We start from the raw sequence: 217,343 nt of genomic DNA, 5'->3' as shown, positions 1-217,343 counted from the left end.
GTCATCGTCAGACTACCTACTCCCAAAAAAGCCGCTCTTCCTACTCAGGATCAGCGGCTTTTTTGCGTCTACCGCCGCTCCCGACCGTGTCGTGCCGTGCCCCCGGCAAAAGGGACGTTTCTCGCCGTAAGCCGACCGCGGTCTTCCTGTCGCATTGCAACGTATCTTGCGCTGACTTGATTTCCTGGCTGGATGGCCTGACGCACGCCACGACGCGAGAACTGTCACAGATTCGTTGTGGCCGTTTGCCGTTGTGATGCATATAACGCAAGGTGCCGTGACTTCCGATGGGGGTATCGGCCGAGATCGAGCGTCGCCTTCCGGGCTCTGTTGTCGCTGCGGAAGGCGATCTGTCGAGCGTGATGCGGCAGTCGCCTGCAGCGCAGGCCCGCCCTGTACCAAAGGAGGTGTGAGATGCAAGTTCAGCCCTATCTGTTCTTCGACGGCCGTTGCGATGAGGCGATTGCGTTCTATCGCGAGGTGCTCGGCGCGGAGGTGACGATGTTGATGCGATTCCGCGAAAGTCCGGATCCGCCGCCGCCGGGCACCTTGCCGCCAGGATTCGAAGAGAAGGTAATGCACGCAAACCTGAGTTTTGGCGACACGCAGGTGATGGTGTCGGATGGCCCGTGCACGGGGCAGCCCGGTTTTCAGGGCTTTGCGTTGACAGCGAGTCTGTCAGACGTGGGGGAGGTCGAGCGCGTGTTCGGGGCGCTGGCTGAGGGGGGGCAAGTACAAATGCCGCTGGAGAAGACCTTCTGGTCGCCGCGCTTCGGAATGCTCACGGACCGCTTCGGGGTCTCGTGGATGGTGATGGCGATGCCCGAGGAGTAATCGCGCGCCGCAGGCGCGAGCTGCCGCGTGAGACGGAGATCGCGGCGGCCGTCGGAGCGGCGCGATTGCGTAGGGATTCGTGCTGCGTGTCAGTGCGTCGGTGGCCGGAGTGCGATTTCGGTGGCCGTTTGCTCGCCGATGACGGTGTCGGACAGGGATGCGGGAATCTCCGCGTGGGTATCGTCGATGGGTGTGCGCCCGCCCATGATTTCGGCGAAGCGCTGGGGCAGGCGCGGGCTGCGCTGCGGTTCGGCATAGCCGTGCGGGAAGAGCGGTTGCAGTGTCGCGAGGCCGTACTGAGGATGGAGCTTGCGGAACACGGAGGAGGATCGTACGAGAGGGGGTGGGGCGTGTGCGATCGACTGGGGGCGCTTGCGATCAGCTTCAGGGCCGCGAACTCAGGGGCGATGAACTCAGGGGCGGTTCGGGATCGGCCGCTGCCAGCGGACGTCCGCCATGGAGGGCAGTCAAGGCCGGTTTCGCATCGATGAGCGGAGTTTGTAGCGGTCACCCGGATGAGTCAGCCGTGCGTAGCTGATGAGGTGTTCGTCGGACCAGGTGCGGCGGATCGTCAGCAGGCAGGGGGTGGTGGTGGTTGTGTCGAGTGCGGTTGCGGTCTGCGCGTCGAGGAAGACTGCTTCGACGACGTGCTCGACGTCGGAGATCAGGCAGGCGGCGGCAAGGGCTTCGTTCGGCGTGTGGCGCGAGAAGTCGGTTTCGAGATAGTCGGGTACCCACTTCGGGTTGACGAAGCGCTCCTCGAGCTGGATCGGGATGTCGTTCTCGCGGTGCACGATCACGGTATGGAAGATGCGCGTGCCGAGGCGTATGCCGAGACGCAAGGCGACCTCGTCGTCGGCCTCGAGGGCTTCGCAGCAGAGCACCGTGTTGCTGTAATCGTTGCCGCGGCCACGGACTTCGGCGGCGATGTTGAGGGCTTCGTGGAGCGATGATTCGGCCTTGCGGTCGGTGACGAAGGTACCGAGGCCCGGTTGGCGGACGAGGTAGCCGCCCTGCACGAGGTCGCGGATCGCCTTGTTGGCGGTCATGCGGCTGACGCGGAAGTCGCGGGCGAGCTGTTCTTCCGGCGGAATCTGGTGGTGGACCGGATAGGCGCCGCTGCGAATCTTTTCGAGCAGGAATTCCTCGATCTGGCGGTAGCGGGGGGCAGGGCTGGCCACGGCCGTTCCTTCTGAGGGTAACGCGATTCCGTCATGATACAGCCGGCAATGTGCGAGGGGCATGCGATATGGGTGAAAGAGCCCCGCACGGCTCGAGCGGCGGGCGATCGGAGCCGGTGTGATCGCTCAGGAGTTTTCGCCGCGGTAGCTCGCGAGATGGATGCTCGTCTCGGTGTGCTGGATGCTGCGGATCAGGCGGATGCGTTCGAGGACGTTCGACAGTTCCGTGAGGTTCTCCGCGCGCAACTCCGCGAGCAGGTCCCAGCGCCCGTTGGTGTCGTGCAGGGATGCGACGCCCGGTTCGCCCAGCAGGCTCGCGATCACCGAGCGCGTTTCGTTGCCGGCGACGACGATGCTCATCCACGCGCGGATCTCGTTCGGCTGCGAATCGGGCCTGAGCTTGACCGTGTAGCCGACGATGATGCCGTCGTTCTCGAGCTTCGTGATGCGGTTGGTGACGGTGCCGCGCGACACCTTCAGCTTGTGCGCGAGGTTTGCGACGCTCATCCGCGCGTCGTTACGCAGGAGGCTGATCAGCTGCTGGTCGAGGGTGTCCATTTTGTCGATATGGCAGAAATAGTTATCGAAATGATCAGGTTTTTAGCAAAGTAGCACAGTTCTTGATATTTTGATTGACGCGGAACTGGTTGATCATGTCCTCACAGAATCGCAAGACACCAAGCAGCACACCAAAGAGGAACGAGACCATGAAAACCAGCAACCGCATCCCCACCCGCTTCCTGAGCGCCGAGCGCGCTGCCGAGCTCGTCGCCGCGAAGGGTTTCGCGAATTGTCTGGCGGGTATGGCCGACTACATCCGCGCGGACTTCCTGCGCTGGAACGATTTCGAGAAGACCGCCCGCGTCGCCAATCATTCCGACGACGGCGTGATCGAGCTGATGCCGATCTCGGACGATTCGCTGTACTCCTTCAAGTACGTGAATGGCCATCCCAAAAATCATCGTTTCGGCCTGAGTACCGTGATGGCCTTCGGCGTGCTTGCCGATGTCGATACCGGCGCCCCGACCCTGGTCAGCGAGCTGACGCTGACCACCGCGCTGCGCACCGCTGCGACTTCCGCGCTTGCCGCCCGCGCGCTGGCCCGCCCGGACAGCAAGCGCATGGCGCTGATCGGCAACGGCGCGCAGAGCGAATTCCAGGCGCTGGCCTTCCACCACCTGTTGGGCGTCACCGAGTTCCACCTGTTCGACGTCGATGCCGCGGCGACCAACAAGCTGATGCGTAACCTCGAGCGCATGGGTCTGTCCGCGAAGCGCTTCGCCAGCACCAAGGAGGCCGTGAAGGGCTGCGACATCGTCACTACCGTGACGGCCGACAAGACCAACGCGACCATTCTCACGCCCGACATGATCGAGCCGGGCATGCACATCAACGGCGTTGGCGGCGACTGCCCGGGCAAGACCGAACTGCACGCGGATGTGCTGCGCATGGGCCGCGTGTTCTGCGAATTCGAGCCGCAGTCGCGCATCGAGGGCGACATGCAGCAGATGCCGGCGGACTTCGAGGTGACGGAGCTGTGGAACGTGCTCGCCGGCAAGGTTCCGGGCCGTCAGGCAGCGAGCGAAGTCACGGTGTTCGACTCGGTCGGCTTCGCGCTGGAGGACTTTTCCGCGCTGCGCTTCATGCGCGACCTAGCGATCGAGCTGGGTGTCGAGGAAGAGATTTCGCTGATCCCCGATCTCGCCGACCCGAAGAATCTGTTCGGCAGCGTGCCGGCGAGTGCGGCCCCGCGCGCTGCGGTTCGCGAGCTGCAGGTCGCCTGAGTCGCGCGGGGCCCGCCGTCCGCGGTGGGCTCCCGCACTTTTCTTCCCGGCCGCAGAGAAGGAACATTGCGGACTGGGGATCGAATTGGGCGCGCATCGCTGTCATGACATGGGTTTCGGGCGCACCTCTATGACAATTCGCTTCCTGGTTCGTTCACCGAGTTCTGCATCAAGCTGCTAAGTGCCGAGCGCCGCCGCGTGGTGGCGCAAATGATCCTCGATGAAGCTCGCGATGAAGTAATAGCTGTGGTCGTAGCCGGGTTGGAGCCGCAGCGTCAGCGGGTGGCCGGCGGCGCGGGCTGCGGTTTCGAGGGCCTCGGGCTTGAGCTGGGTGTTGAGGAAGTCGTCGCGGTCGCCCTGGTCGACGAGGATCGGCAGCTTTTCCTGCGCATCGGCGATCAGCATGGTCGCGTCCCATTCGCGCCAGCGCGTGCGCTCCTCGCCGAGGTAGCGCGAGAAGGCCTTTTCGCCCCACGGGCAGTTCATCGGGTTGGCGATCGGCGCGAACGCCGACACCGAGCGGTAGCGGCCGGGGTTGCGCAGCGCGCAGACGAGCGCGCCGTGCCCGCCCATAGAGTGGCCGCTGATGCCGCGCGCGTCCGACACCGGGAAGCTGGCCTCGACGAGCGCCGGCAATTCCTCGACGACGTAGTCGTGCATGCGATATTGCCGCGCCCACGGCGCCTGCGTTGCGTTGAGGTAGAAGCCGGCGCCGTGGCCGAAGTCCCACGCACCGTCGGGGTCCCCCGGCACGTCGGGCCCGCGCGGGCTGGTGTCGGGGGCGACGAGGACGAGCCCCAGTTCGGCCGCGACGCGCTGCGCGCCGGCCTTCTGCATGAAGTTCTCGTCGGTGCAGGTGAGCCCCGACAGCCAGTACAGCACCGGCAGCCTGCCGCCGAGTTCGGCCTGCGGCGGCAGGTAGACCGCGAAAGTCATGTCGCAGTCGAGCGTGCGCGAACGGTGGCGGTAGCGTTTGAGCCAGCCGCCGAAGCTCTTCTGGCACGAGAGGTTTTCGAAGGGCACGGCTTTCTCCTCCTGCGCGGTATCAGAAGTGGATCACCGTGCGGATGCTCTTGCCTTCGTGCATCAGGTCGAAGGCCTGGTTGATCTCCGCGAGCGGCAGGTTGTGCGTGATGAAGGTGTCGAGCGGGATCTCGCCCTTCTGCGCCTTCTGCACGTAGCTCGGCAGTTCCGTGCGGCCGCGCACGCCGCCGAACGCGCTGCCGCGCCACACCCGGCCGGTGACGAGCTGGAAGGGGCGGGTGCTGATCTCCTGGCCCGCGCCGGCGACGCCGATGATCGTCGATTCGCCCCAGCCCTTGTGGCAGCACTCGAGCGCGGCGCGCATCAGCTTGACGTTGCCGACGCACTCGAAGGAGTAGTCCACGCCGCCGTCGGTCATCGCGACGATCACGTCCTGGATCGGCTTGTCGTGCTCGGTCGGATTGACGAAGTCGGTCGCGCCGAGCTGCTTCGCGATCTCGAACTTGTCGGCATTGATGTCCACGCCGATGATGCGCGAGGCCTTGGCCATCTTCGCGCCGATGATCGCCGCGAGGCCAATGCCGCCGAGGCCGAAGATGGCAACGGTGGCGCCTTCCTCGACCTTGGCGGTGTTGAGCACCGCGCCGATGCCGGTCGTGACGCCGCAGCCGAGCAGGCACACCTTCTCGAGCGGGGCGTCCTTGGGGATCTTCGCCAGCGAGATTTCCGGCACCACCGTGTATTCGGAGAAGGTCGAGGTGCCCATGTAGTGGTAGATCGGCTGGCCCTGGTAGGAGAAGCGCGTGGTGCCGTCGGGCATCAGGCCCTTGCCCTGGGTCGCGCGCACCGCCTGGCACAGGTTGGTCTTGCCCGACTTGCAGAACTTACACTCGCGGCACTCGGCCGTGTACAGCGGGATCACGTGGTCGCCGACTGCGAGCGAGGTCACGCCTTCACCGATCGCCTCGACGATGCCGCCGCCCTCGTGGCCGAGGATCGCGGGGAAGATGCCTTCCGGGTCGTCGCCGGAGAGCGTGAATGCATCCGTGTGGCACACGCCGGTCGCGACGATGCGCACCAGCACCTCGCCCTTCTTCGGCGGCTCGACGTCCACTTCGACGATCTGCAAAGGCTGCTTGGGCCCGAAGGCGACGGCGGCGCGCGACTTGATGGTCATGGCGAGGCTCTCTCTGTTGTTGTCGAGGGTAGGTGAGGGAGTCTAATTGATGCGGAAGGGCGGATAATCGACAGGGCGGCAATATACTGTTGCCTGCGAGCAATAATCGCTGGATCCGAGGAGCGCCGTCGGGGTGTCGGGCATGTATCGTTGGGAAGGGCTGGACGAATTCCTCGCCGTGGCCGAGCACGGCAGCTTCTACCGTGCCGCGGAGCATCTGCGGGTGTCGCCGTCGCACGTGAGCCGGCAGGTTGCGCGCCTGGAGGACCGGCTGCAGGCGCGGCTTTTCTACCGCACGACGCGGCGCGTGTCGCTCACCGAGGCGGGACAGGTCTTCCTCGCGCGCTGCCAGCGCCTCGTGGAGGAGCGCGACGAGGCCTTCCTCGCGATCAGCGACCTGCAGAGCGCGCCGGCCGGCCTGTTGCGCATGAGCACGGCGGTAGCTTACGGCGAGCGCTTCATCGTGCCGCTGGTGAACGACTTCATGGCGCAGCATGCGCGGCTGAAGGTCGAGATCGAGCTGACGAACCGCAACGTCGACCTGGTGCACGAGGGCTACGATCTCGCGATCCGGTTGGGCCGCCTGAGCGACTCCAGCCTCGTTGCGACGCGCATCGCCCCGCGCACGATGTATCTGTGCGCAGCGCCGTCCTATCTCGAACGCTACGGCCGGCCGCACACGCTCTCCGAACTTGCGCGCCACAACTGCCTGCTCGGTACCAGCGACACGTGGATGTTCCAGCTCGATGGCCGCGAGTATCCGTTCAGGCCGAGCGGCAACTGGCGCTGCAACAGCGGCTACGCGGTGCTCGACGCCGCGCTGCGCGGCTTCGGCCTGTGCCAGTTGCCCGATTACTACGTGCTCGGGCCGTTCCGGCGCGGCGAGCTGGTGCCGCTGCTCGACGCCAACCGGCCGCCGAATACTGCCGTGTGGGCGGTATCGCCGCAGCGCCGCCATCCGCTGCCCAAGGTGCGCCTGCTCGTCGAGGCGCTCAAGGGCGGGCTTGCGAGGTGCCCGGAATATTCGGAGGTGGTAGGTTGATCAGAGCGTTGCGTCGGGCTCCCCGCAGTGGGCGAGGATCTCCCCGCGCGCAGCGTCCCGTAGCGCGAGGGCCGCATTCCAGTCCTTCCCCCGTGGCAGGATGGGGCGGCCGATCGTCACCGTGACGGGGCCGCGGCGCGGCCGCCAGGTCTCGTCGGGCAGCACCGCGCGCGTGCCGCGGATCGTGACCGGGACGACGGGGAGGTCGGCCTCGCATGCGGCGAGGAAGGCGCCGAGACGGAACTCCTGCAGGCCGGGTCGCCGCACGAAGGTGCCTTCGGGAAAGTAGAACAGCGCGGCGCCCAGCCGTGCGCGTTCGGCGAGCCGCTTCGCGGCGTCCGCGCTGTCCTGCACCGTGAAACGTTCGATGAACTCCGTTCCCAGACCCTGCAGGAAGCGGCGCGCGATCGCGTTGTCGAGGAGCTCGCGCTTGGCGACGAAGACGAAGGGGCGGGGCAGCGCCGCCGCGGCGATCAGGCCGTCGAGGTAGCTCGCGTGGTTCGCGACGACGATGCAGGGGGCGGATGCGGGAAGGTTCGCCAGTCCCGTGACGTCGATGCGGACACCGATCAGGGCGGCCAGCAGGTGTGCGCCGCCGCGGCCGATGTGCCAGCCGAAGGCGGGGCGGCGCAGCCCTGCGACGGCGAGCCAGACGGGGATCGCGAGCAGCACGAGCGCCGTCCACGCCCAGGCGGCCCACAGCGTGGCGCCCGTGCGTTGCAGCGCCTGGGTCGCGTTGCGGCTGGCGGCAAGCGCGGCGAGCCGCAGCATCTGCATGCGCACGCTGTGCTGGCGGCCGAGCACGCCGCTCTGGTACAGCTCGCGCGTCGCGGCGCGGCGGATCTTGCCGCTGGAGGTCTTCAATACGCTGTGCGGCGGTGCGAGCACGACCTCGTCGAGCGGCACGCCGAGCAGGTCGACCGCCAGGTTGCCGACCGCATGTTCGAGCCGCCGGCGTTCGGCATCGTCGCCGCTGCGGGTCTCGACGACGGCGACGAGGCGCTCGCTCGCCGTCGCGGGATCGGCGACCCCGAACACCGCGACGCAGCCGCGGCGCACGCCCGGCAGGGCTCCGATGGCATCTTCCAGCTCGTAGGGGTACAGGTTGCGCCCGCCGCGGATGATCATGTCCTTGACGCGACCGGTGACGAAGAGCTCGCCCTCGGCGAGGTAGCCGAGGTCGCCGGTGTCCAGCCAGTCGCCGCGCAGCAGATTGCGCGTCTCCTCGGGATTGCGCAGGTAGCCGGCGGTGGCCGAGGGGCCGCGGAATTCGATGCGGCCGACGCGGCGGTCGGGGAGCTCGTCGCCGTTCGGTCCGACGATGCGTACTTCGTGGCCGGGCAGCGGCTGGCCGCAGCCGACGAAGCGGATCGCGCTCGCGTCCCCGGTGGCGGCACGGACGGCCTCGGTGCGGGAGAAGGCTTCGCGTGCGACGCGGTCGATGCGCGGGCCACGTCCGGGGGGCGGCACGGCAAGACCGACCGCGTTTTCGGCGAGGCCGTAGGCGGGGGTCATCGTTTCGCGGTGCAGGCCGTAGGGCGCGAGGCGTTCGGCGAAGTGTTCCAGCGTGTCCGGGTTCACCGGCTCGGCGCCGTTCGCGGCGATGCGCCAGTGCGAGAGGTCCAGGCCGGCGAGTTCGCGTTCCTCGACGTGCTTCAGCACGAGTTCGTAGGCGAAGTTCGGCGCGGCCGAGAGCGTGCCGCGGTAGCGGTGCAGGGCGCGCAGCCAGCGCACCGGTCGTGACAGGAAATCCAGCGGCGACATCAGCACCAGCGGGCAGCCGTTGTACAGGCTGCCCAGCCAGGCGGCGATCAGGCCCATGTCGTGGTATAGCGGCAGCCAGCTCACCGTGACGTCCGCCGCCGTGATGGCGACGCTGCGGCTCCATGCGCGGATGTTGGCGAGCAGGTTGGCGTGCGTGAGCATAACGCCCTTGGGGTTGCCGGTGCTGCCCGAAGTGTATTGCAGCAGCGCGAGGTCTTCCGCCCGCGGCGCCGCGGCTGCGGGACTGTCGCTGCCGGCGGAGAGCTCGCGTGCGGTGACGGTGTACCTGAGGCTTCCCGAGGGTGTGGAGATCAGGCGGGCGACCGGCTGCACCTGCGCGTCGGTGATCAGCACCGGCGCGCGGCAGCTCTCCAGGATGCCGGACTGGCGGTGCAGGTGATCCTCGAGCTGGGAGGGGCGCGTGGGCGGGTACATCGGCACCGGCACGCCGCCCGCGAGCAGGGCGCCGAAGAAGCTCGTGAAGAATTCCAGCGAGGTCGGCAGCATGATCGCCACGGCGTCGCCCGGCGCGATGCCGCGCTGCTGCAGCCCGGCGGCGACGCGCTGTGCCCCCCGCAGCAGTTCGTGGTGCGTGAGCGTGCCGACCTCGGCGTCGTCGTGCAGCAGGCGGATGTGCACATGCTCGGGCGAACGCTCCGCGTGCCAGAGCAGCACCTCGACGAGCGTGGACGCGCCGGTCGGCGCCTCGATGCGTCCGGTGTCGGGCGTGACGGCGATCTCCGGCGCGGACGTGGTCGCTTCCGGGCGTGCTGCGCGCAGTGCGGCAAAGAGCTGGCGCGGGGTTTCCGCCGTGGCGAGGGTGTCTTCCGGCAGGCGCGCGCGCGCGGCGCGCTCGATGCGCGCGAGCAGCTCGACGCGCGCGAGGCTGTCGAGTCCGAGGTCGCGTTCGAGGTGGCTGTCGAGTCCGGCTTCCGGCGGCTTGCCGGGGCGCAGCTCGCTGACGAGCCCGCGCACGATCCCGAGCACCTCGGTGGCGTCGATTGCCGGGCGGTTTCGATGCATGGCGAGGTTCCGACCGCGATGCCCGTCGCGGCGCGCACGGGCCGGGTCCTCCCCCCTTTTTAGCCTCTGGTCGCGAGTCCTGCCGTGACGGCGTCGCTCGCCGGCAGCTCGCGCACGCCGCGGCAGTCGGTCGCGCGGATCTGCTGCAGCATGTAGTCGGCGGTCAGGCCGGGCAGCATCGCGCGCAGGTAGCGCGCCAGGTTGAGCATCTGGCGGTTGTCGAGTTCGGTCTCGCAATTCGCGCGGCCGAAGTCCTCGTCGGGCGGGATTTGCGTGAAGCCGAGCCGCGCATCAGGGGCGATCTCGCGTTGGGTGCCTGCGGCAAACACCAGCAGGCACAGGGTGCGGCAGGTGCTGCCGGCGGCGATGCGGGTGTCGAAGCCGCGGTTGCGCAGCATTGAGCCGACCGTGATCGCTGCACCAACGCTGCCGTCGCCGAGATCGAGGACCACGGTCCTGCCGCGGCACGAAAGCTTCGCGAGCGCGTCGCTCGCCAGTCTCAGCGCGGACACGGCGGCTGGCGTCAGCGTGCCGCGCAGCGCGAGCTCGCAGTCCGCGCCGCGTTGTGCAGCCGCCACGTCGCCGCCCTGGTAGGGGAAATGTTCCGCCTTGGCGTCGGGTTCGACGGTCGGCGCAAGGCCGCACGCCGCAACGACCAGGCCAGTCGCGGCGGCGGCAAGGAGATGCCAGGGGAAGCGGATGCGCATGGGGTCTCTCTCCTGATGGTCTGCGGCAAGCGGTTCGGCGGCCTGCGGCTGGATTCGCCGCCGATATTAGCGCAGCGCGAACGTGCGCTCTTGCCAGTTACTAAAATATCATAGGAGGGGCGCCCGCCCGGAGCGGTGCGGCGCATGATCGGGAGGGCGGCGGAATGGCGTGGCGGACCTTCGAGCACGAAGCCGACGTCGGTGTGTGCGGTACGGGCGATACACTCGCGGAGGCCTTCGCCGGTGCGGCGACGGCGATGACCGCGGTGATCTGCGATCCGGCCGCCGTCGTGCCGCGCGATCCGGTCGGCATCGCATGCGCGGCGCCCGATCGCGAGCTCCTGCTGGTCGATTGGCTTAACGCGCTGGTGTTCCACATGGCCACGAGCCGCATGCTGTTCTCGCGCTTCGAGCTGACCGTCGAGTCGGATGTGGGCGGTTGCCGCCTTGTGGCGACGGCTTGGGGCGAGCCGGTGGAGGTCGCCCGCCACCAGCCGGCGACCGAGGTGAAGGGGGCATCGTTCTGCGAACTGCGGGTCGAGCACTGTGCCGACGGCGTCTGGATCGCACAGTGTGTGGTCGATGTGTGAGCCATGCCGGCCGGTTTTGGCTATGCTGGACATGACAGACGCACGCAGTGCAGCGTCGCGCGACGCTCAGGCATGCGCGATCGGGGCGCGCTGACGTCTGGCGGGGCGGTGCGACGACGGGCCCGGTCTGGAACCGGGGGCTCCGAATCGGGCAAGCGCGGTCCTTGACGGCGGTACGCGAGCGGCAGGAGGCAGACGATGGAACTGCGGAAATTCCGCCAACGCGGCCCGTACGAATGGGAGCTGCCCGCCACCGGGCGCATGCGCGTGCCCGGCGTGATCTTCGCGTCGCGCGAGCTGATGGAGGCGATGGACGACAAGGTCGCCGAACAGGTCGCGAATGTCGCGAGCCTGCCGGGCATCGTCGCGGCCTCCTATGCGATGCCCGACGCGCATTGGGGCTACGGTTTCCCGATCGGCGGGGTCGCGGCCTTCGATGCGGACGAGGGCGGCGTCGTGTCGGCGGGCGGCGTCGGCTTCGACATCTCCTGCGGTGTGCGCACGCTGCACACGGGACTCAAGCTGGCCGACGTCGAGGCGCACAAGAAGCGCCTCGCCGATGTGCTGTACGCGCGCATCCCGGCCGGCGTCGGCAGCACCGGCACCCTGCGCCTGTCCGGCCCGGAGACGGACGCGATGCTCAAGGGCGGCGCGCGCTGGGCGGTGAAGCAAGGCTATGGCAGCGAGGCCGACCTCGCGCACATCGAGGAGTCGGGCTGCGTCGCCGGTGCCGACCCGCGCGCGGTATCGGACATGGCGAAGAAGCGCCAGCGCGACGAGATGGGCACGCTCGGCTCGGGCAACCACTACCTCGAAGTGCAGGTGGTCGACGAGGTGTTCGATGCGGCGGCCGCGAAGGCATTCGGACTGGCCAGGGGCGACGTCGTCGTGAGCATACACTGCGGTTCGCGCGGCCTCGGGCACCAGATCGGCACGGACTACCTGCGCGAGATGGTGATCGCCGCGCCCGCCGCCGGCATTGCGCTGCCGGATCGCGAGCTGGCCTGTGCGCCCCTGAAGTCGACGCTCGGCCAGTGCTACCTCGGCGCGATGCGCGCCGGGATCAACTGCGCGCTGGCGAACCGGCAGATCCTCACGCATCTAGCGCGCGCGGCCTTCGCCGAGGTCTTTCCGCACGTGCGCCTGACGGTGCTGTACGACGTGTCGCACAACACCTGCAAGGAAGAGATGCACCGCGTCGGCGACGAGCGGCGGCGGCTCTTCGTGCATCGCAAGGGCGCGACGCGCGCCTTCGGCCCGGGCCACGCGGAGCTGCCGCGCGAGTACCGTGACGCCGGCCAGCCGGTGCTGATCGGCGGCAGCATGGGCACGGCGTCGTGGATCCTCGCCGGCGCCGCCGGCACCGAGGAGCGGGCCTTCGGCTCGGCCTGCCACGGCGCGGGCCGCGCGATGAGCCGAAACGAGGCGCTGCGCCGCTGGCACGGGCGCAATGTCGTCGACGAATTGGCCGCGCGCGGCATCCTGATCCGCAGCCCGAGCTTCCGCGGCGTCGCCGAGGAGGCGCCGCTCGCCTACAAGGATGTCGGCGCAGTCGTCGAGGCGGCCGACCGGGCGGGGCTGGCGATCAAGGTGGCGCGGCTGACACCGCTGGTCTGCATCAAGGGTTGAAAAGCACATCCGTACGCAACGGAGGAGGGAGCGATGGAACGAACCTCGATCATCCGCAAGACGGCAGCGGAGTTTCGAACCCGGCCGAACCTCGTCGACTACGCGGCGGCCCGCCGCGGCTTCAACTGGGAAATCGCGCACGAGGCGCTCGCGGGCCTGCCCGGCGGGGCGCTGAACATCGCCTACGAGACGGTCGTGCGCCATGCCGGCGGGCGGTTGCGCGATCATCTGGCGTTCCGCTTCCTCGGCCAGAATGGAACGGTGCGCGACCTCAGTTACGGCGATCTCGCGGCACTCACGGCGCGATTCGCCAACGTGCTGCGCGGGCTCGATGTCGTGCGCGGCGAGCGCGTGTTCGTGCTCACCGGGCGCATCCCCGAACTCTATGCCGCGGTGCTCGGCGGCCTGCGCGCCGGCTGCGCGGTATCGCCGCTGTTCTCCGCCTTTGGGCCCGAGCCGATCGCCACGCGCCTCAACCTCGGCCAGGGCGCGGTGCTGGTGACGACCGAGTCGCTGTACCAGCGCAAGGTTGCGAAGATCCGCGGCGAGCTGACGACGCTGCGCCACGTGCTGCTCGTGTCGGAGGACGGCTCCCCGACCGACGTTGAAGGCACGCACGACCTCGGGCGCCTGATGGCCGCGGCCTCGGATGACTTCCCGACCGTGCCGACGCGGCCCGACGAGCTCGCGCTGCTGCATTTCACGAGCGGAACGACGGGTGCGCCGAAGGGCGCGATGCACGTGCATGGCGCGGTCGCGACGCACTGGGCGACCGGCCTCTACGCGCTCGACCTGCACCCGGACGACGTGTTCTGGTGCACCGCCGACCCGGGCTGGGTCACCGGCACGTCCTACGGCATCATCGCGCCGCTGCTGCACGGCGTGACCTCGATCGTCGACGAAGGCGACTTCGACGCCGAGCGCTGGTACCGCATCCTGCACGAGCAGAAGGTCACCGTCTGGTACACCGCGCCGACCGCGATCCGCATGCTGATGAAGGCCGGTCCGGAGCTGGCGAAGCGCTTCACGTTCCCGCAGCTGCGCTTCGTCGCGAGCGTCGGCGAGCCGCTCAATCCCGAAGCCGTGTGGTGGGGCAAGGAGGTGCTGGGCCTGCCGATCCACGACAACTGGTGGCAGACCGAGACGGGCGGGATCATGATCGCCAACGTGCCGGCGCTGGACATCAAGCCCGGCTCGATGGGCCGCCCGCTGCCCGGCGTCGAGGCCGCGATCGTGCGCGAGGGCAAGGACGGCCTCGTCGAGGTCATAGAGGAGCCCGACGTCGAAGGCGAACTCGCGCTGCTGCGCGGCTGGCCGTCGATGCTGCGCGGTTACCTGAACAACGAGGAGCGCTACCGCAAGTGCTTCTCGGGCGTGTGGTACCTGACCGGAGACCTCGCGCGGCGCGACGCCGACGGCTACTTCTGGTTCGTCGGACGCAAGGATGATGTGATCAAGTCCGCCGGCCACCTGATCGGCCCCTTCGAGGTCGAGAGCGCGCTGATGGAGCATCCGGCGGTTGCGGAAGCCGGCGTGATCGGCAAGCCGGACGAGATGGTCGGCGAGGTCGTGAAGGCCTTCGTGTCGCTGAAGAAGGGATTCGAGCCGAGCGAGGCGTTGCGCATGGAGTTGCTCGCCCACGCGCGCAGGAAACTCGGCGCCGCCGTCGCGCCGAAGGAGATCGACTTCGCCACGACGCTGCCGCGCACGCGCAGCGGCAAGATCATGCGCCGGCTGCTGAAGGCGCGCGAGCTGGGGTTGCCCGAAGGCGACACCTCGACACTGGAGGCCGGCGCATGAACGCCACCGGACGCAAGGCGAAGGCCGGGAGCGGGATGTCCGAGCGGCCGTTCACACATCAGCTGCTCGCGGACATGCTGCGCATCCGCCGCATGGAGGAAAAGTGCGCGGAGCTCTACGGCGCGCAGAAGATCCGCGGCTTCCTGCATCTGTACATCGGCGAGGAGGCTTGCGCGACCGGCGCTATGCACGCCCTCGACGCGGACGACAACGTCGTCGCGACCTACCGCGAGCACGGCCATGCGCTGCTGCGCGGCGTGCCGATGGACGCGATCATGGCCGAGATGTTCGGCAAGGCGGCCGGCTGCTCGCGCGGACGCGGCGGCTCGATGCACCTCTTCGACGTCGCGCGACGGTTCTACGGCGGCAATGCGATCGTCGGCGGCGGCTTGCCGCTGGCGGTGGGGCTCGCGCTCGCAGACAGGATGTTGGGCATCCGCCGCCTGACGGCGTGCTTCTTCGGCGAGGGAGCGGTCGCCGAGGGTGCGTTCCACGAAGGCATGAACCTCGCCGCGCTGTGGCGCTTGCCGGTGCTCTTCCTGTGCGAGAACAACCTGTATGCGATGGGCACGGCGCTGGACCGTTCGGAATCGCAGACGGAGCTGTGCGTGAAGGCCGCGAGCTACAAGGTGCCGACGCTGAAGGTGGACGGCATGGACGTGCTGGCGGTGCATGAGGGGACGCGCCGCGCCGCGCAGCAGGTGCGCGGGGAGGGCGGACCCTTCTTCGTCGAGTTCCGGACCTTCCGCTTCCGCGCCCACTCGATGTTCGATCCCGAGCTGTACCGGGGCAAGGCCGAGGTCGAGGAATGGAAGAAGCGCGGGCCGATCCATAGTTTTTCGGCGCAGTTGAAGGCCGCGGGCGAGCTGACCGAGGACGGCTTCCTCGAACTCGACGCGGAAGCAGAGGCGGAGGTCGCCGCGGCAGTCGCGTTCGCCGAGGCGGCGCCGTGGGAGCCGGTCGAGGACCTGCTGCGCGACGTCACGACACCGGGAGCGATGCGATGAGGATCAGCTACCGCGAGGCGATGCGCCAGGCGCTGCACGAGGCGCTCGCCAATGACCCGCGTGTGTTCCTGATGGGCGAGGACGTGGGGCGCTACGGCGGCACCTATGCGGTGTCCAAGGGTTTCTACGACGAGTTCGGACCGGAGCGCATCCGCGACACGCCGCTCTCCGAGCTGGGTTTCGTCGGCGCCGGCATCGGCGCGGCGCTGGGCGGCATGCGGCCGATCGTCGAGGTGATGACGGTGAATTTCAGCCTGCTCGCGCTCGACCAGATCGTGAACAGCGCGGCGCTGTTGCGCCACATGTCGGGCGGCCAGGTGTCGGTGCCCTTGGTGATCCGCATGGCGACCGGCGCGGGACGCCAGCTCGCGGCGCAGCATTCGCACAGCCTCGAGAACTGGTACGCCCACATCCCGGGGATCCGCGTGCTCGCGCCGGCAACGATCGCCGACGCGCGCGGCATGTTGGGCCCCGCGCTCGCCGATCCCGACCCGGTCGTGATCTTCGAGCATGCCCAGCTCTACAACATGGAAGATGATCTGCGAGATGAGCCAAATGAGGACTGGGCGTGCGACATCGAGCACGCGGCGATCCGCCGGCCCGGCAGCCAGCTGAGCCTGATCACCTACGGCGGCAGCCTGCCGAAGGCGCTCGACGCCGCGGCCGAACTCGCGCGCGACGGCATCGACGTCGAGGTCGTCGATCTGCGCGTGCTGCGTCCGCTCGATACGGCGACCATCGCCGAGTCCGTGAGCCGCACGCACCGCGCCGTGATCGTCGACGAAGGCTGGCGCAGCGGCAGCCTCGCCGCGGAGGTGATGGCGCGCATCGTCGAGCGCTGCTTCTACGACCTCGATGCGCCGCCGCTGCGCGTGTGCAGCGAGGAGGTGCCTATCCCCTACGCGAAGCACATGGAGGACGCCGCGCTGCCGCAGGCGGCGAAGATCGTCGCGGCGGTCAGGGAGGTGCTGAATGTTTGACTTCACGTTGCCCTCGCTCGGCGCCGACATGGACGAGGGTAAGCTCATCGAGTGGAAGGTGAAAACCGGCGACGCGGTGAGCAAGGGACAGGTCGTCGCGATCGTCGACACTTCGAAGGCAGCGGTCGACGTCGAGATCTGGCAGGACGGCGTCGTGCATGAGCTGCTCATCGCGCCGGGGGAGCAGATTCCCGTCGGCACGGTGATGGCGACGCTGCTCGAACCGGGTGAAGAGGCGCCGCCGAAGGGGGCCGCGCGAGCGGCGAAACAAGCCATCGCACGAACCCCCTCCGTACCCGGCGCCGCGGTCGCGGAAGGCGCGCGCCTGCGCATCTCGCCGGCGGCACGCAAGCGAGCCGAGGCGCTCGGGGTGGATGTCGCCCGGCTCGAGGGCACCGGTCCGGGCGGTGCCGTGACGCTTGCCGACATCGAGGCCGCGGCGCAGCCCGGAGCGCCGACGCCCACCGAAGCTACGCCGGCTGCGCATCCCGCGGCCGACAGGAACGCGGAGATGCGTCGAGCGATCGCTGCGGCGATGAGCCGCTCGAAGCGCGAGATCCCGCACTATTACCTGTCCGAGACGATCCCGATGGCGCGTGCGCAGAAGTGGCTCGCGCAGATCAACGAGGGGCGGCCGATCACCGAGCGCCTCCTGATGGCGGTCGTGCAGTTGAAGGCGGTTGCGGCGGCACTTGCGCAGTTTCCGGACATGAACGGCTTCTTCCGCGACGGCCGCTTCGAGCCGGTGCAGGCCGCGCATATCGGTGTCGCGATCTCGCTGCGCCAGGGCGGGCTGATCGCGCCCGCGCTGCACGACGTCGGCAGCAAGCCGCTCGACCAGCTGATGCGCGAGCTTGCCGATCTCGTGAAGCGCACGCGCGCGGGCTCGCTGCGCAGCTCGGAGATGTCGGATCCGACGATCACCGTGACCAACCTCGGCGAGCAGGGCGTCGAAGCGGTGATGGGCGTGATCTACCCGCCGCAGGTCGCGCTCGTCGGCTTCGGCCGTATCGCGGCGCGCCCGTGGGTCGAGGTTGGCGCCGTGGTCGCGATGCCGACCGTCGTGGCGAGCCTCGCCGCCGATCACCGCGTTTCGGACGGGCACCGCGGGGCGCTCTTCCTCGCCGAACTGCGCGAGCGCCTGCAGCGGCCCGAGGAACTGTGAGCGCGAAGGACGAAAGCGAAAAGGGTAGAAAAAGGGGAAAGCGATGGCAGAGAAATATCCGCAACTGCGCGCGAACGTGATCGCGATCCTGCGCAGCATCGCGCCCGAGGTCGAGGCGGACGAGCTGCGCGACGACCGCCCGCTGCGCCAGCAGGTCGACCTCGATTCGATGGACTGGCTCAACTTCCTGATCGGGATCAGCGAACAGTTGAAGGTGAGCATCCCCGAGGCGGACTATGGCCGCCTCGTGACGCTGGGGAACCTGCTCGACTACCTGCGCGCGAAGCTCGGTTAGCGCCGTCCCGACATGACGCCGGCCGGAGCCGGGCGATTGCTCGCCCGGGACGGGCCGGCGTTGCGTGGGGAAGCCTTCGTGGGGGGAAGCCTTCGCGGGAGCCGCCTTACGTCACGGCGATTTCGATCTTGCGCGGCTGCGCATGTTCGGCCTTCGGGATGCGCAGCTTCAGTGCGCCCTGGTTGAACTCGGCCGAGACCTTGTTCGCATCGAGTTCCTTCGACAGCGTGAACATGCGGCGGTAGCGCGGCAGGTTCACTTCGGCATGGGACGATTCCATGCCCTCGGGCACATCGAGGCTGACCTCGCCCTCGATCGTCAGCGTGTCGCCTTCGATCTGCAGGTTCAGCTTGTCCTTCGGCACGCCCGGCAGGTCGGCGTACAGGGTGATCCCGCCCGCATCCTCGATGACGTCGACGGGCGGCAGTAGTGCCATGTCGCTGGCCGGGGCTTCGGGTTTGCGGGTGACGTTGGTGTTGTCGCTCATGTCCGGTTCCTCCTCACTCGATGCTGATGCGACGCGGCTGGGCGGCCTGCCGGCGCTGGACGCTGACGTGCAGTACGCCATCGCGGTACTTCGCGCTCACGCCGTTGGGGTCGGCGTCGTCGGACAGGGTCACGACGCGGCGGAAACGTCCGGAGAAGCGCTCGTCGATATGCACCGTGGCATTGGCTTCCTTGGGCGGCATCAGGCTTGCGCGTTCGCCGGCGATCGTCAGCACGCCCTTTTCGAGCTGCACGTCGATCGCCGCGGGGTCGATGCCGGGCGCAAAGGCGTAGATCTCGACGGAATGCGGCGTGTTGCCGACGTTCATCGCGGGAAAACCGCCGCGCGCGAGACCGCGGATGCTGGGGGAGAACTCGTACGACTGCTGCATCTCGCGCTGAAGACGATCGAGTTCGGACAGCAGGTCGCGGGGAAACACTGATCGGTAGAACATCATGATCCTCCTTCGGACAGGGACGGGCGCTCGCCTGCAACACCCATGTCTCCGGATATAGAGGCGGTCGGCAGGACTTCAAGTCCACATGCCGCGACGCATATGCGGAGGAAGGAGGAGGGAAGCCGCGTCGCGGCTCCCCGGGAGCAGGTCAGGCGAAGTTGCCGAGCGTCTCGACCGAGCCATCCAGCGCCATCAGCAGGGTCTCGACGCCGAGGCCGGGATGCTTGTCCTTGATGGCGGCGGCGAGGCGTTCGAGGTGGTCGCGGTGTACCGTGGCTTCGCGCATGGGATCCGGCGCCAGGTCTTCGCCGAGGATCGCCTTGTAGGCGCCGCAGTCGCGGTGGTCCATGACGACGACCTTCTGCACGGCATGGAGTTCGATCGCGACGGCGAGGTGATCCCAGAAGGTGCGGTTCCACGCGGGGTACTTGTCGGTCAGGGCGCCGAGCGAGGCGCCCGCCAGCACGATGTGATCGTACTTGTGCGTGAGGCCGCGGTTCGCCATGTATTGCTCGACGCTGTCCATCAGGCGGAAGTCCATGCAGGTGAGCAGCAGGATGTCGGTGTGGCCGCCGGCGAGCGCGGGGCGGCTCTCCGAGACGGTTCCCAGCAGGGCGACGCCGGCAGCGAGCGTGGCGCGCGTGAGAAAGTTGCGACGGGCACCGGAGTGATTTTCGCCCGGGGCGTGCTTGCAGTTGCAGTGGTCGTGAGTGTCCATTGTTCGACGTTCTTTTGATGGAGTTTGGATGGAGGCGGGCGAAATGGTATACCGCAGCAAACTTCTGCAATATGCATTAAAAATATTTAATGTGGATTGGGGAATATCGCCAATTCATTGATGCAAAAGGCTTGTTACGAGCACTGGATAATGCCCACGGTATAATCGGGCAGGCGCCGGCGCGGCGTTTGCGGGTGAGCCCGATTCGGGACGACGACGAGGCGCAGGCGACGAAATGCCGTTCGCCCCGAGCCTGCCGAAGCCCTGCGCTGGGCTTTCGGCGAAACTGGGGGAACGGAGGTGTCGGCGCCCCGCCTTATGAAGGTTTGGCGCGATGCGACCGCGCGGGGGCGCGTTTGCGCGGGGCGCTCGCGGCTGGCGTCGGAGATGCTGCGGGCGTCGTCGGGGAGGGGGCCGGCGGCGGCAACCCGGGGCAGTCCTGCTGGCCGAGGCTGCGTGCCAACTCGCCCAGCACGCGGGCGTGCATCGCATCGCCGGGGTGGTCGCGCAGGGCGGCCAGACGCGCGAGCAGGCAGATCTGCTTGACGACGGAGTCGAACTTGCGCGCGCTGCGCGGCACGTTGGCGATCGCCTGCTCGTAGAGGCCGGCGAGCTTCGGGCCGTCGTCGGCACCGATTCCCGCGAGCAGCAGTGCGGCGAGCTCGGCGTCGGCCGGTTTCACCGCGTCGAAGAAGTCGCCGCTGCGCGCGAACAGTGCGCGCGCAGCCTCGGCGCACATGGTCGCTTGTTCGGTCGCGCGCTTGCGCGCGGCGTCGTCGTCGCCTTCGAGGAGCAGCCAGTCGAGTTGCAGGCGGTTGATCATGAGGTAGGGATCGAAGCCCGCATCGCCCGGCGTGCCCTCGGCGCCGGCGTACGCCTCGCGTGCGCGCGCCAGCACCGTGCGCACGCGAGGCCAGTCGACGTTCTGCGCGGCGAGCACGGCCGCCTCGCGCTTGAGGGCGCTGCCGAGCAGGGCGCTGCGTTCGGCGTTCGACGGCATGGGGGTCGTGCCGGGCGGCATCGGCTTCGCCAGCGCGATGAGGCTGTCGAGGCGGGCGATGGCCGACTTGATCAGGGTCGCGTCGCCCCGCGCCTCGCCCATGCGCGCTTCGAGATTGGCGAGCTGCTCGATGATGCGCACGGGCACGCGTCCGCTGCGGTCTTCGCCGGCGAGCGCGAGGCAATAGGCGGTGCAGGCGCGTTCGAAGCCTTCGCTGCCGAGCTCCGCCCAGGTCGCGCCGATGACGGCCTGCACTTCGGGCAGATCCGTCCACGCGGCCGGGACTTGCGCGAGGACGGCCGCGATATGGCGCCCCACGTCGGCGACGCTGCGCGCCCGGTGCGACAGGTCGACGCGCAGGCGGGCGAAGGTGTCCATGAGGTCGACGGGCGAGACGATGTTGGTGGGGACCCGCGCCTTGCTGTCGTCGGCAGGGGCTTCCAGCATGTAGTGCGGATCGCCGTAGGCCTGGTAGGCGCCCCAGGTGTTGTACTGCGGAAACTGCTCCCATGCGCTCTTGCGGGCGGTGAACACGGCCTGGCCGAAGGGTTTGCCGTCGCGCACGAAGCTCTCGAAGAAGCTCGTCGCGAAGAGGCGGGCGGCCTCGTCATTTACCTGCCAGCCGGCCGCGACGACGCAGCGCACGCCGATCTCGATCAGTTCGCATGCGATGCTGTAGGCGAGGCGGTTCGCCGTGTCGGGCGCCGCCGTCATCGCGCCGAGGTGGCAGCAGTTGAGGAACACGAGTTCGGGCACGACTTCGAGCTGCGACACCTCGGCGGCGGTGAGCAGCATGCCGTCGGACAGGACGACGCCGGTGCGCTGCGTGCCGTCGCGCGCCGTGGCCTCGAACACGCCGTGGGCTGCGACGACGAGCACCTTGCACGGCTGGCGGAAGAGGCGTGCGAACACGTCGAGCGCCTCGATGCCTTCGCCGTAGCTGACGTCGTAGCCGCACTCGCCGAGCAGGTCGCGGATCGCCGCGCCTTCGGCCGCCGCGCCGGGCAGATCGGCCAGATGGTCGTCCGGCGCTGCGGGCAGCGTTCGCGCAGGATCGCCGAACTGGGCGTAATAGCCGTGGGTGGACGGGTTGGCGATCACGCATGCGACCTTGCGCGTGATGCTGAGCGGGTTGCGGCGGAAGCGGGCGGAGGCGAACTGGCGCACGATCGCCGTGTTGAGTGCCATCGGCTGCTCGTCGGCCTGCAGCATCTCCCACGGCAGGTTCGCGGTGTAGCTGTCGACGACGAGGACGAGCTGTTCGGCCTCGCGTGCGGCCGCCTTGAAATCCAGCGGCACCATCAGCTGGAACAGCGTGCGCGACAGGTCGGCGTTGTAATGGTCCTGGGTGATCGCGTTGCGCACCAGTGCCTCGACGAGTCCGGGCTGGCGCTGGTGCAGGACGCTTTCGGCACGCGCGCGTTCGGACAGGAAGACGTACTTCAGCCGTGCGGCGATCGCCCGGCTGCCGCCCGCCGGGGGCTGCGCACTGCCGTCCGCGGGGCCGTCGTCCGCGGTGACGAGCATGCGCGGCCAGTAGCCGAACGGGGCGAACACCGACAGGCGCGGGCGGGCGCCTTCGCCCTCGTTGAGCTGCTCGGCGACTTCGATGCGCGCCTCCAGGCGGCGCAGGTCGCCGGCCATGCGCGCGGGCAGCTGGCGCACCGCGCGCGCGGCGCTGATCGCGGTGTCCATGAACAGTTCGATCAGTTCCAGGCGCGCGACCCGCAGCCGCGCGAGCGGCATCGCCTCGGCGAACTGGCGGTTGGCGGCGAGCACGCCGCGCACGATGGATTCGATGGAGTCGTCGACGCTGATGTGGGCAGTGGAGTTGTAGCCGATCAGCAGGCTCGCGAGCGTGAGCTCGGTGTCGCCCTCGTCCCCGCCACCCCCGCCCTCGGTGCCCTGGCGGTCGTGCGAATGGAGCAGGTAGCGCAGGACGCCGGCACGCACGGTCTCGGCGATGTCGGTGGCGGACAGCTGACCGAATCGACCCAGGCCGACGATCACGGCGCCGCGCCCGGTTCCGCGCAGGCGGTCTTCCCGGTTGCGCGCCTGCAGCACGATGGCCGCCGAGCCGATCTCGCCCGCATAGACGCCGAGCCGTTCGCGCTGGCGCAGGGCGCCGTCGACCAGTGCGTCGTTGATTGCGGCCTCGGCACCGGCGATCCCGTCGCCCTGGTAGTGGCCGCACAGGATCGGCTGGCGCGCGAAGCGCAGGTCCATCGCGCTGACCGAGACCTGCAGCGGATGGATCGCCGACACCGGGCGGCGGCGGCGCGGACGGGTGCCGACGAGGCTGCAGACGAGTTCTTCCTCGGTCGGCAGCACGGGCGGCGGGGCGTCGTAGCTGGCGATCGGGGCGGCGGCGGCGCGCGTGGCGGGCAGGCGGCCGAGGCGGCTCGTGGTGCCGGTCTGCAGCAGGTCCGCGACGGCGGGGAAGTATTCCTCGGTGCCGGTCAGCGCGCCGTGATCGACCGGCATGTACCAGTGCTGCTCGGGCGGCAGGTTGTCGAGTCGCCCGGATGCCCAGCTCACCGAGCCGTCGCCCTGCGGCGTGCCGATCATCTTGATCTGGCCGCCTTCGAGCGTGGTGCCGCAGGGGGTGTTCTCGGCCTGGCCGAAGACGTAGGTCACGCGCTCGACCGGCTGCGGCGCGTCGTTGGTTGCGAGCGGCCCCTCCCACAGGCCGCGGGCGGCCGTGAGCGTGGCATTGCCGGGTTGTCCGGCGATGCCGTCGCCGAACCAGCGGTCGCGGTTGGCCTTGGCGGCGGACGGCCAGACGGGGGCGCGCAGCCAGTCGGCGTGCAGCGTCGGCCCGGCGTCGTCGAAACCGGGGCGTGGTAGCAGCTGCATCGCACCGGGGAAGCCCGCGACGATGTCGAGCACGCCCTGCATGCCGTGGCCGAGGTCCATGCGCGCGAGCTTGCGCATCGTGCCGGACTTGCCGAGCAGGGTCTCGACCATGAGGTGCGAGCCGTTGTTGGGCGTGCCCAGCATCACCAGGCGGCCGCCGGGGCGGCGCACGACCTCGGCCCACAGGTCGGGGTGGGTCGCGATCATCGTGCGGCACACGAGGCCGCCCATGCTGTGCGCGAGCAGGCGCACGGGCTGGTTGGGGTGCGTCTTCAGCGCCTTCTCAAGGGTGTCGGCGAGGCGTTCGGCTGCGCCATCCGGAGCGTGGATCGGCCTGCGCCAGTCGTAAGGGAAGCGGATGACCCAGTGCGTCGCTTCGAGATGCTCGGCGAGGTCGCCGTAGAACATGTCGAAGAGGGCTTCCTCGCGCACGTCGGCCCGGTCCATCGCAACCTTCGCGAGGCCGCCGGTTGCGAGGTCGAGGAAGTCGAACCACACGCGGTCGCCGTCGCCCGCCTTGCGTCCTTCCTTGCGCACCTCGAGGTGCGAACCCATGATGCCCGGCAGGAAGATCACGACCGGGCGGCTGTCCGGGCGCGGCGTCTCGCGCAGGGCGGCGCGGCTGGCGGCGCGATCGCGCGCCTCGGCGGCGCCGGGTTCGCGACGGCGGGCGATGGCGCTGAACGTGGGCAGGGCCGCCGGGTCGTTGCTCGTGAGCCAGTCGCGCAGCGCACTGCGGGTGTGGCGGTTGGCGAAGTAGCTGAAGTGATTGACCGAGGCGCCCTGGTCGAAGAGGTAGCGCGCCTCGTTGCGCATCGCGAGGCCGGCGTACATCGAGTCGGTGTCGACCACGAGGTCGTTGTCGTGGTTGTCGAACAGCATCCAGTCGGTGAACATCACCCCGAGGCGCTTGAGCACGCTGGTTTCCTGGATGTCGCCGCTGATGACGGCCATCGCGATGCCCTGCTTGCGCTGCGCGGTCGCGAGCAGCGTGCCCATCGGCGCGTCGGTGAGCATCGCCTCGATGCCGGGGACGAGACGCGCATCGACGCGCTTGTCGGCGATCTCCAGCACGATGCGCTTGAACGCCGACAGCACCGCGCCGCCGGCAGGGCCGGTCACGGCGCCGACGAGTCGGGCGGTCAGGCTCAGCAGCCCGGAAAGGAACAGGTCGAGGTTGTCCGAGAGCAGCGTCGTGCCGCGCGCGGGGCTGGCGACGCGCACGTAGCGTTCGATGCGGAAGTTCTTGTCCGCGAGCTCCTGGCGCAGTGCGCGCAGCGTGTCCTGCTCGCGCGCGGTGACGAGGTCGCGCAGGCGTTTTTCGCGCTCGGATTCGTCCGCGTTGGGTGGCGGGGCGTGGCGATAGGCGGCAATGGCGTCGTCGCTCAGGCCTGCGAGGCACAGCAGGTCGCCGACGAGACCGCCGCGCGAATGCGTGACGACGGACAGCCGGGCGCCGGCGGGCAGCGTGCGGGCGAGCTGTAGCGCGTTGTCGATCGGGCTTTCCGAGAAGGTGCGGTGTTCGAAGCCGAAGATGCGCTCGCCGAAGCGGCGTGCGAGCGGCTCCCAGTCGGCGGCGGCGCTGCCGGCGCGCAGATCCTTGAAGCTCCCGAGCGTGTGCGAGGCGGTGCCGTGGATGAAGAGCAGCGTCGGTGCGTCGCCGATCGCGGCGAGGCGCGGGTCGTTGGCGGTGCAGCGGTCGGCGCCCGCGAGGCCGTCGCCGTCGCGCCACTGATAGAGCCCCGGTTCACCCGCGAGGCGGCTTTCGATCGCCCACATCAGCGCCTTGGTCCCCAGCCACGACGCGCCGGGCGCGGCGAGATCCTCGTTGCGCTCGCCCAGCCAGTCCTGCAGCCATTCCAGCGCCTTGTCGCGCGCGACGTCGGCGATCGCGTCGTGCCCCAGGGTGAGGACCGACACGCCCGACCACAGCCAGTCCGGAATGCCGCGCGCGGCCGCAGCCGGGTCGTGCAGGGCGGCGAAGTCGATCGAGCCGTCGGCGCGCACGGCGTCGGGGCGCACCCGCGCGAGGTCTTCCCTGAGCTTGTCGGCGCGGATGAAGACGGTGGTGCCGTCGCCCGTCTCCAGTGCGAGCAGGCTATCCTCGCGCATGTGCGCGTCGCTCGTGGCAGTCGCGTCGCGCCCGGGCGCGGTCAGGGCGTAAGCGGTCTTCACCGCGACGACGCCGTCGAGGAAGGGATCGGGCGCCGCGGCGCCGGTCGCGCGCGTGCCGGCCTTCAGCGCGCCGGGCAGGGTGTCGGCCTCGCGCCGCATCCCCGGCAGGTGTAAGACGAGTTCACTCGGTTTGCGCGGTGCCGGCATCCGGGCCTCCTGCTGCGGTGGGGAAGGGGGCGCGCCGGCGATTCAAGGCCGGCGCGCGGGCGTCACGCGAAGACCTTGAAGCGGCGCGCAGTGCGGGTGCCGAAGATCTGCGGATCCTGCGGCAGGCGCGTGGAGGGCAGGTAGTTGCGGATTTCCTTGAACCAGTGCTCGTAGGTCGCCGTCGCGGGCAGGTTCTTCAGCGTTTTCAGCGCATAGAAGGTGAAGGCGCCGTTGGGGCGGCCGTTGAAGCTCGTGTCCCAGCTGAACTGGGTGTCGAGGCAGCCCGCGAGCAGCAGGTCGCCACCGGCGCGCGTGAAGCCGCCGGACAGCCGCGCCGGGCGCACCGTGTCGGCAGGCAGGGCGTCGCGCTTCATCCATACCGCGGGCGGCAGGAAGCGTGCGCGCGGCATGCCGGGGTCGAGATCGCTTTCGTCGCCGCGCGTGACGGTGCCGGAGTGGCAGCTGTCGGAGATGAGCATGATGCGCACGCCGCCGGCACGCTTGCTGAAGAGGTCGTGCAGCTCGTCGTCGAGCAGCGCATTGCCGCTGCCGATGTCCCACGGGCACAAGGCTTCGTCGCGGGCGTCGGGCTCGTCGCCGTCGGTGTCGGGCAGCCAGGTGCCGTGGCCGGAATAGGTGAGCACGATCGTGTCGCCCTTCGCCGCGCCCGTAATGAGGGTGTCGATGGCCTGCACCATCGCCGCCTTGGTCGCCGCGGAGTCGAGCAGGCGGGTCACCGAGAAGCCGCGTTCGGTGAGGGCGGCGGCCCAGTCGCTGGCGTCATTGACGCAGCCGGAGAGGTCGCTGTCGGTGCCGGGGTAGTTGTTGATGCCGATGCAGAGCGCGCGTCTTGCCATGAGATTCTCCTTCGGGTCCGGAGCATCCCCGCCTCCCGCGGCGGCACCTTGCCGGCCGCACGCCGGAGCGATGCGGACGGAATCGGGCGCAACCTTGCTGTCGGGGTATGCGCTGCCGCTCCCGGGACGGGGCGGTGTCGCGCATTTATTCTGTTTAATTATCTGTTTAGAGGCCGCTCACTTCTTTGTCAAACCGGTCTTCGTCAAACCGTCAGGTCGTCGAACGAGCACAGCCGTGCGACCTGTGCGATATCGGCGACGCCGGTGGTGGGGAGGCCGTTCTTCGCCTGCCAGGCCTTGATGCAGCGCGCGCTGGTCTGGCCGAAGAGGCCGTCGGCCTTGATGTCTACGCCGCGCAGCGACAGGCCCAGCTGGATGCGGCGCACGTCGAGCCCGCGCATGATCGGTGAGCCGACCGACAGCGGACGCGAACCCGGGGCCGGGCCGTCGAAACAGCCCGGGGGCAGGGCGGCCAGGGTCGCGGGCGAGATTTCGGCGCTGCGCACCACCAGCGGCAGCTCGAGGTTCCAGTAGCCCTGGTCGATCAGGCGCTGGAAGGCATCCATGCGATACACGGTGGGGCGCAGGTCGGCGCGCGCGTGGCCGCCGAGCCAGGCACGCCGCGTCGCGACGTAACCGGCGATCCATTTCCGTTCGCCCGCGTCGGCCACGCTGCCATGCGCGGCGTTGCAGCGGTCGCGCATCGCCTTCCACGCGCCGTGCACGAAGCTGTCATACACCACGGCGCAGCCGAGCGGTGAGGCGATGCCCTCGCGGGCGGCCGCGCGCATTGCCGGCTGCCAGTAGTTCTCGTCGAAGAAGGCGTCCTGCACGTCGCGCATCACCGCGTCGTCGGCGCTCGCGCGCAGGATGTTGTGCAGCGCGCCGTCGTTGTCCAGTGCGAGGTCGACGGTGTCGAAGCGCGGCAGGTAGCGGTCGAGCAGCGGTGCGAATTCGGCGCCGGGCGCGGTGCAATACTGGCGCAGCAGTTTGCCGAGATTGCCCGAGCCGAGCGTTGTCTGCGAGCGTCCGTAGGTGAGGTGGCCGCTGTCGCCGCGGATGATCGTGACCATGCCGTAGTCGCCGAGCACCTGTCCGGTCTCGAAAAGATTGACGATGCTCTCGGCGGTCTTCTTCTGCGTGGCGGTCAGCATGGGCTCGACTCCTGTCGTCGGGGAAACTCGCGGGGGATGGGAAGGGGCGGCGTTCAGCCGCCGGGGCCGCTCCGGTCGTCGAAACAGTCGATCAGCGCGATCACGAGGTCGCGCGACGCCGTGCGGAACTTCAGGCCGGCGAGCGCGCGCCGCGCCGAGGTCTGATAGCCATGGTTATAGTCGGCGACGATCTGCCCCGCCAGTTTGTGGAAGTCCTTGTGCATGCGAGCGAGATGCGCGAGGCGGTCGGCGGCCAGGGCATCGTTGCCGTCGATCCATTGGCCCAGCTGGCACAGGCTCACCGAGCTGGCTTCGGACTCCTCCAGCGCGTCGGCGACGGAGCGCCCGCTGATGTAGGCATTGAGCCGCTTGCGCCAGTTGAGGTGGGCCACGATGGCCTGTTTCAGGTCCAGACCGTGCCGCTTCCAGCCTTCCCGTTCCAGGAACGCAGCCAGGTCGGGCGAGCGTTCGCCAAGCAGCCGGCGCAGCCAGCCGTCGACGTCGAGGTCGTCGCGGCGCAGTGCCGTGAGCAAGCGGGACTCTTCAGGGCCGAGATCGTCGATCGAGGGCAGCAGGAAGTGCTTCCGCAGCATCGCCTCGAACTCCTCGGGCGGCAGCGGCTTGCCGATGAGGTAACCCTGCAGGAAGTCGCAGCCGAGTTCGCGCAGGAAGGTCACCTGCTCGTCGGTCTCGACGCCCTCCGCGGTGACGTGCAGTCCGAGGCTGTGGGCCATGTTGATGATGGCCTCGACGAGATGCGCGTCGTTGCGGTCGTCCGGGCAGTCATTGATGAAGCTGCGGTCGATCTTGACGATGTCGACGGGGAAGCGCTTGAGGTAGGACAGCGACGAGAAGCCGGTGCCGAAGTCGTCGAGCGCGTAGCCGATGCCCAGCGCCTTGATGTCGCGCATGCGCGCTTCCATCGATTCGCTGCCGCCCATCAGCACCGACTCGGTGATCTCGACCATGAGGCTGCCGCGATCCATGCCGAATTCGGTGAGCACGCCGGCGACCAGGTCGGGCAGCCCGGCTTCGCGGAACTGTACGCCGGACATGTTCACCGCCAGTCGCAGCGCTCCGTGTCCCTGTTCGCGCCAGGCCCGGGACTGGCGTGCGGCCTCGCGCAGCGCCCATTCGCCGATGCCGATGATGAGGCCGCTGTCCTCGGCCACGGGGATGAATTCCAGCGGCGACACCGGGCCGCGTTCGGGGTGGATCCAGCGGATCAGCGCCTCGGCGCCGACCAGTTCGCCGCTGTCGGCGTCGACGATGGGCTGGTAGTGCAGCGAGAAGGCCTGCTGTTCGAGCGCGGTGCGCAGGTCCGCCTCGAGCTTCAGGCGCGCGAGGGCGTCGCTCTGCATGTCGCGGGCGTAGAACTGGAAGCGGTTCTTGCCGGCCTGCTTGGACTTGTACATCGCGATGTCGGCGTTGCGGAACAGCGTCTGCACGTCCTCGCCGTCGTCCGGGTAAACGGTGATGCCGACGCTGCCCGACATGCGGTGCTGCATTCCGCCCAGCGAGAACGGATCGCGCAGCACGCTGACGATCTTCTCGGCGATTGCGTTCAGGTCGTCGGGCTCGGCGAGGTCGTGCACCACGATCGTGAACTCGTCGCCGCCGAAGCGTGCCACGGTGTCCTGCTCGCGCACGCAGAAGGTCAGGCGGCGCGCGACCTCGACCAGCAGTTCGTCGCCGGTGTCGTGCCCCAGCGTGTCGTTGATCCACTTGAAGCCGTCCAGGTCGAGGAACAGCAGTCCGACGTGGGTACGGTTGCGCCGCGCATGCGTCATCGCCTGATCGAGGCGGTCCTGCAGCAGACTGCGGTTGGCCAGGCCGGTCAGCAGGTCGAAGTTGGCCTGGCGCCAGATGGCCTCCTCCTGCTGCTTGCGCTGGGTGATGTCGTTGAACAGCGAGATGTAGCCGGTGACCGCGCCGCGGTCGTCGTAAATGGCAGAGATCGTCTGCCACTGCGGGTAGATCTCGCCGCTCTTGCGCCGGTTCCAGATCTCGGATTCCCAGCGCCCCTTCCGGGTCAGCGATTCCCACAAGTTGCTGTAATAGGTCTCGTCGTGGCGCCCCGAGGAGAGCATCGAAGGCCGGCGCCCTATCACCTCCTCGGCGGTGTAGCCGGTGATCGCGGTGAATGCCGGATTGACGGCCGTGATCACCGCATGTGCGTCGGTGGTCATGATCCCCTGGCTCGACGCGTTGAACACCACCATTGCCTGCTTCATGCGGGTCTCGATGCGCTTGCGCTCGGTGACGTCCTGCATGCTCAGCTGCAGCAGTGTGCGGTCGCGATGGCGGAAACTCATGCAGCGGATCTCGGCGTCCCACTCCTCGCCGTCCGGGCGACGGTTGCGCCACTCGAACGCGCTCACGCGCGCGTCCAGGCAGCGCGAGAGCTGGTCGTTGCCGGCCTCGCCCGAAGGACGCCCGTCCGGCTGCACCGGCGCGGCCAGGTCGAGCGGCGAGCGGCCGATCATGCTCTGCCGGTCCGGGTAGCCGCACAGGGCCGCCGCCGCGTCGTTGCAGTCGATGTAGCGGCGTGTGCCGGGGTCCAGGATCGCCTGCGCGATGTGCGAATGCTCGAACAGGGTCTTGTTGTACGACTCGCTGTCGACCAGCGCCTGCATCGCCTCCTTCGCCGCCGAAACGTCGTTCATCACGCCGACGAACTGCTGCGGCTCGCCGCCGGGGGCGAGGATGGGCGCGATGCGCAGGTCGCTCCAGTACAGCTCGCCGCTCTTGCGGCGGTTGAGGAGCTCGCCCTGCCAGCTCTCGCCGCGCAGGATCACTTTCCACAGGTCCGCATACACCTCGCGCGGCGTCCTGCCGGAGCGGAACAGCGCCGGCCTCTGCCCGAGGGCCTCGCGCGCAGGGTAGCCGGTGATGCGCGAGAACGCCGGGTTCGTGTATTCGATCGCCGAGGAGCGGTCGGTGATGATGATGCCCGAGGTGCTCGCATCGACTGCCACCTTGAACAGGCGCAACCGGTGCGCGGCGCGGCGGCGCTGTTCCAGCAGCACACCGGCCAGCACGATCAGTAGCATCGCAATGCTCTCGACGTGCATGTGCAGCAGCGTCGTCCAGCCCAGTGCGGAGCGATCGACCACGTGGTACACCGTCCATGGCGCATTCTTCAGGCGCACGCCTGCCAGCAGCCAGCCCTCGTGCTCGTGATATCCGGCTTTCGTGACGTCGACGAGCTGCGGAAGGTGGCCGGAGAGCTCGCGCGGCAGGGTGCGATCGACGAGGCGGACTTCGGAATCGCCCTGCTTGACGATTTCGGGATCGGCAATCAGCTGGCCCTGCTCGTTGGCGACGAACATCCGGCCGATCTCCATGCCGGGGCCGGCGAGGTAGCCGTTCAGGGTTGCGAGCGTGATGTCGAGCGCGATGATGGCACGGAACCGGTCAGCTGCGTCGTAGACGGGGGCCGTCAGCGAACTCATCATGCCCTTGCCCGCCTCGTCGACGTAGGCCTCGCTCCAGCGCAGCGCGCGATCCGGATTGTTCTCCGGCGCTGAGCGCGTGACGACCGGGTGCGTGAGCATCTCGTCGCGCCAGGTCAGGTACTTCCACTGCCCATCGAGCGGATAGATGCTGACGAAGCCCGAGCGCGACGTGTAATACACCCACGCCGCCTGCGGAACGTTTTCGCGGACGCGCTGGAATACCGGAATCAGGTGCAGCGCAACGTCGACCTCGCGTTCCATCGGCGGGGGAAAGGCCGCGGGATCGCCACGGCCGAAGACATACGCTCCGAGGCCGGGCGGCACGTCCTCGGGGACGTGCGTCGTCGCGAACAGGCCCGGTTCGGGAAACGCCGCGAACGCCTTGCGCAGCGGGTTGCGCGCATGGACGACCTCGTCGCGCAGCGCGCGTTCCGCCTCCACGCGCAGGATCGCGACGTGGTCGGTCGCGGATTTCGCCGTGGCGTCGAGCGCGCCGCTCATGGCCTGCAGGCTTTCGCCGGAAAGGCGCAGCGCCGCAGCGACGCGGAAGGACCACAACTCATAGAAGCCGAAGCCCGCGAGCCCGATCACTGCGGCGTACGCGATGAGCACGACCCGGTTGAGCTGCGGAGCTTTCACACGCCACCTGATTCGCTGGGGAGACGATCAATCCTTTTAAATCTAACGTATTACGGTGACGGGCGGATACCAAATGACGATCGGGCACCCAATTTCTCACGAATCCGGGTTCGGGGGACGTCTGTCGCCTGTCGCTATGGCGCCCGGCTGGCGGCGATCATTGCGTCAGGCCGGCGTTGTCGGCAGTGCGCCCGGTGATGCGGCGCAGCAGGGCGCGGGCGAACTCGCCGGCGGGCGACTTCAGCGCCGGCGGGCGTGTGGCCAGGAAGACCGTGCGCGGCTGGCTGGGCAGTGTGTACAGCGCCACGGTCATCGGGCACAGCGCGATGTTGCGCACATCCTCGGCGATCATGCGGCCCGAGACCTGCGCGCTGCAGAAGGAAAAGATCTCCGCCTCGCCGTAGAAGTCCGCGCGGTGGCCGAGATCCGGCGCCGTGCGCACGAGCATGTCGCCGAACGGGCTCACCGCCGGCGGCGCCAGCCCCTCGTCGACGAAGGCGTCGAGCAGTGCCGCGCGGGCGTCCGCGTAGGCGAGCGGATGCAGCTCGCGCACGACGATGTCGTCCGCGGCCCGCGTCCCGGTACCCGCCACGAGCAGGGCTGCGACAAAAAAAACGAGCCCCGCCCGAACGAGCCGGGCAGGGCGGAAGCGGTCGCCGTGACGGAGGAGGACGCCGCGAAGGAGGAGTGCGGGGCCGGTCAGAATCGGTAGCTCGTCTTGATGCCCGCGTACACGCTGCGGGTCGGGCCGGGTTCGTAGAAACGTTTGTTGCCGTCGCCGACGATCACCGACGCGACATGTTCCTTGTCGAAGAGGTTATCCACGCGCACCATCTCCTGGAAGGTCCAGTTCCCCGACCGCTGCTCGGCCGTCAGGCGCAGGTTAGCCAGCGTGTAACCCGGTGCGGCGCGCTCGACATTCGTGTCCTCGACGTAGATCTTGCTCCGGTGCAGAACCTCGACGGCGCTAGCCAGGCCTGCACGCGGCTTCCATTCCAGCTCGGCATAGGCGGAGAGCGCGGGGATGCCGGGGATGCGCTTGCCGTCTTTCACGAGTTTCTCGTTGGGCGATCGCCCGGTGATGAAATCCTCGTTGTAGATCGCGTGCAGTTGCGTCACCGACAGCCGTCCGCGCCAGTTGCGCGAAAACTCCGTATCGGCCGCGAACTCGATGCCTTGGCGCAGCGTCGAGCCCGCGTTCTTGAACACCGTGCGTCCGCCGGCAGCGGTGTCGACCACCAGCTCGTCCTTGGTGCGGATTTCGAACACGGCGACGTTCACGCGCGTGTTCTCGCCCACGAAGGCCTTGGCTCCGAGCTCGTACTGCTTGCTGGTCGCGGGCTTCAGGCCGAAGTTGAAACCGTCCGTCGAGCTCGTGCCGGAATAGGAGAGCTCCGTCAGCGTCGGCGTCTCGAAGCCGCGCGCCGCGCTCGCGTACAGGTTCACCACCGGACTCAGGTGATAGACGATGCCCAGCGCCGGCGTGGTCTTGCGATAGCGTATGTCGCCACTATCGTCGGGGTTGTTCGTCACGATGTACTTGTCGTCGACCTCGAACTTCACGTCGCTGTGGCGCAGTCCCGCCTGCAGTGTCCACTTGTCGAGCTTCCAGCTCGCCTGCACGTACGGGTCGACGCTGGTCACGGTGTCGGTCTCGTCGCGGCGCAGGGCACCTTTCACCCCGAATACATTGGGGTTGCTGGCAAGGAAGTTCTGATAGCCCTTGCGCGCATCCTCTGAGCGATCGTAGTCGATGCCGCCCGTGAGCGTCAGGTCTCCCGGACCAGCCGCAAGGGTATGGATCCAGCGCGCGCCGAGACCGTGGAAACTGCGGTCAAAGTCGATCACGCCGCCCGAATGGCGCGGTGCCAGCTGCGGTCCGCGCGGAATCGCCTGGTACTGGATCACGCTGCGCTCGCCAGCGTAGGCTGAAAGCTGCAGCCGCCCCGCGCCAAAACGCCGTTCGTACGTCGCGCCGCCCTGACGGTGGTCGATGCTCTTGCGTGTGTCGTAGCGTTCCGCGACCGTGCGCTTGGGCGTCTGCGTGTCGGTCTGGTCGATTTCCCCGTCGCGCGGATCGTCCTTGTAGGTCTCCCACCTGATCCCCAGCGGATCGTCCGTATCGTCCTGCCGCAGCGCATTCGCCACCAGCGTCAGCTTGCTGTCCTGATCCGGGCGGAACAGCAGCTTGCCGAAGAGCTGATCGCGGGTCGCGGCGCTGTGGTCGCGGTAGCCGTCGGTATCGAAGCGCGACGCGTCGACGACATAACCCACGCCGTTCTTTTCGCCTTCGGCGCCGATGTCCACCTTGGTCGTGCCCCACGAACCGCCCAGCACCCCGCCGCGCAGCGTCGGCGCACCCTTCGGGTCGCGCGAGAACAGTTGGATCACGCCCCCGGCATGGTTGCCATACACGGTGGAGAAGGGCCCGCGCATCACCTCGATGCGTTCGGCCGTGTCGAGGTTGAAGGTCGCCGCCTGGCCCTGTCCGTCCGGTGTGCTGGCCGGGATGCCGTCGGCGATCAGCTTCACCCCGCGTACGCCGAAGGCCGCCCGGCTGCCGAAGCCGCGTACCGAAATCTGCAGATCCTGCGCGTAGTTCTGGCGATTCTGCACCACCAGTCCCGGCACCCCCGCGAGCGCCTCGGACGCATTCACGCCGAGATTGCTCGCCTGCACCGCCTGCATATCCACCGCATCCACGGAGAAGGGCAGATCGAAGCTTTCGGCCTCGACGCGGCTGCCGGTGACGACCACCGGGTTCAGTATCGGAGCGGGCTCCGCGGCCCCCACGGCGGAGGCCCCCACACAGGCGAGCAGTGCCAGGGGAAGTGGTCGAAGCCGCGTGCGCGGGGAGGAGGCGGGAGATTTGCGGGTGGAAGCGAACATGATTCCGGATCCTGTCGGTTGGAGTACGCCGCGTGGGGCGTTTGTACCAACTTTACGGACCCGCGCACAGTCCCGCGTCCAAAAGTCCGCGGAATCGCACTACAGAAAATCATGAGGCCGCGCGCGGGAAACGCCGGTGCGCAAAGCCGCGCGCCGCCTCAACCGTGCCAGATCACCAAATACTTCTGCCGCCACCGCAAGGTGCGCCACCACCGTTCCCCGGCCTCGTAAAGCGCGACCCCGTCGGCGGACAAGGTGTAATAGTGCGCGCGCGTTCCTTCCTTCGCACACGGCACGATGTAGCCGTTGCGCTCCAGAAAGCCGAAGTAATGCACCGCCATCGGCGCGCCTTCGAGGTGCGTGAGGCAGGAGAGATCCCACAGGTGGATGAAAGGATGTCCTGCATGCATCGACCGCAACATCTGCAGCACATGCCAGCGATGCGGAAGGGGTTCGCGGCGAGGGGGGTCATCGGCACGCGGAAGCATCACACTCTCCAGGGTCTGCGTTTCCAGGGCAAGCCCGACAAGGCATCCGCTCGTTCCATGCGCCGACGTCGGCAGTGGAGCGGCAGCCGGCCGCATACCGCGTGCAGCCAACCAAGCCTCGCCTCGGACCGGCGCAAGCGACGCCGGGTGAGCCGTCATCCCGTTCGCCTGCCTGGCCGACAATTGATTTATAGCCCGCAGGATGCGGCTTGTCTTCGGGTCGGGAGTGGGGGGCCGTTCCGGCGTAGATGGAGGTGGTGTGCTCGGCCTCGACGGCCGCCGCTACGAGCAGCAATGAAACGGCCCAGTGCCGCGATGCAACAGCTCATTTATGGCATTTTTATACGCATCTTCATAGCATCGCAGCCTATGAATCTTCTGCCCAAACCCGTTTACTCTCCGGCCATGGCGGGACATCTTTGGGCGGTGCTGGTTATTTCTTCCGGTTCCTTGCTGCTCAGTCCGGCACGCGCTTTTCTCGACCTGTCCAACGTCGCGCTGCTGTACGTCCTGGCCGTCGTGATCATTGCCGTCAGATTCGGTCGCAGCCCGGCGATCGCGGCGGCACTTTTCGGGTCGCTGAGCTTTGCCTATGTTTTTGTGCCGCCACACTTTTCACTGGCGATCACCGAAACGCAGTATCTGCTGAGTGCCGTCATCATGCTGGTGGTGGCCATTCTGGTCGGCCACCTGACCTCCCGCCTAAAACAGCACGCGGACTTCGCCTCCCGAAAAACCGGCGAGAGTGCAGAACTTTACGGTTTCGCCCAAGCCCTGGCTGGTGCCTTGACCCGCGACGAGGTCATTCAATCGGCAAGCCGCTTCCTTGAGGCATCGGTGCAGGCGCAAGACATTCGAGTCATCACGCCGTCCGAAATGGATCAGGAGCTCGACCCGCTGACCAAACCGGCGTTGGTCAGGCAATGTGCCGAAAAGAAAATGTTCATTTCGAGCCCGACCCGCGACGGACATTCCTATGCTTATGTCTTGCTCAATGCCGCCAGCGGAACACAAGGGGTTTTGCGCTTCAAGACCGCCTTGGCCGGTGTCAGTTCCGACGCCGCCGTCGAATACATCGAAACCGCAGCTTCGGTGCTTGCCGTCGCCCTGGAACGCTCACACTTTGCCGAAATTGCCCGGGCCACCGAAATCAAGCACGCCGCAGAATCCTTGCGCAGCTCGGTTCTCTCTGCCCTGTCGCATGATCTGAGAACGCCGTTGACGGCGCTGGTCGGCATGGTTGACACGGTCGTCTTGGGCAAGGTTTCTCCCGAACGCCAGAAAACGGTGCTCGAAGCGATACGCAATCAGGCCCTGTCGATCAGCCGGCAGATGACCAATCTGCTTGAAATGGCGCGGCTCAGCGCGGGGAAACTGGAACTGAAAACCGCCTGGCAACCCGTCGATGAAGTCTTGGGGGCGACCTTGCAACAGGTAAGAGCCCAGTGGAAAGACCGTGAAATCACGGTCGATGTTTCGGCTGAGTTGCCGCCGATCAACATTGACGCCGTCCTGATCGAGCGCGTGCTGTGGAATTTGATCGAGAACGCGATCAAATACGCGCCGGCGGATACTCCGATCGAGATCGCCGCCAGGCAACTGGCCGGCGATGTCGAACTCTCGATCTGTGATTCAGGCCCCGGCATTCCCGCCGAAGCGATCGACAAGATATTCGACCTGTTCCAGCGCGGTCGCGTCGAGTCGGACGTACCGGGCATCGGACTTGGCCTGTCGATCGCCAAGACCATCGTCGAAGCACACGGCGGCAACATCACGGCACGGAACCGCTTCGGCGGCGGCAGCTGCTTCCGCATCCGCCTGCCGGTCGGTACCCCGCCCGACTTCGACGAAATGGAACTCCCGGTATGAGCGACAGCGGTATTGAAACCATTCTGGTCGTCGAAGACGAACGGCAGATCCGGGAAGCCGTGGTGACGGCGCTCGAATGCGAGGGCTTTGCCGTTTGTGAGGCGGCAACGGCCGGCCACGCGGCCGTGCAGGCCGCGTCAAGACTGCCCCATCTGGTCATCCTCGACCTCGGCCTGCCCGACCGGGACGGGGTGGACTTCATCCGCGACTATCGGACTTGGTCCGCGGTTCCCATCCTCGTGCTGTCGGCCCGCTCGGAAGAGGAAAGCAAGGTCGAAGCTCTCGACGCCGGCGCCGACGACTACCTGACCAAACCTTTCGGTGTCGCCGAGTTGCTGGCCCGCGTTCGCGCCCTGCTGCGCCGCCGGCCGACTGAGTTGCAGGGCGCCGCCCCGAAGATCGAATTCGGCGACTATGCCATTGACTGCGTCAATCGGGTGGTCACCCGCGCGGGTGTTCCGATCCACCTGACCCAGATCGAATATCGCCTGCTGGTCTATATGGCCGCCAATCCCGGCCGCGTGCTGACCCACCGCCACCTGCTGGCGCAGGTGTGGGGCGGTCAGGCGGTCGAGAACCATCAGTATCTCCGGGTCTATGTCGGACATCTGCGCCAGAAGATCGAAGACACGCCGACGCAACCGCGCTTCATCCTGACTGAAATCGGCGTCGGCTACCGCTTCGAATCATGAGCATTTCAGTTCCGCTGCTTTCTTCACCTTCCCCACGAAACCTTGAATCATGAGCAATCTACTGCAAGAAACTGTCCTCTCCGTCCATCATTGGAATGACGGTCTTTTTTCCTTCCGCACCACGCGTGACCCCGGCCTGCGTTTCATCAACGGCCAGTTCGTCATGATCGGCATCGAAGTCGATGGCAAGCCGCTGATGCGGGCCTACAGCATCGCCAGCGCCAACTACGAGGAACACCTCGAATTCTTCAGCATCAAGGTGCAGAACGGCCCGCTGACCTCGCGCCTGCAGCACCTGAAACCGGGCGACAAGCTGCTGGTCAGCAGGAAGCCGACCGGCACGCTGGTGCTGCGCGATCTGAAACCCGGCAAGCGGCTCTTCATGTTCGCCACCGGCACCGGACTGGCTCCCTTCATGAGCCTGGTCCACGATCCCGAAACCTACGAGCGTTTCGAGAAGGTCATCCTGATCCACGGTGTCCGCTGGACCAATGAGCTGGCCTATCACGACTACATCGAGCAGGATCTCAAGGATCACGAATATCTGGGCGACCTGATTCGCGAGAAGCTGGTCTATTACCCGACGGTGACCCGCGAACCCTTCCGCAACGAAGGCCGGCAGACCGACTTGATCATGTCGGGCAAGCTGTTCGAGGACATCGGCGACACGCCGCTCGACCCGGCAAGCGATCGCGGCATGATCTGCGGCAGCCCGGCGATGCTGAAGGAAATTTCCAAGATGCTCGACGGCTTCGGCTTCCACATTTCGCCGCACATCGGCGTGGCGGGCGACTACGTGATCGAGCGCGCCTTCGTCGAGCAATAAGCGGCGCCCCGGGCAAGCGCGCTCGGTTCCGCCGTTGGCGAACTAAGAATGCGGCGATCTGACCGATACTTGTCGGTCAGATCGTGCAGCTTCGATCGCCATCCAGCCCTCGCAATCCCCGGATCGCCTGCGACACCACGTAGAGCGCCGAGCGCAGAAAAATCGCCGCGATCACTGCGCCGACCGCGAAGTCCGGCCACATCGAACCGGTGAGCGCAACGCCAAACGAGGCCAGAATCACGCCGACGTTGGCGATGATGTCGTTGCGCGAGCAGAGCCAGACCGACTCCATGTTGATGTCGTCGCTGCGATGCCGGGTCAGCAGGATCAGGCAGGCGAGGTTGCCGGCCAGTGCGAACAATCCGAAGCCGCCGATCATCTCGGCCACCGGAACGATCGGCGCCAGCGCCCGATGGACCAAGGCCACCGTAACGGCAACACCGAAGCCGAGCATGATCAGTCCCTTGAGCAAGGCGGCGCCCAGCTTCCAGCGTTCGCTCCGAAACAGCACGTAGAGGCTGAAGGCATAGACCAGCGCATCGCCAAGGCTGTCCAGCGAATCGGCCATCAGGGAAGTCGACGATGCGACGATACCGGCGCTCAGTTCGATCAGAAACAGCATGAGGTTGATCGCCAGCACGATCCGCAAGGTGCGCCCCTGCCGGTTGCGCAGCGCGTCGAGCGCACAGCCTTTGTCGTGGCAACAGTTGGCCATTTTTCTGCTCCTCAATAAATCCGCTATCCCGGCACACCATAGCGCAGCACCCAGCGCTCAAGCTCGGCCACATGTTCGGCTTCTTCCTGCGTGAATTCGTCAGCGGCGGCCTTGACCCGAGGATTGGTGGTATTCGTCGCGATCATTGCATAAAAAGCGTGCCCGGCACGTTCACTTTCCAGCGCGAGCTGCAGCGCGTCCTCCACCCCCATCATGCCGTCCACCCCGCTCCAGGCGGCGGTCTCCGGGCTGGTGCCGTCAGGCCACTGGAACTCGTCGGGCTGGAGATCGGGGAGCGGACGAAAGCCGCTGCGAGCCGTGGCTTCGGCCAGGTGGCGGCGGGAAAACTCGGCCATTTGCTTGAAGAAGTCCTGCACCTCGGCGTTGCCGGCCGAGCGCATCTGCTCGGCCAGCTCCTCGAAACGGCGGGCAGCCTCGGCCTCGAGCCGAACGGCGTGGGCAAGAAAAACATGGATATCGTTCATTGAGCAGCGCCTGTTCCTGGATCAATCAGCCGAATTTGAAAAGAATGCCGAAGCCGCCGCGCGGCCAGTCCCATTCGACGTTGCGATGCGTGTCGCAGATGATTCGGCAGGTGCCGCATTCCAGACAGCCATCGGTAATCAGGACGATCTTGCCGTTGCCCTCGGCGACGTAGCAGCCGGCCGGACAGCAGGTGGCGCATTGCTGCTCGGGGCAACTATTGGTGCATAACTCGGGTTGCTTGATGCTGATGTGCGGCCGCCCGGCGTCGACCCGGTAACGGTTCTGAAACAGCTTCTGTTCGACCTTGATCATGACGTTCTCCAGTTTTTCAGTGGCGCATGCGCGGCTCAGCGGGCCTGAAAGGCACGCCACAGCTTGAAGGCGTCGCCGAGCAGGCCGAACAGCGAACGGGCCTGCACGAAGCTGCCGCGAATTTCGCGTTCCTTGCTCTTCTTGTCGATGCCGTCGACCTTGACCATGGTGTGCGCGGCGCGGTTGAGCAGTTCGGGGTAGGTGGTGAAGAACTGCGAATTCTTGTGGAAGACCTCGGGCATGTGGCGGTACTTCTTGAGGTCCTTCATCACGAAGCTCTGGTCGAGGCGCTCGCGGTAGTTCTTGAGGTTTTTAGCCGAACACTCCTTGCCCGCCGTCTTGAGGTCGATCAGCGTCTGCGCAGCGATCTGGCCGGTGGTCATGGCCAGGTTCGAGCCTTCGCGGTGGATGCCGTTGACGAACATTCCGGCATCGCCGGCGATCATCCAGCCGTCGCCATAGACTGGCGGCATGGCGTTGTAGCCGCCTTCGGGGATCAGGTGGGCGGCGTATTCCTTCATCTCGGAACCGGCCAGCAGCGGCTTGATCGCCGGGTGTTCCTTCATCTGTTCGAGCAACTGGTAAGGCGTGATCTTCTGGTTCTTGAAGTCCGACAACATGCAGCCGATGCCGAGCGTGATCGACTCCTTGTTGGTGTAGAGGAAGGCGGTGCCCATCATGCCGGCGGTGACCTTGCCCGCCATTTCGATCACCACGCCCTCGTCTTCGCCGATGTTGAAGCGCGCCTCGATCGTCTCCTGCGGCAGGAAGTGGATTTCCTTGACCGCCAGCGCGATGTCCTTGGGCTTGAGTTCCTCATGGAAGCCGGCGCGCTTGGCAAGCAGCGAATTGACGCCGTCGGCGAGGATCACGCAATCGGCGAAGACGTCGCCGTTCTTGCGGTCGGTCCGCACGCCGACCACGCGCTGGCCGTCCATCAACAGTTGCTGCACCGTCGTTTCGCAGATCACCAGGCCGCCGGCTTTCGTCACCTGTTCAGAGAACCACCTGTCGAACTGGGCACGGATGATGGTGTAGCGGTTGTACGGCTCGCGGTTGAATTCCTCGGAGCGGTAGTTGCTGCCGACGTAGGAATCGTCGTCGAGCACCCAGACGCGTTGTTCGATCAGGTGGCGTTCGAGCGGCGCCGATTCGCGGAAATCGGGAATGATCTTCTCGATCGCGTCGGCATAGAGGATCGCGCCCTGCACGTTCTTCGAGCCGGGATATTCACCGCGCTCGATCTGCAGGACTTTCAGCCCTGCCTTGGCGGCCGTGTAGGCGGCGGCGTTGCCGGCCATGCCGGCGCCGACGACGATGAGGTCAAATTTTTCGGCCATGAGTTTTCTCCTCGAATTGCGGTTCAGCCGGCCCGGCGCGCTAGCGCGATCTGGGCGCGGAAGGCTTCGGTCAGCGCAGGCAGGATCTGCATCGCGTTGCCGACGATGCCGTAGTGCGCGAAGTCGAAAATCGGCGCGTTGGGGTCGTTGTTGATCGCGATGATCACGTCCGAACCATCCATCCCGACGCGGTGCTGGATCGCACCCGAGATGCCGGCGGCGATGTAGAGCTTGGGCCGCACGGTCTTGCCGGACTGGCCGACCTGACGATCGAGCTCGACCCAGCCCGCCTGGACGATCGGCCGCGAGGCGCCGACTTCGGCGCCGAGCACCTTGGCCAGGTCCCAGACCAGCTGGAAGTTCTCCTGCTTCTTGAAGCCCCGTCCGCCGGAGACGATGATGTCGGCGAAGGCGAGCTGCGGCTTGTCCTGCTGCGCGTCGGGGATGAATTCGAGCACTTTGGTGATGATCGAGCTTTCGATGATGGCCAGCTTGTGCTCGACGATGCGGCCGCTACGCGCGGTGTCGGCGTCGGGCATCGCCATCACCCGCGGCCGCACGGTCGCCATTTGCGGCCGGTGGCGCTGGGTCATGATCGTGCAGAGCAGCGAGCCGCCGAAAGTCGGCCGGGTCGAGGCGAGGTTGCGCGAATCGGCTTCGATCACCAGTTCGGTGCAATCGGCGACCAGGCCGGTAGCCAGCGTCGTCGCCACCGAACCGGCGAGGTCGCGGCCCAGCGTCGAGGCGCCGAGCAGCATGATTTCCGGCTGGTAGGTATCGACCAGTTCGGTCAGTGCGCGGGTGTAGGGTTCGTTGCGGTAGTCGCGCAGCACTTCGTCCTGCGCCAGATAGCAGAGGTCGGCGCCGTAGTGAAAGGCCTCACCGCAGATTTGGCGCGTCCGCTCGCCCGGCGGGCCCATCACCACACCGGCGAGTTCGACGCCGAGGGCGTCGGCCAGTTTGCGGCCTTCCCCGAGCAGTTCCCACGACACCGGATGGACGACGCCGCGTTCGGCCTCGATGAACACCCAGACGTGCTTGTAATTGACGAAGCGCGGGTCGAGTTCGACCTTCTTGCGCGCCGGCTTCTTGACGGGTTCGTTCATGATTTCGTCCTCACTTGGCCAGACGTTCTATTTCGCGTTCGAGCTTGGGATGCTGGGTGAACACCTTGGCGAGCAGCGTGACGACCAGATTCTTCGGGTCGTTGTCGACCGTCTCGATGATCTCGGCGCGCTGACTGCGCGGCTTCGGCGCAAAGACCTTGCCTACGACGGTCGGACTGCCTTTCAGGCCGACCACGTTCGGGTCTTCGATCCCGGCCGCGAGGCGATCCCACTGTTTGAGCGGGTGGCGCGCGGCGCGGAACATGTCGTCCATGTCGCCGTAGCGCATTTCGTTGGTGCCTTCGAGCATGGTGATAAGGCAGGGCAGCTTGGTTTTCAGCACCTGTACGCCGCCTTCGGCGCGCCGCTCGACCAGGATTTCGCGCTTCTCGTGGTCGATCTCGCGGATCGCGGAAACGTAAGTCAGCAGCTGGTAGTCGAGCCGCCTGGCGATGCCGGGACCGACCTGTGCGGTGTCGCCGTCGATGGTCTGCTTGCCGGTGAAGATCAGATCGACCGGCATGTTCTCGCGGATCTTGCCGATCGCCGCCGCCAGCGCGTACGAAGTGGCCAGCGTGTCGGCGCCGGCAAAGGCGCGGTCGGATACCAGGATCGCGTCGTCGGCGCCAAAGGACAGGCACTTCCTGAGCGCCACCTCGGCCATCGGCGGCCCCATCGTGATCACGGTCACCGTTCCGCCGAAGCGGTCTTTCAACCGCAAGGCTTCTTCCAGCGCGAACAGATCGTAGGGGTTGATGATCGCCGGCACGCCTTGGCGCATGATGGTGTTGGTGACCGGATGGACCCGGATCTGCGCCGAGTCGGGCACCTGCTTGATGCAGACTACGCTGTGCATGGCGATCCTCCTCAGGCGGCCTGGTAACGCGGCACACTCTTGTCGATCACCACCGTGCCGTCGGACGGACAGGCGACCAGACATTGCGGATCATCGAAATGACCGATGCATTCGGTGCACAATTCCGGCTTGACGATGAATGTGCCGTTCTTTTCCTTGATCGCCGTGTTCGGGCATTCGATTTCGCAGGCGCCGCAGGCGGTACACGAAGAGGTGATGATTTTGTAGGCCATGATGTCCTCGCTGGTTGGAGATGCCGGATTGCATCGACTAACCGCTACTTTGCAGGACCTGTGCCAGGGCGATTTTTATATCCGAACGAGGATATAAACGAGTAAAAACAATGCACTAGGCCGTGTCGTTTTTATGCCAATGCGACAGTCGCCGACGTTTTGTCGGTCGCTGACTGTGCCGTTTCGGACGATCGCGTGACGTGCGGAGAGTGCATTCGAGTAATAATTGGCGGAAACGATTCTCGGAATCAGGCCTGATATGACCGAAAATGGCGCCACCCCCCTCGGTGAGCTCGTGGCGGGTTGCCGTGCGCAGATGGAGAACGACCTGTGCGAGTTGTTCGAGGAACTGGGGCCCGTGCTGACTCAGGTGGCGATCACGCGCATCAATACCAGCCGCGACCGTGCCGAGAGCAGAGCCGCCGCCTCGCTCAAGCTGGCCCTTCCGACACAGTGGGGAAGGGTGGCCTCTTCCCTCAGGGCCAATCTCGCGGCGCGCGCCGTGCATGCTACGAAGTCGGGCTACGGCCTGGCCGATCAGGAGAACCTGCGGCTGCTGAGCGCAGCTGAGGAATCCGTCCAGCTTGCAATGCGCGAGGTGCTGGATCGCGTGACCCTGGCCTGCCGCGACGAGACCAAGCCGCTGGAGCGGCGAATCAATTACCTCGTCCTGCGCAGGGCCATGCAACCTGGTGACAAGACCTTCAATGTCGCCGCGCTGTGGTCCTGCATCGAGGCGGCGTGCGTCGAGGTCACGACCGACACGGGTCCGCTCATCCTGTTGCTGCAATTGATCGGCGACCAGATGGCCATAGAGATGCCGCAACTCTATCGGGTGGTCAACGAGGCGATGATCGAGGCCGACATCCTGCCGTCGCTCAAGCGCAGTTACCGGGACCCGGTGCCGGTCGACGCCCACGAAGTAGCGGAGGAATCCACCAAGGTGGCAAGCGCCCTCGACCGCCTGGTTCAGGCGCGCACAGTCGAGACGGGCGCCAGAGACATGCCCAAGTCAGGGACTGCCAGCCAGGAGCTGTTCAACTCGCTGAAAACGCTGCAGGCGGTGCCGCAGGCGGGAACCCCCGGCACGCACACTAACGTCGTACGCATGGTGCGCGACAGCGGCGCCGCGCGCGACGTGAAGCCACTTGAGGCCGTGACGCTCGACATCGTCGCCAAGCTGTTCGACCTGATTTTCAGCGATCCCAACGTCGCGGATGGCATCAAGGCACTGGTGGCCCGTTTGCAGACGACGGTGCTGCAGGCCGCCATGCTGAACCAGCGCTTCTTCGCCGACCGGGGCCACCCGGCACGGCTCTTCCTCGACAGCCTGTCGGTGGTTGCCGTGCGCTTGGGCAAGGTCGTCAACGCGGAAGACCCGTTTTATCTGAAGCTCTCCGAGCTGGTCGACAAGGTACAGAGCACCTACGACGGTGACATGGCGGTGTTCGATTCCGCCAACGCCGAGCTGGACGCCTTCCTCTCCGAGTGCGAGGAACGCGACGAACAGCAGAATCGCGCGCTGGCCGACGCAGTGCTCGCCCGCGAGGAGGAAATGCGTCTCAAGCGCGAAGCCCAGGCGCGGGCCCAGAAGGTGGCGGATGCCTGCATCGCCCGCGTGCTGGTGCCGGAGGCGCCATTCGAGATCGAGGAGTTCCTCCGCAGCTACTGGCGCGACGTCGTGCAGAGCCGCATCTCGCAGACCGGCGAGGAAGGTGCGCCGACCGTCGAGGCCCTTCAGGTCGCTACCGATTTACTGCGGTCGGTCACGCCAAAGCATGTGGCGGGAGACCAGCAGCGGCAGGCCGCGTCGCTGCCGGCACTGCTGAGTGAGATCAACGTCGGTTTCGACGAGATTGGTTCGGCGCCCACCGAGCGCAAGGCCTTCTTGGATACGCTGCTTGACCTGCAACTCGCCGCCATGCGGGCGAAAAACGCCGGCGCCGCCAAGGCGATTAAGGCCGTGAAGGCGCGCCCGCGCGGTGCCGGACCGACCTTGCAGGTCAGCCATGCGACGGACGTGGGGGTCCGCGTCCAGGACATCTCGCTACCGGCCAGCGAGGGCCTCGACGGGGAAAACATACCGGATCGTGCGGATCTTCGCCGAGTGCGTCAGTTGGTGCGAGGTGACTGGGTGGACTTCACCACGGTGGGACAGACCCGCCGCGAGCGCCTGACCTGGATCAACCGTAGCCGCACGCTCTTCCTGTTCAGCAACAGCGCTTCGCCCTGTGCGATATCGATCACACCCGAAGCGCTGGCCGTGCGCCTGAAGAACGGAACGGCGCAGATCGTGAAGCTCGACCGGCCGATCTTCGAGCGAGCCATCCATGGCGCCATCAGGTCGCTTGATCAGCGCGCCTGAGCACGAAAGTCGAACCTCATAGCGTGGCCGCTTGCCGCCTCCGGGCGATTCCCTGCCCGATTCCGAAAGCTGTTTCAACGCTCCGGAAAGGGCGGGTTCCCGGTCGCGATCAGCCGGGCTTCGCGCCAGCTGCCGTCCCGGCAGAGCTTGCCGATCAGCGCGTGCAGCACCCGGGCGACTGCCAGGGTGGCCGCGGAGGCAGGAATATGCCGCGAGGCGCAGAGTACGACGCGGCGGCTCAGGTCTTCCGGTGCGATGGGGACGGCCCGCAGCGTGCCGTTGTCCAGTTCGTGCTGCATCGGCATCGGTGGCAGCAGGGTGTGCCCGAGGCCGGCGAGCAGGCTGGTGCGCAGGATGCTGATGGAGCTGATGTCGGCGATGACGTTGGGGGCGGCGAGGCCGGCCTTCCACGCTGCGGCGTCGACGATGGGGCGGACTCCATGCGGCGACGCGGGCAGGATGAGGGGCATTCGCAACGCTTCGCGCAGGCTGATGGGGCCGCGTGGCGCATCGGGCGCTGCCGCCGGCGAAATCAGTAGCAGCGATTCCTCCAGCAAGGGGTGGCAGCGGAATTCATCGAGGAGGCCGTCGTCGAAGAGGACCGCGAGATGGATCAGGCCGGTGCGCAGCTGCGGGATCAGGTTGCCGGTGAGTTCCTCGGTCAGCTCCAGTTCGACGCGCGGCAAGGCCGAACGCACTGCCTTGAGTAGCGGCAGAGCCAGCGCTTGCGAGACGCTGTGCGGTATGCCGAAGATCACCTTGCCTGCCGCTTCGCCCTCCGTCTGGGTGACGCTCTGCCGGGCATCGTCCACCTGGCGCAGGATGGATACTGCATGCGGATGGAAAGCCCGGCCGGCCGGCGTCAGTTCCACCCCGCGCGGCAGGCGATGGAACAGCGGCGGGCCGAGTTCATCTTCCAGTTGCGCCAACTGGTGGCTAAGCGCCGACTGCGCGACATGGACCACCGCGGCGGCCTTGGAAAAGCTGCCGTGTTCGGCAATGGCGAGAAAGTAACGGAGCTGGCGCAGTTCCATGTCGGGGGCAGGGAAAGGACCTGCTCAGTCTATCTGATATAGAGATGGCAGTATCGCAATTATGAAATTTTCAGATTCATCTGCCTGAGGTCTAATGGCGACAACTGATCTGCACCGACGCTTCCGGCCACAAGCCGGGATGCTCCAGCCAAACCCGGCTCCGGTTGGTGCGAACAGGCGCTTTTTACCGCAAGCGTTGCCCCGGCAGGGGATCGATCAAGGGCAGGCCGGCACGTCCGGGCTGCCCTTGTTTTTTGGGCGGCTGCATGACGTCCTGGTGCGCCACGCCGCGGTTCGTGCGCGCCAAGGCGCACTACTGGCCGGCAGCGCGGTCAGACGTTGCGCAGGAAGTCCTCCGGACGCTGCTCGATCAGGTTCCGGATGAAGTCCCACACGACGCGGACGCGCTTGATCCGCAGCAGGTCTTCGGGTGCAGCGATCCATAGGGTGCGGGTCACGAGCGACTGTCCGGGGAATACGCAGACCAGGTCGTCCGAAAGATTGGCGACGAAGGGCGACAACGCCACGAGACCCATTCCGGCCGCCGCGGCCTCGCGCTGGGCAAGGATGCTGGTGGAGGTGAAGATCCGCCTGGGATGTGGCGTGAGTTCTTCCAGGACCCGGAAGAGGCCGCTGAGCGAGCCGTCGTGGATGTAGTCCACGAAGTCGTGCTCGGCGATATCGCTCAACTGGCGGATGGGCGGGTGGGAGTCGCGGTAGCCGGGCGAGCAGTAGATGGAAAAGTCGACGTCGGTCAGGCGTGCGACCTTGTAGCGTCCTGCCTCGGGAGGGTCCAGGGTGATCAGGATTTCGACCTCGCGCGTGACCAGGCTCGGATACTGCGGCTGGGGCATGAGCTGGACATGCAGATCGGGGTGCTCGCGATGCAGTTTCGCCAGGCCGGGGGCGATCAGGTGAATGCCCACGCCTTCCGGGGTGCCGACGCGCACCGACCCCTTCAGCCGCACGCCCAGGCCCACGCTCTCCTCGACGGCTTCGAGCAGGGCGCTTTCCATTCTTTCCGCATGCGGGATGAGCGCCTGACCGGCATCGGTCAGCGAATACCCGGTGCGCCGGCGATCGAACAGGACGACGCTGAGGTCGGCCTCGAGCCGGTCGATGCGGCGCGAAACCGTCGAGTGTTCGATCCCCAGCCGCTCGCCTGCGAGCGAAATCGTGCCCAGGCGAGCGACCGCGAGGAAGACGCGCAGGTCGTTCCAGTCAGGTAGGGAGTCCATGCGCACTATTGTGCATTGACGCACAGGGCGTGTGCAACTTCTTGCTTTGGTGAGGGAAATTCGAGCCCGATAATCCGCGAGAACAGGGTCGTGTGCGTCGTCCAATGCGCGATGTTGCACCGGATCGACCGCACTCGCTTCATACCAACAAGGAGACAAGCAATGGACTTCGACGCAGTCTTGCTACCCCCCCGTCGTGCCGCCTGCATTGCCGCGGGCCTGTGGCCCGATCGCACGATCAATGATGAACTCGAGGTGTGCGTCGCCACGTATCCCGACAAGGTCGCGCTGACCGCAATGCGCGCCGAAGACGGCGAAGTGCGGCGGTTTACGTACCGCGAACTAGCCGCCCTGGCCGATCGCGTCGCCGTCGGCCTGTCGCGCCTGGGTGTGGGCCGCAACGACGTGGTGGCGATGCAGCTGCCGAACTGGTGGCAGTTCACGGTGGTGTATCTCGCGTGCGCGCGCATCGGCGCGGTGATCAATCCCCTGATGCCGATCTTCCGCGAGCGCGAGCTGTCCTTCATGCTCGGCCACGGCGAGGCGAAGGTGCTGATCGTGCCGAAGAGCTTCCGCGGCTTCGACCACGAGGCGATGGCGCGCGGGCTGCAGCCGACCCTGCCGGCGTTGAAGCGCATCGTCGTCATCGACAGCGACGGCCCGGACTCCTTCGAGGCGCTGCTCACGGCGCCGGCCTGGGAGAAGGAACCCGACGCCGCGGACATCCTGACGCGCAGCCGGCCGGGCCCCGACGACATCACGATGCTGATGTACACGTCCGGCACGACCGGCGAGCCCAAGGGGGCGATGCATTCGACCAACACGGTGATGGCGAACCTCGTGCAGTACGCCCGGCAGCTGCGCCTGGATCATGACGATGTCGTGCTCATGGCCTCGCCGATGGCGCACCAGACCGGTGCGGCGTACGGAATGATGCTGCCGATCCTGCTGCACGGGCGTTCGGTGATCCTCGACAAGTGGGAGCCGGCGAAGGCGGTCGAGCTGATCCGGGCGGAAGGCGCGACCTTCACGATGGCCTCGACGCCCTTCCTGACCGACCTGACGAAGACCGTGCAGGAATCCGGGCTGCCGGTGCCGACCCTGAGAAGCTTCCTGTGCTCCGGCGCGCCGATTCCCCCCCCCCCGCTGGTCGAGCAGGCGCGCAAGGTCCTCGGCACCAAGATCGTGTCGGCCTGGGGCATGACCGAGATCGGCGTGATCACGATGATCGGCCTCGACGACGACGACGAGCGCGCCTACACGACCGACGGCAAGGTGATCCACGGCGCCGAGGTCCGCATCGTCGATGACGCGGGCGTCGAGCTTCCGCGCGGCGAGGTCGGCCGCCTCGTCGTGCGCACGTGCTCGGCCTTCGGCGGCTACCTCAAGCGGCCGCAATGGAACAACGTCGATGCCGACGGCTGGCTCGACTCGGGCGATGTCGCGAAGATGGACGAGCAAGGCTACATCCGCATCAGCGGCCGCAACAAGGACGTGATCATCCGCGGCGGCGAGAACATTCCGGTGTTCGAGATCGAGTCCCTGCTGTACCGGCATCCGGCCGTCGAGCAGGTGGCGATCGTCGCCTACCCGGACGAGCGCCTCGGCGAGCGCGGCTGCGCCGTCATCGCACCCAAGGCCGGCCAGACGATCGACTTCGCGTCGATGGTCGATTTCCTGAAGGCGCAGAAGGTCGCCATGCAGTACATCCCCGAGCGCCTGATCGTGCGCGAGACGATGCCCTCGACCGCGACGGGGAAGATCCAGAAGTTCAAGTTGCGCGAGTTGCAGCGCGAGGAGCTTAGCCTCCCCCAGCGCTAGGCGGTCATGCCCCGTTCGAACATCCACGGGACAGCAAGCGATGTTCGATAACACATACAAGGTAGGAGACAGGCAATGGAAAAGACCGTGAAGACGGCCCGGCAACTGGTGGCCGAGGTCGGGGTCGGCGTGGTTTCGGTCGGTCCGGACGACCCGGTGATGGCGGTGTTGCAGGCGATGGCCGACAAGGACGTCAACGGCGTGCTGGTGATCGACAATGGGCAATTGCTCGGTATCGTCACCGAGCGCGACTACGCCTTGAAGGTGGAGTTGAAGGGCCGCACGGCCAGGGAGACCCGGGCGCGCGAGATCATGACCAGCGATGTGATCTGCGCCTCGGCCGATGACTCCTGCGAGCGCTGCATGGCAGTCATGCACAGCGAGTGGGTGCGTCATCTCCCGGTGATGGAGCAGGGCAAGGTGATCGGCGTGCTTTTCTTGCGCGACGTGCTGAAAGAAGTGGTCGCCGAGGACGAGCACCTCATCAAGGATCTCGAGCGCGAGCGCATCGAATCCAGCGGTGCCACCGGCGGCAACTACTGACCAAGCCCTCCCACACCTCACCGGGTTCTCGAAAATTTACGAATTCATCGTCATCCTGGCCGCGCTCGCGTTTCTGATGTTCGTCGCGTACCGCGGTTTCAGTGTCATCATCTTCGCACCTGTCGCCGCCCTCGGCGCAGTGCTGTTCACCGATCCGTCGCTGGTGCCGGCCATGTTCACCAGCGTGTTCATGGACAAGATGGCCGGCTTCATCAAGCTCTACTTCCCGGTCTTTCTGCTGGGCGCCGTGTTCGGCAAGGTCATCGAGCTGTCCGGCTTCTCGAAGTCGATCGTCTCCGCGGTGATCAAGCTCGTCGGGCGCGACCGGGCGATGTTCTCCATCGTGCTCGTCTCCGCCATCCTGACTTACGGCGGCGTGTCGGTGTTCGTGGTGGTGTTCGCGGTCTACCCCTTCGCCGCCGAGATGTTCAGGCAAAGCGGCATACCGAAACGCCTCCTGCCGGGAACGATCGCCCTCGGGGCCTTCAGCTTCACCATGGATGCGATGCCCGGTACGCCGCAGATCCAGAACATCATCCCCTCGGCTTTCTTCAAGACCAATGCCTGGGCGGCGCCCTGGCTCGGCCTGGTCGGCTCGGTCTTCATCCTGCTGGTGGGACTGACCTATCTGACCTGGCGGCGCAAGCAGGCGGCGGCGAGGAACGAAGGCTATGGCGAAGGGCACCACAACGAACCCGAGCCTTTCTCCGGTGAGGCCTTGCCCAACCCCTGGATCGCCATCCTGCCCCTGCTCGCCGTGGGCGTGCTGAACCGGGTTTTCGGCGCCTGGATTCCGCAGCTGTACGGCAGCACCCACGAAATCGTGCTGGCCTCGGGCGGCAAACCGATCGTCACCGAGGTTTCCAAGGTCGCCGCCATCTGGGCGGTGGAAGCGGCGCTGCTGGTGGGCATTCTCACCGTGCTGGTGTTTGCGTTCCGGACGGTGAAGGCGAAGTTCGCCGAAGGGACCAAGGCGGCGGTGTCCGGCACGCTGCTGGCGTCGATGAACACGGCTTCGGAATATGGTTTCGGTGCGGTGATCGCGATCCTGCCGGGTTTCCTGATTGTCGCCGACGCACTGAAGGCCATCCCCAACCCGCTGATCAATGAGGCGATCACGGTCACCACGCTGGCGGGCATCACCGGCTCGGCCACCGGCGGCATGAGCATCGCGCTGGCAGCGATGTCGGAGCAGTTCATCGCTGCGGCCAACGTTGCCGGCATCCCGATGGAAGTCCTGCACCGGGTCGCTTCCATGGCCAGCGGCGGCATGGATACGCTTCCGCATAACGGCGCGATCATCACCCTGCTGGCGGTCACCGGCCTCACGCATCGCCAGGCCTACGGCGACATCTTCGCCATCACCTGCATCAAGACCGTGGCGGTGTTCGTGGTCATCAGTTTCGTCTACCTGACCGGGCTGTACTGAGCACCGCGTTCGCCACAAGCAGAGGAAACAGACGCGCTGTCGGCGGCGAATTTGCCGCGCATCGCGGCACTCGGAGGGCATCCCCGCGGTCAGAGCTTGCAGAGGCCGTGCTTAGGCCGTTGTGTGGAGGGAGGGTGCATGTCCAGCCCGTTGTCCCCGATGATTTCCGCCCGTGGAATGACGCGAGCGCAATTCCTGCGGCTTGCGGCGGGCGCAGCTGCCGCCCTCGTCATCGGCGGCCGGGCTAAGGCTCGGGCTCTCGGCGAGTCTTCCGGAGGTGCGATGCTGACGCGTCCGATTCCTTCGACCCAGGAGCGCTTGCCCGTCATCGGACTGGGCACGTACGTGGGTTTCGACGTCCCGCGCGACTCGACGGAGTATCGGCGCTTGCCCGAGGTGTTGCGGACCTTGTTCGAGGCCCGCGGGTCGGTGATCGATACCTCGCCGATGTATGGGCGGGCGGAGGCGGTGACGGGCGAACTGCTCGCTGCGGCCGGGCTGCGCAGCAAGGCCTTCGTCGCGACCAAGGTGTGGACGCACGGGCGGGCCGAGGGTATCCGCCAGATGCAGGAGTCCATGCGGCTGCTGCAGGTGGAGCGCCTGGACCTGATGCAGGTGCATAACCTGGTCGACTGGCGGGTGCATCTGTCGACGCTGCGCGACTGGAAGGCCGAGGGGCGCGTGCGCTACATCGGCATCACGCATTACACGCACGGCGCCTACGGCGAACTCGAGGCGGTGATACGCGAGGCGCAATTCGATTTCGTTCAGGTCAATTATTCGGTCGACGAAACGGAGGCGGAGCGGCGCATCCTGCCGCTGGCGGCCGAACGCGGCATGGCAGTGCTGGTCAACCGGCCCTTCGGTGGCGGTCGGGTGTTGCGCCGCCTGCGCGACCGGCCGCTGCCGCCGTGGGCGGCGGAGATCGGGGCGACGAGTTGGGCGCAGGTGTTGCTGAAGTTCGTGCTGAGCAATACGGCGGTGACGTGCGCGATTCCGGGCACCGGCCGGCCGGAGCATATGGCGGACAACGTGCGCGCGGCGATCGGCGCGCTCCCCGATGCGGCGTTCTGGAAGCGCCATGTCGATTCGATCGGCGCCTGAGCCGCGGGGCAGGGCGCTGCGCGGTTTATTGAACCGGTGAAATACCGTTCGGGCTGAGCCAGCCCTGGCAGCGCCCTTCGACAAGCCCGGGACGAACGGTTGTATTTGATTGCCGCCTGAATAATGCTGCGGAGGCAAGGATGATTGCGCAAATCCGGTCCCTTTTTCGGCCCGCTCTCCTGTCCGATCGGGCATTCGGTTCTCCGACCGATCGTCGCCGCCGCCGCGTGCTGATCTTCACCGCGATCGCGACGGCGGTGCTGGCGGCGCTGCCGCGCGTCGTGCTCGGTGCGTCGGACGGTTTCCGTATCGGCATCATCGGCACCGGGCGGATCGGCGGTGCGCTGGCGGCGCTGTGGGCCAAGGCCGGTCACGAGCTGCTGATCTCCTCGCGCCATCCCGACGACCTGAAGCCGCTCGCGGCGCGGCTGGGCTCCAACGTGCGGGTGGGGACGCCGCGCGAGGCGGCGGCCTTCGGCGATGTTGTGCTGATCGCGGTGCCGTACGGGGCGCTGCCGCAGGTGGGGCGCGACTACGCGGGACTGATGGCGAGGAAAGTGGTGCTGGAGACCGGCAATCCGCGTCCCGAACGCGACGGGCCGATGGCGACGCCGGCATTGAACCGGGGCACCGGGGTGGCGTCGGCCGAATACCTGCCGGGGGTGCGCCTGGTGCGGGCCTTCACGTCGGTGCCGTATCTGGCGCTGCGCAGCGAGGCGCATCGCAGCGGGGAGCGCGTCGGCGTGCCGCTGGCGGCGGACGACCGCGACGCGCTGGCAGTTGCCGCGCGGCTGGTCGAGGATGCGGGCTTCGAGCCGGTGCCGGTCGGCGGGCTGGCGCGCGCCCGGGATTTCGACGTCGGTTCGCCGGTGTTCGGGCGGGCGCTGACGGCGCGCGAGCTGCGGCAGGCGCTGGGCGTCGCGCGCTGAGGGCGCCGGGGATGCGCCCGCGTGTCGAATGCGCCTTGGGCTCGGCTGCGGGCGGGTGAACAATGTTGTCGGCCCGGCAAGCAAATACCGTTCGGGCTGAGCCTGTCGAAGCCCTGCGGAGCGTCTGCCCTTCGACAGGCTCAGGGCGAACGGGGATGGGTTAGCTGATGGCCGCGTTAATCGGGGGACTCGTCCGCCGCGTGGTGCCGGTGCGCGAAGGCGAGACGCTGCCCTTGCTGCTCGCGACGGCCTACGGTTTCGCGATCCTGTATTCCTACTATCTGCTGCGCCCGGTGCGCGACGAGATCGGCGCGGCCGACCGCGGCAACCTGCAGGTTCTGTGGACCGCCGTATTCGTCGTGATGCTGCTGGCGGTGCCGCTGTATTCGGCGGCCGTGGCGCGCTGGCCGCGGGCGGTGTTCGTGCCGCTGGCGAACCGCTTTTTCGCCGCCAATCTGCTCGTTTTCTATGCCGCTCTGTATCTGCTGCCCGAATCCGCGCGGGCCTGGATAGACCGCGTGTTCTACGTGTGGGTGAGCGTGTTCGCGCTGTTCGTCGTCACGGTGTTCTGGGGCTTCGTCGCCGATCTGTTCCGCCATGAGCAGGGCAGGCGCCTGTTCGGGTTCATCGCGGTCGGTTCCTCGCTCGGCGGCATCGCGGGTTCGGCGACGACCGCGGCGCTGGCGCAGCATGTGCCGGTGTTCCTGTTGCTGCTGATGGCGGTGCTGCCGCTCGAAGTGGTGTCGTGGTGCGCGCGGGCACTCGACCGCCATGCACAGCGCCAGCCGGCCACGCTCGCACGCGAACCGGAGGCGCGCATCGGCGGCAGCGCGTGGAGCGGCGCGCGGCTCGTGTTACGTTCGCCGGCCTTGCTGCGCATTGCGCTGTGGCTGCTGCTGATGACCTTCGCCTCGACGATCCTGTACTTCGTGCAGGCGCACATGCTGGGCGAGGCGTACGCCGACCGGGCGCTGCGGCGGGTGTTCCTGGCCCGCGTGGACTTCGTCGTGAATGTGTTGACGATCGCGACGCAGATCTTCCTGACGGCCCACATCCTGCGCCGCCTCGGCGTGGGGCTGACGCTGGCGCTGCTCCCCGCGGTCGCGCTCGTCGGCTTCGTCGCGCTCGGCACCGCGCCGGCGCTGGCCGCGCTGGTGGTCGTGCGCGTGCTCTACGACAGCAGCCGCCATGCGCTTGCAAAGCCCGCGCGCGAGGTGCTGTTCACGCTGGTCGGCCGCGAGGAGCGCTACAAGGCCAAGGCCTTCATCGATGCGGTGGTGTATCGCGGCGGCGATCTCGCCAGCGGCTGGATCTACGCCGGGCTCGCGGCGCTGGGCCTGTCGGTCGGCGCGATCGCCCTGGTTGCGGTACCGGTCGTGGGGGGCTGGATCCTCGTCGCGCGGCAGTTGGGGCGTCTGGAAGAGCGCGATTCCACCTGAACCCCGGCTGCCGGGCCCGCAGCGTTGAGGATTTCACCGAGTGGCGGGCCGCCGGATGCTACCGTGCATTCCACGACTATAATTGCAGATCGTGCCGAGGTCGGCTTGTTGCATATGACATATCATCGATATTCCGGTTTGCGGGGCTTCCGACATTTTCCGTTCGAACGGTCATCGCGAGAGCTCTGAATGAATCTGCCAGATTTCCGGTGGCGAACGCTCAACACGCGTATCACCCTCGTCACCCTGCTCATCTTCGTCGTCAGCATCTGGTCGCTGGCGCTTTATGCGAGCAGTATCCTGCGCGAGGATATGCAGCGCCTGATGGGCGAGCAGCAGTCGTCGGCGGCAACCATCATGGCTGCGTCGGTCAACGACGATCTTGCCGAACGCCTGCATGCGCTGCAGGTCGTCGCGGCAACCCTGGGCGGCACCGCCGGGCGGGACCGGTCGGCCCTGCAGGGGCTTCTCGAGCGACAGCCCGTCCTTGCGGACCTGTTCAACGGTGGTGTGGTGATCGTGGATGCCGAAGGCACGGCGGTCGCCGACGTGCCGCGTTCGATGGGGCGCATCGGGTTCAATTACATGGAACGGGATCACGTCGCCGCTGCGCTCCGCGAGGGGCGTTCGACGGTCGGCCGGCCGGTCATCGGCAAGAAACTGTCGGCGCCGATTTTCGCAATGTCGGTGCCGATCCGTGACGCACGGGGGAGTGTGGTTGGGGCGATCTTCGGCGTGACCGACCTGTCGAAACCGAACTTCATCGACAAGGTCGCCGGAAACGTCTATGGCCGCACCGGGGCCTACCTGCTCGTGGCGCCGCAGCAGCGGCTGATCGTCGCAGCGTCCGACAAGAGCCGGATCATGGAGACCTTGCCCGCCTCCGGCGTCAGCGCGGCGATAGATCGCTTCGTCGAGGGCTACGAAGGCTCGGCCGTGTTCCGCACATCGGACGGAGCGGACGTGCTCGGCTCCGCCAGGAAAATCGCGCTGGCGGGCTGGTTTGTCTGGGTTGCGCTGCCGGTCGAGGAGGCCTTTGCGCCCATGCGTGCCGTGCAGCAGCGCGTGCTGGTCGCCGCGATCATGCTCACCCTGTTCGCGGGCGGGCTCACCTGGGTGGTGCTGAGGCGCCAGCTCGCGCCCATGCTCAACACCGTCAAGACGCTGGCGGCGTTCTCGGATGCGAGCCACGTTCCGCACCCCCTTCCGGTGGTCCGGCGCGATGAGGTGGGGGAGTTGATCGGCGGGTTCAACCGGCTGCTGGATACCCTTTCGCAGCGCGAACGGGCGGTGCGCGACAGCCGCGTCTTCGTCCAGGGGGTTCTCGACTCCGTGCCCAGCCAGATCGCCGTGCTGGATGGACAGGGCGTGATCATCGCCGTCAACGAACCGTGGCGGCGATTCGCGATCGAGAATGGTGGGGCGGCGGGAGCGGCCGCGCCGAATACGGGTGTCGGCACGAATTACCTGTCGGTGTGCGGCGAGGGCGAGAGCGAGCGCAGCGGAGGCGAGGCGAACGCGGGGATCCGGGCCGTGCTCGAAGGCCGGTCGCCGGGCTTCAGCCTCGAGTACCCCTGCCATTCTCCACGCGAGCAGCGCTGGTTCCAGATGACCGTCAGCCCGCTGGAGGGCGGGCACAAGGGGGTGGTGGTCGTGCATAGCAACATCACTGCCCGCAAGCTCGCGGACGACAGGCTGCGCCTTGCGGCAAGTGTGTTCACGCATGCCGATGAGGGAATCGTGCTCACTTCGGCAACCGGCCGGATCATCGAGGTGAATGACGCGTTCTGCCGCATCACCGGTTACAGCCGCGAGGAAGTTCTGGGCCGCAATCCGCGCATCTTCAAGTCCGGGCGCCACGACGATGCGTTCTATGCCGAGCTCTGGCGGCAGATCACCAGGGAAGGCAGCTGGAAAGGCGAGATCTGGAATCGTCGCAAGAACGGCGACGTCTATCCCGAGCAGAAGACCATCAGCACCGTCCGCGACGGGTCCGGCTTGGTTCGGCATTACCTCGCGCTGGGCTCCGACATCACGGAGCGCAAGAACATGGAAGACCAGATCCGCCGGCTCGCTTTCTACGATCCCCTGACGAACCTGGCGAACCGCCGGCTGTTCCACGACCGCGCGCGGCAGGCTCTGGCGGGCAGCAAGCGCACCGGCCGTCCGGGCGCCCTGTTGTTCATCGATCTGGACAATTTCAAGCCGCTCAATGATACCCACGGCCATGACATTGGCGATCAGTTGCTGGTGGAGGTCGCGCAGCGGCTGCAGAAATGCGTGCGCGAGGTCGATACCGTGGCGCGCTTCGGCGGCGACGAGTTCGTCGTGATGCTCTGCGAACTGCCGTCCGACAGCGCGGAGTCGCGCCGCCAAGCCGCGCTGGTCGCGCAGAAGATCCTCGCGCGCCTGTCCGAACCCTATGTACTGGGCATCGAGCCGGCCGCGCCCGGCGTCCGCAAGATCGAGCACCGCTGCTCGGCGAGCATCGGCGTGACGCTGTTTACGGGGGGCGATGCGAACGAGGACGCCGTCATCAAGCGCGCGGATGCCGCGATGTATCAGGCCAAGGAGGCCGGTCGCGGAGCGATACGCGTCGTCGATCCGGACGCGGGACCGTCGGTTCAGGAAGCGAAAGCCGTCGGCTGAGCGCGCACCGGCGCGGTAGCGCCCGCGCGTGCGAAGCAGCCTCGGGGGTGGTCACTTCCCCTCACTTGCCCTCATTTGCCCTTGGCGAGCAAGGCCTTCAGGTCGGCGAACGGGTTGTGTGTCGACACCGTGCCGTTGTCCGTCTGGATCGAGCTGCCCGCCTGCGCTTCGAGCTGGCGCTGGTGTTCGTTGTCGTGGCAGTAGATGCACAACAGCTCCCAGTTGCTGCCGTCGGGCGGGTTGTTGTCGTGATTGTGGTCGCGGTGATGCACCGTCAGCTCGCGCAGGTTGGTCACGGTGAATTCGCGCGCGCAGCGACCGCAGATCCACGGGTAGATCTTCAGCGCGCGTTCGCGGTAGCCGTCGCTGCGCGTGTCGGCGGTGCGCCGGGCCTCGGCGACGATACGGTCGAGCTTGCCGTGGTCGAATGTCTTCATGGCTGGACGAATTGTTGGATGTTGGTGGACGTTTCGATCCCCGCGGGATCCTGCCGGTTCATTGCGGCCAAAGGCGTGGCTCCGCGTCGCCCTCAGAGCAGCGCTTCGATGTCGTCGGCGATGGCTTCCGGCGGCGTCATCGATGCGTAGCGCTCGACCTGCGTGCCGCTGCGATCGACGAGGAATTTCGTGAAGTTCCACTTGATCGCTTCGGTGCCGAGCACGCCTTTCGCGTGCGTCTTGAGCCAGGCGAAGAGGGGGTGGGTGTTGTCGCCATTGACCTCGATCTTGGCGAACATCGGGAAGCTGACGCCGTAATTGGTCTCGCAGAACGCGGCAATCTCGGCGGCGTCGCCCGGTTCCTGCGTGCCGAACTGGTTGCACGGAAAGCCCAGCACCACCAGCCCGCGGTCGCGGTACTTCTCGTAGAGCTGTTCGAGCCCGGCATAGTGCGGGGTGAAGCCGCACTGGCTGGCGGTGTTCACGATCAGCAGCACCTTGCCGGCGTATTCGCTCATGGTCGTGCTTCCGCCGGTGAGGCGTTCGACCGCGATGTCCTTGAGTTGCGTATCCATGATCTGTCCCTCCGGATCCTGCCTGCCGCACGGCGGCGATGCCTCCCGGCGGGAGCCGGGAGGGCGGGGTGTCACGCTGTCACAGCAGCCCTTCGGCCTTCATCGCCGCGACGACCGCCGGGCGGGCGGCGACGCGAGCCTGGTAGGCCGCGAGCGCGGGCCACTGCGACAGGTCGAGCTCGATGTACTTCGCCCAGCCCATCACCGTGAACAGGTAGGCGTCGGCGACGCTGAAATCGGCGCCCATCAGGTAGTCCTTGCCGGCGAGCTGTTCGGCCACGTAGCCGAAGCGGCGTTCGAGGTTCGCGCGGCACATTGCCTTCCACTCGGCGGGCGTCGCCGGGTTGAAGAAGGGGCTGAAGGTCTTGTGGATCTCGGTGCCGATGAAGGTGAGCCAGCCCTGAAGCGTGTAGCGCTCGATGGTGCCGTTGGCCGGGGCGAGCTTCTTGCCCGGCACCTGGTCGGCGAGGTACTGGATGATCGCCGGGCCTTCCGTGATCACGTCGCCGTTATCGAGCTGCAGTGCGGGAACGTAGCCCTTGGGGTTGATCTTCCAGTAATCCGCGCCCGATGCGGTGACCTTCGTCTGCAGGTCGACGACCTCCGTCTCGTACTTCAGGCCGGCTTCCTCGAGGACGATGTGGGGAGAAAGCGAGCATGCACCGGGTTTCAAAAACAGCTTCATTGATGGGCTCCTTGACCGGGTGAGGGGGAATTCAGGGGAGGCCGCGTCGTGCGCGTGCATGCGCTGCGGTGCGGCTTCCGGTGACTCGGATGTCCGTGAACGCCCGCCGGCGGCGGTGTCCGGACATGCGGCAATGACCGCCGGATCGTGTGCGGGGTTCCGCAGAGCCTACGCGCCAGTCGTGCCCGTGGCAATCGCATGAGGTGGACGCCACGCATGCTTGCCCGCGAAGCACGGGAGTTTGCGATACTCGCGCCTCTGCAATCACCTCCCGCCGTACTGCATGAATCACCGCGAGCGCCTTCTCGAACTGCAATCGGAGCTGCACGCGCACGAGGCGTTCTGGCGTCCGTCGCCTTTCCAGGTGCGGCGGCCCGCCTGGTGCGAGGCGCAGCCGGCACTCGCCGATGCGGTGCTCGGGCTCGACGAGGCGACGCTCGAGCGTTTCATCGTCGATCCCGACGCCTGTCGCGCGTGGCTCGCGCCGCGCCTGCCCGTCGTCGACACGCTGGAAGCGCTGTGCACCGTGCGGCAGCTCACCGCGCGCGACTTGCCGCCGCGCGACCCGCGTGCCGACCTGTTCATCCCCGGCCGCAAGCTCGCGCAGATCGACGCCTTCGCCGCGCACGGGCCGGCCGCCGGTGCGCCGGTGCTGGAGTGGTGTGCGGGCAAGGGGCATCTGGGGCGGCGGTTGGCGCTCCTCGACCGGGTGCCCGTGCGTCTGCTGGAGATCGATTCGGCGCTGTGCCGGGCCGCGGAGCGGCTCGCCGAGGGGAGCGGGGTGGAACAGCGCGTGACGTGCGGCGATGCGCTGGACGAGGGCGCCCGCCGCCATGTGCACGGCCACGCCGTCGTCGCACTGCATGCCTGCGGCGAGCTGCATCGCACGCTGGTCCGTCACGCGGCGCACGATCATGCGCACAGCTACCGCATCGCGCCGTGCTGCTATCACCTCGGCGCGGGTGACCGTTACCGGTCCCTGAGCCGTGCCGCCACGCTGGCGCTCGACGAGCGTGCGCTGCGCCTGGCGGTCACCGAGACCGTCACCGCGCCGCGCAACGTGCGTGCGCGCCTTGCGCGCGACCAGGCGTGGAAGCTGGGCTTCATCGCGCTGCGCAACGAAATCGAGGGCGAAGCGGTGCGCAGTTTCAAGCCCGTGCCCGCGTCGTGGCTGTCGCTCGACTTCGCCGGCTACTGCCGGGCGCTGGCGGCGCGCGAAGGGCTGCGCCTGCCGGCGGCGTCGGACTGGGAGCACTGGCTCGCCGTCGGCGAGCGGCGCCGCGCCGAAGTCCGCCGCCTCGAAGTGATCCGCCACGCCTTCCGCCGTGCGCTCGAAGTGTGGCTGGTGATGGACCTCGCGCTGGGGTTGGAGGAGGCGGGCTTCGACGTGCAGGCGGGCACCTTCTGCGCCCGCTCGCTCACGCCGCGCAACCTGCTGCTGCTCGCGCGGCGGCAGGCGTGACGTTTGGAAACGTGCGATCGTTCCGGGCAAGAGGATAATATTCGGCTGTAATGTTTCGGCTTACCGACCTGCCAAGTCGACGCAAGCCTCCGGCGATCCGGAGTCCCATCCGTTCGGGAGAATTCAAATGTACAGGAAGCTCGCAATCGCGTTGCTCGCGGCCCTCGTGCTTAGTGCCTGTGTCGTGACGCCTCCGCGCGGCGCGGTGGTCGTCGCGCCGGCCCTGCCGACCATCGTTGAATTCGACGCGGAGCCGTATTACTACTACCGCGGCTATTACTACGTTTACGAGAATACCCGCTGGCGCTATGCGAGCTCCCGATCCGGCCCGTGGGTGGAGTTGCCCCGCAGCCACTACCCGCGTGAAATCCGCTACAAGGGCCGCAGGGACGAATGGCGCGGCGACCGTGATCGCGACGATCGACGCTGGGACCGTGACGACCAGCGCCGCTCGGAACGGGAACGCGAACGGGAGCGTCGCCGCGACCGCGACGGCGACCGCCGGGGCGACGACGATGACGATCGCCGGCGCGACCGCCGGGGCGATGACGATGGCGACCGCCGCTGGTGGGATCGCGACGACGAACGGCGCTGATGCAGCCGGGCAGGCCGGTGCGTTCCGCGCAGCGGCCCGATCTGCCCGCGATCCGGACCGCCCGCCGGACGGAGCGCCGGCGGCGCCGGATCAGATGCGCGAGTCCTTGTCGGCCCGTGGATTCAGTACGAAGGCGTTTTCCGCCGTCTCTTGATACGTCGTCCCGAATCCCGCAAGGATCTCCTTCGAGCGTGCGTTCGGGTTGCCCCAGCACTGGCAGGTGATCTTGTCGCAGGCGTCGATCAGGGTCGCCAGCGGCACCCGGCCTTTTTCATTGGCAAGATGCGCCTCGAACGCCGCGTCGGTCGCGTAGATCTCGGTCCACTGGCTCACGCGGGATGAGGGGTAATCGGCGTGGTAGCAGATCACGCCGGGGTGATCGAGCATCACCTTGCACAGCGCCGCCTGGTTGGCGCGGAAATCGGCCTCGCGTCCGACCTTGATGTCCCACTGGATCTTGAGCATGAATGCCATGGATGACTCCTCCGCTGGGTGGGTGGTTGCAGGATGTTGTCGCCGCTCGCGTCAGCGCGGCGCGGGGCGACCGAGCGCCTCTCGCAGCGCGGCGACGACATCGGCTCGCAGGTCGCGCCACGCGCGCTGCCTGGGCCTGATGAGGCGCTGGTTGAGTTCGAGTTCGACGCCGACGTAGAGCTCGGCCGGGAAGCAGCGCCGCAGGTAGGCCGTGAGGCCGTCGGACTTGCCCGTGTACGGGTAGTTGCGGCGCACCGTGAGCGCGGGCGAGCGGCGGCGCAGGCACGCGAGCCATTCGGCGCACAGTGCGGTTTCGCCCGGGCGGGAGGGGTCGTAGAGCAGGCCGACATCGGCCCGGCGCACGACGCCGTCGAGAACGGGCGTGAAGCTGTGGCTGGAGACGTGGATCACGCGGCGGCCCGCGGCGACCTCTGCTGCGATGAGCCGTTCGGCGCGGGTGCGGAAGGGCAGGTAGTACCTGTCGATGATTTCGCACCGCGTTGCTTCCGGCTGCGCACGGATGGTTTCGCAGTGCAGGCCCGGGTGGCCCCGCGTGCGGTTGAGGTCCACGAGCAGGCGGCTGGTTGTCGCATAGATCAGCGACGCCTGCAGTTCGTGCGCGAGGTCGCGTGCCATTGCGAGTGCGCCGGGATCGTAGCCGCGATGGCTCGCGAGCAGCGCCTCGTGCCCGGCGAGGCAATCGCGGTAGCGCGGTGGAACGCGGTTGCCGCCGTGCTCGCAGGTGATCAGGAAGCTGTGGCCGTTGCCCGCGCCGGTCATCGCTCGCATCCCGTGAACAGTCGGCCGGCGGCCAGGCAGTCGCATAGTTGGCGGTACACGACCGCGAGGCGCGCGCGGTCGAAGGGCTCGCCCAGTGCCGCGAGAATGCGACGCGCAAGGGGGCCGTGCGCGAGGATGGTGTCGAGCACGGGCCGTGTCGCCGGCGTGAGCAGCGGATGGTCCGCGCAGGCGTCGATGAGATGGCGCCAGAGTTCGCGCGCCTCGCAGCCACCGCCGCGGACGCCGAACAGTGCGAGATAGGCGGGATCGGCGATCACCGCGCGGTCCGCGTCGCGGATCGTGTCGAGCAGGATTGCCGCGAGCGTCGTGGTGTCGATCGCCTGCTGCGCGTCGAGCGGACTCCAGCGGTTTTCGTACAGGGCCTGCGTGACGGCGGTGGTCGCGGCGGCGATCGCCAGATCCGCCTGCGGGCATTCCTGCACGTCGATGACGCGGATCTCCAGCGCGCTGCGGTCGAAGCGAGGGATCGCGGCGCGGGCGTTCAGCCATTCGTGTTGCATGACCCCTTCGATGTCGAGGGGGGCGATGTCGCGGTACATCGGCGCGAGCACCGTGGCTTCGTATTCGGCGCGACTCGCCGCGTTGTCGGGAATCACGCTGCCCATCAGCGCGGGCACGCGCATCGGGTGGAAGCGGTAGGACTCCATGCGGAAGTCGAGCTCACGGCGGCGCTGCCCTTCGGCGACGGGCGAGCTTGCGGCGATCGCGGGCAGCAGCGGCAGCAGCACGCGCACCGCCGCGTGCAGGCGGGCGAACTCCCCGTCATCGCCGAAGGGCAGGTTCACGTGCATGCTCTGGAGGTTGGCCCAGCCGTGCTGGCGGCAGTCGAAGATGCGGTCGAAGCTGCGGTAGATCGCCGCGTTGTCGTGCGGCCACACGCGGGTCTCGTGTGCCGGGTCCATCCATGGATGCATCGCGGTGGGCATCAGCCGGGCGTTGTGGCGGGCGAGTTCGGCGTCGATACGGCCGATCTCGGCCTGGAAGCGCGGCACCAGTGCGTCCAGGCTTGCGCTCGGTCGCACGTTCTTGAGTTCCACGACATGCAGCACGAGCTCGTTGGACCACGCCAGCTCGCCGCGCGCGACTTCGGCGAGCTGGCGGCCGTCGGCGTCGCGCAGCAGGCTGTCGGCGATCGGTTGCACCGCGAGGGTGTCGCGGTCGACGATCATGTATTCGAGCTCGATGCCGCATGCGGCGAAAGCCTTCAGCGGCAGCGCGGTGCAGGTCATGTCATGTGCCCCGTGTGGTGTTCGAGGCGCGTCGCGAACACGTCCATCACATGATGATAGAGGGCGTCCTTGAGCACCCCGTCCTCGTTGCCGGCGTCGACGTTGGGGTTGTCGTTCACCTCGATCACGCAGCAGCGCTCGCCGACCTTCTTGAGGTCCACGCCGTAGAAACCGTCGCCGATCAGGTTGGCCGCGCGCAGGGCGGTGCGCAGGACGTCCGGCGGGGCTTCATCGAGCGAAAGGGCGGTGGTGGGGCCCTCCTCGTAGGTGTCGTGCTCGGCGTCGCGGCGGATGATCTGCCAGTGCCCGCGTGCCATGTGGTACTTGCACACGAACAGCAGGCGCCGGTCGAGGATGCCGACGCGCCAGTCGAACGCGGTGGGCAGGTATTCCTGCGCGACGATCAGCTCGGACTTCTCCAGCAGGTGCGCGACCTGCGCGTTGAGTTCCTCGAGCGTCTCGGCCTTCACGACGCCGATCGACAGGCAGCTGTCCGGCTGCTTGAGCACGCAGGGCAGGCCCAGGGTAGGGACGATGTCCTGCACGTTGCCGCGATGCACGAGCAGCGTCTTCGGGATCGGGATGTTGTGCTGCGGCAGCAGTTCGGCGAGATAAACCTTGTTGTTGCAGCGCAGGATCGAGACCGGGTCGTCGATCACGACGAGGCCTTCGGCCGCCGCGTGGCGCGAGAAGCGGTAGGTGTAGTGGTTGATGAAGGTGTTGTCGCGGATGAAGAGTGCGTCGAACTGCGGCAGGCGTGCGAGGTCCTGCCGCCCGATGATTTCGGTCGCGAGGCCCAGGGCGCGTGCGGCCTTCTCGAACTTGCGGATGGCGGCCGGGTTGGAGGCGGGCTGGGTGTTGTCGGGGTCGCGCAGGATCGCCAGCGTGAAGCGCGGCAGGTAGCGGCGTCGCGGGCGGGGCCAGCGGCCGGAGAAGTAGGCGCGCGCCGCTTCGATCATGAAGCTCTGGTGCGGCGGCGGGATCTCCCCGATGGCGATGGGCGTGACGCTCTGTACGTGCCATGCGTCGTTCTTGCGCACGAAGTTCGCCTGCAGGAAGGGGGCCTGCAGCAGGTTGAAGATCTGGCGGCTGAGCGGGTCGTAGCGTTCGGCGAGATTGCGCCCGAAATAGATGCTCAGCGTGAAGGTGTCCGATTTGATCGGGGCGAGCGCGACCTGGATCAGGCCGTGCAGATCGGAGGTGAGCAGACGCACGAGGTTCTGCGACTGCAGGTCCTCGATCGTCGTGACGCCGGGCAGGGGTTTCTGGCTGCGCGCCTCGGCCAGCAGCGATACGTAGTAGCCCAGGCTCTGGTAGCGGTAGGAACGGCACAGGTTGAAGACCTGCGTTACGCCGTGGCCGGCACACGCTGGATCGATCAGATAGTCGCGGGCGGAAACGACGCAGACGTCGGGCATCGCCAGCGGCCAGTCCTTGGGGGTGCTGACGACGACCAGTATGCTCATGTGCGCTTTCCGCCCGGCGGGCGGATCACGAGCAGGTTCGCATCGTGGGTGACGATGCCGAGCAGGATCGCCCCCACGGCACGGTCGATGCCGAGCCAGTAATCGCGCGACGGCCCATAAGGGTGCGGTCCGTAGGGGTCCGACACGCGCACGGTGCGGCGCGGGCGGTCGTAGCCCGACAGGACGACGAAATGGCCGCCAGGGGTGCCGCGGATGTCGTCGGGAAGGTCCTGCGGCCCGTATTCGCGCCGCGTGCGATACAGATATGTCGAACTCAGGCCGGTCAGGATCGGAACCCCGCGGCGCATCAGGCCGCGCAGGAGGTAGCGGGACAGGTCCTTCAGCCGCAAACGCCCGCCGAGGCTCAGGAAGTCGAGGTAACCCGCGGTCACTTCCTGAACGCGCGGGTCATCCACCTTTTCCATGCGCTGGCTCAGCAGGCGGTCGCTCAGGTCTGCCCCCGGAGCGAACCACGTGGGGTCGAACACCTGCAGGTTGTAGGTGTAGATGGTTGCCTCGAAGCCCTGCCGCAGCGCATCGCAGGCGAGGAAGACGGCAACGGTGCCGCCGCGCTGGAGCTTGCTGGTGCGTTCGATGACGTCCCGGAGGCGTTCCTCCCGCCCCCAGTAGCGATAGATTGCGTGCAGGCAGGTCGGCCCGCAGGTCGTCTCGTCGGGCTGCGGCAGCATCTCCACCGGCAGGTCGAGGTGGTCGCGCAGCATGGTTTCAACCCGCATTGGGAGGAAACGGTGCCCTGCGCCCGTCGCTCGAGGCCGGCATGCCGATGTGATCCGACCTGTGGCTCATATCGCCCTCCCCGGAAGCGCGTCCGTCGCGGCGTCGACCCTCTGGCGCCGCAGGCCTTGTGTGCGTCTATGACATACCTGAGCGTTACTCTGACTGAATGATAGGTGCAAATAGTCGAAGTGCCAGCCGTGGTGCGAAACCTCCGTGCGGGAATTGCGCGGGATGTGGTCGCACGCCGCGGGCGTTTCCCGCTCAGGCCTCGATCAGGCCGGAGCGCACGGCAATCAGCGCCAGCTCGGCGGCATTGGCGGCGTTGAGCTTCTGCTTGATGTGGTAGAGGTGGGTGCCGACGGTGCTGGGGCTGAGCTTGTGGGTGTCGGCGACCTGCGTCACGGAATTGCCTTTCGCGAGTTCGAGGAAGACGGCGAATTCCTTGTCGGTGAGCGCGTCGGCGGGGTCGTTGCTGCCGCCGAACTGGGCGAGCGCGAGCTGCGGCGCGAGCTCGGGGTCGACGTAGCGCTGGCCGCGTGCGACCTGGGCGACGGCGCGGACCAACTCCTGCGGCTGGGCGCGCTTCGAGAGGTAGCCGGTGGCCCCGGAGCGCAGTGCGCGCATCGGGATCTGCGAGTCCTCGTGCGCCGACAGCATCAGCACGCGGGCGCCGGGGTGGTGCGCGCGCAGGCGGTCCAGCGCGCACAGGCCGCCCAGCCCGGGCATGGTCACGTCCATCACCAGGGCGTCGGGCTGATGCTCGCCGAATGCGGCGATCGCCGCCTCGCCGCTGTCGGCCTCGGCAACGATGGTGGCGCCGGCGCCCTCGAGCAGCATGCGGAAGCCCATGCGGACGATGGCGTGGTCGTCGGCGAGGACGAGGCGGAGGTTTTCAAGAATGCTGGCCATGGAAGCTTTCCTCGGTGGGAATCTCGTTGGGGATGGGATGCGGCAGGCGGGCGCTGATGCGCAGGCCGCCGCCGGGTGAGGTGTCGAATGCGAGTTCGCCGTGCAGCTCGGCGACGCGCTCGCGCATGCCGGTGAGGCCGTAGCGCCCCGGGCGCGGGTCGGGCGGCAGGCCGCGGCCGTTGTCGCGCACTTCGAGCGCGACGGCGCCGGGCTGGAAATCGAGCTGCACTTCGACGTGCGTGGCGCCGGAGTGGCGCGCGACGTTGGTCAGGCTTTCCTGCAGCAGGCGCAGTACCGTGAGGCCCAGTGCTTCGCCGGTCGGCGCACTGGCGGGGGCGGTGCGGCAGTCGACCCGGATGTCGGGATGGTGGCCGGACCACAGGCGGCAGTAGTCGGCGACGGCGCGGTCGAGCTGGCCGGTGTCGGCGCCGGCGGGGCGCAGGCGCTGCAGGATCGTGCGCACGCCGTCCTGCATCTGGCCGGTCATCGCGAGGATGGCCTGGGCGCTGCCGTGGAGCTGCGGATGGTCGTCACTGCGCTGCAGGATGGCGCCTGAGATGGCGCGCACCGCGGTGATGGCCTGGCCCAGTTCGTCGTGCAACTCGCGCGCGATCACGCGCCGCTCCTCTTCAAGACGCGCCTGCACGGCGCGTGCGAAGGCCTGGTCCTCTTCCAGGCGCAGGTTGTGCGCGCGGGTGTCGTCGAGCGTGTCGGCGAGGCGGTTGTAGCTCGCGGCGAGGCGGTCGAGCTCGGCGACGCGGTAGCCGGGCAGGCGCACGTCGAAGCGGCCGTCGGCGCCGCGCGCGAGGGCAGCGTCGATCTGCGCGAGCGGCGCAAGTGCGCGGTGCAGCGCGAAGCGCGCGGCGAGGGCGACGACCAGCAGGAGCGCGAAGGCCGAGCCGAGGCCGGCGGTGAGGTCGTCCCAGGCGTCGAGCACGGCACGCGAGGCGTCGGGGCGCAGCACGATCTGGCGGTCGCCGGCGTCGAAGTGGCGCACCGGCAGCGCGGGCGTCATGCGTTCGGCGAACCAGTCGGGGGCGAAGCGGCCGGGCTTGTAGGTCGATTCGGGCGACACGTAGAGGCGGGCGCCGTCGGGCGCATGCACTTCCAGCTGGTTCGCGCGCAGCCGCCCGACGGCGCGCAGGTGCGCCATCAGGCGTTCGGGGCCGTCGGCGCGGTCGCGCAGGGTTTCGGAGACGAGCACGGCGACCCATTGCTGCGCGACGTGGCTCGCGGCGAGCACTTCTTCGTGGATCGACTTGCGTGTTTCGCGCACCCACCAGCCGGCGCCGACGAGCAGGAGCAGCGCAAGCGTGGCGCCGAGCACGAGGCCGACGCGGGTGCCGAGGGTGGTCGATCTAGCGCGCATGGGCTTTCTCCAGTACGGCCTGTTCCGCGGCCGGATAGAGGTGCACGACCGAGCGGCGGTATTCGCGCTCGACCTCGGCGAGGCCGCGGAACTGCGGCGGGATGGTATGGGCGAGCATCTCGGTCATGTCGAGGCCGGACTCGGCGCCGTCGCGCATCGTGGCCGCGAGCCATTCGAGGTAGCCGCGCGTCTGGCGGATCGGCGTGTCGTCGGCTGAAGGGTCGCCGTGGCCGGGCACCCACAGCTTTGCGGGGAGCGCCTCGAGGCGTTTCAATGCGGCGAGCCAGTGCGCGAGGTTGGCGTGGGGCGTCGTCGCGGCGCGGTCGTGGAAGAGCAGGTCGCCCGCGAAGACGGTGCCGGTCGCATGGTCGATCACGACGACGTCGGCCGGGGTGTGGCCGTCGAGCGCGACGATCTCGAGGTCGCGCCCGCCGATGTTGCGTCGTCCCGGCGCGAGCGCCTGGACGGGCGTCACCCGCTCGGTGCCCTTCATCCAGTCGCCCGACATGCGGTAGAGGTTCTCGTTGAAGGCCTCGCCGTCCTTCTGGATGCCGCGCAGGGTCTCGGGCAGCGCCGCAAGGGTGGCGGCAGGGAAGGCCTGGTTGCCGAGGAAGTGGTCCGGATGGTGGTGGGTGTTGATCGTGAGCACCACCGGCAGCGGCGTCACGCGTCGGATCGCCGCGAGCATCTGCTCGCCGTAGCGGCGCGAAGGGCCGGTGTCGATGACGACGACGCCGTCCGTGCCGACGAGGAAGCCGGTATTGACGATGTTGCCGCCGTTGGCGGGCGTGAAGTCCTCGCGCAGGCCGACGAAGACGTGCACCCCGGGGGCGATTTCACGCGGCTCCAGGCGGTAGTCGAAGCGGGCGGCGTCGGGGACGGCGGGGGCCGCGGCGGTTGCCGTCAGCGCGGGCGTCAGGGCAAGGCCGAGGAGCAGCAGCACGCGCGGCAGGGCGGGCGTCCTCATTGCGTCACCCATGCGTCGATGCGGTTGCCGTTGTTGTCGCGGCCGCGTGCATGGATGCGCGATCCAGCCGCAGCGTCGGCGGGCAGGTCGATGGTGAACAGCGGGTTCTCGGAAACCGGTTCGTAGGCGCGAATGCGCATCAGTTCCGCGCCGGATTCGTCGGCGAGGCTCAGTTCCTCGATATGGAACACCGGGATGCCGGGGGCGAGGCCGGTGTCCATCGGGTGGATCACGCGCATGCGCAGGCGTTCGCCGCCATCGGTGCGCGGGAAGATCCTGCCGCTGACCTGGTTCAGGCGCTCCTGCCACTCGGGCGAGCCCGAGCCGGTGGACGGCGCCGTGCACCCGCCGCCCGTCGCCGTGATCCACGCGCCGCCCACGTGCCACACGCCGTCGGCGGTGCGGGCGGCCGCGCGCACCGGCGAGGACTGCTGCAGCTTGAGGCGGAAGGCGAGGGCGGGGCGCGCCTTCTTCGGCTGGAAGCGCAGCACCGGGAGGATGGGATTGAAGTCGGCGAAGACGAGCACCTCCTCGACGCCGGGCAGTTCGGTCGCATCGACGGAGACCGGGACGTTGAGCGAATCTTCGGCGATCAGTGGCGCCACGACCTTTACGCGCGCATCGAACACCACCCGGGCGTCGGGGAAGAAGGTCTTCACCATGTCGCCCCAGCGCGCAGACTCGAGCGGATCCGCACTGGTCGCTGCGGCAGCAGGGGGGGCGGCCGGCGCCTCCGTGACGGGGCACAGCCAAAACATCGCCAGCACGATCAGGGTCGAACTGCGCATCGGGTCTCCTCCGCGGGGGCGGTCGATGCCGCCCTCCTTGTTTGTGCACCGATTCGAGCAAGGGGTGTGCCACGCGGCGGAGCAGCGCATCTGTGCAGGCCGCGAGGTGGAATTGCTCCAAAACGGAACAGGTGCTGTCAATCAGAGCAATGAAAATCGCTAGATGTCCCGATATCGCCTTGAAAAACTCGTTGCTTGGGCCATGTTTCAGGAACCGGAGAGGATTTTCGGCGGCAGTGGCCCGGTGGCACGCCCTTTGCGAATCCTGTAGCCGAATCCGGTCGCCCGGTCAGGGAGGCGGTTTCCAACAATACGACGAGATTCGAAAAGGAGGATTCAAATGGAGCAGATCCGGAAACGCGCAGGGTGGTCCGTCGCGGTGTCCGTCCTCGCGCTGTCCCTCGCAGGCATGGGGAGCGTGCAGGCCAAGGAGGTGACCGACGCGGACATCCTCGCGGACGGCACCGGCAATACCTCGCAGGTCGTTACCCACGGCCTCGGCACCAAGGGCCAGCGTTTCAGCCCGTTGGCGAAGGTCAATCCGCAGACGGTCAAGAACCTCGTGCCGGTGTGGTCGTTCTCGTTCGGCGGCGAAAAGCAGCGCGGCCAGCAGTCGCAGCCGATCGTGTTCGACGGCAAGATGTACGTGACCGCCTCCTACAGCCGCATCTTCGCGCTCGACGTGAAGACCGGCGAGAAGCTGTGGAAGTACGAGCACCGCCTGCCCGACGGCATCATGCCGTGCTGTGACGTGATCAACCGCGGTGCAGCGATCTACGGCAACCTCGTGATCTTCGGCACCCTCGACGCGCAGCTCGTCGCGCTGGACAAGGACACCGGCAAGGTCGTGTGGAAGGAGAAGATCGAGGACTACAAGGCGGGCTATTCCTTCACCGCCGCGCCCCAGATCGTCAAGGGCATGCTCATCACCGGCAACTCCGGCGGCGAGTTCGGCATCGTCGGGCGCGTGGATGCGCGCGATCCGAAGACCGGCAAGCTGATCTGGACGCGTCCGGTGGTCGAAGGCCACATGGGCTTCAAGTACGACAAGGACGGCAACCAGGTCGAGAACGGCATCAGCGGCACGACCAACGCCACCTGGCCGGGCGACCTGTGGAAGACCGGCGGCGCGGCACCGTGGCTGTCGGCCTACTACGATCCGGACGTCAACCTGATCTTCATCGGCACCGGCAACCCGGCGCCGTGGAACAGCTGGCTGCGTCCGGGCGACAACCTGTACTCGTCCTCGACCGTCGCGATCGATCCCGATACCGGCAAGATCGTGTGGCACTACCAGACCACGCCGCACGACGGCTGGGACTACGACGGCGTGAACGAATTCGTGTCCTTCGATTACAAGGATCCGAAGACCGGCAAGATGGTCAAGGCGGGCGGCAAGGCGGACCGCAACGGCTTCTTCTTCGTCAATGACCGCACCAACGGCAAGCTGATCAACGCCTTCCCGTTCGTGAAGCAGATCGACTGGGCCAAGGGCATCGACCTGAACACCGGCCGTCCGCTCTACAACGACGCCAAGCGCCCGGGCAATCCCTTCACCGAAGGCGGCGGCGACGGCAAGAAGGGCGAGGTGGTGCTGAACGCCCCGTCCTTCCTCGGCGGCAAGAACCAGATGCCGATGGCCTTCAGCCCGAAGACCGGCTACTTCTACGTGCCGGCCAACGAGTGGGCGATGGACATCTGGAACGAGCCGGTGTCGTACAAGCGCGGCGCGGCCTACCTCGGCGCGGGCTTCACGATCAAGCCGCTCAACGAGGATTACATCGGCGCCCTGCGCGCGGTCGATCCGGTCAGCGGCAAGATCGTGTGGGAAGTGAAGAACAATGCTCCGCTGTGGGGCGGCGTCCTCGCGACCGGCGGCAACCTGGTCTTCTACGGCACCCCCGAAGGCTACCTGAAGGCGATCGACGCGACCTCCGGCAAGGAAGTCTGGAAGTTCCAGACCGGCTCCGGGATCATCGCTCCCCCGATCACCTGGGAAGACAAGGGCGAGCAGTACATCGCCGTGGTGTCGGGTTGGGGCGGCGCGGTGCCGCTGTGGGGCGGGGATGTCGCCAAGCGCGTGAACTTCCTCGAGCAGGGCGGTTCGGTGTGGGTGTTCAAGCTGCATAAATCCTGAGAGGCCGCGAATAAATCTACTGCGCGACCCGATTTCGTCCCTGTGATGCTCCCCGTACCACTCGTACGGCTGCGCTTCTCGGAACGAACTCGGGCCGCTCGCTACGATTTCTTCGCAACCTCTGATTCGAGGGAAAAGCGGCTGGAGTCCAGCCGCGCCCGTCGCCCCGGTTCGCCGGGGTGGCCGGCTGAGCCTGCCTGGGCCTGCCGCATGGCGCCCGGGCGGGTTCAGCCGGCCATCTCGCCAAAGCTCCAATTTTCGATTTTCCGCATCTCGCCTGAGAGGATCCGCACGTGAAACGTCTCCCCCTGAAGTCGCTCGCTGCCGCGACCCTGCTTGCCCTCGCCACGCAGTCCGCCACGGCCGTGGATCGCAGCACCCCGCGCGAAGCCCGCACGCTGTTCGAACAGGCGGTCAAGTACATGGAAGCGAACGGGCCCGACCGCGCCTTCGCCGCCTTCAACGACCGTAGCGGCCAGTTCGTGCGCAAGGACCTGTACGTGTTCGTGATCGACGACAAGGGCGTCTACCACGCGAGCGGTGCGGCACCCGAGGCGCTCGTCGGCCTGACCGTGCTGAACACGACGGACGCGGCGGGCAACCCGCTGTTCCGCGAGATGATCGACAGCACGCGCGTCACGCCCGAGGCGACGGTGCGCTACATGTGGCTCAACCGCGTGACCAACAAGGTCGAGCCCAAGGTGAGCTACGTGCGCAAGATCGGCGGCTACGTGCTGGGCGTCGGCTACTCGGCACCGCGCGCGAGCGCCGACGACGCCCGCGCGATGCTCGACCGCGCCGTCGCGCTCGCGCGTGGCGAAGGCCATGCCAAGGCCGCCGCGGCGTTCAACGATCGCCGCGGCAGTTTCGTGAAGGACGACCTCTACGTGTTCATGGTGAACCTCGACAGCGGCAAGTTCGAGGCAATGGGCATGAATCCTGCATTGTCCGATACCGACGCGAGCGGCCTCGCGGACGCCGAAGGCCACAAGATCGTCGCCGAGATGATCGAGAAGCTGAAATCGGCCGACGCGGCCACCGTGGACTACGTGTGGCGCAACCCGGTGACCAATCGCGTCGAGAAGAAGCGCTCCTACGTGCGGCGCGAGGGCGGCTCGCTGATCGGCGTCGGCCACTACGTGGAGTAAGGTGCGGCAGCATCGGGTGCCGGCATTTCCGGCGCCGGGGGTGGGGAAGGTGGCAAGGACGAGGCAGGCGTTCCGAGGGATGTTCGTGCAGGCACTGGTCGCCCTGTGGGCGCTGGCGGCCTTGGTGCCGCACGCGCGCGCCGGGGACGGGGCTGCGTCCATCGCGGGCCTGTCGGGCCTCACGATTCGCGTGGAGGGCGAGGACTGGGGCAGCGCCGCGCGCGACGAGGTCGAAACCCTGCTCAACGCCGTCGCGGACGAACTCACCGGAGGCGCAGCGCACGGACTGGCGAGCCCCATCGTCGTCAGTTACGCCGCGGGCAGTCCGGTGACGCTGTTCGACAAAGGGCATGACGGTGAATACCGCGTGCATCTGTCCGCCCGCAATCGCGGCTGGGCGCAGTACGCGTACCAGTTCGGCCACGAGCTGTGCCACATCCTGTCCAACTATGACCAGCGTGCGCACGATGCGGCGCGGCGCGCGACGCAGTGGTTCGAGGAGGCGCTGTGCGAGGCGGCCGGCCTCTACGTGCTGCGCAGCATGGCGGTGCGCTGGCGGACCGACGCGCCATATCCGGGGTGGGAGGCATATGCGCCCAGCCTGGCCTCCTATGCCGAGCGTCTCGTTGCCGAGCCGCACCGGCAGCTGCCGCCTGGCGTGTCCGCGACTTCATGGCTGAAGACGCGACTGGCAGGGCTGGCGGCGGATCCGTATCGTCGCGACGATAACGAGGTCGTCGCCAATCTGCTACTGCCGCATTTCGAGCGCGACGCCGCACGCTGGGTCGTATTGCGCTATCTCAACCTCGAAGCGGCCGGAAGCGTCGACGGAATTGCCGGCTACGTCCGCGAGTGGCGCAAGGAAGCACCCGACGAACACCGGGCGTTCATCGACGCCCTCGCGAGCACGTTAGGCCTGCGCGAGGGGTAGCAGCGGCTGGCCGGCGGGCGGCGCGCCGGAAATTCCCGGCGCCACGGCCGGTCGGAGTCGTGCGCCGGGCGCGATCAACGGAAGCCGGTCGGATCGCGGTCCATGAGCGCATTGCGCAGGCGGATCTCCACTGCGAGGCGCTGCACGTAGCGGTCCATCTCGCGGTCGCCGACCGCGCTGGCGCGCGGACCTTCGTCGCCACTGAGTCCGGGGCGTCCGAACACCCCGGCGTCTTCCTTCAGCTTCATCCCTTCGTCGAGCGCTTGCGCCTGCCGGTCGAAGGACTTGTCGCTGACGGTGTCTGCAGCGACGGCGGACGGGAGCGCCAGGATCAGCGCTGCGCCGAGCAGCGCCAGTGCGGCGGTCTTGTGTGTCATGAGTCTCTCCCCGATGAGTGATTCCCTGATGACCCGTTGTATTTGTGGAATTGCCGTGTCGGGTAAGTCAACTATAGGTGAGCGATCCCCGGATAGCTGTACCGGGGGGCGGTGGTGGGTGACATTCATTCCCCACCAGACGCGGGGAATGCGGTGGGGAAAGGGCGGGGAAAAATGCCCATATTACATACCATGAAACCCGTATGCGATGTGCGTTAAATGCTGAAAAATATATAAAAAACAGATAGATAACATATTGGTACGGTTGATGCGGAGACGTGCTCGCGCACGGGAGCTCACCCGCCAGTCCGGCGAGGTCTCCCGCGCATCGACAGGAGCACGAAATGAACAAGTTCAAACGCAATGCGACTGCCGCAGGGCTCCTGGCCCTTGCGCTGACATCCGGACCGAGTCAAGCCGTCCTCGAACGCGTCGGTCCGCCGGACAACTCCCCCGCAATCGGCGGCTACCCTGCCTGGTACCAGGACACCACGGGCCTCGCCCTCGAATTCTGCAATCCCTTGAATCTTGCCGAGGTCGAGGGCGGCTGGTGCCTGCTGCTCCCCGGCGACGTGCCCGTGGTTCCGGAAGTCTTCCCGACCTCCTATTTCGACGAGCATTTCTGGTTCGCGGCAGGTGCGGGCGTTACCCCGGCGAGCGGCGGCCGTGCGCTGCTGACGGCAGCACTGGAGGGCGCATTCGCCGCGGACGTCGTGCCCGGCGGTCAGATCACCTTCGCGCGCGTACGCCTGGTGCTCAACCCCGTGCCGGTGACGGGGGCGTATCGCTTCATCCATCCCTACGGCGAGAAGACGATCCAGGCGCAGGCCGGCGACAAGATCTTCTTTACCGACGACGTCGGCATCAATTGCCCCCCCGGACAGTTCGACTGTGCGACACAAGGCTCGGTCGGCCCCTTCCTGCTGCCGGCGGACGCGCCTGGAGGTCCCGAGCTGCCGCCGGTCGCGGGGCCGGTGCCGGGCAAGCTGTACATTGCCGATCCGGCGCGCGTCGGGCCGGTGACCGGCAGCACCTTGCCGCCCTTCACGGATTCGGTCGGGCAGTTGCGCAACCATAACGTCTTCCGTATCGAGGGGCCGGCCGGGTCCGGGCTCGGCGTCGATCCGGTCAGCGGCGCGCACGTCGATTACCTCGAAACGACGGATTTCTCGCTGATGGGCCGCGTGTTCACCGGCACCCTGCCGGGCCGCGTCGAGGTCGATCGGGCGAGCTACGAGCGCGATGCCACGGCGATCAAGCTCGACGTGTTCGCGACCGCTGCCGGCACCTCGTCGGGCCGGTTGCCGGCGCAGCCGCGGCCGGTGCCCGCCGCGCCGCAATTGTCGTTCTTCGACGCCCCGTGCGCAGGCACGGTCGATGCGGTGAGCGGAGAGATCCTGCCACCCTTCCAGGCGCCGGCCACCGCAACCGAAACCCAGATGGTTGCAACGAATCCCGGCATGTACTGGGCCCAGATCGCACCGACCGTGCTCCCGTCATCCGTGTGCGTGAAGGACCTTACGGCGCGGGACGTCACGGGCAACGTCGTTCCCGTCTATCATCCGAAGACGGTGAGCGACCAGGTGAGCATCTCGGTGGCGAACTTCGATCGCGCCACCGGCACCCTCACCGTGAGTGCGGAATCGAGCGATCGGCTCGTCCCCCCCGTCCTGACGCTCGCCTACGGGAACGTCCGCCAGGATATGGCCGCCGGTCTGACCAGCCTTCCCAACCTGATTGCGCCGCCGTCCAGGGTGCGCGTGCTGTCCAGCGCCTTCGGTGCGGACGATCGCCTGGTTCGCACCGCCTTTGCCGCCGGCGCGCCGGTCGGCGTTCCGGTCGCCGTGAACGACACGTTCTCGCTGAGCGAGGACTCCCTGCCAACGAGCTTCGACGTGCTCGCCAACGACACCGGTGCCACGGGCGGAACGGTCGCGCTGGACGCGCTGCCGCGCTTCGGCACGGCGGTCGTGAATGCCGACGGCACGATCGGCTACACGCCCAACCCGAATGCCAACGGCACCGACCTGCTCACCTACACGGTGACGCTTGGCGGCCAGGTGTCGAACACCGGCACCGCGACGATCGCGATCACTCCGGTGAACGATCCGCCTGCCGCAGTCAATGACTCGATGTCGGGCGTCGCCAATACGCCGCTCGCGATCAACGTCATCGCCAACGACACCGACCCGGACGGCGCGGCCGACATCGTCGCGGCGACCAACGTGACCCAGCCGACCGGCGCGACCGTGACGGTGAATGGCGGCGTCGTGACCTTCACGGCACCCTCGGGCGGAACCTACTCCTTCACCTATTACGCGCTCGATGCGGCCGGTACGACGTCGGCCAATCCGGCAACGGTGACCGTGCAGGTGGCGGCGGCGGAGACGCTCTCGATCACCCGTTCCGAGTACATCACCAGCAAGGGGCGCATGCGGGCACAGGGCACGATCAACCCGGCGGCAGGGCAGACGATCGCCGTCGAGTTCCTCAACGTGAGCGGGGCAGTCATCGGCTTCGTCGGCACCGGCACCGCCGATGCCGTCGGCAACTGGTCGATCGACGTGGCGACGGCGCTTCCGGCAAACGCGACGCACATCCGCACGACATCGTCGAACGGCACCTCGCGCACGGCGACGATTGCTCGCAAGTAGTAGCCGACCAGCGCGGCGGGCATGCGCTCGCCGCGCACGCACGGGGCCGGCTCGAACCGAGGCTAGCTGCCGGCGGCGCGTGCCTCGAGCAATCCGTCCAGATCACGCGCCGCCATCGGGCGACCGTACAGGTAACCCTGGCCCTCATGGCAGCCATGCCGGCGCAGCAGCGCCGCCTGCTCGGCGGTCTCGACCCCTTCTGCAACCACTCTCAGATTCAGCGAGCGGGCGATCTGGATGATCGCGCGCGCAATCGCCCGGTCCTCCGCGTTGCTGCACACGTCGGTCACAAAGGAGCGGTCGATCTTCAGCTTGTTCAGCGGGAAGCGCTTCAGGTACGCAAGGCTCGAGTAGCCGGTGCCGAAATCGTCGATCGCGAGTCCGTAGCCCGCACGCTTCAGCGCGTCGAGCACCTCGTGCGCGGCATGCACGTCTTCCACCAGGGTGGACTCGGTCAGTTCGACCTCGATCATGCGCGGCGGCACGCCGGTGTCGCGCTGCGCAGCGGCGAGTGTTGCCATGAGGTCGGAGCGGTAGATCTGCAATCCGGACACGTTGACGCTGAGCTGCATCGCCAGCCCCGCATCGCGCCAGCGGCGCACCTGACGGAAGGCTTCGTGGATGACCCATTCGCCGATCGGCAGGATCAGGCCGCTTTCCTCCGCGACGGGGATGAAACGGCTCGGGCCCACCGGCTCGCCGTCGCGCGGCGTCCAGCGCAGCAGCGCCTCGGCGCCGAAGATGCGGCCGGTGCGCAGGTTGACCTGCGGCTGGTACGCCAGGCTGAACTCGTCGCGCCCGAGCGCCTGCCGCAGACGGTTGTGCAACACCAGGCGCTCGGCCGCCTTGGCGTTCATCTTTTCGTCGAAGTAGCTGAAGGTGCCGCGTCCGCACTCCTTGGAGTGGTACATCGCGGTATCGGCCTTCTGCAGCAGCGTGTCGAAATCGCTGCCGTCACCCGGATAGATCGCGACGCCGATCGAACCGCCGACGCTCAGCACCTGGCCGTCGATCTCGACCGGTGCGTCCATGCAGGCTTCGATCTTGCGGGCAACGGTCACGACGTCGTCGGGGCAGGGGACGTGCTCGAGCAGGATCACGAACTCGTCGCCGCCGAGGCGGCTGATCATGTCGGTGCCGTAGAGCGCATGCCGCAGGCGATCGGCGACGGCGACCAGCAGCGCGTCGCCCACCGGGTGCCCGAGCGAATCGTTCACGCGCTTGAAGTGGTCGAGGTCGAGGAACAGCAGGGCGAGATAGCGCCCCGTGTGACGTGCGTGCTCGGCGGCCTGCGCGAAGCGTTCGCGCAGCAGCGTGCGGTTCGGCAGCCCCGTGAGCGCGTCGTGGCGCGCGAGGAACTGGACCCGCTCTTCGGCCTGCTTGCGTCGCGTGACGTCGGAGAAGGCGCCGACGAAATGCGCAACGCGCCCCGCTTTGTCGCGCACGACCGAAATCGACAGGCGCTTCGGATAGATTTCGCCGTTCTTGCGGCGATCCCATATCTCGCCTTCCCAGCGGTTCTCGGTGAGCAGCGTTTCCCACATGCGGCGATAGAACGCCGCGTCGTGACGCCCCGACTTGAGCAGGGAGGGGGGCTGGCCGATCACCTCGGCCTGCGTGTAGCCGGTGATGCGCACGAACGCGGAGTTGACGCTGATGATGCGGTTGTCCACATCGCACATCATCAGGGCTTCGCCGCTGTTCTCGAACACGGTGCTCGCGAGCTCGAGCTGGTGCTGCTGGCGCTTCTGCGCGTTGATGTCGGAATATACCCAGATCGAGCCGCCGTGCGGCTGCTGCGGGTCGAGCGGGCGGCCGACGCGGTAACACCAGATCGGATGGCCGTCGCGGCGCTGCAGCAGCACCTCGTCCTCGCTGAAGCCCTGGGCTTCAAGCCGGTGATAGAGGCGGATGCCGTTCTCCCGCCAGTCCTGTGCCGAAGGGTAGAGCATTGCCGTCTTCCGGCCGACGAGGTCCTGCGCGCCGTCATAGCCGAAGATTTCCGCCATGCGGGGGTTGCAGCGCAGGATCACGCGGTCCTGTATGTACGCGATGCCGACGTGCGCGTTGTCGAAGATCACGCGCTGCTCGTCGAGCAATTCCTGCAGGCGGCGCTCGGTTTCCTTGCGTTCGGTGATGTCCTGCAGCGTCTCGATCGCCCCGATCACGCACCCGTGCTCGTTGCGGATCGGTGCCGCCGTGAAGTGGAGCCACATCCCGCCCTGCCCGAGGTGGGGAAAGAAATCCTCGGCCTCGTAGCTGCCCGGAACGCTCTTCGACGGCCGATACTTGTTCGGGTAGTACGTCGGGATGAGCATCTCGATGCACCCCGAGGCGACCAGGTCGGCCATCACGGGCCGCCGCTCAAGGTAAAACGGGCGCCACTGGTCCGAGGTGCCGACGATCTCGTCGGCCGATATTCCGAGCATCAGTTCGCAAGCGCGATTCCAGTAGCGGACGCGGTGCTCGCTGTCGATGACAAAGGTTGCTACCGGCGAACCGCTGACCAGTTCACCGACACGTGTCTCCAGGATTTCGATCATCGTCGAATGGGGCGGGAAGATTTGGTTATAGGAGTTATTTATAAAGTTATACGTGAAACAGCTTACTGGCAGCTTGCAGGTCCTGGCGAGCAAATCGTGTGCCTGTGGCCCCTTGAGCTCAAAGCCCAGATATTCCGCGGCTTTCGCAGTATGGCGGCGATCAGCGATTACAGTTTTGCGACATTTGCTATCAGCTTTGCCCCGCCCGGACCACGCGTGCCGATTGCGGATGGACCCGATTGACAACCGGAGAGCCTTGTAGCAATGAGGGTTTGCGCGGGCTTCGTGTCTGCCTGTGCGGATTTAGTGCGCTGCAATAGCCGCGGAGAGCCCTCATTGAGGAGCGGGGCTTTTTTTGCCACCATGCGCAGCGTTTCCTGATTTTTACCCAATGATGTCGTGGTCTTTCGTGCGTCCCGAACCACGGGCGCGAAACCGCTGTGAAGAACTCATGAGGAATTCCGGATGAAGAAGACTGCATTGCTGTTCGCCATGCTCGCCCTGACCGCGGGCGGCGCATTCGCAAAAGACTGGAAGGAGATCCGCCTGGCGTCCGAGGGCGCCTACCCCCCGTTCAACATCACCGCTGCCGACGGCTCGTTGCAGGGCTTCGACGTCGATATCGGCAATGCGCTGTGCGCCGAGATGAAGGCCAAGTGCACCTGGGTGAAGCAGGAATGGGACGGCATGATCCCGGCGCTCGTCGCGCGCAAGTTCGACGCGATCATCGCTTCGATGTCGATCACCGAGGAGCGCAAGGCCAAGGTCGACTTCACCGAGAAGTACTACGCCTCGCCGCTGGCGCTGATCGCCAAGAGCGGCTCGCCGCTGCGTCCCGACACGACCTCGCTGAAGGGCAAGAAGGTCGGCGTGCAGCGCGGTACCGTGTCCGACAATTTCGCCACCAAGTATTGGGAAGGCAAGGGCCCGGAGCTGGTCCGCTACGCCAAGCAGGATGAAGCCTACCTCGACCTGAAGTCGGGGCGCCTGGACGCGGCCTTCGCCGACTACCTCGAAGCCTACGGCGGCTTCCTGACCAAGCCCGAAGGCCAGGGCTACGATGTCGCCGGCGACCGCCTGTTCGGCAAGAACGCCGAGGAGAAGGGCGTCATCGGCGAGGGCATCGGCATCGCCGTGCGCAAGAAGGACAAGGAGCTGACCGCGCAGCTCAACAAGGCCCTCGCGGCCATCCGCGCCAACGGCAAGTACGAGGAAATCCGCAAGAAGTACTTCCCGATGGACATCTACGGCAACTGATCATTGCCCTGAAGACAAGCGCCGGATTGCTTCCGCAAGCGGCGCTTTTTCTTTTCCCGTTTCCCCGGAGTCAGGGCGAGCTCTTGAAGAAATCGTCGCGAGCATGGTCGAGTGCAAGGCGCGATCGAGCGAACGACGAGACATATCAATAGATAGGCGAGGAGTGAGTGAGTGAGCAACGCAGCAATCGACCAGCGCAGTAGATTTATTCAAGGGCTCTGAGTAATGGATGCCCTGATCGAATACTCCCCCAGCCTGCTCGGCGGCGCGTGGGTCACCCTCAAGGTGGCGCTGCTGTCGCTGGTGCTGGCGGTCGCGAGCGGCCTGCTGGGGGCGGCGTGCAAGCTGTCGAACCTGCTGCCGCTGCGCCTGTGGACCATGCTGTACACGACCATCGTGCGCGGCGTGCCCGATCTGGTGATGATGCTGCTGGTGTTCTACGGTGGCCAGTTGCTGCTCAACGAGGTCATCGACTACTTCGAGTGGGAGTTCATCGAGATCAACCCCTTCGTCGCCGGCGTGCTGACGATCGGCTTCATCTTCGGCGCCTACTTCACCGAAACCTTCCGCGGCGCCTTCCTTTCCGTTTCCGCCGGCCAGCTCGAGGCGGGGCGCGCCTACGGCATGACGAGCTGGCAAGTGTTCCTGCGCATCATGTTCCCGCAGATGTTGCGCTACGCGCTGCCCGGCATCGGCAACAACTGGCTCGTGCTGCTCAAGAGCACCGCGATCGTGTCGATGATCGGCCTCTCCGACATGACTTCGCTCGCCGACCAGGCCGGCCGCTCCACGCACCAACCCTTCACCTTCTATCTCGCGGTCTGCGTGCTGTATCTGGCGATGACTGCCGTCTCCGGCTGGTTCCTCGGCCGGCTGACCACCCGCTACAACGTGGGTGTCCGCGAAGCCAACGTCTGACGGGGCCGTAAAAATCATGGAACTGTTCGATTTCCAGGTCATCACCGGCAGCCTGCCGGAGTTCTGGCGCGGCCTGCTGATGACGCTGCAGCTCACCGGCATCGCGCTGCTGTGCGGCTTCGCCGGCGCCGTGCCGCTCGCCGTGGCGCGCGTGTCGAAGAACCGCTGGGTGAGCGGCCCGGTCGCGGCCTACACCTACTTCTTCCGCGGCACGCCGATGCTCGTGCAGCTGCTGCTGATCTACTACGGCGCCGGCCAGTGGCAGTGGATGCAGGCGGCGTGGGAGGCGGGCAACCCCGTGTGGCTGCTGTTCCGCGAACCCTTCTTCTGCGCGCTGCTCGCCTTCGGCCTCAACACCTGCGCTTACACGATCGAGATCATCGCCGGCGCGATGCGCAACACGCCGCATGGCGAGGTCGAGGCCGCCAAGGCGATGGGCATGAGCCGCTTCAAGGCGCTGCAGCGCATCGTGCTGCCGTCGGCACTGCGCCGCATGCTGCCTTCGTACAGCAACGAGGTGATCCTGATGCTGCAGGGCTCGGCGATCGCCAGCGCGGTGACTTTGGTCGACATCACCGGCGCCGCGCGCAACGTGTATTCGCGCCATTTCGCACCCTTCGAGGCCTTCGTCTTCGCCGGTCTCGTCTACCTGGTGCTCACCTTCCTGCTAGTGGGCATGTTCAAGTACGCCGAAGGCCGCTGGCTCGCCCATCTCGCACCACGCAAGGCCACGAAGCGCAAGGAGGCAGCATAATGAACCACGCCGCGACTTTCGACCGGATCAGCGTCGGTGACCCGCACAACTCCATCGGCCTGCACGAGGCGCCCCAGGATGCGCTCAACGACGTGCGCTCCGCCGTCACGCAAGGAACCGCAATGAACCACAACGCCAACGTCGAGCAGGTCCGCGTCGAGGACCTGCACAAGTCCTACGGCGACAACGAGGTGCTGAAGGGCGTGTCGCTATCCGCGAACTCGGGCGACGTGATCAGCATCATCGGTTCGTCCGGCTCCGGCAAGAGCACCTGGCTGCGCTGCATCAATTTCCTCGAAAACCCCACCTCCGGCCGCGTCGTCGTCGGCGGCAAGGAAGTGGGCCTGACGCGCAACCGCAAGGGCGACCTCGTCGTCGCCGACCCGAAACAACTGCAGCTGATCCGCACCCGCCTGTCGATGGTGTTCCAGCACTTCAACCTGTGGAGCCACATGACGGTGCTGGAGAACGTCATCGAGGCGCCGATCCACGTGCTGGGCCTCCCCAAGGCTGAGGCGCTGGAGCGCGCCGAGCGCTACCTCGAGCGCGTGGGCGTGTGGAAATTCCGCGATGCCTATCCGGCGCACATGTCCGGCGGCCAGCAGCAGCGCGTCGCGATCGCCCGCGCGCTGGCGATGGAACCTTCCGTGCTGCTGTTCGACGAGCCGACCTCGGCGCTCGACCCGGAACTCGTCGGCGAGGTGCTGAAGGTCATGCGCTCGCTGGCGGAGGAAGGGCGCACCATGCTCGTCGTCACGCACGAGATGGGCTTCGCGCGCGAAGTCTCGAACCACGTGATCTTTGTTCACCGCGGGCGCGTGGAGGAGCAGGGCAATCCCAAGGAAGTGCTGGTGCGCCCGCAGAGCGAGCGGCTGCAGCAATTCCTGTCGGGCAACCTGAAGTAATCGCACGTACGCGACGGCGGGCGAGCGCAGCCAGGGCGCGGCGAGGATGCGCTGGGACAGGCCCGTCGATGCCGAGCGCGGCGCGCAGTCGCTCGACGTCGCCGTGCTGCTGCTGCCGCCGGTGTCGCTCGGTACGATCGGCGCCATCGTCGATCCCTTCGTCGAGGCCAACCGGCTGGGCGGGCAGCGGTTCTATGACGTGCATCTCGTCTCGGCCGATGGTGCCCCGGTCGCGTTACCCGGCGGGGGACGCCTGTCGGTGGGCGGTGCGCTGTCGGCGCTGGTGCGCTGTGATGCCCTCGTCGTCGCGTCCGACCTCCATCAGCCCGGCACCAACGCCGCCGACATCGTCTCGCAACTGAAGCGCATCGCGCGCGTGGGCGCCGCCTTCTGCGGCAACCGCGGCGGCACCGGCTGGCTCGCCGCGGCGGGGCTGCTGGACAATCGCCGCGTCGCCGTGCACTGGGAGGACATGACGCTCTACCGCGAGCGCCACCCCGAGCTGGTGCTGTGCGCGAGCCTGTACGAGATCGATGCCGACCGCCTGACCGCGTCGAGCAGCCAGGCGACGCTCGACATGATGCTGTGCGTGATCGCCCAGCAGGTCTCGCCCCGGCTCGCGGACAACGTCGCGCGCCAGCTCGGGCTGGACCGCATCCGCCCCGGCCACGAGAAGCAGGCGGTGCCGGCCTCGAGCCGCATTTCGCAGCACCCGCCCAAGCTCAACGAGGCGTTGCTGGTGATGGAGGCGAACCTCGAGGAGCCGCTCGGCTCGGACGAGATCGCCGAATGCGTCGGCATCTCGCGGCGCCAGCTGGAGCGCCTGTTCAAGCAGAACCTCGACATCCTGCCTTCGCGCTACTACCAGGAGCTGCGCCTCGAGCGCGCGCGCCAGCTCATCGTGCGCACGCAGCAGTCCATCGTGCAGATCGGTCTGTCCTGCGGCTTCTCGTCGGGCTCGCACTTCGCGACTGCCTACCGCGCCCATTTCGGCATCACGCCGCGCGAAGACCGCTCGCGCGCCACGCTCACCGGCAGCCAGGGAACGGATTCCCGCGCCGCCGGCACGCCCCCAACGGAGCCCTCATGCTGACGATCCGACCCGCCCAGCATTCCGACCTGGACGCCCTGGCCGAGACCGCCGCGCGCGCCGGTGCGCCCGACGTTTCGCTGCCGAACGACCCCAGGCTGCTCGGACGTCTCATTGCGCAGAGCGAGGACGCGTTCGCGGCCGACATCGACTTCCCCGGCGAGGAGCAGTACCTGCTCGTCGCCACCGACGACGGCGCGCTCGTCGGCGCGATGCTGGTCGTCGCCGCCGCGGGTTATCCCGGCGCCGACTACTCCTTCCGCAACGAGACCATCATCCACGCCTCGCCCGAGCTGGGCGTGAACCACCGCATGTATGCGCTGACGCTGAGCCACGACCTCTCCGGCTTCACGCTGCTGCGGCCGCCGCTGGTCGCGGGCGACGGACGCCGGGTCCGTGTCGAGCGCGCACTCGTGCAGGCCGCGCTGGCCTTCATCGCGACGCAGCCCGCGCGCTTTGCCGAGGACCTGATCGCGCCGCTGCCGGGCATGGTCGACGACGATGGCGAGTCGCCGTTCTGGTCGGCGGTCGGGAGCAGGTTCTTCGGTGTCTCCTACCGCGAGGCGGAGCGGCTGGCGCTGGGCAAGGACCGCAGCTTCATGGCCGAGCTGATGCCGCACCATCCGATCTACGTGCCGCTACTGCCCGTGGGCGCGCAGAACGTGCTCGGCCAGACCCGCGCCGGCTACATGCCGACCTACGGCCTGTTGATCGACGAAGGCTTCGAGGCGGAGCGCTACGTGGACGTGTTCGACGGCGGACCGACCTTCTGCGTCAAACGCGGGCTGGCGCGCTCGATCCGCGTCGCGCAGAAGCTTCCGCTTGCGGTGGATGGATCCATCGGGCGCAGCGAACCCGAGTGCCTTCTTGCGAACGGCGAGGCGAGCCGCTTCCGCGCCGTGCTCGCGCCTGCGCTGCGGCGCCCCGACGGCCGTCTTGCCACGACCGCGGATGCCGCGAGCCGGCTCGAACTGATCGACGATGACGAGGTGTGCTGTGTCCCTGCCTGAACAGGTTCCCCTTTCCGCTTCCGCCGGCCGCTTCATCGTGCGCGTCGCGCGTGCGGACGACGCGGCAGCCTTCCATGCGCTCGTGATCGAGGCGGACGGCGCACTGGAGCGCCATGCGGAATCGCCCGAGGCCAGTCGTGCGACGCTGGAGCGGGTCGAGCGCAGCCTCGCCGGCAAGGCGAGCGACGCCGAGCGCGGCTATCTGCTGCTGCTGGAGGACTGTGCGAGCGGGGAGGTCGTCGGCTGCGTTCAGCTCGTGTGCAGCATCGGTCTGGATCAGCCGTTCTACGACTATCGCCTCGGCAAGATCGTCCATTCCAGCTCGCGCCTGAAGTCCTACCGCTGCCATGAGGTGCTGTACCTGTGCAACGACCTTACCGGTTGCAGCGAACTGCACAGCCTGTACGTGCGACGTGACGCGCGCGGGCTGGGAGGTGCGGCCTTGCTGACGAAGGCCGCACAGCTGTTCATCGCCGGGCGGCTGGCGGAGTTCGCGCCGCGCACCATCATCGAGATGCATGGCGTGCGCGATCCCGACGACACTTCGCCGTTCTGGGAAGCGGTCGGGCGGCACTTCTTCAAGGTCGACCAGCGCGGCGCCGAGCGCCTCGTCGCGCAGGGCCGCAAGGCCTTCATCGCCGAGCTGATGCCCAAGCATCCGGTCTACCTGAGCCTGCTGCCCGAATCGGCGCAATCCACCGTCGGCGGCATCCATCCCGACATCGCGGGCCTCGCGCCGTTGCTCGAGCAGGACGGCTTCCACTTCGAGAACCACGTCGACATCTTCGACGCCGGGATGGTGCTGGAAGCGCACACGCGCACGCTGAACGGGGTTGCGAACAGCCGCGAATTTCTTGCCGGGGCGGGCGAACCAGCGGACGGCGCGCAACGCTGGTGGGTCGCGGCCGGCGAGGGCGAAGGCTTCTGCATGACGGCAGCGCCCGGCAGCTTGGCAGCTGATCGCCTGATCCTGTCGCCCGACATCCTGAGCCGGCTCGGCGCGTCGACGGGCGCCTCGGTGCGCGCGCTGGGCACGGCGTAAGCTCAGAGTCGACCGTGTCCACCGGCCCCGGGATCGGGGCTTGCCGCTCGTGCTTCGCCGCCCGAAACGGATCCCGTCCCCGGTTCCACGGCAAGCAGCGGGTTTCCCGAGTCGTAGCCGCGGGCGGGTGCATGAGGATTGCTCCATCCGCCGCGATCGAGAACCTTACGGCTGTAGTGGGCGATGTGCTCGGCCATGATCGCGTCCGCCGAGCGTGGCGACGGCTCGGCGCCAGTTGCCTCCGGGAGCAGCGCATTGCGCCAGATGCCGCGTGCGGAAGCCCCCTCCATCGTCTGCCGTGCCATCTCGACAAAAGGATCGTCGCCGGCCAGGGCTGTCTCGGGCACCGCAGTCGCCGGAATGATCGTTACCAACGCCGCAAGAATCGCACGCAGCGGGATCGAATCGCATGTGGTCATGATATCGCCCTCCAGTTCGTCGGGCCGACGCCATTCGCGGTGCGAAGCGGACTTCGGTCCTGCTTTACATCTAGCCGGGAGAGCGCTGCCGGACCTGACGGGGCCGTGATGATTGGATGATTTTTTCCTGCCGGAGCCTGACGAACGCGGCGCTCCGGCTGGTTTGTTGCCGGCTCGCCCGCGCTCTATGATGGAATCGACAAGTGGCTGACCGCCGACGGAGGCGGTGAAACCCGAGGGGGGCGCGATGGAGGCATTTCGCGTTGCCGATTGCCGCGTGCGGCCATCGGAGCATGTGATTGAACGTGAGGGGGTGCCGCTGCAGGTCGAGCCGCGCACGATGGCCTTGCTCATGTTGCTCGTCGAGCGGGCCGGCGAGGTGGTCAGCCGGCAGGAAATCGAGGAACAGGTTTGGGCGGGGCGCGTCGTGGGGTATGACGCGCTGACGCAGACCATCGCCAAGCTGCGTCGGGCGCTGGGCGACGACAGTCATTGTCCGCGCTATGTGCTCACGGTGCCGAAGGGTGGCTATCAGCTCATTGCGCCCGTGACGCCGGACGACAGATCGGTGCCGGGTGCCGAGGACGTGAGGACGGCGCCGGTCCGGCAGCTCACCTGGTTGCGCCCGCCTGTCGGTGCGATCGTGGTCGCGCTGGTGGTGCTCGTGGGCGCAATCGCAGCGTATGTGCTGCGAGCCCCCGCGAAGGCGCCGATTGACCCGGCACGCGGGCGCCCGTCGATTGCCGTACTCCCGTTCGTCAATCACAGTGAGGGTGGCGCGCGTCCGCATCTGGCGGAAGGCCTTACGGAGGATCTCAACCTTTCGCTGACGCGCGTCCCCGAACTCTTCGTCATTGCGAACAACTCCGCATTGGCGTTCCGGGACCGTCAACTCGACGTCGCTGCGGTGCGCCGGCAGCTCGGTGTCCGGTATGCCGTGGTCGGCAGCGTCCAGTCCTCGGGGAGCGCCATCCGGGTGCAGGCGCAGCTGATCGACACGGAGAGCGGCAACCAGTTGTGGGCACAGCGATACGACCAGCCGCAAGGCGACCTGTTCAGCATCCAGGACCAGATTTCCGACGCTATCGCGACCCGCGTCCTGCCGCAGGTGCAGGAGGCGGAAAAGCGTCGTGCCCGCCATAAACCGACAGAGAACCTGGATGCTTACGACCTCTTCCAGCGGGCACGCAGCGAGAAGCACAAGCTCAATGCCGAAGGCGAGACGAAGGCCACCGAACTCCTGCGGCAGGCGATCTCGCTCGATCCGAACTTTGCGGAGGCGCACGTGCTGCTGGGTTGGGCGGGCGGCCTGCTGAGGGTGTTCACCGGCGGCGGGCCGTCGTTCGAGGAGTCGCTGGCGAGCATCCATCGCGGACTGGAGCTGAATTCCAACCTGTCGATTGGCTACCAGGCCCTCGCGCAGGTGCTGACCTTCATGAAGCGCAACGAAGAGGCCGCCAAGGCGGGTCTCAAGGCGATCGAGATCAATTCCAACGACGCGGAGAACCACATCATGTTCTCACGTGCCGCCTCGACGGCCGGCTGGTACCGTCAGGCCGTCGAATCGGCGCAGAAGGCCATCGAATTGAATCCGCTGTACCCGAAGTGGTATCCGTTCATTTACAGTCGCGCGCTGTATGCGGACGGCCAGGACGTGCAGGCGGCCGAAGTCTGCATCGACGGTATGGCACGGCAGGCATTCATCGGCACGGCGGTGATGTGCATCGCCGCCCTCGAACGCCTGGGGCGGCATGACGAGGCGATGCACATGCTGCAGACCTTTCGCACGATGGCCCCGCAGATGGACCTGAAGCTGGTCCTCGAATCCTACGGTTTCAGGGACGAACAGCTGCACCAGCGCTTCAGACGCGAATTGAGTGCGGCGGGGCTGACGTGATGCGGCGGAGCCGGATCGCGGTCAGCCCGGCCGGTCCAGCTTCGTCGACAGCAATATCGTCGAGAAGGTATCCACCACGCCCCTGATCGCCCGCACACGGTCGATGACCGCGTCGAGTTCGTGCGTGGTTTCCGTTTCCAGCATGCCGCACAAATCGTAGCGGCCGCTGACCGAGTAGAGCTTGGTGATCTCGTGGCGCTTCCGCAGCGCACGCACGACGTCGGGTTCGTTCTTCGACTCGATCGAGATCAGCACCATCGCCTGGATCGAACGCGATGACTGCGGCTTCGTCACGCTGACGGTGTAGCCGCTGATCGTTCCCGAATCTTCCAGCGCCTTCAGGCGCAACTGCACGGTGCTGCGCGCGCAGCCGAGCGCCTGCGCGATCTTCACGACGGGCAGGCGGGCATTCACTTTGAGTAGCTCGATGAGCTGGCGGTCGAGTTCGTCCATGGGTTTTGCAGGGTAAAGATCAAATTGTCCGAATGTCGGTCATTTTGACTGATTTGCGGGCATGTTCAAAGGCACTTTGCCTGTTCAGGCTGGCGCGGCCCGTCCCTAAACTCGTCTTCGTCAGGCCCCCGCGGCCATTCATAACGACGAACAAAAGGGACAGGAAAATGCTGCAAAAAATCGTCATCTCTCCCCGCCAACTGCTGAGCCGCGCCGAACTGGAAGCCTACGATCCGGCGTCCGAACCGTGGCAGAAGCAGTTCGCCCGCCGCTATACCCACCACTCCGAACTGAAGGACGTCCTGAACAATATGGAGGACGTGAACGAGACCGTGTACGAGAAGTTCGCGGTGTCGATCACGCCCTACATGGCGAAGCTGATGGATCCGCACGATCCGAACTGTCCGATCCGCCTGCAGTACCTGCCGTCGCGCCACGAGGAGCAGAAGGCCGGCTTCACCACACTGCTCGACGAGCTGGGCGAGGAGGGCGATACCGTGCCCGGCACCAGCGTCGTGCACCGCTACCCGCGCCGCGTGCTGTTCCTCGTGTCGAACACCTGCTCGACGCTGTGCCGCTTCTGCACCCGCAAACGCATGGTGTCGCAGCCGAGCGGTTCGGTGCACAAGGACGAGATCGAGCGCTCGATCGACTACATCGCCAGCAACAAGGACATCGACGACGTGCTGCTGTCGGGCGGCGATCCGCTGACCTTCGACGACGAGCGCCTCGACTACATCCTCGGCGCGATCCGCGAACGCGCGCCGCACGTGCGCTTCCTGCGCATCGGCTCGCGCATGGTCGTGCAACTGCCGACCCGCGTGACGCCGGAGCTGTGCGCGATCCTCGAAAAGCATCGCGTGCAGATGGTGAATATCCACATCAACCACCCGAAGGAGATCACGCCGCTGCTGCGCGAGCGCGTCAAGCTGATCCAGAAGGCCGGCATCATGATGGGGCTGCAGACGGTGTGCCTGAAGGGCGTGAACGACGACGTCGCCGTGCTGCGCGAGCTCTTCATGCAGGCGATCGAGATGGGCGTACGGCCTTACTACGTCTATTCGACCGACATGGTCGAGGGCGCGCATCACTTCATCGTGCCCTACCACCGCATGCTCGAACTCTACGAAGGGATCCGTGGCTGGATCAGCGGTCCGGCGGTGCCGACCTTTGTCGTCGATGGCCTGGGCGGTCTCGGCAAGCTGCCGATCATCCCGACCTACGTGACCGAGGAGATCCGCCGCGACGGCCAGGGCACGACGATCAAGTGCCGCAATTACAAGGGCGATACCGTCGAGATGCCGGGCCTGGGTCTCGACTTCCGCGTCCCGTCGCAAAGCCGCGCGTAAGGGGAGCAGCATGAAGCATGGTTCCCCCTACGGCACGCATCGCGTCGTCGAGCCCCAAGGCGTGCTACCGCAAGGCGCATGGAAGATAGACAACACGATGGCGCTGTGCGACAACGAGATCCTGATCGACGTCTCCGCGCTCAACATCGACGCCGCGAGCTTCACGCAGATCAAGACGGAGGCTGAGGGCGACCTCGGCCGCATCGCGGCCATCGTGCGCGACATCGTCGGCCAGCGCGGCAAGATGCACAACCCGGTGACGGGCTCGGGCGGCATGCTGATCGGGCGTGTCGCGGCGATCGGGCCGGCGCTCGTGGGCAAGATCGACCTCGAAGTCGGCGACCGGATCGCGACGCTCGTCTCGCTGTCGCTGACGCCGCTGCGCATCGACGCGATCCGCAGCATCCATGTCGACAAGGACCAGATCGAGATCGACGGCGAGGCGATCCTGTTCGAGACCGGCCTGTACGCAAAGCTGCCCGAGGACATCCCCGAGAAGGTCGCGCTCGCGATCCTCGACGTCGCCGGCGCACCGGCGCAGACGGCGCGCCTCGTGCGTCCGGGCGACACGGTCGTGGTCGTCGGCGGAGGCGGCAAGTCCGGCACCTTATGCGTGTACGAGGCGAAGAAGCGCGCCGGCCCGACCGGTTGCGTGATCGGCGTGTCGCCCTTCGACAAGGACTGCCGCCGCATGAGCGAGCTCGGCTGGGTCGATCACGCGCTGCGGGCGGATGCGACCGATGCGGTGGCGATGATGGAGGCGATCGCGGATCTGACCGGCGGGCGCATGGCGGACGTCGTGATCAACTGCGTGAACATCCCGAACACCGAGATGGGCAGCATCCTCGCGACGCGCGACGGCGGGAAGATCTACTTCTTCTCGATGGCGACGAGCTTCACGGCCGCTGCGCTCGGCGCCGAAGGCGTCGGCAAGGACGTCGAGATGATCGTCGGCAACGGCTACGCGAAGGGTCATGCGGTGCTCGCGCTCGAACTGCTGCGCGAATCGCCCACACTGCGCCGCCTGTTCGAGACGCTCTATGTCTGAGGCGTTTGCCATGACCGGGAGTGCGCTGTGGCGCGAGATCCGCGCGGCCGGCATGACGACGCTGGCGGTGCTGGGGATGACGAAGAACACCGGCAAGACGGTGTGCCTGAACCATCTCCTCGCGCAGGCGCATGTGCAGGGCGTCAGCGTCGGCATCACGTCGATCGGCCGTGACGGCGAGGATCGCGACCAGGTGTTCATGATCCCGAAGCCGCCTGTGCTCGTCTGGCCCGGCAGCCTCGTCGCGACCGCGCGCGACACGCTGCTGCGCGCGAAGGTGCGCTGGAAGCAGATCGGCACGACCGGCATCGACAGCCCGATGGGCGAGATCCTGATCGTGCGCGCGCTCGACCACGGCGAGATGGAGATCGCCGGAGCGTCGCGCAGCTCCGACCAGCACAAGGTGATCGCGATCCTCAAGGGCTGCGGCTGCGCGCTGGTGCTGCTCGACGGCGCGCTCGGTCGCAGCCACCACGCCTCGCCCGCGATCGCCGACGGGGTCGTGCTCGCGACCGGCGCGGCGATAGGCGGCGGCATCCCGGACGTGATCCGCAAGACGCGCGACCGGCTCGCGATCCTCGGCATTCCGTCCGTGGATGAGACCTTGGCGACGCGCTGCCGCGCCGTCTTCACGCACGGCGGCATCGGCGTGTGGAACCGAGCCGGCGAAGCTGTGTTCGACGCCAGCATTCCGACGCTCAACGCGGCCTCGACGCTGCTCGGACTCGATGAGCCCGCGATCGCCACCATCGCCGTCAGCGGCGCGGTCGGCCGCGCGCTGTGGCACGCACTCAACACGCTGCTCGCGCGCCATCCGGGGCTCTCCGTTGTCGTCGCCGACGGCACCAAGCTCTTCATCGACGCGACCGACGTCGCGACCTTCACGGCAAAGGGCGGTTGCCTCGCGGCCTTCCGCGGCATCCGCATCGCCGGCATCACCCTCAACCCGTTTTCGCCGCTCGGCGGCAGCTTCGACGCCGGGGACTTCCTCGACGCGGGACGCCGGGCCTTCCCCGATCACGTCGTGGCCGACGTGATGCGCGAGGAATACACCGAAGGAGTTCTTGAATGACCCGACTCAATCTCGACCAGGGCCAGATCGACCGCGCACGCGAGTCGGCGCGCCGCATCGCGCACCGCGTGTTCGACGACATGAGCCAGTTCACGACGACCACCGTCGAGCGCGCGACGCTGCGCCTGATGGGCGTCGATGGCGTCGACGACAATCAGATCCCGCTGCCGAACCGTCTCGTGAGCCACCTGCAGGAGCTGGGGCTGCTGCAACATGGCGCGGCGGCGGTCGTCGCAGGCGCAATGGCCGAGCACAACCTCACCGCGCAGCAGGTCGCCGAAGCCGTCGCAGCCGGGAAGCTCGTGCTCGCCCGTCCGAAGCACGACAAGGCCGCGCGCCAGTCCGCCGAAGCGATCGCCGCAAAGATGTGCGACCACATCGCCGCCCAGCGCGTCCTCCGCGCGCAGCAGATCGAAAAGGTCGGCGAAGCCCGCACGCCCTGGCTGTACCTGATCGTCGCGACCGGCAATATCTATGAGGACATCGTCCAGGCGCGCGCCGCCGCGGAGCAGGGTGCCGACATCGTCGCGGTGATCCGCTCGACTGGCCAGAGCCTGCTCGACTACGTCCCCTATGGCGCGACGACCGAAGGCTTCGGCGGCACGTACGCGACGCAGGAGAATTTCCGCCTGATGCGCGCCGCGCTCGACGAGGTCGGCACGAAGATCGGTCGCTACATCCGCCTGACGAACTACTGCTCCGGCTTGTGCATGCCCGAGATCGCGGCGATGGGGGCGATGGAGCGTCTCGACATGATGCTCAACGACTCGATGTACGGAATCATCTTCCGCGACATCAACATGAAGCGCACCTTCATCGACCAGTTCTTCTCGCGCACGGTCAACGCCTACGCGGGCATCATCATCAACACCGGCGAGGACAACTACCTGACGACCGCCGACGCGTTCGACGCCGCGCACACGGTGCTCGCGTCCCAGCTCATCAACGAGCAGTTCGCCTACATCTCGGGCCTCAAGCCCGACCAGATGGGCCTCGGCCACGCCTTCGAGATCAACCCGGACCTCGAGAACGGCTTCCTGTGGGAAGTCGCCCACGCCCAGCTCGTGCGCCAGGTCTTCCCGGAAGCGTGCCTCAAGTACATGCCGCCAACGAAGCACATGACCGGCAACATCTTCCGTGGCCACATCCAGGACGCGCTGTTCAACGTCGTCAGCACGCTCACGGGGCAGAACATCCACCTGCTCGGCATGATGACCGAGGCGATCCACACGCCCTTCATCCAGGACCGCTTCCTCGCGATCCAGAACGCCAAGTACGTGTTCGGGACGATGCGCGACCTGCACGACGAGGTCGAATTCAGGGCCGGCGGCAGGATCGAGTCGCGTGCGCAGCAGGTGCTCGCCGAGACCGTTGGCATCCTCGCCGAGATCGAGAAGATCGGCCTGCCGGCGGCCATCGGTCGTGGCACCTTCGCGGACATCTCGCGCACGATGGACGGCGGCAAGGGCCTCGACGGCGTGATCGCGAAATCCGCCGACTACTACAACCCCTTCCCGGACCTGATGCTGGCGGGAGTGAACTGACATGACCCAACAACAGATCACCGAAAACTGGGTAAAGCCCTACGGCGACACGATGAACGACGGCCGCGTGCAGCTCTCGTTCACGCTGCCGGTCGCGCTCGACGAAAACGCGAAGGAAGCCGCGCGCCAGCTCGCGCTGGAGATGGGCCTCGACGAGCCGGCCGTCGTCCACGCCGAGGACATGGGGCAGGGCTTCTCGTTCTGCGTGCTGTACGGCCAGTGCAAGCACCGCGTCGACCTCTCGCGCATCAAGGTCGCGAAGCCCGAGTTCGAGACGCTCGACAAGGACGCGATCAACGCGCTCATCGCCGAGAAGATGGGGCGCAAGATGGTCGTCGTCGGCGCCTGCATCGAGACCGACGCCCACACCGTCGGCATCGACGCGATCATGAACATGAAGGGCTACAACGGCCACAAGGGGCTGGAGAGCTACCACGAGGTACGCGCGATCAACATGGGCGCGCAGGTCGACTCCGAGGAACTCGTAGCGCGCGCGATCGAGGAGCAGGCCGACGTGATCCTCGTGTCGCAGGTCGTCACGCAGAAGAACATCCACCTCGACAACCTCACGCGCCTTTCGGACCTGTTAGAGGCCGAAGGCATCCGTGACCGCGTGATCCTGGTCGTCGGCGGCCCGCGCATCTCGCACGAACTCGCCAAGGAGCTCGGCTACGACGCCGGTTTCGGCACCAAATCCTACGCCGAGGACGTCGCGTCCTTTGCGATCCACGAATGGACCAAACGCCACGCCGTATGAAGCGATGAATCGTAGGGCGGGAGGAGCCGAAGGCGTATCCCGCCAATCACAACATCCGGCGGGATGCGCTGCGCTTCTTCGCCCTGCAAGGAGACACTCCATGAACGAAATCACCAGCATGATCCGCCTGCGCATGGGCTCCCACGACGCCCACTACGCCGGCGACCTCGTCGACGGCGCGAAGATGCTGCAACTCTTCGGCGACGTCGCCACCGAACTGCTGATCCGCAGCGACGGCGACGAGGGTCTGTTCGTCGCCTACGACAGTGTCGAGTTCCTCGCGCCGGTGCGCGCCGGCGACTTCATCGAGGCCACCGGGCGCATCGTTGCGATGGGCAAGACCTCGCGCAAGATGGCGTTCGAGGCGCGCAAGGTCATCGTCCCGGCCGGTGTCAAAGGCCAGCCGTCGGCCTGCGACGTGCTGCCCGAGCCGATCGTCGTCTGCCGCGCGTCCGGCACCTGCGTCGTGCCGGCAGCGTGCCAGCGCAACGTGCGCTGAGCGCGTCATGGACAGGCTCATCATCACCGCCGCGCTGACCGGCGCTGAAGTCACCCGCGAGCAGCAGCCCGCGCTGCCGCTCACGCCCGACGAGATCGCCCGCGCCGCCGAGGAGTGCGCGCAGGCGGGCGCCTCGATCGTGCATGTGCACGCGCGCCGTCCCGACGGCACGCCGACGCAGGACAAGGCGATCTACGCGGAGATCATCGAGAAAATCCAGGCGCGTTGCGACGTGATCGTGCAGGTGTCGACCGGCGGTGCCGTCGGCATGACGGCCGCCGAGCGCCTCGCGCCGGTCGAGCTGCGCCCCGAGATGGCGACGCTGTCGATGGGTTCGGTGAACTTCGGCGACGACGTGTTCCTCAACCATCCGGCGGACATGGCAGCCTTCCTCGCCGCGATGAAGGAATTCCGCGTGAAACCCGAGTTCGAGATCTTCGACGCCGGCATGCTGCACAGCCTGCAGCGCTGGCTGAAGAAGGGCGTCGTCGAGGGGCCGGTGCATGTCGATCTCGTGCTCGGCGTCCCCGGCGCGATGGCCGGCACGCCCGAGTCGCTGATGTTCCTGCGCTCGCAGCTGCCTCCGGAGGCGACCTGGACCGTCGCCGGCATCGGTGCCGCGCAACTGCCGCTCGCCGCGATGGCGATCGCCCTCGGCGGCCATGTGCGCGTCGGCTTCGAGGACAACGTGTGGTACCGCAAGGGGGAGCTCGCGACCAGCAACGCCCAGCTCGTCGCGCGCGTCGCCCGGATCGCAGGGGAGATGGAGCGGCCGGTGGCAACGCCGGACGAAGCGCGGGAGATCCTCGGCATCATGCGCTGAGCGCATCGGGCGGCAGGGGGGCGCTCGCCGCGTTCCGCCTGGCGTGCGCCGTCCTGTCGCGGCACGGTGCACGCTAACGGTTTCTCGCGCCGCCTGGCGGTTCGGCGTGACTGTCCCATTCGACTGCTTCACGCCCTTGCAGTCGCCCGGACATGCGTGTACGCTCGCGGCTGAAAAGATGCAAATAATATGACTCTTATAGGAATGACCCCCCGATGGCATCAAGACGTACCGTCGAACTCGTCCACGCAACCGTTCCCGCGCTGCAGGCTCACGGCCTCGCGCTGACGACGCATTTCTACGATCGGCTATTCGCGCACGAGCCGGAGCTGAAGAACATCTTCAATCTCGGCAACCAGGCCGGCGGTCGACAGCAACAGGCGCTCGCGCAGGCCGTGCTCGCCTACGCGCAGAACATCGAAAACCCGGCGGCACTGGCGCCGGTTGCGTCGCGCATCGCACACAAGCACGCGAGCATCGGCATCCGGGCCGAGCATTATCCGATCGTCGGCTGCCACCTGCTCGCGTCGATCCGCGAAGTCCTCGGCGCTGCAGCGACCGACGAGATCGTCGCCGCCTGGGCCGAGGCCTATGGCGAGCTCGCCGACGTGTTGATCGCTGCCGAAGCGGAACTCTATCGCGCGGCGGCCGCGGCCCCCGGCGGCTGGGATGGCTGGCGCGAATTCGCCGTCGCGCGCAAGGAGCGCGAGAGCGAGCTCATCACCTCCTTCTACCTCCGCCCGGCCGACGGCGGCGCGCTGCCGCCCTTCGTGCCGGGGCAGTTCGTCAGCCTCGTGCTGTACATCCCCGAGCTCGGCCACGAGCAGATCCGCCAGTACAGCCTGTCCGAAGCGCCCAACACCGGCTATTTCCGCATCTCCGTCAAACGCGAGGGCCTGGATCCGCAGGGCGTCGTGTCGAATCGCCTGCACGACGCGGTGAATGCGGGCGACCGCGTCCGACTGTCGCCACCCTATGGCGACTTCTATCTCGACGAGGAGCGGACCACGCCCGTCGTGCTGGTCAGCGGCGGCGTCGGTCTTACGCCGATGATCAGCATGCTGAATGCGCTTGCGCAGACGAAGCGGCGCGCGGTCTTCGTCCACGGCGCGCGCAACGGCCGCGTGCACGCGCTCAAGGGACACGTCGAGCAGCTCGCGGCCGAGCATGCGCATGTCGAGCATGTCGTGTTCTACGATGCTCCGGACGCGGCGGACGTCGCCGGGCGCGACTACCACTTCGAGGGCGTCGTCGATCTCGAACGCGTGCGCGACCGGGTCGAGCTCGCCGATGCCGACTACTACCTGTGCGGCCCGCTGCCCTTCATGCTGAAACAGCGCGACACGCTGCTCTCGTGGGGCGTGCCGGCAGGACGCGTGCACTACGAAGTCTTCGGGCCCGACCAGATCGTCAGCGCCTGAGGGCCGGCGCCGTTGGAGGCTGCGGCCGGGATGGCCGCCGATCACTTTCGCAAACGATCGCAGGCGGATTGACCCGCCCTCCGCTGCGGGGCCGGGAGCCGCGAGCCGTCGTCGGTCACCCTGCCTGCGCGCGGCGCCTCCTGGCGCTGCACGGCGGACGATCCGGCAACGGGTCAGCGATCCTCCCCGAGCAGAAACGCCACGACCGCATTCCACCAGCGGTCGTCGACGTGCTCGACCCAGTCATTGTGGTCGGCCGCCGGCACGACGATCCGGCGTTTCGGACCCGTCAGTCCCTCGTACAGCGCAGCGCCGAAGCGCGCGGGCACGATGCTGTCCCGTTCCGCGACGACGACCAGCACCGGGCGGTCGAATGATGTGAGGTGAGCGGCGCTGTCGTAGCGGTCATGCAGCAGCCATCGCACGGGCAGCCACGGAAAGTGGAAGGTGGCGACGTTTTCGAGCCTGTCCCACGGCGTGACGAGCAGCAGGCTCGCGAGCCTGTCGCGCTGGCGCTCGGCGACCGCCGCGACGACGCCGGCGCCCAGCGATTCCCCGACAAGGAGCAGCGGCGCCCCGTACAGGCGATGGGCCAGCGCCACGGTCGCGTCGGCGTCATCGACCAGTGCTCGTTCGCCGGGCTCGCCGTCGCGCGGGCCGTAGCCGGGATATTCCGCGAGGATCACGCGCAGGCCGAGTCGTGTGAGCGCCGCGGCGTAATACCCGCGGTGGCCGGCGTGGCCCGCATTGCCGTGGAAGACGACCGCGGTGCCGCGCACGGGGCCGGCCGGTTCGGCGACGAGCCCGCGGAAGTCATCCGGCGTCGGCCATGCACGCAGCGGCCCCGAGACCAGCGCCTCCAGCGGCGCCTTGTCAGGGTAGTAGAGCGACTGGTCCTGGAACATGGTGACCCCCGCGAGCATGAGGATGAAGGCGATCGTCAGCCGCAGCATCACTCTGGCAAGCGGCGCGGCGGGGGCGGGGTCGGCGACGAGCCGGTCCATTCGGTCATCTCCGGTTTGTCCATCGGCATTCACCCGCATGTGCAGCCTTGGAACACATTGTCGCGCGGCTGGCGGGGCGATTCAAATGCCGCGGCCCGATCGGTACAGGCGAACTCGACGCCCGCGCTACACTGAAAATGCGTTTCGCATGACATCTGCGGGCACGCAGGTCGAGGATGCGGTACTTCGGCCGGACGCGTGCCCCGCGCGCGCGTCGGGCACATCCCGCGTGCCGCCCCGATCGACATATGACGCCAGTGCGTCGGCGGACGGAGTCGTCGTCACGGTGCGAGACCGGTTCTGTAGCCTTTCTGGTGATGTTCATCCATAGGGAGATTGATCTAGCGAAACAGACGCTCATACCAATTCCTGGGTAAATGCCGTCCGTCTATTGTGCAAACCAAGGAAGCGGGATCCGGAAACGACGGTTCCCTCCTGGATGACCAATCGGGACGGAGGCAACGATGAGTGCGAAACTGAATGTATTGGCGGTGGCTCTGGTCGCAGCCGCGGGATCTTCGATTGCGGCCGAGCCGGCCCAGCCGGCTCCGGCCGCAGCGGCGCCCGCAGCGGCCGCGCCTGCCGCACCGGCGGCGTATCCGTGGGTCGTGCCGGACGTCGACAAGCTGCCGAACGACAAGTACGGGCAGATGGTGCGCATGGGCCGGGATCTCGTGCTGAAGACCTATCAGTACATCGGACCCGAGGTTGCCGATCCCGCCAAGCGCTTTGCGGGCAACAATCTCGGCTGCACGACCTGTCACCTCGACGGCGGCGCGAAAAAGGACGGCAACGGCTTCGTCGGCACCTACGTCGGCTATCCCGCCTACAAGGCGCGCGAGGACTCGGTGCAGACGATCGAGGAACGCATCAACGGCTGCATGGAGCGGTCGATGAACGGGCGCCGGCTGCCGCTCGACAGCGTCGAGATGAAGGCGATGACGACCTACATGCGCTTCATGTCGACGAACGTGCCGGTCGGTGCCAACGTGGCCGGCCTGGGGCTGCCGAAGCCGGGCAAGTTCCCGGACCGTCCGGCCGACCCGGTGCAGGGCAAGCAGGTGTATGACCAGTTCTGTGTCGCCTGCCACGGCCCGGAAGGCCAGGGCGTGCGCGTGGGACAGGCCGGCGATGCGCAAGGCTACGTGAATCCGCCGCTGTGGGGGCCGGACAGCTACAACGACGGCGCCGGCATGAACCGCGTGATCATGGCGGCGCGCTTCATCCGCAACAACATGCCCAAGGGCGTGACGGCGGAGGCGCCGGTCCTCACCGACGAGCAGGCGTTCGACGTGGCGGCCTTCATCAACAGCCAGCCGCGCCCGAAGAAGGCGGGTCTGGAGGCGGACTTCCCGGCGCGCATCAACAAGGTCGTCGATGCGCACTTCCCGCCGTACCGCGAAGGCTTCACCGCCGAGCAGCACAAGTTCGGGCCCTTCAAGCCGATCATCGACGCGATGAACAAGGAGGTCGCGGCGGCGAAGAAGAAGTGACGGCGCGCGGGCCGCTGTGACCAGACAGGACCGGGAGCGGAGGCATCCGGTCCTTTCATTTTGTGCGCTTCGGGCGGAGACGAAGGGAAGCTGCGGGCTCTGGTAGACTTTCCGGCCCCGCAGCCTCACCGAGTCCGCAGCACCGTGAACGTATCCGACCTGCAACGGCAACTGGCCTTCCTGAAGGAAATCGACCGGCTCAAGAGCATCGTCCGGCTGTCGCCGCTGATCGACCGCTCGCGGCGCGAGAACAGCGCCGAGCATTCCTGGCACCTCGCGCTCTACGCGCTGGTGCTCGCCGGGCATGCCGCCGGCGAGGTCGACGTGGTGCGCGTCGTGAAGATGCTGCTGATCCACGACATCGTCGAGATCGACGCGGGCGACGTGCCCTTCCACATGCCGTCGACGCACGCCGGCCAGGCCGAGCGGGAAAGGCTGGCCGCCGAGCGCATTTTCGGCCTGCTGCCCGACGCCCAGGCGGCCGAATTCCGCGAGCTGTGGTTCGAGTTCGAGGCGGCCGAGAGCGATGATGCGAGATTCGCCAAGGCGCTCGACCGTTTCCAGCCGATGCTGCACAACGCCGCCACCGACGGCGGCACCTGGGTCGAATGCGAGGTCACCCTCGAGCAGGTCGAGGCGCGCTGCCGCCCGCCCATCGAGCGCGGCGCGCCGGCGCTGTGGGCGGTGGCGGCGCAGCTCGCGGAAGAGCACTTCCGCGAACGGCCGCAGGAGCCGTAAGGACGGCCGCTAGATCACGAGCTGCGTGCCGAGTTCGACGACGCGATTGTTCGGGATGCGGAAGAAGTCCGTCGCGCTCGTCGCATTCTTCGTCATGAACGCGAACAGACGTGCGCGCCACGGTGCGATGCGGCTGCGGCTCAGGCGCGGGATCACCGTTTCGCGCGACAGGTAGAAGGTCGTCTCCATCATGTCGAAGGGTTCGCCGAAGCGGCTGCAGTGGTCCAGCGCGCTCGGGATGTCCGGGTCTTCCATGAAGCCGTAGCGCAGGATCACGCGGATGAAGCCCTGCTTCAGGTGATGGAGGTAGATGCGGTCCAGCTCACTGACGTAGGGGGTGTCGGCGGTCTGCACCGTGACCAGCACGACGCGTTCGTGCATCACCTGGTTGTGCTTGAGATTGTGCAGCAGCGCGGCGGGCACGCCGTCCTTCGCGCTGGTCATGAACACGGCGGTGCCGTGAACGCGATGCACGCTGCCGATCATGGCCATGAAATCGTTCATCGACAGGCCCTGCTTGGCGATCTCCTCCTGCACGATGCCGCGTCCGCGGCGCCAGGTCGTCAGCACCGTGAAGGATACGAGCCCCATCGCGATCGGGAACCATCCGCCCTGCGGGATCTTGATCGCGTTGGCGGCGAAGAAGGCGATGTCGACCGCCAGCAGCGAGCCGGCGACGAGGGCGACGAGCAGGCGATTCCAGCGCCACAGCAGGACCATCACGAAGGCGATGAGCACGGTGTCGATCATCATCGTGCCGGTGACGGCGATGCCGTATGCGGCGGCCAGGTTCGAGGAACTCTGGAATCCCAGCACCAGCGCGACCACGGCGAGGTAGAGCGTCCAGTTGGTGAAGGGCACGTAGATCTGCCCCTCTTCCTGGCCCGAGGTGTGCACGATCAGCATGCGCGGCAGCAGGCCCATCTGCACGGCCTGGCGCGCCACCGAGAAGGCGCCCGAGATCACTGCCTGCGATGCGATCACGGTGGCGAGCGTCGCGAGGATCAACATGGGAATCATGGCCCACGACGGTCCGAGGTGGAAGAAGGGATTCTCGATCGATGCCGGCTCGTTCAGCAGCAGCGCGCCCTGGCCGAAGTAGTTGAGCACCAGCGCCGGCATCACGAAGGCGAACCACGCGAGGCGGATCGGGAAGGGGCCGAAATGACCCATGTCGGTGTAGAGCGCCTCGCCGCCGGTCACCGCGAGCACGACCGCGCCGAGGGCGAGGAAGGCGAGCGCGGTGTGGTTGCCGATGAAGCCGAGCGCGTACATCGGGTTCAGGGCCGCGAGCACTTCCGGATGGCGGATGATTTCGTTGAGGCCCAGCACCGCCAGCACCGCGAACCAGCCGACCATGACCGGGCCGAAGAACAGGCCGACGGCGCCGGTGCCGCGGCGCTGGATCATGAACAGCGCCGTGAGGATCGTCACCGTGATGGGCACGACGAAGGATTGCAGCTCCGGCGCGACGATGCCCAGGCCCTCGACCGCCGACAGCACCGAGATGGCTGGCGTGATCATGCTGTCGCCGTAGAACAGCGCCGCCGCGAACACCCCCAGCATCGACACGACCCAGGTGAGCCGCCGGCTCTTCGCCTTGTCGACGATCAGCGCGAGCAGCGCCAGCGAGCCGCCTTCACCGCGGTTGTCCGCCCGCATGATGATCAGCACGTACTTGAGCGTCACCAGCACCATGATCGACCAGAACACCATCGACAGGATGCCGAGGATGTTTTCGGGGGTGACGGGAATGGGATGGTGGCCGTTGAAGATTTCCTTCAGGGCGTAGAGCGGACTCGTGCCGATGTCGCCGAACACCACGCCGATCGCGCCGACCGTGAGGGCCGGCAATGCCTTGCGCGAATGCATGCGCTATATCCTGTGTTGTTGTTTTGGGTGCAGCGGGGCGCATTGTAAGGTCACAAGGGGCAAGGTGGCGCACCGGTGGCTCGCGGGCGGCTGCGTTGCCCGCATCCGCATGTCGAAACGGGAGTCGCGCCGGTGCGGTCGGGATTGACGCACTGCAGCGACACCTTCGATACTCATGCACTTCGAGTCGCGGCCGCGGGAGTCGTGTGCAGGTGAATACAAGAAAGATCGGCAGCGGCGGGGCGTCCGTCCTGGCAGTGGCGGCAGCGCTTGTCGGTGCCCCGGCGGCGGCGGACGATAATCTCTTCTTCAGTGAATTGCCCGTCGTGGCGAGCGTGAGCCGGCTGCCGCAGCGGCAGGTGGACGCGCCGACGGCGGTCACCGTGATCGACCGCGAGACGATCAAGGCCGCGGGCGTGCGCGCGCTCAACGACGTGTTCCGCCTCGTGCCGGGCTTCCAGACTTTTCCGCACAACACCGATCCGGCGCGGGTGACCTATCACGGCATCACCGACGAGGATTTCTCGCCGCGGGTGCAGGTGCTGGTGGATGGCCGCTCGCTGCATTCGCCGCTGTTCCGCAGCGGCGTCAACTGGGCGCTGATGCCGGTCGCGCTCGAGGACATCGAACGCATCGAGGTCGTGCGCGGGTCGAACACCACCTCCTATGGCACGAATGCCTTCCTCGGCGTGATCAACATCGTCACCGTCGATCCTGCGCTGGTGCGCGGCGTCTCGGTGGCGGCCAACCACGGCAGCCAGGGGGTGCGCGACTACACGTTGCGCGGCGGCGCGCGGCTGGGCGAGGAAGGCGAGTTTCGCGTGACCTATCAGCAGCTCGACGACGACGGGCTGGAGGACCAGTACGACTGGATCGACAGCTTCCGCTCGCGCCTGCTGGACCTGCGCGCGACCTGGCGCCTCGGCGTGCGCGACGAACTCGACCTGCACGCGGGCCGGATCGAGGGCGTGATGACTTTCGGGCGCCTGGACAAGGACTTCGTGAACCGCAGCGGCGAGCTGTTCCGCAGCGATCCGGAGAATCCGATCCGCGATTTCGATCAGTCGAGCAACTGGCTGCAGCTTCGCTGGCTGCGAACCTTGTCCGAGGGCTCCGATTTCTCGCTGCGCTATGCCTACTCGGCCGACGAGGCGAGCGACGAATACGTCGATCCCGGTCTTCCGGCAGGTTTTGCGCGTATCGACGAGTCCGGTGATCGCGGCCACCGCAGCGAGGTCGAGGCGCAGCACACCTTCTCGCCCTTCGACAGGACGCGGCTCGTGTGGGGGGCGAGCTGGCGGCAGGACACGCTGCGCTCGAAGAGTATGCTGTACGGGCAGAACAAGGTGTCGCGCGACGTCAGCCGCGCCTTCGCGAACGCGGAGTGGGCGCCCGTGGCATGGTTCACGGGAAACCTGGGTTTCTCGTCCGAATACGATTCGCTCGCCGGCAACAACGTGTCGTCGCGCGCGAGCGGCGGCTTTCACCTGAACGCCGAGAATACCGTCCGCGCCGGCTACACGCGGGCGTGGCGCACGGCCAGCATTCTCGACTACCGCGCGAACTTGCGCAGCAGCGCCACGCGCGCCGTGTTCACGGGAACGCGCAATCTGCCGGCCGAGAGCCTGGACAGCTGGGAAGTCGGTTACCTCGGCGACTGGAAGGACTGGCGCATGAGCCTGGACGTTCGGGGCTTCCGCGAACGCGTGGGCGACCGCCTCTTCCTGATCGACCCGAACGTGCGCGACCGGCTGGGCGACCAGGTGATGCCGATCCAGGATATCCGCATCGATGGTGTCGAATACCAGTGGAAGTGGCAGCCGCTGGAGGCGACGCGCCTGATGGTGTCGCAGAGCTTCATCCGCATCGACAGCGACTACTCGGGTGGCGCGCTCACGCCAACGAGCAACCTGGTGACCCGCCGCGGCCGCAAGGAACTGGTCGATGCGTTCGCCGAGGAATCCGCGCCGCGGCGCGCCTCCTCGCTGCTGTGGATGCAGAAGCTGCCGTACGGCCTGGAAGGCTCCGTGGCGCGATACTGGGTCGATCCGATGCGATGGACGCGCAACACCTCGGTCGGGGGCTACGTGCGCACCGACGCGCGCCTGGGCTACCCGTTCCGCATCGCGAGGCAGGGCGGCGAAGTGGCGTACACGGTGCAGTCGCTCGACGGCGACCACGGCGAGTTCAAGTCCAACGGCAGTCCGGCCGACCGTGTCGTCGGCCGTCGCCACTGGGTGTCGCTGCGGCTCGACTTCTGAGCGCGGCCGCGCGCCGGAGCGTGCCGCCGGTTCAGCGGTTGCCGCGCGTCTGCCGGTGCATGCGCATCAGCGTGCTCTTGCCGAACAGGCTCTCGACGAGATCGACGGCCAGTTCGGCGGTCATGTTGCGGTGGTCGAGCGCGGGGTTGAGTTCGACGATGTCGAGCGAGGCGAACTGCTCGGTGTCGGCGATCATCTCCATGCACAGCTCGGCCTCGCGGTAGGTCGGGCCGCCGCGCACGGTGGTGCCGACGCCCGGCGCGATGGTCGGATCGAGGAAGTCGACATCCAGGCTGACGTGCAGGTGCGTGTTCTCGTCCACGCCGGCGAGCGCCTGTTCCATCACCGCGCGCATGCCGACTTCGTCGATGTAGCGCATGTCGAAGACTTCGACCCCGAGTTCGCACAGGAAGCGTTTTTCGCCCTCGTCGACGCTGCGGATGCCGATCTGGCGGATCTCGGCCGGGCGCATCGCCGGGATATGGCCGCCGATGCGCGTCAGCACTTCCGGGCCGTGGCCGCACAGGCAGGCGACGGGCATGCCGTGGATGTTGCCGGAAGGCGTCATTGTCGCGGTGTTGAGGTCGGCGTGCGCATCGAACCACAACACGCGCAGCTTCTTGCCGACGCTGCGGCAATGGCGCGCGACGGCGCTGATGGACCCGATCGCGAGGCAGTGGTCGCCGCCCATCATCACCGGCAGGCGTCCGGCGCACAGTTCGGCATACACCGCCTCGTGCAGGATCTCGTTCCACTGTGCCACCTCCTGCAGGTGACGGAAGCCGTCGACCGCAGGCAGGTTTGGATTCGCCGGGCCAACGAGGTTGCCGCAGTCGCGCACGTCGGCACCGAAGGCCGCGATCGCCGCGTGAATCTCGGCCACGCGCAGGGCCTCCGGGCCCATGCTGGCGCCGCGCGTGCCGGCGCCTACGTCGGTGGGAACGCCAATCAGGCTTACGTTCAGAATCGTCATGGTGTCGGTTTACCCCCAGTGCGCGCGCCGCAGTCCGCGGTGCGAAGGTTCGGTTCGACCCCGCGCGACGGGATGTGGTTCGTCGGGCAGGGCGGAAGGCGTCGCGGGACCTGGTCGGTGCCGTTGCGCAGGGCCGAACTTTGAAGGATGCGTCGCTCAAACAGAATGGTCAATTTTGTATCGAAATGCTATGGCTCTGACGAAATGGCAGAGTTGAATGGCGATCTGCACAAAATCCAGCGTGCGCTCTCTCCAGCGATGCCCGCCGCTCGGGTATAAAGGCGCCTCGGCCGGTCCGGGACATCCCCCCGGCGGGAGCATTGTCGGCGGGCGGGAAGCGTTCGTCGACCTTTCCTGCCTCGGGATCCGCCCGGATGGTGGCCGGATCGGCAGCCACGTCGAACATGATCGCATCGGGAGCAGGTGAATGAAGCGCGCGCAGGCCAATGGCCTCCTGTTGGTTGCAGCACTGATCTGGGGGACGGCCTTCGTCGCCCAGCAGGCGGGCATGCGCGACGTCGGTCCGTTCACCTTCACCGGTGTGCGCTTCCTGTTCGGCGCCGTGGTGATCCTGCCGCTGGTCGCGCGCGAGCTACGCCGGCTCGGGCGGCGCGGCGTGTGGCTGGATGGCCGCGATCTGGCGGGCGGGCTGCTGCTCGGCGTGGTGCTCTTCCTCGGTGCGGCATTCCAGCAGATCGGCATCGCCGGCACCACCGTGAGCAACGCCGGCTTTCTCACCGCGCTGTACGTGCCGTTGGTGCCCGTCGCGAGTGCGCTGCTGTTGCGCGAACGCCTGCACTGGTCGGTGTGGCCGGCGAGCGCGGGCTGCCTCGGCGGTACCTTCCTGCTAGGCGGCGGCAGCCTCTCGGCGCTGTCGACGGGCGATCTGTGGGTGATCGCGAGCGCGCTGTTCTGGGCCGCGCACGTGATGATGGTCGGGCGGGTGGCCGCACGCCACGGCGCCCCGATCACGATCGCGTGCCTGCAGTTCCTGATGTGCGGCGTGCTGGGCATGGCCAGCGGGGGAGCGCTGGAGGTCGTGAGCATCGATGCGCTGGAGCGCGCGCTGCCGTCGATCGCCTACGCCGGCATCCTCTCGGTGGGGTTGGGGTTCACGCTGCAGGTGGTCGCGCAGCGGCATACCCTGGCCGCCGACGCGGCGATCCTGCTGAGCTGCGAGACGCTGTTCGCGGCGATCGCGGCGCGCATCTTCGTCGGCGAGGTACTCACGCCGATGCAGCTGCTGGGCGGCGCGCTGATCTTCGCGTGCGTGATGGCGATCCAGTTGCTGCCGCTCGTCCGCGCGCGCAACGAGGCGGCGCAGCCGGCCTGATCCCGCGGAAGGTCAGGCGGCGTTCTCGAACAGTTCCGGCGGGATGTCCTCGGGGCACAGCTGGCTGGCCTCGTCTCCCATCAGGGCGAGCATCAGGCGCAGCTGGTTGCGCAGCTCGCGCAGGTTGCCCGGCCAGCGGTGGCGGTGCAGTAGCGCAAGTGCGTCGGGGCACACGTAGATCGGTCGCCCGGCGGCGGCCTCGCGCACGAAATGGCGCACGAGTTCGTCGAAATCGTCACGCTCGCGCAGCGGCGGCAGGCTGATGATCCGGCCGCCCGCCGCCTCGAAATTGCGCAGGTCGAGTCGCCCTTCGCGGCGCAGTTCGGCGAGCGGCCGCCGTGCCGCACCGATCACGCGGGCGCGGCTGCCGTCGTGGGCGTCGAAGAGTCGCGCCTGCAGCGTCGTGGGTAGTGCGTCGATCTCCACAAGGAACAGGATGCCGTTGGCCGCCTGCGTCCAGGCGCGGTCGAGTTCCGCCTCCGCGGCTTCTCCGCTGGGCAGGACCGTGCAGTCGATGCCGATCAGCGGTGCGTCCGCGGTCGGCTTGTGGTCTTCATGGAACGCGCGCACCAGATGCGCCTTGCCGGTTCCCATCTCGCCCTCGATCAGCAGCGGAGTGTTTTCCGCCGCGCAGCTGTGCAGCGTTTCGACGATGCGCGCCATGCGCCCGTCGCCGTGACCGATCGCGCCCAGGCGGGAATCGTCGTGGCGCGCCGTTCCGCTGCGAGGTCCCGTTTCGGGGGGGCGCCGCGAACGCAGCTTGGCGCGGGCGATGAGGGTGCGTCCCTTGAGGTCGTAGAGCGGAAAGGGCGCGTCGGGCGCCTGCGCTGCCCAGCCGACCAGGCTGCCCCAGGGTGTCGCAAAACAGGCTTCATAGGCTGCTGCGGGGCGGCGCGCGTCCAGGCCGAGCAGTCCGCGTGCCTTGCGATTGCTCGCGACGAGCCGGCCGCCTTCGTCGAACACGACGAGCGCATGCAGGGGGTCCGACAGCGCATCGCGGCGCGTGTGGAAGTGCAGGGTGAGGAAACCGTCGTCCAGCGTTTCCAGCAGGCGGTGTTCGATCAGCTCGGCCGTCGTGCGCAGCAGCGCTTCGGCATGGGTCAGGTTCTCGTGCGCGTCCGACGACACGTCGAGGATGCCCAGCATGCCGCCCGTCGGGGCGAGGATGGGCGTCGCGACGCAGGTGAGGATGCGATTGCGCGTGAGGTAGTGCTGGTCGCCCTGCACCGTGACGACGGTTCCGGTGTGCAGCGCCGTGCCGATCGCGTTCGTGCCCATCACGGCCTCGCTCCAGTCGACGCCGGGCCGCAGTGCGACGCGGGTCGCGCGGTCGAGGAAGTCCGTGTGGCCCAGCGCGCTGAGGATCATGCCCTGGCGGTCGGCCAGCAGCACCGTCGACGACGGGCTGCCGATCTGGCGGTACAGGCCTTCGATCATCGGGCGCGAGAAGGCCAGCAGGCGGTTGTTTGCCGCGATCCGGTCCGTGAGTTCGCCCGGCGCGAGCGCCGTGTCATTGAGCGGTTCGTCGGGCCGCAGCCCGTGCTCGCGGCTGCGTTGCCACGATGCGACGAGCGTTTCCGGCCGGGACAGGGGGGGTGAAGCTTCCATCATGGGGAGCGATGAAGCATGAATCATTCCGACGGCGTCGAACCGCACTTGCAAAGGGGTTTTTGCAGAAACGGAGGGCGCAGGAGCCGGCTGCGTTGTCACGCATCGGAACAGGTGTTGCCTTGTAGAGCAGCCGGGAGCAGTGCCGGATTGCGGCGCGTCCGGTTGCGAGAATCTCCGTGACTGTCGTGCAAGTGTATGTTTGGAAAGCGAAATATTTTTCGCGGGAGGATGGTGGCGCTTGCTGGCACGCGCCCTGCGGAAGGGATGGCGACGCGAGACAGCGTTTCGACCAATCAACACACTTCTGGAGACGAGTTCAATGATCTACGAGATGCCCGGCAAGGCAGGCGCCAAGGTCCAGTTCAAGAGCCGCTACGACAACTTCATCGGCGGCAAGTGGGTGGCGCCGGTACGCGGCCAGTATTTCGAAAACCTCACGCCGATTTCGGGCCGGCCGTTCTGCCAGGTCGCCCGCTCGACCGAGGAAGACATCAATCTCGCCCTCGATGCTGCCCACGCCGCAGCCGACAAGTGGGGCCGCACCTCGGCGGCCGATCGCGCCAACATCCTGCTCAAGATCGCCGACCGCCTCGAAGCCAACCTCGAAATGCTGGCCTACGCCGAGACCGTCGACAACGGCAAGGCGATCCGCGAAACCCTGAACGCCGACATTCCGCTGACGATCGACCATTTCCGCTACTTCGCCGGCTGCCTGCGTGCTCAGGAAGGCGGCATCAGCGAGATCGACGAACACACCGTCGCGTACCACTTCCATGAGCCGCTCGGCGTCGTCGGCCAGATCATTCCGTGGAATTTCCCGATCCTGATGGCGGCGTGGAAGCTCGCCCCGGCCATCGGCGCCGGCAACTGCGTGGTGCTGAAGCCCGCCGAATCGACCCCGGTCAGCATCCTGGTGCTGGTCGAACTGATCGCCGACCTGCTGCCCCCGGGCGTGCTCAACGTCGTCAATGGTTTCGGTCGCGAAGCCGGCATGCCGCTGGCCACCAGCAAGCGCATCGCCAAGATCGCCTTCACCGGCTCCACCGCCACCGGCCGGGTCATCGCCCAGGCCGCCGCGCAGAACCTCATTCCCGCGACGCTGGAACTCGGCGGCAAGTCGCCCAACATCTTCTTCGAGGACATCGCCGCGGCCGACGACGCCCTCTTCGACAAGGCGGTCGAAGGCATGGTGCTGTTCGCCTTCAACCAGGGCGAAGTGTGCACCTGCCCGTCGCGCGCGCTGATCCAGGAGTCGATCTACGACAAGTTCATGGAGCGCGTGCTGGCGCGCGTCAAGGCGATCAAGCAGGGCAGCCCGCTCGATACCGCGTCGATGATGGGTGCGCAGGCCTCGACCGACCAGATGAACAAGATCCTGTCCTACCTCGACGTGGGCAAGCAGGAAGGCGCCGAACTGCTGATCGGCGGCGACCGCGCCCGTCTCGGCGGCGAGCTGGCCGAGGGCTATTACATCCAGCCGACCCTGTTCAAGGGCCACAACAAGATGCGCATCTTCCAGGAAGAGATCTTCGGGCCGGTGCTGGCCGTGACGACCTTCAAGGACGAAGCGGAAGCGCTCGAGATCGCCAACGACACCCCGTACGGTCTCGGTGCCGGCGTGTGGTCGCGCGACGGCAGCACGGCCTACCGCATGGGCCGCGCCATCAAGGCCGGCCGCGTATGGACCAACTGCTACCACGCCTACCCGGCCCACGCCACCTTCGGCGGCTACAAGGAGTCCGGCATCGGCCGCGAGACGCACAAGATGATGCTCGACCACTACCAGCAGACCAAGAACCTGCTGGTGAGCTACAGCCCCAACGCGCTCGGTTTCTTCTGAGCGCGTTACCAGGGCCTCGCGCTCGGTTTCTTCTGAGCGCGTTACCAGCCCTCGCGCTCGGCTTCTTCTGAGCGCGGAGGCGGCCGGGCGCAGCATTTCGGCGCCCGCTGCGCTCATGTTGTTCTTCTCTCCCTCTCCTCCGTCCACAGCGGAAGAGCTTCACGGGCGGCCAAGGCCGCCCGTTTTTTTTTGCGTCGTGACGGCAAGGGGGCGAATCGTGATTCGACGCGTCCTGGCCACGGAAGGCGCGGGAGGTTCTCGCTCGAAGGTCCGGAGGGACTGACTTTCCTGACGCGCGCCTGTTCACGGACGAGGAACTTGCGCTCCTCGCAAACGAGGGCTGATCATGCGCTATGCTCAAGGCGGGTGATCGATCCGCCTGAAGTGCCCGCGATGCGCCGTTTTCCGGGGTTGTGTTCCGATATGGAGCAACTGTTCCATATCGGAGCAGGCGGGGCGCGGCGAGGCGGTTCGCAGCCGCGCGGGAGGGCTGGATCGAATCCTGCATTGGAAACACGACCGTCCCCGGCTCGATCCGGCGGGCGCTGACACAAGAACGATGGAGACACATCAATGCTGCGACCGTTTGCGCGCGCGTGCCTGGTGGCGGCTGCGCTCCTTGCCTGCCTGATCGCGCCGGTGCGCGCGGCCGATCCCGTGCCGATCCGCATCGGCGTGCTGCAGTACGGCACGGTGAGCTGGGAGCTCGAGGTGATGAAGCGGCAGGGCTACGCCGAGCGCGAGGGGGTGCGCATCGAGGTCGTGCCGCTCGCGCAGAAGGACGCCGCGAACGTCGCGCTGCAGGGCGGAGCGGTGGACCTGATCGTGAACGACTGGATCTGGGTCGCACGCCAGCGCGCCGAGGGGCGCGACTTCGCCTTCGTGCCGTATTCGCGCGCGGTGGGCGGCATCATGGTGCGCCCGGATGCGAATGTGCGCTCGCTCGCCGACCTGCGCGGCCAGCGCCTGGGTGTCGCCGGCGGTGCGCTGGACAAGAGCTGGCTGCTGTTGCGCGCGTATTCGCGCAAGACCCTCGGCGAGGACGCCGCGACGCTCGTGAAGCCGGATTTCGGCGCGCCGCCGCTGTTGAACGCCTTGATGCTGAAGGGCGAGCTCCCGGCGGTGATGAACTTCTGGCATTTCGCGGCGCGGCTGCGTGCGGCCGGGATGCGCGAGCTCCTTTCCCTCGATGACGTCCTCAAGGGGCTCGGCGTCGAAGGCGAATTGCCGATGATCGGCTGGGTTTTCCGTGAGGACTGGGCGGCGAAGAACCGTGTGGCGTTCGAAGGCTTCCTGCGCGCCGGCGCCCAGGCGCGCCGCCACATGCAAAGCTCGGATGCGGTGTGGGAGGAGCTGCGTCCGCTCACGCGCGCCGAGGACGACGCGACGCTCGCCGCGCTGCGCGACGGCTTCCGCGCCGGCATCCCCGGCGAGGACATCGCGCAGGCCGAACGCACCGCGCGGCGCGTGTTTGCGATCCTCGCGCAGGAAGGCGGTGCCGAACTCGTCGGCAGTGCCACCGCACTGCCGGCGGGCACTTTCTGGCGTGTGGGCGCCCCGCGCTGATGAAGGCCGGTGTCGATGACTCCGCGCCCTGGCCGCAGCCGGCCGTGCCCGTCCGGCGCGCGATGAAACGCAACGGCCCGCAGGGCGAAGGTTGGTTGCGCGCGGCCTCGCTCGCCGCCTTCCTGCTGCTGTGGCAGCTCGCCGCATGGCTCTTCGCCAGCCAGACGCTGCCCACCCCGGCCACCGTATTCGCGCGCATCGCCGCCGAAACCGCCTCGCTCGCGTTGCCGACGCATCTGGCCATCACGCTCGCGCGCGTCGTGGTCGCCTTCGGGCTGGCGATGGCCCTCGGCGCCGCGATCGGCATCGCGATGGGGCGCTGGCGCCGTCTCGATGCGCTCCTCGACGGCTGGCTCGTGCTCGGGCTCAATATCCCCGCGCTCGTCACCATCATCCTGTGCTACGTGTGGTTCGGGCTGAACGACGCCGCCGCGATCGTCGCCGTCGCCCTGAACAAGATCCCGACGGTGGTCGTCACCGTGCGTGAAGGCGCGCGCGCGGTCGACGCCCGCCTGATGCAGGTTGCCCACGCCTATCGGCTGCCGCGGCTGCGCACCTTCGCCCGCGTCTATCTGCCCCAGCTCGTCCCCTACCTGATGGCCGCAGCGCGCTCGGGGCTGTCGCTGATCTGGAAGATCGTGCTCGTGGTCGAACTCCTCGGCCGCAGCAATGGCGTCGGCTTCCAGCTCAACATGTTCTTCCAGCTCTTCGACATTACCGGCATCCTCGCCTACACGCTCGTGTTTGCCGCCGTCGTGCTCGTCGTCGAAGCGGCCGTCCTGCGTCCGCTCGAGCGACGCCTCACGCGCTGGAGATCCTGAATGCTCGACATCGTCATCGACCGCAAGACCTACCCCGACCGCGCCGGGGCCCCGCATCTGGCGCTCGCCGGGTTGCACCTCGAGGCCGCCCCCGGTGAGTTCGTGTGCGTCGTTGGCCCCTCGGGCTGCGGCAAGAGCACGCTGCTCAACGTCGTCGGCGGGCTCGACCGCGACGTCGACGGCCGCGTGCGCCTTGGCGGCGCCCCGTTCGCCGACTCCACGCACGACATCGGCTTCATGTTCCAGGAGCCGCGCCTGATGCCCTGGCTCACGGTGCTCGACAACGTGCTCCTCGTCACCGACGCGAGCCCCGCGGCACAGCGGCGCGCGCGCGACCTCCTCGCCGCGATGGGCCTGGCCGACGTGCTCGACGCCTACCCCGGGCGCCTGTCGGGCGGCATGCAGCGGCGTGTCGCCCTCGCACGCGCCTTCGTCATCGAACCGAAGCTCCTGCTGATGGACGAGCCCTTCGTCTCGCTCGACGTGCCCACCGCCAACCGCCTGCGCGCGATGCTGGTCGAACAGTGGCAGCGCTCGGGCGCGACCGTGCTCTTCGTCACCCACGACCTGCGCGAAGCGCTCGCGCTCGCCGACCGCATCTGCTTCCTCTCGGCCGCCCCCGGGCGCGTCGTGCTCGAGCTTCCCCTTACCCTCGCGCGCCCGCGCGCCCCCGACGATGCAGCCGTGCAGGCGCTGCACGCCGAGCTGCTTGCCCGGCACCCCGAGCTCCTCGCCGGGCTCACCAGCGAACCGCACGAGCCCCAGGATGAATGAGCGCATGAACACTGCCGTCGACGCATCCCCCCGCACCCGCGATTCGGCGCAGGCGGGCGCCGCGCTCGAGCTCGCCGACGTGCGCAAGGCCTACGGCACGCGCGAGGCGCTGCGTGGCGTCACGCTCAAGGTCGACCGCGGCGAGTTCGTCGCGCTGCTCGGACCCAACGGTGCGGGCAAGAGCACGCTGTTCCAGCTCCTGACCGGCCTCTTCAACGCCGACTCCGGGCGGCTCGCCGTGTGCGGCCACGACATCCGCAAGGCCCCGGTCGCGGCGCTCGCGCACCTCGGGGTCGTGTTCCAGCAGAGCACGCTCGACCTCGATCTCGGCGTCGCCGCGAACCTCAAGTTCCACGCCGCGCTGCACGGTCTCGGGGGGCGACACGCGCGCGACCGCGTCGCCGACGCCCTCGGTCGCCTTGGCCTCACCGAGCGCGCGGGGGACCCCGTGCGCGAACTCTCCGGCGGCAACCGCCGCAAGGTCGAGCTGGCGCGCGCCCTGGTGCATGAGCCCGCGGTGCTGCTGATGGACGAGGCCACGGTCGGCCTCGATCCGGCCTCCCGCCGCCAGCTCCTCGACGAAGTGCTGGCGCTGCGCGCGCGCGGCGTCGCCGTGCTGTGGGCGACCCATCTCGTCGATGAGGCGGAGGCCGCCGACCGCGTCGTCGTGCTCCATCGCGGCCAGATCCTCGCCGAAGGCCGGCCGCAGGCACTCGCCGATCAGGCCGGCACCGCGACCCTCGCCGACGCCTTCCTGCAGATGACCGGCGGTGGCGGCGAGCGCAGCGACTGAACGCCTTCAAACCAAAAAGAACAGTTCCGGAAATCCGACCCCGACAGGAGACCCGCTTGATTCCCCGCACCCGACTCATCGCCGCCTGCATCTTCATGCTCGCCGCGGGCGCCGCCGCTGCCAAGGGCACCGGCTACGTGTTCGTCAGCAGCGAGAACGACCACGCCGTGACCGTGTTCGACAGCAAGAGCTGGCAGGTCGTCAAATCCATCCCCACCGGCCAGCGTCCGCGCGACATGCGCCTGTCGCCCGATCGCAGCCAGCTCTACGTGATCGCCAGCAAGGCCGACCGCGTCGACGTCATCGACATCGCCCAGCTCAAGGTCACCCACAGCATCCCCGTCGGCGAGGACCCCGAGATGTTCGACCTCTCGCCCGACGGCAAGCGGCTCTACGTTTCGAACGAGGAGGGCGCGCAGGTGTCGGTGATCGACGTCGCGACGAAAAAGCCCGTCGCCCGCATCGAGGTCGGCGAGGAGCCCGAGGGCGTGCGCCTGTCGCCCGACGGCAAGCGCGTGTATGCGACCTCGGAGGTCGCGAACATGGTGCACGTCATCGACGCCGCGACGCACAAGATCCTCGCCAACGTCGTCGTCGCCAACCGCCCGCGCCGCTTCGCGATGACGCCGGACGGCGCCGAGGTGTGGGTCACCTCCGAGCTCGGCGGCAAGGTCACCGTGCTCGACGGCGCCACCAGCGCCGTCAAGGCCACGATCGCCTTCACCCCCAAGGGCTTCCGCGCCGACGACGTCACCCCGGTCGGCATCGCGATGACGGGCGACGGCAAGACCGCCTACGTCACGCTCGGGCGCGCCAATCACATCGCGGTGGTCGACGTCGCGAGCCGCAAGGTGCAGGACTACGTGCTGGTGGGCAACCGCGCGTGGGGCGCGAGCCTCAACCGCGACGGCAGCCTGCTCTTCGTTGCCAACGGCCTGTCCGACGACATCTCGGTCGTCGACACCAAGACCCGCAAGGTGCTGCGCTCGGTGCCGGTCGGGCGCGTGCCGCACACCGTCGTGATCGACGACTGAGGGGGACTGTCCATGCGCATCAGCCTCGGACTTCTCCTGCGCGCCACGCTCGGCAGCTTTGCCGCGCTCGTGGCCGCGTCCGCGTTTGCCGCCACGAATGTGCGTATCGCCCATCTGGAACTCGAAACCGATTCCCGTTACGACGAGACGAAACTCTTCTTCCGCGGCCTCGCCCAGCCCCTCGGGCGGCCCTTCGCCGGCGCGGAAGTCGCGCTGCGCGAGGCGCGTTTCGTCGGTCAGGCGGTGGGCGCCGAATTCGCGCTCGAACGCGTCACCGGCGCGGATGCGAAGGCGCTGCTCGCCGCGATCGACAGGCTCAACAAGGAAGGGGTGCGCTACTTCCTCCTCGATGCCCCCGGCGCCGTCGTCGCCGAAGTCGCCAAAGCCGTGCGAGGGAAGGAACTCCTGCTCTTCAACGTCTCCGCGCCGGACGACGCGCTACGCCAGGCGCAATGCCAGCCCAACCTGCTGCATACGCTGCCGAACGACGCGATGCGCATGGATGCGCTCGCGCAGTACCTGGTATCGAAGAAGTGGCGCAACGTGCTGATGCTCGAAGGTCCGCGTCCCGAGGACAAGCTCGTCGCCGACGCCTTCGACCGCGCCGCCAAGCGCTTCGGCCTGAAGCTCGTCGAGCGCCGCCCCTTCGTGCTCAGCAACGACCCGCGCCAGCGCGACCAGGGCAACGTCGCGCTGCTCACGGCCGGCAGTGAGCACGACGTCGTCTTCGTCGCCGACAGCGACGGCGAGTTCGCGCGCAGCGTCCCTTACCGCACGGTGCGTCCGCGCCCGGTCGTCGGCGGCGAAGGCCTCGCCGCGGCCGCGTGGTCGTGGGCGTGGGAGCGTCACGGCGCGCCGCAACTCAACAGTCGCCTCGAGAAGCACGCCGGCCGCAAGATGGCCGACCCCGACTGGGCCGCGTGGATGGCGGTGAAGGCGGTCGTCGAAGCGGTCGTGCGCACGCAGAACGCCCCCTTCGGCACGGTCGCGAAATACCTCAAGGGCGAGGAGATCGCGCTCGACGGCTTCAAAGGCAATCGTCTCGGTTTCCGCGCCTGGGACAACCAGCTGCGCCAGCCCGTGCTGCTCGCGACCCACAACGCAGTGATCGAGCGCGCGCCGATCGCGGGCTTCCTGCACCCGACCAACAACATGGACACCCTCGGCTTCGACCAGCGCGACAGCCGCTGTGCGTTCTGACAGGCACGACCGATGAGACTCTCCCACGCATGGCTCGCGCTGCAGGCGATCGCCGGCCGCGAGATCGCCAAGTTCGTGCGCCAGGGCGGCCGCTTCGCCTCGGCGCTGGTGCGCCCGCTCCTGTGGCTGGTCGTCTTCGCGGCGGGCTTCCAGAACGTCTTCGGGGTGTCGATCATCCCGCCCTACGACACCTACATCCCGTACCAGGTGTACATCGTGCCGGGGCTGCTGGGCATGGTGCTGCTCTTCAACGGCATGCAGTCCTCGCTCGCGATGGTGTACGACCGCGAGATGGGCATGATGCGGCTGCTGCTGACCGCGCCGCTGCCGCGCAGCTTCCTCCTCTTCGCCAAGCTCCTTGCGGGCACCTTGCTGTCGGTGCTGCAGGCCTACGTCTTTCTCGTCATCGCCTGGTTGTTCGACGTCGAGGTGCCGTGGGCCGGCTGGCTCACCGCGCTGCCGGTGATCGTGCTCGCGGGGATGATGCTCGGCGCGCTGGGCCTGCTGCTGTCGGTACAGGTGCGCCAGCTCGAGAACTTCGCCGGCACGATGAACTTCGTGATCTTCCCGATGTTCTTCGTCTCGCCCGCGCTCTATCCGCTGTGGAAACTCGAGGAATCGGGCGCAGCGGTCGTGCATGCGGTCGCGCAGTGGAACCCCTTCACCCACGCCGTCGAGGCGATCCGCTTCGCCCTCTACGGCCAGCTCGCCGCCACCTCGCTGGCGATCGTGGCTGGCTGCCTTGCCGTGTTCTTCACGCTTGCGGTGCGCGGCTACGATCCGCAGCGCGGGATGCTCAGACGGACGGGCGGCAAGCCTGCCTGACCTGCTCCTGTCACACCATGGAGCAGGTGCTCCATAACGGAACAACAGAGGCAAAAAGAAGCCGGATGTTCTGCAAAACCGTGCATAGGGTTTATCGAACATCCGGCAATTTTTCGGGGCGCCGAGTGCCCCGAAAGCCGTTCAGGGAAGCTTGTGCGTGACGCCGTGGGCCGAGAAGATCCGTGCGAGTTCGCCCGAGCGCTGCAGGTCCGCCAGCGCTTCCGATAGCGCCGCCGCCAGCTCCTTGCTGTCGGCCTTCACGGCCATGCCGAGCGGCCAGCCCTTCACCCGCAATTCAGGCATGTTCAGCGCGTCGATCTCGAACTGCTTCTGTTCCTTCAATGCGGCTTCGAGCTGGCTGCGCGGTGCCATCACGGCGCTGACCTCGCCCTTCACCATGGCCGCGGCGGCTTCGGCGACGCTGCGGAAATGGACGACGTTGTCGCGCAGCCGTCCGTTCAGCACATGCAGCATGAAGTCGCTGGCGTGCGTGTCGAGCTCCACGCCGACTTTCTCGCGCGTGAATACTTCGAAGGCGACCGCCGCCGACCCCGTTGCCGCCTGCACCCGCGCGGGATTGCGCGCGAGCGCCATCGTCTCGAGGTGATAGGGGCCGAAGATCGCCACCTTGTCGTTCTGTGCCGCGAACTGCGCATCCACCGGCACATGCAGCATCACGTCGGCCGGGCGCCGGCCGAGGTAGTGCCCTTTCCACACCATGTTGCGCAGGTCGTCGCTCATGTTCTCGTCGGGCGGGAACTCGACGATCTCCGCGCGCATCCCCAGGCGCTCGGCCAGGGACTGCGCGATGGCTACGTCGATGCCCTTGCCGCGTGCCGAGAAGGGCGCATAGTCGGCATACACGGCCACCCGCAGGGTACCTGCCTGCTGCACTTCGAGCTGTGCGGCCGCGTGGGCCGGGAGCAGGGCGCCTGCCATCATGGCGCCCGCTGCGATCAGGAATGCGCGTCGTTCATTTTTCACGTACGGTCTCCAGCCAGGCCTTTATTGCCCACATCGCCTCCTGCGACAGCATGCCCTCGAACGGCGGCATATACACGGCGCCGTTGCGACTCACGCCATTGCGGATGCGCTGCAGGAAATACTCGTCCGTTTCCGGCGCGATGTCGAGCTTGCGCAGGTCCGGAGCGATGCCGCCCGACACCGCCCCGAGGCCGTGGCAGCGTGCGCAGTTCTGGTTGAAGGCCGAATCGCCGATGCGGATCGCCTCCGCGTTGTCGCGATAGGGATTGACGGCGCGCCATTCCTCGCCGAGCTTGGGCAGTGTCGATACATCCACCGCCTGCGGCGTCACGTCGCCGTGTGCGTGGGCCAGTCCCGCTCCGAGCGCGAGGCCGGCGGCGAAGGCCGCGGCGCGCAGTTTGCGGGTGAATGTCTCCTTGTTGTGCTTGTCCACCTTCTGATTCCTCATCTCTGATTGACGACGCCCGGAGTGCCGGATCTGCACCTTCCTTCGCAAGCCCTGTGCCACGTGGGCCAGGCGACCCGGAATCCGGCGTATTTCCTTGGTAAGGCGCCTGAAAGCTGCTGGCAGGAAAATTGCTCCACTGTTGTTGCCGGATCGGATGACCGATTGCTTCGACCTGGTGCAGGTGCTACTTTCTGACACAAGGGACAAACAAAAAAATAGTCCCCAAAGTGACGCGCAGGAGAGGAGGAGAAGATGGCCGTATTACCGCAATTGCGGGATCGCCGCGAGAACACCATTTCGGACGCGCGACGATTTTTCTTCGAGCTTGGCCAGACGCCGGAGGCCGGGCTCGCCCCTCCTGTGCTGCGTTCCTGGCAGCGCTGTCGCAACGGCGGGCTCGACCACCTGGATGCCTACCTGATCGACCCCGCGGGCCGCGCCCAGCTCTCCGACGCGCGCGACCGCAGTGCGCGGCTGCTGGAGCACGCGGGCGGGATCATGGAACACGTGTTCGAACAGATCCGCGCCTCGGGCAGCATGGTCATCCTTGCCGACACGAAGGGCATGATCCTGCACTGCCTCGGCGACCCCGATTTCGTCGGCCGCGCGCAACGCGTCGCACTGCAGCCGGGCGCGTCGTGGGATGAAACCTTCCGCGGCACCAACGCGATCGGTACCGCGATCCTCGAAGGCGCACCGGTCGAAATCCATGGCGCCGAGCACTACCTGGAACGCAATGGCTTTTTGACCTGCAGTGCCGCGCCGGTGTTCAACGCACAGGGGTGCATCGCGGGCGTGCTGGATATCTCGGGCGACTCGCGCAGCAACCAGCGCCATACGCTGGGCCTCGTGCGCCTCTCGGTGCAACTGCTCGAGAAGCGCCTCTTCGAGGCGGAGTTCGCCAAGGAAATCCGCATCGCCTTCCATCCGCGCCCCGAATACGTCGGCAGCCTGCAGGAAGCGATGCTCGCGGTCGATGCCGACGGCCGCATCGTCGGCGCCAATCCCGTCGCGCGCGAATGGCTGGGACTTACGGCCGGACTGGCCGACGCACCGTCCTTCGGCATGCTCTTCCGCACCGGCTTCGGCCAGGTGCTCGACCGCGCGGCCAACGCGCCGGACGACCTGCTGCTGCTCGAAATGCGGCGCGGCGATGCCGTCTATGTGCAGGTGCGCGGCCACCGGCGGACGCGCCCGGAGGTTCCTGCGCCGAGATTGCAGGAAGCGGCGCAGGAGTCGGCGAAGGGGCCGGCGAAAACCTCGGACGGTTCGAAAGGTCGCATCACCCTCGACAGCCTCGCGACCGGCGATGCGCGCCTGCAACTCGCCCTCGACCGCGCGCGCCGCGTGCAGGGCAAGGACATCCCGCTGCTGATCCAGGGCGAATCGGGTGTCGGCAAGGAACTCTTCGCCCGTGCTTTCCACAACAGCGGCGTGCGCAGCGACGGACCCTTCGTCGCACTCAACTGTGCGGCGATTCCGGAAAACCTCATCGAATCGGAACTCTTCGGCTACGTCGGCGGCTCCTTCACCGGCGCGCGGCGCGAGGGCGCGGTCGGCAAGCTGCAGCAGGCCCACGGCGGCACGCTGTTCCTGGATGAAATCGGCGACATGCCGCTCGGCATGCAGGCGCGCCTGCTGCGCGTGCTGCAGGAGCGCAGCGTCACGCCGATCGGCTCGATGAAATCGATCCCGGTCGACATCTCCCTCGTGTGCGCGACCCACCGCGTGCTGCGCGACGCCGTGAAGCAGGGCGTGTTCCGCGAAGACCTCTACTACCGCGTCAACAGCCTCACCGTCACCCTGCCGCCGCTGCGCGAACGCACCGACGTCCGCCGCATCGTGTCGAACCTGCTCGAGATCGAATCGGCCGACCGGCGCAGCGGGCCGCTCGGCATCAGCGAAGAGGTCATGGGCTTCTTCGAACGCTACCCCTGGCCGGGCAACGTCCGCCAGCTCCAGAACGTCATCCGCGTCGCCGTCGCGCTGCTCGACGACAACGAGCACGAGATCGCCTCGATCCATCTGCCCGAGGAGCTCTTCGGCATCGATGGCGAGGAGGGCGGCGAAGGCCTCGCCCCTTCTACCCCGATGACGGCCATGCCGGTCGCGGCCATCGCGTCGCCTGCGCCGGCGGCCACGATCGGGGCGCGCAGCCTGGACGAAATCGAACTCGAAGCGATCGCGACGGTCATGCGTGAAGTGGGCGGCAACGTCTCCGCCGCCGCACGTCGCCTCGGCGTCAGCCGCAACACTCTCTACCGCAAGCTCGGCCGGATGAGTTGACAGCCCTGTTATGCGATAGACATTGTCACGGGCATGGTATTTGCCTAAAGTGGTCTGTTGTGTCCCGTAGCGAATCTACCGACGGAGGAGTACATCGATGTGGAAATCGCTCTATATTGACCCCGCGAAGTGTACCGGCTGCCTGCAATGCGAGATGGCCTGCTCGTACGAACATACCGGTGTCATCAATCCCAGCGACTCGCTGATCAAGGTCTTCAATTTCGAGCATGAAGGGCGCAAGGTGCCCTACACCTGCACCCAGTGCACCGACGCGTGGTGCATGCACTCCTGTCCGGTCGATGCGATCCGGCTGGACCTGACCACCGGCGCGAAAATGGTGTTCGAGGACACCTGTGTCGGCTGCAAGGTGTGCACGATCGCCTGTCCGTTCGGCACGGTCAATTACAACCAGGCTACCGGCAAGGTGCAGAAATGCGACCTGTGCGAGGGCGATCCGGCCTGTGCGAAAGCCTGTCCGACCGGCGCGATCACATACATCGACGCCAACTGGACGGGTCTTACGCGCATGCAGGCCTGGGCTGCCAAGGCCAACACCCCCGCATCGGCGGCCTGAGAGGAGAGGAATACCATGGCATGGAATCGCAAGCTCCTGCGGGTGAACCTCACCCAGGGCACGTGCAAGGAAGAGCCCCTCAACATGGAGTGGGCCAACGAATACCTCGGATCGCGCGGACTGTCGGCCAAGTACCTGGTCTCCGAGATCGACCCCAAGGTCGACCCGTTGTCGCCCGACAACAAGCTGATCATGGCGACCGGCCCGCTCACCGGCACGATGGCCTCCACCGGCGGCCGCTACACCGTGAGCTGCAAGGGACCGCTCACCGGCGCGATCGCCTGTTCCAACTCGGGCGGCTTCTTCGGCGCCGAGCTGAAGTTCGCCGGCTGGGACATGATCATCTTCGAAGGCCGGTCGCCGAAGCCCGTCTACCTCTTCATCGAGAACGACAAGGCTGAACTGCGCGACGCCTCGCACCTGTGGGGCACCAGCTGCTGGCACACCGAGGAGCAGATCAAGGCCGACCACCAGGATCCGCTGATCCGCGTGTCCTCGATCGGCAAGGCGGGCGAAAACCAGGTGCTGTTCGCGGTCGTCATCAATGACCTGCACCGAGCGGCCGGCCGCTCGGGCGTGGGCGCCGTGATGGGCTCGAAGAACCTCAAGGCGGTTGCTATCCGCGGCACCAAGGGCGTCGCGGGCATCAAGGACTTCCCGGCCTTCCTCAAGGCCACCACCGACGCGAAGAAGGTGCTCGCCGACAACGCGGTGACCGGCCAGGGCCTGCCCAAGTACGGCACCCAGGTGCTGATGAACGTCATCAACGAGATCGGCGCGCTGCCCACGCGCAACCACCGCGACGTGCAGTTCGAGGACGCCTCCAAGATTTCCGCCGAGGCGATGCACGAGAAGCGCCCGACCGACGGCAAGTCCCACCTCATCACCAACGCCGCGTGCTTCGGCTGCACCATCGCCTGCGGGCGCATCTCGCAGCTCGACAAGAACCACTTCACCGTCAAGAACAGCCCGCAGTACTGGGGCGCATCGGGCGGCCTGGAGTACGAAGCCGCCTGGGCGCTCGGTGCCGCCAACGGCGTCGGCGACCTCGAGGCGCTGCAGTACGCCAACATGCTGTGCAACGAGCAGGGCATGGACCCGATCTCCTTCGGCGCCACCGTCGGCGCGGCGATGGAACTCTACGAGATGGGCGTGCTGAAGAAGGAAGAGATCGGTCTCGACACGCCCTTCGGGTCGGCCGAAGCGCTGGCGAAGCTCGCCGAGATGACCGCAGCGGGCGAAGGCTTCGGCAAGGAGATCGGGCAGGGCTCGGCGCGCATGTGCGCGAAGTACGGCCATCCCGAGCTCTCGATGAGCGTCAAGAGCCAGGAGTTCCCCGCCTACGACTCGCGCGGCATCCAGGGCATGGGCCTCGCGTACGCGACCTCCAACCGCGGCGCCTGCCACCTGCGCGGCTATACGGTCGCGTCCGAAGTGCTGGGCATCCCGGTCAAGACCGATCCGCTCGTCACCGAAGGCAAGGCCGAACTCGTGAAGGCCTTCCAGGACGCCACCGCGGTGTTCGACGCCGCCGGCATCTGCGTATTCACGTCCTTCGCGTGGACGCTCGCCGACGTGCAGCCGCAACTCGCGGCGGCCTGCGGCGAGGAATGGACGATGGAGAAGCTCAACGCGGTCGGCGAACGCATCTGGAACCTCGAGCGCCAGTTCAACAACGCCGCGGGCTTCACCGCCAAGGACGACAACCTGCCGCCGCGCCTGTTGAAGGAACCGGCCAAGACCGGCCCGGCGAAGGGACTCGTCAACGGCCTCGACAAGATGCTGCCCGAGTACTACAAGGTGCGCGGCTGGACGCCCGACGGCGTGCCGACCGCGGAAACCCTGGCGCGACTCGGACTCTGAGCATCGCCTGACGCTCGCCTGTCGAGCGTGTGAGCCCTTCCCGGCGGCCCGCTGCCGGGAAGGGCGCCTCATCGCCCAAACGAGGACGAACCGATGAAACACGTGATACTCGGCAACGGACCCGCCGGCGTCGTCGCCGCCGAAACGCTGCGCCGCGCCGCGCCCGCCGACGAGATCCTGATGGTCGGCAGCGAGAACGTTCCGCCATACTCGCGCATGGCCATTCCCTACCTGCTCGAAGAGAACATCGACGAAACGGGCACTTACCTGCGCAAGGCGCCCGAGCACTTCCGCAGGCTCAACATCGGCGAACTGCGCGCGCGTGCCGTGTCGCTGGATACGGACAAGCGCCGCATCCTGTTCCACGACGGCCACTTCGAGGACTACGACCGCCTCCTCATCGCGACCGGCTCGCATCCGGTGCGCCCGCCCATCCCCGGCGTCGACCTGCCCGAAGTGCAGACCTGCTGGACGCTCGACGACGCCCGCGCCATCGCCCGGCTCGCCAAACCCGGCTCGCGCGTGCTGCAGCTCGGCGCCGGCTTCATCGGCTGCATCATCATGCAGGCCCTTGCTGCGCGCGGCGTGCAGCTCACCGTCGTCGAGATGGGCGACCGCATGGTGCCGCGCATGATGACGCCCAAGGCCGGCAGCATGATCAAGCGCTGGGTCGAGCAAGAGGGCATCCGCGTCGTCACCAACGCCGGCGTGCAGCGCATCGACCGCAGCAGCACCGAGGGTGTCGTGGACGTGACCCTGTCGACCGGCGACGTCCTGCCGTGCGACCTCGTGATCGTCGCTGCCGGCGTCGCGCCCAATGTCGCCTTTCTCGACGCCACCCCCGTGCATGTCGCCAAGGGCGTGCTCGTCGACGACAAGCTCGAAACCAGCGTGCCGGGCATCTTCGCCGCCGGCGACGTCGCCGAGGCGCCCGACCTCTTCACCGGTGCCCACCTCGTCGCGGCGATCCAGCCCAACGCTGCCGACCAGGCCCGCGTGGCCGCGCTCAACATGGCGGGCCGCCACACGCAGCTCAACGGCGTGCTCGCGATCAACGTGCTCGACACGCTGGGCCTGATCTCGGCGTCCTTCGGCCAGTGGTGGGGCGAGGGGAGCGAAACCGGCGGAGCGGGTGTCGAACACATTGATGAGAACCGCTTCCGCTACCTCAGCCTGCAGTTCAAGGACGACGTGATGATCGGCGCAACTTCGATCGGCCTCACCCAGCACGTCGGCGCGCTGCGCGGCCTGATCCACGGCCAGGTGAAGCTCGGGGCGTGGAAGGACCGCCTGCTTGCCAATCCGCTGCAATTCGTCGAGGCGTATGTCGCCCGCTCGCAGCAACCGATGGCGCTCGCGCGCTGATGCCGGAGTGGATGCACCCATGAAGATCGGCTTCAAGCTCTTCGCCTCCCTCACCGACTACCTCCCGTCCGACCGCAGGGGCAACCGCATCGAACTGGAAGTCGGCGAGGGGACGACCATCGCCGAGCTGATCATGCGCTTCAACCTCCCCGAGCGCAGCGCGCATCTCGTGCTCGTCAACGGCCATTTCATCCCGCCCGCGCAGCGCGCCTCGCGGCCGCTCGCGGACGGAGACGAACTGGCCATCTGGCCGCCCATCGCCGGCGGCTGAATTTTGCGCGTTCCAGTTCCGGCACTGCGAGGACCGCAGCCACGCGGCCGCAGCTGGAGGGAGCCCGCAAGTGAACACTGCATCCACACATGACAGGAGAGCGCTCGTTGGCGTTTGTCAGCGGTCCCGTGCCGGAGCGCTTCGAGCGCGAGGTAACCGCCTCGCCCGCCGAGTTCGAGCGCGACCTGCGCAAGGCATCGCCCTGCGCGGTGGAAGCCGTCGCCCCCGGTCATTTCCGCCTGTGCGCCGGGCCGACCCGGCTCGACATCCATGTCGCGACACGCGGCGTGCGACGGCTCGGCCTGCTTCAGTTGCAGACGCTCGGGGTGCGTTACGAATTCTCCGGTGGCACCGAATCCGACCGCAGGGCCTTGCTCGTTCCGCTCGACCGTGCGATGCAGCGAGGCGGCGGATGAGGCGATTCCCGATCCGCATGCGGCGCAGGGCTGCCTAAGTGCGGCGCTTGCGCTATGCTCCGGCCAATGTACGGACTCGCCGCGACCTTCTCCGACGCCTTCGCTCTCCTCTCCACCTTCGATCACCGCGCGGTCGAAATCGTCAGCCTGTCGCTGCGGGTCAGCGGTTCGGCCGTGATCCTCGGCACGCTCATCGGGCTGCCCCTCGGCGCCTGTCTCGCCGTAGGCCGCTTTCCCGGCCGGAGCGCCACCCTGGTGGTCATCAACGGCCTGATGGGCGCACCCTCCGTCGTCGTCGGCGTGGTCGTCTATCTGATCCTGTCGCGCTCGGGCCCGCTCGGCGGGCTGGGAATGCTCTACACGCCCGCTGCGATGGTCGCCGCGCAGACGCTGCTGGTCGTCCCCCTGATGGCCGCCATTGCCCGCCAGATCATCGAGGATACGTGGCAGCGCTATGCCGAGGAGTTCCGGGCGATGCGCTTCACATGGCTGCAAAGCGTCACGACGCTGTTATATGACTGCCGTCATTCCCTGCTCGTTGCCGTCCTCGCCGGACTCGGGCGCGCCATGAGCGAGGTCGGCGCGGTGATGATCGTCGGCGGCAACATCGACCATGCCACGCGCGTCATGACCACCGCGATCGCGCTCGAAACCAGCAAGGGCGACCTGCCGCTCGCGATCGCATTGGGCATCGTGCTCGTCGCGGTCATCCTGGTCCTCAACGCTGCCGCATTCGCGATGCGGGCGTGGGCGATGCGCAGGTACGGCTGAGCATGTTCCCGCTGCGCCTGCGCGACGTCCGTTTCCAGCCCAACGGCCGCAAAGTCCTCGACGGCATCGAACTCGAACTGGGCGGCGAGGGCATCACGCTCGTGCTCGGCCCCAACGGCGCGGGCAAGAGCGTGCTGCTGCGCACGATCTGCGGCCTGCTCGAACCGACTGCCGGGCAGATCGACTGGGGCGGCGGCGCACGCCCCCATCTCGGCGTGATGATGGTGTTCCAGCATCCGATGATGCTGCGCGCTTCGGTGCTGGAAAACGTCGCACTTGCGCTCAAGCCCCACGGCGTACCGCGCGTCGAGCGCCGCCGCCGCGCGGCCGACGTGCTCGATCGTGTCGGCCTGCTCGCGCGTGCGTCCGACAGCGCCAGATTGCTGTCGGGCGGCGAACAGCAGCGTCTCGCGCTCGCCCGTGCCTGGGTGACCGCGCCGCGCCTGCTGCTGCTGGACGAACCCACTGCCAGCCTCGACCCCTCCGCGACGGCCGAGGTCGAACGCATCGTGCGCGAGATCCGTACCGACGGCACCCGCATCCTCATGACCACTCACAATCTCGGTCAGGCCACCCGCCTCGGCGACGACGTCGTCTTCATGAGCGCCGGACGGGTGCGCGAACACGCCTCGGTGCAGCGCTTCTTCGCCCGCCCCGCATCCGACGAAGCCCGCCTGTTCATCCAGGGCGAGCTGCCGTGGCGGATGAATTTCTGAGCCGCTCAGTCCCAGTACGGGACCGGCCCGATGCGCTCCGCCAGATAATCGACCAGCGTCCGCACCCGGTGCGGCACATAGCGCGTGCCGGGAAACACCGCGTAGATGTGCAGCTCGGTTGCCGAATATTCCGGCAGCAGCACTTCCAGCAGTCCGGCCCGTACCGCCTGCGAGGTCAGGAAGGTCGGCTCGCGCACGATCCCCAGCCCGCGGATCGCCGCATCGAGCAGGGCATCGCCGTTGTTGGCGCGGAAACGCCCCTTGATCGGTACCGAATAGGGTTCCCCGTTCACGCTGAAGTTCCAGCCGAGGCTCGATCCCAGCGTGTAGGTCAGGCAGTGGTGCTGCAGCAACTCTTCGGGATGCTGCGGTCGCCCGTGCCGGTCCAGATAGGCCGGTGAGGCGACCACCGTGAGCGAACTGCGGCTCAGGCGACGGATCACCAGTGACGGATCGATCTGCTCCGAAATCCGCACGGCGAAATCCATCCCTTCCTCGATCAGATTCACGCGCCTATCGCTGAACTCGACGTCCACGCTGACTTCCGGGTAGGTCGTGATGAAGTCCGCTACGAGCGGCATCAGGTGGCGCACGCCGAAGCTCATCGGCACGCTGGCGCGGATCTGACCGCGCGGCGCCTGCTTCTCGCCTGCCAGGTCGCCCTCCGCCGCCTCGACCATCGCCAGGATTTCGCGGCACTTTTCCAGGTAGGCCGAACCCGATGACGTCAGGCTCAGTCTTCTTGTGCTGCGGGCGAGCAGCTTGGTTCCGAGGTGTGCTTCTAGCGCCGCGATCTGTCGCGTGATCGCCGAGCGGGCGACATTCAGCCGGTCCGCGACCGCAGTGAAGCTTCCTGCTTCCGCAACGCGAACAAACACTTCCATTGCCTGCAGGCGATCCATTGTTGTCCTCGGTGCAACAAAGAGTTTGCTTGGTTCCGCTATTTTAGAACCAATCAATCCCATAAAGTGCGCCCATACGCTAATGACGCAACGCCAAGGACCACCACATGATTCTCGTAACCGGAGCAACAGGGCAGTTGGGCCTGCAGATCGTGCAGCAGCTTGCCGTGCGACTGCCGGGCGCGGGTGTCGGTCGGCTTGCCGTCAGCGTGCGCGACCCCGAGCGGGCCGGCGCGCTTGCTGCGCGCGGCATCGAAGTGCGTCGTGGCGATTTCGATCAACCCGAAGCCCTGCGTGCGACCTTTGCCGGCGCCTCGCGCCTGGTGATCGTGTCGACCGACGGCCCGAAGGCGCAACGCATCGCCCAGCACCGCAATGCAATTGAAGCTGCGCGTGGCGCCGGGGTCGAACACATCCTCTACACCAGCTTCCTCGACGCCGACTCCGCGTCACCGTCCGAGTTTGCGCAGGTGCACGCCGACAGCGAGGCAGCGCTCGCCGCATCGGGCGTCGGTCACACCATCCTGCGCAACGGCATGTACGCCGACTTCCTGCCGATGACTTTCGCGGGTGCGCTGCAGAGCGGCCTGCTGCAGCTGCCGGCGGGGGAGGGCAGGGTCAGCTACCTGTCGCGCAACGAGCTTGCCGGGGCGATCGCCGCCGCAGCCGTCGCGCCGCGGCTCGAAAAGCGCATCTACGAGCTCACGGGCCAGACCGCCCACGACTATCACGACCTCGCCGCTCGCGTCGGCGCCGCGACCGGCAAGACGCTGCGCTATGAACCGGTTGGCGAGGACGTCTACGCCGGCGTGCTCGAGGGCGTCGGCATGCCCGCCTGGCTCGCCCGCGCGATGGCGAACATGTTTACGGCCGCCGCCGCGGGCCGTCTGGCGCGCACCACCAACGATTTCGCCGCGCTGGTCGGCCACCCGCCCAAGTCGATCGACTGCCTGATTGCGGAATTCTTCCGCGCAGTCTGAGTGCATCAACGAAAACAACAGGACCAAGGGGAAAAGCGATGAGTGCTCCGGACCAATATTCGAAACCGGCGGTAATCGTGCACTGGATGATTGCGATCCTCGTGCTCGTCGCCTTGCCGCTCGGCTACTACATGACCGATCTGTCCCTGTCGCCGCGCAAGCTGCAGCTCATCTCGTGGCACAAGTGGATCGGTTTCACGGTGCTACTGCTGTTCATCCCCCGGCTGATCCTGCGCGTCACGAAACCGGTCCCCGCGCCGGTCGACACCATGCCCGGCTGGCAGCGTGCAATCGCGTCGGTCACCCACGTCGTGCTCTACGTGCTGCTCATCGCCGTGCCGCTTAGCGGCTGGCTGATGAGCTCGGCGAAGGGCTTCCCGGTGGTCTATCTGGGCCTCGTCCCGCTGCCCGATCTGGTCGGCAAGGACGAAGCGCTCGGCAACCTGCTCAAGTCTGCCCACGAAGTCCTTACCTCCGGACTCCTGGTCCTCGTGGGGCTGCACATCGCCGCCGCACTCAAACACCACATCATCGACCGCGACGAAACGCTGGTGCGGATGGTGCCCCTGCTCAAACGCTGAACCGGACAGTCAAAGGAATACACATATGAACAGCAAACGACTTCTTGCCGCAGCCCTCGTGTCCCTCGTTCTGCCGCTGGCCGGCACCGGCGCATACGCGGCGCAGCCGGCTGGTACGTTCGATCAGGTGCTGGCCGCGAAAAACCGTATCGACTTCGTCTTCAAACAGATGAACGTGCCGGTCAAGGGCTACTTCAAGAAGGCCAATGTCGATCTCGTCTTCGATCCGGCCGCCCCCGCGAAGACGACCGTTCGCCTCGACCTCGACCTTGGCAGCATCGATGCCGGCTCCGCCGACGCGAACAGCGAAGTGGTCGGCAAGCCCTGGTTCGATCTCAAGGCCTTCCCCACCGCGACCTTCGTGTCGTCGTCCGTGAAGCCTCTCGGCGGCGACCGCTACGAAATGACCGGCAAGCTCACGATCAAGGGCAAAACCCGCGACGTGACGACTCCGGTAACCGTCACGCAGAACGGCAACACCGCTGCGTTCGACGGTGGTTTCACCCTCAAGCGCCTGGAGTTCGCCATCGGCGACGGCACCTGGTCGGACACCTCGATCGTCGCGGACGAGGTCAAGGTCAGCTTCCACGTCGAAGCCGAACGCCGCGCTGCGAAATAAGCCTTCCTGTCACCAGAACCATCCATTTTCCGAACCCTTCCTGCACTAAGGAGATTCACGATGAAGCAACTCAAGCGCCTCGCCCTCGCATCCATCCTCGCCGCCACCGTCGCCGCCCCCGCCATGGCCGCCCCCGAAACCTTCGATATCGACGGCTCGCACACTTTCGCGCGCTTCGCCTACAGCCACTTCGGCTATTCAAAGCAGGAGAGCCGCTTCAACAAGACCACCGGCACGATCAAGCTCGACCGCGCCGCGAAGTCCGGCTCGGTGGACGTCTCGATCGATGCCAAGTCGGTGGATACCGGCTTCGACCAGTTCAACGGTCACATCCAGGGCGAGGACTTCTTCCATACCGAGAAGTATCCGGCGATCACCTTCAAGTCGACGAAGCTGAACTTCAGCGGCGACAAGCTCGCCTCGGTCGACGGCAACCTGACCATCAAGGGCGTTACCAAGCCGGTGAAGCTTGAAGTCACCTCCTTCCACTGCATGGAGCACCCGATGCTCAAGAAGGAAGCCTGCGGCGCGAACGCCTCCGCCGTGGTCAAGCGTTCCGACTTCGGTGCCGGCAAGTTCGCTCCCTACGTCGGCGACGACGTCACGCTCGAGATCGCGGTCGAAGCGGTCAAACAGTAAGTCGGTCCGAAATTCCGTCTCCATTGATCCCTCCCCCTGGGGATCACTTTTGCCACCCCGGAACTCCCGGGGTGGTTTTTTATCCACCGCATGAGGAGTTGATTCATGTCTAACGAATCCGCAAAGATCGCCCAGAATTCCCCCTACGCAGTCGACATCGAGGCCGGCAAGAGCTACTGGTGGTGTTCCTGTGGCAAGAGCACCAAGCAGCCGTTCTGCGACGGTTCCCACCAGGGAAGCAGCTTCGCCCCGGTCGAGTACAAGGCCGAGGAAAACAAGACCGCCTACTTCTGTGGCTGTAAGCAGTCGGGCAACGGCGTGATGTGCGACGGCGCCCACCAGAAGCTGTAAATCACACCTGCTCCGGCGCGAGACCGCTCATCCTCGCGTCTCGTGCCGGGGCAAATTCCCGCTTATTGGTCCGCTTTTGGGGAATCTCACCCGCAACATTCCCCTTCTTGTGTGCAGTTGTAAAAGCAGCCCGATCCGCTCGACGGGAGAGTGATAATTGCGCCAAGAGCGCGCTCCGGCTCGGCTCCACTGCGGAATCGCCAACCCGTAGCATCCGCAGCCCGCGCAGTTTGCGCGCTCCGTCTCCATCATTCCGGGCTGCAAACATGAGACGTTGCGCCGCGGCCTTGGCCGCAAGTCTTCCGCTCCTCGCGCACGGCGCCTGGATCTCCAGCGAGCATCTCGTGCACGCAGCCCGCAGCGACGCACATGGAGCCGAGCACTTCGGCGCCCAGCTCGTACTCACCCCCGACGAGTCGCACTTCCTGAAGGCGTGGCGCGTGTCGAACACTCCCCAGCAGCTGCCCGCCACGGCGACCGTGCGGCGCGGGGCGTCCGTCATCGCCATGCTCGTCTTCCAGGGATGTGCAAGGGATGCTACCGGACGATGCGATGTCGTCGCCGATCTCGTGCTCCAGGCGCCGGACGGAGGGCGCATCCGGGGGGGCTCGACGTCCCTGTGGTCCGCCGAGTCGGTGCCCGGGCATCTCCATCTCGGCAACGGCAGCATGCAGGTCAGCTTCGACCCGCACGACCGCATCGGACGCTACAAGGTGATCGCAACCGTCCGCGACCGCGTTTCCGGGCAATCCCTCGTCCTGAGTTCGGGCCTGCAAGTCCTCGAATAGTCGGGGCGGCGTTGCCGTTGCGCTCCCCGGGCGCCAAGACCGTCGCACATGGGTGTCGCCGGACGACGATGTGTCGTCCGCCGGTTGCTATCGCTTCCAGCATTGACCACGGCCCCGGTTGACCGGCTGGCCGCAGGCGACACGCCTGCCTTTCCGAAGTATCGCAATGTGCTAATTAAGATGTCCTGCATATACATTTAATTAGTCGCCGGTGATGTGCCGGTACATGCGGAAATACGGATCCTGTATAAAAAATCGTCAGCGTGTCAAGGCCTTGTGTTGTAACGAGGCAATTGTGTCCTTTTGTACGTTTGTGTCGAACATCCTTGGAAAATTTGGGGGTATATTCCACTAGCAAAATGTCTACGGGGAGTCCGTTCAGCTCCCGCGGGCATTTGGATGCGTATATATCGAAAGGAGAATCAGCGTGAAGGCACGAATTCTTGCGAGCATGATCCTTGTCGGACTGACGGCAACCCTCGCGACCCCGGCTGCAATGGCTGTGGACGCCGACGCTGCCAAGGCCACAGCCAAGCGCAATGACTGTTTCAAGTGCCATGCGGTCGACAAGACCAAGAAAGGCCCGTCCTACAAGAAGATCGCCGCCAAGTTCAAGGACAAGGCGGACGCCGAGCAGAAGATGGTCGAGCAGATCACCAAGGAACATAAGGTGAAGCTCGAGGACGGCACCGAGGAAACGCACAAGGTGATCGACACCACCGACAAGGCCGAGATCAAGAATCTCGTCGACTGGATCCGCGCCCAGTAACTCGCGGCAAACGATCCGGCACGCATCGCCGTGGTGCGCGCCACTCATCAGCAAATCAGGGGGTTTATATGAAATCGCTAGGAAAAGCGTTGCGCGTGTGCGCGTTCGCGGTCCTCGCCGGGAGCCTGTTCCCGGCGCTGACTGCGACCGCTGCCGAGAAGGAAGCGCCCAAGGACATCGTCCTCACGGGCGATGCAAAATGTACGACCTGTCACGACGAGAACGACTCGCCCGATGCGCTGCGCATCGGCAAGACGAAGCACGGCACCGTCGCCGACAAGCGCACGCCGGGCTGTACGAACTGCCACGGCGAGAGCGAGAAGCACGTCAAGGAAGCCGGTCGCGGCAGCGGCCCGACGCCGCTCGTCGACGTCGGCTTCACGAAGAAGAACACCGCGACTTCGGCCGAGGCCCAGAACGCCGCCTGTCTGAACTGCCACCAGGGCAGCACCCGCATCTTCTGGCAGAACAGCACCCACGCTCGTCGCGATGTGACCTGTGTTTCCTGTCACTCCATCCACGACGGCCACGACAAGGTTCGCGAAGCCAAGTCGCAGCCCGAAGTGTGCTCGAACTGCCACAAGGAACAGCGTGCGCAATTTGCGCGTCCTTCGCACCACCCGGTGCCGGAAGGCCAGATGAGCTGCTCGTCCTGCCACAACGTGCATGGCGACAACCCCTCGCAGCTGGTGAAGTCCAGCGTGAACGACACCTGCTACTCCTGCCACATGGAAAAGCGCGGCCCGTTCGTGCATAACCACCAGCCGGTGTCCGAAGACTGCGCAATCTGTCACAACCCGCACGGCACCAACATCGCCAACCTCCTGAAGGCACGCGCGCCCTACCTGTGCCAGGAATGTCACAGCCATGACAGCCACCCGAGCAGTCTCGCCGGCCTGCCGGTTGACCGCACGGGGAATAGTCTTCCGCATACCGTCGGCCGTGGCTGCCTGAATTGCCATACGAATATCCATGGCGGCAACAGCACTGTGAACAATGCGACCGCCGGGCGCTTCCGTCGCTGATCGGGCCAAGGGAGATTGACATGAAAAACTTCAATACGACATTCAGGCTGACCGCAGTAGCTGCGGCCATGCTCGCGGCATACGGCTCGGCTTTCGCCGAGGATGACATCAAGCAGCTCACGGAGCCCGACAGCTCCATCTCGGTGGGTGCCGGCTACTGGTCGAATGATCGTCCGCAGCAGGGCATCTTCGACGGCATGCGGGATGACCACGGTTATGCCCTGATCGATGCCGACGTCGTCAAGCGCGACGACGCCACGGGCACCTGGTTCAAGTTCAAGGGCGACAGTCTCGGACTGGAGAGCCGCAAGATCTCGGTCGAAGTGCAGCAGCAGGGCAACATGGGCGGCTTCGTGAACTATTCGCGCATCCCCCGCGAAAGCCCGCTGGAGATCCGCTCCGGGATCCGCGGCGTGGGATCCGAACGCATCACGGTCAGCGGCTCCGGCGCCAATGTGCTGCCGTTCCACGATGTCGACCTGGCAACGTACCGCGATCTCATCCATGTCGGCTTCAGCAAGAATCTGCTCAAGGACGTCGACCTCAAGCTCAGCTTCAAGAACGAGGAAAAGAACGGCAGCCGGCACTGGGGCATGGGCAGTGCGGCCCTCTTCGTCGCGGAACCGATCGACAGCACCACGCAACAGCTCGACGTGACGCTCGAATATACCGGCGAGAAGCTCCAGCTGGCGGGAGGTTATGCGGGGAGCTGGTACAACAACAAGAATGATTTGGTGTTGGCCTCTGTCCGGGGCGTGTCGAATCCGAGAGAGACTTCGTCGGCGCCCAATACGACGCCGTTGTCACTGCCGCTCGACAACGAGGCGCATCAGTTCTTCCTGAATGCCGGCTATTCCTTCACTCCCTCGACGCGCGGGACGCTCAAGGTTTCGCGCAGTGTGGCGACCCAGGACGAAACCATCCCGAGCATCGGGCTGACGGGTGTCAATGCGCCATTTGCGGGTGCGCCGCGCAAGCTGGATGGCGAGATCGTGACCTCGCTGGTGGAACTCGGGCTGAGCTCGCGGCCGACCAGCAAGCTGTCGCTGAATGCGAACCTGCGTTATCACGACGTCGACGACAATACCCCGCTGTTCGGTTTCGTCGGTAACAACACGACGCGCGTAGCGACGGTGCACAACACGCCGCATTCGTACGAGACCAAGTCAGGGAAGGTCGAGGCGTCGTACCTGTTGCCGGAACGCTTCAAGCTGATCGGCGGCGTCGACTTCAAGGATCAGGACCGCTCTGCACCGAAGTTCCACGACGAACGTTACGTGCCGTTCGCCGAGAGCATCGAGGAGACGACGTATCGTCTGCAACTGCGTCGTTCGATGTCGGAAACGGTTAACGGTTCGGTCGCCTTCCTGCACAGCGTCCGCGAAGGATCGGTGCGAGCGTTGCCCCATGAGCCGAGTACGCTGAGGGATGGCGGTAGTATCTATGATGCGATCAATCCCCTGCACATCGCCGATCGCACGCGCAACAAGTGGCGGATGTCGCTGGACTGGGCGCCGGTCGAGGCCTTCAGCATGCAGTTCAATGTCGAAGACTCGCGCGACGACTATCAACGTGAAGATGGTCGGCCCTTTGGTCTGAAGGATGGACAGGCGACGCTGGTCTCGGTCGATGCTCGCTATGCGTTCTCCGACAAGTGGCAGATCACAGGTTGGGCGTCGCATGATGTGACAAGTGCGGAACAATTGTCTGGACGGTGGGCGCGTAATACCAGTTCCTCGATTCCTAACATGCTGAAGCGTGCGGACCTCGAAGACCAGGGGGACTCGGTCGGACTGGGTTTGCGTGGCGCCGTCACGAGCAAGTTGAGCATCGGAGCCGACGTACAGTGGACGCGGACGCAAAGTTCGTATGACGAGGATACGTCCGCCGCACGCACGGCCTCCGAGATTCCGCTTGCCGACATCGAGAGCACGCTCACCCGCGTGTCGATGTTCGCCCGCTACGCGATCCGGAAGAATGCCGACGTCCAGCTCGACCTGATTCACGAGCGCTGGAAGACCGACGACTGGACGTGGAGCTTTGCCAACGGCTCGAACTACGTCTATGGCACGACGACCGACGGTACCGTCGTTTCGAACAAGCCGAAGCAGACGGCCAATTTCATCGGCGCACGCTACATCTACAAGTTCCAGTAAGCGGTTCTTGTAACGCACGTAGCTCACAACGGGGCGGCGCAAGCCGCCCCGTTTTCATTTGCGATCAGTTCTTGGGAAGAGGTGCGACGGTGATCGCGCGCAATTTCCGCGGCTGGGAGCGCAAGCCTCTGTCTTGCGCGGGGAAGCGGTTGCCCTGATTGATGCTGCGGACTACTGTCCCGCGACCCAGTGCCCCGACTTCCCGCCGAGCTTCTCCATCAACTGGATGCCATCCATGCGCATGCCGCGATCCACGGCCTTGCACATGTCGTAGATGGTGAGCAGCGCCACGTTTACGGCGGTGAGCGCTTCCATCTCGACGCCGGTCCGGCCGACCGTTTCCGCGGTGACGCTGCAGTCGATGCGGCTTTGCGCTTCGTCGAGTTCGAACTCGACGGCGACGCGGGTCAGCGGGATCGGGTGGCACAGGGGAATCAGGTCGCTGGTGCGCTTCGATCCCTGGATCGCCGCGATGCGCGCGATGCCGAGTACGTCGCCCTTTTTTGCGCTGCCGGACTTGACCATCGCGAAGGTCTCCGGCTTCATGCTGATCGAGCCGCGGGCGACGGCGACGCGGCGGGTTTCGCTCTTGCCGCCGACGTCCACCATGTGGGCCTGGCCGTGGGCGTCGAAGTGGGTGAGGGCGGAAGCTTTCTGCTCGGTCATGGCTCGGTGTGCGCGGTGTCGTACAGTGCGATACATTCCGCGCTGAACGGTTAATGGTGGGCCGGTATCATAGCACCCGATGATCAGACGAATTCTTATCCTGCTGTTGTGCGTCGCCCTCGTGCCGCCGGTGAATGCGGCCGGTCTGCCGGATCTCGGCGATGTGGGGGCCTCGGAACTCTCGCCGCTTGCCGAACGCAAGCTCGGCGAGTCGATCATGCGCGAGATCCGCTGGCGCGAAGCGAGCTATCTCGACGACCCCGAGGTCGAGGATTACATCAACCGGATGGGACGGCGGCTCGTTGCGGCGAGCGCCGCGCCACAGCTGGAATTCGAGTTCTTCGTCGTGCGCGACGGCACGCTCAACGCCTTCGCGATGCCCGGCGGTTTCATCGGCGTGCACACCGGGCTGATCGTCACGGCGGAGTCCGAGTCGGAGCTGGCCTCGGTGCTCGGGCACGAGGTCGCACACGTGACGCAGCGGCACATCGCGCAGATGTTCGGCAAGCAGAGCCAGACCAGCATGGTCATGCTCGCCTCCATGCTCGTCGCGGTGCTTGCGGCGCGCGGCGACTCGCAGCTCAGCCAGGCGGCGATCGCGGCGGGGCAGGCCGGGGCGCTGCAGGCGCAGCTCGGCTATACGCGCGATTTCGAACGTGAGGCCGACCGTCTGGGCTTGCAATCGCTCGAAGGGGCCGGCTTCGACGTGCGCGGTATGCCCAGTTTCTTCGAGCGGCTGCAGCGTTCGAGCCGCTTGTACGAGAACAATGCACCGAGCTACCTGCGTACGCACCCGCTGACCCAGGAGCGGATTTCCGACATGGGGAACCGCGTGGCGCAGTTGCGTTACAAGCAGGTTCCCGATTCGCCCGACTTCGGTTTCGTGCGCGCGAAGCTGCGCGTCGGGGCGATGCAGCCGATCGATGCCGTGCGCGAATTCGAAGCGCAGGTCGCCAAGAACGGCGGCGATATCGCGCAGCGCTATGGCTACGCGCGGGCGCTGCTCGCGGCCGGCCGTCTCGACGATGCCGGCAAGCAGGTGGAGACCTTGCGGCGGGAGGCTCCGCAGTCGTCCTTCGTTGACATGCTGGCGGCGGAGTTGCGGCTGGCGCAGCATGATGCCGCCGGTGCGGTGCAGATCCTCGAAGCGGCGCAGAAGCGTTTTCCCGATAGCCAGGCGGCGCGGTACGCGCTGATGGATGCGATGATCCTGGCAGGGCGTGCGCGCGATGCCGGCGCAATGGCGCGGACGGCAGTGCAGAACCGCAAGGAGGATCCGCGCCTGTGGGCATTCCTTGCCCGCTCGGAGGCCGAGCAGGGGCACCGCGCGGCCCAGCACCGCGCACAGGCCGAGGTGTATGTGCTGCGCGGCGCGGTTCCGGCCGCGATCGAGCAGCTGGAGCTGGCGCGCCGGGCGGGAGACGGTAATTTCTACGAGCTGTCGGCGGTCGATGCGCGCCTGCGTGAGCTCAAGGAACAGGAACGCGAACGCCGCCGCGAGGAACGCAAGAACGGCCGTTCGGAGTGATAGCTACGATAGTTCCGTAGCCGGCCGCGGGCGCGGTTATGGCCATGGGGTAGAATTGCGCTAACTGTCAGTGAGGGTTACGCGTAATGGAGTTTCAAAAGGAAGTCGATGCGCGCGGGCTGACCTGCCCGTTGCCGATTCTGCGGGCCAAGAAGGCGCTCGCCGAGATGAGCGCCGGCCAGGTGCTGCGGGTGCTGGCGACCGATCCCGGTTCGGTGAAGGACTTTCAGGCCTTCGCCCGGCAGACCGGGAACGATCTGCTGCAACAGGGTGAAACGGCCGACAAGGCCTTCGAGTTCTACCTGAAGCGCAAGTAGGGATCGGGCTGCGCGGCCCTGCATGGCAGGGTGCGGACGCGAAAAAACAAGGGGGCTGCCCGGTGATCGGGTGGCCCCCTTTGCTTGCGGCGTGATGCCGCTCAGCCGCGATTGAGCTTTTCGAGCTGCGGACGCAGTTTTTCCAGCGTCGCGACGAAGGCGTCAAGGCGGGCGCGTTCCTGCTGCACGACAGCGGCGGGGGCGCGTTCGACGAAGCTGGCATTACCGAGCTTGCCATTGGCCTTGCCGATTTCGCCCTCGAGGCGGGCGATCTCCTTCGCGACGCGCTCGCGCTCGGCGGCGATGTCGATCTCGACGCGCAGCATCAGCTTGAAGGCCCCGGACACCGACACCGGGGCGAGTTCGTCGGCGCCGATGTCCTCGACGATCTCGACACCCGACAGGCGCGCGAGGCCGGCGAGGTAAGGGGCGTAGACGTCGAGCGCGGCGGCATCGCCCGCGGCGACCAGCGGCATGCGCTGGGCGGGCGAGATGCCCATCTCGCTGCGTAGGTTGCGGCAGGTGCCGACGATGGCCTTCAGTTCCGCGATCTTCGCCTCGGCGGCCTCGTCGATGCGGCCGAGGTCGGCTTCCGGGTAGCGCGCCAGCATGACGCTGTCGGCGTCCTTGCGGCCGGCGAGTGGGGCGACGGTGTGCCACAGCTCCTCGGTGATGAAGGGAATCAGCGGGTGGGCGAGGCGCAGCACGGTTTCCAGCACGCGCAGCAGGGTGCGGCGCGTGGCGCGCTGCCGGGCTTCGCTGCCGTTCTGGATCTGCACCTTGGCGAGTTCCAGGTACCAGTCGCAGTACTCGTCCCAGACGAACTCGTACACCGCCTTGGCGACGAGGTCGAAGCGGTAGTCCTTGAAGTGCTGGGCGACGTCGGCTTCGGTGCGCTGCAGGCGCGACACGATCCAGCGGTCGGCAAAGGAGAAGTCGAGCTTCTCGGCGTTGCAGGCGGCGCTGCCGGCCGCGGCGTCGATGCCGCAGTCGTGGCCTTCGCAGTTCATCAGCACGAAGCGGGTGGCGTTCCACAGCTTGTTGCAGAAGTTGCGGTAGCCCTCGCAGCGCGACAGGTCGAACTTGATGTCGCGGCCCGGCGTGGCGAGCGACGCGAAGGTGAAGCGCAGCGCGTCGGTGCCGAAGGCGGCGATGCCTTCCGGGAATTCCTTGCGCGTCTTCTTCTCGATGCTCTGCGCCTGCTTCGGGTTCATCAGGCCGAAGGTGCGCTTCTTGACCAGTTCCTCGACGGAGATGCCGTCGATGAGGTCGATCGGGTCGAGCACGTTGCCTTTGGACTTCGACATCTTCTGGCCTTCGGCGTCGCGGATCAGGCCGTGCACGTAGACGTCGCGGAACGGGATCTTGCCCGTGATGTGCTTGGTCATCATGACCATGCGGGCGACCCAGAAGAAGATGATGTCGAAGCCGGTGACGAGGACCGAGGACGGCAGGTAGAGGTCGAGCGCGTCGTTCGACTTGGCCGGCCATTCGGGCGTCCAGTCGAGCGTCGAGAAGGGCCACAGGGCGGACGAGTACCAGGTGTCGAGCACGTCCTCGTCGCGGCGCAGCCTGCCGGTGTAGCCGTCCTTCGCGGCGAGCGCCTTCGCTTCGTCTTCGCTGTGTGCGACCCACACGCGCGCGTCACCCTCGACGTCGGCGTACCAGGCGGGGATCTGGTGGCCCCACCACAGCTGGCGGGAGATGCACCAGTCCTGGATGTTGTTGAGCCACTGGTTGTAGGTGTTGACCCAGTTCTCGGGGTAGAAGCGGATCTCGCCCGAGGTGACGCATTCGAGCGCCTTCGCGGTGATGCTCTTGCCGTCCGCGCCGGGCTTGCTCATGGCGACGAACCACTGGTCGGTGAGCATCGGTTCGATGACCGCGCCGGTGCGGTCGCCGCGCGGCACCATGAGCTTGTGCGGCTTGACCGCGGCGAGGAGGCCGAGGGCTTCGAGGTCCTGCACGATCTGTTCGCGCGCGACGAAGCGGTCGAGGCCGCGGTATTTCTCGGGGGCGTCGTCGCTGACGTGGGCGTCGAGCCGCAGGATGCTGATCATCGGCAGCTTGTGGCGCAGGCCGACCGCGTAGTCGTTGAAGTCGTGCGCCGGCGTGACCTTGACGCAGCCGGTGCCGAATTCGCGGTCGACGTATTCGTCGGCGATGATCGGGATCTCACGGTCGCACAGCGGCAGCGTGACGGTCTTGCCGATCAGGTGCGCATAGCGCTCGTCCTCGGGATGCACCATCACGGCGACGTCGCCGAGCATGGTTTCGGGGCGGGTGGTCGCGACGGTGAGGCCGGGCAGGCCTTCGATCGGGCCGTCAGAGAAGGGGTAGGTGATGTGCCACAGGAAGCCGTCTTCCTCTTCGGACACCACCTCGAGGTCGGACACCGCGGTGCCGAGCTTGGGGTCCCAGTTGACGAGGCGCTTGCCGCGATAGATCAGGCCTTCGTTGTAGAGGCGCACGAAGGTTTCGGTGACGATCTTCGACAGGCCGGCGTCCATCGTGAAGCGCTCGCGCTTCCAGTCGGGCGAGGTGCCCATGCGGCGCATCTGGCGCGTGATCGTGCCGCCGGAGTATTCCTTCCATTCCCAGACCTTTTCGAGGAACTTCTCGCGGCCGAGGTCGTGGCGCGAGATGCCCTTGGCGTCGAGCTGGCGTTCGACGACGATCTGCGTCGCGATGCCGGCGTGGTCGGTGCCCGGCTGCCACAGCGTGTTGAAGCCGCGCATGCGGTGGTAGCGGGTGAGCGCATCCATGATGGTCTGGTTGAAGCCGTGACCCATGTGCAGCGTGCCGGTGACGTTCGGCGGCGGCAGCAGGATGCAGAAGGCGTCGGGGTTGGACTTGTCCAGTCCGGCGTCGAAGTGACCGCGCGACTCCCATTCCGGATACCAGCGGGCTTCGATGTCCGCGGGCTCAAAACTCTTGGCCAGTTCCATGGTGTGCTCAGGGGCTTGAAGGCAAAGGGCGGATTATAGCGGATGGAGGCCGCCTGCCTTGCCGCCGGAGCATCTGCGGACCGGCGCGGGCCCGTCAGGACTGGTCCGGCGGGAGAACGTCGGTGTTCTTTTCGAGATGGCGCGAGATGTGCGCGGACAGCTCCGGCAGCAGGCTTGCGCGCAGATGGGCGAGGGCTTGTTCGCGAATGTTGGTGCCCAGCCGGTCGAGTTCGCGCGCGACGATCTGCGGCAGTTCGGCGTGGAACCAGGCTTCGACGGCACGCGAGACTTCGGTGTCGAGGCTGATGAGCTGTTCGGCGAGTTCGCTGGCGGAGCGTTTCGCCTGCGGCGGCCTGGGTGAAGCCAGCTCGGCGGGGAGGTCTTCCGGTGCGACGACTTCGGTCAGGACGGGAAGGTCCTCGTCTTCCAGCGAGATCACCTCTTCCGGAGCTGGCGGCTGCGGCTCGGGGCCCCGGTGCCGCTTGAGCAGGGCGTCGGCCTTGCCGAGGAGAAGGTCGGCGGCCTTGAGGTCGTCGTCGGGGTCTAGCCGTGGCGGCAGCGGCCAGGTGCTCATAGGGCCTCCCTGCGGATCGCGTCGAAGGCCTGCAGGGGCAGGTCCTTCTGCTTGTAGTGCATCCAGCGTGCCCGCGCCGGGAGCTTCTGCTCCTCGCTCTGGCCGATGATCTCGATCAGCATGCGGAAGCGCTCGTGGCCGGGCGGGACGTCGTCGGCGAGGTTGAAGAGGATTTCGGCGTGCGGCCACTCGTTCGGCGCTTCCGCGTGGCCGATGACGACCGGCGTTTCGGCCGCGAGGGGAGAGCCCGCCATCACGTGCGGCACGAAGGCCTGCTGTTCGAAGTTCCACAGCATCTGGTCGAGCTGGCGGGCAGCCGTCGCATCTTGCGTGCGCAAGGCGACCTTGCGGCCGCTGCCATAGGCGCGCGCGGCGAACTCGCAGGCGAGCGCCAGCGGGTTCTCGGCGTTATGGTAGAACTGCACGCGCGGAGGCATGGCGGCCGTTCCCCGGCTCAGGCGCCGGCGCCCTGGCTGCGCGCGATCAGGAACTCGGCGAGCAGCGGAACAGGGCGGCCGGTCGCGCCCTTGGCATCGCCCGACAGCCAGGCGGTGCCGGCGATGTCGAGGTGCGCCCACTTGTACGCCTTGGTGAAGCGCGCGAGGAAGCAGGCCGCGGTGATCGTGCCGCCGTAGCGCCCGCCGATGTTGGCCATGTCGGCGAAATTGCTCTTGAGCAGTTCCTGGTATTCGTCCCACAGGGGCAGCTGCCACACGCGGTCGCCGGAAACGGTGCCGCAGTCGGTGAGCTCGCGCGCGAGTTCGTCGTCGTTGGCGAGCAGGCCGCTGGGGATCTTGCCCAGCGCGACGACGCAGGCGCCGGTGAGGGTGGCGATATCGACGACGCAGGCGGGCTTGAAACGCTCGGCGTAGGTCAGGGCGTCGCACAGGATCAGGCGGCCTTCGGCGTCGGTGTTGAGGATCTCGATGGTCTGGCCGCTCATCGAGGTGACGACGTCGCCGGGTTTGGTGGCACCGCCGCCGGGCATGTTCTCGGTGGTCGGGACGATGCCGACGACGTTGATCGGCAGCGCCATGCGCGCCAGCGCCTTGAAGGTGCCGAGCACGCTGGCGGCGCCGCACATGTCGAACTTCATCTCGTCCATCTCGGCGCCGGGCTTGAGCGAGATGCCGCCGGTGTCGAAGGTGATGCCCTTGCCGACGAGCACGACGGGCTTGTCCTTGGCCTTGCCACCCTTGTAGTGCAGGACGATGAACTTGGGCGGCTGGTGCGAGCCGCGCGCGACCGACAGCAGCGAGCCCATGCCGAGCTTCTCCATGTCCTCGCGTTCGAGCACCTCGACCTTGAGCTTGAACTGCTTGCCGAGTTCGACGGCGGTCTCGGCGAGGTGGGTCGGCGTGCAGTAGTTGCCCGGCAGGTTGCCGAGATCCTTCGCCAGCGCCATGCCTTCGGCGATCGCCTGGCCACGCTTGACGGCGGCCTCCATGGCGGCGGAGATCTTGTTGCGCGTGGCCAGCACGACCTTGCGCGCGCCGCGCGGCTTGTCGTCCTTCTTCTTCGACTTGGTGGTGTCGTAGCGATAGGTGCCGTCGGCCAGCGTGCGCGCGAGCTGCTGCAGCGCCCATTCGGCGTCGCGTCCGGGAAGCGCGACGTCGGCGAGGCACACCGCGGCGTCGTGGGAGGGCGAGGCCGCGAGGGCCTTGGCGACGGCGCCGACGGCGTCGCGCCAGGCGCGGTCGCCGAGTTCTTCCTGCTTGCCGAGGCTGACGACGAGCACGCGTTCGGCGGCGCAGCCCGGAAGCTCGTGCAGCGCGAGGAGCGAGCCGGCCTTTTCATCGAGATCGCCGCGGGCGATCAGGGCGGCGAGTTTGCCTTTGGCCGCCTTGTCGAGGGCGGCTGCGGCGTCGGTGAGCGTACCGCCGGCAAATGCTCCGACGACCAGGTAGCCGGTCTTGAGCTTTTCCGGGGCCCCGGTCTTTATGGTAAATTCCATGCCCTGTTCCTTTATAAGACGCGTCGTTCCGATTGCCGCCGATTATGGCCCGTTCGCGGCAAACGCGTCAAAAACCCCGCACTCCAACGAGATCCAGGCTTTCGCGCGATGATTTTCAGCCGCGCCCTCCGGCGTGAATTCTCCCAGTCGGCTGCCGGTGTGTTCGTCGCGCTGTTTGCGATCGTCATCACCGTCGTGCTGGTGCGTCTGCTCGGGCAGGCGGCCGGCGGCCGCGTACCCCCCGACGCAGTGCTCGCGCTGATCGGCTTCGGCGCACTGACCGAACTGCCCATCGTGCTATCGCTGACGGTGTTCATTTCGGTGCTGATGCCGCTGTCGCGCTCGTACCGCGACTCGGAGATGGTCGTGTGGTTCGCTTCGGGCGTGCCGCTGACGGGCTTCATCCGGCCGGTGCTGCGTTTTGCGCTGCCGGCGGTGATCGCGATCGCGGCGGCGACCCTGTTCCTGTCGCCGTGGGCACACCAGAAGAACGCCGAGTTCCAGGCACGGCTCGACTCGCGCGACGACGCGTCGCGCGTCGCGCCGGGGGTGTTCCGCGAGTCGGCCACTTCGCAACGCGTCTTCTTCGTCGAGATGGGGGCGGGGGAGAACGGCAAGGTGCGCAACGTGTTCGTGAGTTCGGAACAGAACGGCCGTCTGAGCGTCATCGTGTCGGCCGAGGGGGCGCTGCACACGGATGCGAATGGCGACCGCTTCGTCGTGCTCGAGAAGGGGCGGCGTTACGAGGGCGAGCCGGGCACGCCCGAGTATCGCGTGATGGAATTCGAGCGTTACTCGGTGTTGATCGAGGAGCGCAAGGTGGCGGGCCAGTCGTCGCGCACGCGTGTGATCCCGACCGCGGAACTCCTCGCCTCGCCCACGGATCGCAATCTCGGCGAGCTGCTCGGGCGCATCGGCGTGCCCGTTGCCGCGCTGTTGCTGGCGCTGATGGCGATCCCGCTGTCCTTCGTGAATCCGCGTGCCGGGCGGGCGAACAACCTGCTTTTCGCGATCCTGACCTATCTCGTGTATAGCAACGCGATCAGCATCTTCCAGTCCTGGGTCGGGCAGGGGCGGCTGCGCTTCGAGCTCGCCGTGTGGCTGCCGCACGTGGTGGTGCTCGTGGTGCTCGCGCTGATGTTCTACCGGCGCCTCGCGGTGTCGCCGTTCTGGAGGGCGCGCGCATGATGACGGTGCTGGGCCGCTATCTCGCCCGCGAGATCGTCGGGGCGACCTTCACGGTGCTGCTCGCCTTCCTCGGGCTGTTCGCGTTCTTCGACTTCCTCAACGAGCTCGATTCGGTCGGCAAGGGGGGGTACGAGCTGCATCACGCCTTGCTGTATGTGGCGATGATCCTGCCGGGGCGGGTGTATGAACTTCTGCCGATCGCGGTGCTGATCGGCACGCTGTATTCGCTCACGACGCTCGCGCGTCATTCCGAGATCACCGTGATGCGCGCGTCGGGGATGTCGACGGCGAAGATGCTGCGCGTGCTTGCGGGCATCGGGACGATCTTCGTCGTCGCGACCTTCATCTTCGGCGAGTACGTCGCTCCGCCGGCCGAGCGTGCCGCGCAGCAGTGGCGCCTGACGGCGACCAATTCGACCGTTTCGAGCCAGCTCAGGTCGGGCCTGTGGGTTAAGGATGGACCGCGCTTCGTGAACGTGCGGACGTTGCAGCCGGACCGCAGCATGGAGAAGGTACGGATCTTCGAGTTCGACGAGCACCATGCGTTGCTGTCGGTGACCGAGGCCGCGGCCGGCCGCTACCTGGCCGACGAGGACAGCTGGCGCCTGAACGGCATCCGCCAGACGCGCTTCCTCGGCGATCGCACCGAGGTCGTGGATCTGCCGGAGATGGACTGGAAGTCGGAGCTGACACCGGAAGTGCTGAGCGTGCTGATGGTGCTGCCGGAGCGGATGTCGGTGGCGACGCTGGTGGCCTATGTGAACCACCTGCGCGAAAACCAGCAGAACTCCGACCGCTACGAGATCGCGCTGTGGAAGAAGCTGATCTATCCTTTTGCGGCGCTGGTGATGATGGCGCTGGCGCTGCCGTTCGCGATGAGCCACGAACGCATGGGTGGCGTGAGCGTGAAGGTCTTCCTCGGCGTGATGCTGGGGGTGGGTTTCCACCTGTTGAACGGCCTGTTCTCGAACCTGGGCGTGATCAACAGTTGGCCGCCGGTCCTCGCGGCGGCCACGCCGAGTTTGCTCTTCGTTGTGGCAGCCGCCGGGCTGCTGTTCTGGGTCGAGCGGCGCTGAGTCTTTTCCCGGGTGCCCGTCGCGGCACCCGTCCCGGGCGCTTCTTCCTGGCGCCCTTTACCAGCCGTTCTCGACTGCGATCTGTGCGGGGGCTGCGAGCCGGCTCAGCCGGCAGCCTTTTGCAATCAGTGCGCGATGCGTGTCGCGCACCATGTCAGGACTGCCGCATACCATCAGGCGTGAGTGTTCGGGGCTGATGCGCAGGCCCACATGCGCTTCCAGGGTGCCGTCGTCCAGAAGTGCCGGGATGCGTCCCGCGAGCGCCCCAGCCGAGCGGTCACGGCTCAGCACGGGCTGATAGGCGAGGCGCTCGCCGACGTCGGCCCACAGCGGATGGCATCGCAGCGCATCGATTTCCTCCCAGTAAGCGAGTTCGGCTGATTCGCGCACGCCATGCACGAGGACAAGGCGTTCGAAGCGCCGCCAGGTGTCCTCGTCCTGAAGGATCGACAGGAAGGGAGCGAGGCCGGTGCCGGTCGCGAGCAGCCACAGGTCGCGACCGTCGGCGAAGCGGCTGGTGGTGAGGAAGCCGTAGGCCGTACGCTCGATCATGATTTCGTCGCCGGGCTCGAGCGAATCGAGCAGGGGCGTGAATTGCCCGCCCGGGACGATGATCGAGTAGAACTCGAGATGGTCGTCCCACGGTGCGGAGGCGATCGAGTACGCGCGCCACACCGGGCTGCCGTTCGGCTTGCGTAGACCAAGACGCGCGAACTGGCCGGGAACGAAGCGGAACGACGGGTCGCGTGCGAGGCGAAAGGAAAGGAGCTTGGGCGTCCAACGCCGCCTGGAGAGCAGGCGCGCGGTGCCGTGCTTTGCGTCGAGTGCAAGCATCGTAATCCTCCTTGTGCCGGGTCGGGCGGTGTGCCGCGATGCGACGTGCAGACCCGCGTATTCATTCCCGCCGCGGGGACGCGCCCCGTTCAGCCGGCAGATCTGTTCCCGAGTGCGTGGTGCGACGCGAGACGCACGACATATCCGATCTTGAAGAACGCCGCGGACACCGGCAGCACGAGGTGGCCGGTGATCTGCATGCCCATGCCGAAGCGTTCGGCGAAGGGATAGGCGACGAGGGTGGCAGCGATCATGCCGAGGCCGGAAAGGACCATGGTGCTGCGGCCGAGCATGAGGGTCTGTCGGGCGGTGAGGCGGGTGGGGCGCATCGCTTTCCTCCGGGAACAAGACATGGTGTGCGGCAGACGGATCGGACCGGGTGCCGGGGTTGAAGAGGAATATAAAATGAATCTTTAAAAAGAGTCAACGGGGATGAATCTTTAACCCACGCTGCGTATAATGGAATTACGCTGCCGCCCGACGGCCGCTCCGGGAACCGCCATGCATCTGACCCAGCACACCGATTACGCCTTGCGCGTGTTGATCTACCTCGCGGTCAACGAAAATCGCCTCGTGACGATCGCGGAGGTGTCCGAACGCTTCAGCATCTCGCGCAGCCATCTGATGAAGATCGCGAACCACCTCGTGCGCGACGGGTTCGTCGAAGGGTTGCGGGGCAAGGGCGGCGGACTGCGGCTCGCGCATGCGCCGGAGGCCGTCAACATCGGCGCGGTGGTGCGCAGCATGGAGCGCGGGATGGCGCTGGTCGAATGCTTCGGTACCGGCAGCCAGTGTCTGCTGACACCCGACTGCAGGCTGAAAGGCGTGCTCGGCCGCGCGCTGGAGGCCTTCCTGCAGGTGCTCGACAAGGTATCGCTGGCCGAGCTGGTCGATGAGCCCCAGCGCGAGGCGCTGCACATCCTGCGGCGCAGCGCGTGAGGGCCGTGGAGCGCCGGAAGATTTCCGACCCGGCCTCCGTCGCGAAGATGTCGGGGGGCGTCAGCCGGCCGGAGTGACGGCTGGAGGCTGGCCGATCGGTAGAAGTCTGCGCAACTGCCAGGCGCACAGGAGGGCCAGCGCGGCGCACAGGATCAGGGCGGCCGTCACGCCGGGCCACGCGGCGAATTCCCACGCCAGGCCGGAAAGCGTGCCGATGAGGCTCGCGCCGAGGTAATAGCTGCACAGGTAGAGCGCGGTAGCGAGGGCGCGCCGTTCGCCGGACCGGCGTCCGACCCAGCCGCTCGCCGTGGTGTGGGCGCCGAAATACCCGAAGGTGAAGACGGCGACGCCGGCGACGATGGCCGCGAGGTGGTCGACGAGGGCGATCGCGAGGCCCGCGCCGCAGACGACGATCATGATCCACAGCAGGGCGCGGCGGCCGATACGGTCGACCAGACGCCCGGTCCACGCCGACGACAATGTTCCGACCATGTACAGCAGGAACACCGCGCCGATCGCGGTCTGGCCCAGCGAGAAGGGGGCCGCGTGTAGGCGGAAGCCGAGGTAGTTGTAGAGGCTGGTGAAGGCGCCCATCATCAGGAAGGCGACCGCGAAGAGGCGGCGCAGCCCGCTGTCGGCAAGCAGGGCGGCGATATCGCCGAGCACCCGCGCGGGCAAGGCGGCCCGTGCGCGGAAGTGGTGCGATGGCGGCAGGCAGCGCCAGAACACGAGGGTTGCGACGAGCCCGAGCACGCCCAGCGCCGCCGCGGCGATGCGCCACGAGCTCCAGTCCGTGAGGCCGGCGACGAGGAAGCGCCCGCTCATGCCGCCCAAGGCGTTGCCGGCGATGTAGAGACCCATTGCGCGGCCCTGCGCGCTCGGTGCGATTTCCTCCCCGAGCCAGGCCATCGCCGAGGCTGGCAGGCCGGCGAGGACCGCCCCCATCAGCATCCGCAGGACGAGCAACTGGCTGAAATCCGCCGCGACGGCGGTCGCAAACGCGATCACGGTCGCGAGTGCGAGGGAGGTCTTCATCAGGCGCTGGCGGCCATAGCGGTCGGATAGCACGCTCGCGGGCAGGAGCATCAGCGCCAGCGCGGCGGTGCCCAGCGAGACGGACAGGCTCGCGGTGGTCGGCGCGACGCCGAAGTCGGCGGCAAGGCGGGGGAGGACGGGTTGCGTGGCGTACAGCAGCGCGAAGGTCGTGAAGCCGCCGAGGAACATCGCGAGGTTGGCGCGCCGGAAGGCCGGGGTGCCGGCTTCGATCGGGGCGGGGGAACCGGTGGCGGAGGGAGCTGGGTCTGACATGGTCGTCCGGTGCGGATTGCATGGTGTTGCGCTGCGTCAGCGAATCCTAGGTTGCGACCGATGCATACGTCCAATATATTTAAATGGCTCTGGTTATCTGTGGAATGTATGAATGGAACTGCGCCACCTTCGCTATTTCGTCGCGGTCGCCGAGGAGCTCAACTTCACGCGGGCAGCCGCGCGCCTGCACATCGGCCAGCCGCCCCTGTCGATGCAGATCCGCGATCTCGAGGTGGAGATCGGCACGTCGCTGTTCGAGCGCAACAAACGCCGTGTCGTGCTGACCGAGGCGGGGCGGCGCTTTCTCGAGCATGCGCGCGAGATCCTCACGCGCTCGCAGCTCGCGACCGAGGATGCCCGTCGTGCCGGGAAGGGGGAACTGGGGGAGTTGCGGGTTGGGTTCACGTCTTCGCTGCCCTATACGACGACACTTTCGGACGTGCTGCACACGTATCGGCGCGATTTTCCGCAGGTGGCGCTGTCGTTGCGCGAGATGTTTACCGGGGCGCAGTTCGAGGCGCTGCAGCGCGGCGAGATCGACGTCGGCTTCGTGCGCTACCGCGGCCTGGATGTGCCCGCCGGGATCGTCACGCGCGAGATCGGCCGCGACTCCTTGCGGCTCGTCGTCAATGCCGCGCACCCGCTGGCGCACCGCGCGGAAGTCTCGCTCGCGGAATTTCGCGACGAGGGCTTCATTGCCTATCCGCCGGATGTCGGCACCGGATTGCCGGCGATCGTCGATGACCTGTGTCGCAAGGCGGGCTTCGACACGCGCATCGTGCAGCGTGCGCGCGAGGCGACGACGCAGATCGGGCTGGTCGCGTCCGGACTCGGCGTCGCAGTGCTGCCCGCGCCGCTGGAATGCGTGCGGCTGCCGCGCGTGCGTTACCTGACAGTGAGCGACGAAGGCGCGTATCTGTCGCTGGCGGTCGCGCATGCGGACCGTCCGTCCGCTCCGGTGCTCGACACCTTCCTCGGTGTAATCGGACGGATTGCGGCGCAGGCGCCCTGAAACCGGGGGGCGAGGTCGTGGACGCGCCTACTCGCTCGCGCTTCGTGCCCAGTCCGCGAACAGGTGGGCGAGGGCGGGCAGCCCCTCGCGGATCGCGACCGGGCCCGGCGCGAGGATGATCGCGGACTTGATCTCGTGGAGCTGCCCGTTGCGCACGGCGGGTACGTCCTGCCATCCCGCCCGCGCGGCGACCTTCTCCGGCCGGAAGCGCTTGCCGCACCATGAGCCGATGACAATGTCCGGCTGCCGGCGCGCGGCTTCGAGCGGGTCGGCGAGCCTGCGGTCCTTTGCCGACGGGCGGCTGGCGAGTTCGGCGAAGATGTCTTCGCCGCCGGCGATCCCGATCAGCTCGGACACCCAGCGGATGCCGGAGATCGCCGGCTCGTCCCATTCCTCGAAATAGACGCGCGGACGCCGCGGAAGCCGCGCGGCGGCGGTACGCGTCGCGTCGATCAGCTGCTCCAGCTCGCCGACGAGCGCCTGCGCGCGGGGCTCGGCGCCGACGAGGCGGCCGACCGTTTCGATCATCGCGAGGATGTCTTCGACGCTGCGCTGGTTGAAGACATGCACGGCGACGCCGGCCTTGACGAGATCGCGGGCGATGTCGGCCTGAAGGTCGCAGAAGCACAGCACGAGATCCGGTTCGACGGCGAGGATGCGGTCGAGGTCGCCGGTGCTGAAGGCGAAGACTTTCGGTTTTTCCTTGCGGGCCTGCGGCGGGATGACCGTGTAGCCGGAAATGCCGACGATGCGGTCCTGTTCGCCGAGGGCGTAGAGGACTTCCACGGTTTCGGTGCTGAGGCAGACGATGCGTCGGGGCAGTCGGGACATGGCGGTTCGATGTGGTGTGAGGACGGCCATTTTGCCGTCAAAGTCGCCGGATGCCGAAGGCGGATGCGCGCCCGGGTTTGCCGGGGCGCGGGAATCCTGCTAAAAGGCGCGGTCCGGTGGCGGACGGCAGGCCCGGTCGGAGAATGATCCGGCACGGTGTCGCCTCCACCTCCTGGGGCATTCTTCCCGTTTCCTGTCATCGCCCAGCGCTACCGCAACCGTGCCGCATCTTGCTCCTGCCATCATCCATGCGGACGACGCCATCGTCGTCGCCGACAAGCCTTCCGGTCTCCTGTCGCAGCCCGCGCGTGGCGAGGAGCGGCAGGATTGTCTCGAGCTGCGCGTGCAGGCGCAGTTCCCCGACGCGCTCCTCGTGCATCGTCTCGACATGGCGACATCGGGACTGATCCTGCTCGCGCGCGGGCCCGAGATGCTGCGGCGGATGAATCATGCGTTCGCGCAGCGCACGGTCGGCAAGCGTTACGTTGCAGTCGTGCATGGCCTCGTCGCGAGTGACCGCGGGGAAATCGATCTGCCGCTGGCGGCCGATTCGGACAACAATCCGCGCCAGAGGGTGGACCGCGAGGGCGGGAGGCGGGCGCTGACGCGGTACCGGGTCGTCGAGCGCCGTGGCGAGGGCGAGGGAGCGGTGTCGCGCGTCGAACTGGAGCCGGTGACGGGGCGCACCCATCAGTTACGGGTGCATCTGATGTCGCTGGGGCATCCGATTCTTGGCGACGTGCTGTATGCGCCGCCGCAGAGCGCGCAACTGCACGCGCGCCTGCACCTGCATGCCGCGGCGATCGCCTTCATTCATCCGGAGCGGCGCATCGCGATGACTTTCGAGAGCGTCGTGCCGTTCTGACCGGCTGCGCCGAGACGGCATTGACGCACGCGGTCGTGTTTCGTTACGATATTTCAACAAATTTGGAAATGTGGAAGCCATGGACGAAAAAGCGGCAGTGGCCGTCTTCGAGTGCCTTTCCTCGGGCGTGCGGCTCGGCGTCTTCCGGCTGCTCGTGAAGGCGGAGCCGGTGGGCATCGTTGCCGGGGATATTGCCACCGCGCTCGACATCGCGCCGAGCAGCCTGTCTTTCCATCTGCGCACGATGACGCAGGCGGGACTTCTGCGCGTGGAGCAGGAGGGGCGATTCCTGCGCTATCGGGCGAATCTCGGGCTGATGAGCGAGGTCGTCGGCTTCCTCACCGAAAACTGCTGCAGCGGGGTGGCCGGCGGGTGCCGGGACGCGGACATCCTGTCCGGACGGATCCCCGGCTGTGGCTCTTCCAACCCAGCGCGGGAATCGAAAGCATGAATGTGTTGTTCCTGTGTACCGGCAACTCGTGCCGGTCGATCCTTGCCGAGGCGACCTTCAACGCCCTGGCCCCTGCGGGCATGTGGGCGATGAGCGCCGGCAGCCAGCCTGCGGGTTATGTGCATCCGCGCTCGCTGGCGCTGCTGGCGCGCGAGGGCTTCGCGACCGAAGGGCTGTACAGCAAGTCGTGGAGCGATCTGCCGCGGGTGCCCGACCTGATCGTCACGGTGTGCGGCAGCGCCGCCGGCGAGACCTGCCCGGTGGTGCTCGGCAAGGTGCCGCGCACCCATTGGGGCGTCGACGATCCGGCGAAGGCGACCGGTAGCGATGCGGAGATCGACGCGGCGTTCGCCCATGCCTACCGTGTGCTGCGCGCGCGTATCGAGGCATTCCTCGCCTTGCCCGGCGATCTCGCCCGGCGCGACCCCGCTGCGTTCCAGACGGCGGTCGACCGCATCGGCGAGCTGTCGGCCTGATTCCTCCCTCTTCCAATTCCTCTACCGGGACCATCACCATGAAATCGATCCAGATCTTCGATCCTGCCCTGTGCTGCAGCTCCGGCGTGTGCGGCGTCGATGTCGACCAGCAGCTCGTCACCTTCGCCGCCGACGTCGAGTGGGCGAAGCTGCAGGGTGTCGCGCTCGAGCGCTTCAATCTCGCGCAGCAGCCGCTGGCGTTCGCGCAGAACGCGGTGGTGAAGGGCTTTCTCGAGCGTTCGGGCGCCGAGTCGCTGCCGCTGATCCTGATCGACGGAGAGTTCGCCCTGGCGGGGCGTTATCCGACGCGCGACGAGCTCGCCCGCTGGGCCGGCGTGAAGGCCGAGCCGGCCGGGAAGTCTGCCGGCGGGTGCTGCAGCGGCGGCCGCTGCTGCTGAGCGGGACGGCGATGCGCTTTCTCGATCAGCCGCCGCGCTACCTGTTCTTCACCGGCAAGGGTGGGGTCGGCAAGACCTCGCTCGCCTGCGCCACTGCAATCCATCTTGCCGGACTCGGCCGCAAGGTGCTGCTGGTGAGCACCGATCCGGCCTCGAACGTGGCGCAGGTGTTCGAGCAGGAGATCGGCAACCGCGTGACGCCGATCGAGGCGGTGGCGGGGCTCTCTGCGCTGGAAATCGACCCGCAGGCGGCTGCACAGGCCTATCGCGATCGCATCGTCGGCCCGGTGCGCGGCGTGCTGCCGGACGACGTGGTGCGCGGCATCGAGGAGCAGCTTTCGGGCGCCTGCACGACGGAGATCGCCGCGTTCGACGAGTTCACCGGGTTGCTGACCGATTCGCTGCTCACGCACGGTTTCGAGCATGTGGTGTTCGATACCGCGCCGACCGGCCACACGATCCGCTTGCTGCAGCTGCCTGCCGCGTGGTCGGGATTTCTCGCGAACAACACCGAAGGGGCGTCCTGCCTCGGCCCGCTGGCCGGGCTGCAGAAGCAGCGCGAGCAGTATTCGGCCGCCGTCGCGGCGCTCGCGGACGCCGTACGCACGCGGCTGGTGCTGGTCGCGCGCGCCCAGGCCTCGACGCTGCGCGAAGTGGCGCGCACGCACGCCGAGCTGGCGGCCATCGGACTCAGTCGCCAGTTCCTGGTCATCAATGGCGTCCTGTCCGACGACGAAGCGGCGCGCGCGGATGGACTGGCCGCGGCGGTGCTGCGTCGCGAACGGGATGCGCTCGCCGCGCTGCCCGAGCCACTGCGCGGGCTGCCGACCGACTACGTGCCGTTGATGCCCTTCAACCTCGTCGGGCTGGCGGCATTGCGAAGCTTGCTGGGCACGGCCGGTGCGCAGGCCTGCGACGCGCCCGGTGACGAGCGGGCGCCGGCGGCGCACGGGTTGCCGAATCTCGCGGGCCTCGTTGACGGTATCGCCGCGGACGGCCGCGGGCTGGTGATGCTGATGGGGAAGGGCGGGGTTGGAAAGACGACGCTCGCCGCCGCGATCGCGGTCGAACTCGCGCACCGCGGCTTTCCGGTACATCTGACGACCTCCGATCCCGCGGCGCACCTCGCGGAGACGCTCGAGGGTTCGCTCGGGAACCTCACCGTCAGCCGCATCGACCCGCAGGTCGAGACTGAGCGCTATCGCCGGCATGTGCTGGAGACGAGCGGCAAGGATCTGGATGCGCACGGACGCGCGATGCTCGAAGAGGACCTGCGTTCGCCCTGCACCGAGGAGATCGCCGTCTTCCAGGCCTTCTCGCGCGTGATCCGCGAAGCAGGGAACAGGTTCGTCGTGATGGATACGGCCCCCACGGGCCACACGCTGCTGCTGCTCGATGCCACCGGTGCGTATCACAAGGAGATCGCGCGCCACATGGACAAGAGCGGCATCACGCACTTCACGACGCCGATGATGCAGCTGCAGGATCCGCTGCAGACCAAGGTGCTGATCGTGACGCTCGCCGAGACCACGCCGGTGCTGGAGGCCGCGAACCTGCAGGCCGACCTGCGCCGCGCCGGGATCGAGCCGTGGGCGTGGATCATCAACAACAGCCTCGCCGCTGCGCGAACCGGCGCACCCGTGCTGCGCCGGCGCGCAGCGCAGGAGTGGCCGCAGATCGAGATCGTGCGCGAGCGCCACGCCAGGCGCGTCGCGCTGGTGCCGGTGCAGGCGGACGAGCCGGTGGGCGTACCGCGCCTGCTGGCGCTCGCCGCAGGCGGCACGAACAGTCAAACCAGGAAGGAAGGAATCGATGTCGGTTCAGTGTGAAGTGACCGCGAAGCGCGCCGCGGTGGCGCCGATGAGCGTCTTCGAGCGTTATCTCACCGTCTGGGTGTTCCTGTGCATCGTCGCCGGCATCGCGTTCGGCCAGATGGCGCCGGCGCTGTTCCAGGCCATCGGGCGGATGGAGGTCGCGCAGGTGAACCTGCCGGTCGGGGTGCTGATCTGGGTGATGATCATCCCGATGCTGATGAAGGTCGATTTCGGTGCACTGCACGAGATCCGCGGCCACATGCGCGGCATCGGCGTGACGCTGGTCGTGAACTGGCTGGTGAAGCCGTTCTCGATGGCGCTGCTGGGGTGGTTCTTCATCCGCCACCTGTTCGCGCCCTGGCTGCCCGCCGAGCAGATCGACAGCTACGTCGCGGGCCTGATCCTGCTCGCCGCGGCGCCGTGCACGGCGATGGTGTTCGTGTGGAGCCGGCTCACCAACGGCGACCCGATCTTCACGCTGTCGCAGGTCGCGCTCAACGACGCGATCATGGTGGTCGCATTCGCGCCCATCGTCGCCGTGCTGCTGGGCATCTCGGCGATCACCGTGCCGTGGGACACGCTGTTCACGTCGGTCGTGCTCTACATCGTGATTCCCGTCGCGCTCGCGCAGGTGGCGCGCAAGGCGCTGCTGGCGCGCGGGCAGGCGGTGTTCGACGCGGCGATGGAGCGCATCGGCCCGTGGTCGATCAGTGCGCTGCTCGTGACGCTGGTGCTGCTCTTCGCCTTCCAGGGTGAGGCGATCCTCGCGCAGCCGCTGGTGATCGCGCTGCTGGCGGTGCCGATCCTGATCCAGGTGTTCTTCAATTCCTCGCTTGCCTACCTGCTCAACCGCGCGGTGGGGGAGAAGCACAGCGTCGCCTGCCCCTCGGCGCTGATCGGCGCGTCGAACTTCTTCGAACTCGCCGTTGCCGCGGCGATCAGCCTGTTCGGCTTCGAGTCCGGCGCGGCGCTGGCGACCGTGGTCGGCGTGCTGATCGAAGTGCCGGTGATGCTGCTGGTCGTGCGCGTGGTCAACGCCAGCAAGGGGTGGTACGAGGCGGGGGCGCAGTCCTCACTGGCCGCGGGCCGGCGCGGGGACGCCTGACCCGCGGCACGGGCCGGTCATACCCGGAAGCGGCCGACCTGTTCATAGAGGCTGGACGCGAGTTCGCGCATCGAATTGGCGGACTCGCTGCTGCCGCCGGCGGCCGCGCTGATCTCTTCCGACATGCTGGCGATGCTCTCGACGTTCTGAGCCATCGATTCGGCGGCGAGGGCCTGTTCCCGCGCGGCGGAGGCGATGTCGCGGACGCGCTGGGTGGTGCGGTCGACGGCTTCGCCGATGCGGGCAAGGACGTCGCGCAAGGCCTCGGCCGCCGCGACTTCCTCGCTCTCCTGCTCGTTGCTCTCGCGGATCACGGCGACGGCATTGCCGACATCGGTGCCGATGGCGTCGATCATCTCGGCAATTTCCTTGGTGGCAACCGTCGTGCGTTCGGCGAGTTTGCGCACCTCGTCGGCGACGACCGCGAAGCCGCGCCCCTGCTCGCCGGCCCGGGCCGCCTCGATGGCGGCGTTCAGGGCGAGCAGGTTGGTCTGGTCGGCGATTTCGCGGATCACCGCGACGATCGAGCGGATCTGCTCCGAGCGCTCGCTCAGCGCGTTGACGTGTCGTGCAGCGCGGCCGACGGCGTCGGCGGTCGACTGGATCTGACGCGCTGCCTGTTCGGCGGTTATCTGGCCCTGGCGTGCCTCGGCGTTGGCGCCGGCGGCGAGATTTTCCGCATCGGCGGTGTGGTCGGCGACCTGCGTGATGCTCACCGTCACCTCTTGGACCGCCGCCGAGGTTGCGGCCGCCGATTCGCTCTGGCGCATCGTCGCCTGCGCGGTCTGCGACATCGTCGAAGCGAGCGACTCGGCGGAGCCGGCCACTTGCCGGGAGGCGTCGCGGACGAAGCGCATGATGTCCTGCAGCTTGCCCATCATGGTGTTGAAGGCTTCGGCGATGTCGCCGATTTCGTCGCCGGTGCTCACGCGCAGGCGCGCGGTCAGGTCGGCCTCGCCCTGGGCGATGCCGCGGATGAGCTTGCGCATGTCGGCGATCGGCGCAATCACGGTGCGGGTCACCATCCAGTACATCAGTGTCAGCGCGATCAGCACGGCCACCACAACGACGATCTGAAAAGTGCGCGCGAGCGAGCCGATGCGGTTCTTCTCGACCTCGACGTCGGCGAGCTGTGCGCTCACGAGCGCGTCGATGCTGCGGCTCTGCTCACGCAACTGGTCGAGCCGTCGGGCGCCTTCCTCGTTGCGATTCTCCAGATACACGGAGTTGATCGCGACCACGCCGGCGAAGTAGTCGCGTACCGGGTCGCGCAGCGCCTGGCCGCGCGGTCCGAGTTGTGCGAGGCGGTCATCGACGGCAAGGGCACCGCGTGCCGCCTCGATCGCAAAGCTGTCCCGGTGCGTGAGGATCCCGCTCTTGACGTGGTCGGCGATCTCGCGCACGCCGTTGAGCGTTGCGAGAAGGGCGCGCTCTTCCCCGGCCACCGTCTCGCGGCGGGCGTCGAACGCGAACATGATGGCGATCATCGCCAGTACCAGCAGGCCGATGAGGGCGAAGGGGGCGATGATTTTTCTTGTCAGGTTGATTCGCATGATCCGCTCCTAGCGTGTTGCGCCGACCGGCAGGAAGCCCAGGGACTGGACGATTTCCTGCCCCTTCGGTCCTTGTGCCAGATACAGGAAGGCGCGCACGGACGGTGACTCGTTCACATAGACAAGGTTGAGCGGGCGCACGATGGGATAGCGTCCCGACTTGATCGCCGCGTCGGTCGGTTCCTGACCGTCCAGCGGAATGATCTTGATCGGCATGCCGGCTTCGGCCATGGCGCGGGCCGTGCCGACCGACACGTAACCGATCGCGCCGGGCATGCCGCCAACCAGGGTCAGGGCCTCGACGTTCGCCCCGACGACGTAGGTCCTGGAGCTGATGAGCGGTTTGTCGGACTTCTTCCGGTCGGGGCTCAGCAGCCCGGTGTAGTGCTCGAAGAGTTCCAGCGTGCTGCGCCCGACTTCCTTGCTGACGCGCTGCACCGGCAGGTCGGGGCCGCCGAGGGCGGACCAGTTGTCGATCTTGCCGGTATAGAGCTCGACCAGTTGAGCCTTTGTGAGGCTGGTGACCGGATTGCGCTGGTTGACGACGATCGCGAGGGCGTCGATGCCGATCACGGTGTTCTTGAGCGCGGCCTTTTCCGTGTCGCTGAGATCGCGCGACGCCATGCCGATGGCGCTGGTGCCGGCGATGGCATTCTTCACCCCCGCACCGCTGCCGCCGCCCGTGACCTTTACGGCTTCACCGCCCTGCGTGAAGAGCGGGGCAAGTTTCTCCACCACCGGCTGCACGGTGCTCGATCCGGAGATGTCGAGGGCATATGCGAGGGAGCCGGTGCACAGACCGGCTACGGCCAACGCAGTGCGCAGGCAAACGCTGGGCTTGAATCTCATGAGAATTCCTTCGGACATTCGTTTCGGGCAATCGCGGTCTGTGCGGGCGCGATTGTTACCAGAAGTAATATGCCGATAATAACACTTAAGTCGTAATGGGTATTCAGGCCAGGGGCTCGCGATACGCGATTCGGGTATCAATGGCAGGGGGCGGGGCGTGCAGGGAGCTGTTCGACGCCGCCATCGAGTCGCAACCCGTGGGGGCGGCAGTTTCCCGCCGCGTTCCAATGCGCGCGTCGTCCCGTAGCCGGCGTTTTCGATGTCGTCTGGGCGGAGCCGAGCCGCTGCCATCCATCCTGGCCTTGCGGCCAGACTCATTCGTAACGCGATCCCCTGCGCGGCCCGGGCGGTGTGCCGCGCGAGTAGCCGCGCGCCTCGTCGCGCAGTTCCGGCGGGATCGCCAGGTGTTCGGTCGATAATCCTTTCTCGCGCAACTTGCGCGCGATGAACGCCATGTCGTCGGCGGTGATGCCGCGTTCGGCACGGTCGTGGCGCGCCTTGCCGATGGCCCGCCGCGCGCGCTGCACGGCAGCCGGGAGTTCCTCGGCGACGGCGTCATGGGCGACCGCTGTCGCGAGGATGCGAGCGAGCGGCAGCCAGGGATTCGGCCCGGCGCCGGGGGTACTGGCGTCGTTTTCGAGATCGCGCAGGAAGGGCGAGACCCAGCGCGCGGCAAACCGGTCGAGAAAATGTTCGGGCCGGACTGCGGGCGGCGGGGTGCCGGCGGCGAGCGCTTCGGCGCTGTTCAGGTAGAGCAGGGCCACGAATTCGAGTTGCACCGCGACATGGTCCGATAGGTCGTGGAAGTCGTCGCCGCGTTCGACGCCGCAGCGCCGGTAGGTGTCTTCCAGTGCCGAGACCGAGCCGCCGTTGATCGCGCCGTCCAGGTAGCCGCCGGTGTTGATCTGGATGGTTCGCGGCGGGACCAGGAAGAGGGTGCTGTAGCGCTGCAGCAGCGTGACGTGGTCGGGAATCGCGGCGATCGCTGCGCGGTAGTCCGCCACGGCATCGGCGCAGGCGTAGCCCAGCGATGCCCCGAGTTCCTCCAGGTCGTCGGCGAGGGCGTCGCGCAGCGCGGTGAAGACTTCCTGCTTGCGCGGTGTCAGGAAGGCGCGCGCGAGGCACAGGTAGAACTCGCCGCGTTCGGCCAGGGATTCGATGTTGCGTGCATCCATCATGTGTCGTTCCGCATTGCCGCCCGGGGGCAGGGTGGTCGCCCCCGGGCGAGGTCGCGGACCGCGGCGCCGCGCGGTCCGCACGGTAGGTCCGCCGCTCAGTCCTGCGGCGCGGCCCCGAGGTCGAGCATCTTCTCGCCCAGCGCCCAGCCGAAGAAGGCGATCGAGAACGCCAGCAGCGTGAGCATCCACTCGGTCGTCGACGGCGTATAGGCGATCAGGTCCGGCACCCAGCTACCCTTGAACAGCGGCGCGAGTTGCCCGCCGATGACGAAGTCGTAGCGGTCGATGAAGAAGCCGCCGATCACCATCACCGAGGCCACTGCCAGGGCCTTGCGTTGCAGCAGCAGGAAGAAGGCGCCGATCAGCAGTGCGGCTTCGATCCAGTACCACGGCGAGGCGACGATGGCGTCCCATACCTGCAGGCCGTCGGCGTTGCTCCACAAGCCGATCACGGTGCGGTAGCCGATCACGAGGATCGTGATGCCGAGCAGCCCCGCGAACGCGGTCGGCAGCGGCCCCCGCATCAGCGTGCGCACCTGGGCCGGCATCGTGTCCTCGCTGTCGTAGCTCAGACGCGTGACCAGCACCGCGAAGGCACCGCCCGTGCACGCCGCGGTGAGGATGAAGTACAGCGGCACGAGGTTGCCGTACCACATCGGCCGCATCGCCATCGCGCCGAAGGCCATGCCGAGCATGCCGCCCGCGAGCAGTTCGGTGACCAGCGCCGCGAGTCCGATCTGCTTGCTGCTGCTGCTGCTCCAGTCGCCATTGTGGATGCGCAGGAACTTCAGGATGCCGAGCACGAGGAACACGGCGTAGAAGATGCCCATCCAGTTGAGCGGCGAGACGAGCTGCGCGTTCAGCGGGATCGCCCACAGCATGCGGAACGGGTGCCCCAGCTCCAGCGCCAGCGATGCGAACCCTGCCACCAGCGTGACCAGCGACAGCCACACGCAGCGCTTGGCGATGGGGTACCAGCCCTTGTTGCCGAAGGTCATCGCCACCGAGGCGACCAGCGTGAGGCCGGTCGAAGTCAGCGCGAAGAACACGTAGTTGACCACCGGCAGCCCCCACGAGACGCCGTCGCTGCCGGTGTTGAAGGCGCTGTGTCCGCCCGACAGCAGGTTGAAGAAGGCGATGCCGAGGCTGACGACCAAGCCCGCGAGGCCGGCCATCAGTACCGCGCTCACCGCGCCGCTGCCTTGAGTTTGTGTTGCCATGGTGTCCTCCTCAAGCCTTCTTGTTCGAACGGGTGCCCGGAACCGCGCCGCTGGCCGCGCCGCCGCCGCTGACGTAATACACCTGCGGCTTGTTGCCGGTGTGGTCGAGCAGACGCGTGCCCTGCTTGTCGGAAATCAGCCGGCTGACCTGCGAGTTCGGGTTGTCCAGGTCGCCGAAGTAGCGCGCCTTGGGCGCACAGGTGCGCACGCAGGCGGGCACGTATTCGACGAGCTCGGGATTGCTCTCGTCGAGATCCGCCGTGCCCTTGGGCGCCTTGCTGATCTTGTGGTAGCAGAAGTTGCACTTCGACACGACGCCGTTGGGCTGGATGCCCACGCCGTGCTTCGGGTCCTGCTGTGGCCCCTTGTACGGCGGGTTCCACGACAGGTCGCCGTCGCCCTTGAACACCTGCTTGATGTTCGGCTCGATCAGCGGCTTCTCGTCGGTGTAGAAGCGTACGCCGTACGGGCAGGCGATCATGCAGTACTTGCAGCCGATGCACTTGTCCCAGTCGATCAGCACGACGCCGTCCTCGGTCTTGTAGGTCGCCTTGGTCGGGCACACGTGCATGCACGACGGTTCCTCGCAGTGCATGCAGGGGCGCGGGAACCACTTCAGCTGCGGCGTCGGCTGTCTGCCATCCGTGTAGTACAGGACGTCCTGGTAGTTCTCGCCGGGCAGTCGGTTGTTTTCCATCTGGCAGGCGGTGCTGCAGGCCTGGCAGCCGGTGCACTTCTCCAGGTCTATGACCATTCCCCATTTAGCCATTTTGCGAGCCTCCTCAAGCCTTCTCGACCGACACCTTGCCGGTGTAGTAATTGGCCATGCCCGAGATGCGGTCGGACTGGTTGTCGATGATCGAATCCACGTGCGTGCCGCGCTCCTTCGCCCAGCGTCCGTGTGCCCAGTGACCGTGCTCGAAGGGCAGCACGATGGTGTCGGGGCGGGTGAGCTCGGTGACGCGGGCGATCGCGATGACTTCGCCGAGCGTGGACTTGATGCGGATGCGGTCGCCGTCCTTGAAGCCCTTGGCCTTCGCGACCGAGGGATGCACTTCCGCGTACACCTGTCGGCGTCCGCCGGCGGCCGGCTGCATCAGCGCGATCGCGTTGGGGATGTTCGCGCTGCGTCCTTCGGCGTGGAGCGCGTTCTTCGGCGTGACGAAGTGCAGGTCGCCCGTGCCGGTGTATTTCGGCTCCTCCCAGTGCGGGAAATTGAATTTCGCCGGATCGCGGCCGGTCTTGGCGAGCACCCAGTCGCGCTTGCTGTCGAGATAGGAGGACTTGAACTCGAACTTGCCCGAGTCCGTCTTCAGCAGCTTCTTCTTCACGTCTTCGGCGCTCATCGGCTTGTTCCAGCCTTGGCCGTCCCACTCGAAGAATTCGCCGCGCACCTGCCGCCAGTGGTAGGGCTTCTTGTACCAGACGCCTTTCTCGACCCAGGATTCGAAGCTGTTCACGCCGTTGTCGCCGGGCGTGGCCTCGAAGCCCTTGGCCAGGTGGCGCAGGATGTTCTCGACGTTTTCGAGCTTGGCGTAGTACTCGCTGGCGGGGCCCTTGAGACGCTTGCCGATCTCGATCAGCGTGTTGCCGAAGGTCTGGGTGTCGTACAGCGGCTTGATCGCGGGGGTGCGGATCTGCGCCAGCGGCCAGCCCTGGAAGGGGTAGGTCGGGGCGTCCTGCCAGCGTTCGAGGTAGGTCGAGTCGGGCAGGATCAGGTCGGCCATCATCGCCGTCTCCCCCGGGAAGGGTGAAGTGTCGATGACGAAGACCTCGGCGAGCATCTTTTCCCAGGCCGTCGCGTCGGGCGACGAGAAGATGGGGTTCGTCATGTAGAACATGACCGTGTCCATCTTGTAGGGCTTGCCGGCGAGGTGGTTCTTCGGCACTTCCTGCAGCATGTTCTTCGCGAACATGTAGCCGTCCTCGTGTCCTTTCAGGTCGATGCGCGGCATGGCCTTGTGCGGGCCGTTCTTCGCGTAGTCGTCGAGGTGGTCGTCCGGGTTCGCGGGTGCAGGACCGTAGGCGGGCCCCATCTGGTAGGCGAGGCCGCCCTCGGCGAAGAGCGAGCCGACCAGCGCGTTCAGCGAATGGATCGCCATGCCGTTCAGCACGCCGTTGCTGTGGTTGTGCGCGCCGCGCTCGAACAGCGCGATGGCCGGGCGCGTCGTCGCGAATTCTCGCGCGGTCTTCAGGATGAGGTCCGCGGGAATCGTCGTGACGCCTTCGGCCCACTTGGGCGTGCGGTCCTTCAGTTCGACGTTCCACCATTCGGCGAGGCCCAGCGTCCATTTCTCATCGAAGGGTGCATCGACCGGCTCGCCCGCCTTGAAGTGGTTCTGGCCGTCTGCGAAGTTGCCGACGAAATTCCGGTCCCACAGGCCTTCGGTCAGGATCACGTGCGCGATCGCCAGTGCCAGCGCGCCGTCGGTGCCCGGCTTGATGATGAGTGCGCGGTCCGACGCGGACAGCGTCTGGTTCATATGCACGTCGACGGCGGTCACATGCGTCTTCGGCGCCTTCTCGCCGCGGATGTAGCCCCACACCTGCAGGTTGTTGTTGTACGGACGGAAGGACTCGAGGAAATTGGCGCCGAAGATCAGCAGGTAGTTGGCGTTGCGGTAGTCGTACGAGCTGTAGGAGGCGTTGCCGTCGGTCATCTGCTTCGCGAGCACCGAGCCGTCCGAGCACATCGACGAATGGCCGATGCCGATGTTGGGCGAGCCGTAGAGCTTTGCCATCGGCGCGAGCGTCACGCCGACGTCGGTCGCGCCCCAGCCGCGGCCGAAGAACAGGCCGAAGCGGTGCGATTCGCCTTTGTCGCGCAGCGCGTTCATGCGGTCGGCGACCGTCTCCAGCGCCTCGTCCCACGAAATCGGCATGAACTTCGGATCCTCGTCGCGCCCCTTCTTCGGGTTCGTGCGCTTCATCGGCCCCTTGAAGCGATCCGGGTCGTACAGGATGTAGGTGCCCAGGTGCATCTTCGGGCAGCCCTTGCCGTTGGCGATCGGATGGCCGGCGTTGCCGTAGATCGCGTGCACCTTGCCATTGGTCGTGTAGACGTCGATGCCGCAGCGCGCCGGGCATTGCGCGCAGATGCTCTTGTTCACCACGGTGTTGCTGTCGACGGTGGCTGCCTGCGCCTCCTTCAGCGTCGACAACTGTCCGATGCCGAATCCGCCGCTGCCCGCCACCGCCGCGCCGGCTGCCGTCCCCGCGCCGCTGACCTGCAGGAAGCGGCGCCGCGAAATGAGCTTCTTGAGTATTTCCATTTTCCTGACTCCTCGATCGACCCTCTTGATGTGGTATTCGTCATTGATCGCTTCAGGGCTCACGGCCCTTCCGGTGCGGCCGGCGTCTCTCCGTGGCGGCGGCTGAACAGGGCGAAGCCGGCGCGTGCGAGGTTCTCCGTCTTGCGGCAGCGCTCGCACAACGCTTCTTCGTCGTGCGCGGCAAACAGGGCGCCGCAGCGCACGCACTCGCTTTGTTCGATCGTCGCGAGTACGGCCGGCGCGCCCGCGAAGGGGCGCCAGGCGTGCCCTTCGTGTGCGAGCGCTTGGGATGGACAGATCCGCGCGCAAGCGCCGCAATCGACGCACAGCCAAGCGTCGAATTGCAGGCGGGCGTGCCCATCGTCGGATTCCGTTTCAAGGTGCAGGGCGCCCGTCGGACAGGCGCGCGCGCACGCGCCGTGTGCCCGGCAGGCGGCGCTCGCCGTGAGTGCGGGCAGCAGCGCGGACCGCGGATGGGGCTGGCCGGCGCGACGTGCGATGTGCTCGAGCAACAGGCGTGTCTCCTCGCCACGCTGGGCGGCGATGCTGCCGCGGCGCCTCCGGGCGACGGGAACGTCGGTCGGCAAAGTCTCGCCCGTCGCTGTCGGGGTGACGGCTGCGGCGAGCGAACGCGAGAGGCCCGCGAAGAAGCGCCGCCGGCTTTCGATGGGCAGGTCGCCGACTGCGGCATCCCGGCGGTTACCGTTCGGTAACGCGTCCGGGCTGACCGCCGCGGGCAGGTGTTCCGCCTGCATGCCGGCCTCGGACAGCGCACGGCGCGCGATCTCCAGGGGCGCGCGCCAGGGTGCTTCGTGCGCGCGTGCATTGCCGCACGCTGCGCAGGCGCCGTCGTCGACCAGCCGGATCGGCGCATCGCCGGCGGCGAGCGCGAGTCGCAGCCAGTCGCTGACGGTGATTCCTCCAAGACAGGCCACGCGATGCAGGGGGGCGTCGATCGCCGCCCGGCTGCGCTCGCAGCTCAGCACCAGTCCCTGGGCTGGCACCGTCGCCGGCAGTGCTACCCCATCGACCGCCAGGGCGCCCGTCGGGCAAGCGGCGGCGCAGAGGCCACAGCCGCTGCACGCGGCCGGGTCGAGCAGCGGCGCGTCCTCGCCGAGTGCGATGCAGCCGTGAGGGCAGGCCGCTTCGCAGCGCGTGCATGCGGTCGCGGGCAGGGTCTCGGCGATGCACGCCGCACGGCGCAGGCCGACGAGTCCGAGTGCGTGCAGGCGCCGAAAACCGTCCTCCGGTCCTGCGGGGGCAGCGTCGCGGGCGAGATGGCGGAGATCCTGATTCATGGTCGCCTTCCGGATTGGTCGAGCTGGTACCGCAAGAGCCGGGCCATTCGATGCAAGTAACGGAAAAATAAGGAAATATCTGTTATTGGAAGGAATCGGAGGAGTCGCGGGTTACGGTTCGGTAACCTAAACTGCAGTTGCGGGCAGGGTTTTGTTACGATCTGGTAACGGAATTCCTGCACGACGTGCGCAGGCCGCCGGTGGGCATCCTCGGTGCAGTTCTTGCGTAGGCAGGAGACCGTTCTTCCATGAGCGAACGGGAAGGGGGAGGGATGCTGGTCTCGGGAACGGGGGAACGATGAACCGGCGGCAGGCCCTGTTCGGCCTGTGCGGCCTCGCGTTCGCCGGCCGCGGCGCCCGGGCGGTTGCGGAGACTGGCGGCGATGCCGTGCGGATCGGCATGACCCCGGTGTTCCTCGACGACCAGGTGGGCTTTCTCGGCGCGTGGCGGGACTACCTCGCGCAGGCGCTGGGGCGACCGGTCGAATTCATCCAGCGGGGCAGCTACCGCGAGATCGTCGAGCTGATGCGCCAGGAGAAGCTGCACTTCGCGTGGCTGTGCGGTTATCCCTACGTGCGCGAGCAGCGCTGGATGCGGCTGCTGGTGGTGCCGGTGCATCAGGGCCAGCCGCTGTACCGCTCCTATCTGATCGTGCCTGCCCGGGACACGGCCACCACCAGGATCGCCGAGCTGCGCGACCGCGTGTTTGCGTTCTCCGATCCGGATTCGAACTCGGGCTACCTCTATCCGCACTACCAGCTCAACCGCGCGAATACTTCGCCGGCGAATTTCTTCCGCCGCAGCTTCTTCACCTATTCGCACAAGAAGGTGGTTGAGGCAGTGGCGCTGGAGGTCGCGCACGGCGGGGCGGTCGACGGCTACGTCTGGGACACGCTCGCGCGCACGCACGCGGAGCTGACCGGGCGCACGCGCGTTGCAGACCGCTCGCCGCCGTTCGGCTTTCCGCCTTTCGTCGCGGGGCCCGTCGCCTCGCCCGCGCTGTTCAGGCGCATGCAGGCAATCCTCCTCGCGATGCACGATGATGGCGCCGGCGCGGGTTTCCTGCGCCAGCTCAACCTCGACCGCTTCGCCCTTGGCACGCCGGCACTCTATGCGGACATCGAGCGCATGCTGCGCGCCGTCGGCCAGCCCAACGTCTAGGAGGACGCTTGCTGCATTTTCGCGACATCAGCTTCCGCTACAAGATTCCGCTGCGCGCGACGGTGCTGGTGCTGGTCACCGCGACGGTGCTCACGACATCGCTGCTGCTGCGCGAATACCGGGACCTGCGCCGCGACATGCTCGACGGCTCGGCGCGCTGGTCGGCGGTGCTGAGCCAGACGCTGGTTGCCCCGATGCTGCACGACGACCTGTGGCGCGCCTTCGAGATCGTGCGCGCGGCGACGTCGCCCGGCGGCGGCGAGCAGGCCAGCGCGATCACGCTCGTCGATCCGCGCCTGCGCATCTACGTGTCGACCGATCCGGCGCGTTACCCCATCCTCGCGCCGCTGCACGAGCGCGGCGAGGCGGCGCGCGAGATCGCGAGCCGGATCGACGGCGCAGCCGGCACGGCGTCGCACAGCGTGGAGATCGCCGACAAGCTGTACGTGATCACGCCGATCGACGCGGACGGGGTGCGGCTCGGTCACATGATCCTCGAACACACCAGCACCTTCATGCAGTCGCGCTTCGCCGGCATGTGGCTCAGTGCGACGCTGGTGACGCTGTTCGTGCTGCTGCTGATCCTGCCGGTGTCGTGGTTCTGGGGGCGACGCATGGCCGAGCCGCTGGTGCATCTGGCCGATTGCATCGGCAAGGTCGGCGCGACGATTCCGCCGCCCGGAGCGCTGCAGTTCGAGGATTCGAAGGACGAGCTGGGGCAGGTCGGACGGGCGGTGGCGCGGATGTTCGACGAGTTGCGCGAAAAGGAGGGGCTCGAGCGCGAGATGCTGTTCTCGGAGCGGCTCGCGGCGATCGGCCGGCTCACCGGCGGCATCGCGCACGAGATCAACAATCCGCTCGGCGGCATGCTCAACGCCATCGGCACCTACCGCAAGCATGGCGCGAGCGACCCCGAACTCGCCGCGCGCACGATGTCGCTGCTCGAACGCGGGCTGCTGCAGATCCGCGACACGGTGTCGGCGCTGCTGGTCGAGGCCAAGGCGCCGAGCCATCCGCTGGCGCCGCAGGACATCGAGGACGTGCATATCCTGCTCAAGCCCGAGGCCGCGAAGAAGTCCGCGCGGCTGCAATGGAATTGCGAGCTGCCGGACGAGATCCCGCTGCCGGCGACGCTGGTGCGGCAGGTGCTGATCAACCTCGTGCTCAACGCGCTGCAGGCGGTCGAGGCGGGAGGCACCGTCGCATGCGACATCGGCCTGTCGGCCGACGGCATGACGATGGCGGTGCGTAATGACGGCCGCTACATCGAGGAGTCGCGCCTGCCCTACCTGTTCGAGCCCTTCGTCGGCGACGGCAATGGCAAGCACGGCCTCGGCTTGTGGATCACCTACCAGATCGTCACCGGGCTCGGGGGGCACATCTCGGTGCAGAGCGAGCCGGGCCTCACCGTGTTTGCGGTCGATCTGCCGCTGGGCATGGCCGTCGAAATGGAGTCCGCATCATGAATGCCGCCGTGCGTGTGTGCCTTGTCGAGGACGATCCGATCATGGGTGAATCGCTGTGCGAGCGCTTCCGCCTCGAGGGCTTCGACGCGCATTGGTGTACCAGCGGCGCCGAGGCGATGCGCAGCCTGCGCGAACAGGCCTTCGATGTCGTCATCAGCGACATGCGCCTGGGCGATACCACCGGCGAAGCGATCTTCGACTGGGCGGCCGGCGCATTGCCGCAGGCCCCGCCCTTCGTGTTCATCACCGGCTACGGCACCGTCGACCAGGCCGTCGCGCTGATCAAGCGCGGCGCCTGCGATTACGTCACGAAGCCCTTCGACCTCGACGCACTCGTCGCCCGGGTGCTCGAGATCGCCTCCGCCGCGCGGGCGCAGGACGAGGGCGTTCCCGGGCTCGAGCCGCTGGGCGTATCGGCCGCGATGCAGCGCATCGAGGCGATGCTGCCGCGGCTCGCGCGGGCCGCCAGCACGGTCCTCATCGTCGGCGAATCGGGCGTCGGCAAGGAACGCGTCGCGCAGCGCCTGCATGCCTGCCTGCCCGACGCCGCGCGTCGCCCCTTCGTCGCGTTGAACTGTGGCGCGGTGCCCGAAACGCTGCTCGAGCCGGAACTCTTCGGCCACGAGAAGGGCGCCTTCACCGGCGCCGCGCGCAGCCGGGCCGGTGTCTTCGAGCAGGCCCACGGCGGCACGCTGTTCCTCGACGAGATCGGTGAGATGACGCTGGCGATGCAGGTGAGGCTGCTGCGCGCGGTGCAGGAGCGGCAGGTAGTGCGTGTCGGCGGTGAGCGCCCGATCCCGGTGGACCTGCTGCTGGTGTGCGCGACGCACCGCGACCTGAAGGCGATGGTCGCGGAGGGCACCTTCCGCGAGGACCTCTTCTATCGCGTCAATGTCGTGCAGATCCGCGTGCCGCCGCTGCGCGAGCGGCGCGAGGACATCCCGTGGCTGATCCGGCGCTTTCTCTCCGACATCGCGCGCCAGAGCGGCGAGGCGCGCCGCCACCTGACCCCCGCCGCCGAGGAGGCCGCGCTGGCCTACCCCTGGCCCGGCAACGTGCGCGAGCTCAAGCATGCGGTCGAACGCGCCTGCATCATGAGCCCGGCCGAATGGATCACGCCCGCCGCGCTGTTTCCCGATGCCGAACTCCCGCCGCCGGCCGGCGACGTGCAGGCGCCGCTCGGCGATTACCTGCGCGAATGCGAATGCCGCTACATCCGCGGTGCGCTCGAATCCTGCGACGGGCACATCGGGCGCACCGCCGAGCTGCTCGGCATCAGCCGCAAGAACCTGTGGGAAAAGATGAAGAAACTCGATATCGGGCACGCCTGAAATCTTCGCGGGGCCACCAGTTCGGCATCGCGGGGTGCGGCGTCCGTTAGGTCTTTGGCATCGGCGCGGCGATTTTCGGAGGATAATCAGTGATGACTGATATAGGGGCCGTCGGCGATTCGTTGATGCCTGACGCGCGCGAGCGTGGGCGGGCGCAGGAATCCTCCCGCGCGAACGGTGCCGGTGCGCGCGCCTTGCGAGGGGCGCTGTCGTAGGGCCGAGGAGCAATGCCATGGAAACCGTATCGTCCTGGATCCTCCCCGTCTTCTACGGCGGGCTTGGAAACCTGGCCGCGTATCTCGCGGCACACGTGCTGTTGTGCCTGCTGCCGGCCTTCTTCATCGCCGGCGCGATGGCGGCGCTGATTCCCAAGGAAACGGTCACGCGCTTTCTCGGGCGCAATTCCAGCAAGGCGGTGTCCTATCCGGCCGCGGCAGCGGCGGGATCCCTGCTGGCGGTATGTTCCTGCACCATCGTCCCGCTGTTCGCCGGCATCTACAAGAAAGGCGCCGGGCTGGGGCCGGCGATCACCTTCCTGTTCTTCGCGCCCGCGGCGAACATCCTCGCGCTGGTCTACACCGGCGGCATCATCGGGCCGGATCTCGCCATCGCGCGTTTCGTGCTCTCGCTGATTTTCGGCATCGGCATCGGCCTGATCATGGCGCTGATCTTCCGCGCCGACGACGCCGCGCACGACCTCGCGACCGACAGCCCCTTCTCCGCCCAGGGTGAGGGCATGGGGCGCGCGCCGCTGTTCTTCCTTTTCGTGTGGGTCGCGCTGTTGCTGGCCGGCACGCTGAAGCTCGGGGTGCTGACCGGCACCTACGTGAATTTCGAGCTGCCGCTCGCCGATGCGCAGGTCTGGCAGGGCGTGCTCGACCGGCTCGTGCCGTTCGATGCGGCTAAAGGCGAGGAGGGGGTGTCGCTGCAGGGCGTGGTGCTGATCGCCCTGCTCGGGGTGATCGGCTTCAGCGCGTGGCGCGGGCTGGAGAACATCCAGGACGGGGCGAACGCATGGACGTGGACGAGCCTCGTGACGATCGCCGTGACGCTGCTCGTCGCCGCGCTGTCGGTACAGGCGGTGCCGGACGGACTGCGGATCGGCCTGACCGGCAAGTTCTTCGGCGTTGCGGTCGCGCTCGCCGGAGTCGGTCTGATCGCACGCTCGCACCTGTCGCCGGACGAGCTGCGCGACTGGCTGTGGGAGTCGTGGCGCTTCGTGAAGCAGATCTTCCCGCTGCTGGTGATCGGCGTGTTCATCGTCGGCATGATCCGCGTGCTGATCCGCCCCGAGTGGATCGAGATGCTCGCGGGCACGAACTCCGTCGTCGGCAATCTCGCCGGCGTCGCCTTCGGCGTGTTCATGTACTTCCCGACCCTGGTCGAAGTGCCCATCGCGAAGATGTTCCTCGACCTCGGCATGCACCGCGGGCCGCTGCTCGCCTACCTGATGTCCGACCCCGAACTCTCGCTGCAGAGTATCCTGATCATTTCGGCCATCATCGGCCGGCGCAAGACGGCGACCTACGTCGGGCTGGTGGCCCTGTTCAGCGCCGTCGCGGGCTTTACCTACGGCGCGTGGGTCGACGGCATGTCGCTGCTGCGGCTCGCGCTGTGGCTGGGCGCCTTCATCGGCGTGCTGGCCGTGCTGTTGTCCTTCGCCAGCCGACGCGCCGCATCCACCCTCGTGAAAGGAGTCTGATCATGGTGAACATCAAGGTTCTCGGTCCCGGCTGTGCCAACTGCCGCAAGCTCGAGGAAGTCGCCCGCGAGGCGGTCGCGTCGCTCGGCGTGCAGGCGGAGATCACGAAGGTCACGGACATGAACGAGATCATCGCCCACGACGTGCTCAAGACGCCCGGGCTGGTGATCAACGGGAAGCTCGTTTCGTCGGGGCGTATTCCCACGCCGGCGACGATTGCGGAGTGGGTGCGCGCGGCGATGCCCTGAACGGGTGCCGAGCATGCGCTCGCGTGGCCGGGCGCGGATGCGTTCAGTTGGCCGCGGGTGCCGCCCGGCGCAGCCGCAGCGCGTTGGTGACCACCGACACCGAGCTCGCGCTCATCGCCAGCGCGGCCACCATCGGTGAGAGCAGCAGGCCGGTGAAGGGGTACAGCAGGCCGGCTGCGAGCGGTACGCCGAGGGCGTTGTAGACGAAGGCGAAGGCGAGGTTCTGGTGCATGTTGCGCACCGTCTCGACCGAGATGCGGCGTGCGGCGGCTATGCCGCGCAGGTCGCCCTTCACGAGCGTGAGCTGCGCGCTGGACATCGCGACGTCGGTGCCGGTGCCCATCGCGACGCCCACGTCCGCGCGGGCCAGCGCGGGCGCGTCGTTGATGCCGTCGCCCGCCATCGCGACGACGCGTCCTTCGCGTTGCAGCCGGGCGACCAGTTCGTCCTTGTCCTTCGGCTTGACCTCGCCGAGCACCTCCTCGATGCCCAGGCGCTTGCCGACGGCGCGCGCAGTCGTCAGTCCGTCGCCCGTTGCCATGATGATGCGGTCGATGCCGTGCGCGCGCAGTTCCGCGAGCGCCTCGGGGGTTGTAGCCTTGACCGGGTCGGCAACGGCGACCAGCCCGACGGCGACGCCGTCGACGGCGAGCATCATCACGCTCGCGCCTTCGAGGCGCAGGGCTTCGGCCTGACCCGCAAGCGCGTGCCAGTCGGTACCTTCCTCGTCCATCAGCGCGGTGTTGCCGAGCACCACCTTGCGTCCGTCGACCGCGCCGCGCACGCCGATGCCGGACGACGACTCGAAACTCTCAGGTTTGGACAGCTCCAGCCCGCGGTTCCGCGCTTCGCCGACGATCGCGTGGGCGAGCGGGTGCTCGCTGCCCTGATCGAGGCTCGCGGCGAGGCGCAACACCTCGTCCGCTTCCCAGCCGGGGGCGGCGATGGTGGCGTGGAATGCGGGATGCCCTTCGGTGAGCGTGCCGGTCTTGTCGACGATCAGCGTGTCGACGCGGCGCAGGTTCTCGATCGCCGCGGCGTCGCGGAACAGCACGCCCTGCGTCGCGGCGTTGCCGGTCGCGACCATCACCGACATCGGCGTCGCGAGCCCGAGCGCGCACGGACAGGCGATGATCAGCACCGCGACGGCGTTGATCAGGCCATAGGCCCATGAGGGGGAGGGGCCGAAGAGGCCCCAGCCGAGGAAGGTCAGCGCCGCGATCGCGACGACCACGACGACGAACCATCCCGCGACGCGGTCGGCCATGCGCTGCATCGGCGCGCGCGAGCGCTGCGCCTGCGCGACCATCTGCACGATCTGCGCGAGCACGGTCTGCGAGCCGATCTTCTCCGCCTGCATCACGAGGGCGCCGCTGGTGTTGAGCGTCGCGCCGATCACCTTGTCGCCGGCGGCCTTCGATACCGGCATCGGCTCGCCGGTGAGCATCGATTCGTCCACGGCGCTCGAGCCCTCGAGCACGGCGCCGTCCACCGGCACCTTCTCGCCGGGCCGCACGCGCAGGTGGTCGCCGGGATGCACATGGGTCAGGGGGATGTCCTCCTCGCTGCCGTCGGCGTTGATGCGCCGCGCCGTCTTGGGCGCGAGGCCGAGCAGCGCCCTGATCGCAGCGCCCGTCTCCGAGCGCGCACGCAGCTCCAGCACCTGTCCGAGCAGTGTCAGCGAAACGATCACCGCGGCGGCCTCGAAGTACACGGCGACGTGCCCGCCCATGTGGAAGGATTCGGGAAACACGCCCGGCGCGACGGTCGCGACGACGCTGTAGCCGTAGGCGGCCCCTACGCCGGTGCCGATCAGCGTCCACATGTTGGGGCTGCGGTTGGCGATGGATTGCGCCCAGCGCACGAAGAACGGCCATCCGCCCCACAGCACGACGGGCGTCGCGAGCAGCAGCTCGACCCATGCGCGCGCGCTGCCGAGCAGCGGATCGAACAATCCGCCCGACATCGCGATCAGGGTGACGACGAACGTGGCTGGAAGCGGCCACCAGAAGCGCCGGCGAAAATCGGCCAGCTCGGGGTTCTCTCCCTCCTCGAGTTCCGGCAGCACCGGTTCCAGCGCCATACCGCATTTCGGACAGGTACCGGGGCCGGGCTGGCGGATCTCGGGGTGCATCGGGCAGGTGTATTCGGCCGCGGCCGGTGTCTCGCCAGCAGGCGCGGCCTGCGCTTCGGGTTCCAGATAGCGCTGCGGATCGGCGCTGAATCTGGCGAGGCACTTCGCGCTGCAGAAGCGGTATTCGTGACCGGCGAAGGTGGTGTGGTGGGGCGAATCGGGCTTCACGCTCATGCCGCACACCGGGTCCTTCAGGGTGGCGGATTCCTGCGGCGCGGCGGGCGAGGGATGCTGGTGCTCGTGATGGCGGGCATGTCCCTCATGCCCATGGTGTCCGTCGTCGTGACTGTCGTCGCCGTGATTGTCACTGCCGTGATGGCTATGTGCGTGCATGGGCCGTGGCTCAGTCATGTTCGCCTTCCTTGCCGCGCTGTCGACGTGCCGCGTAGATCGCCGACGGCGAGCTGCAGCAGCCGTCGGGTTTCGCATTGCGGTGCGCGCGCTCGTTCTCCGCCATCCATGCGCGCAGGCGCCGCAGCAGGGCTTTCAGCGATTCGGGCATCGCGCGTTCCTCCGTGTGCGTGCAGGCGAGCGCTCACTTCGCGGGGCGCTTGCCCGCCGGGCCGGCCATGCGCTCCATCATCATCTGCATCATGTCCATGCGCCGTTCCATCTGGTGCATGCGCTGCACCATGGCATCGGGCGACGCGCCGGAAGGATCCGCGTCCATCATTCCACCCATCATGCCCATGCCGCCCATCATCCCCTTGCCGCCCATCATGCCGCCCTTTCCTCCCATCATGTGGCAGCCCATCGGAGCGCCATCGCCCGCGGCCATCTGCTGACCCAGCATCATGTTCTCGCGCATGGTCTGCATGTGCTGCATGAGTAGCTTCTGGCGCTCCTCGGGTGTTTTCGCCGCGGCCAGCGCGTCGAGCTGGGACTGCATCGTGGCCGTGTTGTCGCGCATGCGCTGCACCGTCTTTTCGGGTGCCGGGGCGGGAGCGGGAGCGGTCGCGGCGGCCGCCTGTTCCGGGTGGTGGGCATCCTCGGCCCAAGCCGGCGACAGGGTAGCGAGCGACAGTGCGAGTGCGGTGGTTGTCAGCAGCGGTTTCATGATCCTTCTCCTGATGAATGCTCGCCGTGGCCGTCGGCGATCGGGTGGGGGCGGGACTTCGTCCGACGAGGGAAGAAGGCCGGAGTCTTGCTGGCGTAACGCAGCCAGTCGGCACCGAAGGTTGCCGCGGCCTCGCGCTCTTCGCGACGGGCGAGACGCACGTAGGCGAAGACGAGGACGGGGAGCATCGCGAGCGTGATCAGCGTCGGCCATTGCAGCAGGAAGCCCGCCATGATCACGACGAAGGCCGCGTATTGCGGGTGGCGTATGCGCGCGTAGGGGCCGGTGGTGGCCAGCCTGCCGGACGCTTGCGCCGCGTAGAGCACCTTCCATGCCGCGGCGAGCAGCCAGAAGCCGCCGCCGATCAGGATGCCGGACAGGAGGTGGAAGGGGCCGAAATGCGGATTGGCGCGCCAGCCGAACATCACTTCGAGCAGGTGGCCGGCGTCGTGGGAAAGGAAGTCGACCTCGGGGAAGCGTGCCGCGAGCCAGCCCGACAGCAGGTAGATCGTCAGCGGGAAGCCGTACATCTCGGCGAACAGCGCGACGATGAATGCGGAGAACATGCCCAGCGTGCGCCAGTCGCGCGACGAACGCGGCTTGAAGAAACTGGCGGCGAACAGGATGAACACGGCCGAGTTGATCACGACGAGCGACCACAGGCCATAGGCGGGGCTCGATTCGGTCATCGGGTGCCTCCGTCGCCTGGCGTGCCGTGGTGATCGCCGTGGCCTCTGTGGCCGTGGTGCATGAACAGGTGCATCAGCGGGCAGGCGAGCAGGAACAGCCAGGGCAGGATGCCCAGCAGATGGATCCGGTGTTCGAAGGCCAGCAGGGTGGCGGCGATTGCCAGGAAGATGCCGAATACCCAGCGGGCGCGCTTCGTCCGAGGGGCGTCCCTCACGGGGGCGGGCACGGGAGAGTGCTGCGAGTGCATGGCATCCATCCGATGTTCCGATGAATCCATCATAGACCGCGGAGATCGACTTCACCCTGACGCGATGATTACATTCCTGTCAGCATCGAACCGGAGGCCACATTCCCGGTAGTTCGCAGCACCTTCAGGATCCGCATCGCGGTCGACGTGCGCGGATGCGGAAACTCGGGTGCTCGTCGATCGCGCTCGCCGATGATTTCCTGAAAATGACGATGAGCTGAACAAAGCGTAATGTCGCGGTCATCGTCCTGTCGGGGATGCTTTCCTAGCATTCGATCATGGTTGCTCGCCTGTGAGCGCCTGAACCGGTCACTGCAAGGAGAAGCATCATGAAAGGCACCCCGATCCGCATCGTCTTCGCAGCAATGCTGCTTGCCGGCCCATTTGCGGCATGGGCACATACGGACTATTCCGAAGCGGGCTCGAGCCATTGGCTCGATGACGTTCGCGCGGCTCCCGCGACGTCGGCGAGTCCGGCATTGCGCGAGACCGTCCGTGACGGCTACGGAGCAAGCACCCTCGAGAAATCCTACGATCTCAAGGATGGTTCGACGCTGCACGTCTTCCGGGACGGCAAGATGGCCATGGAGGACAGGTTCGGCCGGCCGTTCCCGATGGATCAGGGGCACCAGATGGAGACCCTGGACGGCAAGAAGATCTCGATGCAGGGGAACGAGGTCTGGCGCCTAGACAGCCTGCTGCATTCCAACCACCGCGGGCGCTGAACGGCACGCGGGGAAAGCGGCCGCGGTTGCGGCCGCTTGTTCGCACACAAAGGAACGGCGGGCAGATCGTTTGCGATTCGCCCGCCGTGGCTGAATGTGCGAGAAACGCGCTGCGGCAGTCGTCCCCTACTTGAAATCGCGCTGGTGATTGTGGCGCGTGGCGGCGGGCTTTGCAGGCGTCGATTTCGCAGTCGCCGATCCGGCCGCAGCGGCTTGTTCTGCGCGCACGCCGATCTTTTCGCCCATGTGGCTGTGCCGCGGCGCGCTTGCTGCGTCTGTCGCGGCGGGCGCTTGTACCGCGCTTCCGGTCTGCTCGACGGCCGGCGCCTGGGACGCCGCGCTGGCGCTGAATGACAGTCCGAGCACTGCGGCAATTGCGACGACGGAAGGAATGGTGGTCCTCATGATGATCTCCGGCACTTTCCGGCGAATGCCCTTCCGGCGCGGATGCTCCGGAATCCTTCGCTCGTGTTCGAAAGTGTGCGCCGCGACGACTGTCCGATCGATGACGGCGGTATTACGTGTTTGTAAGCGTCGCCGCACTTCACCCCGGTCGAAGCTGCCGGCTCTGCGTGCATAAGCTCAGCAGAATTTCATGGTTCGCGTCCGTGACACGCCCCCGTAAAGTCGCGGTGCGACGATGCGCCGGCTTTCCGTGCGCGATGCATCGCGTTTCGCCCTAGACCACCGATGGGAGCCCGTCATGACCAGTCCGACTTCGCAGATCGCCGACCGCGTTCGCGACTTCCTCTACCGCCTGCCGCTCGAACGTCAGGCCGGCCGGCAGCTGCGCCGCCTTGCCGACGGCGGCGTCGTGGGGGACTGGTTCGGCTGCGAACTGTCGAGCGTGTTCCAGCCCATCGTCGATCCGTCGTCCGGCCAGGTCGTCGGGCACGAGGCCTTCCTGCGTTGCCTGGGGGGCGGCCGGCGCGACCTGTCGCCGTGGGTGCTGTTTTCGGCCAACGCCGACGACGACCGCCTGATCGCGCTCGACCGGCTCGCGCGCACCGTCCATGCGCTGAACTTCATCGCGTCGGTGGGTGATGACGGCCTGCTGTTCCTGAACGTGCATGGCCGTCTGCTGGCGGCCGTCGCGGGCGACCACGGGGCGGCGTTCCGCAAGGTGGTCGACGCGCTCGGATTCGCGCCCGGACGCATCGTCATCGAGGCCCCGGTCGTCGCGAGCCGGCAGGCGGACCTGCTCAGTTTCGTGCTGCGGAACTATCGCCACAACGGTTTCCGCGTCGCCGTGAACGTCGAGTCCGTGGCGCAATGGCATGCGTTGTCGGGGATCGTGCCGGCGGACTTCATCAAGATCGGTACGGCGGCTTTGCAGGCCGAGGGTGATGCCCGCAAGGCGCTCGATGCGCTGCAGGCACGCGCGGGATCGGCGCGGGTGATCGTGACGCGGGTGGAGGACAGGGCATCGTCCGACCTGCCGCACGGCGTGCTCGCCCAGGGTTTTGCCTATGGGGCTCCCTTCGGCCGGCCGGCGGTGCGTTCGCCGCTGCGCTTTGCGGTGCGACGGGAGGGGGGGCAGGCTCCGGTGTCCGGTTGAGCGGTGGCGCAGCCCGGCGGTTTATGCGGGCGGACGGCGGGCCTGCGCGGCGCGCGATTCGATCCGCGCCGTGTGGAAGGAGCGGCGGACATGCATACTTGCACGTTCGCACGCATCCACCGGGACTCATGCGGGCTCGCCGCACGGCGCGGCGCGCCTCTCCATGCCCCGTCCGCCATCCTCGATGAGGCCGCGCCACAAGAATGAGCAGCTCTGCACCGACCACCGAAAAGCCCACCGACAATGCCACCGCAACCGCGCCCGAACCGGTCTCGTTTCGCGAGGCCTTCCTGTTCTGGCTGAAGCTCGGCTTCATCAGCTTCGGCGGGCCGGCCGGGCAGATCGCGATCATGCACCAGGAACTGGTCGAGCGCCGCCGCTGGATCTCGGAGCGGCGATTCCTGCATGCGCTCAACTACTGCATGGTCCTGCCGGGCCCCGAGGCGCAGCAGCTGGCGACCTACATCGGCTGGCTGATGCACCGGACGCGCGGCGGCATCGTCGCCGGCGTGCTGTTCGTGCTCCCGTCGTTGCTGATCCTGATCGGGCTGTCGTGGGTCTATGTGGCCTTCGGCGAGACCACGCTGGTGGCGGGGCTCTTCTACGGCATCAAGCCCGCGGTGACGGCCATCGTCGTCCAGGCGGCGCACCGCATCGGCTCGCGGGCGCTGAAGAACAACGTGCTGTGGGCGATCGCGGCGGCGTCCTTCGTCGCAATCGCCGGATTCAACCTGCCGTTCCCGGCCATCGTTCTCGGCGCCGCACTCGTCGGCGCGATCGGCGGGCGGCTGTCGCCGGAGCACTTCCGCGCCGGCGGCGCGCACGGCAAGGCCGGCCAGTCCTTCGGCCCCGCGCTGATCGACGACGCCACGCCGACGCCTGAGCATGCGCGCTTCGCATGGCCGCGCGTCGCGCGCGTGCTGATCGTCGGCGGCTTGCTGTGGCTGGTGCCGATGGGGCTGCTGGCGGGCGTGTTCGGCTGGCAGCACACGCTGACGCAGATGGGGTGGTTCTTCACCAAGGCGGCGCTGCTGACCTTCGGCGGCGCCTATGCCGTGCTGCCCTACGTGTATCAGGGCGCCGTTACCTACTACGGCTGGCTGACACCGACGCAGATGATCGACGGCCTCGCGCTCGGCGAGACGACGCCGGGGCCGCTGATCATGGTGGTCGCATTCGTCGGTTTCGTCGGCGGCTACGTGAAATCGGTGTTCGGCCCCGACAGCCTGTTCCTCGCCGGCGCGGTCGCGGCGTCCGTGGTGACGTGGTTCACCTTCCTGCCGTCCTTCATCTTCATCCTGCTCGGCGGCCCGCTGGTGGAGACGACGCACAACGACCTGAAGTTTACCGCGCCGCTCACCGCGATCACGGCCGCCGTGGTCGGGGTGGTGCTGAACCTGGCGCTGTTCTTCGGCTACCACGTGCTGTGGCCGCAGGGGCTGGACGGCGGCTTCGACCTGATGTCGGCGCTCATCGCACTGGGCGCGGCGGTCGCATTGTTCCGCTTCAAGGCGAACGTCATCCACGTGATCGCCGCGTGTGCGGTGGTCGGATTCGCGCTGCGGATGTTCGTGGTCTGACCATCTGAAACACTCCCGCTGCCGTTCTTGCTGTATGGTGCAGTGCAGCAGAAGTTTTTCTGCGCATGGAAGGGAGTGGAACATGCTGCGCAAACGATGGTGGTCGGGCAGGCGTGAAGCGCTGCCCGCAATCAGCCTCGCGCTGCAGGGGGGCGGGGCGCACGGCGCCTACACATGGGGCGTGCTGGACCGGTTGCTGGAGGAGGGCTGGAGGCTCGACGGCATCAGCGGCACCAGCGCAGGTGCGATGAACGCGGTGGCGCTGGCGCAGGGATGGACGCGCGGCGGCGGCGAGGGCGCGCGCGCGAGTCTGTCCGGCTTCTGGGAGGCGGTTGCGGCGAGCGCGCCGCTCGAGCTCGACCTGCTGCACAGCATGAACCCCAATGGCAACGGCGCACTACCCAATGCGCTTGGCATGATGCTGGGGATGACGCGGCTGCTGTCGCCCTACCAGTTCAATCCGTTCGAGTTGAACCCGCTGCGCGAGGTCGTGCGTGCGCAGTTCGATTTCGAGTTTCTGCGCCGCGAGTGCCGCCTGCGCCTGTTCATCGCCGCGACGCGCGTGCAGACCGGCAAGGTGCGCCTGTTCCGCACCGCCGAACTCACCGAGGACATGCTACTGGCGTCGGCCTGCCTGCCGACCATCCACCACGCCGTCGAGATCGACGGCGAGGCCTACTGGGACGGCGGTTTCAGCGCCAATCCGGCGGTCTACCCGCTGATGTACGAATGCGAGACGCCGGACATCCTGCTCGTGCTCCTCAATCCGCTGCGCATTGCCGCGGCACCGCGCAGCGCTGGCGCGATCGCCGACCGCACGGTGGAGATGGGCTTCTCGGCGACCTTCCTGCGCGAGATGCGCATGATCGCGCACGCCCGCGCCTATCTGGAGGCGGGCAGCGGCTGGGTGCCGCACGGGCGTCTCGAGCGCAAGCTGCTGGGCCTGCGCTTTCACATGATCGAGGCGCAGGAACTGGCCGAGAGCGGCAGCGGCAGCAAGCTCAACGCGGCGCGCGCCTTCCTGCACGAACTGCGCGACCTCGGACGTGTCCGTGCCGCGCGCTGGATCCGCACCCAGCGCCAGCATGTCGGCAGCCGGGGGACGGTGAATCTCGGCGAGCTATTCACCTGAACGGAAAAGGCCGAGGGGGCGGCCTTTTGCGCCGGCTTCAGGCGCGATTGACGGCGGTGCGCGGAAGGATGACGCCGTCCCTGCCGTCGTGTCCTGCATGGGGCGCGGGGATTTCCTCGTCCACCGCCGCGAGGTGCGCGACCTTCGTGCGGTCGGTGAGGAAAAGGGCGGAGACGAAGCCCAGCGCGGCCGCGAACATGACATAAAACACCGGGGCGATCGCGAGGCCGGTGGTGTGGATCAGCCAGGTGACGATGAACTGCGCGAAGCCGCCGAACACCATCACGGCGACGTTGTAGGCGAGGGCGAGACCGGTCGAGCGCACGCCGGCCGGGAACTGCTCCGCCATCACCGCCGAAATCGGCCCGAAGAAGACCGCGAGCAGGATGCACAGCACGATCTGCATCGTGACGAGCCGTTCGAACGAGGGGGCGGCATGGACCCACGAGAGCAGGGGGTAGGAGGCGACGAGCAGGCCTGCAGCGGCGAGGATGACGAGGATCTTGCGGCCGACGCGGTCGGACAGCGCGCCGAACACCGGCATCAGGATCGTCATCAGCGCGACCGCGATGACCTGCGCGGTGAAGGCATCCGACAGCACCATGCCGAGCTGCTTGGTGGCGAAGGTCGGCATGTAGACCAGGATCACGTAGAAGCCGACCGTGCCGCAAACCGTGACGCCCATGACCGCGAAGACTTCGCGCAGGTGGTTCCTGAGCATGCGGGCGATCGACTGTTTTTCCGCCGGCGCCTTGTGGGCCTCCAGGAAGGCCTCGGTTTCTTCCAGGTGGCGGCGGATCCACAGGCCGACCGGGCCGATCAGCAGGCCGATCATGAACGGGATGCGCCAGCCCCAGGCGTCGAGCGCCTCGGGCGAGAGGTTGCGCGTGATCAGCGCCGTGACTCCGGCGCCGGCAAACACCGCGAGGCCCTGGCCGAACATCTGCCACGAGCCGTACAGGCCCCGTTTGTTGGGCGGGGCGCTCTCGATCAGGAAGGACGTCGCGCTGGCGAACTCGCCGCCGGTGGCGAAGCCCTGCAGCAGGCGTGCGAGCACGATCAGCAGCGGCGCGGCGAGGCCGATCGCGGCGTAGGGCGGGGCGAAGGCGATCAGCGCGATCGACACCGTCATCATGGCGATGATGAGCTGCAGCGCGGCCTTGCGTCCCTTGCGGTCGGCGTAGATGCCGAGCAGGACGCCGCCGACCGGGCGCATGAAGAAGCCCACGCCGAAGGTCGCGGTCGCCATCAGCAGCGAGCTGTACTCGCTGTCCGCGGGGAAGAACAGGCGCGAGATCACCACGGCGAGGAAGCCGAAGACAATGAAGTCGTACCATTCCAGCGCGTTGCCGATGACGGCTGCGACGATCTGGCGCGCGCGCGGCGCTGCGGTGCTGCTGCTCATGATGCGTGTCTCCTCTTGATGAGTCTGTATTGTCGTTTTGGGGTGCGGTGCCGCCCGGCGCTCAGCCGCCGAAGAAGCGGTTCGCCAGTGCCACCCAGAAGGTGGCGCCCGGTGCGAGGCAGGCGTCGTTGAAGTCGTAGTGCGGGTTGTGCACGCTGCACGGCCCGAGGTGTTCGCCGCCGGCGAAGCCGTTGTCGCCGTTGCCGATCAGCAGGTAGCAGCCGGGCACCTGCTGCAGCATGAAGGCGAAGTCCTCGCTGCCGGACAGCGGCGGGGCGTTGCCGTCGACCTTGTCGGCGCCGACCAGCTCGCGTGCGACCTCCGTCGCGAAGCGCACCTGCTCGGCGCTGTTGATCAGCACCGGGTAGCCGCGCTCGTAACGGATGTCGCAGGCGACGCCGTGGGCTGCGGCCTGTCCTCGGGCCAGCTCGCAGATGCGCTGTTCCAGGCGGTCGCGCACTTCGGGGCGCAGCGCGCGCACGCTCAGTTCGAGTTCGGCCGTCTCGGGGATCACGTTGTAGACCTTGCCGGCTGACATGCGGCCGACGCTGACCACCGCCATGTCGACCGGATCGACGTTGCGCCCGACGATGGTCTGCAGCGCCAGCACGGTCGCCGCTGCCGGCAGCGTCGGGTCGAGGGCGAGATGCGGCAGCGCGCCGTGGCCGCCCTTGCCGTCGAAGCGGATCAGCACCTTGTCCGACGAGGCCATGAAGGGGCCGGGGCGGAAGCGGAAGTGGCCGGTCGGCACGCCGGGGAAGTTGTGCAGGGCGAAGATCGCATCGCAGGGGAAGCGCTCGAACAGGCCTTCTTCGAGCATGCGCTTGGCGCCGCCGCCGCCGCCCAGTTCCTCGGCGGGCTGGAAGATCAGGTTCAGGGTGCCGCTGCCGGGCAGGCGGCCTTCGCTGTGCAGGCGTCCGAACACCTGCGCGGCGCCGAGCAGGATCGCGGTGTGGCCGTCGTGGCCGCAGGCGTGCATCCGGCCGGGATTGCGGCTCGCCCACGGCAGGCCGGTCTCCTCGTGGATCGGCAGCGCGTCCATGTCGGCGCGCAGCCCCAGGCGCGGGCCGCTGTGACTCTCGCCGTTGCCCCCGCTGTTGCTCCCGCTTTTTCCCCACCTCAGCGTGCCGACGACGCCGGTCGTGGCGATGCCGGCATGCACCTCGAAGCCCGCTTGGCGGAGCTGCTCGGCGACCAGGCGGCTGGTCTCGAACTCGTCGAAGCCGAGCTCGGGATGCTGGTGGATGGCACGCCGCCAGGTCTTCATGGCGGCCTCGTCGGGGAGGATGCGATCAGTCGTATTCATGGATTGATAATAGGATTTGCTACCGATCGCGGAAGGCGGTACTTTTTCCGGGGTGACAACTATGGGTAATCACTTGCAGCGATGAAGGACCATCAATTGAAGGCGCTCGTGCAGGTTGCCGATGCCGGCTCGATCCGGGCGGCAGCGCGGGTGATGCATCTCAGCCAGAGCGCGCTGACGAAGGCGTTGCGCGAACTGGAGGAGGACGTGGGGGCGGAGCTGCTGACGCGCAGCTACAAGGGCGTGGTGTTCACGCCCGCCGGCCAGGCGCTGCTGGTGCGTGCGCGGCTGGCGCTGGCGACGCTGGAGAAGGCGCGCGAGGAGGTCCGGCTGCTGCGCGGCGGGGCGGGCGCGCGCATCGCCGTCGCGCTGACGCCGCTGGTCGCAGCGACGGTGCTGGCGCGCGTGCTGGCCGAATTCCGCCGTATCCAGCCGGATGCCGCGCTGAGCCTGGAAGAGGGGCTGCTGACGAACGTGGTGCCCGGCATCATCGAAGGGCGCCTGGATTTCGCGGTGGCGCTCGCCAATGCGCAGGATCTTCCCTACGAAGTGGATTTCGAGCCCCTTGCGCAGATCCCGGCCTCGCCCGCGGGCCGTATCGGCCATCCGCTCGCCGCGGCACGCACATGGGCGGAACTGCGCGGCGCGAGCTGGGTGCTGAACCTGACCGGGGCCAGCCAGGGCAGTCACCTCGTGAACTGGCTCGAGGCCAACGGCATCGACGTGCCGGCCAGTACCGTGCGTTGCGCCTCGCCCACGCTGATGCTCGAGCTCATGCGGCGAACCGACCACATCGGTTTCGGCCCGACGGTGCTGATACGCGATTCGATTTTCGGCGCGGGGCTGCAGGAATTCGCCGTCGAACCGCTGCCGCCGCCGATGTCGCTCGGCATCCTGAGCCTGCGCGGGATGCCGCTGAGCGTCGCGGCGCGGCCGCTGGCGGCGCTATTCGCCCGCCATCTGCGCGCCTGACGGTGCCGATCCGCCGCCGCGCGCGCCGTCGGACGAGGCAAAGCTGCTCGTGATGTAGTCCGCGAGGCAGCGCACCGCCTCGGTCGCGCTTTCCGTCCGCTCGTACAGCCGCACGTCCAGCTGCCCCATCGCGGGGAAGCCGTCGCGCTCGCCCAGCGCCCGCACCCCTTCGGGCACGGTGCTGCCGGCCAGCAGGGTGACCCCCAGGCCGGCGCGCACGGCGGCGATAATGCCGCTGTAGCTGGAGCTCATGTAGGCGATGCGCCAGGGGCGCTGCTGGCGGCCGAGCGTCTGCAGCACGCGGTTGCGGTAGATGCACGGCGGCGGTGCGACCACCAGCGACAGCGGCCGCTGCGTGTGGCGCTCGTGGTCGAGGCTGGTGATCCACACCAGCTGCTCGGTGAGCACCTTGGTGCCGCCGCGCTCTTCGGGGTCGTCGTGCAGGGCGATCACGAGGTCGAATTCGCCTTTCTCCTGCCGCGCGAGCAGGTTCTTGCTCAGGTCGCAGGTCACTTCGAGCATCACGCCGGGGTGCGACTGGGCGAACTTGCCGAGGATCACCGGCAGCAGCGAGGCGGTGTACTCGTGCGGCGCACCCAAACGCACGCTGCCGGCGACCTTGGGGCGGCGCAGGCTGCTCACCGCCTCGTCGTTCAGCGCCAGCATCCGCCGCGCGTACCCGGCCAGCGTCGCCCCTTCCTCGGTGAGCTTCACGCGGTGCGTGCCGCGCACGAACAGCGGTGCGTCGAGCATCTCTTCCAGGCGCCTGATCTGCAGGCTCACGGCGGACTGCGTGCGTCCGACGATCTCGCCGGCGCGCGTGAAGCTGCCCGTATCGACGGCCTTCACGAAGGTGCGCAGCAGTTCGGTGGGGATGTTTTGCATTGTGCGCCGGTCATTTGTGCAATTAATGATTTCATTTCAACTATCAAAATCGCTCATGTCAACCGGTTGATAACATCCGTGCCGTCACTGAAGCAGACCCTTGCATCCATCCACACGAACCTGGAGACCTCATGAGCACGATCAAATTCACCGAAGACCACGAGTGGCTGCGCGTCGAGGGCGACGTCGCCACGGTCGGCATCACCGACTACGCGCAGAACGCGCTGGGCGACATCGTCTTCGTGCAGTTGCCGGACGTCGGCGCGAGTTTTGCCGCTGGTGACGAAGCCGCGGTCATCGAATCGGTGAAAGCCGCTGGCGAACTGAAGATGCCGCTGGCCGGCACCGTCGTCGAAGTCAACGGCGCACTGGCCGACGCTCCGGCGACGGTCAATGAAGACCCGATGGGCGAGGGCTGGTTCATCCGCGTTCGCCTCGACGATCCGTCCGCGCTGTCCGGGCTGCTCGACCAGGCTGCCTACGACAAGCTGACCGCCTGATCGATCCACTTCCGGACACTGCCCAAGCCATGAACATGAACGACACCCGCTTCCCCGCGACGCTCGCACAACTCGAGCAGCGCGATGATTTCGTCGGCCGCCATGTCGGCCCGGATGCGACCGAAACGCAGGCGATGCTTGCCGCGCTCGGTCTCGATTCGCTCGACCAGCTCATCGACAAGGTGATCCCGGCTTCGATCCTGTCGCCCTCGCCCCTCTCCCTCCCCGAGGGCCGGACCGAAGCCGACGCGCTCGCGCTGCTGCGCGGGATCGCGGGGAAGAACCGGGTGTTCCGTTCCTTCATCGGTGCGGGCTATTACGACACCTACACGCCGGGTGTCGTGCTGCGCAACGTCCTCGAGAACCCGGCCTGGTACACCGCCTACACGCCGTATCAGCCGGAAATCTCGCAGGGCCGTCTGGAAGCGCTGCTCAACTTCCAGACCATGATCACTGACCTGACCGGCATGGAGATCGCCAACGCCTCGCTGCTCGATGAGGCGACCGCGGCGGCCGAAGCGATGACCTTCTGCCAGCGCCTGTCGAAGAACCCGGCCAAGGCCTTCTTCGTCTCGAGCGACTGCCACCCGCAGACCATCGAGGTCGTGCGCACCCGCGCCGAGCCGCTGGGCTTCGAAGTGATCGTCGGCAACCCCGCGACCGAGCTCGACCAGCATGAATTCTTCGGCGTGCTGCTGCAGTATCCGGCCAGCACCGGCGAAGTGATCGACTACGCCGGCATCGTCGCCGCCGCCCACGCCAAGAAGGCGCTGGTCGTCGTCGCCGCGGACCTGCTCGCGCTGACGCTGCTCAAGTCGCCGGGCGAGCTCGGCGCCGATGTCGCGATCGGCACGACGCAGCGCTTCGGCATCCCGCTGGGCTACGGCGGCCCGCACGCCGCGTACTTCGCCACCCTCGATGCGCACAAGCGCGTGATGCCGGGCCGCGTCGTCGGCGTGTCGATCGACAGCCACGGCAAGAAGGCCTACCGCCTCGCGATGCAGACGCGCGAACAGCACATCCGCCGCGAGAAGGCCACCTCCAACATCTGCACCGCGCAGGTGCTGCTGGCGGTGATGGCGAGCCTGTACGCCTGCTACCACGGCCCGAAGGGGCTGACGACGATCGCCCGTCGCGTGCATCGCATGACCGCGACGCTGGCTGCCGGCCTGCGCCGCGTCGGCGCCGACGTGGTGACGAACGCGTTCTTCGACACCATCGCCGTGCGCGTCGCCGACGCGGCCGCCGTGCATGCCGCCGCGCGTGCCCGTGAAATGAACCTGCGCGAGATCGACGCGATGACCGTGGGCATCTCGCTCGACGAGACCACGACCCGCGCCGACGTCGAGGCGCTGTGGGCGGTGTTCGCCAACGGCGCGGCGGTGCCCGCTCAGTTGCCAAATTTTGCCGACGTCGAGAACCTCGCGCCCGAGGCCCTGCCGGCCGGTCAACTCCGCACCTCCGCCTTCCTGACGCACCCGGTTTTCAGCCTGTACCAATCCGAAACCAAGATGCTGCGCTACCTGCGCGCACTCGCGGACAAGGACCTGGCGCTCGACCGCACGATGATCCCGCTGGGCTCGTGCACGATGAAGCTGAACGCCACCACCGAAATGATCCCCGTCACCTGGCGCGAGTTCGGCGGCGTGCATCCCTTCGCTCCGGCGGACCAGGCCCAGGGCTACGCCCAGCTCACCGCCGAACTGGAGCAGATGCTGTGCGCCTGCACCGGCTACGACGCCGTGTCGCTGCAGCCGAACGCCGGTTCACAGGGCGAATACGCCGGTCTGCTGGCGATCCGCGCCTACCACGCGAGCCGCAATGAGGCGCACCGCGACGTGTGCCTGATCCCGAGCTCCGCGCACGGCACCAACCCCGCGACGGCGAACATGGCCGGCATGCGCGTGGTGGTCGTCGCCTGCGACGAGAATGGCAACGTCGACGTCGCCGACCTGAAGGCCAAGGCCGAGCAGCACGCCGACAAGCTCGCCGCGATCATGATCACCTACCCCTCGACGCATGGCGTGTTCGAGACGGCGGTGCGCGAGATCACCGAGATCGTGCACTCCTACGGCGGCCAGGTGTACATCGACGGCGCCAACATGAACGCGATGGTCGGCCTGTGCGCCCCGGGCAAGTTCGGCGGCGACGTGTCGCACCTGAACCTGCACAAGACCTTCTGCATCCCGCACGGCGGCGGCGGACCGGGCGTCGGCCCGATCGGCGTCAAGTCGCACCTTGCGCCCTTCCTGCCGGGCCACGCCGCGGCTGGCCTCAAGGGCATCGGCGCCGTTGCGGCCGCGCCGTGGGGCAGCGCCAGCATCCTGCCGATCACCTGGACCTACATCACGCTGATGGGCCGCGATGGGCTGCGTCACGCGACGACGATGGCGATCCTCAACGCCAACTACATCGCCAAGCGCCTCGATGCGCACTACCCGGTGCTGTACCGCGGCGAGAACGGCATGGTCGCGCACGAGTGCATCCTCGACCTGCGTCCCCTTAAGGACGCGACCGGCATCAGCGTCGATGACGTCGCCAAGCGCCTGATCGACTTCGGCTTCCACGCGCCGACGATGTCCTTCCCGGTGCCCGGCACGCTGATGATCGAGCCGACCGAGAGCGAGTCCAAGGAAGAGCTCGACCGCTTCTGCGACGCGATGATCGCGATCCGCGAGGAGATCGCCAAGGTCGGCAGCGGCGAATTCGACGCCAGGGACAATCCGCTGGTCAACGCCCCCCATACCGCCGAAGCGATCGCCGGCGAATGGACGCACCCATACAGCCGCGAACAGGCCGTGTATCCGCTCGCCAGCCTGCGCGCGAACAAGTACTGGTCGCCGGTCGGCCGGGTCGACAACGTGTATGGCGACCGCAATCTCGTGTGTGCATGCCCGCCGATGTCGGACTACGAATAAAGCATACCAACCACAGGAGCCGAGGACATGAACGCATCTCTCGTCATCACCTTGATCGGCACGGATCGTCCGGGCCTCGTGAATGCGCTGGCGGCGCGTGCCGCCGCGTGCGGCGCGAACTGGCTGGAGAGCAGCATGGCGCAGCTCGCCGGCAAGTTCGCGGGCATCGTGCGCCTGGAAGTCGCCGAGGCCGATGCCGGCAAGCTCGAGGCGGCGCTGCGCGAACTCGAAGCGGAAGGTCTGCGCCTGACGATCGAGCGGGGCGCTGCGGCACCGGTCGCGGGTACGGCGCGCACGACGAATTTCACCCTGGTCGGCCACGACCGTCCGGGCATCGTGCGCGAGATCTCGGCTGCGCTGGCGCGTCACGGCGCGAGTATCAGCAAGCTCGAAACCGCCTGCGAGAACGCATCGTTCAGCGGCGAGCCGTTGTTCCGCGCCAGCATCGAAGTGCAGCTGCCGGCGTCCGTCGAGCCGGCAGTCCTGAAAGCCGAGCTGGAAACGCTGGCGAACGAGCTAATGGTGGATCTCAACCTCGAGGGCGAGTCCGCCGACTGATCGAGCACCGCCTGCCGCCGCGGCGCCTCGTCATGTTCCTCCAGGAGCATTCCCGCGGCGCGCGCGCGTTCGCACGCAGCCGCGGGGCCGCGGGCGGCGTCTCGCCCCGCGGTCCGCTGAATACCACGTCCCGGGCACACGCTGCGAATGGACTCGTCGGCGGTTCCTGTCCCGACGTGACGCACTGACACCTGTCCCGAAATTCATTCCGGAGTACACGCATGTTTGACAAGCAAATGGAGATTGCCGGCTTCGACCCCGACCTGTGGGGGGCCATCGAATCCGAACGTGACCGCCAGGAAGACCACATCGAGCTGATCGCGTCCGAGAACTACGCCAGCCCGCGCGTGATGCAGGCGCAAGGTACGGTGCTCACCAACAAGTACGCGGAAGGCTATCCGGGCAAGCGCTACTACGGCGGCTGCGAGCATGTCGACGTCGTCGAGCAGCTCGCCATCGACCGCGCGAAGCAGCTGTTCGGCGCGGATTGGGTCAATGTCCAGCCGCACTCCGGCTCGCAGGCCAACGCCGCGGTGTATTTCGCGCTGCTGCAGCCGGGTGACACCATCCTCGGCATGAGCCTCGCGCACGGCGGCCACCTCACGCACGGCGCGAAGGTGAACTTCTCCGGCAAGATCTTCAACGCGGTGCAGTACGGCGTCACCGACGACGGCGTGATCGACTACGACGCGCTCGAGGCGCTCGCCGTCGAGTGCAAGCCGAAGATGATCGTCGCCGGCTTCTCGGCCTACGCGCGTCACCTCGACTTCCCGCGCTTCCGCGCGATCGCCGACAAGGTCGGCGCGCTGCTCTTCGTCGACATGGCGCACGTCGCCGGCCTCGTCGCCGCCGGCCTGTACCCCAGCCCGGTGCCCTTCGCCGACATCGTCACCAGCACCACGCACAAGACGCTGCGCGGCCCGCGCGGCGGCATCATCCTTGGCCGTGCCAATGCGGACATCGAGAAGAAGATCGCCTCGATGGTCTTCCCCGGCACGCAGGGCGGCCCGCTGATGCACGTCATCGCGGCCAAGGCGGTGGCGTTCAAGGAAGCGCTGGATCCGTCCTTCAAGGACTACCAGAAGCAGGTGATTGCCAACGCCCGCGCGATGGCCGGCGTGTTCCTCGAGCGCGGCTACAGGATCGTGTCGGGCGGTACCGACGACCACCTCTTCCTCGTCGACCTGATCGCCAAGGGCATCACCGGCAAGGCCGCCGATGCGGCGCTCGGCGCGGCGCACATCACGGTGAACAAGAACACCGTGCCCAACGATCCGCAGTCGCCGTTCGTGACCAGCGGCATCCGCATCGGAACGCCCGCGGCGACCACCCGCGGCTTCGGCATCGCCGAGGTCACGCAGCTGGCCGGCTGGATCTGCGACATCCTCGACGACCTCGAGAACCCCGCGGTGATCGACGCAGTGCGCGCGAAGGTGTCCGCGCTGTGCGCCCGTTTCCCGGTCTACGGCAAATAAAAAAAATATAAATGCGGCGCCTGCGGGCGCCGCTTTCCAACGCCAGAGAGAGACCGTTGAACTAACCGAGGAAGGGAAGGATGACACGTATCAGCGACATGCTCGATGAGGAGCAGCGACACGAAGGGAAGGACCTCGAACGAGGCCTCAAGGACCGGCACATCCAGCTCATCGCCATCGGCGGAGCGATCGGCGTGGGCCTGTTTCTCGGCTCGGCCAAGGCCATCAGCAAGGCCGGCCCCGCGCTGCTGCTGACCTATGCGCTCGCCGGCCTCGCGGTATTTTTCATCATGCGGGCGCTCGGTGAGCTGCTGATTCACCGCCCCGTGGCGGGTTCGTTCGCGACCTATGCCGAAGAATACGTCAGCCCGTGGGCCGGCTTCGTCACCGGCTGGACCTACTGGTTCACCTGGGTCGTCACCGGCATGGCGGAACTGACCGCCGTCGGCGTGTATTTCCACTACTGGTTTCCCGACATCCCCCAGTGGATACCGGCGCTCGTCACGCTGGTCGTGCTGTACGGCGCCAACCTGATTGCCGTGAAGGTGTTCGGCGAGATGGAATTCTGGTTCGCCATCATCAAGGTGCTGACCATCGTCGCGATGCTGGTGATCGGCCTCGTCATCATCATCTTCGGCGTCGGCGACCTCGGCAAGACCGCGAGCTTCTCCAACCTGTGGTCGCACGGCGGCTTCGCGCCGATGGGCATGGTGGGGGTCGTGCTGACCTTGCAGATAGCCTGCTTCGCCTACACCGGCGTGGAGCTGATCGGCGTCACCGCGGGCGAGGCGCAGAACCCCGAGAAGGTGCTGCCGCACGCCACCAACAGCGTCACCTACCGCATCCTGATCTTCTACATCGGCGCGCTGATCGTGCTGATGTCGCTCGTCCCCTGGAACGAACTCAACCCGAACATGAGCCCCTTCGTGACCGTGTTCGAGAAGATCGGCATCCCGGCGGCGGCAGGCATCATCAACTTCGTGGTCATCACCGCGGCGGCGTCGTCGTGCAACAGCGGCATCTTCAGTACCGGCCGCATGCTCTACACCCTCGCGCAGTTCAGGCAGGCTCCGGCCGCGCTCGGCAAGGTGAGCAAGAGCCACGTTCCGGCCGCTGCGATCACGCTGTCCGCGCTGTTCATGCTGGTCGGCGTCGCGCTCAACTACGTCGTGCCCGAGGAAGCCTTCGTCTATGTCACCAGCATCGCTACCGTCGGCGCCGTGTGGACCTGGGGCATCATCGTCTGGTCGCACCTCAAGTACCGCCAGGCAGTGAAGCAGGGCGTCGCCACCGCGGTGTTCTTCCGCATGCCCGGTGCGCCGTTCGCCAACTGGTTCGTGCTCGCCTTCCTGGCCCTGGTGGTCGTGTTCCTGGCGATGGACGCCGGCACCCGCGTGGCGCTGTACGTCGCTCCGGTCTGGTTCGCGCTGCTGACCGCGGGCTACCTGATCTCCAAGTCACGTGCCGCCCGTGCGAACGGCATGCTCGCAACCGAAACCTCGAGGTAATCCGGCATGGCCGTCAGCGTTTTCGACCTGTTCAAGATCGGCATCGGGCCGTCGTCGTCCCACACCGTGGGGCCGATGCGCGCGGCGCAGGTCTTTGCGAACGGGCTCAAGGAATCCGGCCGGCTCGCACGGGTCGGAAGCGTGAAGGCCGAACTGTTCGGTTCCCTCGGCGCGACCGGCAAGGGGCACGGCAGCGACAAGGCCGTGCTTCTCGGTCTCGAGGGCGAAGCGCCGGATCTCGTCGATACGGAGCAGGTTGACAGCAAGCTCGCGCGCATCCGCGGCGAGCAGCGCCTGCTCCTCGCCGGCGAACATCCGATCGCGTTCACGGAGCGCGAACATCTGGTGATGCACCGTCGCCAGTCGCTGCCCTTCCATCCGAACGGGATGCGCATCACGGCCTTCGATGCTGCCGGCGAAACGCTCACGAGCAAGGTGTATTACTCGGTCGGCGGCGGCTTCGTCGTCGATGAGGACGCCGCCGGTGCCGACCGCATCGTCGCCGACACGACCCCGCTCGCGCATCCGTTCCACAGCGGCGACGCGCTGCTGGCTCAGTGCCGCGAGAAGAATCTTTCGATCAGCCAGCTGATGCTCGAAAACGAACGCGCGTGGCGCACCGACGCGGAAACGCGTGCGGGCCTGCTGCGCATCTGGGACGTGATGCAGCGGTGCGTGCGCCGCGGCTGCGAGAAGGAAGGCATCATGCCCGGCGGCCTGCAGGTGAAGCGCCGCGCCGCCGAGATGTACCGCAAGCTCTCCAGCGCCCCCGAAGCCAGCCTGCGCGACCCGCTGACGACGATGGACTGGATCAACCTGTACGCGCTCGCCGTCAATGAAGAAAACGCCACCGGCGGCCGCGTCGTCACGGCTCCGACCAACGGCGCGGCCGGCATCGTGCCCGCCGTGATGCACTACTACAGCCGCTTCATTTCGGGTGCGAGCGAGGAGGGCGTGATCCGTTTCCTGCTCACCGCCGCGGCGATCGGCATCCTCTATAAAGAAAACGCCTCGATCTCCGGTGCCGAGGTCGGCTGCCAGGGCGAGGTCGGCGTCGCGTGCTCGATGGCGGCCGGTGCACTCGCCGAAGTGCTGGGCGGAACGCCCGAGCAGGTGGAGAATGCCGCCGAGATCGGAATGGAGCACAACCTGGGCCTGACCTGCGACCCCGTCGGCGGTCTGGTCCAGGTGCCCTGCATCGAGCGCAACGCGATGGCCTCGATCAAGGCGATCAACGCCGCACGCATGGCGCTGCGTGGCGACGGCAAACATTTCGTCTCGCTCGACAAGGTCATCAAGACCATGCGCGAAACCGGCGCCGACATGAAGTTGAAGTACAAGGAAACCGCCCGCGGCGGCCTCGCCGTGAACGTCATCGAATGTTGATGACCCGTGATACCCAGTAAAGGAAGCATGATGAGCGACAACCACTCCGACGCGCCGCTGCTGCGCACCCCGCTGTACGACCTGCACGTGTCCCTCGGCGCCAAGATGGTGCCCTTCGCCGGTTACGAGATGCCGGTGCAGTACCCGACGGGGATCATCAAGGAACACACCCACACCCGCACGCAGGCCGGCCTGTTCGACGTGTCGCACATGGGCCAGGTCTTCCTCGTCGGCCCCGAGGCCGCCGCAGCGCTCGAGACGCTGGTGCCGGTCGACATCATCGATCTGCCGCAGGGCATGCAGCGTTACGCGCTGTTCACCAACGACACCGGCGGCGTCATGGACGACCTGATGGTCGCGAACTTCGGCGACCGCCTGTTCGTCGTGGTTAACGCCGCGTGCAAGGCGCAGGACATCGCCCACATGCAGAAGCACCTGTCCGGCCGCTGCAAGGTCGAGGTGCTCGAAGACCGCGCGCTGCTCGCGCTGCAGGGGCCAGCCGCCGGTGCCGTGATGGCCCGCCTCGCACCGGAAACCGCCAAGATGGTGTTCATGAACACCGCGACCGTGAACCTCGTCGGCGTGCCGTGCTACATCAGCCGCTCGGGCTACACCGGCGAGGACGGCTTCGAGATCTCGGTGCCGGCCGACAAGGCCGAGGCCCTGGCGCGCGAGCTGCTGAGCCACCCGGAAGTCGCCCCGATCGGCCTCGGCGCGCGCGACTCGCTGCGCCTCGAAGCCGGCCTGTGCCTGTACGGCCACGACCTCGACGTGAATACCTCACCGGTCGAAAGCAGCCTGCTGTGGGCGCTGTCCAAGCCGCGCCGTGCCGACGGCGCGCGCGCGGGCGGCTACCCCGGCGCCGACGTGATCCTCGGCCACATCGCCAACGGCGTGTCGCGCAAGCGCGTCGGCCTGCGTCCGAACGCCCGCGTGCCGGTGCGTGAAGGCGCCGAGATCGTCGACGCGGACGGCCGCAAGGTCGGCGTCGTGACCAGCGGCGGCTTCGGCCCGACGCTGGAAGCGCCGGTCGCGATGGGCTACGTCGAAACCGCGCTCGCCAAGGTCGGCACCCAGCTCTCCGCGATGGTGCGCGGCAAGCCGGTCCCGGTCGAAGTCGCCAGCACCCCCTTCGTGCCGCAGCGCTACTACCGCGGCTGATGCCCCACCGGGCGGCCCGGCACTCGCCGGACCGCCCGCCGGAGTCCTCCCATGCAGAACGCAAGCACCCCCACCCCCCAGACCGGCCTCAAGCTGCGCGGCGCAGAGAAGACCGCACGCATCCCGGTCAAGATCATCCCGATCACGCCGGCGCAGCAGCTGCGCAAGCCGGAATGGATCCGCGCCGCCTTCCGCGGCACGAAGAGCGTGCGCCAGCTCACCGGCACGCTGCGCGAAAACCGCCTGCACACCGTGTGCGAGGAAGCCAACTGCCCGAACCTGGGCGAGTGCTTCAACCACGGCACGGCGACCTTCATGATCATGGGGGCGATCTGCACGCGACGCTGTCCGTTCTGCGACGTGGGCCACGGCCGCCCGCTGCCGCTGGATCCGGAAGAACCGAAGAACCTCGCGCAGACCGTCGGCGGCATGCGCCTGAAATACGTCGTGATCACCTCGGTGGACCGCGACGACCTGCGCGACGGCGGCGCGCAGCACTTTGCCGACTGCATCCGCGAGACGCGCGCCGCCAACCCCGGCATCACCGTCGAAGTCCTGACCCCGGACTTCCGTGGCCGGGTCGACCTCGCGCTGGACGTTTTGACGGCCGTTCCGCCCGACGTCTTCAATCACAACATCGAGACGGTGCCGCGCCTCTATCGCGAAGTGCGCCCCGGCGCGGACTACGAACACTCGCTGGACCTGCTCGCGCGCTTCAAGGAGCGCCACCCGAACGTCGCGACCAAGTCCGGCCTGATGCTGGGCGTGGGCGAGACGCGCGAGGAGATCGAGGCGACCCTGGCCGACCTGCGCGCCCACAACGTCGACATGGTCACGATCGGGCAATACCTGCAGCCCAGCCTGCACCACCTGCCGGTGCGCCGCTACGTCACGCCGGCCGAATTCGACGAGCTGCGCGTCGTCGGCGAAAAGATGGGCTTCCGCCACGTCGCCTCCGGCCCCATGGTGCGTTCGTCCTACCACGCCGACCTGCAGGCGCACGGCGTGATCGGAGGCTGATGACGATGAATGCGATCTGGAGCGTGAAGATCGAACGCCTCGAGACCCGCCTCGCGGTGGGCATCTACGAGGACGAGTACGAGCCGCAGCCGGTGTGGGTGTCCGTGACCCTGACCGGCCTCGCGCCGGCCGTGCCGGACGGGCTCGACGACTGCCTCGACTACGAACCGCTGTGCCGCTGGCTCGCGACCGAATGGCCGCGCAGCGCGCATACGCCGCTGCTGGAGACGCGCGTCAACGAGGTCTTCGATTTCGCCTTCGGTCTCGACCCGCGCGTGCAGGAAGTGTCGGTCGGCCTCTACAAGCAGCGCGTTAGCCGCTACGCGACCGCGATCGGCATCGAACGCACGGCGAACCGCGGCGAACATGTGCGCGCAAGCGAGCAACGGCGGCGGAAGCAGTCGGTGGATGTTCTTGCGGCGGCATCGAACCAGTCCGACGCCCGACCGCTGACCGCCGTGGGCGGTCTGCTCTGAACGTGATGGTGAAGCTGCGCTTCGACTTCCCGGCGGATGCCACCGGCGCCACGCCGCTGCATTTCGCTGCGCCGCGCGAGCAGCTCGTCGCGCGCGAGCCGCAGGAAGTGCGTGCGGTGCTCGCGCGGGCCGACGCGCTGGCACGCTCCGGGGCGTGGGTGGCCGGTTTCGTCTGCTACGAGGCAGGCGCCGCCTTCGACCCGGCGTTCCGCTTCCGCCAGCGTCCGGAGTTGCCGCTGGCGTGGTTCGGCGTGTTCGACGCGCCCGTGGACACGGACGAGCCGACGCCCGCCGCGGTGCGCTGCGACGGCTGGCAGCCCGGCGTCGAACGCGAACGCTACGACGCGGACATCGGCCGCATCCTCGACCACATCCGCGCCGGCGACGTCTATCAGATCAACCACACGATCCGTCTGCACGGCCGCTTCGACGGCGACCATCGCGCGCTCTACGCGCACCTGCGCGCGGGCCAGCCGACCGGCTACTGCGCGCTGCTCGACCTCGGGCGCCACCGCATCCTGTCGCTGTCGCCCGAGCTCTTTTTCCGCCGCGACGGCGACCGCCTGATCTCGAAGCCGATGAAGGGCACGCTCGCGCGCGGCAGCAGTCCCGGGCAGGACGCACGGCACGCCGAGGCGCTGGCCGCGTCGGAGAAGAATCGCGCCGAGAACCTGATGATCGTGGATCTCATCCGCAACGACATGTCGCGGGTCGCGCGCCCGCACACCGTCAGCGTGCCGCATCTGTTTTCCGTCGAGACCTATCCGACCGTGTTCCAGATGACCTCGACCGTGTCGGCCGAGCTGCGGCCGGACGCCGGCCTCGCGGACATCTTCGCCGCGCTCTTCCCCTGCGGCTCGATCACCGGCGCGCCCAAGATCAAGGCGATGGAGATCATCGCCGGCCTCGAAGCCGCGCCGCGCGGCATCTACTGCGGCGCGATCGGCCTGCTCAAACCCGGCGGCGACGCGATCTTCAACGTTGCGATCCGCACGCTGGCGCTCGACGGACTCACCGGCCGGGCCGAATACGGCGTCGGCGGTGGCATCACGGCCGATTCGGTCGCGCACGACGAATACGAGGAGATGCGCGCCAAGGCCCGCATCCTGCAATGTGCCGCATGAGCAGGGCTTCTAACGGTTCGGCCACGCCGATTACAAAAAAGGTTCAGACAGGCCGATTACAAAAGAATTAGGCGTTTACCGGATATCGGGGTTCGGGTGGTCGGCCTTAAAGTCCCCAACGGCTGCGGCCATGACCACGGCCGTGTTCGGTATCGACGGTACTCGTGAGTAATTACAACCAGCAAGACATGCCAGAAGGACAGGGCAGGCACATGAAACCGATCAAGAGCATCCTCGTCGCCAACCGTGGCGAAATCGCCATCCGCGTGTTCCGCGCCGCGAGCGAACTGGGCATCCGCACGGTGGCGATCTACGCCAACGAGGACCGCTTCGCGCTGCACCGCTTCAAGGCCGACGAGTCCTACCTCGTCGGTACCGGCCAGAAGCCGATCGCGGCCTACCTCGACATCGCCGACATCCTCCGCGTGGCGAAGGATGCCGAGGTGGACGCGATCCACCCCGGCTACGGCTTCCTCTCCGAGAACCCCGAGTTCGCCGAAGCCTGCGCCGCCGCCGGCATCGCCTTCATCGGCCCGCAGCCGCAGGTGATGCGCGATCTGGGCAACAAGGTCGCCGCGCGCAAGCTCGCGGTCGCCGCCGGCGTGCCGGTCGTCCCCGCCACCGGCGCGCTGCCGCAGGACCTCGACGAAATCAAGCGCCTCGCGCGCGAAGTCGGCTACCCGCTGATGCTCAAGGCGAGCTGGGGCGGGGGCGGGCGCGGCATGCGCGCGATCGAGAACGAGGACGAGCTGCCCGGCCTCCTCGACGTCGCCCGCCGCGAGGCACTGGCCGCCTTCGGCAACGACGAGGTCTACCTGGAAAAACTGGTGCGCCGCGCGCGTCACGTCGAGGTGCAGGTGCTGGGCGACACCCACGGCAACCTCGTGCATCTGTTCGAGCGCGACTGCTCGGTGCAGCGGCGCAACCAGAAGGTCGTCGAGCGCGCCCCCGCGCCCTACCTGGATGAAACCCGCCGCACGGAGCTGTGCGACGCGGCGCTGAAACTGTGCCGCGCCGCCAACTACACCCACGCCGGCACGGTCGAGTTCCTCATGGACGCCGACACCGGCGCGTTCTACTTCATCGAAGTGAACCCGCGCATCCAGGTCGAGCACACCGTCACCGAGCAAGTCACCGGTGTCGACATCGTCAAGGCGCAGATCCGGGTCACCGAAGGCGCGAGGATCGGCGCCGCGGATGCCTACCTGCCCGCGCAGGCCGACATCCGCCTCAACGGCCACGCGCTGCAGTGCCGCGTCACCACCGAGGACCCGGAGAACGCCTTCACCCCCGACTACGGCCGCATCACCGCCTACCGCAGCGCCGCCGGCTTCGGTCTGCGTCTGGACGGCGGCACCGCCTACTCGGGCGCCGTGATCACCCCCTTCTACGACTCCCTGCTGGTGAAGGTCACCGCCTGGGGCCACAGCCCGGACGAGGCCATCGCGCGCATGGACCGGGGCCTGCGCGAATTCCGCATCCGCGGCGTGTCGTCGAACCTGCAGTTCCTCGAGAACGTCATCGCGCACCCGCTGTTCAGGTCCGGCGAATGCACGACGCGCTTCATCGACACCACGCCCGAACTCTTCCGCTTCCAGAAGCGCCAGGACCGCGCGACGAAACTGTTGAAGTTCCTCGGCGAAGTGAGCGTCAACGGCAACCCCGAGATGGCCGGCCGCGAAGCGCCCAAGGGCCCGCTCGCCAAACCCGTGAAGCCCCACGTGGATCTTGCCGTGCCCCCGCCTGCGGGCACGCGCGAACTGCTGCAGGACCTCGGCCCCGCCGGCTTCGCGCAGTGGATGAAGGCCGAGCAGCGCGTGCTCCTCACCGACACCACGATGCGCGACGCCCACCAGTCGCTCTTCGCCACGCGCATGCGCACGCGCGACATGCTCGAGATCGCGCCGCACTACGCCCGCCTCGTGCCGCAGCTCTTCTCGCTCGAATGCTGGGGCGGGGCGACCTTCGACGTCGCGCTGCGCTTCCTCAAGGAAGACCCGTGGGAGCGCCTCGCGCGCCTGCGCACGGCCGTGCCCAACGTGCTGTTCCAGATGCTGCTCAGAGCGTCGAATGCCGTCGGCTACACCAACTACTCCGACAACGTCGTGCGCTACTTCGTCGAGCAGGCGGCGAAGGAGGGCATCGACGTCTTCCGCGTGTTCGATTCGCTCAACTGGATCGACAACATGCGCGTCGCGATGGACGCCGTGAATGAGGCCGGCGCGCTGTGCGAAGGCACGCTCTGCTACACCGGCGACCTCTTCGACGCGAGCCGCCCGAAGTACAAGCTCCAGTACTACGTCGATCTCGCCAAGCAGCTCGAGAAGGCCGGTGCCCACATCCTCGGCATCAAGGACATGGCCGGCGTGTGCAAGCCGCGCGCCGCCGCCGCACTCGTCAAGGCCCTCAAGGAAGAAGTCGGCCTGCCGATCCACTTCCACACCCACGACACCTCGGGCATCGCCGCCGCGAGCGTGCTCGCCGCGGTCGAAGCGGGCGTCGACGCCGTCGACGGCGCTCTCGACGCGATGAGCGGGCTCACCTCGCAGCCCAATCTCGGCTCCATCGCCGCGGCGCTCGCCGGCTCCGAACGCGACACCGGCCTCGATCTCGACGCGATGCAGTCGCTATCGCACTACTGGGAAGGCGTGCGCCGCGCCTACGCGCCCTTCGAGGCCGACATCCGCTGCGGCACCTCGGACGTGTACAAGCACGAGATGCCCGGCGGGCAATACACCAACCTGCGCGAACAGGCCCGCGCGATGGGGCTCGAGCACCGCTGGCCGGAAGTCTCGCAAGCCTACGCCGACGTGAACCAGCTCTTCGGCGACATCGTCAAGGTCACCCCCACCTCGAAAGTCGTCGGCGACATGGCGCTCTTCATGGTCGCCAACGACCTCACGCCCGAGGAGGTGATGGACCCCGCGAAGGAGATCGCCTTCCCCGAATCCGTGATCTCGCTCTTCCGCGGCGAACTCGGCTTCCCGCCGGACGGCTTCCCCAAGGCGCTCGAACGCAAGGTGCTGAAAGGCGCGGAACCGATCAAAGGCCGTGCCGGCGACTTCCTGCCCGCGGTCGACCTCGATGCGGCGCGTGCCGAAGCCGAGGCCGCCATCGGCCGCCAGGTCTCCGACACCGATCTCGCGTCGTGGCTGATGTACCCCAAGGTCTTCAAGGACTATGCCGCCCACCACGCGCGCTTCGGCGACGTCTCGCTGCTGCCCACGCCGGTGTTCTTCTACGGCCTGAAGGACCGCGAGGAGATCAGCGTCGACATCGAGAAGGGCAAGAGTCTCATCGTGCGCCAGACCGGCAGCAGCGATACGCCCGACGAGGAGGGCCGCGTCAAGGTCTTCTTCGAACTCAACGGCCAGCCGCGCCTGCAACGCATCCCCAAGGCGGGGGCCGCGCCGACGGGGCGCCGCCATCCGAAGATCGACGACGCCAACCCCAACCACGTCGGCGCCCCCATGCCCGGCGCCGTCGTCACCGTTGCCGTGCACGCCGGGCAGAAGATCGCCAAGGGCACGCCGCTGGTGTCGATTGAGGCGATGAAGATGGAAACCGCGCTCACCGCCGAGCGCGACGGCGTTGTGAAGGCGGTGTTCGTGAAGCCCGGCGACAAGGTCGCGGCCAAGGATCTGCTGGTCGAGCTGCAGTAGGCGGCCCGCACAAGGAGTTCTCCCCCTTCTCTCCAGAGGGGTCTTGCAGGTCCGGGTCATGGTGCCCGGACTTTTTTTGTCCGGCCGCGGCGCGCTGTCGCGCGGTCCGGCGCGATCCGGCTACTCCGCGTCGGGCTGCTGCCCGGGCGCCGCGCGCTGAAAGGCATCGAGTGCCGCGCAGCGCTCGACGATGCCCATCACGGTCGGCATGGCCGACAGGTCGCAGTCGAAGCGCTGCGCGTTGAACACCTGCGGCACGAGGCAGCAGTCGGCCAGCGTGGGCGTATCGCCGTGGCAGAAGAGGCCGGTGCGCGGGTCCGCGGCGAGCATGGATTCCACCGCCGACAGGCCGATCGCGATCCAGTGGCGGTACCACGCGTTCTTCTGCGCGTCGTTCACGCCCAGTTCGTGCACCAGGTAGCGCAGCACGCGCAGGTTGTTCACCGGGTGGATGTCGCACGCGATCGCCTGCGCAATCGCGCGGATGCGCGCGCGCTCGGCGGGGCTGCCGGGCAGCAGCGCGGGCTGCGGATGCACCTCGTCGAGGTATTCGATGATCGCGAGCGATTGCTGCAGAACGTTCCCGTCGTCGATCAGCGTCGGCACCAGTCCGGCCGGATTCAGAGCAAGGTAGTCCGTCTGCCGCTGTTCGCCGCCGTTGCGCACGAGATGGACGGGAACCGCCTCGTAGTCGAGTTGCTTGAGGTTCAGCGCAATGCGTACGCGGTAGGCGGCCGAACTGCGGAAATAGGTGTAGAGCTTCATCATTGCGGCACTTCCGTGGATTCGAGGTGCGGCGAGGTGGAGCGGCGCGGTGAAACGGGCGCCGGCCTTGCCGTGCAGTCCGTTTACCGTGACCGACGGCGCGCTTCCGGTCAACGTGCCGTTTCCCGCGCCGACTCCGAATGCGTCCACCCCGGCCACGACCGGGCGTGTCGTTACAGCAGCACCTGCGTCCCCAGTTCGACGACCTGGTTGGGCGGGAGGCGGAAATAGGTCGCAGCCCCCTCGGCCTGCCGCGTCATCCACGAAAACAGTGCGCAGCGCCAGTGCGGCAGCGCGCCCGGCCCGTCGACGATCACGGAGCGCGCGACGAAATAGGTCGTCAGCATCGGCTCGAGGATCAGGCCCAGCCTGTCCGCCCCGCTGAGCGCTTTGGGCAGGTCCGGCTCTTCGCGGAACCCGAAATGAACGTCCACCTGGTAGATATCGGGCCCGAGCCGGTGCAGCCGCAGGCGTTCGTTTTCGGCAACGTAGGGCACTTCCTCGTTGATGACATGCAGGAATACGGTCTGTTCGTGCATGACTTTGTAATGTTTCAGATTGTGGAACAGCGCGCTCGGGACGACGCTGGTGTCCGAAGTGAGGTAAACGGCGGTGCCGGCAACCCGGGGCACGTCCGGATGAGGGCCGAGCACGAAGCCGTCCATCGGTACGTCGATCTTCCGCCGCTGTTCGGCAACCAGCGCACTCCCATCCTTCCAACTGGTAAGGGCGATGAAGATGAGCGCGCCGAGCACCATCGGAAACCACCCTCCGGCCGCAATCTTCGTGAGATTCGAGCCGAGGAAGGCAAATTCCAGCAAGGCGAAGAGCCCCAGGCCGGCAATGATCGGCAGCCGGAAGCGGCCGGGAACGGCGATGGTGACGAAGATGGTGAGCACCGTGGTGATGATCATCGTGCCCGACACCGCGATGCCGTACGCCGCGGCGAGCGCGTTGGACGAGCGGAACTCCAGCACCAGCAATACCACCGCCACCAGCATCAGCCAATTGACGCTAGGAACGTAAATCTGGCCGCGCTCGCTGTCCGACGTGTGCAGGATGCGCACGCGCGGCAGGTAACCGAGCCGCGAGGCCTGCAGCGTCATCGAATACGCGCCCGAGATCGTCGCCTGCGAGGCGATCACCGTTGCCGCGGTCGCAAGGCCGACGAGCGGGAAGACGAACCAGTCCGGTGCCAGCAGGTAGAACGGATTCTCGACCGCAGTCGGGTCGCGCAGGACCAGCGCGCCCTGACCGAAGTAGTTGATCAGCAGGGCGGGGCAGACCAGGCCGTACCAGGCGACGCGAACCGCCTTTGCGCCGAAGTGGCCCATGTCGGCATACAGGGCCTCGCCGCCGGTCAGTGCGAGGAATACCGCCGACAACAGCAGGAACGCAGCGTGCGGGTGTTCCAGCGCGAAGCGCAAGGCGTGGACCGGATTGATCGCGGCCAGCACCTGCGGTGTCTGGACGATCGAGTGCAGGCCCAGCACCGCGAGCGTTGCGAACCAGACCAGGGTCACGGGGCCGAACAGGGTGCCCACGCGGCTCGTGCCGTGCTTCTGGATCAGGAACAGGCTGACCAGGATGCCGATCGTGATCGGCACGACCAGCCGCTCGAAGTCCGGCGCCGCCACCGCGAGGCCTTCCACGGCCGACAGGACGGAAATCGCCGGCGTGATGATCGCGTCGCCATAGAACAGTGCCGCGGCGAAGATCCCGGCGCCGATGACCAGCGCCGCGAGCCGCCGCGTGCCGGACGCGCGGCGATGGGCGAGGGCGGTCAGCGCGAGTACGCCGCCTTCGCCGTCGTTGTCGTGCTTCAGGACGATCCACACGTACTTGAGCGAGATGATCAACATCATTGCCCAGAAGAACGCCGACAGCGTCGCGAGCACGGTTGTCTCGTTTACCGCCAGTGCGTGCGAGCCGTGGAACGCCTCCTTGAACGCATACAGCGGGCTGGTGCCGATGTCGCCGTACACGATGCCGAGCGCCGCCAGAGCGAGGGCGCCCAGGCTGCTGCGCGAATGATCCTGGTTTGCGGACATGATGAATTCCCGTGGAGGGCGAAGGAAAGGCCGGTCAGACCTGGAAGCGGTAACCGACACCGATTTCGGTGCGCAGATGCACCGGCTGAGTGGGGTCCGCCTCCAGCTTCTGCCGCAGGTGGCCCACGTAGATGCGCAGGTAATGGGTGCTGTCGACGTAGGCCGGCCCCCACACCTCGCGCAGTAGCTGGCGATGCGTCATGACCTTGCCGGCGTTGGCGAGCAGCGCGACCAGCAGGCGATATTCGCGTGCCGTCAGATGCACCGGCGCCCCCCCGCGCAACACGGTGCGGTGCGCCAGATCGACTTTCACATCGCCGAAGTGCACCTCCGCCGCCGCGTCCGTGCCGCCCTCGGCGCGGCGCAGCAGGGCACGGACGCGCGCGAGCAGTTCGCCCACCGAGAAGGGCTTCGTAAGATAGTCGTCCGCACCCGCATCGAGCGCCGTGATCTTTTCGCTCTCGTCGGAACGCGCCGAAAGGATCAGCACCGGCATCCGCGACCAGTCGCGTACCGCACGCACGAAGTCGACGCCGTCGCCGTCGGGCAGGCCCAGGTCGAGGATGGCGAGGTCGGGCTTCCCCGATGCCGCCTCGCCCACCGCCTGCTGCACGGTCGACGCCTCGATCACCTGATACGCCGCTTTCTCCAGCGTCTGGCGGACGAAGTGGCGGATCTGCAGTTCATCCTCGATCAGAAGGATGCGGGCCTGGTGCGCGTTCATGATCCGGCTCCCGTCGGGTCCGCAGGTTCGGGTTCGATGTCCGGCGGTTCGCCGCCACAGGGCAGCACGATGCGGACGCAGGCACCGCCCCCGGGCCGGTTCGAGGCACTGATCTGCCCGCCATGGGCATCGATGACGGCCCGGCAGATCGCCAGCCCCAGGCCGACTCCAGGGGTCGGCAACTGCGGTGCCCCGCGCTCGAACAGGTCGAAGATGCGCGCCAAGCTGCCAGCCGGAAACCCTTCGCCGCGGTCACACACCTCGATCACGAGGCCTCCCGCGTCGTCTGTCGCCACGTCGATGGTCACGGGCGCGCCGGCCGGCGAATACTTCGCGGCATTCTCCAGCAGGTTGCAGAACACGCGCTCCATCAGCACCGCGTCCATCGCAACGAGGGGCAGGTCAGGCTGCAGCGATACCTTCACCGGGTGCTCGTGCAAGGCCTCGCCCAGCAGCTGGATGCTCGCGCCGATCACTTCGTCGATCGCCTGCCACTCCTTCCGCAGGCGTACCCGCCCCGCCTGCAGGCGGGCCATGTCGAGCAGTTTCTCGACCATCTCGTGCAGCCGTCCGGCCTGGTCCCGGATCGCGCGCGCGGCGTCGCGCTGCTCTCCGCTCAAGGGCGTGTCGGCCAGCGCCAGCGTATCGGCCAAGCCGAACAGCACCGTCAGGGGCGTGCGGATGTCGTGCGAGATCGACGAAAGGATCGAACTGCGAAGCCGCTCCGCCTCCGTTTCCATGCGGCTTGCCTGAGCAAGTTCGACGAGGTGTAGCCGTTCCAGGGCGATCGCCGTCACGGAGGCCACGGCTTCGAACATCGGCCGCAGCAGGTCGAGCCCGTCGCGACCGCAGTCCCGCACCAGCAATACACCGTGGCGGCGGGTCGCGCCGTTCAGCGGAAAGAGCAGGGTCGGCCCGTTCCGGCCGCTGGTACTGCAGGACGGGTCGCTCGCCTGGCTCCGATACACTGCATCGAGCACCAGCGACTCGTCGAGCCCGAGCGCGGACGTGCCGGGGGGAAACTCGTGCAATCGCTCGTCGGCATCGGGGAGGAAGAAGACGGGCTCCCCGTCGGCCTGCTCGCGCACGAATGTGGCCACGCGCTGCACGGCCTGTTCGGGCGATATCGCGCCGGCCAGACTACGCGCGAGGGCGTAAAGCGCCACGGAGTGGGCCTCGCGGTCGCTCGCCTCGCGTGCGCTTGCCTGCAGGCTGGTCGTCAGATGGCTGATGAACAGCGACACGGCCAGCATCACCGCAAAGGTGACGACGTACTGCACGTCGCTGACCATGAACGAGAGATGCGGCGGAACGAAGAAGAAGTCGAACAGCGCGACGCTGACGAAGCTCGCCAGGACCGCTTCGGATCGCCCGAGGCGTGCGGCGATGAACACCACCGTGAGCAGCAGGAGCATCGCGATGTTGGTGAGATCCAGTACGTCGCGCAGCGGCAGGCAGACCGCGACCGCGAGTCCGCAGGCGGCCAGTGCGAGCACATGGCTGGAGATCATGGGGGGATGCCTGGTGGTGTCGTTTCGCATGTTCGGCTCGTCAATCCTCGTCCGCGGCATGGAACGGCTGGTGCAGCGGGTCGGGGCCGGAATTCGTCGTTGCGTCAATTCTGACGGGGCGCAGATAAAAACGGGGTAAACGGGCAAAGCCGTCGCGAGCGTCTCCATCGCTTCCGGAGCCCGCGTGCTGCATCTCGATCAATTAATATTGCCTGACTGCCACAACAGCGTGCTGCGAGGGGATTCCGATGAGAGTGTTTCAGGTCGACACGGCATGGACGGACGAAAACCTGCGGATCGGCGAGCGCCCTGAACCGACCGCCGGCCCGGGTGAAGTCCGGCTGAAGATGCTCGCCTCGGCGCTCAACTACCGCGACCTGCTGGTGCCCCGCCGCGGCTATGGGTCGCGCATGCAGGCGCTGCCCCTGATCATGCTCAGCGACGGCGTCGGGCACATCGACCAGGTCGGCAGCGGCGTCGACGCCTACCGCATCGGCGATCGCGTCTGCCCCCTGTTCTTCTCCACGTGGCCCGGCGGCGAGCCGAGCGCCGAACACCTCGCCTACAGCCTCGGCTGCGAAAGCGACGGCACCATGACGGAATACATGGTCGTCCCGGCCTCGACGGTCGTACCCGTGCCGGCCCACCTCGACGACACCGAGGCCGCCACCCTGCCCACCGCCGCCGTCACCGCTTGGCGCGCGCTCGTCACCGAAGGGCGGGTCACGGCCGGCGACACCGTCCTCGTGCAGGGCACCGGGGGCGTATCGCTGTTCGCCCTGCAGTTCGCCAAGCTGCTCGGCGCCCGGGTCATCTGCACCTCGTCCAGCGACGAGAAGCTCGAACGCGCCCGCGAACTCGGTGCGGACGTCACCATCAACTATCGCTCGACCCCCGAATGGGGCCGCGTCGCGCGCGACGCCGCGGGCAGCGGCGGCGTCGACCACGTGATCGAAGTCGGCGGGCAGGGCACGCTGACGCAGTCGCTGCGCGCAGTGCGGCCGGGCGGTGCGATCAGCATGATCGGCGTGCTGGGCGGTTCCGTCATGGACGCTCCGCTGGGGCTGGTCGTCACGCGCCACGTCCGCCTGCAGGGCATTACCGTCGGCAGCCGCGAGGATTTCCTCGCGATGTCGCGCGCCGTCGCGCACAGCGGCATGCGGCCCGTCGTCGACCGGGCCTTCGCTTTCGAGCAACTGCGCGAAGCCATGCAGTATCTCGCCAGCGGCCGGCATTTCGGCAAGATCTGCATCCGGCACTGAGCGGCAGGACACATTCCATGCACATCTGGGTCGATGCCGACGCCTGCCCCGGCGTCATCAAGGAAATCCTCTTCCGCGCCGCCGAGCGCACCCGGCGTCCGCTCACCCTGGTCGCCAACCAGTACCTGCGCATTCCCGCCTCCCCGCTGATCCGCATGATCCAGGTGCCGGGGGGCCTCGACGAGGCCGACAAATACATTGCCGCGCACGTGCAGGCCGGGGACGTGGTCATCACCGCAGACATCCCCCTCGCCGCCGCAATCGTCGAAAAAGACGCCCACGCGCTGTCGCCGCGGGGCGAACTCTACGGCAAGGAAAACATCCGCGAGCTGCTCGACCTGCGCAACTTCATGGACACCCTGCGCAGCACTGGCGTCGATACCGGCGGGCCGGCGGCATTCAATGCCGGCGACAGGCAGGCGTTCGCGAACCGGCTGGATCGGTTGCTGAAGTAGGGGGCTGGTCCATCGTGCTGCTTCCTGCATTGCGGCACAGTGGCTCCGACTGAGTGGGAACTCACGATCAAGGCCGGCTTGGGCAAGGTCCGCATCGACTTGTCCGCTTTCGCCGAACAGGTCGAATCAATGGGCTTTACCTGGCTGCCGATCGAGAACGCCCACATCCTCAAGCTCCCCGCCTTGCCGACCTTCGACGACCATCGTGCCCCCTTCGATCGCTTGCTGGTTGCCCAGTCGATGAGCGAGCCACTCATTCTCCTCACGGCGGACGGCAAGCTCGCTCGTTACGGCAGCACTGTACGAATCATCTGATTCGCATGTTGGCGGATGGCGGCGGTCGGCCAAGAAGAGGCATCGCGGCTGAAAAATTTTCGCCCAACGCGAACGACGGGTAACCGATCCTGGACCGGTCGGATGTCTGTCTTCGGACTCAGTCAAGTCATCGGCCTGACCGGCCGTTGGGTCGCCGCGCCCAATCAGGCGGCCATGCGTCGGTTACGTGCCGTTCCGCCTTTTCGTGGCTACGAACGACAGCTTTCCTCTGCGGCGAACGCGACCTTGCGACCCGTAGCCGCCCTTGGCTTTATAGGAGAGCGGACGCTCAACGTCGAAGCTCAACCGACGGTCAAAAGCGCTGCTTTTGACTGGTCGGTTGGAGCGCAGAGTTATACCTACTCACAGTGCTAAAGAATCTGAAGGGCTTTCAAGAGGCCGCGGTGGACAACAAAATTCTCCTTGAAGTTCGGTTCTGCATCCCTAATGATATAGCGGAACACGGTCTGATTGACCTGGCGCGGCTGATTGCCAATAACGCTAAAAATAAAGAGTATTCGCAAAATAAATGCCGCATCCGTCTCCCTGATTGAGCCCTCTTTGTTTTTGCGTTCGAATACCTCCCTAAACTCCCGTTCAGAAAAGGTCTGCTTTCTAATTTGTGAAATTACGTCGAATACTGAGGAGATATCTGGGATTACACCATGAATCTCGTCAATCAGTTCACGCTTGAGATAACTTGAGAATGCTTTGTCGACCTTCTTTACAGTATCGGCGGCAATCCTGTCCGTACCATTCTCCGTGGCCTCGGCGCAGGCCTGTATGTACTTGGTGAAATCTCGTGGCCGTAAGTGCGTACTGCGCGCCATGAAGTCAAACGCCGACATACGACTAGACTGACGGTGTCCCGTCTCAACAGGACGTAGGTCAAAGAGGTGTTTCCAAGCTGAATCGAAGGGTAACAGAGCACCGCTTGCGTTCATTGCTCGCGAAATCCGGAACGCCAACAAATCCCGGATCTTGTTCTTATCCCATTCAAGATCAATCTTAAAGTCATCCCACTTTGTCTTGTCAGCATCCGTAAGGACGCTATAGATGTCGTCGCGAAGGAAAATAATAGGAAAAATTCGATAACGCTTATCCTTGAACGTACTCTTGATGTCTTGAACAGCCTTAAAAAGTCCGGTCAATAAGTGCGTGTAGTTTTCGTACTGGCTCTTGTCGATAATGTTTTTATAGTCTTCGTCAAGTTCGTCAAAGACCACGTAGTAAGCGGAGTCGTCGATGTATTTTGCAATGATATTTTCGAGCGTATCGACGCGGTTCACCCATGAATCAGCAACTGCGTTTTCTTTGAACCCAATTTTACCGCCCGTCCCCAGAATATGAAGCGAAAAATCATTAGCGGTCCATTTCTTGATCCAACGCTGGAGGCTTTCTACCGGCTCTGGCGCGTATAGTGCCTTAAGAGGAATTTGAGCTTCATTTGAGATGGCCTCGTTGCGCGCCATCATCTTGCAAATGTAGCTGTAAATGATGTATTTCCACAGGGTTATGTATTGATTTGGCGCAGTGTATCCTGCGTTTTTCAGACTATAGAGTTCATTGAAGGGAAAGTTCTTGAACGACAGTTTTTCGGTAAAAACATTTGGGTCATTGAAGCCACCGATGAACTGCGAGATAGCTGTCTTGCCTGTGCCCTTTCGGCCAATGACATAGGAACGCTTGCCAGCAATGATTCGCTCAAGCTCTCTAACGTGGAAGAAGTAGCGTTCGGTGTCTTCGGTCTTGGCGTCCAGCTTCCAATTTTCTCTGATTTCTTCGAGCAGCGTCACCGATCGACTCCTTTTGTGCCGTGTTGGTAGTTGATTTAGATACAACTTTTGAATTCGACCGGACCTCGCGCGCATTTTCGCGCGAGGTCCGGTCGAATTATGGGTTGGACGTCTCCGCGCGGCGCTTAGTGGTGCTTGTCGCTGACGGTTGCATAGAACTCGCGAACTGTACACGTAATGGCATGAACATCCTCCAGCGGTGTGAGCAGTCGGTAGACCTTGTTCGCGTAGTAAACAATCAGTGGAGCGTAGGAGCTGCCTCGTACTTGCGAGAACTGTGCGAGTACGTCCTGCATCTCCGCAACAAGGTGCGTCATCTCGCGGACTACTGCTTCAACGACCGTTCCTTTCTCCTGCGATAACCTGACGAACTGGTGATATGCAGCGGAGTGACCGCCAGACGCGCGAAGTCGCTCGCCTTCAGCGACAAGAAGCGACACTGTCAATGATGGTTCCGAACCTTCTGGTGAAACGACCGTTCGAGTGACTTGGTCGAGGCGTGCGTCAATCTCCTTGATGACGTGCAATAGTTCTTGCGCAAGCCTGTCACTAGCCAGCTCATCGAGTTGCTTTCTCGCGAGACTGGTCTGTTCGGATAAGTGCTCGGATGCGCGACGAAGCTCTTCTCGCTGAATGGAGATTGACCAGATAAGTGCAAGAAATGCGAGCATCGCGAAGAGTGGATTCAACAGGCCGGCAAAGTAGTCGCCAAACTGTCCCCAGGTTCCCTGCTCCGATGCCGGGACGACCCCGAACTGAAGGATATAGGCAGTGACAACGCCGACAATGAGAATCAATGCAATTGCCAGTGCGACGCGGATAATGCGTGAGTTCATTGAGACTCCCAACTTTGTAGCCTGGCGACAGCTTTGCCGCGTAAGATCGGAGTGCCGGATAACATGTTCTGCAAGTTGCTGTTTAGAAACTTAAACTAAGCACAATGGAAAATAAATCGGCATGAAAAGCAGCAATCGACGGCATACCGGGGTAATCCGATCCATGCAGCACGTAGGCGGAGAGCATACCGCTTCGCCCGGATGGCCGCTATCTGGATTGGGTTGCGGCTGGCCGCTTCTGGCCGAGAGGCCCCTCCGGCTGTGCGCCGTAAGCAGCCGCTCGCCCCGAATGCTCCAGGAGAGCGGCCGTGCTACCGTCAGATCTCGATCTGCTCTGAGATCTCCAAGGCATCATCGACCTCGATACCGAGGTAACGTCCGTTTGGCGGCCATTCGAGCATTCTTCCGCTTCCTCCAGCATCGCGAACCGGCGGCGCTCGAACAGATCCGCCGCGTCCTTGCGATACCGTTCAAGCGGACCGATACACGGCTGGTCGTGCATTTCGATAGAGACGAGGTTCAGGCCTTGCTCGATGCACCTGACCCGACTACCCGGGACGGAATCCGGGATCGGGCAATGCTGCATCTGGCGGTGTGTGCTGGCCTGCGAGTGTCGGAGTCGACGGGCCTGCGCATTGCCGATGTTGGCGCCCAGGCGGCCAGCTTTCGTGTGCTTGGCAAAGGCCGTCGAGAGCGAGCATTGCCCTTATGGAAGCCAGCCGCAGCCGCACTACGGGCATGGTTGGCGGTGCGAGGTGCCCTCTCAACGCCGGAGGTGTTCGTCAACGCCCGCGGCGATCCCTTGAGTCGATGGGGCGTGGCATACATTCTTCGACGCCATGTCCTCACCGCGAGTCAGCGATGTGCGTCCCTGGCCAGCAAGCAGGCCTCTCCACATGTGTTGCGGCACACCTGCGCAATGATGGTTCTGCAGGCCACGCAGGACATCCGCAAGGTTTCGCTCTGGCTTGGACATGCCAACCTGGCCACGACCGAGGTCTACGTTCGCGCCGACCCCGGCCAGAAGTTGGAGGCTATCGAGACGATGGTGCCGCCCAACCTTCGCAAGGGCAAATTCCGGCCACCAGATCGGCTGATCGCATTGCTGAAGACCAAGATGTAATGGGAAGCTCCACGGGCGCAAGGCCCAGCTTTCGCGACGCTTCAGCGACCGTGGTCCCCACAACGGAGCAGTCACCATAAGGCAGGTAATGGAGCGCAACCCATTACCTGCCGCAACCGTCATTGTCCGTAATGCCAGACGCGGGCGAAGGAAGCGTGGCTCGCCGCCCGGCGCCGGGAAGTGCTGCCGATCCCGTACTTCCACCTCGTCTTTACGCTGCCGCACGCCCTCAACGGACTGATCGCCGCCCGCCCGAGAGCCGTCTAAGAGTTGCTCTTTGCCAGCGTCGCCACGACGCTCACCGAATTCGCTGCCAGCCCCCGGCATCTCGGGGGCACGCCGGCATTCTCGCTCGTGCTGCATACCTGGGCACAGGATCTGCGCCGCCACGTTCACGTTCATGCGCTCGTCGCCGGCGGCGCGCTGAGTTCAAGCGGCGAATGGCTCCGACCGAAGAAGGGATTCCTGTTTCCGGTGCGCGCGCTCTCGCCCGTCTTCCGGGGCAAGTTCGTCGCCGGCCCGATCAGTTGGCCCGCAGCGAGCGCTGGCCGGGAGGCGCCGACTGGACGCGCCTCAAGCCACGGCTCTACGACCACGACTGGGTCGTCTACGCCAAACAACCGCTCGGCGGGCCCGAAGCGGTCCTTGAGTATCTGGGACGCTACACGCATCGGGTCGCGATCTCGAACGAGCGCATCGTCGGTATCGACGGCGACCAGATCGCCTTCCGCGTGCGTGCCGACGCAGGTAGCGGCAGGAAGCGCACGCTGCGCCTGCCGGGCGTCGAGTTCATCGGCCGCTTCCTGCTGCATGTGCTGCCTGCCGGCTTCAAGCGCATCCGCCACTACGGGCTGCTCTCGCCGGCGCGCAAGCGGTCCGGCCTGGCCGCCGCGCGGGCCGCGCTCGACATGGCGGCCCCATCTGAGGCCACCCTCGAATCGGTCGCCGATTTCCTCCACCGCGTGGCGCGGATCGAGCATCTGCGCTGCCCCTGTTACGGCAGCGGACAGATGCGCGTGGTGGCCGTCATCGCCCCGGAGCCGCGGGCGCTTCACCCGCGAGGACCGCCATGATCGCGACGGCCATCGACGATTCCACTTCCGAGCGCAGCGCCGTGCGCTCGCGGCGGCACTCGCCCCGAATTCGGCGCGGCACTCCCGTCCGGCCTCACCGTTACCATGACCGACCGAGGCTTGCTGCTCCCGACTCCCTCCTTGCCCGATTCGAATGCCCGAAAGATCGCTCGCCTCATGCCAAAGGATTGACGCCGCAGGATCGCCGCTTACAATCCCCATAGCATCCGCCGTCGCGGCGGTTCAGTCCAACGAGGTTTATCCGCCGCCATGCCGCCTCGCCTTCCTCCAACTCTTCCGCTGCGGCGGATAAACGCTATTCGTTAGGCCGCAAGATGCACTCAGACGGGAAACAACTCGAGGCGCTGGTCTCATTCGTTGAAAAGACCTTGGTGCCACCAGGCTTCGAGGTGAAAGCGAATAGTCGTGTGTTCAACGACGAGGGGGTGCAGATTGCTGAATTTGACATTGAGATCCGCGGGAAAGTGGGTTCGACGTCTATCTCGTGGTTGATTGAGTGTAGGGACCGGCCAGGCCAGGGTACTGCCCCCGGCTCGTGGATTGAGCAACTAGTCGGCAGGCGTGATCGGTTCGGTTTCAATAAGGTCACCGCAGTCTCCACGACGGGGTTTGCGGCGGGGGCGGCCGACTACGCTAGAAAGGCGGGTATCGAGCTTCGTGAGGTGCAGAACCTTGATCCGGCCAGCTTTGAGGGATGGCTTCAAATTTCTGAGATGTCTCAGATCAAGAAGGTTCATGACCTGAAGCACGCGAACATCTTCATTGGGCTGGCCGAGACGGAGGAAGTGAGGGTCGCTGCCCAGCGTGTAATTGAGCGCGCAACTGGCAATGATGCATTGTTGGTGTCCGCCCTGACAAAGGAGCACGCGACCGTGACCCAAGCGTTCATGGGAGCTGTGCAGACTGAACCTTCCGCATTTGACGGAGTGTCAGTTGACCGACCGAAGAAGGTTTGCGTTATCGGCCAGTACTCGGGGGACGATCATTTCTACATCGAAACCGATGTGGGAAACGCCCGCGTAGACAGGATCGAGTTCTTCGGCGAACTCAGAATTGAAGAGGCTAAGGTGCCTGTCGTTCGAACGGTAGAGTACCGGCACGTTGAGACTGGCGAGGTCATTTCCCAACTCGCCGCATTCGCACCCCACTCCATCCTCGGTATGAACTTCGCGGTGGAGTTGCACCGCATGGGCGAGGACGGGGAGACGCACGTGATCATGAGGAGACTGCCGGATGACTGAGTCCAATGCGCAGAGCAGTCGACGGGAGTTGCGGCCTAACAAGTCGTTCGACACGGACGCGCCATGACGATTGCCGCAATTCGCGTGGCACAAAATAACTCTCAGTTGTCCACTCGTTTCATGAACGCTCAGCTTCTGCATCATCTGGTGGCCGGAAGTGATACTGCACTTCGCCACTGGGAAGGAGAGGGACGCCTTACTCCAACTGCTGATGGCTACGTCTTGACACCCGTTGGTCTTGCTGAGTGTCAGAATACGCTCCTAGGCTTGGCTGGCAGCTACAGCACGACCGAAGCAAAGGTTCAAGAGTGGGTCACGCGTATGATCAACGGAGACAGAGTCGCACGCAACCCTCGCACATTTGCTCGAACCGCTTGGCCACAATGACGTGCGGCATACGTTGGGCGATGGGGATGAGGGGAAAAATGGCATTGATCGATTGTCCAGAATGCAAACGACAGATATCCGATATGGCATCAAGTTGTATTCACTGCGGCTATCCGATCGATAGCGTCACCACAATAAGCGGCCCTAAGGAGACGCCGAAATCGCTCGGTCTCTTGGCTGGAAATCCGAACTTCGACTCAGATGCGATTGACGACGTTCGCCATCAGACGTCGCAGCCCCCTCCTAAACCTGAAATCATTATCAATTACTTTGGGGTATTTTCTCTTGGGTTGGGGGCTGCTTCAATAGTAGTTCCATATTTTGCTGCAGTCTTCTTCGTCCCCGTTGCACTGATATGCGGCTTTGTCTCCATTTGGCAAAAGAAGAAATTACTCGGCGTAATTGGGATAGTGCTTTCTATCGTGGGGATTGTCCGCATCGTCGATATCTCAAATGAGCTCCACGAGGCGCAACGGAATGTGGAAAAGTCCATTCAACAGCTTAAACAAATTCGTCCGTAGCCTCTGTGCGCCCAACATGGCGCTCAACCCCGCTCTCTTCGGTCGCTGGACAGCCAAAAGCTACGCTTTTGGCTGCCGGTTAGCTCCACGTTGAACGACTGCTCTTCTCGAGCGTCAATGACCGCAATGGGTCGCAAGGTCGCGTTCGCCGCAGAGGAAAGCTGTCGTTCGTAGCTACGAAAAGGCGGAACGGCAGGTAACCGGCGCATGGCCGCCTGATTGGGCGCGGCGACCCAACGGCCGGTCAGGCCGAGGACGAGGCGGTCAGCCTGAAGAAACGACTGGCAGCTTGAAGATCAGAAAGCCGACTTCGACCTTGCAAATATCATCAGGCAGGTCAGGGTTGCGAAAACGGTCACCGCCTCCGAAATGATTTACGTGGCATCACGAAGTCTTCCTTTCCCTATCAGGGTGATGCAAAACCCAGTGAACGAACTGACGAGTTGATTGTCATAGAGGCATTCCCGAAACTCCCGTCCTGACAGCGATGCGCGGCCAACTCGATCCCCAGTCCTCGATGTTCCATTACTTCTCGCCCGAGTCGCGCGTGCCCGCGGATCATCCGCTGCGGCGGGTGAAGAAGCTCGCCGATCGGGCGCTCGCAGCCATTTCGGCGGATCTGAATGCGCTGTATTCGAGTGTCGGACGGCCGTCGATCCCGCCCGAGCGCCTGCTCAAGGGGCAATTGCTGATCGCGCTGTACTCCATTCGCTCGGATCGGCAGTTTTGCGAGCAGCTCGACTACAACATTCTCTTTCGCTG

At 66.8% G+C, this 217,343-nt stretch carries 193 protein-coding genes and 1 pseudogene; 113 read left to right on the top strand and 81 right to left on the bottom strand.

Going from position 1 to position 217,343, the window contains the following annotated elements; all coding sequences use genetic code 11:
• Positions 1-414: 414 nt before the first annotated feature.
• Positions 415-834, top strand: a complete 420-nt coding sequence (locus tag BW991_RS16085; protein ID WP_076603126.1) for a VOC family protein — start codon at positions 415-417, stop codon at positions 832-834.
• A gap of 89 nt (positions 835-923) precedes the next feature.
• Here the strand turns inward: BW991_RS16085 and BW991_RS16080 are convergent, their stop codons facing one another.
• The 3 genes from BW991_RS16080 to BW991_RS16070 form a co-directional block, all read right to left on the bottom strand.
• Positions 924-1,154: a hypothetical protein gene (locus tag BW991_RS16080; protein ID WP_244551725.1), complete on the bottom strand. Its 231-nt coding sequence runs from the start codon at positions 1,152-1,154 to the stop codon at positions 924-926.
• Positions 1,155-1,301: 147 nt separating this feature from the next.
• Entirely contained in the window at positions 1,302-2,015 is a 714-nt protein-coding gene (gene hutC / locus BW991_RS16075; RefSeq protein ID WP_076603125.1) for a histidine utilization transcriptional repressor HutC, read from the bottom strand.
• Between the two features lie 126 nt (positions 2,016-2,141).
• Complete coding sequence (locus BW991_RS16070; protein ID WP_076603124.1) at positions 2,142-2,573, bottom strand: Lrp/AsnC family transcriptional regulator; 432 nt, start codon at positions 2,571-2,573, stop codon at positions 2,142-2,144.
• A 149-nt stretch (positions 2,574-2,722) separates the two neighbouring features.
• Here BW991_RS16070 and BW991_RS16065 point away from each other — a divergent pair, with 149 nt between their 5' ends.
• The gene (locus BW991_RS16065) at positions 2,723-3,799 is read left to right on the top strand and encodes an ornithine cyclodeaminase (protein WP_076603123.1); all 1,077 of its coding nucleotides are present in this window, start codon (positions 2,723-2,725) and stop codon (positions 3,797-3,799) included.
• Between the two features lie 177 nt (positions 3,800-3,976).
• On the opposite strand, the gene fghA is transcribed toward BW991_RS16065, so the two are convergent.
• Both fghA and BW991_RS16055 read right to left on the bottom strand, forming a co-directional pair.
• On the bottom strand, positions 3,977-4,822 hold the full coding sequence (fghA, locus tag BW991_RS16060; RefSeq protein WP_076603122.1) for an S-formylglutathione hydrolase: 846 nt from the start codon (positions 4,820-4,822) through the stop codon (positions 3,977-3,979).
• A 22-nt stretch (positions 4,823-4,844) separates the two neighbouring features.
• Complete coding sequence (locus BW991_RS16055; protein WP_076603121.1) at positions 4,845-5,960, bottom strand: S-(hydroxymethyl)glutathione dehydrogenase/class III alcohol dehydrogenase; 1,116 nt, start codon at positions 5,958-5,960, stop codon at positions 4,845-4,847.
• 142 nt (positions 5,961-6,102) lie between these two features.
• On the opposite strand from BW991_RS16055, the gene BW991_RS16050 reads away from it, so the two are divergent.
• A complete protein-coding gene (locus BW991_RS16050) occupies positions 6,103-7,002 on the top strand; it encodes a LysR family transcriptional regulator (RefSeq protein WP_076603120.1) in 900 nt (299 codons plus the stop codon).
• Here BW991_RS16050 and BW991_RS16045 read toward each other — a convergent pair whose 3' ends face one another.
• Both BW991_RS16045 and BW991_RS16040 read right to left on the bottom strand, forming a co-directional pair.
• Positions 7,003-9,789 carry an AMP-binding protein gene (locus BW991_RS16045; protein ID WP_076603119.1) on the bottom strand — a complete coding sequence of 929 codons (2,787 nt, stop codon included), beginning with the start codon at positions 9,787-9,789 and terminating at the stop codon, positions 7,003-7,005.
• Positions 9,790-9,848: 59 nt separating this feature from the next.
• The gene (locus BW991_RS16040; protein WP_076603118.1) at positions 9,849-10,496 is read right to left on the bottom strand and encodes a hypothetical protein; all 648 of its coding nucleotides are present in this window, start codon (positions 10,494-10,496) and stop codon (positions 9,849-9,851) included.
• 164 nt (positions 10,497-10,660) lie between these two features.
• Here BW991_RS16040 and BW991_RS16035 point away from each other — a divergent pair, with 164 nt between their 5' ends.
• From BW991_RS16035 to BW991_RS16005, 7 genes are all read left to right on the top strand, one after another.
• Complete coding sequence (locus BW991_RS16035; protein WP_076603117.1) at positions 10,661-11,086, top strand: archease; 426 nt, start codon at positions 10,661-10,663, stop codon at positions 11,084-11,086.
• 198 nt (positions 11,087-11,284) lie between these two features.
• Positions 11,285-12,715 carry an RtcB family protein gene (locus tag BW991_RS16030; RefSeq protein ID WP_076603116.1) on the top strand — a complete coding sequence of 477 codons (1,431 nt, stop codon included), beginning with the start codon at positions 11,285-11,287 and terminating at the stop codon, positions 12,713-12,715.
• A gap of 33 nt (positions 12,716-12,748) precedes the next feature.
• Complete coding sequence (gene acsA / locus BW991_RS16025) at positions 12,749-14,515, top strand: acetate--CoA ligase (protein WP_076603115.1); 1,767 nt, start codon at positions 12,749-12,751, stop codon at positions 14,513-14,515.
• Positions 14,512-15,522 carry a pyruvate dehydrogenase (acetyl-transferring) E1 component subunit alpha gene (gene pdhA, locus BW991_RS16020; protein WP_076603114.1) on the top strand — a complete coding sequence of 337 codons (1,011 nt, stop codon included), beginning with the start codon at positions 14,512-14,514 and terminating at the stop codon, positions 15,520-15,522. Before acsA ends, pdhA begins: the two co-directional genes overlap by 4 nt.
• Positions 15,519-16,502 (top strand): alpha-ketoacid dehydrogenase subunit beta, encoded by a 984-nt coding sequence (locus BW991_RS16015; protein ID WP_076603113.1) that lies wholly within the window; start codon positions 15,519-15,521, stop codon positions 16,500-16,502. Before pdhA ends, BW991_RS16015 begins: the two co-directional genes overlap by 4 nt.
• Positions 16,495-17,667, top strand: coding sequence for a dihydrolipoamide acetyltransferase family protein (locus BW991_RS16010; RefSeq protein ID WP_076603112.1), 1,173 nt, complete (start codon positions 16,495-16,497; stop codon positions 17,665-17,667). Before BW991_RS16015 ends, BW991_RS16010 begins: the two co-directional genes overlap by 8 nt.
• Before the next feature lie 43 nt (positions 17,668-17,710).
• Positions 17,711-17,962: an acyl carrier protein gene (locus BW991_RS16005; protein ID WP_076603111.1), complete on the top strand. Its 252-nt coding sequence runs from the start codon at positions 17,711-17,713 to the stop codon at positions 17,960-17,962.
• 106 nt (positions 17,963-18,068) lie between these two features.
• Here BW991_RS16005 and BW991_RS16000 read toward each other — a convergent pair whose 3' ends face one another.
• The 10 genes from BW991_RS16000 to BW991_RS15955 form a co-directional block, all read right to left on the bottom strand.
• Entirely contained in the window at positions 18,069-18,449 is a 381-nt protein-coding gene (locus BW991_RS16000; RefSeq protein WP_076603110.1) for an Hsp20/alpha crystallin family protein, read from the bottom strand.
• Positions 18,450-18,462: 13 nt separating this feature from the next.
• Entirely contained in the window at positions 18,463-18,903 is a 441-nt protein-coding gene (locus BW991_RS15995) for an Hsp20/alpha crystallin family protein (RefSeq protein ID WP_076603109.1), read from the bottom strand.
• 151 nt (positions 18,904-19,054) lie between these two features.
• Positions 19,055-19,624 carry a carbonic anhydrase gene (locus BW991_RS15990; protein ID WP_076603108.1) on the bottom strand — a complete coding sequence of 190 codons (570 nt, stop codon included), beginning with the start codon at positions 19,622-19,624 and terminating at the stop codon, positions 19,055-19,057.
• Between the two features lie 316 nt (positions 19,625-19,940).
• Entirely contained in the window at positions 19,941-25,802 is a 5,862-nt protein-coding gene (locus BW991_RS15985) for a DUF7379 domain-containing protein (protein ID WP_084205115.1), read from the bottom strand.
• 62 nt (positions 25,803-25,864) lie between these two features.
• The gene (locus BW991_RS15980; RefSeq protein ID WP_076603107.1) at positions 25,865-26,659 is read right to left on the bottom strand and encodes a caspase family protein; all 795 of its coding nucleotides are present in this window, start codon (positions 26,657-26,659) and stop codon (positions 25,865-25,867) included.
• Between the two features lie 203 nt (positions 26,660-26,862).
• The gene (locus tag BW991_RS15975) at positions 26,863-27,813 is read right to left on the bottom strand and encodes a chitosanase (RefSeq protein WP_076603106.1); all 951 of its coding nucleotides are present in this window, start codon (positions 27,811-27,813) and stop codon (positions 26,863-26,865) included.
• A 53-nt stretch (positions 27,814-27,866) separates the two neighbouring features.
• Complete coding sequence (locus tag BW991_RS15970) at positions 27,867-31,910, bottom strand: EAL domain-containing protein (protein ID WP_076603105.1); 4,044 nt, start codon at positions 31,908-31,910, stop codon at positions 27,867-27,869.
• Between the two features lie 157 nt (positions 31,911-32,067).
• Positions 32,068-32,502, bottom strand: a complete 435-nt coding sequence (locus BW991_RS15965; RefSeq protein ID WP_088179622.1) for a DUF302 domain-containing protein — start codon at positions 32,500-32,502, stop codon at positions 32,068-32,070.
• Positions 32,503-32,609: 107 nt separating this feature from the next.
• Positions 32,610-34,799 (bottom strand): TonB-dependent receptor family protein, encoded by a 2,190-nt coding sequence (locus BW991_RS15960; RefSeq protein WP_076603103.1) that lies wholly within the window; start codon positions 34,797-34,799, stop codon positions 32,610-32,612.
• A 158-nt stretch (positions 34,800-34,957) separates the two neighbouring features.
• Positions 34,958-35,287 (bottom strand): hypothetical protein, encoded by a 330-nt coding sequence (locus BW991_RS15955; RefSeq protein WP_076603102.1) that lies wholly within the window; start codon positions 35,285-35,287, stop codon positions 34,958-34,960.
• Positions 35,288-35,581: 294 nt separating this feature from the next.
• Between BW991_RS15955 and BW991_RS15950 the strand changes: the two genes are divergently transcribed.
• The 3 genes from BW991_RS15950 to BW991_RS15940 are packed head-to-tail and all read left to right on the top strand — an operon-like array spanning position 35,582 to position 38,674.
• Entirely contained in the window at positions 35,582-37,156 is a 1,575-nt protein-coding gene (locus BW991_RS15950; RefSeq protein WP_244551724.1) for an ATP-binding protein, read from the top strand.
• A complete protein-coding gene (locus tag BW991_RS15945) occupies positions 37,153-37,848 on the top strand; it encodes a response regulator (protein WP_076603100.1) in 696 nt (231 codons plus the stop codon). Before BW991_RS15950 ends, BW991_RS15945 begins: the two co-directional genes overlap by 4 nt.
• A gap of 49 nt (positions 37,849-37,897) precedes the next feature.
• Positions 37,898-38,674: a ferredoxin--NADP reductase gene (locus tag BW991_RS15940; protein WP_076603099.1), complete on the top strand. Its 777-nt coding sequence runs from the start codon at positions 37,898-37,900 to the stop codon at positions 38,672-38,674.
• Between the two features lie 76 nt (positions 38,675-38,750).
• On the opposite strand, the gene BW991_RS15935 is transcribed toward BW991_RS15940, so the two are convergent.
• From BW991_RS15935 to BW991_RS15905, 7 genes are all read right to left on the bottom strand, one after another.
• A complete protein-coding gene (locus tag BW991_RS15935; RefSeq protein WP_244551727.1) occupies positions 38,751-39,314 on the bottom strand; it encodes a cation efflux transmembrane domain-containing protein in 564 nt (187 codons plus the stop codon).
• A gap of 98 nt (positions 39,315-39,412) precedes the next feature.
• On the bottom strand, positions 39,413-39,874 hold the full coding sequence (locus BW991_RS15930; protein ID WP_076603097.1) for a ferritin-like domain-containing protein: 462 nt from the start codon (positions 39,872-39,874) through the stop codon (positions 39,413-39,415).
• A 25-nt stretch (positions 39,875-39,899) separates the two neighbouring features.
• Complete coding sequence (locus BW991_RS15925) at positions 39,900-40,187, bottom strand: ferredoxin family protein (RefSeq protein WP_076603096.1); 288 nt, start codon at positions 40,185-40,187, stop codon at positions 39,900-39,902.
• A 35-nt stretch (positions 40,188-40,222) separates the two neighbouring features.
• Positions 40,223-41,527 carry an FAD-dependent oxidoreductase gene (locus tag BW991_RS15920; RefSeq protein WP_076603095.1) on the bottom strand — a complete coding sequence of 435 codons (1,305 nt, stop codon included), beginning with the start codon at positions 41,525-41,527 and terminating at the stop codon, positions 40,223-40,225.
• 23 nt (positions 41,528-41,550) lie between these two features.
• Entirely contained in the window at positions 41,551-42,633 is a 1,083-nt protein-coding gene (locus BW991_RS15915) for an electron transfer flavoprotein subunit alpha/FixB family protein (protein ID WP_076603094.1), read from the bottom strand.
• Between the two features lie 10 nt (positions 42,634-42,643).
• Positions 42,644-43,489 carry an electron transfer flavoprotein subunit beta/FixA family protein gene (locus BW991_RS15910; protein ID WP_076603093.1) on the bottom strand — a complete coding sequence of 282 codons (846 nt, stop codon included), beginning with the start codon at positions 43,487-43,489 and terminating at the stop codon, positions 42,644-42,646.
• A gap of 11 nt (positions 43,490-43,500) precedes the next feature.
• Positions 43,501-43,722, bottom strand: coding sequence for a 4Fe-4S binding protein (locus BW991_RS15905; RefSeq protein ID WP_076603092.1), 222 nt, complete (start codon positions 43,720-43,722; stop codon positions 43,501-43,503).
• Between the two features lie 259 nt (positions 43,723-43,981).
• On the opposite strand from BW991_RS15905, the gene BW991_RS15900 reads away from it, so the two are divergent.
• Entirely contained in the window at positions 43,982-46,087 is a 2,106-nt protein-coding gene (locus BW991_RS15900) for a DUF1631 family protein (protein ID WP_076603091.1), read from the top strand.
• A 74-nt stretch (positions 46,088-46,161) separates the two neighbouring features.
• Here the strand turns inward: BW991_RS15900 and BW991_RS15895 are convergent, their stop codons facing one another.
• Both BW991_RS15895 and BW991_RS15890 read right to left on the bottom strand, forming a co-directional pair.
• Positions 46,162-47,121 carry a LysR family transcriptional regulator gene (locus BW991_RS15895; protein WP_076603090.1) on the bottom strand — a complete coding sequence of 320 codons (960 nt, stop codon included), beginning with the start codon at positions 47,119-47,121 and terminating at the stop codon, positions 46,162-46,164.
• 332 nt (positions 47,122-47,453) lie between these two features.
• On the bottom strand, positions 47,454-48,359 hold the full coding sequence (locus BW991_RS15890; RefSeq protein ID WP_076603089.1) for a LysR family transcriptional regulator: 906 nt from the start codon (positions 48,357-48,359) through the stop codon (positions 47,454-47,456).
• A gap of 162 nt (positions 48,360-48,521) precedes the next feature.
• Here BW991_RS15890 and aliA point away from each other — a divergent pair, with 162 nt between their 5' ends.
• From aliA to BW991_RS15855, 7 genes are all read left to right on the top strand, one after another.
• Complete coding sequence (gene aliA, locus BW991_RS15885) at positions 48,522-50,180, top strand: cyclohexanecarboxylate-CoA ligase (RefSeq protein WP_076603088.1); 1,659 nt, start codon at positions 48,522-48,524, stop codon at positions 50,178-50,180.
• Between the two features lie 75 nt (positions 50,181-50,255).
• Positions 50,256-50,723 (top strand): CBS domain-containing protein, encoded by a 468-nt coding sequence (locus BW991_RS15880; protein ID WP_076603087.1) that lies wholly within the window; start codon positions 50,256-50,258, stop codon positions 50,721-50,723.
• 76 nt (positions 50,724-50,799) lie between these two features.
• On the top strand, positions 50,800-52,152 hold the full coding sequence (locus tag BW991_RS15875) for a GntP family permease (protein ID WP_076603086.1): 1,353 nt from the start codon (positions 50,800-50,802) through the stop codon (positions 52,150-52,152).
• Between the two features lie 282 nt (positions 52,153-52,434).
• Positions 52,435-53,256, top strand: coding sequence for an aldo/keto reductase (locus BW991_RS15870; protein ID WP_244551723.1), 822 nt, complete (start codon positions 52,435-52,437; stop codon positions 53,254-53,256).
• Between the two features lie 227 nt (positions 53,257-53,483).
• On the top strand, positions 53,484-54,185 hold the full coding sequence (locus tag BW991_RS15865) for an NADPH-dependent F420 reductase (protein WP_244551722.1): 702 nt from the start codon (positions 53,484-53,486) through the stop codon (positions 54,183-54,185).
• A gap of 167 nt (positions 54,186-54,352) precedes the next feature.
• Positions 54,353-55,624 (top strand): NTP/NDP exchange transporter, encoded by a 1,272-nt coding sequence (locus BW991_RS15860; protein ID WP_076603084.1) that lies wholly within the window; start codon positions 54,353-54,355, stop codon positions 55,622-55,624.
• A 189-nt stretch (positions 55,625-55,813) separates the two neighbouring features.
• Positions 55,814-58,273: a sensor domain-containing diguanylate cyclase gene (locus BW991_RS15855; protein WP_076603083.1), complete on the top strand. Its 2,460-nt coding sequence runs from the start codon at positions 55,814-55,816 to the stop codon at positions 58,271-58,273.
• A 71-nt stretch (positions 58,274-58,344) separates the two neighbouring features.
• Here the strand turns inward: BW991_RS15855 and BW991_RS15850 are convergent, their stop codons facing one another.
• The 3 genes from BW991_RS15850 to gstA all read right to left on the bottom strand — a co-directional run bounded on the left by BW991_RS15850 (position 58,345) and on the right by gstA (position 59,970).
• Positions 58,345-58,710 carry a YajD family HNH nuclease gene (locus BW991_RS15850; protein WP_076603082.1) on the bottom strand — a complete coding sequence of 122 codons (366 nt, stop codon included), beginning with the start codon at positions 58,708-58,710 and terminating at the stop codon, positions 58,345-58,347.
• Positions 58,711-58,802: 92 nt separating this feature from the next.
• Positions 58,803-59,285, bottom strand: coding sequence for a glutathione peroxidase (locus BW991_RS15845; RefSeq protein WP_076603081.1), 483 nt, complete (start codon positions 59,283-59,285; stop codon positions 58,803-58,805).
• 79 nt (positions 59,286-59,364) lie between these two features.
• Entirely contained in the window at positions 59,365-59,970 is a 606-nt protein-coding gene (gstA, locus tag BW991_RS15840) for a glutathione transferase GstA (RefSeq protein WP_076603080.1), read from the bottom strand.
• Positions 59,971-60,253: 283 nt separating this feature from the next.
• Here gstA and BW991_RS15835 point away from each other — a divergent pair, with 283 nt between their 5' ends.
• Positions 60,254-61,432, top strand: coding sequence for a methyltransferase (locus tag BW991_RS15835; RefSeq protein ID WP_076603079.1), 1,179 nt, complete (start codon positions 60,254-60,256; stop codon positions 61,430-61,432).
• Positions 61,433-61,559: 127 nt separating this feature from the next.
• On the top strand, positions 61,560-62,027 hold the full coding sequence (locus BW991_RS24030; protein ID WP_076603078.1) for a hypothetical protein: 468 nt from the start codon (positions 61,560-61,562) through the stop codon (positions 62,025-62,027).
• A gap of 90 nt (positions 62,028-62,117) precedes the next feature.
• Here BW991_RS24030 and BW991_RS15825 read toward each other — a convergent pair whose 3' ends face one another.
• The 9 genes from BW991_RS15825 to BW991_RS15785 all read right to left on the bottom strand — a co-directional run bounded on the left by BW991_RS15825 (position 62,118) and on the right by BW991_RS15785 (position 70,768).
• Entirely contained in the window at positions 62,118-62,501 is a 384-nt protein-coding gene (locus tag BW991_RS15825) for a hypothetical protein (protein ID WP_076603077.1), read from the bottom strand.
• 51 nt (positions 62,502-62,552) lie between these two features.
• On the bottom strand, positions 62,553-63,290 hold the full coding sequence (locus BW991_RS15820; RefSeq protein WP_244551721.1) for an N-formylglutamate amidohydrolase: 738 nt from the start codon (positions 63,288-63,290) through the stop codon (positions 62,553-62,555).
• Complete coding sequence (locus BW991_RS15815; protein WP_076603075.1) at positions 63,278-64,531, bottom strand: carboxylate-amine ligase; 1,254 nt, start codon at positions 64,529-64,531, stop codon at positions 63,278-63,280. The genes BW991_RS15820 and BW991_RS15815 overlap by 13 nt, the downstream gene beginning before the upstream one ends.
• The gene (locus BW991_RS15810; protein WP_076603074.1) at positions 64,528-65,997 is read right to left on the bottom strand and encodes a RimK family protein; all 1,470 of its coding nucleotides are present in this window, start codon (positions 65,995-65,997) and stop codon (positions 64,528-64,530) included. Before BW991_RS15810 ends, BW991_RS15815 begins: the two co-directional genes overlap by 4 nt.
• Positions 65,994-66,719: a cysteine peptidase family C39 domain-containing protein gene (locus BW991_RS15805; protein WP_076603073.1), complete on the bottom strand. Its 726-nt coding sequence runs from the start codon at positions 66,717-66,719 to the stop codon at positions 65,994-65,996. The genes BW991_RS15810 and BW991_RS15805 overlap by 4 nt, the downstream gene beginning before the upstream one ends.
• A 277-nt stretch (positions 66,720-66,996) precedes the next feature.
• Entirely contained in the window at positions 66,997-67,644 is a 648-nt protein-coding gene (locus tag BW991_RS15800) for a response regulator (RefSeq protein WP_076603072.1), read from the bottom strand.
• Complete coding sequence (locus BW991_RS15795; RefSeq protein ID WP_076603071.1) at positions 67,628-69,013, bottom strand: HAMP domain-containing sensor histidine kinase; 1,386 nt, start codon at positions 69,011-69,013, stop codon at positions 67,628-67,630. Before BW991_RS15795 ends, BW991_RS15800 begins: the two co-directional genes overlap by 17 nt.
• Entirely contained in the window at positions 69,003-69,980 is a 978-nt protein-coding gene (locus BW991_RS15790) for a quinoprotein relay system zinc metallohydrolase 1 (protein WP_084205112.1), read from the bottom strand. The genes BW991_RS15795 and BW991_RS15790 overlap by 11 nt, the downstream gene beginning before the upstream one ends.
• Positions 69,977-70,768: a quinoprotein dehydrogenase-associated SoxYZ-like carrier gene (locus BW991_RS15785; protein ID WP_084205111.1), complete on the bottom strand. Its 792-nt coding sequence runs from the start codon at positions 70,766-70,768 to the stop codon at positions 69,977-69,979. Before BW991_RS15785 ends, BW991_RS15790 begins: the two co-directional genes overlap by 4 nt.
• Before the next feature lie 340 nt (positions 70,769-71,108).
• On the opposite strand from BW991_RS15785, the gene BW991_RS15780 reads away from it, so the two are divergent.
• The 3 genes from BW991_RS15780 to BW991_RS15770 all read left to right on the top strand — a co-directional run bounded on the left by BW991_RS15780 (position 71,109) and on the right by BW991_RS15770 (position 74,984).
• Entirely contained in the window at positions 71,109-72,905 is a 1,797-nt protein-coding gene (locus BW991_RS15780) for a methanol/ethanol family PQQ-dependent dehydrogenase (RefSeq protein WP_076603069.1), read from the top strand.
• A 293-nt stretch (positions 72,906-73,198) separates the two neighbouring features.
• The gene (locus BW991_RS15775; RefSeq protein ID WP_076603068.1) at positions 73,199-74,053 is read left to right on the top strand and encodes a cache domain-containing protein; all 855 of its coding nucleotides are present in this window, start codon (positions 73,199-73,201) and stop codon (positions 74,051-74,053) included.
• 79 nt (positions 74,054-74,132) lie between these two features.
• Positions 74,133-74,984, top strand: coding sequence for a hypothetical protein (locus BW991_RS15770; RefSeq protein ID WP_076603067.1), 852 nt, complete (start codon positions 74,133-74,135; stop codon positions 74,982-74,984).
• 74 nt (positions 74,985-75,058) lie between these two features.
• On the opposite strand, the gene BW991_RS15765 is transcribed toward BW991_RS15770, so the two are convergent.
• Complete coding sequence (locus BW991_RS15765) at positions 75,059-75,361, bottom strand: hypothetical protein (RefSeq protein WP_076603066.1); 303 nt, start codon at positions 75,359-75,361, stop codon at positions 75,059-75,061.
• Positions 75,362-75,705: 344 nt separating this feature from the next.
• Here BW991_RS15765 and BW991_RS15760 point away from each other — a divergent pair, with 344 nt between their 5' ends.
• Positions 75,706-78,015, top strand: a complete 2,310-nt coding sequence (locus tag BW991_RS15760) for a cadherin-like domain-containing protein (protein ID WP_076603065.1) — start codon at positions 75,706-75,708, stop codon at positions 78,013-78,015.
• Between the two features lie 62 nt (positions 78,016-78,077).
• Here the strand turns inward: BW991_RS15760 and BW991_RS15755 are convergent, their stop codons facing one another.
• The gene (locus BW991_RS15755) at positions 78,078-80,558 is read right to left on the bottom strand and encodes a sensor domain-containing protein (RefSeq protein ID WP_076603064.1); all 2,481 of its coding nucleotides are present in this window, start codon (positions 80,556-80,558) and stop codon (positions 78,078-78,080) included.
• A 465-nt stretch (positions 80,559-81,023) separates the two neighbouring features.
• On the opposite strand from BW991_RS15755, the gene BW991_RS15750 reads away from it, so the two are divergent.
• The 7 genes from BW991_RS15750 (at position 81,024) to BW991_RS15720 (ending at position 87,534) form a co-directional block, all read left to right on the top strand.
• The gene (locus BW991_RS15750; protein WP_076603063.1) at positions 81,024-81,815 is read left to right on the top strand and encodes an ABC transporter substrate-binding protein; all 792 of its coding nucleotides are present in this window, start codon (positions 81,024-81,026) and stop codon (positions 81,813-81,815) included.
• A gap of 225 nt (positions 81,816-82,040) precedes the next feature.
• Entirely contained in the window at positions 82,041-82,733 is a 693-nt protein-coding gene (locus BW991_RS15745; RefSeq protein WP_076603062.1) for an ABC transporter permease, read from the top strand.
• A 16-nt stretch (positions 82,734-82,749) separates the two neighbouring features.
• Positions 82,750-83,487: an ABC transporter permease gene (locus BW991_RS15740; protein WP_076603061.1), complete on the top strand. Its 738-nt coding sequence runs from the start codon at positions 82,750-82,752 to the stop codon at positions 83,485-83,487.
• Positions 83,488-83,609: 122 nt separating this feature from the next.
• A complete protein-coding gene (locus BW991_RS15735) occupies positions 83,610-84,392 on the top strand; it encodes an ABC transporter ATP-binding protein (RefSeq protein WP_076603139.1) in 783 nt (260 codons plus the stop codon).
• 46 nt (positions 84,393-84,438) lie between these two features.
• Positions 84,439-85,485: a GlxA family transcriptional regulator gene (locus BW991_RS15730; RefSeq protein ID WP_076603060.1), complete on the top strand. Its 1,047-nt coding sequence runs from the start codon at positions 84,439-84,441 to the stop codon at positions 85,483-85,485.
• Positions 85,479-86,492, top strand: a complete 1,014-nt coding sequence (locus tag BW991_RS15725; protein WP_076603059.1) for an arginine N-succinyltransferase — start codon at positions 85,479-85,481, stop codon at positions 86,490-86,492. Before BW991_RS15730 ends, BW991_RS15725 begins: the two co-directional genes overlap by 7 nt.
• Positions 86,479-87,534 (top strand): arginine N-succinyltransferase, encoded by a 1,056-nt coding sequence (locus tag BW991_RS15720; protein WP_244551720.1) that lies wholly within the window; start codon positions 86,479-86,481, stop codon positions 87,532-87,534. Before BW991_RS15725 ends, BW991_RS15720 begins: the two co-directional genes overlap by 14 nt.
• A 2-nt stretch (positions 87,535-87,536) precedes the next feature.
• On the opposite strand, the gene BW991_RS15715 is transcribed toward BW991_RS15720, so the two are convergent.
• On the bottom strand, positions 87,537-87,953 hold the full coding sequence (locus BW991_RS15715) for a hypothetical protein (RefSeq protein ID WP_076603057.1): 417 nt from the start codon (positions 87,951-87,953) through the stop codon (positions 87,537-87,539).
• Positions 87,954-88,248: 295 nt separating this feature from the next.
• Between BW991_RS15715 and BW991_RS15710 the strand changes: the two genes are divergently transcribed.
• A complete protein-coding gene (locus BW991_RS15710; protein WP_170879120.1) occupies positions 88,249-89,850 on the top strand; it encodes a winged helix-turn-helix domain-containing tetratricopeptide repeat protein in 1,602 nt (533 codons plus the stop codon).
• A gap of 21 nt (positions 89,851-89,871) precedes the next feature.
• Here the strand turns inward: BW991_RS15710 and BW991_RS15705 are convergent, their stop codons facing one another.
• Complete coding sequence (locus BW991_RS15705; protein ID WP_050414936.1) at positions 89,872-90,303, bottom strand: Lrp/AsnC family transcriptional regulator; 432 nt, start codon at positions 90,301-90,303, stop codon at positions 89,872-89,874.
• Positions 90,304-90,470: 167 nt separating this feature from the next.
• On the opposite strand from BW991_RS15705, the gene BW991_RS15700 reads away from it, so the two are divergent.
• The 8 genes from BW991_RS15700 to hmpA all read left to right on the top strand — a co-directional run bounded on the left by BW991_RS15700 (position 90,471) and on the right by hmpA (position 98,816).
• Positions 90,471-91,652: a KamA family radical SAM protein gene (locus BW991_RS15700; protein ID WP_076603055.1), complete on the top strand. Its 1,182-nt coding sequence runs from the start codon at positions 90,471-90,473 to the stop codon at positions 91,650-91,652.
• 10 nt (positions 91,653-91,662) lie between these two features.
• A complete protein-coding gene (kdd, locus tag BW991_RS15695) occupies positions 91,663-92,700 on the top strand; it encodes an L-erythro-3,5-diaminohexanoate dehydrogenase (RefSeq protein WP_076603054.1) in 1,038 nt (345 codons plus the stop codon).
• Positions 92,693-93,772, top strand: coding sequence for a lysine 5,6-aminomutase reactivase subunit KamB (kamB, locus tag BW991_RS15690; protein WP_076603053.1), 1,080 nt, complete (start codon positions 92,693-92,695; stop codon positions 93,770-93,772). Before kdd ends, kamB begins: the two co-directional genes overlap by 8 nt.
• Positions 93,769-95,316 (top strand): lysine 5,6-aminomutase subunit alpha, encoded by a 1,548-nt coding sequence (kamD, locus tag BW991_RS15685; protein ID WP_076603052.1) that lies wholly within the window; start codon positions 93,769-93,771, stop codon positions 95,314-95,316. The genes kamB and kamD overlap by 4 nt, the downstream gene beginning before the upstream one ends.
• A 1-nt stretch (position 95,317) precedes the next feature.
• A complete protein-coding gene (gene kamE / locus BW991_RS15680) occupies positions 95,318-96,073 on the top strand; it encodes a lysine 5,6-aminomutase subunit beta (RefSeq protein WP_076603051.1) in 756 nt (251 codons plus the stop codon).
• A gap of 100 nt (positions 96,074-96,173) precedes the next feature.
• Positions 96,174-96,572 carry a 3-aminobutyryl-CoA ammonia lyase gene (kal, locus tag BW991_RS15675; RefSeq protein ID WP_170879119.1) on the top strand — a complete coding sequence of 133 codons (399 nt, stop codon included), beginning with the start codon at positions 96,174-96,176 and terminating at the stop codon, positions 96,570-96,572.
• Positions 96,573-96,579: 7 nt separating this feature from the next.
• Complete coding sequence (kce, locus tag BW991_RS15670; protein WP_076603050.1) at positions 96,580-97,395, top strand: 3-keto-5-aminohexanoate cleavage enzyme; 816 nt, start codon at positions 96,580-96,582, stop codon at positions 97,393-97,395.
• Between the two features lie 215 nt (positions 97,396-97,610).
• A complete protein-coding gene (hmpA, locus tag BW991_RS15665; protein WP_076603049.1) occupies positions 97,611-98,816 on the top strand; it encodes an NO-inducible flavohemoprotein in 1,206 nt (401 codons plus the stop codon).
• A gap of 173 nt (positions 98,817-98,989) precedes the next feature.
• Here hmpA and BW991_RS15660 read toward each other — a convergent pair whose 3' ends face one another.
• The gene (locus tag BW991_RS15660; protein WP_076603048.1) at positions 98,990-99,820 is read right to left on the bottom strand and encodes an alpha/beta hydrolase; all 831 of its coding nucleotides are present in this window, start codon (positions 99,818-99,820) and stop codon (positions 98,990-98,992) included.
• 464 nt (positions 99,821-100,284) lie between these two features.
• Between BW991_RS15660 and BW991_RS15655 the strand changes: the two genes are divergently transcribed.
• Positions 100,285-101,313, top strand: coding sequence for a c-type cytochrome (locus BW991_RS15655; protein ID WP_076603047.1), 1,029 nt, complete (start codon positions 100,285-100,287; stop codon positions 101,311-101,313).
• A gap of 144 nt (positions 101,314-101,457) precedes the next feature.
• Positions 101,458-102,051 (top strand): HD domain-containing protein, encoded by a 594-nt coding sequence (locus tag BW991_RS15650; protein ID WP_076603046.1) that lies wholly within the window; start codon positions 101,458-101,460, stop codon positions 102,049-102,051.
• A 9-nt stretch (positions 102,052-102,060) separates the two neighbouring features.
• Here the strand turns inward: BW991_RS15650 and BW991_RS15645 are convergent, their stop codons facing one another.
• On the bottom strand, positions 102,061-103,923 hold the full coding sequence (locus BW991_RS15645) for a potassium transporter Kup (RefSeq protein WP_076603045.1): 1,863 nt from the start codon (positions 103,921-103,923) through the stop codon (positions 102,061-102,063).
• Positions 103,924-104,135: 212 nt separating this feature from the next.
• On the opposite strand from BW991_RS15645, the gene BW991_RS15640 reads away from it, so the two are divergent.
• Positions 104,136-106,184 carry a TonB-dependent receptor plug domain-containing protein gene (locus BW991_RS15640; RefSeq protein ID WP_244551719.1) on the top strand — a complete coding sequence of 683 codons (2,049 nt, stop codon included), beginning with the start codon at positions 104,136-104,138 and terminating at the stop codon, positions 106,182-106,184.
• A 31-nt stretch (positions 106,185-106,215) separates the two neighbouring features.
• Here BW991_RS15640 and rocF read toward each other — a convergent pair whose 3' ends face one another.
• Positions 106,216-107,157: an arginase gene (rocF, locus tag BW991_RS15635; protein WP_076603044.1), complete on the bottom strand. Its 942-nt coding sequence runs from the start codon at positions 107,155-107,157 to the stop codon at positions 106,216-106,218.
• Positions 107,158-107,584: 427 nt separating this feature from the next.
• On the opposite strand from rocF, the gene BW991_RS15630 reads away from it, so the two are divergent.
• Positions 107,585-108,490: a DMT family transporter gene (locus tag BW991_RS15630; protein WP_076603043.1), complete on the top strand. Its 906-nt coding sequence runs from the start codon at positions 107,585-107,587 to the stop codon at positions 108,488-108,490.
• A gap of 12 nt (positions 108,491-108,502) precedes the next feature.
• On the opposite strand, the gene BW991_RS15625 is transcribed toward BW991_RS15630, so the two are convergent.
• On the bottom strand, positions 108,503-110,101 hold the full coding sequence (locus BW991_RS15625) for a sigma-54-dependent Fis family transcriptional regulator (RefSeq protein ID WP_076603042.1): 1,599 nt from the start codon (positions 110,099-110,101) through the stop codon (positions 108,503-108,505).
• 319 nt (positions 110,102-110,420) lie between these two features.
• Here BW991_RS15625 and adh point away from each other — a divergent pair, with 319 nt between their 5' ends.
• The 8 genes from adh to BW991_RS15585 all read left to right on the top strand — a co-directional run bounded on the left by adh (position 110,421) and on the right by BW991_RS15585 (position 118,954).
• Positions 110,421-111,941 (top strand): aldehyde dehydrogenase, encoded by a 1,521-nt coding sequence (gene adh / locus BW991_RS15620; RefSeq protein ID WP_076603041.1) that lies wholly within the window; start codon positions 110,421-110,423, stop codon positions 111,939-111,941.
• A 573-nt stretch (positions 111,942-112,514) separates the two neighbouring features.
• Positions 112,515-113,507: an ABC transporter substrate-binding protein gene (locus tag BW991_RS15615; RefSeq protein ID WP_076603040.1), complete on the top strand. Its 993-nt coding sequence runs from the start codon at positions 112,515-112,517 to the stop codon at positions 113,505-113,507.
• 62 nt (positions 113,508-113,569) lie between these two features.
• Positions 113,570-114,328, top strand: coding sequence for an ABC transporter permease (locus BW991_RS15610; RefSeq protein ID WP_244551718.1), 759 nt, complete (start codon positions 113,570-113,572; stop codon positions 114,326-114,328).
• Positions 114,329-115,102 (top strand): ABC transporter ATP-binding protein, encoded by a 774-nt coding sequence (locus BW991_RS15605; protein ID WP_076603038.1) that lies wholly within the window; start codon positions 114,329-114,331, stop codon positions 115,100-115,102.
• A 4-nt stretch (positions 115,103-115,106) separates the two neighbouring features.
• On the top strand, positions 115,107-115,895 hold the full coding sequence (locus BW991_RS15600) for an ABC transporter ATP-binding protein (protein WP_076603037.1): 789 nt from the start codon (positions 115,107-115,109) through the stop codon (positions 115,893-115,895).
• A gap of 56 nt (positions 115,896-115,951) precedes the next feature.
• Positions 115,952-116,929: a PQQ-dependent catabolism-associated beta-propeller protein gene (locus BW991_RS15595; RefSeq protein ID WP_483188941.1), complete on the top strand. Its 978-nt coding sequence runs from the start codon at positions 115,952-115,954 to the stop codon at positions 116,927-116,929.
• 18 nt (positions 116,930-116,947) lie between these two features.
• Positions 116,948-118,129 carry an ABC transporter substrate-binding protein gene (locus BW991_RS15590; RefSeq protein WP_076603135.1) on the top strand — a complete coding sequence of 394 codons (1,182 nt, stop codon included), beginning with the start codon at positions 116,948-116,950 and terminating at the stop codon, positions 118,127-118,129.
• A 12-nt stretch (positions 118,130-118,141) separates the two neighbouring features.
• Positions 118,142-118,954 (top strand): ABC transporter permease, encoded by an 813-nt coding sequence (locus BW991_RS15585; protein ID WP_076603036.1) that lies wholly within the window; start codon positions 118,142-118,144, stop codon positions 118,952-118,954.
• A 141-nt stretch (positions 118,955-119,095) separates the two neighbouring features.
• Here BW991_RS15585 and BW991_RS15580 read toward each other — a convergent pair whose 3' ends face one another.
• Together BW991_RS15580 and pedF are read right to left on the bottom strand one after the other, a co-directional pair.
• Entirely contained in the window at positions 119,096-119,938 is an 843-nt protein-coding gene (locus BW991_RS15580; RefSeq protein ID WP_076603035.1) for a substrate-binding periplasmic protein, read from the bottom strand.
• On the bottom strand, positions 119,928-120,386 hold the full coding sequence (gene pedF, locus BW991_RS15575; RefSeq protein WP_076603034.1) for a cytochrome c-550 PedF: 459 nt from the start codon (positions 120,384-120,386) through the stop codon (positions 119,928-119,930). The genes BW991_RS15580 and pedF overlap by 11 nt, the downstream gene beginning before the upstream one ends.
• A gap of 252 nt (positions 120,387-120,638) precedes the next feature.
• On the opposite strand from pedF, the gene BW991_RS15570 reads away from it, so the two are divergent.
• The 8 genes from BW991_RS15570 (at position 120,639) to BW991_RS15535 (ending at position 128,648) form a co-directional block, all read left to right on the top strand.
• Entirely contained in the window at positions 120,639-122,672 is a 2,034-nt protein-coding gene (locus BW991_RS15570) for a sigma-54-dependent Fis family transcriptional regulator (protein WP_076603033.1), read from the top strand.
• A gap of 97 nt (positions 122,673-122,769) precedes the next feature.
• Complete coding sequence (locus BW991_RS15565) at positions 122,770-123,246, top strand: 4Fe-4S dicluster domain-containing protein (RefSeq protein WP_076603032.1); 477 nt, start codon at positions 122,770-122,772, stop codon at positions 123,244-123,246.
• 15 nt (positions 123,247-123,261) lie between these two features.
• Complete coding sequence (locus BW991_RS15560) at positions 123,262-125,109, top strand: aldehyde ferredoxin oxidoreductase family protein (protein ID WP_076603031.1); 1,848 nt, start codon at positions 123,262-123,264, stop codon at positions 125,107-125,109.
• Positions 125,110-125,202: 93 nt separating this feature from the next.
• A complete protein-coding gene (locus BW991_RS15555) occupies positions 125,203-126,474 on the top strand; it encodes an NAD(P)/FAD-dependent oxidoreductase (protein ID WP_076603030.1) in 1,272 nt (423 codons plus the stop codon).
• Positions 126,475-126,493: 19 nt separating this feature from the next.
• Positions 126,494-126,745: a sulfur carrier protein ThiS gene (gene thiS, locus BW991_RS15550; RefSeq protein WP_076603029.1), complete on the top strand. Its 252-nt coding sequence runs from the start codon at positions 126,494-126,496 to the stop codon at positions 126,743-126,745.
• 107 nt (positions 126,746-126,852) lie between these two features.
• Positions 126,853-127,161, top strand: a complete 309-nt coding sequence (locus BW991_RS15545; RefSeq protein ID WP_076603028.1) for a hypothetical protein — start codon at positions 126,853-126,855, stop codon at positions 127,159-127,161.
• Positions 127,162-127,227: 66 nt separating this feature from the next.
• Entirely contained in the window at positions 127,228-127,932 is a 705-nt protein-coding gene (locus BW991_RS15540) for an ABC transporter permease (RefSeq protein WP_076603027.1), read from the top strand.
• 2 nt (positions 127,933-127,934) lie between these two features.
• Complete coding sequence (locus tag BW991_RS15535) at positions 127,935-128,648, top strand: ABC transporter ATP-binding protein (protein WP_170879118.1); 714 nt, start codon at positions 127,935-127,937, stop codon at positions 128,646-128,648.
• A gap of 5 nt (positions 128,649-128,653) precedes the next feature.
• Here BW991_RS15535 and BW991_RS15530 read toward each other — a convergent pair whose 3' ends face one another.
• The gene (locus tag BW991_RS15530) at positions 128,654-129,550 is read right to left on the bottom strand and encodes a LysR family transcriptional regulator (protein ID WP_076603026.1); all 897 of its coding nucleotides are present in this window, start codon (positions 129,548-129,550) and stop codon (positions 128,654-128,656) included.
• A 107-nt stretch (positions 129,551-129,657) separates the two neighbouring features.
• Here BW991_RS15530 and BW991_RS15525 point away from each other — a divergent pair, with 107 nt between their 5' ends.
• The 9 genes from BW991_RS15525 to BW991_RS15485 all read left to right on the top strand — a co-directional run bounded on the left by BW991_RS15525 (position 129,658) and on the right by BW991_RS15485 (position 137,458).
• Entirely contained in the window at positions 129,658-130,530 is an 873-nt protein-coding gene (locus BW991_RS15525; RefSeq protein ID WP_076603025.1) for an SDR family oxidoreductase, read from the top strand.
• 38 nt (positions 130,531-130,568) lie between these two features.
• Positions 130,569-131,111, top strand: a complete 543-nt coding sequence (locus BW991_RS15520; protein WP_076603024.1) for a cytochrome b — start codon at positions 130,569-130,571, stop codon at positions 131,109-131,111.
• A gap of 25 nt (positions 131,112-131,136) precedes the next feature.
• Entirely contained in the window at positions 131,137-131,730 is a 594-nt protein-coding gene (locus BW991_RS15515; RefSeq protein ID WP_076603023.1) for a YceI family protein, read from the top strand.
• Between the two features lie 60 nt (positions 131,731-131,790).
• Positions 131,791-132,369: a YceI family protein gene (locus BW991_RS15510; protein ID WP_076603022.1), complete on the top strand. Its 579-nt coding sequence runs from the start codon at positions 131,791-131,793 to the stop codon at positions 132,367-132,369.
• A gap of 105 nt (positions 132,370-132,474) precedes the next feature.
• Positions 132,475-132,720 carry a CDGSH iron-sulfur domain-containing protein gene (locus BW991_RS15505; RefSeq protein WP_076603021.1) on the top strand — a complete coding sequence of 82 codons (246 nt, stop codon included), beginning with the start codon at positions 132,475-132,477 and terminating at the stop codon, positions 132,718-132,720.
• A gap of 266 nt (positions 132,721-132,986) precedes the next feature.
• Positions 132,987-133,508, top strand: coding sequence for a hypothetical protein (locus tag BW991_RS15500; RefSeq protein WP_139335951.1), 522 nt, complete (start codon positions 132,987-132,989; stop codon positions 133,506-133,508).
• Positions 133,509-133,935: 427 nt separating this feature from the next.
• Positions 133,936-134,277 (top strand): c-type cytochrome, encoded by a 342-nt coding sequence (locus BW991_RS15495; RefSeq protein WP_244551715.1) that lies wholly within the window; start codon positions 133,936-133,938, stop codon positions 134,275-134,277.
• Between the two features lie 68 nt (positions 134,278-134,345).
• Positions 134,346-135,302 (top strand): DmsE family decaheme c-type cytochrome, encoded by a 957-nt coding sequence (locus BW991_RS15490; RefSeq protein WP_076603018.1) that lies wholly within the window; start codon positions 134,346-134,348, stop codon positions 135,300-135,302.
• A gap of 20 nt (positions 135,303-135,322) precedes the next feature.
• The gene (locus tag BW991_RS15485) at positions 135,323-137,458 is read left to right on the top strand and encodes an MtrB/PioB family decaheme-associated outer membrane protein (protein WP_076603017.1); all 2,136 of its coding nucleotides are present in this window, start codon (positions 135,323-135,325) and stop codon (positions 137,456-137,458) included.
• Between the two features lie 171 nt (positions 137,459-137,629).
• On the opposite strand, the gene moaC is transcribed toward BW991_RS15485, so the two are convergent.
• The gene (gene moaC / locus BW991_RS15480; RefSeq protein WP_076603016.1) at positions 137,630-138,124 is read right to left on the bottom strand and encodes a cyclic pyranopterin monophosphate synthase MoaC; all 495 of its coding nucleotides are present in this window, start codon (positions 138,122-138,124) and stop codon (positions 137,630-137,632) included.
• Positions 138,125-138,203: 79 nt separating this feature from the next.
• Here moaC and BW991_RS15475 point away from each other — a divergent pair, with 79 nt between their 5' ends.
• Positions 138,204-139,652: a beta-barrel assembly-enhancing protease gene (locus BW991_RS15475; RefSeq protein ID WP_076603015.1), complete on the top strand. Its 1,449-nt coding sequence runs from the start codon at positions 138,204-138,206 to the stop codon at positions 139,650-139,652.
• 86 nt (positions 139,653-139,738) lie between these two features.
• A complete protein-coding gene (locus BW991_RS15470; protein WP_018990453.1) occupies positions 139,739-139,969 on the top strand; it encodes a sulfurtransferase TusA family protein in 231 nt (76 codons plus the stop codon).
• A gap of 101 nt (positions 139,970-140,070) precedes the next feature.
• Here BW991_RS15470 and BW991_RS15465 read toward each other — a convergent pair whose 3' ends face one another.
• From BW991_RS15465 to BW991_RS15450, 4 genes are all read right to left on the bottom strand, one after another.
• Positions 140,071-142,917 carry a valine--tRNA ligase gene (locus BW991_RS15465; protein ID WP_076603014.1) on the bottom strand — a complete coding sequence of 949 codons (2,847 nt, stop codon included), beginning with the start codon at positions 142,915-142,917 and terminating at the stop codon, positions 140,071-140,073.
• Positions 142,918-143,011: 94 nt separating this feature from the next.
• A complete protein-coding gene (locus tag BW991_RS15460; protein WP_076603013.1) occupies positions 143,012-143,491 on the bottom strand; it encodes a hypothetical protein in 480 nt (159 codons plus the stop codon).
• On the bottom strand, positions 143,488-143,928 hold the full coding sequence (locus BW991_RS15455) for a DNA polymerase III subunit chi (protein WP_076603012.1): 441 nt from the start codon (positions 143,926-143,928) through the stop codon (positions 143,488-143,490). Before BW991_RS15455 ends, BW991_RS15460 begins: the two co-directional genes overlap by 4 nt.
• A 17-nt stretch (positions 143,929-143,945) precedes the next feature.
• Positions 143,946-145,445 carry a leucyl aminopeptidase gene (locus tag BW991_RS15450; RefSeq protein WP_076603011.1) on the bottom strand — a complete coding sequence of 500 codons (1,500 nt, stop codon included), beginning with the start codon at positions 145,443-145,445 and terminating at the stop codon, positions 143,946-143,948.
• 108 nt (positions 145,446-145,553) lie between these two features.
• Between BW991_RS15450 and lptF the strand changes: the two genes are divergently transcribed.
• Together lptF and lptG are read left to right on the top strand one after the other, a co-directional pair.
• Complete coding sequence (gene lptF, locus BW991_RS15445; protein ID WP_076603010.1) at positions 145,554-146,633, top strand: LPS export ABC transporter permease LptF; 1,080 nt, start codon at positions 145,554-145,556, stop codon at positions 146,631-146,633.
• Entirely contained in the window at positions 146,630-147,709 is a 1,080-nt protein-coding gene (gene lptG, locus BW991_RS15440; protein ID WP_076603009.1) for an LPS export ABC transporter permease LptG, read from the top strand. The genes lptF and lptG overlap by 4 nt, the downstream gene beginning before the upstream one ends.
• A gap of 57 nt (positions 147,710-147,766) precedes the next feature.
• On the opposite strand, the gene BW991_RS15435 is transcribed toward lptG, so the two are convergent.
• Complete coding sequence (locus BW991_RS15435) at positions 147,767-148,543, bottom strand: ferredoxin--NADP reductase (protein WP_076603008.1); 777 nt, start codon at positions 148,541-148,543, stop codon at positions 147,767-147,769.
• Between the two features lie 89 nt (positions 148,544-148,632).
• Positions 148,633-148,872, bottom strand: coding sequence for a hypothetical protein (locus BW991_RS15430; RefSeq protein ID WP_076603007.1), 240 nt, complete (start codon positions 148,870-148,872; stop codon positions 148,633-148,635).
• A 172-nt stretch (positions 148,873-149,044) separates the two neighbouring features.
• Between BW991_RS15430 and BW991_RS15425 the strand changes: the two genes are divergently transcribed.
• Positions 149,045-149,482, top strand: a complete 438-nt coding sequence (locus BW991_RS15425; protein ID WP_076603006.1) for an Rrf2 family transcriptional regulator — start codon at positions 149,045-149,047, stop codon at positions 149,480-149,482.
• 60 nt (positions 149,483-149,542) lie between these two features.
• Here BW991_RS15425 and BW991_RS15420 read toward each other — a convergent pair whose 3' ends face one another.
• The gene (locus tag BW991_RS15420) at positions 149,543-150,790 is read right to left on the bottom strand and encodes an MFS transporter (protein WP_076603005.1); all 1,248 of its coding nucleotides are present in this window, start codon (positions 150,788-150,790) and stop codon (positions 149,543-149,545) included.
• Between the two features lie 112 nt (positions 150,791-150,902).
• On the opposite strand from BW991_RS15420, the gene BW991_RS15415 reads away from it, so the two are divergent.
• Positions 150,903-151,802, top strand: coding sequence for a LysR substrate-binding domain-containing protein (locus tag BW991_RS15415; protein WP_076603004.1), 900 nt, complete (start codon positions 150,903-150,905; stop codon positions 151,800-151,802).
• Between the two features lie 27 nt (positions 151,803-151,829).
• Here BW991_RS15415 and BW991_RS15410 read toward each other — a convergent pair whose 3' ends face one another.
• Positions 151,830-152,633 (bottom strand): cobalamin-binding protein, encoded by an 804-nt coding sequence (locus BW991_RS15410; RefSeq protein WP_076603003.1) that lies wholly within the window; start codon positions 152,631-152,633, stop codon positions 151,830-151,832.
• Between the two features lie 220 nt (positions 152,634-152,853).
• On the opposite strand from BW991_RS15410, the gene BW991_RS15405 reads away from it, so the two are divergent.
• The 6 genes from BW991_RS15405 to arsB all read left to right on the top strand — a co-directional run bounded on the left by BW991_RS15405 (position 152,854) and on the right by arsB (position 157,742).
• Complete coding sequence (locus BW991_RS15405) at positions 152,854-153,498, top strand: RluA family pseudouridine synthase (RefSeq protein ID WP_076603002.1); 645 nt, start codon at positions 152,854-152,856, stop codon at positions 153,496-153,498.
• Between the two features lie 79 nt (positions 153,499-153,577).
• The gene (locus BW991_RS15400) at positions 153,578-153,949 is read left to right on the top strand and encodes an ArsR/SmtB family transcription factor (protein WP_076603001.1); all 372 of its coding nucleotides are present in this window, start codon (positions 153,578-153,580) and stop codon (positions 153,947-153,949) included.
• Positions 153,946-154,425 (top strand): arsenate reductase ArsC, encoded by a 480-nt coding sequence (locus BW991_RS15395; RefSeq protein ID WP_076603000.1) that lies wholly within the window; start codon positions 153,946-153,948, stop codon positions 154,423-154,425. Before BW991_RS15400 ends, BW991_RS15395 begins: the two co-directional genes overlap by 4 nt.
• Before the next feature lie 38 nt (positions 154,426-154,463).
• On the top strand, positions 154,464-154,823 hold the full coding sequence (arsD, locus tag BW991_RS15390) for an arsenite efflux transporter metallochaperone ArsD (protein ID WP_076602999.1): 360 nt from the start codon (positions 154,464-154,466) through the stop codon (positions 154,821-154,823).
• Positions 154,824-154,834: 11 nt separating this feature from the next.
• Positions 154,835-156,652 carry an arsenical pump-driving ATPase gene (arsA, locus tag BW991_RS15385; protein WP_076603133.1) on the top strand — a complete coding sequence of 606 codons (1,818 nt, stop codon included), beginning with the start codon at positions 154,835-154,837 and terminating at the stop codon, positions 156,650-156,652.
• Positions 156,636-157,742, top strand: coding sequence for an ACR3 family arsenite efflux transporter (gene arsB, locus BW991_RS15380; RefSeq protein WP_076602998.1), 1,107 nt, complete (start codon positions 156,636-156,638; stop codon positions 157,740-157,742). Before arsA ends, arsB begins: the two co-directional genes overlap by 17 nt.
• Before the next feature lie 17 nt (positions 157,743-157,759).
• Here arsB and BW991_RS15375 read toward each other — a convergent pair whose 3' ends face one another.
• From BW991_RS15375 to BW991_RS15345, 7 genes are all read right to left on the bottom strand, one after another.
• Positions 157,760-159,295 (bottom strand): methyl-accepting chemotaxis protein, encoded by a 1,536-nt coding sequence (locus tag BW991_RS15375; RefSeq protein ID WP_076602997.1) that lies wholly within the window; start codon positions 159,293-159,295, stop codon positions 157,760-157,762.
• Between the two features lie 9 nt (positions 159,296-159,304).
• On the bottom strand, positions 159,305-160,144 hold the full coding sequence (locus tag BW991_RS15370) for a phosphate ABC transporter substrate-binding protein (protein ID WP_076602996.1): 840 nt from the start codon (positions 160,142-160,144) through the stop codon (positions 159,305-159,307).
• A gap of 314 nt (positions 160,145-160,458) precedes the next feature.
• A complete protein-coding gene (locus BW991_RS15365; RefSeq protein WP_076602995.1) occupies positions 160,459-161,322 on the bottom strand; it encodes a TorD/DmsD family molecular chaperone in 864 nt (287 codons plus the stop codon).
• A gap of 95 nt (positions 161,323-161,417) precedes the next feature.
• A complete protein-coding gene (nrfD, locus tag BW991_RS15360; RefSeq protein WP_076602994.1) occupies positions 161,418-162,542 on the bottom strand; it encodes an NrfD/PsrC family molybdoenzyme membrane anchor subunit in 1,125 nt (374 codons plus the stop codon).
• Positions 162,543-162,552: 10 nt separating this feature from the next.
• The gene (locus BW991_RS15355) at positions 162,553-163,311 is read right to left on the bottom strand and encodes a 4Fe-4S dicluster domain-containing protein (protein WP_212566911.1); all 759 of its coding nucleotides are present in this window, start codon (positions 163,309-163,311) and stop codon (positions 162,553-162,555) included.
• 13 nt (positions 163,312-163,324) lie between these two features.
• Entirely contained in the window at positions 163,325-165,814 is a 2,490-nt protein-coding gene (locus BW991_RS15350; protein ID WP_076602992.1) for a molybdopterin-dependent oxidoreductase, read from the bottom strand.
• Between the two features lie 59 nt (positions 165,815-165,873).
• On the bottom strand, positions 165,874-167,112 hold the full coding sequence (locus BW991_RS15345; protein WP_076602991.1) for a 4Fe-4S dicluster domain-containing protein: 1,239 nt from the start codon (positions 167,110-167,112) through the stop codon (positions 165,874-165,876).
• A 298-nt stretch (positions 167,113-167,410) separates the two neighbouring features.
• On the opposite strand from BW991_RS15345, the gene BW991_RS15340 reads away from it, so the two are divergent.
• The 5 genes from BW991_RS15340 (at position 167,411) to BW991_RS15320 (ending at position 173,021) form a co-directional block, all read left to right on the top strand.
• On the top strand, positions 167,411-168,274 hold the full coding sequence (locus tag BW991_RS15340; RefSeq protein WP_084205107.1) for a substrate-binding domain-containing protein: 864 nt from the start codon (positions 167,411-167,413) through the stop codon (positions 168,272-168,274).
• 8 nt (positions 168,275-168,282) lie between these two features.
• Positions 168,283-169,740: a sensor histidine kinase gene (locus tag BW991_RS15335; protein WP_076602990.1), complete on the top strand. Its 1,458-nt coding sequence runs from the start codon at positions 168,283-168,285 to the stop codon at positions 169,738-169,740.
• Entirely contained in the window at positions 169,737-171,071 is a 1,335-nt protein-coding gene (locus BW991_RS15330; RefSeq protein ID WP_076602989.1) for a sigma-54-dependent transcriptional regulator, read from the top strand. Before BW991_RS15335 ends, BW991_RS15330 begins: the two co-directional genes overlap by 4 nt.
• A gap of 232 nt (positions 171,072-171,303) precedes the next feature.
• On the top strand, positions 171,304-172,773 hold the full coding sequence (locus BW991_RS15325; protein WP_076602988.1) for a permease: 1,470 nt from the start codon (positions 171,304-171,306) through the stop codon (positions 172,771-172,773).
• A 2-nt stretch (positions 172,774-172,775) separates the two neighbouring features.
• Positions 172,776-173,021 carry a thioredoxin family protein gene (locus BW991_RS15320; protein ID WP_076602987.1) on the top strand — a complete coding sequence of 82 codons (246 nt, stop codon included), beginning with the start codon at positions 172,776-172,778 and terminating at the stop codon, positions 173,019-173,021.
• A gap of 43 nt (positions 173,022-173,064) precedes the next feature.
• On the opposite strand, the gene BW991_RS15315 is transcribed toward BW991_RS15320, so the two are convergent.
• Genes BW991_RS15315 through BW991_RS15300 form a run of 5 tightly spaced genes read right to left on the bottom strand, consistent with a single transcriptional unit; the run spans position 173,065 to position 177,158 of the window.
• Entirely contained in the window at positions 173,065-175,506 is a 2,442-nt protein-coding gene (locus BW991_RS15315; protein WP_280174125.1) for a heavy metal translocating P-type ATPase, read from the bottom strand.
• Positions 175,499-175,657 carry a hypothetical protein gene (locus BW991_RS23900; RefSeq protein WP_170879117.1) on the bottom strand — a complete coding sequence of 53 codons (159 nt, stop codon included), beginning with the start codon at positions 175,655-175,657 and terminating at the stop codon, positions 175,499-175,501. The genes BW991_RS15315 and BW991_RS23900 overlap by 8 nt, the downstream gene beginning before the upstream one ends.
• Positions 175,658-175,690: 33 nt before the next feature.
• Positions 175,691-176,212, bottom strand: a complete 522-nt coding sequence (locus BW991_RS15310; RefSeq protein WP_076602985.1) for a hypothetical protein — start codon at positions 176,210-176,212, stop codon at positions 175,691-175,693.
• The gene (locus BW991_RS15305; RefSeq protein ID WP_076602984.1) at positions 176,209-176,901 is read right to left on the bottom strand and encodes a methyltransferase family protein; all 693 of its coding nucleotides are present in this window, start codon (positions 176,899-176,901) and stop codon (positions 176,209-176,211) included. Before BW991_RS15305 ends, BW991_RS15310 begins: the two co-directional genes overlap by 4 nt.
• Positions 176,898-177,158 (bottom strand): DUF2933 domain-containing protein, encoded by a 261-nt coding sequence (locus tag BW991_RS15300; RefSeq protein ID WP_425290212.1) that lies wholly within the window; start codon positions 177,156-177,158, stop codon positions 176,898-176,900. Before BW991_RS15300 ends, BW991_RS15305 begins: the two co-directional genes overlap by 4 nt.
• 320 nt (positions 177,159-177,478) lie before the next feature.
• On the opposite strand from BW991_RS15300, the gene BW991_RS15295 reads away from it, so the two are divergent.
• Positions 177,479-177,874 (top strand): CopK family periplasmic copper-binding protein, encoded by a 396-nt coding sequence (locus tag BW991_RS15295; protein ID WP_244551714.1) that lies wholly within the window; start codon positions 177,479-177,481, stop codon positions 177,872-177,874.
• A gap of 126 nt (positions 177,875-178,000) precedes the next feature.
• Here the strand turns inward: BW991_RS15295 and BW991_RS15290 are convergent, their stop codons facing one another.
• Positions 178,001-178,294 carry a hypothetical protein gene (locus BW991_RS15290; RefSeq protein WP_139335950.1) on the bottom strand — a complete coding sequence of 98 codons (294 nt, stop codon included), beginning with the start codon at positions 178,292-178,294 and terminating at the stop codon, positions 178,001-178,003.
• A gap of 283 nt (positions 178,295-178,577) precedes the next feature.
• Between BW991_RS15290 and BW991_RS15285 the strand changes: the two genes are divergently transcribed.
• From BW991_RS15285 to BW991_RS15275, 3 genes are all read left to right on the top strand, one after another.
• Positions 178,578-179,432 (top strand): EAL domain-containing protein, encoded by an 855-nt coding sequence (locus BW991_RS15285; RefSeq protein ID WP_076602982.1) that lies wholly within the window; start codon positions 178,578-178,580, stop codon positions 179,430-179,432.
• A gap of 203 nt (positions 179,433-179,635) precedes the next feature.
• Positions 179,636-181,012, top strand: coding sequence for a chromate efflux transporter (chrA, locus tag BW991_RS15280; RefSeq protein WP_076602981.1), 1,377 nt, complete (start codon positions 179,636-179,638; stop codon positions 181,010-181,012).
• Positions 181,013-181,094: 82 nt separating this feature from the next.
• Positions 181,095-182,144, top strand: coding sequence for a patatin-like phospholipase family protein (locus BW991_RS15275; RefSeq protein WP_170879116.1), 1,050 nt, complete (start codon positions 181,095-181,097; stop codon positions 182,142-182,144).
• A 37-nt stretch (positions 182,145-182,181) separates the two neighbouring features.
• Here the strand turns inward: BW991_RS15275 and BW991_RS15270 are convergent, their stop codons facing one another.
• Both BW991_RS15270 and BW991_RS15265 read right to left on the bottom strand, forming a co-directional pair.
• Positions 182,182-183,549, bottom strand: coding sequence for an MFS transporter (locus BW991_RS15270; protein WP_076602980.1), 1,368 nt, complete (start codon positions 183,547-183,549; stop codon positions 182,182-182,184).
• Between the two features lie 61 nt (positions 183,550-183,610).
• Complete coding sequence (locus BW991_RS15265) at positions 183,611-184,855, bottom strand: M20 aminoacylase family protein (RefSeq protein WP_076602979.1); 1,245 nt, start codon at positions 184,853-184,855, stop codon at positions 183,611-183,613.
• Between the two features lie 81 nt (positions 184,856-184,936).
• Here BW991_RS15265 and BW991_RS15260 point away from each other — a divergent pair, with 81 nt between their 5' ends.
• Positions 184,937-185,827, top strand: coding sequence for a LysR substrate-binding domain-containing protein (locus BW991_RS15260; protein ID WP_076602978.1), 891 nt, complete (start codon positions 184,937-184,939; stop codon positions 185,825-185,827).
• Here the strand turns inward: BW991_RS15260 and BW991_RS15255 are convergent.
• Positions 185,801-186,712, bottom strand: coding sequence for a LysR substrate-binding domain-containing protein (locus tag BW991_RS15255; protein WP_076602977.1), 912 nt, complete (start codon positions 186,710-186,712; stop codon positions 185,801-185,803). The genes BW991_RS15260 and BW991_RS15255 overlap by 27 nt on opposite strands.
• A 131-nt stretch (positions 186,713-186,843) precedes the next feature.
• Here BW991_RS15255 and gcvH point away from each other — a divergent pair, with 131 nt between their 5' ends.
• From gcvH to BW991_RS15200, 11 genes are all read left to right on the top strand, one after another.
• Positions 186,844-187,212 (top strand): glycine cleavage system protein GcvH, encoded by a 369-nt coding sequence (gene gcvH, locus BW991_RS15250; RefSeq protein ID WP_076602976.1) that lies wholly within the window; start codon positions 186,844-186,846, stop codon positions 187,210-187,212.
• A gap of 29 nt (positions 187,213-187,241) precedes the next feature.
• The gene (gcvP, locus tag BW991_RS15245; protein WP_076602975.1) at positions 187,242-190,130 is read left to right on the top strand and encodes an aminomethyl-transferring glycine dehydrogenase; all 2,889 of its coding nucleotides are present in this window, start codon (positions 187,242-187,244) and stop codon (positions 190,128-190,130) included.
• A 27-nt stretch (positions 190,131-190,157) separates the two neighbouring features.
• Positions 190,158-190,688, top strand: a complete 531-nt coding sequence (locus tag BW991_RS15240; RefSeq protein ID WP_076602974.1) for a glycine cleavage system transcriptional repressor — start codon at positions 190,158-190,160, stop codon at positions 190,686-190,688.
• A 221-nt stretch (positions 190,689-190,909) separates the two neighbouring features.
• Positions 190,910-192,163 carry a serine hydroxymethyltransferase gene (gene glyA, locus BW991_RS15235; protein WP_076602973.1) on the top strand — a complete coding sequence of 418 codons (1,254 nt, stop codon included), beginning with the start codon at positions 190,910-190,912 and terminating at the stop codon, positions 192,161-192,163.
• Between the two features lie 80 nt (positions 192,164-192,243).
• The gene (locus BW991_RS15230) at positions 192,244-193,671 is read left to right on the top strand and encodes an amino acid permease (RefSeq protein ID WP_076602972.1); all 1,428 of its coding nucleotides are present in this window, start codon (positions 192,244-192,246) and stop codon (positions 193,669-193,671) included.
• 6 nt (positions 193,672-193,677) lie between these two features.
• Positions 193,678-195,057: an L-serine ammonia-lyase gene (locus tag BW991_RS15225; RefSeq protein WP_076602971.1), complete on the top strand. Its 1,380-nt coding sequence runs from the start codon at positions 193,678-193,680 to the stop codon at positions 195,055-195,057.
• 30 nt (positions 195,058-195,087) lie between these two features.
• Positions 195,088-196,218, top strand: coding sequence for a glycine cleavage system aminomethyltransferase GcvT (gcvT, locus tag BW991_RS15220; RefSeq protein WP_076602970.1), 1,131 nt, complete (start codon positions 195,088-195,090; stop codon positions 196,216-196,218).
• Positions 196,219-196,269: 51 nt separating this feature from the next.
• Entirely contained in the window at positions 196,270-197,238 is a 969-nt protein-coding gene (gene lipA / locus BW991_RS15215; RefSeq protein ID WP_076602969.1) for a lipoyl synthase, read from the top strand.
• Positions 197,239-197,243: 5 nt separating this feature from the next.
• On the top strand, positions 197,244-197,714 hold the full coding sequence (locus tag BW991_RS15210; protein ID WP_139335949.1) for a dihydroneopterin aldolase: 471 nt from the start codon (positions 197,244-197,246) through the stop codon (positions 197,712-197,714).
• 5 nt (positions 197,715-197,719) lie between these two features.
• Entirely contained in the window at positions 197,720-198,838 is a 1,119-nt protein-coding gene (pabB, locus tag BW991_RS15205) for an aminodeoxychorismate synthase component I (protein WP_076602967.1), read from the top strand.
• A gap of 212 nt (positions 198,839-199,050) precedes the next feature.
• Positions 199,051-202,500: a pyruvate carboxylase gene (locus tag BW991_RS15200; protein ID WP_076602966.1), complete on the top strand. Its 3,450-nt coding sequence runs from the start codon at positions 199,051-199,053 to the stop codon at positions 202,498-202,500.
• Positions 202,501-202,620: 120 nt separating this feature from the next.
• On the opposite strand, the gene maiA is transcribed toward BW991_RS15200, so the two are convergent.
• The 5 genes from maiA to BW991_RS23895 all read right to left on the bottom strand — a co-directional run bounded on the left by maiA (position 202,621) and on the right by BW991_RS23895 (position 207,753).
• Positions 202,621-203,265: a maleylacetoacetate isomerase gene (gene maiA, locus BW991_RS15195; protein WP_076603128.1), complete on the bottom strand. Its 645-nt coding sequence runs from the start codon at positions 203,263-203,265 to the stop codon at positions 202,621-202,623.
• Positions 203,266-203,438: 173 nt separating this feature from the next.
• The gene (locus BW991_RS15190; protein WP_076602965.1) at positions 203,439-205,316 is read right to left on the bottom strand and encodes a potassium transporter Kup; all 1,878 of its coding nucleotides are present in this window, start codon (positions 205,314-205,316) and stop codon (positions 203,439-203,441) included.
• Positions 205,317-205,350: 34 nt separating this feature from the next.
• Positions 205,351-206,040: a response regulator gene (locus BW991_RS15185; RefSeq protein ID WP_076602964.1), complete on the bottom strand. Its 690-nt coding sequence runs from the start codon at positions 206,038-206,040 to the stop codon at positions 205,351-205,353.
• A complete protein-coding gene (locus BW991_RS15180) occupies positions 206,037-207,551 on the bottom strand; it encodes a DUF4118 domain-containing protein (RefSeq protein WP_244551713.1) in 1,515 nt (504 codons plus the stop codon). The genes BW991_RS15185 and BW991_RS15180 overlap by 4 nt, the downstream gene beginning before the upstream one ends.
• Before the next feature lie 40 nt (positions 207,552-207,591).
• Positions 207,592-207,753 carry a hypothetical protein gene (locus tag BW991_RS23895; protein WP_170879115.1) on the bottom strand — a complete coding sequence of 54 codons (162 nt, stop codon included), beginning with the start codon at positions 207,751-207,753 and terminating at the stop codon, positions 207,592-207,594.
• Between the two features lie 46 nt (positions 207,754-207,799).
• On the opposite strand from BW991_RS23895, the gene BW991_RS15175 reads away from it, so the two are divergent.
• From BW991_RS15175 to BW991_RS15165, 3 genes are read left to right on the top strand one after another with little or no spacing between them, the layout of a single operon-like run.
• Positions 207,800-208,813, top strand: a complete 1,014-nt coding sequence (locus BW991_RS15175; RefSeq protein WP_076602962.1) for a zinc-dependent alcohol dehydrogenase family protein — start codon at positions 207,800-207,802, stop codon at positions 208,811-208,813.
• A 17-nt stretch (positions 208,814-208,830) separates the two neighbouring features.
• On the top strand, positions 208,831-209,268 hold the full coding sequence (locus BW991_RS15170; protein ID WP_076602961.1) for a YaiI/YqxD family protein: 438 nt from the start codon (positions 208,831-208,833) through the stop codon (positions 209,266-209,268).
• Between the two features lie 39 nt (positions 209,269-209,307).
• Positions 209,308-209,583 carry a type II toxin-antitoxin system VapC family toxin gene (locus tag BW991_RS15165; RefSeq protein ID WP_212566915.1) on the top strand — a complete coding sequence of 92 codons (276 nt, stop codon included), beginning with the start codon at positions 209,308-209,310 and terminating at the stop codon, positions 209,581-209,583.
• Between the two features lie 371 nt (positions 209,584-209,954).
• Here the strand turns inward: BW991_RS15165 and BW991_RS15160 are convergent, their stop codons facing one another.
• Together BW991_RS15160 and BW991_RS15155 are read right to left on the bottom strand one after the other, a co-directional pair.
• Positions 209,955-211,379, bottom strand: a complete 1,425-nt coding sequence (locus BW991_RS15160) for a P-loop ATPase, Sll1717 family (protein ID WP_076602960.1) — start codon at positions 211,377-211,379, stop codon at positions 209,955-209,957.
• A 125-nt stretch (positions 211,380-211,504) separates the two neighbouring features.
• On the bottom strand, positions 211,505-212,215 hold the full coding sequence (locus BW991_RS15155; protein WP_076602959.1) for a hypothetical protein: 711 nt from the start codon (positions 212,213-212,215) through the stop codon (positions 211,505-211,507).
• Between the two features lie 382 nt (positions 212,216-212,597).
• On the opposite strand from BW991_RS15155, the gene BW991_RS15150 reads away from it, so the two are divergent.
• The 5 genes and pseudogenes from BW991_RS15150 to BW991_RS15125 all read left to right on the top strand — a co-directional run.
• Positions 212,598-213,338, top strand: a complete 741-nt coding sequence (locus tag BW991_RS15150) for a tyrosine-type recombinase/integrase (RefSeq protein ID WP_212566910.1) — start codon at positions 212,598-212,600, stop codon at positions 213,336-213,338.
• A gap of 105 nt (positions 213,339-213,443) precedes the next feature.
• Positions 213,444-214,411, top strand: a pseudogene (locus tag BW991_RS24215) (IS91 family transposase); the annotation flags it as partial.
• Between the two features lie 335 nt (positions 214,412-214,746).
• Positions 214,747-215,673 carry a restriction endonuclease gene (locus tag BW991_RS15135; protein WP_076602958.1) on the top strand — a complete coding sequence of 309 codons (927 nt, stop codon included), beginning with the start codon at positions 214,747-214,749 and terminating at the stop codon, positions 215,671-215,673.
• A gap of 425 nt (positions 215,674-216,098) precedes the next feature.
• A complete protein-coding gene (locus BW991_RS24025; RefSeq protein WP_212566909.1) occupies positions 216,099-216,581 on the top strand; it encodes a hypothetical protein in 483 nt (160 codons plus the stop codon).
• A 487-nt stretch (positions 216,582-217,068) separates the two neighbouring features.
• Positions 217,069-217,343, top strand: a 275-nt coding sequence (locus tag BW991_RS15125) for a transposase (protein ID WP_139335947.1), incomplete at its 3' end; no start/stop codon positions are given.

This window comes from Aromatoleum tolulyticum (assembly GCF_900156155.1).
In the GTDB taxonomy this organism is placed as follows: Bacteria; Pseudomonadota; Gammaproteobacteria; order Burkholderiales; family Rhodocyclaceae; genus Aromatoleum; species Aromatoleum tolulyticum.
The sequence above is the reverse complement of the archived record's forward strand: the minus strand, read 5'-3'. Positions and strand labels throughout refer to the sequence as shown.

Bases quoted from the DNA above. Each gene is read 5' to 3' on its own strand.
- adh (WP_076603041.1), top strand. From the start codon at position 110,421: ATGATCTACGAGATGCCCGGCAAGGCAGGCGCCAAGGTCCAGTTCAAG.
- BW991_RS15790 (WP_084205112.1), bottom strand. From the start codon at position 69,980: ATGAGGACGCCCGCCCTGCCGCGCGTGCTGCTGCTCCTCGGCCTTGCC.
- BW991_RS15820 (WP_244551721.1), bottom strand. From the start codon at position 63,290: ATGCGAGCGATGACCGGCGCGGGCAACGGCCACAGCTTCCTGATCACC.
- BW991_RS15945 (WP_076603100.1), top strand. From the start codon at position 37,153: ATGAGCGACAGCGGTATTGAAACCATTCTGGTCGTCGAAGACGAACGG.
- BW991_RS16010 (WP_076603112.1), top strand. From the start codon at position 16,495: ATGTTTGACTTCACGTTGCCCTCGCTCGGCGCCGACATGGACGAGGGT.
- BW991_RS15795 (WP_076603071.1), bottom strand. From the start codon at position 69,013: ATGCGCGCTAGATCGACCACCCTCGGCACCCGCGTCGGCCTCGTGCTC.
- pedF (WP_076603034.1), bottom strand. From the start codon at position 120,386: ATGAGGAATCAGAAGGTGGACAAGCACAACAAGGAGACATTCACCCGC.
- BW991_RS15940 (WP_076603099.1), top strand. From the start codon at position 37,898: ATGAGCAATCTACTGCAAGAAACTGTCCTCTCCGTCCATCATTGGAAT.
- BW991_RS15500 (WP_139335951.1), top strand. From the start codon at position 132,987: ATGAGACGTTGCGCCGCGGCCTTGGCCGCAAGTCTTCCGCTCCTCGCG.
- BW991_RS15340 (WP_084205107.1), top strand. From the start codon at position 167,411: ATGAACCGGCGGCAGGCCCTGTTCGGCCTGTGCGGCCTCGCGTTCGCC.
- BW991_RS16070 (WP_076603124.1), bottom strand. From the start codon at position 2,573: ATGGACACCCTCGACCAGCAGCTGATCAGCCTCCTGCGTAACGACGCG.
- BW991_RS15750 (WP_076603063.1), top strand. From the start codon at position 81,024: ATGAAGAAGACTGCATTGCTGTTCGCCATGCTCGCCCTGACCGCGGGC.
- BW991_RS15430 (WP_076603007.1), bottom strand. From the start codon at position 148,872: ATGCGCCCCACCCGCCTCACCGCCCGACAGACCCTCATGCTCGGCCGC.
- BW991_RS15700 (WP_076603055.1), top strand. From the start codon at position 90,471: ATGCTGCAAAAAATCGTCATCTCTCCCCGCCAACTGCTGAGCCGCGCC.
- gcvT (WP_076602970.1), top strand. From the start codon at position 195,088: ATGAGCGACAACCACTCCGACGCGCCGCTGCTGCGCACCCCGCTGTAC.
- BW991_RS15780 (WP_076603069.1), top strand. From the start codon at position 71,109: ATGGAGCAGATCCGGAAACGCGCAGGGTGGTCCGTCGCGGTGTCCGTC.
- BW991_RS15310 (WP_076602985.1), bottom strand. From the start codon at position 176,212: ATGAAACCGCTGCTGACAACCACCGCACTCGCACTGTCGCTCGCTACC.
- BW991_RS15540 (WP_076603027.1), top strand. From the start codon at position 127,228: ATGTACGGACTCGCCGCGACCTTCTCCGACGCCTTCGCTCTCCTCTCC.
- BW991_RS15920 (WP_076603095.1), bottom strand. From the start codon at position 41,527: ATGGCCGAAAAATTTGACCTCATCGTCGTCGGCGCCGGCATGGCCGGC.
- BW991_RS16015 (WP_076603113.1), top strand. From the start codon at position 15,519: ATGAGGATCAGCTACCGCGAGGCGATGCGCCAGGCGCTGCACGAGGCG.
- BW991_RS15475 (WP_076603015.1), top strand. From the start codon at position 138,204: ATGATCAGACGAATTCTTATCCTGCTGTTGTGCGTCGCCCTCGTGCCG.
- BW991_RS15605 (WP_076603038.1), top strand. From the start codon at position 114,329: ATGCTCGACATCGTCATCGACCGCAAGACCTACCCCGACCGCGCCGGG.
- kal (WP_170879119.1), top strand. From the start codon at position 96,174: ATGAACGAAATCACCAGCATGATCCGCCTGCGCATGGGCTCCCACGAC.
- BW991_RS15845 (WP_076603081.1), bottom strand. From the start codon at position 59,285: ATGGATACGCAACTCAAGGACATCGCGGTCGAACGCCTCACCGGCGGA.
- BW991_RS15825 (WP_076603077.1), bottom strand. From the start codon at position 62,501: ATGGCATTCATGCTCAAGATCCAGTGGGACATCAAGGTCGGACGCGAG.
- BW991_RS15425 (WP_076603006.1), top strand. From the start codon at position 149,045: ATGCATCTGACCCAGCACACCGATTACGCCTTGCGCGTGTTGATCTAC.
- BW991_RS15850 (WP_076603082.1), bottom strand. From the start codon at position 58,710: ATGAAGACATTCGACCACGGCAAGCTCGACCGTATCGTCGCCGAGGCC.
- aliA (WP_076603088.1), top strand. From the start codon at position 48,522: ATGGACTTCGACGCAGTCTTGCTACCCCCCCGTCGTGCCGCCTGCATT.
- BW991_RS15410 (WP_076603003.1), bottom strand. From the start codon at position 152,633: ATGTCCCGACTGCCCCGACGCATCGTCTGCCTCAGCACCGAAACCGTG.
- BW991_RS15305 (WP_076602984.1), bottom strand. From the start codon at position 176,901: ATGACCGAATCGAGCCCCGCCTATGGCCTGTGGTCGCTCGTCGTGATC.
- BW991_RS15185 (WP_076602964.1), bottom strand. From the start codon at position 206,040: ATGAACGCGCACCAGGCCCGCATCCTTCTGATCGAGGATGAACTGCAG.
- BW991_RS15530 (WP_076603026.1), bottom strand. From the start codon at position 129,550: ATGGATCGCCTGCAGGCAATGGAAGTGTTTGTTCGCGTTGCGGAAGCA.
- BW991_RS15295 (WP_244551714.1), top strand. From the start codon at position 177,479: ATGAAAGGCACCCCGATCCGCATCGTCTTCGCAGCAATGCTGCTTGCC.
- BW991_RS15765 (WP_076603066.1), bottom strand. From the start codon at position 75,361: ATGACACACAAGACCGCCGCACTGGCGCTGCTCGGCGCAGCGCTGATC.
- BW991_RS15555 (WP_076603030.1), top strand. From the start codon at position 125,203: ATGAAACACGTGATACTCGGCAACGGACCCGCCGGCGTCGTCGCCGCC.
- BW991_RS15860 (WP_076603084.1), top strand. From the start codon at position 54,353: ATGGCCGCGTTAATCGGGGGACTCGTCCGCCGCGTGGTGCCGGTGCGC.
- kamB (WP_076603053.1), top strand. From the start codon at position 92,693: ATGTCTGAGGCGTTTGCCATGACCGGGAGTGCGCTGTGGCGCGAGATC.
- BW991_RS16065 (WP_076603123.1), top strand. From the start codon at position 2,723: ATGAAAACCAGCAACCGCATCCCCACCCGCTTCCTGAGCGCCGAGCGC.
- BW991_RS15805 (WP_076603073.1), bottom strand. From the start codon at position 66,719: ATGCTGCGCGACCACCTCGACCTGCCGGTGGAGATGCTGCCGCAGCCC.
- BW991_RS15660 (WP_076603048.1), bottom strand. From the start codon at position 99,820: ATGGACCGGCTCGTCGCCGACCCCGCCCCCGCCGCGCCGCTTGCCAGA.
- BW991_RS16000 (WP_076603110.1), bottom strand. From the start codon at position 18,449: ATGAGCGACAACACCAACGTCACCCGCAAACCCGAAGCCCCGGCCAGC.
- BW991_RS15180 (WP_244551713.1), bottom strand. From the start codon at position 207,551: ATGATCTCCAGCCATGTGCTCGCACTGGCCGCCTGCGGACTCGCGGTC.
- BW991_RS16050 (WP_076603120.1), top strand. From the start codon at position 6,103: ATGTATCGTTGGGAAGGGCTGGACGAATTCCTCGCCGTGGCCGAGCAC.
- BW991_RS23900 (WP_170879117.1), bottom strand. From the start codon at position 175,657: ATGCCCGAATCGCTGAAAGCCCTGCTGCGGCGCCTGCGCGCATGGATG.
- BW991_RS15240 (WP_076602974.1), top strand. From the start codon at position 190,158: ATGAACGCATCTCTCGTCATCACCTTGATCGGCACGGATCGTCCGGGC.
- acsA (WP_076603115.1), top strand. From the start codon at position 12,749: ATGGAACGAACCTCGATCATCCGCAAGACGGCAGCGGAGTTTCGAACC.
- BW991_RS15645 (WP_076603045.1), bottom strand. From the start codon at position 103,923: ATGCATTCGCGCAAGGCATTGCCGGCCCTCACGGTCGGCGCGATCGGC.
- BW991_RS15420 (WP_076603005.1), bottom strand. From the start codon at position 150,790: ATGTCAGACCCAGCTCCCTCCGCCACCGGTTCCCCCGCCCCGATCGAA.
- pabB (WP_076602967.1), top strand. From the start codon at position 197,720: ATGGTGAAGCTGCGCTTCGACTTCCCGGCGGATGCCACCGGCGCCACG.
- hmpA (WP_076603049.1), top strand. From the start codon at position 97,611: ATGGCATCAAGACGTACCGTCGAACTCGTCCACGCAACCGTTCCCGCG.
- BW991_RS15370 (WP_076602996.1), bottom strand. From the start codon at position 160,144: ATGAGATTCAAGCCCAGCGTTTGCCTGCGCACTGCGTTGGCCGTAGCC.
- BW991_RS15520 (WP_076603024.1), top strand. From the start codon at position 130,569: ATGAGTGCTCCGGACCAATATTCGAAACCGGCGGTAATCGTGCACTGG.
- BW991_RS15870 (WP_244551723.1), top strand. From the start codon at position 52,435: ATGCTGACGCGTCCGATTCCTTCGACCCAGGAGCGCTTGCCCGTCATC.
- BW991_RS15525 (WP_076603025.1), top strand. From the start codon at position 129,658: ATGATTCTCGTAACCGGAGCAACAGGGCAGTTGGGCCTGCAGATCGTG.
- pdhA (WP_076603114.1), top strand. From the start codon at position 14,512: ATGAACGCCACCGGACGCAAGGCGAAGGCCGGGAGCGGGATGTCCGAG.
- BW991_RS15950 (WP_244551724.1), top strand. From the start codon at position 35,582: ATGAAACGGCCCAGTGCCGCGATGCAACAGCTCATTTATGGCATTTTT.
- BW991_RS15875 (WP_076603086.1), top strand. From the start codon at position 50,800: ATGTTCGTCGCGTACCGCGGTTTCAGTGTCATCATCTTCGCACCTGTC.
- BW991_RS15930 (WP_076603097.1), bottom strand. From the start codon at position 39,874: ATGAACGATATCCATGTTTTTCTTGCCCACGCCGTTCGGCTCGAGGCC.
- BW991_RS16040 (WP_076603118.1), bottom strand. From the start codon at position 10,496: ATGCGCATCCGCTTCCCCTGGCATCTCCTTGCCGCCGCCGCGACTGGC.
- BW991_RS15300 (WP_425290212.1), bottom strand. From the start codon at position 177,158: ATGGATGCCATGCACTCGCAGCACTCTCCCGTGCCCGCCCCCGTGAGG.
- BW991_RS16055 (WP_076603121.1), bottom strand. From the start codon at position 5,960: ATGACCATCAAGTCGCGCGCCGCCGTCGCCTTCGGGCCCAAGCAGCCT.
- BW991_RS15275 (WP_170879116.1), top strand. From the start codon at position 181,095: ATGCTGCGCAAACGATGGTGGTCGGGCAGGCGTGAAGCGCTGCCCGCA.
- kdd (WP_076603054.1), top strand. From the start codon at position 91,663: ATGAAGCATGGTTCCCCCTACGGCACGCATCGCGTCGTCGAGCCCCAA.
- BW991_RS15570 (WP_076603033.1), top strand. From the start codon at position 120,639: ATGGCCGTATTACCGCAATTGCGGGATCGCCGCGAGAACACCATTTCG.
- BW991_RS15905 (WP_076603092.1), bottom strand. From the start codon at position 43,722: ATGGCCTACAAAATCATCACCTCTTCGTGTACCGCCTGCGGCGCCTGC.
- BW991_RS15800 (WP_076603072.1), bottom strand. From the start codon at position 67,644: ATGGCCAGCATTCTTGAAAACCTCCGCCTCGTCCTCGCCGACGACCAC.
- BW991_RS15535 (WP_170879118.1), top strand. From the start codon at position 127,935: ATGTTCCCGCTGCGCCTGCGCGACGTCCGTTTCCAGCCCAACGGCCGC.
- BW991_RS15190 (WP_076602965.1), bottom strand. From the start codon at position 205,316: ATGTCCGCAAACCAGGATCATTCGCGCAGCAGCCTGGGCGCCCTCGCT.
- nrfD (WP_076602994.1), bottom strand. From the start codon at position 162,542: ATGGCAACACAAACTCAAGGCAGCGGCGCGGTGAGCGCGGTACTGATG.
- BW991_RS15770 (WP_076603067.1), top strand. From the start codon at position 74,133: ATGTTCGTGCAGGCACTGGTCGCCCTGTGGGCGCTGGCGGCCTTGGTG.
- gcvH (WP_076602976.1), top strand. From the start codon at position 186,844: ATGAGCACGATCAAATTCACCGAAGACCACGAGTGGCTGCGCGTCGAG.
- BW991_RS15625 (WP_076603042.1), bottom strand. From the start codon at position 110,101: ATGATGGAAGCTTCACCCCCCCTGTCCCGGCCGGAAACGCTCGTCGCA.
- BW991_RS15350 (WP_076602992.1), bottom strand. From the start codon at position 165,814: ATGGAAATACTCAAGAAGCTCATTTCGCGGCGCCGCTTCCTGCAGGTC.
- BW991_RS15855 (WP_076603083.1), top strand. From the start codon at position 55,814: ATGAATCTGCCAGATTTCCGGTGGCGAACGCTCAACACGCGTATCACC.
- BW991_RS24030 (WP_076603078.1), top strand. From the start codon at position 61,560: ATGTACAGGAAGCTCGCAATCGCGTTGCTCGCGGCCCTCGTGCTTAGT.
- BW991_RS15470 (WP_018990453.1), top strand. From the start codon at position 139,739: ATGGAGTTTCAAAAGGAAGTCGATGCGCGCGGGCTGACCTGCCCGTTG.
- BW991_RS15745 (WP_076603062.1), top strand. From the start codon at position 82,041: ATGGATGCCCTGATCGAATACTCCCCCAGCCTGCTCGGCGGCGCGTGG.
- BW991_RS15740 (WP_076603061.1), top strand. From the start codon at position 82,750: ATGGAACTGTTCGATTTCCAGGTCATCACCGGCAGCCTGCCGGAGTTC.
- BW991_RS15890 (WP_076603089.1), bottom strand. From the start codon at position 48,359: ATGGACTCCCTACCTGACTGGAACGACCTGCGCGTCTTCCTCGCGGTC.
- BW991_RS24025 (WP_212566909.1), top strand. From the start codon at position 216,099: ATGGCATTGATCGATTGTCCAGAATGCAAACGACAGATATCCGATATG.
- BW991_RS15490 (WP_076603018.1), top strand. From the start codon at position 134,346: ATGAAATCGCTAGGAAAAGCGTTGCGCGTGTGCGCGTTCGCGGTCCTC.
- BW991_RS15465 (WP_076603014.1), bottom strand. From the start codon at position 142,917: ATGGAACTGGCCAAGAGTTTTGAGCCCGCGGACATCGAAGCCCGCTGG.
- BW991_RS15510 (WP_076603022.1), top strand. From the start codon at position 131,791: ATGAAGCAACTCAAGCGCCTCGCCCTCGCATCCATCCTCGCCGCCACC.
- BW991_RS15485 (WP_076603017.1), top strand. From the start codon at position 135,323: ATGAAAAACTTCAATACGACATTCAGGCTGACCGCAGTAGCTGCGGCC.
- BW991_RS15135 (WP_076602958.1), top strand. From the start codon at position 214,747: ATGCACTCAGACGGGAAACAACTCGAGGCGCTGGTCTCATTCGTTGAA.
- BW991_RS15900 (WP_076603091.1), top strand. From the start codon at position 43,982: ATGACCGAAAATGGCGCCACCCCCCTCGGTGAGCTCGTGGCGGGTTGC.
- BW991_RS15735 (WP_076603139.1), top strand. From the start codon at position 83,610: ATGAACCACAACGCCAACGTCGAGCAGGTCCGCGTCGAGGACCTGCAC.
- BW991_RS15910 (WP_076603093.1), bottom strand. From the start codon at position 43,489: ATGCACAGCGTAGTCTGCATCAAGCAGGTGCCCGACTCGGCGCAGATC.
- BW991_RS15260 (WP_076602978.1), top strand. From the start codon at position 184,937: ATGAAGGACCATCAATTGAAGGCGCTCGTGCAGGTTGCCGATGCCGGC.
- lptF (WP_076603010.1), top strand. From the start codon at position 145,554: ATGATTTTCAGCCGCGCCCTCCGGCGTGAATTCTCCCAGTCGGCTGCC.
- BW991_RS15375 (WP_076602997.1), bottom strand. From the start codon at position 159,295: ATGCGAATCAACCTGACAAGAAAAATCATCGCCCCCTTCGCCCTCATC.
- BW991_RS15225 (WP_076602971.1), top strand. From the start codon at position 193,678: ATGGCCGTCAGCGTTTTCGACCTGTTCAAGATCGGCATCGGGCCGTCG.
- BW991_RS16045 (WP_076603119.1), bottom strand. From the start codon at position 9,789: ATGCATCGAAACCGCCCGGCAATCGACGCCACCGAGGTGCTCGGGATC.
- BW991_RS15565 (WP_076603032.1), top strand. From the start codon at position 122,770: ATGTGGAAATCGCTCTATATTGACCCCGCGAAGTGTACCGGCTGCCTG.
- BW991_RS15155 (WP_076602959.1), bottom strand. From the start codon at position 212,215: ATGAACTCACGCATTATCCGCGTCGCACTGGCAATTGCATTGATTCTC.
- BW991_RS15460 (WP_076603013.1), bottom strand. From the start codon at position 143,491: ATGAGCACCTGGCCGCTGCCGCCACGGCTAGACCCCGACGACGACCTC.
- BW991_RS16030 (WP_076603116.1), top strand. From the start codon at position 11,285: ATGGAACTGCGGAAATTCCGCCAACGCGGCCCGTACGAATGGGAGCTG.
- BW991_RS15630 (WP_076603043.1), top strand. From the start codon at position 107,585: ATGAAGCGCGCGCAGGCCAATGGCCTCCTGTTGGTTGCAGCACTGATC.
- BW991_RS15610 (WP_244551718.1), top strand. From the start codon at position 113,570: ATGAAACGCAACGGCCCGCAGGGCGAAGGTTGGTTGCGCGCGGCCTCG.
- BW991_RS15585 (WP_076603036.1), top strand. From the start codon at position 118,142: ATGAGACTCTCCCACGCATGGCTCGCGCTGCAGGCGATCGCCGGCCGC.
- BW991_RS15960 (WP_076603103.1), bottom strand. From the start codon at position 34,799: ATGTTCGCTTCCACCCGCAAATCTCCCGCCTCCTCCCCGCGCACGCGG.
- arsB (WP_076602998.1), top strand. From the start codon at position 156,636: ATGTCGGTTCAGTGTGAAGTGACCGCGAAGCGCGCCGCGGTGGCGCCG.
- moaC (WP_076603016.1), bottom strand. From the start codon at position 138,124: ATGACCGAGCAGAAAGCTTCCGCCCTCACCCACTTCGACGCCCACGGC.
- BW991_RS15975 (WP_076603106.1), bottom strand. From the start codon at position 27,813: ATGCTGACCGCCACGCAGAAGAAGACCGCCGAGAGCATCGTCAATCTT.
- BW991_RS15600 (WP_076603037.1), top strand. From the start codon at position 115,107: ATGAACACTGCCGTCGACGCATCCCCCCGCACCCGCGATTCGGCGCAG.
- BW991_RS15320 (WP_076602987.1), top strand. From the start codon at position 172,776: ATGGTGAACATCAAGGTTCTCGGTCCCGGCTGTGCCAACTGCCGCAAG.
- BW991_RS16005 (WP_076603111.1), top strand. From the start codon at position 17,711: ATGGCAGAGAAATATCCGCAACTGCGCGCGAACGTGATCGCGATCCTG.
- BW991_RS15705 (WP_050414936.1), bottom strand. From the start codon at position 90,303: ATGGACGAACTCGACCGCCAGCTCATCGAGCTACTCAAAGTGAATGCC.
- BW991_RS15175 (WP_076602962.1), top strand. From the start codon at position 207,800: ATGAGAGTGTTTCAGGTCGACACGGCATGGACGGACGAAAACCTGCGG.
- BW991_RS15560 (WP_076603031.1), top strand. From the start codon at position 123,262: ATGGCATGGAATCGCAAGCTCCTGCGGGTGAACCTCACCCAGGGCACG.
- BW991_RS15435 (WP_076603008.1), bottom strand. From the start codon at position 148,543: ATGCTTGCACTCGACGCAAAGCACGGCACCGCGCGCCTGCTCTCCAGG.
- BW991_RS15925 (WP_076603096.1), bottom strand. From the start codon at position 40,187: ATGATCAAGGTCGAACAGAAGCTGTTTCAGAACCGTTACCGGGTCGAC.
- BW991_RS15400 (WP_076603001.1), top strand. From the start codon at position 153,578: ATGGACGAAAAAGCGGCAGTGGCCGTCTTCGAGTGCCTTTCCTCGGGC.
- BW991_RS15345 (WP_076602991.1), bottom strand. From the start codon at position 167,112: ATGAATCAGGATCTCCGCCATCTCGCCCGCGACGCTGCCCCCGCAGGA.
- gcvP (WP_076602975.1), top strand. From the start codon at position 187,242: ATGAACATGAACGACACCCGCTTCCCCGCGACGCTCGCACAACTCGAG.
- kce (WP_076603050.1), top strand. From the start codon at position 96,580: ATGGACAGGCTCATCATCACCGCCGCGCTGACCGGCGCTGAAGTCACC.
- thiS (WP_076603029.1), top strand. From the start codon at position 126,494: ATGAAGATCGGCTTCAAGCTCTTCGCCTCCCTCACCGACTACCTCCCG.
- BW991_RS15355 (WP_212566911.1), bottom strand. From the start codon at position 163,311: ATGGCTAAATGGGGAATGGTCATAGACCTGGAGAAGTGCACCGGCTGC.
- BW991_RS15655 (WP_076603047.1), top strand. From the start codon at position 100,285: ATGAGTGCGAAACTGAATGTATTGGCGGTGGCTCTGGTCGCAGCCGCG.
- BW991_RS15270 (WP_076602980.1), bottom strand. From the start codon at position 183,549: ATGAGCAGCAGCACCGCAGCGCCGCGCGCGCGCCAGATCGTCGCAGCC.
- rocF (WP_076603044.1), bottom strand. From the start codon at position 107,157: ATGACGATTCTGAACGTAAGCCTGATTGGCGTTCCCACCGACGTAGGC.
- BW991_RS15985 (WP_084205115.1), bottom strand. From the start codon at position 25,802: ATGCCGGCACCGCGCAAACCGAGTGAACTCGTCTTACACCTGCCGGGG.
- BW991_RS15835 (WP_076603079.1), top strand. From the start codon at position 60,254: ATGAATCACCGCGAGCGCCTTCTCGAACTGCAATCGGAGCTGCACGCG.
- chrA (WP_076602981.1), top strand. From the start codon at position 179,636: ATGAGCAGCTCTGCACCGACCACCGAAAAGCCCACCGACAATGCCACC.
- BW991_RS15315 (WP_280174125.1), bottom strand. From the start codon at position 175,506: ATGACTGAGCCACGGCCCATGCACGCACATAGCCATCACGGCAGTGAC.
- BW991_RS15730 (WP_076603060.1), top strand. From the start codon at position 84,439: ATGCGCTGGGACAGGCCCGTCGATGCCGAGCGCGGCGCGCAGTCGCTC.
- BW991_RS15755 (WP_076603064.1), bottom strand. From the start codon at position 80,558: ATGATCGAAATCCTGGAGACACGTGTCGGTGAACTGGTCAGCGGTTCG.
- BW991_RS15265 (WP_076602979.1), bottom strand. From the start codon at position 184,855: ATGAATACGACTGATCGCATCCTCCCCGACGAGGCCGCCATGAAGACC.
- BW991_RS15810 (WP_076603074.1), bottom strand. From the start codon at position 65,997: ATGAGCATACTGGTCGTCGTCAGCACCCCCAAGGACTGGCCGCTGGCG.
- BW991_RS15715 (WP_076603057.1), bottom strand. From the start codon at position 87,953: ATGACCACATGCGATTCGATCCCGCTGCGTGCGATTCTTGCGGCGTTG.
- BW991_RS15415 (WP_076603004.1), top strand. From the start codon at position 150,903: ATGGAACTGCGCCACCTTCGCTATTTCGTCGCGGTCGCCGAGGAGCTC.
- gstA (WP_076603080.1), bottom strand. From the start codon at position 59,970: ATGAAGCTGTTTTTGAAACCCGGTGCATGCTCGCTTTCTCCCCACATC.
- maiA (WP_076603128.1), bottom strand. From the start codon at position 203,265: ATGAAGCTCTACACCTATTTCCGCAGTTCGGCCGCCTACCGCGTACGC.
- BW991_RS15170 (WP_076602961.1), top strand. From the start codon at position 208,831: ATGCACATCTGGGTCGATGCCGACGCCTGCCCCGGCGTCATCAAGGAA.
- arsD (WP_076602999.1), top strand. From the start codon at position 154,464: ATGAAATCGATCCAGATCTTCGATCCTGCCCTGTGCTGCAGCTCCGGC.
- BW991_RS15895 (WP_076603090.1), bottom strand. From the start codon at position 47,121: ATGGAACTGCGCCAGCTCCGTTACTTTCTCGCCATTGCCGAACACGGC.
- lipA (WP_076602969.1), top strand. From the start codon at position 196,270: ATGCAGAACGCAAGCACCCCCACCCCCCAGACCGGCCTCAAGCTGCGC.
- BW991_RS15980 (WP_076603107.1), bottom strand. From the start codon at position 26,659: ATGGCAAGACGCGCGCTCTGCATCGGCATCAACAACTACCCCGGCACC.
- BW991_RS15815 (WP_076603075.1), bottom strand. From the start codon at position 64,531: ATGACCTGCACCGCGCTGCCGCTGAAGGCTTTCGCCGCATGCGGCATC.
- BW991_RS15365 (WP_076602995.1), bottom strand. From the start codon at position 161,322: ATGATGGATGCACGCAACATCGAATCCCTGGCCGAACGCGGCGAGTTC.
- BW991_RS15395 (WP_076603000.1), top strand. From the start codon at position 153,946: ATGAATGTGTTGTTCCTGTGTACCGGCAACTCGTGCCGGTCGATCCTT.
- lptG (WP_076603009.1), top strand. From the start codon at position 146,630: ATGATGACGGTGCTGGGCCGCTATCTCGCCCGCGAGATCGTCGGGGCG.
- BW991_RS15450 (WP_076603011.1), bottom strand. From the start codon at position 145,445: ATGGAATTTACCATAAAGACCGGGGCCCCGGAAAAGCTCAAGACCGGC.
- kamE (WP_076603051.1), top strand. From the start codon at position 95,318: ATGACCCAACAACAGATCACCGAAAACTGGGTAAAGCCCTACGGCGAC.
- BW991_RS16085 (WP_076603126.1), top strand. From the start codon at position 415: ATGCAAGTTCAGCCCTATCTGTTCTTCGACGGCCGTTGCGATGAGGCG.
- BW991_RS15505 (WP_076603021.1), top strand. From the start codon at position 132,475: ATGTCTAACGAATCCGCAAAGATCGCCCAGAATTCCCCCTACGCAGTC.
- BW991_RS15200 (WP_076602966.1), top strand. From the start codon at position 199,051: ATGAAACCGATCAAGAGCATCCTCGTCGCCAACCGTGGCGAAATCGCC.
- glyA (WP_076602973.1), top strand. From the start codon at position 190,910: ATGTTTGACAAGCAAATGGAGATTGCCGGCTTCGACCCCGACCTGTGG.
- BW991_RS15210 (WP_139335949.1), top strand. From the start codon at position 197,244: ATGAATGCGATCTGGAGCGTGAAGATCGAACGCCTCGAGACCCGCCTC.
- BW991_RS15880 (WP_076603087.1), top strand. From the start codon at position 50,256: ATGGAAAAGACCGTGAAGACGGCCCGGCAACTGGTGGCCGAGGTCGGG.
- BW991_RS15455 (WP_076603012.1), bottom strand. From the start codon at position 143,928: ATGCCTCCGCGCGTGCAGTTCTACCATAACGCCGAGAACCCGCTGGCG.
- BW991_RS15615 (WP_076603040.1), top strand. From the start codon at position 112,515: ATGCTGCGACCGTTTGCGCGCGCGTGCCTGGTGGCGGCTGCGCTCCTT.
- BW991_RS15330 (WP_076602989.1), top strand. From the start codon at position 169,737: ATGAATGCCGCCGTGCGTGTGTGCCTTGTCGAGGACGATCCGATCATG.
- BW991_RS15285 (WP_076602982.1), top strand. From the start codon at position 178,578: ATGACCAGTCCGACTTCGCAGATCGCCGACCGCGTTCGCGACTTCCTC.
- arsA (WP_076603133.1), top strand. From the start codon at position 154,835: ATGCGCTTTCTCGATCAGCCGCCGCGCTACCTGTTCTTCACCGGCAAG.
- BW991_RS15995 (WP_076603109.1), bottom strand. From the start codon at position 18,903: ATGTTCTACCGATCAGTGTTTCCCCGCGACCTGCTGTCCGAACTCGAT.
- BW991_RS15725 (WP_076603059.1), top strand. From the start codon at position 85,479: ATGCTGACGATCCGACCCGCCCAGCATTCCGACCTGGACGCCCTGGCC.
- BW991_RS15915 (WP_076603094.1), bottom strand. From the start codon at position 42,633: ATGAACGAACCCGTCAAGAAGCCGGCGCGCAAGAAGGTCGAACTCGAC.
- BW991_RS15760 (WP_076603065.1), top strand. From the start codon at position 75,706: ATGAACAAGTTCAAACGCAATGCGACTGCCGCAGGGCTCCTGGCCCTT.
- BW991_RS15230 (WP_076602972.1), top strand. From the start codon at position 192,244: ATGACACGTATCAGCGACATGCTCGATGAGGAGCAGCGACACGAAGGG.
- kamD (WP_076603052.1), top strand. From the start codon at position 93,769: ATGACCCGACTCAATCTCGACCAGGGCCAGATCGACCGCGCACGCGAG.
- BW991_RS15955 (WP_076603102.1), bottom strand. From the start codon at position 35,287: ATGCTTCCGCGTGCCGATGACCCCCCTCGCCGCGAACCCCTTCCGCAT.
- BW991_RS15990 (WP_076603108.1), bottom strand. From the start codon at position 19,624: ATGGACACTCACGACCACTGCAACTGCAAGCACGCCCCGGGCGAAAAT.
- BW991_RS15515 (WP_076603023.1), top strand. From the start codon at position 131,137: ATGAACAGCAAACGACTTCTTGCCGCAGCCCTCGTGTCCCTCGTTCTG.
- BW991_RS15785 (WP_084205111.1), bottom strand. From the start codon at position 70,768: ATGCGCAGTTCGACCCTGATCGTGCTGGCGATGTTTTGGCTGTGCCCC.
- BW991_RS15325 (WP_076602988.1), top strand. From the start codon at position 171,304: ATGGAAACCGTATCGTCCTGGATCCTCCCCGTCTTCTACGGCGGGCTT.
- BW991_RS15255 (WP_076602977.1), bottom strand. From the start codon at position 186,712: ATGCAAAACATCCCCACCGAACTGCTGCGCACCTTCGTGAAGGCCGTC.
- BW991_RS16035 (WP_076603117.1), top strand. From the start codon at position 10,661: ATGGCGTGGCGGACCTTCGAGCACGAAGCCGACGTCGGTGTGTGCGGT.